The organism is Burkholderia sp. MS389 (assembly GCF_016899425.1).
Classification (GTDB): Bacteria; Pseudomonadota; Gammaproteobacteria; order Burkholderiales; family Burkholderiaceae; genus Burkholderia; species Burkholderia sola.
In genome coordinates, this window is record NZ_CP045994.1 from 629,210 (window position 1) to 856,416 (window position 227,207).

Below are 227,207 nucleotides of genomic sequence, written 5' to 3' on the forward strand. Positions count from 1 at the left end.
AGGCGCGACGAAATTCATGACGGTGCAGGTCGAAGGCGGCAAGAGCGTCGCCGAATGCCGCCAGATCGCGTACGCGATCGGCCATTCGCCGCTCGTGAAGACGGCCTTCTACGCATCCGACCCCAACCTGGGCCGGATTCTCGCGGCGATCGGCTATGCGGGCGTCGCGGATCTCGACGTCGGCAAGATCGACCTCTATCTGGACGACGTGCTCGTCGCGAAGGCGGGCGGCCGCAACCCGGCCTACCAGGAAGAGGACGGCCAGCGCGTGATGAAGCAGAGCGAGATCACGATCCGCGTGCTGCTCGGCCGTGGCGACGCGCAGGCCACCGTCTGGACGTGCGACCTGTCGCACGATTACGTGAGCATCAACGCGGATTACCGCTCCTGATCGGGAGCGCTCGAACGACATGGACAAGCTTGAACAGTTTCTGACGCGCGCGGAAGCGCTGCTCGGCCGTCTCGAAGGAATGCTGCCGCCCGCACCGGCGGCCATCGACTGGAACGCGGCGCACGCGTTCCGCTGGCGCAAGCGCCAGGGGCGCGGCTACCTGCAGCCGGTACCGGCCGTGTCGTCGATCACGCTCGGCGACCTGCACAACATCGATCGCCAGAAAGTGCTGATCGACCAGAACACGCGGCAGTTCGTGCAGCGCAAGCCGGCCAACAACGTGCTGTTGACCGGCGCGCGCGGCACCGGCAAGTCGTCGCTGATCAAGGCGTGCTTGAATGCGTACGCGAACGACGGGCTGCGCCTGATCGAAGTCGACAAGGACGACCTGCACGATCTCGGCGACATCGTCGACCTGATCTCGCAGCGTCCGGAGCGGTTCATCGTGTTTTGCGACGACCTGTCGTTCGAGGACGGCGAATCGGGCTACAAGGCGCTGAAGGTCGCGCTGGACGGGTCGATCGCCGCGCAGTCGGACAACGTGCTGATCTACGCGACGTCGAACCGCCGCCATTTGCTGCCCGAGTACATGAGCGACAACGAGTCGTACAAGCATCTGCCGGACGGCGAGATTCATCCCGGCGAAGTCGTCGAGGAGAAGATCTCGCTGTCGGAGCGCTTCGGCCTGTGGGTCAGCTTCTATCCGTTCAAGCAGGACGACTACCTCGACATCGTCGCGCACTGGCTGCGTCACTTCGGCTGCCCGGATGCGGAGATCGAGACCGCGCGCGGCGACGCGCTCGTATGGGCGCTCGAGCGCGGCTCGCGTTCGGGCCGCGTCGCGTGGCAGTTCGCGCGGGACTGGTCGGGCCGCAAGGAGCAGGCATGAGCGCGGATCAGGCACAGGGCGCTGTGCGGGCGCCGGACGGTCGCAAGGTGACCGAAGTCGCGGTCGGCGTGATGGTGCAGCCGGACGGGCGTTATCTGCTCGCGCAGCGCCTGCCGGGCAAGCCGTATGAAGGTTACTGGGAGTTTCCGGGCGGCAAGCTGGAGGCCGGCGAAAGCGTCGAGGACGCGCTGGCGCGCGAGCTGCACGAGGAACTCGGCATTGACGTCACGGCCAGCCACCGCTGGCACACGCTCGAGCACGATTATCCGCACGCGTATGTGCGGCTCTATTTCTGCAAGGTGACGGGCTGGACGGGCGAGCCGCACAGCAAGGAAGGGCAGGCGTTCGTGTGGCAGCAACTGCCGGTCGAGGTTGCGCCGCTGTTGCCGGCGGCGCTGCCGGTGCTCGAACTGCTCGAGAAGGAAGCGGCGTCGCAATGACGCCGCGGCGGCCCGCCTGAAACGCGGGCCATATCAGCGGACGGCGGCGTCGCGCGCCGCTCAGCTGTCGCGGCGGTTGTCCGTGCCGTCTTCTTCCGACGACGGACCCTCGTCGGAGGCGCCGCCGATCCGATACTTTTCCGCGGCCCATGCGCCGAGGTCGAGCTGCTTGCAGCGGGCCGAACAGAAGGGACGGAACTTGTTTTCAGGCGTCCAGCGCACTTCGGCGCCGCACGAAGGACATTTCACAACGGTAGTCATACGAAAGCATCGATCCGGCACGTGGCCGTTACAGATTACACAGTGTCAGATGGAACGGCACGTCGATGTCCACCGCGCGCGGCCGTACATCGCCGTCCTGCATGGTGAACCGCACCCACAGCATGTATTTGTTGGCGCTCGCCTCGGGAATGACGCGCAGCTCCGGCGGCACCCGTACCTGCATCAGCTGGTAGGTGCGGCCGGACAGCATCTGCTGGTAGCTGCCCTGCATCGCCATGACCTTCGACGCCTGACCCGATTCGCGCGCGAGCCGCAGCACGATCGCCGCGGCGTCGCGCAACGGCAGCATCGGCAGGACCCACTTCGCGATGTCCTGGCGCCGCTGCTCCGCAGGCCATTGCTGCCACGCGTAGTACGACGGCAGGTCGAACTTGCAGGTACCGCCCGGAATCACCGCGCGGCTGCGGATGCTGGCGAGCCACTCGTTGTCGACGAGGTGCTGGCCGGTCTTGCCCTGCATCTGCGCGAGATTCGCGAGCGTTTGCTCGATTTCACCGAGCACGGCCTCGAGCGCGTTCTGCTCGATGCCCGGATTGCCGCGAAAGGGGGCGAGCGTCTGGCGCTGACGTTCGAGCTCCTTCATCAGATCCGATTTCAGGTCCGCGCGGCCCGTTACCTCGGCGATTTCGAACAGCGTCGTCAGCGCGACGTGGTGTTCACGCGGGTCCTCCTGAGCCAAAAAGAACGTGAAGCGCTCGAACAGATCTTCGAGACGCAACAGCGTGCGAATTCGCTCGTTGAACGGATACTCGTAAAGAATCAAGCGCGCTCGCCTCTTGGGTAGGGATTGAAACAATGAAGGACATTCTAATGCCCCCTCTCTACCCTAGCAACGCGCCAATTTCGTACACCATCACGATTGCGCGCGATGCTCAGTGCGCGGCGGCCGCGAATTCGACATAGCGTTGGTGCAGTGCATCGACCTGCGCGGCGAGCGCGTCGGGCGTGAGCGCGTCGTTGACGATCACGTCGTCGGCCGCCGCGAGGCGGGCTTCGCGCGACGCCTGTCGCGCGATGATCGCTTCGACCTGTTCGCGCGTGAAACCGTTGCGCCGCATCACGCGCGCGATCTGCGTTTCGACCGGGCAGTCGACGACGAGCACGCGATCGCTGCGCGCCTTCCAGGTGCCCGACTCGACGAGCAGCGGCACGACGAACATTACGTACGGGCCCCGCGCTTTGCGCGCGTCGCGATCGGTCTCCGCGCGGATCAGCGGATGCGTGATCGCTTCGAGGCGCCGGCGCGCGGCGTCGTCGCTGAAGATCAGCGTGCGCATCTTCGCGCGATCGAGCGAGCCGTCGGCGGCCACGAAGTCGCGACCGAAAGCCTGCTCGATCGCGGGCATCGCGAGGCCGCCCGGCGCGGTGATGCGGTGGGCAATCAGGTCGGTATCGACGAGCGATGCGCCACGGGCGCCGAACAGGTCGGCAACGGTCGTCTTGCCGCTGCCGATGCCGCCCGTGAGTCCTACGGAAAACATGTCAGCCTCCGAGCGCCGCATAGAAAGGGGTGCCGAAAAACAGCGTGGCGACGCCGCCGGCCGCGAGGAACGGGCCGAACGGAATCGGCTCCTCGAAGCGCATGCGGCCGCGCCAGGTTGCGACGAGCCCGACGATCGCGCCGGTCACCGCCGCGAACAGCACGACCTGCGGCAGCGCGGCCCAGCCCATCCATGCGCCGAGCGCGGCAAGCAGCTTCAGGTCGCCGAAACCGATGCCCTCGATGCCGCGCAGCCATTTGAACAGCCAGTAGATCGACCACAGGAACAGGTAGCCGGCCATCGCGCCGATCACGGCCGAGCGCAGCGACGTGAAGGTGCCGCCGAGGTTCAGCACGAGCCCTGCCCACAGCAGCGGCAGCGTCATCGAGTCGGGCAGGTAGCCGGTCCGGATATCGATCGCGCTCATCGAGAGCAGCGCCGCGCACAACGCGAACGCGGCAAGCGCGGCGACGGTCGGGCCGAACGCCGCGAGCGAGCCGGCGGCGAGCCCTGCGCACGCGATCTCGACGAGCACGTAGCGGATGCCGATCGCATGGCCGCAGCGCCGGCAGCGCCCGCGCAGCATCAGGTAGCTGACGAGCGGGATGTTTTCCCACGCGCGCAATACGTGGCCGCAATGCGGGCAGGCACTGCGCGGGCGCCACAGATCGTAGCGCGGCGGATAACCGTCGTCGGGCGGGGCGCTCGCGGTGCCCGTCGCCTCGGCGATCTCGGCCTGCCATGCGCGCTGCATCATCACGGGCAACCGGTGCACGACCACGTTCAGGAAGCTGCCGATGCAAAGGCCGACGACGACCGCGAACGCATACTGCAGCGCGGGCGGCAGCATCGCCAGCGCGAGCAGCGTGCTCTCGGGCGAATCGGAAACGGCGGACAGGGGCGCGGGCGTCATGAGGCTCAAGGTTCGGACTTAAAAGGCGACAGAATCGGTTGCGATGCTACACCACGTTGCCGAGTTGAAGGATCGGCAGATACATCGCGATCACGAGACCGCCGACGAGTGCGCCCAGCACGATCACGATCAACGGTTCGCCGAGCGCCGCGAGCGCATCGAGGCGCGCGTCCAGCTGGCGTTCGCACAGCGCGGCGATGTCGGCGAGCATCGTGTCGAGCGCACCGGTTTCCTCGGCGACGGCGATCGGCTGCACGACGTCGTCCGGAAAGCAGCCGGCCGAATGCATCGCATCGGCCAGACGTACGCCGCGCAACACGCGTGCGGCGATGTGCGCGGTGGCGTGCGCGAACACCGGGTGGCCGGCCGTGCGCTCCAGCGTGGCGAACGCATCGGCGAGCGGCACGCCGGCGCCGAGCAGGGTCGCCAGCGAGCGGCACCAGCGTGCGGCAGCGTATCGCTCGAGCGCGCTGCCTGCGAGCGGAGCGCGCAGCAGGCGCCGCGCGAGCGCGTGACGCAGCGCGGCCGAGCGCCGCAGCGCGTGCCGCGCGGCAAGGCCCGTGGCGGCCGCGCCGGCCAGGAGTACGCCGCCCCACGCCGACAGCGCGGAGGACAGCGCGAGCAGCGCGCGGGTCGGCGCGGGCAGCGCGGCCCCGAAACCGTCGAAGATCTGCCGGAAGGTCGGCACGACCCACATCATCAATGCAGCGGAGATCGCGAGCCCGAACAGGATGACGGCGGCCGGATACGCGAGTGCGGCGCGCAGCTTGCGCCATTGCGCATCGGCGCGCTCGCGGTGTTCCGCGACCCGTGTCAGCACGACGCCGAGCGAACCGGACGCTTCGCCGACCTCGATCAACTGACGATACAGCGTGCCGAATTGCGATGGATAGCGTGCGAGCGCATCGGCGAAGCGCCGGCCGCCGACGATCTCGCGGGCGAGACCCGCGGCAATGCGCGGCACGCCGTCGCGCGTGCGGGTGCGCGCGAGCATCTCGAGCGACGGCGCGAGCGGCAGGCCGGCCTGCAGCAGGCTCGCGAGCTGGCGCGTGAAGCGCGTGATGTCGCGCGCGGCCGCCGTAGGCGGACGGGCCGGCCCGCGGACGTCGAGCGACAGTACCGCGATGCCGTCGCGCGCGAGCGTGGCGCGCGCGGCCGAGGCGTCGAACGCGATGACGATCCCGCGGCGTGGAGAGCCGTCGCGATGGCGGCCGCGCCATGCGAAGCGGGTTTCGCGCGGCGGCGTGCGCACGTTCACGCGGCGGGGGTGGCGGCGACGGCTTCCGCGAGGCTCGTCGTGCCGTCCATGACGCGCGCGAATGCCGCGTCGCGTAGCGTGCGCACGCCCTCGGCCGCCACGCAGTGCGCGAGTTCGCCGACGCTCGCCCGCGCGACGATGCGCTCGGCCAGCGCGGGCGAGACCGGCATCGTCTGATGCAGGCCGATGCGGCCGCGATAGCCGATCCCGTGACAGGCGGAACAGCCGCGCGCGACGAACGGCCGCCAGCCGGCCGCCAGCGCCGCCGGGTCGCAGCCGGATTCCCGCAGCGCGCGCGCCGATGCGTCCGAAGGCGCGCGGCAGTGAACGCACAGGCGCCGGACGAGGCGTTGCGCGGTGACGAGGTGCAGCGCGGCGGCGAGGTTGTACGGCGCGACGCCGATGTCGAGCAGCCGCGCGACGGCTGCCGGCGCGTCGTTCGTGTGCAGCGTCGACAACACGAGATGGCCGGTCTGCGCGGCCTTGATCGCGACGTCGGCCGTCTCCGCATCGCGAATCTCGCCGACCATGATGACGTCCGGGTCCTGTCGCAACAGCGCGCGCAGCGCCGTCGCGAACGTGAGCCCCGCCTTGTCGGCGACGCCGACCTGATTGATTCCGTCGAGCTGGATCTCGGCGGGATCCTCGACCGTGCAGACGTTGTGCGCGTCGCGATCGAGCATTTGCAGCGCGCAGTAGAGCGACAGCGTCTTGCCGCTGCCGGTCGGGCCCGTGACGAGCACGAGGCCATGCGGCGCGCGGATCGCGGCCTCCATCGCGGCCGCCTGCCGCGCATCGAAGCCGAGGTTGGCCAGCGTGAGATCGGGCGGCAGCGTTTCGAGCCGCCGCAGCACGAGCTTTTCGCCGAACAGCGTGGGCAGCGAACTGACACGATAGTCGCCGCGCGTGCCGCCGTCGATCGCGATGCGCAGCCGGCCGTCCTGCGGAAGCCGCCGCTCGGCGATGTCCATGCGCGAGAGCACCTTGATCCGCGTGACGAGCGCATCGCGCAGGTGCAGCGGCGGTCGCGCGTGTTCATGCAGCACGCCGTCGATGCGCAGACGGATGCGCCAGCCGGCTTCGAACGGCTCGACGTGGATGTCCGACGCGTCGCGCACGCGCGCCGCGTGCAGCGTGTCCGTCAGCAGCCGTACGGCGGGGGCATCGTCGAGCTGGGCCGCATCGAGTGCATGGGGCGTGTCGGCGGGCGGCGCGTCGGCGTGCGCGGGCGCCGACCGCGCGTGTAGCGACGCCGCGGAGGAAGGAAAGTGCATGTGAGCCGGCACGCTGGCCGCCAGTTGACCGTGATGCGCAGATCATCGCGCGTCGCGGCCAGCGCCGGCAGTCGGCCGTTCGGCTAGCGCTAGCCCGTTATTAGCGTGAACCGGCCCTAGCGCGAGGCGGCGCGCACGGTGCGCGTGCCGCGCGGCTTGAAGAGCTTGACGGTGCGTACTGCCTGATCGTCGCTGCGCATCACCTCGAGCATCACGTCGCCGATTTTCAGGCACACGTCGTCTTCCGGAATTTCCTCGAGGATCTCGAGTACCAGTCCGTTCAGCGTCTTCGGCCCGTCGGTCGGCAGTTTCAGGTGCAGCCAGCGGTTCAGCTCGCGCAGCGGCATGCTGGCCGACACGATGCATTCGCCGTTCTCGTCCCAGCCGCCCGCGCGTTCGCTGCGCGGCATCGACGTCGTGAATTCGCCGATCAGTTCCTCGATGATGTCCTCGGGCGTGACGAGCCCTTCGAGTTCGCCGTACTCGTTGACGACGAGCGCGGTGCGCTGCCGGGTTTCCTGGAAGAACTGGAGCTGCTGGACCACCGGCGTGCCGGACGGCACGTAGTACGGTTCGGCGAGCAGCGCGCGGAGCGTCTCGCGGTCGAAATCCTGGTTGTGCAGCCCGGTGAGCGTCTTGCGCACGTGCAGCACGCCGAGCACCTTGTCGATGTCGCCTTCGTAGACGACCAGCCGGTTGTGATAGCAGGTTTCGAGCTGATGCAGGATGTCGTCGAGCGGCGCGTAGAAGTTGAGCGACTCGATCTGGCGGCGCGGGACCATCACGTCGTCGACCGTGATGTTCTCGAGGTCGAACAGGTTGAGCAGGATGCTGCGGTGCTTGGTCGGCATGAAACTGCTCGATTCGAGCACGATGGCGCGCAGCTCGTCGGCCGACATCCGCTGGTCGCGGCCTGTCTTCGTGTTGATGCGCAGTACCCACAGCACGCCGTTCGCGAGCGCGTTGACGAACCACACGACCGGCTTGAACACGCGCATCAGCGGGGCGATCACGAGGCTCGCGGGCAGCGCGATGCGTTCGGGGAACGTCGCGCCGACGATCTTCGGTGCGATTTCCGCGAACACGATGATCAGGAACGCGACGACGCCGGTGGCGATCGACAGCGCGAGGTTGTTGCGGCCGAACGTATGGAGCGCGAGCGACGTCGTGAGGACCGGGATGATCGTGTTGAACAGGTTGTTGCCGATCAGGATCACGCTGAGCAGCAAGTCAGTGCGCGTGAGAAGCCCCTGCGTGGTTTTCGCGCCGAGTGCGCCCTGGCCGGCGAGATGCTTCAGCCGATGGCGGTTGAGCGCCATCATCGCGGTCTCGGAAATGGAAAAGAAGCTGGAACAGAGAAGAAGCAGGAAGACGGCGCCGATTTGCGCCCATAAGGGAATTTGGTCCACGCGTTGGAAAGGGCAGTGAAGGACAGGGATGGGGGAAATATAGCAGAGGCCGGCGACCGCGATGTGTCGCGCGCGACACGAGGGCCCGCGGCGGCCGGACGAAAAAAAACCGTGCACGCGGTGCACGGTTTTTTTAAATCTGGTCGGGGTGAGAGGATTCGAACCTCCGGCCTCTACGTCCCGAACGTAGCGCTCTACCAGGCTAAGCTACACCCCGATTTTTGCTCTTCTGACTTCGCCGTCTTCGTTAAGAATCGCTGCGTCGTCACAAGCAAGAACGTAACTATAACGATGTTTTTTCTAAAAGGGAATACTTTGATGAAGAAAATTTTCGAGACAACGCATCGCTTCGCGTTCGCGGCGTGTTTACGATTGCCGCGACGTCGAGTATGAGCACAACCCGAGCAGGCTTTCCTTGTAGATCGAATCGGGGAACGCGGCAATCGCCGCGGCGGCCGCCTGCGCTTCCTGGCGTGCGCATTCAAGCGTGTGATCGAGCGCGCCCGAGCGCGTGATCGCTTCGAAAATCGTGTCGAAGCGATCGGTGCCGCCGTGTTCGATCGCCTCGCGTGCGAGCGCCGACTGTTCGGGCGTGCCGCGCTCGATCAGATAGATGAGCGGCAGCGTCGGCTTGCCTTCGCGCAGGTCGTCGCCGGCATTCTTGCCCATTGCCTCGGCGGTGCCCGCATAGTCGAGCCAGTCGTCCATGATCTGGAACGCGGTGCCGATCCGGCGGCCGTATTCGGCGGCGGCGGCCTCGGTCGGCGCATCGGCGCCCGCGAGCACCGCGCCCAGGCGCGCCGACGCCTCGAACAGCTTCGCCGTCTTGTAGCGGATCACCTGCATGTAGCGCGTTTCGTCGACGTCCGCGTCGTGCATGTTGAGGAGCTGCAGCACCTCGCCTTCCGAAATGATCGTCGTCGCTTCGGACAGGATCTCCATCACGCGCATCTTGCCGACGCCGACCATCATCTCGAACGAGCGCGAGTAGAGGTAGTCGCCTACCAGCACGCTCGCCGCGTTGCCGAACAGCGCATTGGCCGTCTGGCGGCCGCGGCGCAGCTCGGATTCGTCGACGACGTCGTCATGCAGCAGCGTGGCCGTGTGGATGAACTCGACGACGGCGGCCAGCACGTGCCGCTGGTGCGACGTTTCGCCGAGCGCGCCGGCGACGAGCAGCAGCAACGCCGGACGCAGCCGCTTGCCGCCCGCGCCGATGATGTATTCGGCGATCTGGTTGATCAGCAGCACGTCGGACGCGAGGCTTTGCCGGATAACGCGATTCACCTGCTCCATGTCGCTGGTGATCGGGGCGAGCAGGTGGGCGGCGCTGAGGGTGGGGGAGGCGGTGGACGACGACATGATGATGGAATTGGGTGATGCGGCGGATTATAAGTCGAATCCGCGATATGCCGGTCTGTCAGACGTACCAGCGGCGCGATTTTGGCCGTCCGGCCGAAGCCCGCGCGCGGCAATCGTCGATCGGCTTTGACTTGGATGCTAAGCCCATGTATAATCACGTGTTTTCCGCGCGTGGTGTGCGGAAAAATTGGATCCAGAGTGAGGTTCTCAATGTACGCGGTCATAAAAACCGGCGGCAAGCAGTACAAGGTTGCCGTTGGCGAAAAACTCAAAGTAGAACAGATACCGGCTGACATTGACGCTGAAATCACGCTCGACCAGGTTCTCGCAGTGGGCGAAGGCGAATCGATTCAGTTCGGTACGCCGCTGGTCAGTGGGGCTTCCGTCAAGGCCACCGTTGTGTCGCACGGTCGTCATGCCAAGGTCACCATCTTCAAGATGCGTCGCCGGAAGCACTACCAAAAGCACGGCGGCCACCGCCAGAACTACACTGAGCTGCGCATCGACGCGATCAACGCGTAAGCGCCTCGGTAAAGGAGCAATCAGATGGCACACAAAAAGGCAGGCGGCTCTTCCCGGAACGGCCGCGACTCCGAGTCGAAACGTCTCGGCGTGAAAGTGTACGGCGGCCAGGCAATCAACGCTGGCGGCATCATCGTGCGTCAGCGCGGCACGCGCATGCACGCTGGCGAGAACGTCGGCATGGGCAAGGATCACACCCTGTTCGCGCTGGTCGACGGTCACGTCAAGTTCGCGACGAAGGGCGCGGACAAGAAGCATCTGGTCATCGTCGTCCCGGCGGCTGCCTAAGTCAGGCACCCACGGGCTTCGTAGCCGAAAGGCCCCGCAGTCTTCGCGGGGCCTTTTTTATTGGGTCGCCGCCCGCCAGTGCGGACCGGCGACCCTCGCGCAACCGGCGGTCGATCGGCCGAACGGCAGATTGTTCAAGCGTGCCGGCGCGCGGCACAATAGCGGAAATACTGGGCGGAGTGACGAATGAAGTTCATTGACGAAGCACGAATCGAAGTCATCGCCGGCGACGGAGGCGATGGCAGCGCGTCGATGCGCCGCGAGAAATTCGTCCCGTTCGGCGGGCCGGACGGCGGCGACGGCGGCCGGGGCGGCAGCGTTTACGCGATCGCCGACCGCAACATCAACACGCTGATCGACTACCGTTACGCGAAGAAGCACCTCGCGCGCAACGGCGAAAACGGTCGCGGCTCGGATTGCTACGGCAAGGGCGGCGACGACGTCACGCTGCGCATGCCGGTCGGCACGATCATCAGCGACATGGAAACGGGCGAGCTGATCGCCGACCTGACCGAGCACGACCAGCAGGTGATGCTCGCGCAGGGCGGCGCCGGCGGTCTCGGCAACCTGCATTTCAAGTCGAGCACGAACCGCGCGCCGCGCCAGAAGACGGACGGCAAGCCGGGCGAGCGGCGCATGCTGAAGCTCGAGCTGAAGGTGCTCGCCGACGTCGGCCTGCTCGGCATGCCGAACGCGGGGAAGTCGACCTTCATCTCGTCGGTGTCGAATGCGAAGCCGAAGATCGCCGACTACCCGTTCACGACGCTTGCGCCGAATCTCGGCGTGGTGCGGGTCGGCCCGAGCAAGAGCTTCGTGATCGCCGATATCCCGGGGCTGATCGAAGGGGCGGCCGAAGGCGCGGGCCTCGGGCATCAATTCCTGCGTCACCTGCAGCGTACCGGCGTGCTGCTGCATCTGGTCGATCTCGCGCCGTTCGACGAAAGCGTCGATCCGGTCGCGGAAGCGACGGCGATCGTCGGCGAACTGCGCAAGTATGACGAGGCGCTCTACGAGAAGCCGCGCTGGCTCGTGCTCAACAAGCTGGACATGGTGCCGGAAGACGAGCGCGAGGCGCGCGTCGCGGATTTCCTCGACCGTTTCGGCTGGGACGGCCCGGTGTTCGAGATCTCGGCGCTGACGGGCCAGGGCTGCGAAGCACTGTGCTACGCGATCTACGACTACCTCTCCGAACATTCGGACGCGCATCGCGCGGCGGAGGCGGAGGATCTCGCGGCGGACGTGCGTTTCCGCGATGCGCCGCCGGCGAAGGGCGGCGCGGCCCCGGGCGACGACGCCTGAACGGTCAGGCGGTCAGATCACGCGCCGGGCGTGCCGCCCGGCGTCGGCGTTCCATCGCGCCCGGCGGGCCGGCATCAGATACAGGAGACAGTGCAGGATGCGTTCGATCATCGCGGATTCGAAGCGATTGGTGGTGAAAGTGGGTTCCAGCCTCGTGACCAACGACGGCAAGGGGCTCGATCATGCTGCAATCGGCCGCTGGGCAGCCCAGATCGCCGCGTTGCGTGCGCAGGGCAAGGAAGTCGTGCTCGTCAGTTCGGGCGCGATTGCCGAAGGCATGCAGCGGCTCGGCTGGAGCAAGCGGCCGCGGGAAATCGACGAGCTGCAGGCCGCTGCCGCGGTCGGCCAGATGGGGCTCGCGCAAGTCTACGAGAGCCGCTTCACCGAGCACGGCATTCGCACTGCGCAGATCCTGCTCACGCACGCCGATCTGGCGGACCGCGAGCGCTACCTGAATGCGCGCTCGACGCTGCTCACGCTGCTGCGGCTCGGCGTCGTGCCGATCATCAACGAAAACGACACGGTCGTGACCGACGAAATCAAGTTCGGCGACAACGACACGCTCGGCGCGCTCGTCGCGAACCTGATCGAAGGCGATGCGCTGATCATCCTCACCGACCAGTCGGGGCTGTTCACGGCCGATCCGCGCAAGGACCCGAATGCGACGCTCGTCGGCGAGGCCAATGCGGGCGCGCCGGAGCTCGAGGCGATGGCGGGCGGGGCCGGTTCGAGCCTCGGTCGCGGCGGGATGCTGACGAAGATCCTCGCGGCGAAGCGTGCGGCCCACAGCGGCGCGAATACCGTGATCGCGAGCGGCCGGGAGTCCGACGTGCTCGTGCGCCTGGCGGCCGGCGAGGCGATCGGCACGCAACTGATCGCCCGTACCGCGCGGATGGCGGCACGCAAGCAATGGATGGCCGACCATCTGCAGGTGCGCGGCCATGTCGTGATCGACGCGGGCGCGGTCGAGAAGCTGACGGCCGGCGGCAAGAGCCTGCTGCCGATCGGCGTGATCGACGTGCAGGGCGCGTTCGCGCGCGGCGAGGTGATCGCGTGCGTCGGCCCGGACGGGCGCGAGGTGGCGCGCGGGCTCACGAACTACAGCAGCGCGGAAACGAAGCTGATTCACCGCAAGCCGAGCGGCGAGATCGAGACCGTGCTCGGCTACATGCTGGAGCCCGAACTGATTCATCGCGACAACCTCGTGCTGGTGTGAGCGCCGGCCAAATGCCGCCGTTCAAATGAAAAAGCCCGCGCGATGCGGGCTTTTTTGTCCGGCGGGAGGGCGATGCGGACGACCCGCATCGCGTGCCGTCAGCGCAACTGCGTCATCGCGGTGCGGTGGAACCGGATGTTTTCGAGGATCTGCCGGGTCGAGCCCTGCGGCATCTTGTTCGCGCAGAAGTAGTCCTGGTAGAGCGCGGAGTGGTAGGCGTTCAGCTCGCCGTTCTCGATGCGCCGCCAGTCGTTCTCGACGGTGCGATCCCAGCCGTTGTGGTCCGAGTTCAGGCCGGCGTACTGGCGCCATTCGTAGGTGTCGCAGCGGATGCCTTCGTAGTTCACGTTGCGCGCACCGGCCGGGCTCGTGACGACGACTGCGTAGCGCACGACGCCGTCGCTGCCGACCTCGAGGGACTTCGCATCGACGAAGAACTTCAGCGGTGTGTTCTGCGACACGTTGAACGGCAGCAGATCGCCCGTTTGCGGCAGCGGCGGCAGCGTGTCGACGGCGTTTTCCTTCCAGGTTCCCTGACGGTCGAGCAGGTACACGAACTCGCTGTCATCCTTGTTGGACGGCGCTTTCGAGTTCGCGCAGCCGGCCAGGGCGGCCATCGCGGCGATCGATGCGAGCGCGAGAGCAATCGCTTTCAATATGCATTCCTCGTAAAAAAAGGGCGCGACACCAAGGTCGCGCCCGGTCATGCAGTCCGACTCGTCACTTGCCGACGATCACGTGGGGCGGCATCTCGTCGAGCGTGCTCGCTTCCACTTCGATCTCCGAACAAACCACCGATGCGTCGACAATCGTCAGCGTTTGAGCCTGTGCGCCAATGACGCGCGGATAGCGCGACACACGCGGCCCGCGCGGCTTCTCGGCTCGCTGCGCCGGGCGGCGCAGGAAGCGCGACAGTTCCGTCAGCGCCAACTGATAGACATCCCGCTTGAACTCGATCACCGCATCGAGCGGTACCCAATACTCGTTCCAGCGCCACGCATCGAACTCCGGGTGGTCGGTCGCGCGCAAGCAAATGTCGCAATCGCGTCCAACCATCCGCAGCAGGAACCAGATCTGCTTCTGGCCGCGGTAATGACCGCGTACTTCGCGTTTGATGAACTTGTCAGGCACCTCGTAACGCAACCAGTCGCGGGTGCGGCCGATTATCTTGACGTGTTCCGGATGCAGGCCCGTTTCCTCGTGCAGTTCCCGGTACATCGCCTGCATGGGGGTCTCGCCGTACTTGATCCCACCTTGAGGAAACTGCCAGGAATGCTCGCGGAGCCGCTTGCCCCAAAACACCTCGTTGCGCGCGTTCAAGAGGATGATGCCGACGTTCGGGCGAAAGCCTTCACGATCCAGCATACAACCACCTTCGAATCCTTTAAAATTGCTTTGATTATAAACAGATAACGGGCGCTGCGCACCGTGACGGAGCGAATCCGCGCGGGGCACACCGGCTGAATTGTCCCTGATTAGTCTGCTACGTCATCTGCGCCATCGTCGTTCGCGGCGCGCCGCTTTTTCACCTTGAAACTTTTTCGGGCGCCCCGCCTGGGGGCGCCGTTTTTGGAACCGTCCGCATGAAAGCTTCCCGTTTCTTTATCGGCACCCTGAAAGAGGCACCCGCCGACGCAGAGATCGTCAGCCACAAGCTGATGGTCCGCGCCGGCATGATCCGTCGCGTCGCCGGCGGCATCTACAACTACCTGCCGGTCGGCCTGCGTTCGATTCGCAAGGTCGAGGCGATCGTGCGCGAGGAAATGAACCGGGCGGGCGCCATCGAGCTGCTGATGCCGGCCGTGCAGCCGGCCGAGCTGTGGCAGGAGTCGGGCCGCTGGGAGCAGTACGGCCCCGAGCTGCTGCGCTTCAAGGACCGCAAGGACAACGATTTCGTGATCGGGCCGACGCACGAGGAAGTCGTCACCGACATCGCGCGCAACCAGATCAAGAGCTACCGGCAGATGCCGGTGAACTTCTACCAGATCCAGACGAAGTTCCGCGACGAGATCCGCCCGCGCTTCGGCGTGATGCGCGGCCGCGAATTCATCATGAAGGACGCGTATTCGTTCGACAAGGATGCGGCCGGCCTGAACGAGTCGTACCGCAAGATGTACGACGCGTACGTGCGCATCTTCACGCGCCTGGGCCTCGAGTTCCGCGCGGTCGCGGCCGACAGCGGCTCGATCGGCGGCAACTTCTCGCACGAGTTCCACGTGATCGCCGATACCGGCGAGGACGCGATCGCGTACTGCCCGACGTCCGAATTCGCGGCGAACGTCGAGGCGGCCGAAGCGCTGCCGCTGACGCCTGAGCGCGCGGCGCCCGCCGAAGCGATGGAAAAGGTCGCGACGCCCGGCAAGGCGAAGTGCGAGGCCGTCGCCGAACTGCTGGCGATCCCGCTCGAGCGCACGATCAAGTCGATCGTGCTCGCGACCGACAACGAAGGCGCCGAGCCGACCATCTGGCTCGTGATGCTGCGCGGCGATCACGACCTGAACGAGATCAAGGTGTCGAAGCTGCCGGGCCTGAAGAATCACCGCTTCGCGACCGAGCAGGAAATCGTCGAGTGGTTCGGCACGCCGCCGGGCTATCTCGGCCCGGTCGGCACGAAGAAGCCGGTGAAGGTGATCGCCGACCGTACGGTCGCGAACATGAGCGATTTCGTCGTCGGTGCGAACGAGGTCGACTATCACATCGCGGGCGTGAACTGGGGCCGCGACCTGCCGGAGCCGGACGTCGCCGACGTGCGCAACGTGAAGAAGGGCGATCCGTCGCCGGACGGCAAGGGCGCGATCGACATCTGCCGCGGCATCGAAGTCGGCCACGTGTTCCAGCTCGGCACCAAGTACTCGGAAGCGATGGGCGCGACGTTCCTCGACGAGTCGGGCAAGCCGCAGCCGATGCTGATGGGCTGCTACGGCGTGGGCATCACGCGCATTCTCGGCGCGGCGATCGAACAGAACTTCGACGACCGCGGGATTATCTGGCCCGAGTCGATCGCGCCGTTCGAGGTCGTGCTGTGCCCGATGGGCTATGACCGCAGCGACATGGTGCGCGAGACGGCCGACAAGCTGTACGCGGAACTCGTCGCGGCCGGCATCGACGTGATCCTCGACGATCGCGGCGAGCGCCCGGGCGTGATGTTTGCCGACTGGGAGCTGATCGGCGTGCCGCATCGTCTCGTGATCGGCGAGCGCGGCCTGAAGGAAGGCAAGATCGAGTACCAGGGCCGCCGCGACGCCGAAGCGACGCTGCTGCCGGCCGACACGGCCGCGGCGACGGTCGCCGAAAAGATCCGCGCCGCGCTCGCGCACTAAGCGCGGCGACCGGGGGACACGATGGAATACACGTTCCTGTCGGCCACCGTGCTCCTCGTGCTGATCACGGATCCGCTCGGCAACATCCCGCTGTTCATCACGGCGATGCGGGATGTGCCGCGCGAGCGGCGCGTGAAGCTGATCCTGCGCGAAGTGGGGATCGCGTTCGTGATCCTGCTGTTCTTCATGCTGGTCGGCGACCGCTTCCTGCGGATGATGAGCCTCACCGACCTGTCGCTGCGGCTCGGCGGCGGGATCGTGCTGTTCCTGATCGCGCTGCGGATGATCTTCCCGCATCCGGACGGCGCGCTCGGCAGCGATCCGCGCGCGGGCGGCGAGCCGTTCATCGTGCCGCTCGCGATTCCGGCGCTGGCCGGGCCGTCCGCGCTCGCGACGGTGATGCTGCTGACGTCGCAGGCGCCCGGCAAAATGCTCGAGTGGGTCGGCGCGCTGACGGTCACGATGATCGTCTGCGCGATCACGCTGGTGCTGGCCGAACGGATTCAGGCGTGGCTCGGCGAGCGGACCGTCGCCGCGTTCGAGCGGCTGATGGGCCTCGTGCTCGTCGCGATCTCGGTCGAGATGCTGCTCGCGGGCATTCGCGCGTTCGTGCACCAGTTGCAGCCGTAGCGCGGGCGGCGCGGCGGGCCGACGAAAAAAAGCGGCGCTCCGGGCAACCGGAGCGCCGCTTTCTATTTATATAGCGGACAGCGCGGCGATCAGACGTTCGCGGTCAGCGCGCGGATCGTCGGCAGGTTGCGCCAGTAGCCCTTCGCGTCCATCCCGCAGCCGAACACGTAGCGGTCCGGCACCGAGAAGCCGCAGAAGTCGGGGTGCAGCGGTTTCGCCTTCGCGAGCGTCTTCTCGCACAGCACGGCCGACATGAAGCGCTTCGCGCCCATGTCGAGGATGCGGTCGCGGATCGCGGCCATCGTCTCGCCTTCGTCGAGGATGTCGTCGAGTACGAGCACGATGCGGTCCTTCACCGATTCGCGCGGCGCGACGCGCCAGTGCATCTCCGGGCTGCCCTGCGTCGTGTTGCGGTAGCGGGTCAGGTGGATGTAGTCGAATTCGAGCGGGAAATCGAGATGCGGCAGCAGCATCCCGGTAAACACCGCAGCGCCGCCCATCACCGAGAGAACGAGCGGGAACGCGTCGCCGATCTCGGCGCGGATCGCGTCGGCCATCTTCGAGATCGACGCATTGACGGCGTCGGCCGAGACGATCTCTTCGGAGTGGTCGAAAATGTGGAGGGCTTCTTCGCGGTTCATGTGTTCTGGCGGGCAGTCGGTATACAAATAAGGATGAAGCAGAACGGCAGGCGCGCGCTACGGCAAAAACCCGCGCGCCGGCCGACGGACGTAATCAGCGCATGCCGGGCATCATGCCTTTCAGGCCGCGCATCATCTTCTGCATGTTGCCGCCCTTCAGCTTCTTCATCATCGTACGCATCTGGTCGTACTGGTTCAGCATCCGGTTGACTTCCTGCACCGGCACGCCCGCGCCGGCCGCAATGCGGCGCTTGCGCGTCGCCTTGATGATTTCGGGTTTCGCGCGCTCGGCGGGCGTCATCGAGCTGATGATGCCTTCCATCCGGCGGATCGACTTCTCGGCCTGGCCCATGTCGGCGCCGGCAGCCGCCTGCTGGAATTGCGCGGGGAGTTTGTCCATCAGCGACGACAAACCGCCCATGTTCTTCATCTGCGAGATCTGCGCGCGGAAATCGTTCAAGTCGAAATCGCCGCCTTTCTTGACCTTGTCGGCGAGCTTCTGCGCGGCCTGGACATCGACGCCGCGCTGCGCTTCCTCGACGAGCGCGAGGATGTCGCCCATGCCGAGGATCCGGTTCGCCATCCGGTCGGGGTGGAACACCTCGAGGCCGTCGAGCTTCTCGGCGACGCCGACGAACTTGATCGGCTTGCCCGTGACGTGACGCACCGACAGCGCGGCGCCGCCGCGCGAATCGCCGTCGAGCTTGGTCAGCACGACGCCGGTGAGCGGCAGCGTGTCGTTGAACGCCTTCGCGGTGTTGACGGCATCCTGGCCGAGCATCGCGTCGACGACGAACAGCGTTTCGGCCGGCTTCAGCGCGCCGTGCAGCGCGGCGATTTCCTGCATCATCGCTTCGTCGATGCCGAGGCGGCCGGCCGTGTCGACGAGCAGCACGTCATGGTAGTGGCGCTTCGCCCAGTCGACGGCCGCGAGCGCGATGTCGACGGGCTTCTGGTCCGGCGTGGACGGGAAGAAGTCGGCGCCGACCTGCTCGGTCACCGTTTTCAGCTGCATGATCGCGGCCGGCCGATACACGTCGCACGACACCGTGAGCACCTTCTTCTTGTACTTCTCGCGCAGCAGCTTCGCGAGCTTGCCGACGGTCGTGGTCTTGCCCGCGCCCTGCAGGCCGGCCATCAGGACCACGGCGGGCGGTGTGACCGCGAGGTTCAGCTCGGCGGCCTTGCCTTCGTAGTCGCCGCCGATCACGGCGGTCAGTTCCTTCTGGACCACGCCGACGAGCGCCTGGCCCGGCGACAGGCTGCTGATCACTTCTTCGCCGAGCGCCTTTTCCTTGACCTTGGCGATGAATTCGCGGACGACCGGCAGCGACACGTCGGCTTCCAGCAGCGCGAGACGCACCTCGCGGAGCATCTCCTGCGTGTTCGCCTCGGTGAGCCGGGCCTCGCCGCGCAGCGTCTTGACGACGCGCGCCATCCGTTGAGTGAGATTGTCGAGCATGGGGAGCGATGGACAGTGGGGCCCGAAGGCGCGGCGGAACCGAACAAAGGGAGCCGTCGCGGGAAGGGGGCCTAGTGTAAACTTCGAACATGGATATTGTACTGTATGCCCTCACCGCATTCCTGTACGGCGGCCTCGCCGTCGCAGGCTGGCGCACGCATCGCCAGGGCGCGACGCCGCTCGTCGCGAGCGTGCCGGCCGTGCCGGTCCCTGCATCGGCCGCGTCCGGGATGAGCGGGGCCGGTCGCGCGCTGCTGTTCGCCGCGCTGCTCGCGCACGGCGTGCTGCTCCACATGACGATCTTTCCGAACGACGCGATGGTGTTCGGCTTCGCGTTCGCGCTGTCCGCGATGTTCTGGCTCGGCGCCGGCATCTACTGGATCGAGAGCTTCTTCTTCCCGCTCGACAGCCTGCGCCTGCTGGTGCTGCCGCTCGCGTGCGGCGCGTCGCTGCTGCCGCTCGTGTTCGGCGGCGTGCGGGTGCTGCCTTATGCCGCAGCGCCGCTGTTCAAGCTGCATTTCCTGATCGCGAACATCGCGTACGGCCTTTTCGCGATCGCCGCGCTGCACGCGATCCTGATGCTGATGGTCGAGCGGCGCCTGCAGTCGCTGCGGCACGGCGGGCGCGACGGCTCGACCGGCTGGATCGCGAGCTGGCTCGAAACGCTGCCGCCGCTGCTCACGCTCGAGAAGCTGCTGTTCCGCCTGATCGGCGCCGGCTTCGTGCTGCTGACGCTGACGCTCGCGTCGGGCATCCTGTTCAGCGAACAGGTCGACGCGCGCGCGTTGCGGCTCGACCACAAGACGGTGTTCGCGATCCTGTCGTGGCTGATGTTCGGCGGCCTGCTGGTCGCCCGCAAGACGTCGGGCTGGCGCGGCCGCGGCGCCGCGCGCTGGGTGCTCGTGTCGTTCGCCGCGCTGCTGCTCGCGTATGTCGGCAGCCGATTCGTGTTCGAGGTGCTGCTGCACCGCTCCGTGGTTTGACCGCAGGTTTCCGATGCGACAGATTCTTCTCCTGATCCTTCTCTTCTTCGCCGGTTCTTGGCTCGCGCGCAAGCTGCGCCACGCGCAGGAACAGGCGCAGGCGCGCACCGGCCGCGGCGCCGGTTACGACGGCGCGCCTGGTGCCGGTGCCGGTGCCGGTGGTGGCGCCGCGCGCCCGAACGGCGACGCGCGGTCGCTGCCCGAGCCGATGGTGCGTTGCGCCGAATGCGGCGTGCACGCGCCGAAGGGCGACGCCGTCGCCGCGAGCGGCGAATACTTCTGCAGCGCCGAGCATGCGCAGCGCCACGCCACGCGCGTGAACGGCCGCGACGCGCGATGAGCGACGCGCCGGTGTTGTCGGTCGACGCGAACGGCTGGGTGCGCGAAGCGCGCCATGCGCCGTCGCCGAACTTCGAGGCGCGGCCCGCGGGTGCGGCGCCGACGCTCGTGGTCGTCCACAACATCAGCCTGCCGCCCGGCGAATTCGGCGGCGACGCGATCGAGGCGCTGTTCCTGAATCGCCTCGACTGCGATGCCCACCCCTATTACCAGCGCCACCTGCGCGGCGTGCGCGTGTCCGCCCATTTCCTGATCCGCCGCGGCGGCGAACTCGTGCAGTTCGTGTCGTGCGACGAGCGCGCGTGGCACGCGGGCTCGTCCGAGTTCTTCGGCCGCACCCGCTGCAACGATTTCTCGATCGGCATCGAGCTCGAAGGCGCGGACGACGTCCCGTTCGACGATGCGCAATACGCGGTGCTCGCCGCGCTCTCCCGCGCGCTCGCCGCGCACTATCCGGTCGACGCGTTCGCGGGTCACTCGGACGTCGCGCCGGGCCGCAAGACCGACCCGGGCCCGCACTTCGATTGGCAACGCTTCGCGAGCGATGCCGGTTTTTCCGCCGAATACTTTCCTTTCCGTCAGCACTGATCGCGGGGTTTTTTGAGCGGAGAAAGTTTTTTCTCCGACCAATGCCTTGCCGTGTCTGCGCGCGAGCGATGTCAAGACCTTCGCCGCAAATTATCCGTTTGGACGTCCTCCGAATGTCCACTATACTTGGTGCCAGTTGAGCAGTTCTGTACTAGATATAGTGTGTGTCGCAGGGGAAAACCCGAGCGGCACCGGCCGGCGGGCAACGTCGGCGGACAGGGTTCTCACGGCGGCGCGTCAGGCCGGGCGGTCCGGGCGTCGCGACCAGCGCAGCGAACATCGACGGGGCAGGGTACACATGACGAAGCACACGACCGGCTGGGTTGTCGCGCATCGACCGAACCGGCTTCCCCGGCGCATCGCTCGCCTCTTACCGCTCGCGCACCGCATTGCGCAGCGTTCGTTTTAATCCGCGGTTCTCTCCGCACCATCCAACACCAGGAGCTTTGCACATGCAAACCACCGACAACGCGACGTCCCAGTACGAGAGCGCCTCGAGCCGTCCGCTCGGCGGGACCGAACAGGGCGCGAAGGCGCTCGCGCCGCAGGCCACGTTCGCCGACTACAAGGTGATCCGCCGCAACGGCAGCGTGGTGTCGTTCGAACCTTCGAAGATCGCGATCGCGGTGACCAAGGCTTTCCTGGCCGTCAATGGCGGGCAGGGCGCGGCATCGGCGCGCGTGCGCGAGCAGGTCGAACAACTGACGCACAACGTCGTTCGCGCGCTCGTGCGCAGCCGCCCGAACGGCGGTACGTTCCATATCGAAGACATCCAGGACCAGGTCGAACTCGCGCTGATGCGCGGCGGCGAGCACAACGTCGCGCGTGCGTACGTGCTGTATCGCGAGAAGCGTCACCTCGAGCGCCAGCATGCGGGCGAGGAAGCGGCGGCAGCGGGCGGCGAGTCGACCACCGGCATCAACGTCGTCGACAACGGCGTCACGCGCCCGCTCGACCTGAACGCGCTGCGCGCGCTGATCGTGTCGGCGTGCGACGGCCTCGGCGCTGCGGTTAACCCTGACCCGATCGTCGCGGAGACGGTGAAGAACCTGTACGACGGCGTGCCGATGAGCCAGGTCTACGACTCGGCGATCCTCGCGGCGCGCACGATGATCGAAAAGGACCCGGCGTACAGCCAGGTCACGGCCCGCATCCTGCTGCACACGATCCGTCGCGAGATTCTCGGCGAGGAAGTCGTGCAGGCCGAGATGTCGACCCGCTACGCCGAATACTTCCCGCAGTTCCTGAAGCGCGGCGTCGACGCCGGCCTGCTCGACGACAAGCTGCTGCAGTTCGACCTGAAGCGCCTCGGCGAAGCGCTCGACGCGAACCGCGACCTGCAGTTCGGCTACCTCGGCCTGCAGACGCTGTACGACCGCTACTTCCTGCACGTCGAAGGCACCCGCATCGAAATGCCGCAGGCATTCTTCATGCGCGTCGCGATGGGCCTGTCGCTGAACGAGATCGACCGCGAAACGCGCGCGATCGAGTTCTACAACGTGCTGTCGAGCTTCGACTTCATGAGCTCGACGCCGACGCTGTTCAACTCGGGCACGCACCGCTCGCAGCTGTCGTCGTGCTACCTGACGACGGTCGCGGACGATCTCGACGGCATCTACGAAGCGCTGAAGGAAAACGCGCTGCTGTCGAAGTTCGCCGGCGGCCTCGGCAACGACTGGACGCGCGTGCGCGCCCTCGGCTCGCATATCAAGGGCACGAACGGCAAGTCGCAAGGCGTGGTGCCGTTCCTGAAGGTCGTGAACGACACGGCCGTCGCGGTGAACCAGGGCGGCAAGCGCAAGGGCGCGGTCTGCGCGTACCTCGAATCGTGGCACCTCGACATCGAGGAGTTCCTGGAGTTGCGCAAGAACACCGGTGACGACCGTCGCCGTACGCACGACATGAACACGGCGAACTGGATTCCCGACCTGTTCATGAAGCGCGTGATGGAAGGCGCCGACTGGACGCTGTTCTCGCCGTCGACCTGCCCGGACCTGCACGACAAGTTCGGCGCCGAATTCGAGAAGGCTTACACGGCTTACGAAGACAAGGTCGCGCGCGGCGAGATCAAGCTGTTCAAGAAGATCCCGGCGCAGCAGCTGTGGCGCAAGATGCTCGGCATGCTGTTCGAGACGGGCCACCCGTGGATCACGTTCAAGGATCCGTGCAACGTGCGCTCGCCGCAGCAGCACGTCGGCGTCGTCCATTCGTCGAACCTGTGCACGGAAATCACGCTGAATACGAGCGACACCGAAATCGCGGTGTGCAACCTGGGCTCGGTGAACCTCGTCGCCCACCTGGTGAAGCAGGCCGACGGCAGCTACGCGCTCGACCACGACAAGCTCAAGCGCACGATCAGCGTCGCGATGCGCATGCTCGACAACGTGATCGACATCAACTACTACGCGGTGCCGAAGGCGCGTAACTCGAACCTGAAGCACCGCCCGGTCGGCATGGGCATCATGGGCTTCCAGGACTGCCTGCACCTGCTGCGCACGCCGTACGCGTCGCAAGAGGCGGTCGAGTTCGCCGACCGTTCGATGGAAGCCGTCTGCTACTACGCGTACTACGCGTCGACCGAGCTGGCCGAAGAGCGCGGCCGCTACTCGAGCTACCGCGGCTCGCTGTGGGATCGCGGCATCCTCCCGCAGGACACGCTGAAGCTGCTGACGGAGGCGCGCGGCGGCTACGTCGAGGTCGACACGTCGGAATCGCTCGACTGGACGACGCTGCGTTCGCGGATCGCCGCGCACGGCATGCGCAACTCGAACTGCGTCGCGATCGCGCCGACGGCGACGATCTCGAACATCATCGGCGTGTCGGCCTGTATCGAGCCGACCTTCCAGAACCTGTACGTGAAGTCGAACCTGTCGGGCGAATTCACGGTGGTGAACGAGTACCTCGTCCGCGATCTGAAGGAACGCGGCCTGTGGGACGAAGTGATGGTCGCCGACCTGAAGTATTTCGACGGCATGCTGTCGCGCATCGACCGCATCCCGGCCGACCTGCGCGCGATCTACGCGACCGCGTTCGAGGTCGACCCGACGTGGCTGGTCGAAGCGGCATCGCGTCGCCAGAAGTGGATCGACCAGGCGCAGTCGCTGAACATCTACATGGGCGGCGCGTCGGGCAAGAAGCTCGACGAGACCTACAAGCTCGCATGGCTGCGCGGCCTGAAGACGACCTACTACCTCCGCACGATGGCGGCGACGCACGTCGAGAAGTCGACGGTCGCACACGGCGCGCTGAACGCAGTGCCGACGGGCGGTGCGGGTGGCGGCTCGAGCAGCGGCGGCGCGCAAGGCGCGGCGGGCGGCTTCGGTGCGGCGGGCGGTGCGTCGTCGGGCGCGGTCAACGCGGCGCCGGCACTCGCGCCGGTCGAAGCGGATGGTCCGGTGTGCACGATGCGTCCGGGCGACCCCGGCTTCGACGAGTGCGAAGCGTGCCAGTAACGCAGTGCGCCTGACCTGAGAAGCAGGCCTGCGCGGCGCACACGACGACCGATCGAGGTTGAAGTGTGCGCCGCGCTCAACTAAAAAAATGATAAGGAATCTGTAACGCGACACCTGCGTTGCAGGCAATGACAAGCGATCGAAACATCTCCGACGGCGTCGCGTTTCGATCGGCGTTCGATGCGTCGAGCGCACCTCGCGATACACGCGCGACTCACATCGCGCGCTGCATGAACGACGATGCGTTGCTCAAAGTGTTGTATCGAGGTCGCAACGCGAATCGAAAAAAGGATTTTTCGTGAGCGAACCCTTTTATCGCTCAGGAAAAGATGGTACAAACCGTTCTAAATTGATGGTGAGAATTTATGCTCAACTGGGATGACGAGAAGACTGCCGTAACCCCCGCGAGCGGAGCGCAGCAAAACGCGATGCGCACCTCCGCCGGGATGGCTGTCGGAATGCAGGCTGCAACGCCTGCCGCCCATCAGGTCCGCGACATTTTCGAAGGCGATCTTGCGGTGCCGCCGCAAGCATCGGCTGTTCCCGCCGGCGGGTCGGAAGCGCGGGTCAATGTCGCCGACAAGCGCATCATCAACGGCCAGACTGACGTCAATCAGCTGGTGCCGTTCAAGTACAAGTGGGCGTGGGAAAAGTATCTGGCCGGTTGCGCGAACCACTGGATGCCGCAGGAAATCAACATGTCCCGCGACATCGCACTGTGGAAGGACCCGAACGGTCTGACCGAGGACGAGCGCCGCATCGTGAAGCGCAACCTCGGCTTCTTCGTGACGGCCGATTCGCTCGCGGCGAACAACATCGTGCTCGGCACGTACCGCCACATCACGGCGCCGGAGTGCCGGCAGTTCCTGCTGCGCCAGGCGTTCGAGGAAGCGATCCACACGCACGCGTACCAATACATCGTCGAATCGCTCGGCCTCGACGAAGGCGAGATCTTCAACGCGTATCACGAGGTCACGTCGATCCGCGCGAAGGACGAATTCCTGATCCCGTTCATTCATACGCTGACGGACCCGGCCTTCAAGACCGGCACGCTCGAAGCGGATCAGAAGCTGCTGAAGTCGCTGATCGTGTTCGCCTGCATCATGGAAGGCCTGTTCTTCTATGTCGGGTTTACGCAGATCCTCGCACTCGGCCGCCAGAACAAGATGACGGGTGCTGCAGAGCAATACCAGTACATCCTGCGTGACGAGTCGATGCACTGCAACTTCGGCATCGACCTGATCAACCAGATCAAGCTCGAGAACCCGCATCTGTGGACCGCGGAATTCCGCGCCGAGATCCGCGAGCTGTTCAAGCAGGCTGTCGAACTCGAATACCGCTACGCCGAGGACACGATGCCACGCGGCGTGCTGGGTTTGAACGCGTCGATGTTCAAGAGCTATCTGCGCTTCATCAGCAACCGCCGTTGCCAGCAGATCGGCCTCGACCCGCTGTATCCGAACGAGGAAAACCCGTTCCCGTGGATGAGCGAGATGATCGACCTGAAGAAGGAACGCAACTTCTTCGAGACGCGTGTGATCGAGTATCAGACGGGGGGCGCGCTGTCCTGGGAATAACCCGCAGCAGCGAACCCGTTACATGATGGAGCAGCCGGTGGCCTCTCGGCCCTGGCCCAAGGTTTAGGAGCAAGAACGCCTGATGCAAAGCATGCCCGGTGCCTTAACGGCCCAACGATACGACAGGCACTTTGCGAACCCTTCAGTGGGATGGGCAAACTTCCCTCCGGAAAAAGCGGACGGCCGTGTGGCGGTCCGCTTGATCAAGCGATTAGGGGTAGCGGCGCGAGGTGCGCCGGCTACCGACTTGATTTGGCGTGCGAGGCCATGGGGTCACGCGCGCCATACCGTATTCATTAGCGTAAGCGCGCGGTATCTGCGTACGCCGATGAATAGCCCGCTTCGAAGCGCACGTCCTGAACAGCGTCCGCGGGAAGCGGGTTTTGACGAAGGGTGTAGTTTGAACTGACTCTCATCTGAACCTGAAGGAGAACAACATGGCTACTGCCAAGAAGAAACCGGCTGCTAAGAAGGTTGCCGCCAAGAAGACCGTTGCGAAGAAGGCTGCTGCGTCGGCGAAGAAGGCCGCAGTGAAGAAGGTTGCTGCGAAGAAGGTCGCGGTGAAGAAGGTTGCCGCGAAGAAGGCAGCACCGGCGAAGAAGGCCGCTGCAAAGAAGGTCGCTGCAAAGAAGGTCGCAACGAAGAAGGTTGCAGCCAAGAAGGTCGCAGCGAAGAAGGCGGCACCGGCCAAGAAGGCCGCTGCGAAGAAGGTTGCAGCCAAGAAAGTCGCAGTGAAGAAGGTTGCTGCGAAGAAGGCGGCACCGGCGAAGAAGGCTGCCGCCAAGAAGGCCGCACCGGCGAAGAAGGCTGCTGCGAAGAAGGCTGCGCCGGCGAAGAAGGCTGCTGCCAAGAAGGCCGCGCCTGCGAAGAAGGCTGCCGCGAAGAAGGCTGCGCCCGCCAAGAAGGCTGCCCCTGCGAAGACGGCTGCCGCACCGGCGAAGAAGGCTGCTGCGCCGAAGAAGGCCGTCGTGAAGAAGGCTGCGCCGGCAACGACCGCGTCGACCGCATCGGTTGCGCCGGCATCGGGCGTGAAGACCGCGCTCAACCCGGCAGCCGCATGGCCGTTCCCGACCGGCAGCCGTCCGTAATCGCGGCTGAGCAGCATCACCCGGACACGCACGTGGTGTCCGTGGGTTGAGTAGCGCTACTCAATCAATCCCGCCATCTGGCTCAGATGGCGGGATTTTTTTCGTTCGCACGAGTCGCCGATGGGCCGCCGATGAGCTGGCCGACGCGGGCGCGGATGAAAACGGGCGGACGAAAAAAAACGCATGTGCGGCTTCGCACATGCGTTCGACCGCGGCTTGCGCCGCGCGCTGAGGATACCGGTTAGTGCGTGACGCGCGTGACGCCGCCGCTCGACAGCAGGCGTACGCGCTCGCCGGCGCGGAATGCTTCGCCGCTGGCTGCCTGCGTGATCGAGCGCAGATCGCCGTTGTCGAGGCGCACGGTAATTTCGACACCGTTCGCCGTGCTGAGGTTTTCGCCGACCGCGTTACCCGCGACCGCGCCGACGAGGCCGCCGGCAATCGCCGTCAGGATCGAGCCTTTGCCGCCGCCGATCGCGCTGCCCGCGACCGCGCCGAGCGCGCCGCCGCCGAGCGTGCCGATCGCGCTGCCGCCGCCGTCGGACTGGATGCGCACCGCACGGACGCTTTCGACCGTGCCCATGCGGACCGTCTGTTCGCGCTGCGCCTGGCCGACGCTATAGACATCCGCCGAACCGGGTGCCGTGAAGCAGCCGGCGAGAGTCAGCGTGGCCGTCAGCATGGCCGCGAGCGTGAGGGTTTTTTTCGTCAACATCTTTGCTCTCCCACAATATTCATTTGAGACTGTAACCGAACGCAGTCTCGAAGCGTGCGTCGATTTCGGCGCGCGTCAGGTCGTAAGTCTGGGGCCCTTGATGGGCGATCTTGAGGGAGCCCATCAGGCTCGCGAGGCGGCCGGTGGTTGCCCAGTCGAGGCCGTGCTCGATGCCGTACAGCAGGCCGCCCCGGAAGGCGTCGCCGCAGCCGGTCGGATCGGCGATGCGCTCGGCCGGCACGACCGGAATCTGCTCCGCACCCTGCTTGTGGCGGATGGTCGCGCCGTGCTCGCCACGCGTGATGACGAGCGCGTCGACCCGGCTGGCGATTTCATCTTCGGACCATCCCGTCTTGTCGCTCACCAGCTTGGCCTCGTAGTCGTTGACCGCGACATAGGTCGCAAGTTCAATGCTGCGGCGCAGCGTCGCACCGTCGAACAGCGGCAGGCCCTGGCCCGGATCGAACACGAACGGCACACCGGCCTTGGCGAGCTCTTCCACGTGCTGCACCATCCCGTCGAAGCCGTCCGGACCGACGATCGCCAGCTTGATGTCCGGCGCGTCGCCCGCGTGGTTCAGGTGCGACTGCATCATCGCGCCCGGGTGGAACGCGGTGATCTGGTTGTTGTCGAGATCGGTCGTGATCATCGCTTGCGCGGTGTACGTATCGGGTAGCACGCGAACGTGATCGCGGCGCAGGCCGAGCTGGTCGAACCGATCGAGATACGGCTGCGCGTCGAACGCGCCCATCGTGGCCATGATGCGCGCATCGCCGCCGAGCAGGTGCAGCGCGTAGGCGATGTTGCCCGCGCAGCCGCCGAATTCGCGGCGCATCGTCGGCACGAGGAAGCTCAGGTTGATGAGGTGCACCTGGTCGGGCAGGATGTGCTCGCGGAACCGCCCTTCGAAGGTCATGATGGAGTCGTAGGCGATCGAGCCGCAAATCAGCGTAGCCAAGGTGTGCGTTCCTGTAGAAATGAGGGGCCCTGCGCGACAACGCCGCGCGAAGGGCGCGGCGCGGCAGGGGAAAGCGGAAGAAAGCTTACTTCAGTGCGGCGAGCGCTGCATCGTAGTTCGGCTCGTCCTTGATTTCGCCGACGAGTTCCGCATGGATCACCTTGTCCTGCGCGTCGAGCACGACCACCGCGCGTGCGGTCAGGCCGTTCAGCGGTCCGCTCGTCACGTCGACGCCGTAGGCGTTCGCGAACGCGCGGCCGGTGCGGAACGTCGATGCCGTCACGACGTTCGCGAGGCCTTCGGTCGTGCAGAAGCGCGTGGCGGCGAACGGCAGGTCGGCGGACACGACGATCACGACCGTGTTGTCGAGCGACGACGCGGCTTCGTTGAACTTGCGGGTCGACGTCGCGCAGGTCGGCGTGTCGAGGCTCGGCACGATGTTCAGTACCTTGCGCTTGCCGGCGAAGCTGGCGAGCGTCAGATCGGCGAGATCCTTGCCGACCAGCTTGAAATCGGCGGCTTGCGCGCCGACGGCCGGGAATGTGCCGGCGAGATCGATCGGGTTGCCACCCAGCGTAACTTTGCTCATGTTCGTGCTCCGAAATAGCGCGCCGCTCGGGCGCGCGGGTTGAGACGGGCGCGCAAGCGCGCCGCGGCGCGTCACGGATAGAAGATCTGGACGCGGAAATTCGAGGCGGGCGTGCCGTTCGTTTCGAGGCGGACGACCATCGTCTGCGTCGTGCCGGGCGGCAGCCCGGCGTCGATCGGCGTGCCCGGGCGCACGTAGTCGCGCGGCGCGAGCACGCGGCGCACGGTGACGTGATTGGTGTCGTCGAGCAGCGTGAGTTCGAGCGACGGGTATGCGAGCGCGACGCGGTAGCGGTTCGTCAGCGGCACCTTCAGTTCGAGCTCGCGCGGGCCGTCGAGCTGGCGCAGGTCGGTCGGCTCGAGCCGCAGCCCGTCGATCGCGCGCGGCGGCGTGACCGTGCAGCCGAGCGGCGCGCACGCCTGCCGGAACCAGCCCTGCGTGACGGGCCAGTAGATCATTAGCGTCTCGCGCTGCCACCACGCCAGTTGCGCGACGAGCAGCCCGACCAGCGCGGCCGCGACGAGGCCGCCGAAAAAGCCGCCGAGCATCCCGCGTCGCTGCGGCGCGCGCGTCTCGCGCGTGACGGCGAAGTGCGGGCGATCGTCGTCGGTCAGGGCGGCGGGGAAGGGGGCGACCGGCTGGGCGACCGGTTGGACGTCGGGCTGGGCCGGCGGTTGGGTGACCGTCCGGGCGACCGGTTCATCGGTTGCCGCCGCGGTCGACGCGTTGTCGTGCCGGGTGAAGGTGCCGGGTTCCGATGCGGTCTCGGCTTCGGTGAAGGCCGGTGCGGGCGTGAACGCGAAACGGGGTTCGCGCGGCGCGCGTTCGTCGTCCGGCGCCACGAAGTGCGCGGGGACGACGGGTTCGATCGGCGCGGGTTCGACCGGTCCGGCGGCGGTTTCCGTGTCGGACGGAACGTGAGCGACGAAGCGGGGCTCGCGCGGATCGCGCTCGACGGGCGCGATGGGTACGGGCGACGGCGCGGCTTCTTCGGTTTCGTGCGGTTCGTGCCGCGTCTGCGGCGAATGCGGTTCGGCCGGTTGCTCGACGGCAGCCGAAGCATCGAGCTCGGCCGGCGACGACGCGAACGGCTCGGGCGTACCCGACAGGTGGACGACGCCCGCTTCCGTGGACGGCAGCGCGAGCGGTATCAACGGCTCGGTTCGCACGGTCTCGACGCTGTGCTGCAGCGACGGATCGACGCCGGCGTCGAGCCACGGCGCCCACATGTCCCAGCCTTCCGGCTTGTAATCGGCGCCGGTCGGCAATTCGGGCGGCGCGTCGGCGGTGAACAGCCGGGCCGGGGCGGCCTGCTGCGGATGCGCGTCGCCGCCGTGCGGCGCGGCAGCCGGCTCGGTTAATGCCGGCTCGGGCTGCGGCGCGTACTCGGGAACGAGCGATTCGGCGGCGTTGAAGACTTCGTGGCAATGGCCGCAGCGCACGAGCCCCTGATGCAGCGAGAGCTGTTCCTGCTGCAGCCGGAAGACGGTTTCGCAATGAGGGCAGCGCGTCGCAAGAAGCATGTCGAGCCGGGCGGCCTGCTGGCCAGAGTGAAGGACAGCGCTATTCTAATGGCTTTCGCGGCGCGTTCCGGCAAGGCATACCCAGCCTTCGTGTTCGCGCCAGACCGAAATGTCGACGTAGCGCGCATAAACGGCCGCGACTTCGTCCGCCTGGCGCGCGAGCACGCCCGACAGCGCGATGCGCCCGCCCGGCTTGACCTTCGATGCGAGCATCGACGCCATCAGCTTCAGCGGATTCGACAGGATGTTCGCGACGACGATGTCGAATTCGCCGTCCGGGCACGCATCGGGCAGCCCGTACGTAACTTCCGCCCGGTTGCGTTCGCTGTTCTGGCGCGCCGATTCGACTGCCTGCGGATCGATGTCGATGCCGATCACGGGGTTCGCCCCGCATTTCTTCGCGAGGATCGCGAGAATGCCCGAGCCGCAGCCGTAGTCGAGCACCGACTGACCGGGCTTCACCGACTGCTCGAGCCACTCCATGCACAGACGGGTCGTCGGATGGCTGCCGGTGCCGAATGCGAGGCCGGGGTCGAGCTCGAGGACGAGCGCATCGGGATCGGGCGCGTCGTGCCACGACGGCACGACCCAGATCCGCTCGCCGATCGGAATCGGCTCGAACTGCGACTGCGTGAGCCGCACCCAGTCCTGCTCCTCGACTTCGCGCACGACGAACTGGGGCGTCTCGGCGAGGCCGATCTCGTTCGCGGCCGCCGCGAGCAGCACGGCCGGCTCGTGATCGGCCGACAGCAGCGCGACCACGCGCGAGTGCTGCCACGCGGTGCGATCGGGCACGAGGCCCGGCTCGCCGAAGAGCGGCTGTTCGTCGGGCGTGTCGGCGTCGGCGTCCTCGACGGACACCGACAGCGCGCCGAGATCGAGCAGTGCGTCGGACAGGGCCTCCGCATGCTCGCGGGCCAGTTCGACGACGAGTTCGCGATAACTCATGCTTACGCTTCTTCCGGTGCGACCTGCTGCTTCTGCGCGAGCCGGTTTTCGAGGTAATGGATGCTGGTGCCGCCTTCGACGAACTTCGCGTCGATCATCAGCTCGCGGTGCAGCGGGATGTTGGTCTGGATGCCTTCGACGACCATTTCCGACAGCGCGATGCGCATCCGGCGGATCGCCTGCTCGCGTGTCGCGCCGTAGGTGATCAGCTTGCCGATCATCGAATCATAGTTCGGCGGCACGAAATAGCCATTGTAGGCGTGCGAATCGACGCGCACGCCGGGGCCGCCCGGCGTATGCCACGACGTGATCCGGCCCGGCGAAGGCGTGAACTTGAACGGATCTTCGGCGTTGATCCGGCATTCGATCGCATGTCCGCGGAACTGGATGTCGCGCTGGCGCAGCGTGAGCTTCTCGCCGGCCGCGATGCGGATCTGTTCCTGCACGATGTCGACGCCGGTGATCAGTTCCGATACCGGGTGCTCGACCTGCACGCGCGTGTTCATCTCGATGAAGTAGAACTCGCCGTTTTCGTACAGGAATTCGAACGTGCCCGCGCCGAGGTAGCCCATCTTCTTGCATGCGTCCGCGCAGCGATCGCCGATGCGGTCGATCAGGCGGCGCGGAATGCCGGGCGCCGGCGCTTCCTCGATCACCTTCTGGTGGCGGCGCTGCATCGAGCAGTCGCGCTCGCCGAGCCAGATCGCGTTCTTGTGCGCGTCCGACAGCACCTGGATCTCGATATGGCGCGGGTTCTCGAGAAACTTCTCCATGTACACCTGCGGGTTGCCGAACGCACGGCCGGCTTCCTCGCGGGTCATGTTGACCGCGTTGACGAGCGCGGCTTCGGTGTGCACGACGCGCATCCCGCGCCCGCCGCCGCCACCCGCCGCCTTGATGATGACCGGATAGCCGATCGCGCGCGCAATCTTGACGATCTCCTTCGGATCGTCCGGCAACGCGCCTTCCGAGCCCGGCACGCACGGCACGCCGGTCTTGATCATCGTCTGCTTCGCGGTGACCTTGTCGCCCATCATGCGGATCGTTTCCGGGCGCGGGCCGATGAACGTGAAGCCCGACTGCTCGACGCGCTCCGCGAAATCGGCGTTCTCGGACAGGAAGCCGTAGCCGGGGTGGATCGCCTCGGCGTCGGTGACTTCCGCGGCGCTGATCAGCGCCGGCATGTTCAGGTAGCTCAGGTTCGACGGGGCCGGGCCGATACAGACGGCTTCGTCGGCGAGGCGCACGTACTTGGCTTCCTTGTCGGCTTCCGAGTACACGACCACCGTCTTGACGCCGAGTTCGCGGCACGCGCGCTGGATGCGCAGCGCGATTTCACCGCGGTTGGCAATGAGGATTTTTTCAAACATAGCGAGTATTCGTCTCTTCGAGGGGCGCGCGAACGGCGCCTGGCGAGCATCTCGGCGGCGCGCGGCCGGCAGGGCCGCGCGGCGGGCTTAGCCGATCACGAAAAGCGGCTGGCCGTATTCGACGGCCTGGCCGTTCTCGACGAGGATTTCCTTGATCACGCCGGCCTTGTCCGACTCGATCTCGTTGAGCAGCTTCATCGCTTCGATGATGCAGATCGTCTGGCCTTCCTTGACCGTGTCGCCGGCCTGCACGAACGGGTCGGCGCCCGGCGACGGCGCGCGATAGAACGTGCCGACCATCGGCGACGTCACGACGTGTCCCTGCGGGACGGCCGGTGCGGCGGCTGCGCCGGCGGCCGGCGCCGCGCCGTCGGTCGGCAGCGCGGCCGACGGAGCCGGCGCGCTGACTTGCGGGGCATACCCAGCCGTCGGCTGCACGTAGACCGGCGGCGCGTTCTTGACGATGCGCACCTTGCCTTCGCCTTCCGTCACTTCCAGCTCGGAGATGCCGGATTCGGAAACGAGGTCGATCAGAGTTTTCAGCTTACGAAGATCCATCGGGAATTCCCCTTTCAATACGTGAAAGCGCCGGTGAGGGGCCGGCGCTGAATCTAGATCGCGAAATCAGCCGCGCGACGCGCCTTGCAGCTTGTCCAGCGCGTACTCGAGCGCGTACAGATAACCTTTCCAGCCGAGCCCGCAGATCACGCCTTCGGCCTGGTCGGAAAAGTAGGAGTGGTGCCTGAACGCTTCGCGGCGATGCACGTTCGACAAGTGAACCTCGACGAACGGGATGCCGACACCGGCGATCGCGTCCCGGATCGCAACGCTCGTGTGCGTATACGCGGCCGGATTGATCAGGATGAAATCGGTCTGTTCCTCCCGCGCGGCCTGGATGCGGTCGACCAGCGCGCCTTCATGGTTGCTCTGGAACGACGACAGTTCGGCGCCGGCTTCCCGGGCGCGCGCGGCAAGCGCCTGATCGATCTGCGCGAGCGTGACGCGGCCGTACACCTCCGGTTCCCGGGTGCCGAGAAGGTTCAGGTTGGGGCCGTGCAACACCAGCAATCGTGTCATGGTCGCTTCTATTTCTGCGGAATTGCGCGAACTTTAGCGCTATTTAGAGAAATTTGTCTAGTTTTGCCGAACGGCCAGGCGCGCCGGACCTGCAAGAATTACCGGCGCGGGCGCAAAGTATCCGCGAATTCACGCGAAATTGCCGCGATCGACCTGCAAATCGCCGTCAACGTGCGGGCTGCCGTTCGGACCGATTACAGTGCGTCGAGCGTCTTTTTCAGCTCGGCCGGTTGGATTTGTCCCAATTTTGTCTCGCGAATCTTGCCGGTTTCGTCGATGACGACGGTAAACGGCAGCGCGCCGGCGGTATTTCCGAAATTTCGGGCCAGATCGGCGCCTGCGTAGCCGCTGACGAAGACTGGATAGTCGACCTTCACCTTCTGCAGGAAGTTCTTCACGTTCTGCCCGGAATCGACGCCGATTCCGACGAAACGGATGCCTTTCTGCTTGTACTGATGTGACAGCGCGACGAGCTCGGGCATCTCCTCGACGCACGGGCCGCACCACGACGCCCAGAAATTGACCACAACCTTCTGGCCCTTGAAGGAAGCGAGCGACGCCGGATTGCCATCGACGCCGGTCAGCGACGACGCCCACAGCTGGTCGACCGGATTGCCGTGGGCGACCGGCGCGGCGACGGCGACACCGTCGTCGGCGCTGCCGCCGCGGAACCAGTGGCCGGCGGCGAGCCCGCCGGCGATGGCGGCGGCCGCGACCACCGCGAGCGCCAACATGCGTTTCATCATCATCGTTGAGTCAATCCGGTTCGGAAGGAGCCTGGCCTGCGTCGACGAGCGCGCGCAGCGCCGCGGCGTCCGCGCGGGCGACGCGGCCGCGCGCGTCGGCCTTCACCGCGCCGCGCAGGTCGTCGCTCGCATACAGCGCAAGATGGATGCCGATCGCATCCACGTCGCGCCGCGGGCGCCACAGGAAACTGAGCGTCTCGACGTCGCCGCGGCCCGCGAAATGCCGCGTCTCGGACACGTCGTACTGGACGTTCTGGTTCAGCAGGTAGATCGCGACGTCCTTCGGGTTGTCGGTGAAGGTCTGCAAATGGATATCCGAATGCGCGTTCGCGGTGCCGTTCAGCACGGCGCCCGTCACATAAGGATGGAACTCGGCGAGCCGGCCCATCCAGTCGAGCGCGATTTCGCGCAGGCGGCGCAGTTCGTCCGGCTGCGTGTCGCTCTGGAACAGCGCGAGGTACTCGCGCAGTTCTTCCTCGATCTGGTCGTTATCCGGCAGCCATTCTCCGGCAACGCGCGAATCGCCCAGTAACTGGCGCGCGGCCTTGCGCTTCGCGCCGGCATAGTCCTGGCCGTCCTCCGCGATCAGGCGGGCGGCGGACTGGGCGATTTCCTCGCGGACGCGCCGCGGGTCGACAAGAGGTTTGCGAGACATGATCCGGCAATCATACTCGATCGCCACGGCGCCCGAGCGCGGGTGCGGCGGCCCGCCGTCCGAGGGCGCCGGCGCCGCTCGCGCGCATCGTTCGGGCCGCCGGGCATCGCAGGCCGTCAGTTACAATACTGCTCTTTGTGTCGCGGCCAGGTCGTTGGCCGGGCGCCGGCCGCACGGCCTCGCCGGCGCGCCGCACACGCATCCTTTCAGAATCGACGGCGCCCGGCGGCGCGAAAGCATTCCTCTATGCACATCCACATTCTTGGCATCTGCGGCACCTTCATGGGCGGTCTCGCCGTACTCGCACGCGAGGCGGGCCACACGGTGACGGGTTGCGACGCGGGCGTCTATCCGCCGATGAGCACGCAGCTCGAGGCGCAGGGCATCACGCTGATCGAGGGCTACGGCGCCGAGCAGATCGACCTGAAACCGGACCTGTTCGTGATCGGCAACGTCGTCACGCGCGGCAATCCGCTGATGGAGGCAATCCTCGATCGCGGCCTGCCTTACGTGTCGGGTCCGCAGTGGCTCGGCGAGCACGTGCTCGCCGGCAAGTGGGTGCTCGCGGTCGCGGGCACGCACGGCAAGACGACCACGTCGTCGATGCTCGCATGGCTGCTGGAAGATGCCGGCCTGAACCCGGGCTTCCTGATCGGCGGCGTGCCGCTGAACTTCGGCGTGTCCGCGCGGCTCACCGATTCGAGCTTCTTCGTGATCGAAGCCGACGAGTACGACACGGCATTCTTCGACAAGCGCTCGAAGTTCGTGCACTACCGGCCGCGCACCGCGGTACTGAACAACCTCGAATTCGATCACGCCGACATCTTCCCCGATCTCGCCGCGATCGAGACGCAATTCCACCATCTCGTGCGCACCGTGCCGGGCGTCGGGCGGATCGTCACGAACGGCCGCTCGGATGCGCTCGAGCGCGTGCTCGCGCGCGGCTGCTGGAGCGAGGTCGAGCGTTTCGGCGTCGACGGCGGCTGGCAGGCGCTGCCGGCCGAGGACGGCGTGCCGGTCGACGAACGCTTCGCGGTGTATCGCCAAGCCGAGCGCGTCGGCGAAGTCGCGTGGCAGGTGCAGGGCGACCACAACCGGATGAACGCGCTCGCGGCGATCGCCGCCGCGCGCCACGTCGGCGTGCCGCCGGCGCAGGCTGCGGTTTCCCTCGCGTCGTTCCGCAACGTGAAGCGCCGCATGGAAGTGCGCGGCAGCGTGGACGGCGTGACCGTCTACGACGATTTCGCGCACCATCCGACCGCGATCGACACCACGATCGCCGGTCTTCGTGCGCGCATCGGCCGCCAGAATGCCCGCATCCTCGCCGTGCTCGAGCCGCGCTCGAACACGATGAAGCTCGGCGTGATGAAGTCGCAACTGCCGGCGAGCCTGGCCGATGCCGATCTCGTGTTCGGCTACGGCGCGCCGACCGGGCGCGATGCGCTCGGCTGGAATCTCGCCGAGGCGCTCGCGCCGCTCGGCGAGCGCGCGCGCGCATTCGACGATCTGCATCTGCTGGTGAAGGCGGTGGTCGAGGCCGCGCGTCCGGGCGACCACGTGCTCGTGATGAGCAACGGCGGCTTCGGCGGCGTGCACCAGAAGCTGCTCGACGCGCTCGGGAGCCGCCCGTGATCCTGTACCTGCACGGCTTCCGGTCGTCGCCGGAATCGCAGAAGTCGCGGCTGCTCGCCGCGCGGATGGCCGAACTCGGCCGCGCCGACGAGTGGCGGTGCCCGTCGCTGTCGGTGTCGCCGCTGGAGGCGATCGCGGTGGCGGAAGCCGAGGTCGCGGGCGCGCGCGACGTGACCGTGATCGGCAGCTCGCTCGGCGGGTATTACGCGACGTGGCTCGCCGAAAAGCATGGCTGGAAAGCCGTGCTGCTGAATCCGGCGATCGTGCCGCAGCGGGATCTGGAACAACATCTGGGCGAGCAGCCGCTGTGGCACGGCGGCGGCACGATCGTCGTCGAGCGCCGCCACCTGCACGAACTCGACGCGCTGCGCGTGCCGGCGATCACGCGCGCCGACCGCTACTATCTGTTCGCGGCGACCGGCGACGAAGTGCTCGATTACCGCGAGATGCTCGCCCATTACCCGGGCGCGAAAACCCGCGTGATCGACGGCAGCGACCACGGAATCAGCGAATTTGCCGACTATGTCGACGACGTTCTCGCGTTTTGCGACGGAAAGACGTCATAAACCGGCCACGTGCCAATCGAATTCCCATCATCATGCGGCGCCGCCGACGCGGCGCCCGGCAGTCTGAACGAGAGTACTGAGTGAACGTTTTCTTCGAGGAATCGGGCAGTTTCAAGGCGGGCAGCGTGCTGTCGCGCCAGGGCGACGCATTTCAGGTCGAGTTGCCCGGCGGGCGGCGCGCGAAGGTGCGCGCGAAAGACGTGCTGATCGAATTCGACAAGCCGGCTGCAGGCGAACTGATGCAGGAGGCCGACACGGCCGCGCAGCAGATCGATCTGGACTTCCTGTGGGAATGCGCGCCGGCCGACGAGTTCGCGTATACGGCGCTCGCCGCCGAATACTTCGGCGCGACGTACGGCCCGGTCGAGCGCGCGGCGCTGGTGCTGCGGCTGCACGGCTCGCCCGTCTATTTCCGCCGCAAGGGGCGCGGCCAGTACCAGCGCGCGCCGGAAGAGCAGCTCAAGATGGCGCTCGCGTCGCTCGAGCGCAAGCGCCAGCAGGCGCTCGTGCAGGCGCAGTATGAAGAAGAGCTGAAGGCGGGCAAGCTGCCGGAAGCGTTCGCGGGCAAGGTGCTCGGGCTGCTGACGCGGCCGGACAAGAATTCGATCGAATACAAGGCGATGGAAGCGGCGGCCGGCGCGCGCGGCGTGTCGCCGGCGCGGCTGATGCTCGACTGCGGCGGCATCGAGTCGCCGCGTGCGCTGCACGAAGCGCGCTTCCTCGCGGAATTTTTCCCGCACGGCACCGGCTTTCCGCCCGTCACGGTCGGCCCGCTGCCGGACGACCTGCCGCGCGCGAACGTCGAGGCGTTCTCGATCGACGACATCACGACGACCGAAATCGACGACGCTTTCTCGGTCGAGCACCTGGCCGACGGCCGGGTGCGGATCGGCGTGCACATCGCGGCGCCGGCGCTCGGCATCGTGCGCGGCGATCCGGTCGACGCGATCGCGCGCGCGCGCCTGTCGACCGTCTACATGCCGGGCGACAAGATCACGATGCTGCCGGACGACGTCGTCGACGTGTTCACGCTGAAAGAGGGCGATTACCGGCCGGCGCTGTCGCTGTACATCATCGTGAACCGCGACACGCAGGACATCGTCGCGAACGAGACCCGCGCCGAGCTCGTGTTCGTGAAGAACAACCTGCGCCACAACACGCTCGACGAGCTCGTCAACGAAGAGACGCTCGCGGCCGGCACCGGCGACTACCCGCACAAGGACGACATCGCCGTGCTGTGGCCGCTCGCGCAGGCGCTGTTCGAGAAGCGCCAGGTCGCGCGCGCGGGCTACGGCCTGAAGCGCGAAGTGCAGCGCAACACCGACTACAACTTCTACGTCGAAGGCGAGCACGTGACGATCACGCCGCGCCGCCGCGGCTCGCCGCTCGACCTGATCGTGTCGGAGCTCGCGATCCTCGCGAACTCGACCTGGGGCGCGTTCCTGCACGATCACACGGTGCCCGGCATCTACCGGTCCCAGCGCGGCTTCGGCGCGCCGGGCCCGAAGCGCACGCGGATGCAGACGACGGCCGCGCCGCACGAAGGCCTCGGCGTCGCGCAGTACGCGTGGAGCACGTCGCCGCTGCGCCGCTACGTCGACCTCGTGAACCAGTGGCAACTGCTCGCGTGCGTGCAGCACGGCGTCACCGCGAAGCTCGCCGCGCCGTTCAAGCCGAAGGACGCCGATCTCTACGCGGTCGTGCAGGGCTTCGACGATACGTACACGGCCTACGCCGACTACCAGCGCCGGATGGAGTACTTCTGGTGCCTGCGCTGGCTCAAGCAGGAGCAGAAGAAGCAGGTCGTCGCGAGCGTCGTCAAGGGCGATCTCGTGCGCCTCGAGGAAATCCCGCTGCTGCTGCACGTGCCGGGACTCGGCGTGCATGCGCGCGGCACGCGCGTGCTGCTCGACGTGATGTCGCTCGACGAACTGACGATCGAGGCGTCGGTGCGTCTGCTGAACGTGCTCGACGCGCCGACCGTGACGAGCGGCGATACGGCCGAGGCCGACGAAGAGGATGATGCCGAAGGCGGCGACGACACGCTGGTCGACGCGGAAGACGCGTCGGCGCAAACCGAGGCCGAAGCGCTGGCCGAATCGGGCGACGCGGCGGCACAGGGCGGCGAAGCCGCGAGCGGCAACGACGGCGAAGAGGGACGCGCATCATGAACGCAGTTGCGTCGACGAGCGGCACGGACCGCTATGTCGTGTTCGGCAACCCGGTGGCGCACAGCAAGTCGCCGTTCATCCACGCGCAGTTCGCCGCCCAGACCGGCGAGCCGATCGAGTACGCGCACCGGCTCGCGCCGGTCGACGGATTCGAGGCCGCCGTGCGCGCGTTCGTCGCCGAAGGCGGTCGCGGCGCGAACGTGACGGTGCCGTTCAAGCTCGACGCGCATGCGCTCGCCGACACGCTGTCGCCGCGTGCGGCGGCGGCAGGCGCGGTGAACACGCTGCGCATCGACGCCGACGGCCGCCTTTACGGCGACAACACCGACGGCGTGGGCCTCGTGCGCGACATCGAAGCGAATCTCGGCGTGTCGCTCGCGGGTGCGCGCATCCTGCTGCTCGGCGCGGGCGGCGCCGCGCGCGGCGTCGTGCTGCCGCTGCTCGACCGCGCGCCGCTGTCGATCGGAATCGTCAATCGCACCGCGAGCAAGGCCGAGGCGCTCGTCGGCCAGTTCATGCAGGCCGCGCACGATGCGGGCTGCATGCTCGCGGGCGGCGGGCCCGGCGTCGTGCGGGCCGAGCCGTACGACGTGGTGATCAATGCGACGGCCGGCAGCCTCGATGCCGCGCTGCCGGAATGCGACGCGGCCGCGTTCGGCGCCGGCACGCTCGCGTACGACATGATGTACGGCGCGCAGCCGACCGTGTTCATGCAGCACGCGGCGTCGCTCGGCGCGCGCACGGCCGACGGGCTCGGGATGCTGGTCGAGCAGGCGGCCGAATCGTTCTTCATCTGGCGCGGCGTGCGGCCGGACGGCGCACCGGTGCTGGCCGCGCTGCGCCAGGCGCTCGCGGCGAGCTGAACGGAGCGCGGCACGTGGCGGCGGTGAGCGGCACGCAGCGCACGCGGACGGTGAGCATCGCGCGCTGGATCGTCTATGCGGGATCGGTGTTCGCGCTCGCGTGGCTCGCGACGCAGCTGTTCTATCTCGCGCAGATCGCGCTGTGGTCGTTCGTGAATCCCGGCTCGACCGCGTTCATGCGCACCGACGCGTGGTGGCTGTCGCGCGACACGCCGCCCGCGCAGATCCGGCACCAGTGGGTGCCGTACGACCAGATCTCGCGCAACCTGAAGCGCGCGCTGATCGCGTCCGAAGATTCGACCTTCGCGACCAACAACGGCTACGACGTCGACGCGATCCTGCAGGCGTGGGAGAAGAACAAGGCGCGCGGCAGGATCGTCGCGGGCGGCTCGACGATCACGCAGCAGCTCGCACGCAACCTGTTCCTGTCGCGCGAGAAAAGCTACATCCGCAAGGGGCAGGAGCTGATCATCACGTGGATGCTCGAAACGGTGCTCGACAAGGAGCGCATTTTCGAGATCTACCTGAATTCGGTCGAATGGGGGCGCGGCGTGTACGGCGCGGAAGCGGCCGCCCATTATTACTACAAGATTCCCGCGAGCCGGCTCGGCGCGTGGCAGTCGGCGCGTCTCGCGGTGATGCTGCCGAAGCCGCGCTGGTTCGATGCGCATCGCGGCTCGGCCTACCAGGCGCAGCGTGCGGCGATCATCGCACGCCGGATGGGCGCGGCCGAGCTGCCGCAATCCGAGTAAGCGGCGCGCCCGCGTCGCTGCGTTGTCCGTTCTACCGTTCGCGCAGGATTGCTGCGTTGCAGCGCATTCGTGTCATCACCCTTTCGGGCCGCATCCTTTAGACGAATTCGTCTATTTCGCTTTGGCGAGCAATATCGGCGAGTGCATGTTTTTGTTGAGCGTCATCGCACGAAACGGGTGCTTTTTTAGTCGTTACCAGTAAACGCGAAAGTCGATGAAAGCGACGTGAAATGCAACGTTTCGCGAATCGAAGCATTCCTGAAAGGTGTGCGCTGCACTGCTTGCGCGCCGAATATTTCCAAATTTTTCAAAGCCGGCGGGCTCGCGTATATTGGCCGGCGCCTCGGCTCATCGGCCGCAATCGAGGCGGGGGGCGGCTTATCCGGCTGCTCGACAAAAAAACATGCGAGAAGGGACGCAACGATGCCAGCGAGCAAAGCGAAGCTGTTGTTGGGAGTGGTGTGTTCTTCGCTGATACTGACGGCCTGCAATGACGACGTGACGTCGTCGTCTGCAGCGAGCGCCGCCAATTCAGCCGACCCTGCCGGTCAGGTCGACCGCGCGTACAACGATCCAAACAGTTATTCGTCGAGCGCGAACGCGTCGCTCGATGCCTCCACCGCGGTCGAAAAGGCCGCCGTCACGCACCATCAGATCACGCTGAACGGCAAGACGATCCGGTACACGGCCACGGCCGGCCACCTCGTCGCACGCAATCCGCAGACGGGCGCGCCCGAGGCCTCGTTCTTCTACGTCGCGTACACGGCCGACAACCAGCCCGCGGCGAAGCGGCCCGTCACGTTCCTGTACAACGGCGGCCCCGGCTCGGCGTCGGTGTGGCTGCACCTCGGCTCGTTCGGCCCGCGCCGGATCCAGACCGGCGACCCGAACGCGAACGCGTCGACGTTCCCGTTCGTCGACAACCAGGAAACCCTGCTCGACACGACCGACCTCGTGTTCGTCGATGCGATCGGCACCGGCTTCTCGGAAGCGGTCGCGCCGAACACGAACCAGACGTTCTGGGGCGTCGACCAGGACGCCGGCGCGTTCCGCGATTTCGTGACGCGCTACCTGAGCGTGAACCAGCGCAACGATTCGCCGAAATACCTGTTCGGCGAATCGTACGGGACGCCGCGCACCGACGTGCTCGCGAACCTGCTCGAGACGGCCGGCGTGAAGCTCGACGGCATCGTGCTGCAGTCGTCGATCCTGAACTACAACACGAACTGCGACATGGCGAGCGACTATGTCGGCAACTCGAACAACGGCGCGAGCCCGGTGAGTTGCGCGGGCTTCGTGCCGTCGTATGGCACGGTCGGCGCGTATTACCAGCTCGACAACCCGAACCCGTCGAACCTGCCGCAGTATGCGGACCAGATGCGGCTGCTGACGGCCGGCAGCTACGCGCCCGCCGTGAACGCGTACCTCGCGAGCCATACGCCGCCGCCGCCGAATCTCGTCACGACGATGGCGAATTCGACCGGCGTGAAGCAGGCGTTGTGGAATGCGGACTTCAACGTGGTCCCGACCTTCTTCGACAACAGCTTCCAGCTGTCGCTGGTGCCGGGCACGCTGATCGGCCGCTACGACGCACGCGTGAACGTGCCCGTGTCGAGCCCGCTCGCGGCCGACGGCGATCCGTCCAGCTCGTTCATCACGAAGCCGTTCACCGACACGATCGGCAGCTACCTGCCGAACGAGCTGAAGTACACCGCGCAGTCGGCCTACTCGGTGAGCAGCAATGCGATCAACACGTGGGACTGGACGCACGACGGCCTCGCGATGCCCGACACGATCCCCGATCTGGCCGCGGCGCTGACGCTGAACCCGGCGCTGAAGGTGCTGTCGCTGAACGGCTATCACGACATCGCGACGCCGTTCTACCAGACCGAGCTCGACCTCGCGCGGCTCGGCACGCAACCGAACCTGACGATCAAGGACTATCAGGGCGGGCACATGGTCTATCTCGACGATACGTCGCGTCCGCAGGAGAAAGCCGACCTCGTGACCTTCTACAACGTGGCCGCGCACTGATTGCGCCACGCCGGCGACGGGCGCCCTCGGCGGCGCCGCTCGCCGGCAGTCGACGACCTCATTCCAGACTGGAGCCTGACATGAAGAATCGTTTCATCGTCGTTGCCGCGGCGCTCGCATGCGTCGGCGCCGCCGCATCCGTTTCCGCGTTCGCGCAGGCGAGCGACGCCGCTGCCGCACCGGCGCGTGCGCGCCAGGCGCAGCTCGGCGATCCGTACGTGCCGCCGGCCGCGCGCCACGCGACCGCCGGCACGCAGACCACCGGCGCCGCGCTGCATGCGCAGGTGGTGCGCAAGCTCGCGCGGCAGTTCAGCGCGGCCGACACGCAGAACACGGGTTCGATCACCGAGTCGCAGGCGCGCGCGGCCGGCCTCGGCTATGTCGCGAACCACTTCCGGCAGATCGACGCGGGCGGCAGCGGCCGTGTGTCGTTCGCCGACGTCCAGCGCTACATGCAGGCGCGCAGCACGAGCCAGCAGTAAGCGCGGTACGGCATGAACAAACGGGGGCGGAACCTGCGACACGGCAGGTCCCGCCCCCGTATGCATGGCGCGGCCGGCGCAGCGAGCCCGCTGCCTATCCCGCCTGAATTCTCATTATCTGGACAACGCACTCAAATATTGGAGACGAGTGCGTGCGCTCCTACAATCCGAAGCACATCGACAGCTTCGGACCCACGCATCGCGCGGCGCCCGTCGCACACGGAGACACCTTCCATGAAGTTCGCCGGGCGCTTTACTCGGTGCATCGACCGCCGCCACGCCGCCGCACCGGACGCAGTTCCGGCGCCGCGCGAGCGGCTTCACCGATTCCGTTGAAGACGCCCCGTTCCATGACCAAGATGCCAGACTCTCTTGCCCTCGACGCCCGGCGTGCGATGCCGGCCGAACCGTCGCTGACCGACAGCATCGGCGCGACCAGCACGCCGCTCGACCTCGCCGCGCAGCAGGCCGGCACGCAGACGCTGCTGCGCGGCCTCGCGATCCTCGAGGCGATCGCGAACGGTGCGCGCGACATGCGCGCGATCGGCGCCGCGCTCGGCACGACGCGCAGCACGACGCACCGTCTCGTCAGCAGCCTCGTGCAGGCGCGCTATCTGCGCCAGGTGCAGGGCGGCTACCTGCTCGGCCCGAAGCTGATCGAGCTCGGCACGATCGCGCTCGAGCAGATGCCGCTGACCGCGGTGGCGCGCCCGCATCTGGAAGCACTCGCGGAAGCGACGCTCGACACGATCCATCTCGGCGTGCGCGACGGCGACGACGTGCTGTACATCGACAAGATTCCCGGCACGCGCGGCCTTGAGATGCGCTCGCGCGTCGGCCACCGGATGCCGCTCGCGTCGACCGGCATCGGCAAGGCGATGATGCTCGACCTCGATCCGGATCTGTGGCGCTCGCTGTTCGAAGCCGCGCGGCGCGCGCTGGCCGGCGTCAACTTCAAGCCCGACAACCGGCCCGAGACGAGCGCGTTCCTGCAGCGCATGGCCCATTACGCGGCCGGCGGCTATACGTTCGATCTCGAGGAAAACGAGGCGTCGATCCGCTGCGTGGCCGCGCCGATCCGCGACGCATCGGGTGCGATCGTCGCGGCGGTGTCGGTCGCGAGCACGATTCCGTACATGCCGCACGACCGCATGGACGAACTGATTCCGCTCGTGCAGCGCGAAGCGCGAGCCATTTCCGCGGAGCTGGGCTGGAGCCCGCCGCAGGGTACCCGCAGGATCAAACGATGACGACTTCGACCCGGCCCGTTCCGGATGCCAGTTCCGCCTCCCCGTCGCTGATCGCGCTCGACTGGGGCACCACGTCGCTGCGCGCGTATCTGTACGACGCGCACGGCGTGCCGATCGACACGCGCAGCCGGGCGGCCGGCGTGATGCACGTGCCGGGCGGCGGCGCGCGTGCGTTCGACGCGGTGTTCGAGGAAGCGTGCGGCGACTGGCTCGACCGCACGCCCGGCCTGCCGGTGCTCGCCGCCGGGATGGTCGGCAGCGCGCAGGGCTGGCGCGAAGCGCCGTACGTCGCGGTGCCGGCCGGCGCCGACGCGCTCGTCGCAGGTCTCATCACCGTGACGACGGCGCGCGGCACGACGGTTTCGATCGTGCCGGGCGTGATCGCGACGGGCGAATTGCCCGACGTGATGCGCGGCGAAGAAACGCAGATCGTCGGCGCGCTTGCGAGCGATCCCACGCTTGGCGCTGATCGTTCAGGGGTACTGATCGGCCTGCCGGGCACGCATGCGAAATGGGCGTGGGTGAAGGACGGCCTGATCGAACGCTTCCAGACCTTCATGACCGGCGAGCTGTTCGCGGTATTGCGCGACCACACGATCCTCGGCCGCACGATGCGCGCGGGCGAATCACCCGATCGCGCGGCGTTCTTGCGCGGCGTAGCAGTCGCCCGCGGCGCGCAGCGCACGGGCCTGCTCGCGACGATTTTCAGCACGCGCACGCTGGGGCTGACCGACCGGCTCGCCCCCGATGCGCAGGGCGACTATCTGTCCGGCTTGCTGATCGGCCATGAGCTGAACGCGCTCGACGCGATGCTCGCGGAGCGCGGCATCGCGCTCGCGGACCAGCCGCTGCTGCTGATCGGCGACGACGCTTTGTGTTCGCGCTACGTCGATGCGCTCTGGGTATTCGGCCATATGCATGCGCGTGTCGCCCCGCATGCGACCGAGCGCGGCCTGTGGCGGATCGCGTCGCGCGCCGGGCTCGTGCGCGCGGACGGCGAGCCCGTCTGTGCCGACCAGTGAACTGCTTGAAGAGGAATTGCCGATGCCGTCCGACCTGACCTTGCCCGCACCGTACATGCCCCACGCCGCATTGATGCGTGCGTTCGACGCGTGTCCGCTGATCGCGATCATGCGCGGCATCACGCCTGCCGAAGCGGCCGACCATGGCCGTGCGCTGTACGAAGCCGGCTTCCGGATCGTCGAGGTGCCGCTCAACTCGCCGGAGCCGTTCGACAGCATCGCGGCGCTGCGGCGTGCGCTGCCCGACGACATGATCGTCGGCGCGGGCACCGTGCTGCGCGCCGAGTACGTCGACCGCGTGCAGGACGCGGGCGGCGCGCTGATCGTGATGCCGCACAGCGACGCGGCCGTGATCCGCCGCGCGCGCGAGCGCGGGCTCGCGAGCGCGCCGGGCGTCGCGACGCCGACCGAAGCGTTCGCGGCGCTGACGAATGGCGCCGACGTGCTGAAGATGTTCCCGGCCGAGCAGCTCGGCGTGACGGTCGTGAAGGCCTGGCGCGCGGTGATCGACCGCGCGGTGCCGCTGATTCCGGTCGGCGGGATCGCGCCGGACAACATGCAGCCGTTCCTCGACGCCGGCGCGAACGGCTTCGGGCTCGGCTCGGCGCTGTACCGTCCCGGCCAGTCGGCGGATGCGACCGCGGCGAATGCGCGCGCGTTCCAGGCCGGCTTGCGCATCGCGCGCGGCGGAGCCGCATGATGGGCCGCCTCGCGGGCAAGGTCGCGATGGTGACGGGTGCGGGCCGTGGCATCGGCGCCGCGATCGCGCGTGCGTTCGTGCGCGAAGGCGCGGCCGTCGCGCTCGTCGATCTCGACTTCCCGCAGGCGCAGCACACGGCCGCCGCGATCGCACGCGAATGCGACGGCGCGCGCGTGCTGCCGCTGCAGGCGGACGTCGCGCGGCAGCAGGCGGTGCGCGACGCGCTCGCGCAGACGGAAGCGGCGTTCGGCCCGCTCGACGTGCTCGTGAACAACGCGGGCATCAACGTGTTCGCCGATCCGCTGACGATGACCGACGACGATTGGCGCCGCTGCTTCGCGGTCGATCTCGACGGCGTGTGGCACGGCTGCCGCGCGGCGCTGGAGGGCATGGTCGAGCGCGGTCGCGGCAGCATCGTGAACATCGCGTCGACGCATGCATTCAGGATCATCCCGGGCTGCTTTCCGTACCCGGTCGCGAAGCACGGCGTGCTCGGCTTGACGCGTGCGCTCGGCATCGAATACGCGGCGCGCAACGTACGCGTGAACGCGATCGCGCCGGGCTACATCGAGACGCAACTGACGCGCGACTGGTGGGACGCGCAACCCGATCCGGCCGCCGCGCGCGCCGAGACGCTCGCGCTGCAGCCGATGAAGCGCATCGGAAAACCGGAGGAGGTCGCGATGACGGCCGTGTTCCTCGCGTCCGACGAGGCGCCGTTCATCAATGCCGCGTGCATCACCGTCGATGGCGGGCGCGCGGCGCTGTATCACGACTGACACGATTGACGCAACGATTCGAAAGACCGCACGTGCGACGGCCGCGCGCACGCTGCGTCGAAACCAACAAGCGGCTGCATCCTGTTCGATGAAAACAAGGAGACACTGGAGATGAAACGCAGAACGTTCGTAACGCTGGCCGCCGCGGCCGCGGTGGTGATGGGCAGCCCGGTCGCGCACGCGGCCGACCCGGTCAAGATCGGCTTCCTGGTGAAGCAGCCGGAAGAGCCGTGGTTCCAGGACGAGTGGAAATTCGCCGAGATCGCCGCGAAGCAGAAGGGCTTCACGCTCGTGAAGATCGGCGCGCCGTCCGGCGAGAAGGTGATGAGCGCGATCGACAACCTGTCCGCGCAGAAGGCGCAGGGCTTCATCATCTGCACGCCCGACGTGAAACTCGGGCCGGGCATCGTCGCGAAGGCGAAGTCGCACAACCTGAAGATGATGACGGTCGACGACCGCCTCGTCGACGGCGCGGGCAAGCCGATCGACGCGGTGCCGCACATGGGAATTTCCGCGTACAACATCGGCAAGCAGGTCGGCGACGGCATCGCGGCCGAGATCAAGAAGCGCGGCTGGGACATGAAGGACGTCGGCGCGATCGACATCACCTACGAGCAGCTGCCGACCGCGCACGACCGCACGAGCGGCGCGACCGACGCGCTGGTCGCCGCCGGCTTCCCGAAGGCGAACGTGATCGCGGCGCCGCAGGCGAAGACCGACACCGAGAACGCGTTCAACGCGGCGAACATCGCGCTGACCAAGAACCCGCAGTTCAAGCACTGGGTCGCGTACGGCCTGAACGACGAGGCCGTGCTCGGCGCGGTGCGCGCGGCCGAAGGGCGCGGCTTCAAGGCCGACAACATGATCGGCATCGGTATCGGCGGTTCCGATTCGGCGTTGAACGAGTTCAAGAAGCCGCAGCCGACGGGCTTCTACGGCACCGTGATCATCAGCCCGAAGCGCCACGGCGAGGAAACCTCGGACCTGATGTACACGTGGATCACGCAGGGCAAGGCGCCGCCGCCGTTGACGCTGACGACGGGCATGCTCGCGACGCGCGACAACGTGTCGAAGGTGCGCGAGGAGATGGGGCTCGCGTCGAAGTAAGCGGCCCGCCGGCTGCCGCGGCGACGCGGCGGCCGGCGGTCGATGGATCTGGAAGTGGGGAGACGACGTGTCAGCGGCACTGCGTTTTGACAATATCGGCAAGGTATTTCCCGGCGTGCGCGCACTCGACGGCATTTCGTTCGACGTGCATGCGGGCGAGGTGCATGGCCTGATGGGCGAGAACGGCGCCGGCAAGTCGACGCTGTTGAAGATTCTCGGCGGCGAATATCAGCCCGATGCGGGCAGCGTGCTGGTCGACGGCCAGCCCGTGCAGTTCGCGAATGCGGCCGCGTCGATCGCGGCCGGCATCGCGGTGATTCACCAGGAATTGCAGTACGTGCCCGACCTGACGGTCGCGGAGAACCTGTTGCTCGGCCGCCTGCCGAATGCGTTCGGCTGGGTCAGGAAGCGCGAGGCGAAGCGTTACGTGCGCGAGCGGCTCGCCGAGATGGGCGTGGACCTCGATCCCGACGCGCGGCTCGGGCGGCTGTCGATCGCGCAGCGACAGATGGTCGAGATCTGCAAGGCGCTGATGCGCAATGCGCGCGTGATCGCGCTCGACGAACCGACGAGCTCGCTGTCGCATCGCGAGACGGAAGTGCTGTTCAAGCTGGTCGACGACCTGCGCGCGCAGGGCCGTGCGCTGATCTACATCTCGCACCGGATGGACGAGATCTACCGGCTGTGCGACGCGTGCACGATCTTTCGCGACGGGCGCAAGATCGCGTCGCACGAAGCGCTGGCCGACGTGCCGCGCGAGCGGCTGGTCGCCGAGATGGTCGGGCGCGAGATCGCGGACATCTACCATTACGCGCCGCGCGCGCTCGGCGACGTGCGGTTCTCCGCCGAAGGCGTCGACGGCCCGGCATTGCGCGAACCCGCGAGCTTTTCGGTGCGCGCGGGCGAGATCGTCGGCTTCTTCGGGCTCGTCGGCGCGGGCCGCAGCGAACTGATGCGGCTCGTGTACGGCGCGGACCGCCGGCGCGCGGGCACGCTGACGCTCGACGGCAAGCGCATCGACGTGAAGCGCACCGGCGACGCGATCCGCCACGGCATCGTGCTGTGCCCCGAGGACCGCAAGGAAGAAGGGATCATCGCGATCGCGTCGGTCGCGGAGAACATCAACATCAGCTGCCGCCGCCATTCGCTGCGCGCGGGGCTGTTTATCAACGGCAAGACCGAAAGCGCGACGGCCGACCGCTTCATCCAGCGGCTGAAGATCAAGACGCCGAACCGGCGGCAGAAGATCCGCTTCCTGTCGGGCGGCAACCAGCAGAAGGCGATCCTGTCGCGCTGGCTCGCGGAGCCCGACCTGAAGGTCGTGATCCTCGACGAGCCGACGCGCGGGATCGACGTCGGCGCGAAGCACGAGATCTACGACGTGATCTACCGGCTCGCGGAGCGCGGCTGCGCGATCGTGATGGTGTCGTCGGAACTGCCGGAAGTGCTCGGCGTGTCCGACCGCATCGTCGTGATGCGCGAAGGCCGGATCGCCGGCGAGCTGCCGCGCGCCGACGCGAACGAGCACGCGGTACTGAACCTCGCGCTGCCGCAGACGAGCGCGGTCGAGGCAGCCTGACGCGGCCGGCTACGTCCGGACAACCCCGGGACATTCGAATCGAACACGCGCGGCGCGGGTCGCGCGATGCAGGAGCAGGAGACACACCATGCAAGCCAACGAAAACCTTGCCAGCGCCGCAGTGAAGTCGGCCGACGCGCTGGTGCCGCAGCAGGGCGACCGCCAGAAGTGGTGGCAGCATCTGACCGAATACAGCCTGATCGCGATCTTCGCGGTGATGTTCATCACGATGTCGCTGACCGTCGATCACTTCTTCTCGATCGACAACATGCTCGGCCTCGCGCTGTCGATCTCGCAGATCGGCATGGTCGCGTGCACGATGATGTTCTGTCTCGCGTCGCGCGACTTCGACCTGTCGATCGGCTCGACCGTCGCGTTCTCGGGCGTGCTGTGCGCGATGGTGCTGAACGCAACCGACAACACGTTCGTCGCGATCATCGCGGCGGTCGCGGCCGGCGCCGCGATCGGCTTCGTGAACGGCGCGGTGATCGCGTATCTGCGCATCAACGCGCTGATCACGACGCTCGCGACGATGGAGATCGTGCGCGGGCTCGGCTTCATCGTGTCGAAGGGGCAGGCGGTCGGCGTGTCGTCGGATACGTTCATCGCGCTCGGCGGGCTGTCGATGTTCGGCGTGTCGCTGCCGATCTGGGTCACGCTGCTGTGCTTCATCGGCTTCGGCGTGCTGCTGAACCAGACCGTCTATGGCCGCAACACGCTCGCGATCGGCGGCAACCCGGAAGCGTCGCGGCTCGCGGGGATCAACGTCGAACGCACGCGCGTGTACATCTTCCTGATCCAGGGCGCGGTGACCGCGCTCGCGGGCGTGATTCTCGCGTCGCGCATCACGTCGGGCCAGCCGAACGCCGCGCAAGGCTTCGAGCTGAACGTGATCTCCGCGTGCGTGCTCGGCGGCGTGTCGCTGATGGGCGGCCGCGCGACGATCTCGGGCGTCGTGATCGGCGTGCTGATCATGGGCACCGTGGAGAACGTGATGAACCTGCTGAACATCGACGCGTTCTACCAGTACCTGGTGCGCGGCGCGATCCTGCTCGCGGCCGTGCTGCTCGACCAGCTGAAGAACCGCGGCGTACGCGACTGACCGACCTGTTTCCACGGAGACGATCCGCATGACCATCGATACATCAGTGCACGGCGCGAACACGGCGGCGAGCGACGCGCGCTTCGCGCGCTACCCGAGCCTCGAGGATCGCGCGGTGCTGATCACGGGCGGCGCGACCGGCATCGGCGCGTCGTTCGTCGAGCACTTCGCCGAACAGGGCGCGCGCGTCGCGTTCGTCGACCTCGACGCGGCGGCCGGCGCCGCGCTGGCCGAACGCCTCGCGCACGTACGCCATGCGCCGCTGTTCCTGTCCTGCGACCTGACCGACATCGACGCGCTGCGCCGCGCGATCGACGCGATCCGCGCACGCATCGGCGCGATCGCGGTGCTCGTGAACAACGCGGCGAACGACACGCGCCACACGATCGGCGACGTGACGCCCGCGTCGTTCGACGCGGGCATCGCGGTGAACCTGCGTCACCAGTTCTTCGCCGCACAGGCGGTGATCGACGACATGAAGCGGCAGGGCGGCGGCGCGATCATCAATCTCGGCTCGATCAGCTGGATGCTGAAGAACGGCGGCTATCCCGTCTACGTGATGGCGAAGGCGGCCGTGCAGGGCCTGACGCGCGGCCTCGCGCGCGATCTCGGCCCGTTCGGCATCCGCGTGAATTCGCTGGTGCCCGGCTGGGTGATGACCGACAAGCAGCGCCGGCTGTGGCTCGACGACGCGGGCCGGGCGGCGATCAAGGCCGGCCAGTGCATCGACGCCGAACTGCTGCCGGCCGATCTCGCGCGGATGGCGCTGTTTCTCGCGGCCGACGACAGCCGGATGATCACCGCGCAGGACGTGATCGTCGACGGCGGCTGGGCCTGACCGCTCGCACGACCTGCATCGTTTCTTCGACGAAGGAAAGGAGCTCACCATGACCGCCACGTCCTCGCGCGCATCGTCGTCCACCAGCCAGTCGCGCCGCGCGCGCCTGGCGGCGGCCGCCCAGCCGGTCAGCCCCGGCCCGCAGACGGCCGTGTTCGCGCAGGGCGTCGGCGCCGCGCATGCGGCGGTCGTCACGCTGTCGAACGCATCGCTGCGGCTCGACGTGCTGCCGCACCTCGGCGGCGGCATCGCGCGCTTCGACTGGCGCGGCGACAACGGCGTGCTGATGCCGGTGTTCCGCCGGTGCGAGCACCCGGAGACGGCGACGGACCCGAACGAGCTCGCGTGCTATCCGCTGCTGCCGTACTCGAACCGGATCGGCGACGGGCGCTTCGAATGCGACGGGCGCAAGGTCGCGGTGCCGCGCAACCGCCGCGACGAGCCGCTGCCGATCCATGGCGACGGCTGGCTCGCGCCGTGGCAGGTGGACGATGCGACCGACACGTCGCTGCAACTGTCGCTCGACCGCGCCGCCGGCGCGCCGTACGCGTTCCGCGCGATCCAGTCGTTCGAACTCGACGACGCGACGCTGTCGATCGCGCTGACGATCGAGAACGCGGGCCGCGCGCGGCTGCCGTTCGGGCTCGGCGTGCATCCGTTCCTCGTGCGCGATGCGGCGACCGAACTCGCCGCGGCGGCGGGCGGGCTGTGGTTGTCGGGCGCCGATTTCCTGCCGGTGCGGCACGTCAGCGTGCCGCCGGCCTGGCAGTTCGGCGTCGCGTATCCGCTGCCGGCCACGCTCGTCAATCACGCGTTCACCGGCTGGGGCGGCCACGCGACGGTGAGCTGGCCGCGCCGCCGCCTGTCGCTGACCGTCGCGGCCGACGCCGACGCGTACGTGCTCTATACGCCGCCGGGCGCGGATTTCTTCTGCTTCGAGCCGGTCGATCATCCGATCAATGCGGTGAACCTGCCGGGCGGCGCGACCGCGCACGGGATGACGCTGCTCGCGCCCGGCGAGCGGCTCACGCGGCGTTTCGCGTTCACCGTCGGACGCACCGATGTGCGCAGCCATGCCGCGACACGCGAGGGACACCGGCGACGCGGGTAAAATACGCGGTCTACCAACGGTTTGCCGCGAGTATCCGCCATGTCTTCCCCGCTTACTTTCATTGAATCGCTGCGCGCCGCGTGGCAGCGCACGAATTCGCTGCTGTGCGTCGGCCTCGATCCCGAGCCGTCGCGCTTTCCCGTGCAGTTCGACGGCCAGCCCGACGCGATCTTCGAGTTCTGCCGGCAGATCGTCGACGCGACCGCGCAGTACGCGAGCGCGTTCAAGCCGCAGATCGCGTACTTCGCCGCGCATCGCGCGGAAGACCAGCTCGAGCGGCTGATCGCGCATATCCATCTCCAGCATCCGGGCCTGCCCGTGATCCTCGACGCGAAGCGCGGCGACATCGGCAGCACGGCCGAGCAGTACGCGCGCGAAGCGTTCGAGCGCTATCGCGCGGACGCCGTCACGGTGAACCCGTACATGGGCTACGACTCGGTCGAGCCGTACTTCGAGCATGAAGGCAAGGGCGTGATCGTGCTGTGCCGCACGTCGAACCCGGGCGGGTCCGACCTGCAGTTCCTCGATACGAACGGGCGGCCGCTGTACCAGGTCGTGGCCGATCTCGCGGCGAACAAGTGGAACGCGAGGAACGGCCAGCTCGGCCTCGTGGTCGGCGCGACGTTCCCGAAGGAAATCGAGATCGTGCGCGGGATCGTCGGCGACATGCCGCTGTTGATCCCCGGCATCGGCGCGCAGGGCGGCGACGTGCAGGCGACCGTCAACGCGGGCCGCACGGCCGACGGCACCGGGATGATGATCAACTCGTCGCGCGCGATCCTGTACGCGAGCAAGGGCGAGGATTTCGCTGAAGCCGCGGCGCTTGCCGCGCAGAAGACGCGCGACACGATCAACGCGCATCGCTGAAATACCGGCCGCCCGCCCCGGGCGGCCTTCGACCGCCGCGCCCGCGTCCGCGGGCCGCGCGCGTTCATCGCGTGTTCGCCGTCCTGGCGCACGCGAACAACTTCCCGTCGCTTCCGTATCGCCTATGCGCAATTTAGGCGCGCGATGCTGCCGGTTGTCACCAATCCGTCACAAAAATGTCAAGAAAAGGAGCGACGCCATGCCCAAGCTGTTCCGCCGTCTTCTGAGCGCGTTCGCCGCGTCGCTATGCATGACGTTCGCCCATGCGGCGGATCTGTCGCACTGGCCAGCCGACAGCGCGAAGGCGCTGAACGCGATGATCGCCGCGCACGCGAACCGCGGCGACTACGCGGTGTTCGACGCCGACAACACGACCTACCGCTATGACCTCGAGGAAGCGCTGCTGCCGTATCTCGAGAACCATGGGGTGCTGACGCGCGATTCGCTCGATCCGTCGCTGAAGCTGATCCCGTTCAAGGATTCCGCCGACTACCGGGAATCGCTGACGAGCTACTACTACCGGCTCTGCGAGATCGACGATCTGGTCTGCTATCCGTGGATCGCGCAGGCGTTTGCCGGGCAGTCGCTCGCCGACCTGAAGCGCCACATCGACGCGATGCTCGCCGACGGCAAGCCGATTCCGATCCGCTACTGGCAGGGCGACAAGGTGGTCGACGGCACGGTGAACCCGCCGCGCTTCTTCCGCGGGATGCAGGAGCTGTACAACGCGCTGCGCGAGAACGGGATCGACGTCTACGTGATGACGGCCGCGCACGAGGAGCTCGCGCGGCTCGTGCTGGCCGACCCGAAGTACGGCTACAACGTGAAGCCGCAGAACGTGATCGGCGTGACGACGCTGCTGCGCAACCCGGCGACCGGCGCGCTGACGACGTCGCGGCTGCAGATCAAGGCCGGCAAGTACGACGAGGCTGCGAACCGCAATCTCGTGATCACGCCGTTCCTGATGAACCCGATGACGTGGTACGAAGGCAAGCTCGGTTCGATCGTCGGCTGGATCGACCAGTGGAAGAAGCCGGTGCTCGTCGCGGGCGACACGCCGACGTCCGACGGCTACATGCTGCTGAACGCGACCGACGTCGCGCGCGGCGGCGTGCGCGTGTGGGTCAACAAGAAGGACAAGCAGATGACGCAGATCCGCGCGTGGTCGGACGAATCGGCCGCGAAGCAGAAGGCGCTCGGGCTGCCGGTGACGGCGGACAAGAACTGGATCGTCGTGAAGCCCGACGCGATCCAGTAAGCGAGTAGAGCGGGCGCGGCACGCGCGCCCCGCCCGGTCAGCGTTCGCGCTCGTCGAGCAGCTTCAGCAGCCCGCGCAGCGCATGCGCGGCCGCCTGCGTGCGGATCTGTTCGCGATCGCCCTTGAACACGAGCGTCTCGACGTCGGTATGCAGCCGGTTGCTCCAGCCGAACGACACGGTGCCGACCGGCTTGTTCTCGCTGCCGCCGCCCGGGCCCGCGATGCCGGTGACGGACAGCGCGACCTGCGCGCGGCTGTTGCGCAGCGCGCCTTCGGCCATCGCGCGCGCGACGGGCTCGCTGACCGCGCCGTGCTTGTCGATCAGGTCGGCCGGCACGCCGATCATCTCGATCTTGGCCTGGTTCGAATACGTGACGAAGCCGCGCTCGAACCACTGGCTGCTCCCGGAAATATCGGTGATCGCCGCGGCGATCATGCCGCCGGTGCAGGATTCGGCGGTGGCGAGCGTCAGGTGCTCGTCACGCAGCTTGTTGCCTGCGCGGATCGCAAGCTGATGGACGACGGAATCGGTTGGCATGCGCGTCGGGAAACGGGAGTCGGGAAATCGGTCAGCCGGCGACGGAGCGCCACAGCGCGATCACCAGCAGCGTCATGAACGCGGCGACGAGGTCGTCGACCATGATGCCGAGCCCGCCTTTCAGGCGGCGGTCGAAGTAGCGGATCGGCGGCGGCTTGAGCATGTCGAAGAAGCGGAACGCGACGAACGCCCACAGCTGGCCGACGAAGGTCGCGGGCGTGACGAACAGCATCACGAGCCAGATCGCGACGATCTCGTCCCAGACGACGGCGCCCGGATCGGACACGCCGGCCTTCTTCGCGGTGAAACCGGTGACCCAGGTGCCGGCCACGAAGCCGACGGCGATCAGCGCCCACCATTCGGGCACCGTCAGGTAGCGGTTGAGCACGACGAACGTGAGCCAGCCGAACAGCGAGCCGAACGTGCCGGGCATGATCGGCGCGAGCCCGCTGCCGAAGCCGAGCGACACGATATGCGCCGGGTGCGACAGCATGAAGCGGGCCGTCGTGCGGGTCGGCGCGGGCGGCGCGGCGCCGGGCTCGGCCGCGGCGTGCGCGGGCGTCGGATCAGTCTGCATGGAAGTGGTCGAAACCGTGCAACGTGAGAGCGAGGGGCGCGCCGGCGGCGTCGCGCCACGCGATGGCGGGTTGCGCCGATGGCGCGGACAACGCGCGTATTGTACCGATTCGCGTGACCGGCACGCCGGCCGTGGCGCCCGCCGCTTCGACCGCTGCGCGGGCCGCGACCGGCGCCGTGAAGCACAGTTCGTAGTCGTCGCCGCCGGCCAGCGTGCAGCGGCGCTGCACGTCGGCCGGCAGCGTCGCGAGCGCGGCCGAGCGCGGCACCGCGTCGGCGTCGATCTCGGCGCGCACGTTCGAGCGCGTCAGGATGTGCTGGAGGTCGCCGGCGAGGCCGTCCGACAGGTCGAGCGCCGCATGCGCGACGCCCGCGAGCGCAAGCCCCAGCGCGACGCGCGGCTCCGGACGCTCGAGCGCGCGCCGGAATGCGGCGGCTTCTTCCGCGCCGGCCGTCCATTCGCCGCGGGCGACGCCGAGGCCCGCGCGTGCATCGCCGAGCGTGCCGGACACCCATACGTCGTCGCCGTCGCGCGCGGCATCGCGCCGCAGCGCCGCGTCGGGCGCGACTTCGCCGAACACGGTCACGCACAGGTTCAGCGGCCCGCTCGTCGTGTCGCCGCCGATCAGCTCGCAACCGTAGCGCTCGGCCAGCGCGAACAGGCCGTCGCTGAACGCCTCGAGCCACGCCGCGTCGGCGCGCGGCAGCGCGCACGCGAGCGTGAACGCCCGCGGCGCGGCGCCCATCGCCGCGAGGTCCGACAGGTTGACCGCGAGCGTCTTGTGGCCGAGCGCGTCCGGCGCGACATCGGGGAAGAAGTGGCGGCCTTCCACCAGCATGTCCGTCGAAATGGCCAGCAATTTCCCGGATCGGGGCGCGATCAGCGCGCAATCGTCGCCGATGCCGAGCGTCGACGCGCGGGCGCCCTGCGCGGCGCGGCGCGTGAAGAAGCGTTCGATCAGCGAGAACTCGGAGAGGGCGGCTGGCACGGCGGGCGATCCGAAACGGTTGAAGGAACGGCATTGTACGAGGCGGGCGGCGGCGCGCCTGTACTGTCCAGTTCATTTTTGTCGCGGCTGTCGCACCCGAATCGCCGGTCTGGCGGCCGATGATTGGCGCTACAATGCCGTCGAACAGTTATTCTAATCCGCCCGTCACGAGACACATGTCCACCCAAGCCTCCTCCAAAGCCAAGCTCCGCGAAGCCGCGCTCGACTATCACGAATTTCCGACCCCCGGCAAAATCGCGATCGCCCCGACCAAGCAGATGATCAACCAGCGCGACCTCGCGCTCGCGTATTCGCCGGGCGTGGCGTACGCGTGCGAGGAGATCGTCGAGAATCCGCTGAACGCGGCGCGCTTCACCGCGCGCAGCAACCTGGTCGGCGTCGTGACGAACGGCACGGCGGTGCTCGGTCTCGGCAACATCGGCCCGCTCGCGTCGAAGCCGGTGATGGAAGGCAAGGCCGTGCTGTTCAAGAAGTTCGCGGGCATCGACGTGTTCGACATCGAGCTGAACGAGTCGGACCCGCACAAGCTCGTCGACGTGATCGCCGCGCTGGAGCCGACCTTCGGCGGGATCAACCTCGAAGACATCAAGGCGCCGGACTGCTTCATCGTCGAGCGCGAAGCGCGCAAGCGGATGAAGATCCCGGTGTTCCACGACGACCAGCACGGCACCGCGATCGTCGTGGCCGCGGCCGTCACGAACGGGCTGAAGGTCGTCAACAAGGACATCAAGAAGGTCAAGCTCGTCGCATCCGGCGCGGGCGCGGCCGCGCTCGCGTGTCTGGACCTGCTGGTCGACATCGGGCTGCCGCTCGAGAACATCACGGTGACGGACCTGGCCGGCGTGGTCTACAAGGGCCGCACCGAGCTGATGGATCCGGACAAGGAGCGTTTCGCGCGCGAAACCGACGCCCGCACGCTGGCCGAAGTGATCGACGGCGCGGACATCTTCCTCGGCCTGTCGGCCGCGGGCGTGCTGAAGCAGGAGATGGTGAAGGGCATGGCCGAGCGCCCGCTGATCCTCGCGCTCGCGAACCCGACGCCGGAAATCCTGCCGGAAGCGGCGCTCGAAGTGCGCCCCGACGCGATTCTCGCGACCGGCCGCACCGACTACCCGAACCAGGTCAACAACGTCCTGTGCTTCCCGTTCATCTTCCGCGGCGCGCTCGACGTCGGCGCGACGACGATCACGCGTGAAATGGAGATCGCGGCCGTCAATGCGATCGCCGAACTCGCGCAGCACGAGCAGAGCGACATCGTCGCGACCGCGTACGGTATCCAGGATCTGTCGTTCGGGCCCGAATACCTGATTCCGAAGCCGTTCGATCCGCGCCTGATCGTGAAGATCGCGCCGGCCGTCGCGCAGGCCGCGATGGACGGCGGCGTCGCGACGCGCCCGATCGAGGACATGGACGCGTACAAGCAGCATCTGCAGCAGTTCGTGTATCACAGCGGCACGACGATGAAGCCGATCTTCCAGATCGCGCGCGCCGCGCCGGAAGAGAAGAAGCGCGTCGTGTTCGCGGAAGGCGAAGAAGAGCGCGTGTTGCGCGCCGTTCAGATCATCGTCGACGAAAAACTCGCGAAGCCGATCCTGATCGGCCGTCCGTCGGTGATCGAGCACCGTATCCAGCGCTACGGCCTGCGCCTGAATCCGGGCGTCGACTTCACGGTCGTCAACACCGAGCACGACGAGCGCTACCGCGACTTCTGGCAGACGTATCACAAGCTGATGGCGCGCAAGGGCATCAGCGAGCAGCTCGCGCGCGTCGAGATGCGCCGCCGCACGACGCTGATCGGCTCGATGCTGGTGAAGAAGGGCGAAGCGGACGGGATGATCTGCGGCACGATCAGCACCACGCACCGCCATCTGCACTTCATCGACCAAGTGATCGGCAAGCGCCCGGGCTGCAGCGTGTACGCGGCGATGAACGGCCTCGTGCTGCCCGGCCGCCAGATTTTCCTCGTGGATACGCACGTGAACGTCGATCCGACCCCTGAGGAACTGGCCGAAATCACGATCATGGCCGCGGAAGAAGTGCGCCGCTTCGGCATCGAGCCGAAGGTCGCGCTGCTGTCGCATTCGAATTTCGGCACGAGCAACGCCCCTTCGGCGAAGAAGATGCGCGATACGCTCGCGATCCTGCAGGAAACCGCGCCGGAGCTGAAGGTGGACGGCGAAATGCACGGCGACGTCGCGCTCGACGCGGCGCTGCGCAAGGAAATCCTGCCGGAATCGACGCTGGAAGGCGACGCGAACCTGCTGATCCTGCCGAACATCGACGCCGCGAATATCGCGTACAACCTGCTGAAGACGGCCGCGGGCAACAACATCGCGATCGGGCCGATTCTGCTGGGCGCCGCGGAGCCCGTGCACGTGCTGACCGAATCGGCGACCGTTCGTCGCATCGTCAACATGGCGGCGCTGCTGGTCGCCGACGTCAACGCCGCACGCTGAGCCGGAACGAACCCGCGGGCGCCGGTCGAACCGGCGTCCCGGGTCGGGCGAAATTGTAAACAAAGGCAAAAAGAGGCGTGCCCGCAAGGGGCACGCCGCGGGTAGGGCGCAACCGCGCTTCCCATAAAGCAACAGCAGCATCTCTCCACTCCGGGTAGCGAGTGTGGCAAGGAGGCAGGGTCTTGCCATACGAGCGATGCCGCCCGCATTTTATCTCATGTAAGATAAATGTAGTGTAATTTCGGTAAGAAATACGGAATCTCGAGTGCCGAGAGGCTTTCGATTCCCAAACGGACATTGATTCGCGCGGCCAATAACGCTACGCTAACGCCTTTGTTGGTCGTCAACTACTTGATTTAACAGCGGGAACCCTGGTTCATGGCACGCAAGTGGCTCCGCAACGGCGCGCTCGCGTCCGTCTTCGCGATGTTCGCGATGGGTATCGTCGGCACGCCGACGGGCAGTCTGGTTTCCGCCGCTTACGCACGGGAGGCCGTTCCGGCCGACGTGGCCGCGAGCGGGCTCGATACGATCCCGACCGCCCGTCTTCCGCGCGAGGCCGTGACCACGCTGGGCCTGATCGGCGCCGGCGGCCCCTATCCGTACGAGAAGGACGGCGTCGTGTTCGGCAACCGCGAGCGGATCCTGCCGAAGGCGAAGCGCGGCTACTACCATGAGTACACGGTGCCGACACCGCGTGCGCGCAATCGCGGCGCGCGCCGGATCGTCTGTGGCGGGCCGTTGCGCCGGATCGACAACTGTTATTACACGGGCGACCACTACACCAGTTTTAAACGTATTGTTGAATGACTTCGGGACGAATGGCATGAGCGACTCCATCTACGCGCACGATACGGCGGCGGCGGAACTGTTCGCGGCCGGCGACGGCAATCTGTTTCAGCGTGTGATTCAGTTGCACGCGGCGGCGCAGGCCGGCGGCACGCCGGAGCAACAGGAAGCCGAGCCCGGGCTTTCATCGAACGAGGAGCCTATGAGCCTTTTCACGACCGTGCGACCCAATCTCGTGCAGTCGATCCGCGCGTTCCGCGTGCAGGATCTCGCCGACGAAGCCGGTCGGCTCGGCCAGCATTTCCTGTATGCGTATTGCGGCGCCGCGCAGTCGAAGCAGGAAGTGATGGAAACGATCGCGACCTCGTTCCTGTTTCCGAAGCATTTCGGGAAGAACTACGACGCGCTGTACGACTGCCTCACCGACCTCGTCGCGAAGGCCGGCGCGCAGCCCGGTTTCGTGATCGTCCTCGAAGGGCTGCCGATCGCGCAGAAATTCGACAAGGAAGGGCGCGAAACGCTGCTCGACGTGTTCCGCGAGGCGGCCGAATTCTGGGCCGAGCGCAAGGTCGCGTTCCGCGTGTTCTACTCGTTCGCGTAAGCGCACGGTCGGCCCGCGCGGCCGATTCGGTAACAAGCCCGCTTCGAGCGGGCTTTTTTGCGTGTGCGATTCGCGCTCGGCTGCATGGCGCGGCGCGCTGACGCGCTTTACCACCCGCCCCAGCGCGCCGCCAACGCCGCGAGCACGGCCGCGCCGGCCGTCTCGGTACGCAGCACGCGCGGCCCGAGCGACAGCGCGGTGAACCCCCGTGCGCGGGCTGCATTTTCCTCGTCGGGCGACAGCCCGCCTTCGGGCCCGATCAGCAGCGTGACGGCCGCCGCGGGCGGCGCGTCGGGCAGCGACGCGAACGGGATGCTCGCGCGCGGGGACAGCAGCAGCCGCAGCTCGCCGTCGGCCGGCGCGGCCTGCCGCGCATCGAGCCATGCGTGGAAGCCGGCCACCGGTGCGACGTCGGGCACGCGGTTGCGTCCGCATTGCTCGCACGACGCGCGTACGACGCCGCGCCAGTGCGCGACGCGCTTGTCCGCCCGTTCGCCGGACAGCTTCACGACGCCGCGCGCGGTCGACAGCGGCACGACCGCCGCGACGCCGAGCTCGACGGCCTTCTCGATCACCCAGTCCATCTTGTCGCCGCCCGCGATCCCCTGCGCGAGCGTCACGCGATAGGGCGGCTCGGCCTCGACGGGCTCGAACGTATCGACCTGCACGAGCGCGCTGCGCTTGTCGACCTCGACGAGCCGTGCGCGGTACTGGCCGCCCGTGCCGTCGAACAACGCCAGCACGTCGCCCGGCTGCAGGCGCAGCACCTGCACGTGGCGCGCGACGTCGGCCGGCAATGCGAGCGTGGCGTCGGCGCGCAGCGCGACATCGACGAAAAAGCGCGGCACGGCCGCGGTGGTGGTGGCTTCGTTCATGCGTGTGGCGGTTTCGGTCATGCGTCGAGACGGCACCCGAGCGCCCAGCGGTAGCCGTCGAGATCCTCGATCTGCGCGAACCGGTCGCCCCAGAACTGGTCCTGCGGCGCGCTCAGCGATTTCGCGCCCGCATCGAGCGCGCGCTGCCAGGTGGCGTCGACGTCGTCGACATACAGATAGAACGATTGCGGCGCGGTGGCGTTCGCGTGCTTCGGCGTGAGCGCGGGCGAACCGAACGCGCCTTCGGGCGCGAACATCACGATCAGCTGGCCGCGATAGGCCATCTCGACGTGCATGATCGCGCCGTCCTCGTCGTGCACGTCGCGTACGGTGAAGCCGAATGCGGCCTTGAAGAACTCGATGGCCGCGCGCGCGTTGCGTACGGCCAGGTAGGGCGTCAACCAAGGCACGTTGGCCGGACGTGGATCGGTCATGAAAATCTCCTGTTGCTCGGTGTCGGCGCGTCGGCGCCTGCGCCGGTCTCATGCTGGAGCAGCGGAACGGTGCAGCCGTCCTGATGTTCAGCGGCGAACGCCCAGTGTATCGCGCAGTGCGCGCGGCAGGGTAAAGAGGGACGCATGCAGCCGCGCATCGTAATAGCGCAAGCCGCCGACGCGGCGGGCCGCGAGCCGTTCGTCGACGTCGTGCGCGAACAGCGCCGCCGCATCGAGCGTGTCGCTCGCGATCGCCATCAGCCACTGCGAGCCGTACAGCGGCACGTGCGCGGACAGCAGATCGACGACCGCGAAGCGCGCGCGCAGGTCGTCGAGCAGCGCGGCGATGCGCGCGGCATGGAACACCGGCGAGCCGAGATGCATCGAGATCACGCCGCGCGGCGTCAGGATCCGCTTGAGCCGTGCGTAGAAGTCGCGCGTGTAGAGGCCGGCCGCCGGCGAATCGGGCGGCGTGAGGTCGAACACGACGAGATCGAAATGTTCGACCGTCGACTCGACGAAATGCGCGGCGTCGCCGATCACGACCTCGACGCGCGGGTCGTCGAGCGCGCCCTGGTGCACGTCGTCGAGATAGCGGCGCGCCATCCCGACCACCTCGTCGTCGAGTTCGGCGATCACGATCCGCTCGATGCACGCGTGCTTGAGCAACTGGCGCGCGGCGCCGCCGTCGCCGCCGCCGAGCACGAGCGCCTTCCTCGGGCACGGATGCGCGAGCGCGGCCGGGTGCGTCATGCACTCGTGATAGACGAACTCGTCGCCGACCGACGTCATCGGCCGGCCGTCCAGCGTGAACAGCCGGCCGAGCTGCGGCGTTTCCCAGACTTCGATCTGCTGGTGCGCGGACGCGACGTGCGCGAGCCGCCGCGCATTCGGGAAGCCGTAGGTGGCGTCGGGCGTCGGGTGAAAGAGAAGGGTGGTGCTCACGGGCGGGCCGCTGGGGCAGGCAGTTCCGACGCCTGAATTATAGGAGGCGGGCGGTTCGACGGAAAACCGTGCCGGAACACTACGCGCCGACAAGGGAAATGTCGGCCCATCTGTTAAAATGACGAGCTTTGCAGCCCCGTCCGTTGGCTCCGTCCGCTTCGCGTCCGTCAGGCGCCGCACCGCGCGCCGGGAACGATTGACGCTCGAGCTTCCGGATGCCGCCGTGCCCCCGTTTCCTCGACTCGTTCTCCGGACTCGACATGACGACTTCGTCTCCCGCCTCCACCACCCTGATGGCCAACGCGATCCGTGCGCTCGCGATGGACGCCGTCCAGCAAGCGAACTCCGGCCACCCCGGCATGCCGATGGGCATGGCCGAAATCGGCGTCGCGCTGTGGTCGCGCCATCTGAAGCACAACCCGACGAACCCGCACTGGGCCGACCGCGACCGTTTCGTGCTGTCGAACGGCCATGGCTCGATGCTGCTGTACTCGCTGCTGCACCTGACCGGCTACGACCTGCCGATCGAAGAGCTGAAGAACTTCCGCCAGCTGCACTCGAAGACGCCGGGCCACCCGGAATACGGGATCACGCCGGGCGTCGAGACGACCACCGGCCCGCTCGGCCAGGGTCTCGCGAACGCGGTCGGCATGGCGCTCGGCGAAGCGCTGATGGCCGACGAGTTCAACCGTGACGGCGCAAAGATCGTCGATCACCACACGTACGTGTTCCTCGGCGACGGCTGCCTGATGGAGGGCATCTCGCACGAAGCCTGCTCGCTCGCGGGCACGCTGAAGCTGAACAAGCTGATCGCGCTGTACGACGACAACGGCATCTCGATCGACGGCGACGTCGTGAACTGGTTCCACGACGACACGCCGAAGCGCTTCGAAGCGTACGGCTGGAACGTGATCCCGAACGTGAACGGCCACGACGTCGATGCGGTCGACGCAGCCATCGCGAAGGCGAAGCTGTCGGACAAGCCGACGCTGATCTGCTGCAAGACGGTGATCGGCAAGGGCGCGGCGACCAAGGCCGGCGGCCACGACGTGCATGGCGCCGCGCTCGGCGCGGAAGAAATCGCGAAGACGCGCGAAGCACTTGGCTGGAAGTGGGAGCCGTTCGTGATTCCGCAGGAAGTCTACGCGGCATGGGACGCGAAGGAAGCCGGCAAGCGCGCCGAGTCCGAATGGGACGCGACGTTCGCGGCCTATCGCGCGAAGTTCCCGGCAGAAGCCGCCGAATTCGAGCGCCGGATGGCGAACAAGCTGCCGGCCGACTGGGCCGAGAAGGCAGCCGCGATCATCGCCGGCGCGAACGAGCGCGCCGAGACGGTCGCGACCCGCAAGGCGTCGCAGCAGGCGATCGAAGGCCTCGCTGCCGCGCTGCCCGAGCTGCTCGGCGGCTCGGCCGACCTGACCGGCTCGAACCTGACCAACTGGAAGGCGTCAAAGGCGGTGCGCGCGAATCCGGAAGGCGCGGGCGTGCTGCTCGGCAACCACATCAACTACGGCGTGCGCGAATTCGGCATGAGCGCCGCGATCAACGGCCTCGCGCTGCACGGCGGCCACAAGCCGTTCGGCGGCACGTTCCTGACGTTCTCCGACTACAGCCGCAACGCGCTGCGCGTGGCCGCGCTGATGAAGGTGCCGTCGATCTTCGTGTTCACGCACGATTCGATCGGCCTCGGCGAGGACGGCCCGACGCACCAGTCGATCGAGCACGTGTCGAGCCTGCGCCTGATCCCGAACCACGACGTCTGGCGTCCGGCCGATACGGTCGAGACGGCCGTCGCATGGACCCACGCGGTCGCCGCCGACCGTCCGTCGAGCCTGATCTTCAGCCGCCAGAACCTCGCGTTCAACCCGCGTACCGATGCGCAGATCGCCAACATCGAGAAGGGCGGCTACGTGCTGAAGGACTGGGATGAAGAGATCGTCGCGCGCAAGATCATCCTGATCGCGACGGGCTCGGAAGTCGAACTCGCGATGAAGGCCGTCGAACCGCTCGCGCAGCAGGGCATCGCGGCGCGCGTCGTGTCGATGCCGTCGACCAACGTGTTCGATCGCCAGGACGCCGAATACCGCGAACGCGTGCTGCCGCACGGCGTGCGCCGCGTCGCGATCGAAGCGGGCGTGACGAGCTTCTGGCACAAGTACGTCGGCCTCGAAGGCGGCGTCGTCGGGATCGACACGTTCGGCGAATCGGCGCCGGCCGGCGTGCTGTTCAAGTACTTCGGCTTCACCGTCGAGCACGTCGTCGAGACGGCCAAGGCCGTGCTGGCCTAAAAGCCTACGCGGCGCGCGCCACCCGTTGCGCGCGTCGCACCGTGAAGCTGCACGAAACGAATTTTTTCAGCCATCAGGAGATAACCATGACGATTCGCGTCGCAATCAACGGCTACGGCCGTATCGGCCGCAACACGCTGCGCGCGTTCTATGAAAACGGCAAGAAGCACGATCTCGAGATCGTCGCGATCAACGACCTGGGCGATGCGAAGACCAACGCGCACCTGACCCAGTACGACACCGCGCACGGCAAGTTTCCGGGCGAAGTGTCGGTCGACGGCGACTACCTCGTCGTGAACGGCGACAAGATCCGCGTGCTGGCGAACCGCAACCCGGCCGAACTGCCGTGGGGCGAGCTGGGCGTCGACGTCGTGATGGAATGCACGGGCTTCTTCACGACGAAGGAAAAGGCGAGCGCGCACCTGAAGGGCGGTGCGAAGAAGGTGATCATCTCGGCGCCGGGCGGCAAGGACGTCGACGCGACGATCGTCTACGGCGTGAACCACGACGTGCTGAAGGCCGAGCACACGGTCATCTCGAACGCATCGTGCACGACGAACTGCCTCGCGCCGCTCGTCAAGCCGCTGAACGACAAGATCGGCCTCGAAACCGGCCTGATGACGACGATCCACGCGTACACGAACGACCAGGTGCTGACGGACGTCTATCACGAAGACCTGCGCCGCGCGCGTTCGGCGACGCACAGCCAGATCCCGACGAAGACGGGGGCGGCATCGGCCGTCGGCCTCGTGCTGCCGGAACTGAACGGCAAGCTCGACGGTTACGCAATCCGCGTCCCGACGATCAACGTGTCGATCGTCGACCTGTCGTTCATCGCGAAGCGCGACACGACGGTCGAGGAAGTCAACGCGATCATGAAGGAAGCATCGGAAGGCGCGCTGAAGGGCATCCTCGGCTACAACGACGCACCGCTGGTGTCGATCGACTTCAACCACAACCCGGCTTCGTCGACGTTCGACGCGACGCTGACCAAGGTGTCGGGCCGCCTCGTGAAGGTGTCGAGCTGGTACGACAACGAGTGGGGTTTCTCGAACCGCATGCTCGATACGGCAATCGCATTCGCGAACGCGAAGTAATCGCGTACGTCGCTCGGCCGCTGGAAGGCGGCCGGCGTGGCGAACGAACCCGGCCCGGAGTTTTCCGGCCGGGTTTTTTATTGCCCGGCGTTCGCCGTCACGTGCTCGATCGCATCGACGAAAGCCCGTTTGAGCGGGCTGTCGAGATCGGCCCACGCGAGGCCGATGCCGCTGCGGTGACCGGCCAGATCGAGTGGCCGCGCGAGCACGTTCGGCGGCAGCGCGCTCGCCGCCTGCGCCGGGATCAGCCCGATCCCCATTCCCGCCGCGACGAGCGCGAGCATCGTCGTGAATTCGCCGAACTCCTGCGCAATCTCGAGCGTCGTGCCTGCACGGCTCAGCGCGAGCAGCATGTCGTCGTGAAAACCAGGCGCATAGCGGCGTGCGAGCACGAACGCGGGGTGGCCGCGCAGGTCGGCCGGCGCGATCGCATCGCGCGCGGCCAGCGGATGGTCGAGCGGCAGCGCGACGACGAATCCTTCGTCGAGCACCACGCGCGTGTCGATGCCCGCATACGCGGCCGGCAGCCGGATCATCCCGAAGTCGATCCGCCGGTCGCGTAGCGCGGCGATCTGGTCGGGCGTCGGCATGTCCTTCAGTTCGAGCGCGATCGACGGATAGCGTTCGCGCATCGTGCGCAGCACGGCCGGCAGCAGCGCCGGCAACACCGACGACACGAACGCGATCCGCAGCGTGCCGATTTCGCCGCGGCTCGACAGCCGCGCCATCTGTTCCGCGCGCGCGGCCTGCTGCAGCGTTGCCCGCGCTTCGGGCAGGAACACGCGCCCGGTGTCGCTCAGCTCGACCTTGTGCCGGTCGCGCTCGAACAGGCGCGCGCCGAGTTCCGCCTCGAGCGTCTTGATCTGCATGCTCAGCGCGGGCTGCACGATGCACAGGCGCTGCGCGGCGCGCCCGAAATGCAGGTCTTCCGCGAGCGTGACGAACGCGCGCAATTGCTTGAGTTCCATGGGCGGTGGCGAATACGGGAGAACGGTAATCAATTTTCATGATAACCGGATCAAAAAAGACCATTGGCGCGGACCCGGCCGGCGGCCGAAGATACCGTCAACGCGAGACCGGCCGCGACGGGCAGCCGGCTCGACTGGCACGAGGAGACATCCATGACCCACGCGCTTGACCGGTTCCGCCTCGACGGCCGCCGCGCGCTGATTACCGGCTCCGGCCGCGGGATCGGGCTGACGCTCGCCCGCGGGCTCGCGGAAGCCGGCGCGGCAATCGTCATCAACGATCGCAATGAAGAGAAGGCCGCGACGCTCGCGCGCCAGTTTCGCGATGAAGGCTTCGCGGCCGACCATGCGGTGTTCGACGTGGCTGAGCACGCGCAGGTACGCGCGGCGGTCGACGATTTCGAGGCGCGCGTCGGCGCGATCGACATTCTCGTGAACAACGCGGGCATCCAGCGTCGCGCGCCGCTCGACGCCTTCGACCCGGCCGACTGGCATGCGCTGATGCGCGTGAATCTCGACGGCGTGTTCAACGTCGCGCAGGCGGTCGCGCGGCACATGATCGCGCGCGGCCGCGGCAAGATCATCAACATCTGCTCGGTGCAGAGCGAGCTCGCGCGGCCGACGATCGCGCCGTATGCGGCGACCAAGGGCGCGGTGCGGATGCTGACCAAAGGGATGTGCGCGGACTGGGCGCGCCACGGGATCCAGGCGAACGGCCTTGCACCCGGCTATTTCGAAACCGAACTGAATCGCGCGCTGGTCGACGACGCGGCGTTTTCGGACTGGCTGTGCAAGCGCACGCCGGCCGGCCGCTGGGGGCAGGTCGACGAGCTGTGCGGCGCGGCGATCTTCCTCGCATCGGCCGCATCCGATTTCGTGAACGGGCAGACGCTGTTCGTCGACGGCGGGCTGACGAGTGCGGTCTGATAAGGAGAATGTCGTGCGTATGCGTTGCATGTGTGTGGTGATCCACGGGCCGAACGACCTGCGGGTCGAGGAGCAGGACGCGGGCGAGATCGGCCCGGGCCAGGTGCGCGTCGACGTCGCGATGGGCGGCATCTGCGGCTCCGACCTCCATTACTTCCGGCATGGCGGCTTCGGCGCGATCCGGCTGCGGCAGCCGATGGTGCTCGGCCACGAGGTCGCCGGCACGGTCGCGGAAGTGGCGCCGGACGTGACGTCGGTGAAGGTCGGCGATCGCGTCGCGGTCAATCCGAGCCGGCCGTGCGGCGCATGCCGCTACTGTCTCGAAGGGCTGCCGAACCAGTGTCTCGACATGCGCTTCTACGGCAGTGCGATGCGGATGCCGCACGTGCAGGGCGCGTTCCGCAATGCGCTCGTGTGCGACGCGGTGCAATGCGTGAAGGTCGCCGATCACGTGCCGCTGTCGCTCGCGGCGCTGGCCGAGCCGTTCGCGGTCGGGCTGCACGCGGTGTCGCGCGCGGGCCCGCTGATCGGCAAGCGCGTGCTCGTGTCGGGTTGCGGGCCGATCGGCGTGCTGGCGGTCGCGGCGGCGCGCGTGCACGGCGCGGCGGAGATCGTCGCGACGGATGTCGTCGAAGCGCCGCTGGCGGTGGCGAGCGCGCTCGGCGCGGACCGCACGATCAATGCGGCGGCCGATACCGGCTGGGTCGAGCGCTACAGCGCCGACAAGGGCACGTTCGACGTGATGATCGAGTGTTCGGGCAATGCGCGCGCGCTGCGTGATGGGCTCGACGTGATGCGTCCGCGCGGTGTCGTCGTGCAGCTCGGGCTCGGCGGCGACGTGAGCCTGCCGCAGAATGTGGTGGTCGCGAAGGAGCTGTCGATCTGCGGCTCGTTCCGCTTTCACACGGAATTCGCGCTCGCGGTGCAACTGATCAACGCGGGGCGCGTCGACCTGCGGCCGGCCGTCACGCGCGTGTTCCCGATGCGCGACGCGAACCTCGCGTTCGAACTGGCAGGCGATCGCCAACGTGCGATGAAGGTGCTGATCGATTTCGCGAACGAGGCCGCGTGACGGTGCGGCGTTAGCGTCGCGACGGCAGCGGCGCCCTTTGCAAAAAAGGCACGCCCGCGATGCGCGGCGCGTGCCTTTTTCGTCGTGCGGCGGAAACGGATCGCCGGCCCGCCGCATGACTGCGTGACCGGCCGCGTGCCAACGCGGCGCGGGAGGATTACGCGCCGGGCGTCGGGAAGAACACGCCTGCGCGCTGCGCGGCGTTCGCGATGTGCGTTTCGATCGCGGTGCCGGCGGCGGCCGCATCGCGCGCGATCAGCGCGTCGACGATCGCGCGGTGCTCGTGCCACGTCGACAGCAGCAACTCGCGCCGGTAGAACGGCATGCGCTGGCTTTCCTTCATGATGTCCGCGCTGCTGCGCAGGATCGACTCGATCGCCGCATTCCCGGCCAGATGGATGATCCGCATGTGGAAGTCGAAGTCGAGCCGCGATGCCTCGTCGAGCGCGCTTTCGGTCAGCGCGACGTGCAGGTCGGCGAGGTTGTCCTCGAACCACGCGATGTCATCGTCGCTGACGACGTGCGCGGCCATCCGTGCGGCGAAGCCTTCGAGCGCATAGCGCATCTGGTACGTATCGGGCGGCGACGACTGCTCGGCGAATTGCCACGGATGCGCGGCCGACGCCTGCGCGCTTTCGACGTACACGCCCTTGCCCGCGCGGATGCGCAGCATCCCGAGCGCCTCGAGCGTCGACAGCGCCTCGCGCAGCGACGCGCGGCTGATCTCCAGCTCCTCGGAGAGCTGGCGCTGGGCCGGCAGCAGGCTGCCGACCGGATACACGCCTGCCTCGATCCGGTCGCGGATCGTCGCGATGGCGGCGTCGGTCACGGTGTGCGGAACGTTCTTCATGATATGAGTGATGGCCGGTCTGACCAGCATTGTAATCCGCACGCGCTCGGCGCATGAGCGGCCTACGGGTAAGCCACGATCAAGCCGATTCCGGTGCGTTCCGGCCCCGCTGGAGGGGCGGGAAATCCCTATTTTGTTCGTCCTTGACGCGACTATATCGGCTTCCTACTATCCACCATAACATCACTGGTCTTACCAGTATGAACAGACGAAACTGCAACCGTTGGATCGGGAGAGCGCCGTGTCGAAATTCCTCAATTCGCTGTTTGGCCGGGTAGTCGTCGCATTGATACTAGGGGTCGCGCTCGGCGCGTTCTTCCCGCATTTCGCCGAGTCGCTGCGTCCGCTCGGCGACGGCTTCCTGAAGCTGATCAAGATGGTCATCGGCCCGATCGTGTTCTGCGTCGTGGTCAGCGGGATGGCCAATGCGGGCGACCTGAAGAAGGTCGGCCGGGTCGGCCTGAAGGCCGTCGTCTACTTCGAGGTGATGACGACGCTCGCGCTCGGCATCGGGCTCGTCCTCGCCTGGGTCACGCGCCCGGGCGTCGGGATGAACATCGACCTGCGCTCGCTCGACGCGGCGTCGCTGTCGACGTACGCGAAGAACGCCGAAAGCCTGAAGGACACGGCCGGCTATCTGATGAAGATCATCCCCGACACCGCGATCGACGCGTTCGCGAAGGGCGACATCCTGCAGATCCTCGTGTTCGCGGTGCTGTTCGGCTCCGCGCTGTCGCTGCTCGGCGACAAGGCGCAGCGCGTCAATTCGCTGATCGAGGAACTGTCGCACGTGTTCTTCAGGATCATCGGCTTCATCATCAAGCTCGCGCCGCTCGGCGTGCTCGGCGCGATCGCGTTCACGACCGGCAAGTACGGCGTCGCGTCGCTCAAGCAACTCGGCTACCTCGTCGCGGTGTTCTACCTGAGCTGCTTCGTGTTCGTCACGGTCGTGCTCGGCGTGGTGATGCGGCTCGCGGGCTTCTCGGTGTTCAAGCTGATCCGCTACCTGCGCGAGGAACTGTCGATCGTGCTCGGCACGGCGTCGTCGGATGCGGTGCTGCCGCAGGTGATGAGCAAGCTCGAATACATGGGCATCAAGGATTCGACGGTCGGCCTCGTGATCCCGACCGGCTATTCGTTCAACCTCGACGGCTTCTCGATCTACCTGACGCTCGCGGTGCTGTTCATCGCGCAGGCCACCAACACGCCGCTGTCCACGCACGACCTGATCGTCGTGCTGCTCGTGTCGCTCGTCACGTCGAAGGGCGCGCACGGCATCCCCGGCTCGGCGATCGTGATTCTCGCGGCGACGCTGTCGGCGATTCCCGCGATTCCGGTGCTCGGCCTCGTGCTGATCCTGCCGGTCGACTGGTTCGTCGGCATCGCCCGCGCGCTGACCAACCTGATCGGCAACTGCGTCGCGACGGTGGTCGTCGCGGTGTGGGAGAACGACATCGACCGCGCTCGGGCGACGCGCGTGCTGAACCGCGAGCTGCGCTACGTGGCCGACGCGCCGGGCGCCGCCGCACCGGTCGCCGGCGATCAGGCCCACGCGCTCTGAACACCGCTCTCGCGCGGCGCGGCTTCCCCGGCCGCACCGCGCGACCGACCTTCATGCGACCGGCGCGCTGACGCGCCGGCGCCTCTCAAAATAATGGAGACGACATGGCAGCCCCCATCCTCGATCCGAACGCGCCGGCTTTCACGCGGCGCTACATGAACCTCGCCGACCCGCGCCTGGGCGCGCAGGCGCTCTTCGCCAGCGACGAATTCTTCGCGCCGAAGGAGCGGATGCTCAATCCCGAGCCGGCCGTGTTCATTCCCGGCAAGTACGACGACCACGGCAAGTGGATGGACGGCTGGGAAACGCGCCGCAAGCGTACGACCGGCCACGACTTCTGCGTGGTGCGTCTCGCGCGGCCGGGCGTGATTTATGGCGTCGATCTCGATACGAGCCACTTCACCGGCAACTTCCCGCCGGCCGCGTCGATCGACGCGTGCGCGGTGGACGGCGACACGCCGCCGGACGACGCCGAGTGGCGCACGATCGTCCCCGCGACGACGCTGCAGGGCAATTCGCATCACTACGTGAGCGTCGACGATGCGCGGCCGGTCACGCACCTGCGTGTGAACCTGTATCCGGACGGCGGGCTCGCGCGGCTGCGCGTGTACGGCCAGCCGCAGCGCGACTGGCGCCACGTGCCGGCGGGCGAGCTCGTCGATCTCGCGGCGATCGAGAACGGCGGCTATCTGGTGGCCGCGAACAACCAGCACTTCGGCCCGGCCTCGCAGATGCTGATGCCGGGGCGCGGCGCGAACATGGGCGACGGCTGGGAAACGCGGCGCCGCCGCGAGCCGGGCAACGACTGGGCGATCGTCGCGCTCGCGCGGCCGGGCATCATCCGGCGCGTCGAGGTCGACACGGCGTTCTTCAAGGGCAATTTCCCCGACCGCTGCTCGCTGCAGGCCGCGCACGTGACGGGCGGCACCGACGATTCGCTCGTCACGCAGGCGATGTTCTGGGCCGAACTGCTCGGCGAGCAGAAGCTGCAGATGGACCACGTGCACACGTTCGATCAGCTCGCGGCGCTCGGCCCCGTCACGCACGTGCGGTTCAACATCTTCCCGGACGGCGGCGTGTCGCGCCTGCGTCTGTGGGGCGAGCCGGCTTGAAGGAGGGCAGCGGCATGAGCGGAACTCCGATCCTGCGCGTCGAGCGCCTGACCCGCGAAGCGTTCGCGCCGTTCGGCGACGTGATCGCGCTCGAAGGCGCGCGGCATTTCCCGATCAACGGCGGCACGACCGAGCGCTTTCACGATCTCGCGACGATCGACGTGTGCGCGGACGGCGGCCGGCCGCTCGTCAGCGTGTTTCGTGCGCAGCCGCGCGCGCTGCCGGTCGCGGTCACGCTGATGGAGCGCCACCCGCACGGCAGCCAGGCATTCATCCCGCTCGCGGCGGTGTCGCGCTACGCGATCGTCGTCGCGCCGGCCGGCGAATTCCGGCCCGACGCGATGCGCGCGTTCCTGGCCGAGGGCTGGCAGGGCGTCAATTATGCGAAGGGCGTCTGGCACCATCCGCTGCTCGCGCTCGATGCGGTCAGCGATTTCGTGATCGTCGATCGTGGCGGCCCGCAGCCGAACTGCGACGAGATCCCGCTGGAACGCGCGTGGGCGCTCGATTTCGAGCCGGCCTGCGCGCGCGCCGAAGGGCTTTCGTAAGCATGCCGGGCGCGCGGCACGCGCGCCGAAAAAGCACACGGCCCGGGCGGCGAGATGCCGGCCGGGCCGTGCCGTGTGCGGGTGGCGCGATTCAGTGCTTGCGGTGCGGGCAGTTCTCGGTCGTGCACGAACCGTACATCGCGAGCGAGTGCTCCTGGAGCCGGAAGCCGCGCTCCTTCGCGATTGCCTGCTGGCGGCTCTCGATCTCGGCGTCGAAGAATTCCTCGACGCGGCCGCAATCGAGGCACACGAGGTGGTCGTGGTGCGAACCTTCGTTCAGCTCGAACACCGCCTTGCCGGACTCGAAGTTGCTGCGCGACAGCAGGCCGGCCTGCTCGAACTGCGTGAGCACGCGATAGACGGTGGCGAGCCCGATGTCGAGCTGCTCGTTGAGCAGGTTGCGGTAGACGTCTTCGGCCGTCAGGTGGCGCACGGGGCTCTGCTGGAAGATCTCGAGAATCTTGAGGCGCGGTAGGGTGGCCTTTAGCCCGATATTCTTGAGATCCGTCGGATTGGTCATGGCTAGGCATCCCTAGAGTACAATGCAGGGCTTCAATGTTACCGGCTTTTCGCCGTTCCAGATATACGCGCGGCCTGCACGCGGGCCAGCACGGTGAAGGAAATGATCCCAGAATCGCTTTCGCACTTTCAGAGGAGTCGCATGCGGAGTGCCATCATCGCTGCCGCCGCCGTCGTCGCGCTGGCGGGTTGTTCGTCGTACGACAGCGTGACGCAGCGCATCGCGCAGAGCATCACGCCGTATCGGATCACCGTCGTGCAGGGCAACTTCGTGTCGCAGGAGAAGGCCGCCCAGTTGCAGGTCGGCATGACGCGCGAGCAAGTCCGCGCGCTGCTCGGCACGCCGCTGCTCGCGGACATGTTCCACGCGGATCGCTGGGATTACCTCTTTTACTTCAAGCGCGGCTCGACGTCGATCGTCCAGCAGCGCGACCTCGTGGTGACCTTCGCGGGCGATCGCGTCGCCAGCTGGACCGGCGCCGACAACCTGCCGTCCGAGCTCGACCTGCTGGCCGACATCGACGGCGACCGCGGCGGCAAGAAGGCGAAGGCCGCTGCCGCGGCGAAGAAGGCGTCCGAAGCCGCTGCGGCCGCGAGCGCCGCGCAGGCTGCCGCTGCCGCGAGCCCGGCTACCGAGCCGGCGCCGGGCGCGGTGGTCGACCAGGATGCGAACGCCCAGGCGGCGCGCGCGGCGAACCGTGCGACCAACCAGGTGTCGGGGCAGGGTTCGGGGTCGCGCCGGTTCACGCCGGCCGCGCAGGCCTCGGGCGGCGCGCCGGTGCCGGGCGGCCAGCCGCCGGGCGCCGCGCCGGCGATCCAGCCGCAGTTCCAGTTCCATCGTCCGCCGCAGCCGAACGCGACGAACGAAGCGGCGCCGCCGGTCGGCCCGCAAGGCTCGGACAACCTGCAGAACCAGCCGCTCACCGCCCCGGCGCAGTAAGCGGCCGGCCTGCGGAAACGGGGCGGCATGCGCCGCCCGCCTTTAGACCTGTCGTGTAGAAAGCCATGAAGATTGCGATTGCCGGCGCATCGGGCCGAATGGGCCGGATGCTGATCGAAGCCGTTCTCAACGATGCCGACGCGCAGCTCGTCGGCGCGCTCGACCGCGCCGGTTCGCCGTTCCTCGGCCAGGACGCCGGTGCGTTCCTCGGCAAGGACACCGGCGTCAAGCTGACCGACGACCTCGACGCCGTGTTCGCACAGGCCGACTATCTGATCGATTTCACGCGTCCGGAAGGCACGATGGCCCACATCGAGGCCGCGCTGCGCCACGACGTGAAGCTCGTGATCGGCACGACCGGTTTCACCGCCGAGCAGAAGGCCGAGTTGCAGGCCGCGGCGGGCAAGATCGGCATCGTGTTCGCGGCGAACATGAGCGTCGGCGTGAACGTCACGCTGAAGCTGCTCGAATTCGCGGCGCAGCATTTCTCGCACGGCTACGACATCGAGATCATCGAAGCGCATCACCGCCACAAGGTCGATGCGCCGTCGGGCACCGCGCTGATGATGGGCGAGGCCGTCGCCGGCGCGCTCGGCCGCTCGCTCGACGACTGCGCGGTGTACGGCCGCCACGGCGTGACCGGCGAACGCGATCCGTCGTCGATCGGCTTTGCCGCGGTGCGCGGCGGCGACATCGTCGGCGACCACACCGTGCTGTTCGCCGGGATCGGCGAGCGCATCGAGATCACGCACAAGTCGTCGAGCCGCGTGTCGTACGCGCAGGGCGCGTTGCGTGCGGTCCGCTTCCTGTCGGCGCGCGACGCCGGCCTGTTCGACATGCAGGACGTGCTCGGCCTGCGCTGACCCGCGAGGAAACTCCGATGGCGATTCCCACCGGCGTTGTCCACTACCTCGAAAGCGGCGATGCGATCACGCACGCCGTCTCCTATGTGCTGCTGGCGATGTCCGTCGCCAGCTGGTGCTTCCTCTTGATGAAAGCCTGGCTCCTGGTCCGCGCGAAGCGGCAGGGGTCGCGCGCGCTCGCCGCGTTCTGGCGCGCGCCATCGCTCGATGCCGGCATCGCCGCGCTGGCCGGCGCCGATCGCGAGCGCGTGTTCGTGCCGCTCGCCGAAGCCGCGCGAGACGCGGCCGACGACCACGACCCGGCCGCGCTGGCCGCGCGCGTCGAGCGCGGCGAACGCGTGCTGCGCGCGTTGCGTCATGCGATGCTGCGCTCGCAGCGGCGCCTCGAATTCGGCCAGGTGCTGCTCGCGTCGATCGGCAGCACCGCGCCGTTCGTCGGGCTGCTCGGCACCGTGTGGGGCATCTATCACGCGCTCGGCAGCATCGCCGCGAGCGGGCAGGCGCAGATCGAGAACGTCGCGGGGCCGGTCGGCGAGGCGCTGATCATGACCGCGTTCGGGCTGGTCGTCGCGATTCCCGCGGTGCTCGCGTACAACATCCTCGGCCGGCTCGTCCGGCAGCTCGCCGAGGAACTCGACGGCTTCGCACGCGATCTGCACGTATTCGTGTGCGCGCAGGGCGCCTGACGCGCCGGCTCCGGAGGAACGACCATGGCATTCGGCGGGCTCGAGCACCACAAGACGTCCGCGCCGATGGCGGAGATCAACATGACGCCGCTGATCGACGTGATGCTCGTGCTGCTCGTCATCTTCATCATCACCGCGCCGCTGATGACGCACGCGATCCGGCTCGACCTGCCGAAGGTCGCGGCGAGCGTCGCGCGCGACACGCCGCAATCCGTCACGCTGTCGATCGACGACGCGGGCAAGCTCTACTGGGACGACGCGCCCGTGGCGCTCGACGCGCTGCCCGCGCGGTTCCGGGCCGCCGCCGCGGGCGCCGCGCCGCCCGAGTTGCGGCTGCGCGCGTCGCGCGCGACGCGCTACGACGTGATCGCGCAGGTGATGGGCGCCGCGCAGGCCGCGGGCCTCACGCGGATCGGCTTCGTGACCGACGTGCCGCCGGCCGGGAGCGCCGCCGCGCCGGCCGCCGCGGGCGCGAAACCCTGATACGCCGCCCTGCGGGCGCAAAGGCACGTTCCGCTGTTTGGAAAAATTCATTCGCGGGGCCAGCGCAAGCCCGTTATTAGCGTGAACAGGCCCTAGCCCGCGAGACCGGCCGTGCGGGCCCGCCCGGGCGGTATAATCGACGTTTTTCCCGGCCCGGAACCGGTCAGCCCGTTCCCGCGCCGGGTACGCACGATTTTCGATCCAATCCTGCGCGCGAGCCGTCGCGCCGCTTAAAGCCTAGCCCGAACCACACCATGCACGAGAGATACGTACCCGCCGACGTCGAAGCCGCCGCCCAGGGCGACTGGCGCGCAGCCGATGCCTACAAGACGAGGGAAGATTCGCAGAAGCCGAAGTTCTACTGCGTGTCGATGCTGCCGTACCCGTCCGGCAAGCTGCACATGGGTCACGTGCGCAACTACACGATCAACGACGTGATGTACCGCTATCTGCGGATGAACGGCTACAACACGCTGATGCCGATGGGCTGGGATGCGTTCGGGATGCCGGCCGAGAACGCCGCGATGGCGAACGGCGTGCCGCCCGCGAAGTGGACCTACGACAACATCGACTACATGAAGGGCCAGATGCAGTCGATGGGCCTCGCGATCGACTGGTCGCGCGAAATCGCGACGTGCAAGCCCGAGTACTACAAGTGGAACCAGTGGCTGTTCCTGAAGATGCTCGAGAAGGGCATCGCGTACAAGAAGACGGGCACCGTGAACTGGGACCCGGTCGACCAGACCGTGCTCGCGAACGAGCAGGTGATCGACGGCCGCGGCTGGCGCTCGGGCGCGCTCGTCGAGAAGCGCGAGATCCCGATGTACTACCTGCGCATCACGCAGTACGCGGATGAGCTGCTGAACGATCTCGACGGCCTCGGCTGGCCCGAGCGCGTGAAGATCATGCAGCAGAACTGGATCGGCAAGAGCTTCGGCGTGAACTTCGGTTTCCCGTACGAACTCGACGGCGAGCAGAAGCTGCTGCGCGTGTTCACGACGCGCGCCGACACGATCATGGGCGTCACGTTCTGCGCGATCGCGGCCGAGCACCCGCTCGCCACGCGCCTCGCGCAGGACAAGCCGGAACTGCTCGCGTTCATCGAGGAATGCAAGCGCGGCGGCGTGGCCGAAGCCGACGTCGCGACGATGGAGAAGAAGGGCGTTGCGACCGGCTTCTCGGTCAAGCACCCGCTGACCGGCGAGCCGGTCGAGGTGTGGATCGGCAACTACGTGCTGATGAGCTATGGCGAAGGCGCGGTGATGGGCGTGCCGGGCCACGACGAGCGCGATTTCGCGTTCGCGAAGAAATACGATTTGCCGATCAAGCAGGTGATCGCGAGCGAAGGGCAGACGTACTCGCTCGACGCATGGCAGGAGTGGTACGGCGACAAGGACACCGCGGTCTGCGTGAACAGCGGCAAGTACGACGGCCTGCGCTACGCGGACGCGGTCGACGCGGTCGCGGCCGACCTGAACGCCGGCGGCTTCGGCGACAAGCAGGTCACGTGGCGCCTGCGCGACTGGGGCGTGTCGCGCCAGCGCTACTGGGGCACGCCGATCCCGATCATCCACTGCCCGTCGTGCGGCGACGTGCCGGTGCCGGAGCAGGACCTGCCCGTCGTGCTGCCGGAAGACCTCGTGCCGGACGGCTCGGGCAACCCGCTCGCGAAGTCGGAAGCGTTCCTGAACTGCACGTGCCCGAAGTGCGGCGCGGCCGCGAAGCGCGAAACCGACACGATGGATACCTTCGTCGATTCGTCGTGGTACTTCTCGCGCTACACGGCGCCGGACGCCGAGACGATGGTCGACGCGCGCACCGATTACTGGATGCCGATGGATCAATACATCGGCGGCATCGAGCACGCGATCCTGCACCTGCTGTATTCGCGCTTCTGGACCAAGGTGATGCGCGATCTCGGCCTCGTGAAGTTCGGCGAGCCGGCGAAGAACCTCCTCACGCAGGGGATGGTGCTGAACGAGACGTACTACCGCGAGGACGCGGCGGGCAAGAAGACCTGGTACAACCCGCTCGACGTGACGGTCACGCACGACGACAAGGGTCGCCCGGTCGGCGCGACGCTGAATGCGGACGGTCAGCCGGTCGTGCTCGGCGGCATCGAGAAGATGTCGAAGTCGAAGAACAACGGCGTCGATCCGCAGCTGCTGATCGACCAGTACGGCGCCGATACCGCGCGCCTGTTCACGATGTTTGCCGCGCCGCCGGAGCAGCAGCTCGAGTGGTCGGGCGCGGGCGTTGAAGGCGCGAGCCGCTTCCTGCGCCGCGTGTGGAGCTTCGGCGCCGGCAATCGTGAAGCGCTTGCCGCCCGCGCCGGTTTCGACGCGGCGACGCTCGGCGACGCCGACAAGGCGCTGCGCCGCGAGATCTACAGCGTGCTGAAGCAGGCCGACTTCGACTACCAGCGCCTGCAGTACAACACGGTCGTGTCGGCCGCGATGAAGATGCTGAACGCGATCGACGGCGCGAAGGGCGCGACGCCCGCCGTGCTGCGCGAGACGTACGGCGTGCTGCTGCGCGTGTTGTACCCGGTCGTGCCGCACGTCACGTTCGAGCTGTGGAAGGCGCTCGGCTACGCGGACGAATTCGGCCCGCTGCTCGATGCACCGTGGCCGAAGGTCGACGAGGCCGCACTCGAGCAGGCCGAGATCGAACTCGTGCTGCAGGTGAACGGCAAGGTGCGCGGCGCGCTGAAGGTCGCGAAGGACGCGAGCCGCGACGCGATCGAAGCAGCGGCGGTGGCCGACGAGGCATTCGCGAAATTCAGCGACGGCAAGCCGGCGAAGAAGATCGTCGTCGTGCCGGGCCGCCTCGTGAACATCGTCGTCTGACGGCCGCCGGCCGTCGGACGTACCCAGAAGGAGCGAAGGTGATCCGCAGATCGTTTTTGATGCTCGTCGGCAGCGCGGTCGTGCTGTCGGCATGCGGCTTCCAGTTGCGCGGCCAGCAGGACTACGCGTTCAAGCACCTGTTCGTGGCCGGTGCGCCGGCGTCCGTCGGGGCGCGGCTCACGCGCCTCGTCGAGGCCGGCAGCGACACGAAGATCGTCAAGTCGCCGGACGACGCCGACGCCGTGCTGCGCATGTGGGAGTCGCGTGGCCAGAACACGCTGACGCTCAACAAGTACGGCTCCGCGCAGGAATACGCGCTGTTCTACACGCTGAACTACACGCTGACGAGCAAGGACGGCACCGTGCTGATCCCGCCGAGCGCGATCGCGCTGAACCGCGCGATGACGTACAGCGACCAGTACACGAACGCGAAGGCGCAGGAAGCCGACATCCTGTACGGCGACATGCAGAACGACGCGGTCGACCAGTTGATGCGGCGTCTCGCGATCGTCCATTCGCTGACGCCGGCGCCGGAGGACGTGGTGCCGGGCGTGGCGCCGCGCGCGCCGCTGCCGCCGCCGCCGCTCTGATCGCGGGCGCACGCAGCGATGCAATTGCGACTTGATGCGCTGGAGCCGCACCTCGCGAAGGGGTTGGCCGGGCTCTATACCGTCTACGGCGACGAGCCGCTGCTCGCGCAGGAAGCGTGCGACCGCATTCGTGCGGCCGCGCGCGCGGCCGGCTTCACCGAGCGTTCGGTGCATACGGTCGAGCGCGGCTTCGACTGGAGCGTGCTGCTCGGCGCGACCCAGGCAATGTCGCTGTTCGGCGAGCGCCAGCTGATCGAGCTGCGCATTCCGTCGGGCAAGCCCGGCAAGGAAGGCGCCGATGCGCTGAAGATGCTCGCGGCCACGCCCAATCCCGATGCGCTGATGCTCGTCACGTTGCCGCGCCTCGACGCGGCCACGCAGAAATCCGCGTGGTTTACCGCGCTGCAGAACGGCGGCGTCGCGCTGAAGATCGATCCGGTCGACCGCGCGCAACTGCCGAACTGGATCGGCCAGCGCCTGTCGATGCAGGGCCAGCGCGTCGCGTCCGGCGACGACGGGCGCCGCGCGCTGCAGTTCATCGCGGAGCGCGTCGAGGGCAACCTGCTCGCCGCGCACCAGGAAATCCAGAAGCTCGGGCTGCTGTATCCGCAAGGCGCGCTGTCGTTCGAGCAGGTGCACGACGCGGTGTTGAACGTCGCGCGCTACGATGTGTTCAAGCTCAACGAAGCGATGCTCGCCGGCGACGCCGCGCGGCTCGCGCGGATGATCGACGGGCTGAAGGGCGAGGGCGAGGCGATCGTGCTCGTGATGTGGGCCGTCGTTGAGGAACTGCGCACGCTGCTGCGGATCAAGCGCGGCACGACGGCCGGCAAGCCGCTCGCGACGCTGCTGCGCGAGAACCGCGTGTGGGGGCCGCGCGAGCGGCTGATCGCGCCCGCGCTGAACCGCGTGTCGGAAGCGGTGCTCGAAAAGGCGCTCGCGTTCGCCGCGAAGCTCGACCGGCAGGTCAAGGGGCTCACGGCTGTCACGCCGGGCCGCCGCACGCAGGACGAACCGCCGCCCGACCCGTGGGACGGGCTGTTCCAGCTCGCGATGACGGTCGCGGGCGCCCGCGGCGCGCGACCGCCGACCGCGGGTCGCGTGCGACGCTAAGTCCCGTTCGGGCCTTCAGCGCGCGCTGCGCAACCCGCTTACAATGCTTCGATGACCGGGGCGCCGCCCTGCGCGGCGCGGTCTTGCGGCCGTTACCCCGCCCGGATGGTCGTCCCGGATAGCCGTCCCCGCTTCCCCCACGAATTCATGCCGCTCCGCGCGGCTCGCTTCTCGAGTCACACGATGGATATCGATCAGTACATGACCGACCTGGGCCGTCGCGCCCGGCACGCCTCCCGCGCGATGGCGCGCGCCAGCACGGCCGCGAAGAACGCGGCGCTCGACGCCGTGGCCCGCGCGATCGAACGCGACGCGCAGGCGCTGAAGGACGCGAATGCACGCGACGTCGCCCGCGCCCGTGAAAAGGGGCTCGATGCGGCGTTCGTCGACCGCCTGACGCTGTCGGACAAGGCGTTGAACACGATGATCGAAGGGCTGCGTCAGGTTGCGTCGCTGGCCGATCCGATCGGCGAGATCGGCAACCTGAAGTTCCGCCCGAGCGGGATCCAGGTCGGCCAGATGCGCGTGCCGCTCGGCGTGATCGGCATCATCTACGAATCGCGCCCGAACGTGACGATCGACGCGGCCGCGCTGTGCCTGAAGTCGGGCAACGCGACGATCCTGCGCGGCGGCTCCGAAGCGCTCGAGTCGAACGCGGCGCTCGCGAAGCTGATCGGCGAAGGGCTCGAGGCGGCAGGCCTCCCTCAGGACGCGGTGCAGGTCGTCGCGACGGCCGATCGCGCGGCGGTCGGCAAGCTGATCACGATGACCGAATTCGTCGACGTGATCGTGCCGCGCGGCGGCAAGAGCCTGATCGAACGGCTGATCAACGAGGCACGCGTGCCGATGATCAAGCACCTCGACGGCATCTGCCACGTGTACGTCGACGATCGCGCCGATCTCGACAAGGCGCTGACCGTCTGCGACAACGCGAAGACGCACCGCTACGGCACCTGCAACACGATGGAGACGCTGCTCGTGTCGAGCGGCATCGCCGCGAAGCTGCTGCCGCCGCTCGGCAAGCTGTATCGCGACAAGCAGGTCGAACTGCGCGTCGATGCGGCCGCGCGCGCGGTGCTCGCCGATGCGGGCGTCGGCCCGCTCGTCGACGCGACCGAAGAAGACTGGCACACCGAATATCTGGCGCCGGTGCTTGCGATCAAGGTCGTCGACGGGCTCGACGCCGCGATCGAGCACATCAACCATTACGGCTCGCATCACACGGATGCGATCGTCACCGAGGATCACGACCGCGCGATGCGCTTCCTGCGCGAAGTCGATTCGGCGAGCGTGATGGTCAACGCGTCGACACGCTTCGCGGACGGTTTCGAATTCGGCCTCGGCGCGGAAATCGGCATCTCGAACGACAAGCTGCACGCACGCGGCCCCGTCGGCCTGGAAGGGCTGACGTCGCTGAAGTACGTCGTGCTCGGGCACGGCGAAGGTCGTCAGTAAGTCAACCGCGAGGCGCACAATCGATGGCAATGCTCTGGGTCAAGACGTTCCATATCGTTCTGATCGCCGCGTGGTTCGCGGGGCTGTTCTACCTGCCGCGCATCTACGTGAACCTGGCCATGGAGACCGATCCGGCCGCGGTGCGGCGCCTGCTGCTGATGGCGCGCAAGCTGTTCCGTTTCATGACGATGATCGCGGTGCCGGCGCTCGCGTGCGGGCTGTGGCTGTGGCTCGTGATCGGCATCGGCCAGGGGCAGGGCTGGATCCATGCGAAGGTGACGGTCGTGTTGCTGCTGATCGTCTATCACGCGTATTGCGGGCATCTGCTGAAAGTGTTCGAGCGAGGCGAGAACCGCCGCACCGACAGGTGGTATCGCGTATTCAACGAGCTGCCGGTGCTCGGCATGCTCGCGGCGGTCGCGCTGGTCGTGATCAAACCGTTCTGAGCGGCGCGGCCGGCGAGTCCGTCGCCGCCGAATCATGCGCAACGGCGCCCCTCGGGGCGCCGTCGTTCGTTTACGCTCGGCGTTCCGCGACGACTAGTCCTTCGTCGGGTCGTCGATCCGGCGTCGCGTGATCGCTTCCTTCGCGCGGCCGACGCGCTCCATCAGCGCCGGCCCGCGCGACAGCGCGACGCCGACCGCGAGGATGTCGCCGATCGCGAGATGCGACATCCGCGACGTCATCGGCGAGAACACGTCCGTTTCCTCGGCGACGTTCGACGCGAGGCTGACCGTCGCGAGCTTCGCGAGCGGCGAATGGCTCTGCGTGATCGCGACGACTTTCGCGCCGCATGCGAGCGCGGAGCGCGCGGCGTCGACGATGTCGCGCGTGCGGCCGGTGTTCGAGATCGCGACGACGACGTCGTGCGGGCCGAGCAGCGCCGACGACATCGAGAACGTGTGCGGGTCCGAATACGCGACGCTCGGCACGCCGAGCCGGAAGAACTTGTGCTGGATGTCCTGCGCGGCGATGCCCGAGCCGCCGGCGCCGTAGAACTCGATGCGCGACGCGTTCGACAGCAGCGCGATCGCGTCGGCGACGCTGCCCGCCGACAGGCTGTTGCGCACCTCGATCAGCGCGCCGATCGTGCGGTCGAACACCTTGCCGATGATGCCGGGCGCCGGCTCGTCGGGCTCGACGTCGCGGTACACCGACGACACGCCCGGCGCGACGCTCTGCGCGAGCCGGATCTTGAATTCGCGGAAGCCGCTGCAGCCGAGCGCCTGGCAGAAGCGCGCGATGGTCGGCTGGCTGACGCCCGCGCGGGTCGACAGCTCGGTCATCGCGAGGTCGAGCACCTCGCGCGGCGCGGCGAGGATGTAGTCGGCGAGCTTGCGCTCGGACGGGCGCAACTCGGCGCGGATCGCTTCAATGCGAGGCAGCATGGGACGGCACGTGGAAATCGGGTTCGGATGAGCGAGTGTATCGCACTCCAATTGTAGAAAATCTACATGAAAATACTAGCTCAATTGCAACGGTTCAGATGCGAATTCAGCAGGGGGAATTAGGGTTTTCACTGATTAAAGCCTTGCTGGTGGCGGGAATAAGGGTTGCGAGCCAACCGATCCGCATTGCGTGCTTGTAGTTTTTCTACTAGACTTGCTTCGTTCGATCGACGAAGCTCGACCGTCCCCACGATTCCAACCGCCGGTGTCGGCCGGCATACAGGAGCGCCCAGCATGACGTCGCTGCACCCCACTCTGGCGAAGGTCACCGAACGCGTGATCGCCCGCAGCCAATCGACCCGTTCCGCCTATCTGCAGCGCATCGACGGCGCGCAAGGCAAGTTCCCGGCACGCGGCGCGCTGTCGTGCGCGAACCTCGCGCACGGCTTCGCGGGCCTCGAGGGTAACGACAAGTTCTCGATCAAGGCGATTCGCGAGCCGAACATCGGCATCGTGTCCTCGTACAACGAGATGCTGTCCGCGCACGCGCCGTACAAGGATTTCCCCGAGATCATCAAGGCGGCCGCGCGCGAGAACGGCGGGGTCGCGCAGTTCGCGGGCGGCGTGCCGGCGATGTGCGACGGCGTCACGCAGGGCAACCCGGGGATGGAGCTGTCGCTGTTCTCGCGCGAGGCGATCGCGATGGGCACGGCGATCGCGCTCACGCACAACATGTTCGATGCCGCGCTCTGCCTCGGCATCTGCGACAAGATCGTGCCGGGCCTCTTGATCGGCGCGCTGCAGTTCGGCCATCTGCCGACGATCTTCGTGCCGGCCGGCCCGATGACGAGCGGCCTGTCGAACGACGACAAGGCGAAGATCCGCCAGCAGTTCGCGACCGGCCAGGTCGGCCGCGACGCGCTGCTCGAAGCCGAATCGGCCGCGTATCACGGCCACGGCACCTGCACGTTCTACGGCACCGCGAACAGCAACCAGATGCTGATGGAGCTGATGGGGCTGCACCTGCCGGGCTCGGCATTCGTTCATCCGCACACGCCGCTGCGCACCGCGCTGACGGCCGAGGCCGCGCGCCGCGTGCTCGACCTGACCGTCGAGCGCGGCCAGTACACGCCGATCGGCCATGTGATCGACGAAAAGGCGATCGTCAACGGGATCGTCGCGCTGCTCGCGACGGGCGGCTCGACCAACCACACGCTGCACCTCGTCGCGATCGCGCGCGCGGCCGGCATCCTGATCGACTGGAACGATTTCGACGAGCTGTCGGCAGTCGTGCCGCTGCTCGCGAAGATCTACCCGAACGGCAAGGCCGACGTGAACCATTTCCACGCGGCGGGCGGTGTCGCGTTCCTGGTGCGCAACCTGCTCGAAGGCGGGCTGCTGCACGAGGACGTGACGACGGTCGCCGGCAAGGGGCTTGCGCACTACACGAAGGAGCCGAAGCTGATCGACGGCAAGCTGACGTGGGTCGACGGCGCGGCCGAGAGCCACGACACGAAGGTGCTGCGGGGCATTCGCGACCCGTTCCAGCCGGACGGCGGCCTGCGCCTGATGCAGGGCCGGCTCGGCCGCGGCGTGATCAAGATCTCGGCGGTCGCGCCCGAGCACCGCAAGGTGAAGGCGCCGGCGATCGTGTTCGACTCGCAGGAAGCCGTGCAGGCCGCGTTCGATCGCGGCGAGCTGAAGCGCGATTTCGTCGCGGTGGTGCGCTTCCAGGGCGCGCGCGCGAACGGCATGCCCGAACTGCACCGTTTGACGCCGCTGCTCGGCGTGCTGCAGGATCAGGGCTTCCATGTCGCGCTGGTCACCGACGGCCGCATGTCGGGCGCGTCGGGCAAGGTGCCGGCCGTGATCCACGTGTCGCCGGAGGCGCTGCTGGCCGGCCCGATCGGCAAGGTGAAGACGGGCGACATGCTCGTGATCGACGCGGAAGCCGGCGTGCTCGACATCGAGGTCGACGACGCCGAATGGCACGCGCGCCCGGTCGCGCAGCCGCAGCACCAGGCCGAGAACGAAGTCGGCTTCGGCCGCGAACTGTTCGGCGTGTTTCGCGCGGCGGCCGCGCCGGCCGAGCAGGGCGCATCGGTTTTCGGGACGCTGGTCGGCGAAACGGCCGCCAGCGTCGCCGCATGAATTTCTAGGAGCCAATTCAATGAAGACGATTGCTGAAATCGTGAAGCTGGGCCCGGTCATTCCGGTGCTCGCATTCGACTCGGTCGAGCAGGGCGAAAACGTGTCGCGCGCATTGCACGCGGGCGGCGTGAAGGTGCTCGAGATCACGCTGCGCACGCCGGCGGGCCTCGAGGCGATCCAGCGCGCGAGCCAGCTCGCGGACGACATCGTCGTCGGCGTGGGCACGATCACGAAGCCCGAGCACTGCGCGCAGGCGAAGCGCGCGGGCGCGACGTTCGGCGTGTCGCCGGGCCTGACGAAGGAGCTGCACCTCGCGTCGCTCGACGCGGGCCTGCCGCTGCTGCCGGGCGTGATGACGCCGAGCGACATCATCCAGGCACTCGAATTCGGCTACGACATCGTGAAGTTCTTCCCCGCGCAGCAGGCGGGCGGCGTGCCGATGCTGCAGGCGTTCCACGGCCCGTTCCCGGCGCTGAAGTTCTGCCCGACGGGCGGCATCACGGTCGATACCGCGCCGAACTTCCTGAAACTGCCGAACGTCGTGTGCGTCGGCGGCTCGTGGCTCACGCCGAAGGCCGCGCTCGCCGCGCAGGATTGGGCCGAAGTCACGCGCCTCGCGCAAGCGGCGAGCCAGCTTCCCCGTTAAGACTTGTGCCAAATGACGGTTTGGCCCTCGGAAAGCAAGCGTTAGTGCTTGTTTTACCGAGGGTTTTTGCTGATGGAACCGGTTCTATCCGCGGATCGCAAAGATAAGTAAAATTCAGCGTCCTGACGGGGGGGTACCCCCGTGTTTCGGAGACCTGCATAGCCGGGCATACTCGCAACGACTCGCCCGGTTCGAACAATTCTAGGAGGAGTGCCACATGGGGGCCGTCCAAGGCAGCATGCTGCTCGTATTCACGCTGATCGCGATTGCCGCGCTGATCCTGATGATCGCGCGCTACAAGATCTACCCGTTCCTGGTGCTGATCATCGTTTCGCTCGGCCTCGGCCTCGTCGTCGGCATGCCGATGGACAAGATCGTCAAGTCGTTCGAAACCGGTACCGGCGGCACGCTCGGCCACATCGCGATCGTCGTCGGCCTCGGCACGATGCTCGGCAAGATGATGGCCGAATCGGGCGGCGCCGAGCGGATCGCGACCACGCTGATCGACTGGTTCGGTGAAAAGAACATCCACTGGGCGATGATGTTCGTCGCGATCATCGTCGGCCTGCCGGTGTTCTTCGAAGTCGGCTTCGTGCTGCTGATCCCGATCGCGTTCAACGTCGCGAAGCGCACCGGCAAGTCGCTGCTCGTCGTCGGCCTGCCGATGGTGGCCGGCCTGTCGGTGGTGCACGGGCTGATCCCGCCGCATCCGGCCGCGCTGCTGGCCGTCCAGCAATACGGCGCCGATATCGGCAAGACGATCGCGTTCGGCCTCGTCGTCGGCGTGCCGACCGCGATCATCGCGGGCCCGCTGTTCGCGCTGATGATCTCGAAGTTCGTGAAGCTGCCGGAAAACAACCCGCTCGCATCGCAATTCGTCGATTCGCGCACGGATGGCGGCAAGCGCGAACTGCCGAGCTTCGGCATCACGCTGTTCACGATCCTGCTGCCCGTCGTGCTGATGCTCGTCGGCAGCTGGGCCGACCTCGTGTTCACGCCGAAGTCGCTGCCGAACAACCTGCTGCGTTTTGCCGGCAACTCGGACGTCGCGCTGCTGATCGCCGTGCTCGTGAGCTTCTGGACCTTCGGCGCGAAGCAGGGCTTCAACCGCGACCAGATCCAGAAATTCTGCGGCGAGTGCCTGGCGCCGATCGCCGGCATCACGCTGATCGTCGGCGCGGGCGGCGGCTTCGGCGGCGTCCTGCGCGACAGCGGGATCTCGCAACAGATCGTCGAGACCGCGAAGCACGCGCATCTGTCGCCGCTGCTGCTCGGGTGGTTCGTCGCGGCGCTGATGCGTCTCGCGACGGGTTCGGCGACGGTCGCGATGACGACGGCCTGCGGCATCGTCGCACCGATCGCGGCGGCGTCGGGCGCGGCGGTCCGGCCTGAGCTGCTGGTGCTCGCGACGGGCTCGGGCTCGCTGATCTTCTCGCACGTGAACGACGGCGGCTTCTGGCTGATCAAGGAATATTTCGGGATGACGGTCGGCCAGACGTTCAAGACCTGGTCGCTGCTTGAAACCATCATCTCGGTGCTCGGTCTGAGCTTTACGCTGTTGCTGAGCGTGGTTCTGTAACAAGGGGTAGTCAATGATTCTGATCGCAATGGGCGTGTCGGGCGCGGGCAAGTCGCGAATCGGCGAAATGCTGGCGGAACGCCTGTCGTGCAGCTATACCGATGGCGACGCGTTTCACAGCGCGGCCAACAAGGAAAAGATGCACCACGGCATTCCGCTGACCGATGAAGACCGCTGGCCGTGGCTGCGCACGATCCGCGCGGCCATCGAGGAAAAGCAGCACGCGGGCGAAACCGCCGTGTTCACGTGCTCGTCGCTGAAGCGGTCGTACCGCGACGTGCTGCGCGGCACCGACACCGACGTGCGGTTCGTGTATCTGAAGGGGTCGTTCGAGGTGCTGCAGGAACGCCTGAAGAGCCGCACCGGCCATTTCTTCGATCCGTCGCTGCTGAAGAGCCAGCTCGACACGCTCGAGGAGCCGGGCCCGGACGAGGCGATCGAGGTCAGCATCGAGCTGACGCCCGAGCAGATCGTCGATCAGGTCATGCTGAAGATCGGCCTCGCGCATCAGCACTGAGCGCGGTTCGCGGCCATCGTCATCGAAAAGGCGCCTTCGGGCGCTTTTTTCGTTGGCGGGGTGGACGCCGGTCAGGCCGTGCGCGAGCGTTGGGCTATGCCGTCAAGCAGCACGTCGAGCATCGTGTCATGGACGGCCGCCGGATCGAGCTGCGCATAGAGCGGCGCGGCCGACTTGACGAGCGGATGCGCGGCGTCGGACAGCGCGTGCATTTCCGCGAGCTCGACGTCGTTCGCGGGCCGTGTGAGGCCGCCCGCTTCGGCAGCGGCCAGCCCGATCACGCTCGCGTACCAGCCGACGCATACCGACGGCAGCGCCGCGCGCGGGATGCCGGCGTCGGTCAGCGCGCGATGCACGGCCTCGATGTGCGCGAGGTCGGCCGGGCCGGTGCTCATGTGCCGCTGCAGCAGCGCGAATGCGGCCGGGTAGCGCAGCGCGAGCGCGCGGTACTGGCGCGCGAGGTCGCGCAGCCGTTCGCGCCACGGCAGTGACGGATCGACCGGCACGAGCGAGCGCGACAGCGCATTCGCGATCGCGCGGCTCAGGCCGTCCTTCGACTTGAAGTGATACAGCACGCTCATCGGATCGCAGCCGACCGATTGCGCGAGCTTGCGCACGCTGAACGCGGCTTCGCCGACGTCTTCGAGCAGCGCGAGCGCGGCCGCGACGAGCGCGTCCTTGTCGAGGCCGCGCGGCCCCTGGGCGGGTTTGTCTTTCATCGACGCAGGCTGGCACGCCGGCACGGCACCGGCTGTAAACTTGACGAAAGCTTATTCTACACTGTAGAATTATTTCTGCGGTGTAGAAATTGGGTGTCCCGGCACCTTTCAATACGTGCTTTCGCACAGTCCGGGATCCAGGCGGCACGAGCGTGCCGCCGTCAACACGGGCCATCGCGCCCCTTTTCTCGTTGACACCCATGTGGAACCGGCTGCCCCACCCGCGAAGCCTCGAAGCAACGAGGCCCTTCGACAGGCGGCCCAAGACCATGCAAGTGCAATCATGACGTCCAACAACAGGCCCTTGATCCAGGGCGAATCGCGTTTCGAGCAAACGCAACTGAATATCGAAAAAGACAACTGGAATTGGTGCGATCCGGCCCGCCACGACGGCGAACGGCCGGCCAACTGGTACGAGGCGTCGTTGTCGCGCCATGAAAACAGCGCGCCGCTGGCGCGCGACGCCGTCTGCGACGTGCTCGTGATCGGCGCCGGCTTGCTCGGCGCATCGGCCGCCCTGCATCTCGCGGAAGCGGGCGTCGACACGATCCTCGTCGACAAGCATCACGTCGGCTCGGCCGCGTCGGGCCGCAACGGCGGGCAACTGACGCCCGGCCTTGCGCGCTGGGAAGCCGCCGACATGATCGACTACCTATCGCACGACGATGCGAAACGGCTGTGGCGCTTCGCGTCGGCCGAGTCGATGGACCTGATCGACGAAATCGGCGCGCGTTACGCGCTCGATCTCGATCGCAAGCGCGGCCACGTCACGGCGGCGGTTCACCCCGGCCACATGAGCGCGCTGCTCGACGGCGCGGATGCGCGACGCCATCTCGGCGACGCGGGCGTGACGCTCGTCGGCCGCCATCAGCTGCACGACGAATACGTGCGCTCGGGGCTGTATCACGGCGCGGCGATCGACGCGATCGGCGGGCAGATTCATCCGCTCGCGCTGGTGCGCGGCCTCGTGCACGGCTTCCGGCTGAACGGCGGTGCGCTGTACGAGGGCACCGAGGTGCTCGAACTCGACGAGACGCCCGCGGGCGTCGTCGCGACGACGCCGGGCGGCACGATTACCGCGCGCCGCGGCGTCGTGCTCGCGCTGCACAACACGACGTTCCGTTTGCTCGACGACGGCGCGGCGACCACCGTGCCGTTCTTCACGTACGTGAGCGTGACGGCGCCGCTCGACGTCGACGTCGCGACGCTGATGCCGGCCGGCATGCCGGTGTACGACACGCAGTTCCAGATCGACTACTACCGGCCGGTGCGCGGCAACCGCCTGCTGTTCGGCGGGCAAGGCACCGGCAGCTGCTGGGCGCAGCCCGACGTCAACGCGTATCTGCTGACACGGCTGAACACGGTGTTTCCGCAGCACGACGGCCGCTTCGCGCTCGACTACTGCTGGAGCGGCGTCAGCGACTTCACGCTGAACGGCGCGACCGACAGCCGCAAGACCGACGGCCGCGTGCCGATGTACATGGTGCAGGGCTGGAGCGGGCACGGCGTCGCCCAGACGGTGCGGATCGGCAAGGCGATCTGCGACGATTTCGTCGGCCGCAACGACGACTTCTCGATGCTCACGGGCATCGACCATCGTGCGATTCCGCTCGGCCGGCAGCTGTCGCCGATCGCGATTCCCGCCGCGAAGGCCGCGATGAGCGTGATGAGCGCGCTGAACCCGGGGCGGATGATCTCGTTCTGACCGGCTGCTGCAGGCAATAAAAAGCCCGATGCGAATCGCTTCGCATCGGGCTTTTTTGCGTCAGGCGACGGCGGCGCTTACGCGATCCGCTTCGCGAGTTCGACGGCCTTGCCGATGTACGACGCGGGCGTCATCGCGAGCAGGCGATCCTTCGCGTCCTGCGGGATCGCCAGCGTGCCGACGAATTCCTGCAGCGCTTCGCGCGTGATGCCCTTGCCGCGCGTCAGTTCCTTCAACTGCTCGTACGGGTTCTCGATGCCGTAGCGGCGCATCACCGTCTGCACCGGCTCCGCGAGCACTTCCCAGCAGTTGTCGAGATCTTCGTTCAGGCGTTGCGGGTTCACTTCGAGCTTGTCGAGGCCGCGGATCAGCGAGTCGTACGCGAGCAGCGAGTAGCCGAGCGCGACGCCCATGTTGCGCAGCACCGTCGAGTCGGTCAGGTCGCGCTGCCAGCGCGACACCGGCAGCTTGTCGGCGAGGTGGCGCAGCGTCGCGTTCGCGAGGCCGAGGTTGCCTTCCGAGTTCTCGAAGTCGATCGGGTTGACCTTGTGCGGCATCGTCGACGAGCCGATCTCGCCGGCCTTCGTCTTCTGCTTGAAGTAGCCGACCGAGATGTAGCCCCACACGTCGCGGTCGAGGTCGAGCAGGATCGTGTTCGCGCGCGCCACGGCGTCGAACAGTTCGGCCATGTAGTCGTGCGGCTCGATCTGGATCGTGTACGGGTTGAACGTGAGCTTCAGGCGGTTTTCGATCACGTCGCGCGAGAACGCTTCCCAGTCGAATTCCGGATACGCGGACAGGTGCGCGTTGAAGTTGCCGACCGCGCCGTTCATCTTGCCGAGGATCTCGACCTTCTCGATGCGCGCGATCGCGCGGGCGAGGCGCGCGGCGACGTTCGCGAGTTCCTTGCCGAGCGTCGTCGGGCTGGCCGGCTGGCCGTGCGTGCGCGACAGCATCGGCTGTTCCGCGTGCGCGTGCGCGAGCGCGACGAGGCGCTGGTAGACCGTGCGCAGCGCCGGCAGGATCACGTGTTCGCGCGCGCCGGCGAGCATCATCCCGTGCGACGTGTTGTTGATGTCCTCGGAGGTGCACGCGAAGTGAATGAATTCGCTCGCCTTCTCGAGTTCGGCCTGGCCCTTCACCGATTCCTTCAGCCAGTATTCGACGGCCTTCACGTCGTGGTTCGTCACGCGCTCGATTTCCTTGATGCGTGCGGCGTCGTGCGCGGTGAAGCGCTCGGCGAGCTGCAGCAGGAACTGCTCGGAGGCTTCCGAGAAGCGCGGGACTTCCGCGAAGCCGGCGCGCGACAGCGCGATCAGCCAGTGCACCTCGACGGTGACGCGGTGGCGCATGAAGGCGGCTTCGGAGAGCCAGTCGCGCAGCGCTTCGGTCTTGCTGGCGTAGCGGCCGTCGATGGGCGAGAGCGCGGTGAGGGCGAAAAGCGTATCGGGACGAGTGTCGGACATGATCGGGCAGGGCCTTTTGGGGCCGGGGCGAACGAGGGAAGGAGAATCCGGCATTTTACCATCGGCGCGCGTCGATTCCGGCCGAACCGGTCCGGCCGCGCGCGCCGCCGGCGAGCGATGCCCGGGCGGCACGCGAATGGCGTGTCGGCAGGCGCCCCCGCGGGCTCGCCGGGCTGTCCGCCAAGCCGCCGGCCGGGTCCGCCCGCCGGTAGAATGCAGGCTTCTTCCCGACCGCCGCCCGCCGCGCCCGCCTGCATGGAACTGAAATGGCTCGAAGACTTCGTCTCGCTCGCGGAGACGCGCAGCTTTAGCCGGTCCGCCGAGCTGCGGCACGTGTCGCAGCCGGCGTTCTCGCGGCGCATCCAGGCGCTCGAGGCATGGCTCGCGACCGAGCTGATCGATCGTTCGGTCTATCCGACGCGGCTCACGCAGGCCGGGCAGATCTTCTACGAGCAGGCGCTGACGATGCTGTCGCAGGCGCACGAGGCGCGCACGCTGCTGCGCGGCCACGTCGGCGCGCCGGTGCCGACGATCGAATTCGCGGTGCCGCACACGCTGTCGCTCACGTATTTCCCGCGCTGGCTCGAGCGGATCGAGGCGAAGATGGGCCAGGTCCACACGCGGCTGCGCGCGCTGAACGTGCACGACGCGGTGCTGTCGCTCGTCGAAGGCGGCTGCGACCTCGTGATGGGCTACCACCACCCGAGCCACCCGGTCGCGCTCGACCCGGCGCGCTACGACATGCTCGTCCTCGGCAGCGAGCCGATCAGCCCGTTCTCCGCGCCCGGCCGCGCGGGCCGGCCGCGCCATACGCTGCCGGGCACGGCCGACGCGCGCGTGCCGTACCTGTCGTATACGCCGAACGCGTATCTCGGCCGGATGACCGAAGTCATCATCGCGAACGCGCCGACGCGGCTGTTCCTCGATCGCGTGTACGAAACCGACATGGCCGAAGGGCTGAAGGCGATGGCGCTCGCGGGCCACGGCGTCGCGTTCCTGCCGCACAGCGCGGTCGACGATGCGGTCGCGGGCGGCCGGCTGATCCGCCTCGACCGGTCGGCTCGCGGCGGCGCGCATCCGTTCACGCTGACGATGGAGATCCGGCTGTACTGCGACAAGCTCGCGCTGCAGGGCGACGATCCGCGGCAGAAGCTCGTGCGCGCGCTGTGGGACGTCGTGCGCGACGAACTGCGCGAGACCACCGGCGATACTGCCGGTTAACCGCTGGCGGTTAGTCCGGCCGACCGGTTCACCCGACTGACTGCGCCCTCGCAGCGCCGGCCGGACCGCTGTCCGGCGGCGGGCCCACGCCTGTCCAATCCGTTTTTCCACGAACGCGATGCACGGCCGATCGCGGGCGTTCTTGCGCGAATCGACCGCGGATTTGCAAAAAATCGCGATCATGCAAGAAACGCATAATCGAATAAACAAACGGCATTGGATAAAAAAAACGGCTTTTTCGACAATGTGCGCAATCCGTTGAACGTTGGAGCTTCCATGTCTTCGCAACAGCAGTCCATCCCGTCCTACCTGCACGCCGACGATCTCGGCCCGTGGGGCAACTACCTTCAGCAGGTCGATCGCGTTGCGCCGTACCTCGGTTCGCTGTCGCGCTGGCTCGAAACGCTGAAGCGTCCGAAGCGCATCCTGATCGTCGACTGCCCGATCGAGCTCGACAACGGCACCGTCGCGCACTTCGAAGGCTATCGCGTGCAGCACAACGTGTCGCGCGGCCCGGGCAAGGGCGGCGTGCGCTACCACCAGGACGTGACGCTGTCGGAAGTGATGGCGCTGTCCGCATGGATGTCGGTGAAGAACGCGGCCGTGAACGTGCCGTACGGCGGTGCGAAGGGCGGCATCCGCGTCGACCCGCGCAAGCTGTCGCGTGGCGAGCTCGAGCGCGTGACGCGCCGCTACACCAGCGAAATCGGCATCATCATCGGGCCGAACACCGACATTCCGGCGCCGGACGTCAACACCAACGAACAGGTGATGGCGTGGATGATGGACACGTACTCGATGAACCAGGGCCAGACGTCGACCGGCGTCGTGACCGGCAAGCCGATCGCGCTCGGCGGTTCGCTCGGCCGCAAGGAAGCGACGGGCCGCGGCGTGTTCGTCGTCGGCTGCGAAGCGGCGAAGAAGAAGGGCCTCGAGATCGAAGGCGCGCGCATCGCGGTGCAGGGCTTCGGCAACGTCGGCGGCATCGCGGCGAAGCTGTTCCAGGAAGCGGGCTCGAAGGTGATCGCGGTGCAGGATCACACGGGCACGATCTACCAGCCGGCCGGCCTCGATTCGAACAAGCTGCTCGACCACGTCGCACGCACGGGCGGCGTCGCGGGCTTCGAAGGCGCCGAGCCGATGCCGAACGACGAGTTCTGGACGGTCGAGACCGACATCCTGATCCCGGCGGCGCTGGAAAACCAGATCACCGAGAAGAACGCGGCGAAGATCCGCACGAAGATCATCGTCGAAGGCGCGAACGGCCCGACGACGACCGCGGCGGACGACATCCTGAGCGCGAACGGCGTGCTCGTGATCCCCGACGTGATCGCGAACGCCGGTGGCGTGACCGTATCGTACTTCGAGTGGGTGCAGGATTTCTCGAGCTTCTTCTGGACGGAAGACGAGATCAACCATCGTCTCGAGCGCGTGATGCGCGAAGCGTTCGCCGGCGTGTGGGCGGTCGCGGAAGAGCACAAGGTGACGGTGCGTACGGCGGCGTTCATCGTCGCGTGCAAGCGCATCCTGATGGCGCGCGAAATGCGCGGCCTCTACCCCTGACCGGGCGTCCCTGACCGGGCGTCCCTGATCATCGACCATGAAAGATTCATGACGCAATCCACCCGATTGCGGATGTGAACCCTCGCGGGCGGTGCCGAATCCGGCACCGCCCGCGCGCGCATCTGGCGCGCCCGGAGCCGGGAGGACGGCTTCGCACAGGGCGATTCGTAGTGCGGTAAACAACCAGTACTTTCAAAAATATTACTTTGATACACTGGCGCGGGTTTTAGCCAAGGAGATGACCAAAATGAAATACCACAAGGCAGTCCTGATGGCCGCGGCGCTGTGCGCGTTCGCAAGCGGCGCGCATGCTCAGGAGACTGGCACGCTGAAGAAGATCAAGGACACGGGCGTGATCGCGCTGGGCCACCGCGAATCGTCGATTCCGTTCTCCTACTACGACCAGAACCAGCAGGTGGTCGGCTATTCGCGCGAGTTCCAGCTGAAGATCGTGGACGCGGTGAAGAAGAAGCTGAGCCTGCCGAACCTGCAGGTGAAGAACATCCCCGTCACGTCGCAGAACCGCATCCCGCTCGTGCAGAACGGCACGGTCGACATCGAGTGCGGCTCGACGACCAACAACCTCGAGCGTCAGCAGCAAGCCGCGTTCTCCGACACGATTTTCGTGATCGGCACGCGCCTGATGACGAAGAAGGATTCGGGCGTCAAGGATTTCGCCGACCTGAAGGGCAAGACGGTCGTGACGACCGCCGGCACGACGTCGGAGCGCCTGCTGCGCAAGATGAACAACGACAAGCAGCTCGGCATGAACATCATCAGCGCGAAGGATCACGGCGATTCGTTCAACACGCTGGAATCGGGCCGCGCGGTCGCATTCATGATGGATGACGCGCTGCTCGCGGGCGAGCGCGCGAAGGCGAAGCAGCCGGGCGAATGGGTGATCGTCGGCACGCCGCAATCGGAAGAGGCTTACGGCTGCATGATGCGCAAGGGCGACGCCGACTTCAAGAAGGTCGTCGACGACGCGATCTCGCAAGTCGAGAAGTCGGGCGAAGCCGCGAAGATCTACGCGAAGTGGTTCGAGAACCCGATCCCGCCGAAGGGGCTGAACCTGAACTTCCCGCTGTCCGAGTCGATGAAGAAGCTGTACGCGAACCCGAACGACAAGGCGCTCGACTGACCGCACGGCCGTTGATGCAGAAATGACGCTAATGAGACGGAAGAGGCCACGCTTCTTCCGTTTCTTTTTGCTGGAGTCTTGCCCATGTCTTACCACTGGAACTGGGGCATCTTTCTGAGCCCCGTGTCGACCGGCGAGCCGACGACTTATTTCGGATGGCTGATGTCCGGCTTCTGGGTGACGATCGAAGTGTCGCTCGTCGCCTGGGTCATCGCGCTGATCGTCGGGTCGCTGTTCGGCGTGCTGCGCACCGTGCCGAACAAGTGGCTCGCCGCGATCGGCACCGTGTACGTGTCGATTTTCCGGAACATCCCGCTGATCGTGCAGTTCTTCGTCTGGTATCTCGTGATACCCGAGTTGCTGCCCGCATCGATCGGCACCTGGATCAAGCAGTTGCCGCCGACCACGCAGTTCTTTACCGCGTCGATCGTCTGTCTCGGCCTGTTCACCGGCGCGCGCGTGTGCGAACAGGTGCGCTCGGGGATCAACGCGCTGCCGAAGGGCCAGCGCGCGGCCGGCCTCGCGATGGGCTTCACGCAATGGCAGACGTACCGCTACGTGCTGCTGCCCGTGGCATACCGGATCATCGTGCCGCCGCTCACGTCGGAATTCCTGAACATCTTCAAGAACTCCGCCGTCGCGTCGACGATCGGCCTGCTCGACCTGTCCGCGCAGGCGCGCCAGCTCGTCGACTACACCGCGCAGACCTACGAGTCGTTCATCGCCGTGACGCTCGCGTACGTGGTCATCAACCTCGTCGTGATGGCGTTCATGCGCTGGATCGAAGGCCGTACGCGGCTGCCCGGCTACATCGGAGGCAAGTGATGCATCAGTTCGACTGGAGTAGTATTCCCGGCGCGCTGCCGACGCTGTGGTCCGGTGCGATCGTCACGTTCAAGATCACGCTGATCGCGATCGTGGTCGGCATCGTCTGGGGCACGCTGCTGGCGCTGCTGCGGCTGTCCGGCGTGAAGCCGCTCGCGTGGTTCGCGAAAGCGTACGTGACGGTGTTCCGCTCGATCCCGCTCGTGATGGTGCTGCTGTGGTTCTTCCTGATCGTGCCGCAGTTGCTGCAGGGCGTGCTCGGGCTGTCGCCGACGATCGACATCCGCCTTGCGTCGGCGATGGTCGCGTTCTCGCTGTTCGAAGCCGCGTATTATTCCGAGATCATCCGCGCCGGCATCCAGGCGGTGCCGCGCGGGCAGGTGAACGCCGCGTTCGCGCTCGGCATGAACTACGCGCAGGCGATGCGCCTCGTGATCCTGCCGCAGGCGTTCCGCGCAATGGTGCCGCTGCTGCTCACGCAGGCGATCGTCCTGTTCCAGGATACGTCGCTCGTGTACGTGATCAGTCTCGCGGACTTCTTCCGCACGGCCGCCAACATCGGCGATCGCGACGGCACGACCGTCGAGATGGTCCTGTTCGCCGGCGCATGCTATTTCGTGATTTGCTCGTTGGCGTCTGCTCTCGTCAAGGGTCTCCAGAAAAAGGTCACAAGATGATTTCCATCAAGAACGTTTCGAAGTGGTACGGCCAGTTTCAGGTCCTCTCCGAATGCACGACCGAGGTCAAGAAAGGCGAAGTGGTCGTCGTGTGCGGCCCGTCGGGCTCCGGCAAGTCGACGCTGATCAAGACCGTGAACGGCCTCGAGCCGTTCCAGCAGGGCGAGATCCTCGTGAACGGCCAGTCGGTCGGCGACAAGAAGACGAACCTGTCGAAGCTGCGCTCGAAGGTCGGGATGGTGTTCCAGCATTTCGAACTGTTCCCGCACCTGTCGATCACCGAGAACCTGACGCTCGCGCAGATCAAGGTGCTCGGCCGCGGCAAGGACGAAGCGAACGAGAAGGGCATGAAGCTGCTCGATCGCGTCGGCCTGAAGGCGCATGCGCACAAGTTTCCCGGCCAGCTGTCGGGCGGCCAGCAACAGCGTGTCGCGATCGCGCGCGCGCTGTCGATGGACCCGATCGCGATGCTGTTCGACGAGCCGACGTCCGCGCTCGATCCGGAGATGATCAACGAAGTGCTCGACGTGATGGTCGAACTCGCGCAGGAAGGGATGACGATGATGGTCGTCACGCACGAGATGGGCTTCGCGAAGAAGGTCGCGCACCGCGTGATCTTCATGGACAAGGGCGCGATCGTCGAGGACGACCGCAAGGACGATTTCTTCTCGAATCCGAAATCGGAACGCGCGAAGGACTTCCTCGCGAAGATCCTGCACTGAGCGTTCGCGCGTTTTCGCGCGCACCCATGCGGAAACCGCCCGGCAGGCCGCCGGGCGGTTTTTTTTCGTCCGCCGCCGGGCGTTACCAGCTGTACCGGTAGCCGACCTGCCCGACGATCCCGCGCCGGTAATCGCCGCCGATGTTGCGCGCGATCTTCGCGTTCGCGTACAGCTCGCCCGACTTGCCGAAGCCGGCGGTCACGCCGACGCCGAGCTCGTACCAGGTGCGTCCGAGATGCGTCGCGAACGGCGTGCCGCCGACGACGGTCTGCCCCGGCGACAGGAAGTCGTGCAGCACGTCGGCCGTGAAGTACGGCGTCGCGGCGCTGCCGCCCGCGCTCGACTGGAGGTTCGGCCGGAAGATGCGCACGCCGACGCGACCGCGCAGCGCATTCGTCGTCGTACCCGACACGGCCGACACGTTGTCGTTGAACCCGTTCAGCTTCAGGTACTGGTACATCAGTTGCGCCTGCGGCTCGACCGCGACCGGCAACGCGCCGATCGCGAACGGCTTGCCGACTTCCTGCGACAGCGCGACGCCGAAGCCGTTCTGCGACGCTTCGTTGCCGTAGCTGTCGCGATAGCGGTTGCCGTAGTGCGTGACCTGCCCGACGCTGTCGAAGTAGGTGCCGTCCGGCAGGTAGCGCGTCCAGTAGCCGCCGACGCTCTGCGCGTGCATCTCGACCGAGCCGGTCGACGTCGACAGGTTGGGCGAGCCCGCGCGCGCCATGTCGCTGAAGCTCGCGTTCGACACGCCGATGCTGGCCGTCACGCCCGCATGCGTGCTGCCGGCGCCGTTCGGCGCCTGGTCGACAGTCCAGTCCTTGCCGAACTGCGCGAAGAACGTGCGTTCGTCGGCCGAGAAACGGCCCGCGTTCGCATCGAGGCTCTGGCCGCCGATGCGCCCCCACACGCCGTCGCGATTGCCGGGCTGCTGCTGCTCGACGTTGTAGATGTCGCCGACGCGTTCGTGCAGCTTGCCGAGCGTCGAGAAGCCGTAGTCGGCGTTCAGCAGCGGCGTCATCGCGTAGCCGGAAACGCCCGGACGATACGCGAGCGTACCGCCGTTGCCGTTGATGCCGCCGTCGCCGCCGCCGGACGGGTGGATCGGGTCGCCGGGGTCGGTCGGGTCGAGCTGCGAACGCAGGTACCAGCCGTTCGCATCGCCTTGCCCGCCGCGATAGAGCCGGTACTCGTACGCGCCCGCTTGCACCGGGCCCGCGAGATGGAACGCCGACGCGGCGGTCGTACCGCCGTTGGCCGTGACGACCACCGGAATCCCGTCGCCGGTCGTCTGCGCGCCGGTGCCGGCCGTGTTGGCGATCTTCAGGCCGGTCGTGCCGCTCGCCGCGCCGCCGTTCACGATCAGCCGGTCGGTCGGCGACGCGTCGGCGCCGAGATACGTATTCAGCGCGATCATGCCGCCGTTGCCGACGTAGCCGCCCGTTGTCAGCGTCTTGTAGCTGCCGGTCAGCGTCGGCGAGCCGGTCGGCGCGGCGAATGCGACGAGGCCCGCGTTGTTCAGGCTGCTCAGCACCGAGCTGCCCGTCATGCGCCACGTGCTCGTGCCGTCGACCGTCAGCGCGACCGGGTCGATCTTCCCAGTCAGCGTCGTGCCGTTCGCGAGGAACACGTTGCCGGTGCTCGACGCGTCGGAAACGATGTCGCCCGCGAGGTTCACCGCCGATGCATTGAACGTCACGTTGCTGCCGTTCGCGAGGTTCAGCAGCGTGCCGTTGCCGGCCGTCACGACCGTACCGTTGCGCACCGCGATGTCGGCCATGCCGCCGCGCGCGGCGAAGGCCGGCCCGGTGGCGGACGTCACGCTGCCGCCGTCGACGAGCACCGAGCTGGTCGCGCCGTTCGCGAGCGTGTCCGACGTCAGTACGCCGGCCGTCGCGCCCGTGAGCGCCGTGCCCGTCAATGCGAGCACGCCGCCGCTGTTCGCGGTTGCGCCGTTGCCGGCGGCGCTGGCGAGCGCCGACCCCGTATCGGCGATGCGGCCGCCGTTTTGCGCGACGACGCCGTCGGCCGCAGCACCCGATGCGGAAATCTTCGCGCCCGACAGCAGGGCCGTCGCGCCGCCGTCCATGACGATTGCATGGGCGTTCGTGCCGGTCGTCGCGACGGTCGTTCCGTTGGCCGCGAGCGTGGAATCGGCCCCCGACACGAACAGGCCGCGCGCGTCGGCGCCGCTCGTGCGGACGACCGCGGCCGCATCGGCCGCGATGTGCGCGCCGGCGCCGGTCGACGTGACGCCGGCGGCGCCGTTGCCGGTCGTCGCGATCTGCGTGCCGGACAGCGCGATCGTTGCATTCGCACCGAGGTTGCGGATCCCGCTGCCCGAGCCGCCGACCGCGATCGACGTCGCGCTGGCCGCGATGCCGCCGCCGGTGACCGTCGCGTCGATCAGCACGCCGTCGGCGCTGCCGTTCGCGATGACGGTGCCGGCGCCCGACAGCGCGACCGATGCGCCGGCGCCCGTCAGGCGTATGCCCGCGACGCCGTCGTCGGCTTCGATGGAACCCGCGTTCGCGAGCGTGGCCGACGCACCCTGCACGAGCGCGCCGGTGCCGTTGGCGACGCGGATCGTCGACGCGTTGTTCACCGTGCCCAGCGTGCCGGCCACGACGCCTGTCGAGCCCGCGCCGGTCAGCAGCACCGTGCTGCGGTTCTCGAGCGTGCCGAGGTTCTGCGCGATGAAACCGGTCACGCCGGCGGTCGACGACGTGACGGCGGCGTCGTTGGTCAGCGTCGTCGCGACCGGCGCGCCGGCGTTCGCGCCGGCGAGGTCGTGCGCCTGGCCGTCGACGATGCCCGCGGTCGCGCCGGCCGCGTTCAGGTCGATCGTCGCACCCGCGTCGATCGTGCCCTTCGCGCCGCCTTCCACGGCGATCGCGACGCCGTTCGCGCCGTTGACGTGGTAGACCGCGTTGCCGGTCGACAGCGTGGTGCCGGCGTCGGTCGCGAGTACGCCGCGCGAGCGCTGGCCGTTGACGTCGGTCGTCAGCGTGCCGGCCGCCGACGCGCCCGTGTAGGCCGCGCCGCCCGCGACGCGGAACAGCGTCGAGTCGTCGGTGTCGACGCTCAGGTGCTGCGCGGCGACGTTGATTTTCGAGCCCGCGCCGTATGCGTAGAAGCCGATCTGGTTCGTGCCGGACATGAAGGCCGGCACCGCGTTCGCGCCGACGTCGATCGTCGCGCCCGAGCGTGCGTGCACGCCGATCGCGCCGGTGCCGGTCAGGTTCAGCGCACCGTCGAGCGTGGCCATCGCGAGCGGCCCTTCGGCCCAGACGCCGTAGTTGCGCGTGTCCGACGCGGGGTCGAGGCCGCCGGCCACGTCGATCGTGCCGGTCGACGTCGCAGTCGTCGCGTGCGTGCCGGTGCCGACGACCATGATGCCGATGCCGTTCACGCCATTCAGCGTGATCGTGCCCGTATTGGTCACGGTCGCGGCGGTGTCGGCCGCGAGCATGCCGACGTTCGCGAGCGGCGTGCCGGGCGCGGCGCCGTTGACGACGATCGCACCCGCGTTCGTTAGCGTGCCGGCGCTCGAGCCGATGCTCGCCAGCGCGGCGCCGTTCTGCGTCTGCGAGCCGATCACGATCGTGCCGAGGTTGCTCGCGCTGCCCGACGCGCCGAGCAGGATGCCGTACGCGTGCGCGGACAGCGCGACGTCGTTTGCCGCCTGGCCGGGCGCGTACTGCGCGGCGCGGCCCAGATAGATCGTGCCGCCTGCTTCGTTCGTGAAGCTGCCGCCGGCGACGAGGCCGCCGATCACCTGGCTGTCGAGCGTCGTCGCGTTGACGCCGACGTTGATCGTGCCGGCGTTCGTCGCGCGCGCGCCGTCCGTCGCGGCCACCGCGTAGTTCTGCAGGTCGGGGCGGTTGCCGTCGAGCGTCCATGCGCCGACGTTCATCACGCCGTTGTTCGCGAACGTGGTGCCCGCGCCGCTCGCGTACACGCCGTTGCCCTCGGTGTACGCGTGGAAGCCGAAATTGTCGGGTGGCGTGCTGCCGCTCGTGTCGACGTTGTTGCCGGACGCGTAGCCGGACGAGATCGCGCCGTTGTTGACGCCGCTCGCGCCGCTCAGGAGGCGCACCAGCGTGAAATCGCCCGACAAGCGCCCGTCGTTGACGAAGTGCGCGCCGTTTTCCGCGAGCACGGCCGAGCTCGATTCGATCGTGTTGGTGCCGCGGAAGTCGATCTGGCCGTCCTTGCCGATGTGCAGCGTCGCGTTCGCGCCCGTGCCGTGCATCACCGACAGGTGATCGATCGGCAGCGTGTTCTTGTCGCCGGCGGACACGTTGTTCGCGTACTGGAAGGTTTGCTGCGAGAACGTGACGGCCTGGCCGAACGCGGTGTCGTAGGCGGCCTGCGAGCCGAGCGCGCCGCTCTGGACCGAGCGCACCAGAAAGTCGTTGTACGCAGCGAGCGATGCGGCGTCGGTGACGGTCCAGCGACTGCCGTCGAACGCGGTGAAGGTGCCCGCGTAGGCCGGCACGTCGAGCTGGAGCTGGCCGACCGGGCCGCCGCTGGCGAGATAGTCGCCGGTGCCGAGCCAGATCTGGTTGCGGGAATTCCAGTTGACGACGCTTTTTGCCGCACCGGTGCCGTCCGCAAAGGTCAGGTCGGTCTGCTTCGGTGCGATCGAGATTCCATTGCCGGTCGCGTCTGGCGCATCCGCGGCATTGCCGATCGACACGTTCAGCGTGCCGCCGGTGCTGTCGACGGTGCCGATCCGCGTATTCACGTACTGGCCGCCGTTCACGTCGTGGTAAACGGGCACGGTGGTCGAGCCGGCCGCGGATGCGGTGAATTCGGCGGAGTTGTAGGTGGCGACCGACGTGTGGGTGGCCGTGATCGAGTCGGGCGTGCTGACGCTTTGCGTCTTGCCGCCGAGCGAGACCAGCGGCTGGTTCGGGTTGCCCGACACGAGGGTCGCGCTGCCGAGCGGCGTCAGCGTATAGCCCGGGTCGCCGGGGACGCCCGTCCATGCGCCTGCCACGCCGATCGTTTCGCCGCCCGACACCGTCGTGGCGCCGGCCAGGTTGTCGTTGACGGTCGGGCTGAAACTGCCGAGTGCGCAGGTGCCGCCGCTCGCGACGGTCGCGCCGTCGCCGCACGTCGACGCGTGCGCCACGCCGGCCGACAGCGCGGCCAGCGCGGCCCCGAGCGCCGCGACGCGCAGCGGCGAGCGGCCTGCCGGGTGGTGCGCCACCTTGTGCGCGGTGCGGCGGCTCGAACCCGATTCGCTGCCCGAACGCTTGCCGCGCGCCCGAGCCGTTTCCGCCACCGCGACCCAGCAGCCGGCGGCGTCGCTCCATATCGATCGAAATGAGTGATTCACGACATACCCCTCTTTCTTCTTTTGACGTGGCATTCGCCGCGATTCGGCGAATTCGCATTCCGCGGTGGGGAAATGATCCGAAGGGGCGTGCGGCGGCTGTGGCTGCGTGTCGCGCCAATCGTGTTTCGTTACACCGAGGATGGGGCGAGTCTACTGATTCGGGCAGTCGCCGATTATCGAGAAAGGGGAAACTGTAATGATTCGAACCGTAATGCGTGGTATTTTTGATTTGTGTGGTTGATCGAACCGAAAGCCGTGGTGGTGGCGGGCTTGAGGGGTTTTGTTAAAGGCTGGCAGGACTGCTGGAGTCGGTGGGATAGCGCACGGTTTCGGCGGATGACGCGCGATAAAATGCGGGCCCGGAATTTTTGTTTTAATTGGCGGTTATTTTATCCGCTTCATCTTTTACTTATTTTCACTTGTAAATTAATAAAATCAAGCGAATGTTGCGTGACGTCGATTCGTTGCGCCGGGTGGTGGCCGAAATGAAACCGTATTGGCCGGAGCCGGGCGATTTGCGTCGATGACGGGCGTCGTCGGACGCATCGTACGACGCACGCGGCAAGCAGGAAGCGAGCAGAAAGCGGACGCGGCCGATGCCGCGCTTCAGAAATCGATCGCGTCGTCGGCATCGCCGTCGGCCGCGGTGGCGAGCGCTTCGCGCACCACCGTGCGCGGTGCGGACGCCGACGCGTCGAGCGACGGGTTGCGCAGCTTCTCGAGCACGCGCGCGGGCACCGGAATCTGCATCCGCGCGGCGACGTCGCCGCACTGGAACATGATCAACTCGCCCGGCTCGAATGCGGTCCAGACTTCGTTGTCGGTGAGCGGCTGCGTCGCGATCACCGCGACGCGATCCTCGGGCGTCGTGTATTTCGCGAAGTCGATCGACAGGTCTTCGTCGACGAGATGCGCGGTCGAGAACGGCCAGCGCCGCACGAGGTAGTGCAGCCGCGTCGAGCAGTGCGCGAAGAGCGCCTGGCCGTTCGACATCAGGAAATTGAACACGCCGTGATCGGTGATGCCGCGCGTCAGTTCGCCGACCCGCTCGAACAGCTCGGGCAGCGGCGGCTGCGCGCCGGGAAAGGCTTCGCGCAGCCCCTGCATCAGCACGCAGAACGCCTGTTCGCTGTCGGTCGTGCCGACCGGATGGTAGACGCTGCCGTCCATGTCCGGTGCGTAGTCCTGCAGGTCGCCGTTATGCGCGAAGATCCAGTGCCGGCCCCACAGCTCGCGCATGAACGGATGGCTGTTCTCGAGCAGGATGTGCCCTTGCGTCGCCTTGCGGATGTGCGCGATCGTGTTCTTGGACTTGATCGGGTAGCGCTTCACCATTTCGGCGATCGGCGACGTGGCCGAGGCCTGGTGATCGATGAAGAGGCGGCAGGCCTTGTCTTCGAAGAACGCGATGCCCCAGCCGTCGGCATGGTGATCGGTGAGCCCACCCCGGGCCGCGAAACCTGTGAAGGAGAATGTGACGTCCGTCGGCGCGGCGCAGTTCATTCCAAGGAGTTGGCACATTTTACGTGGGGCGGCAGGCTGAAGCGGGGGTAACGAACCGGGCGAACCCCGGTACAATGCGGCTTCTAGCATATCACCGAGCCCTGAGCGGTAAAAAGCGGATTCCGCTGGCCAAAGGCCCCGTGTTGCGGTTTGCCGTCAATCGGCCCGTGCACGCGCGTTCCGGCCCCGCCGCTCGCAAGCCCGTTCCTCACGACGCCTCCTATGACTGCCTCGAACGCTTCCTCCCCGGCGACGCTTTCGCTCGCCCGTCCCGACGACTGGCACCTGCACCTTCGCGACGGCGACATGCTCGCCGCCGTGCTGCCGCACACCGCCCGCCAGTTCGGCCGCGCCATCGTCATGCCGAACCTGAAGCCGCCGGTCACGACCACCGCGCAGGCGCAGGCCTATCGCGCGCGCATCCTCGGCGCACTGCCGGCCGGGATGACGTTCGAACCGCTGATGACGCTGTACCTGACCGACAACACGCCGCCCGACGAAATCCGCCGCGCCCGCGAAAGCGGCTTCGTGCACGGCGTGAAGCTGTATCCGGCAGGCGCGACGACGAATTCCGACCATGGCGTCACCGATCTCGCGAAATGCGCGAAGACGCTCGAGGCGATGCAGGAAACCGGCATGCCGCTGCTCGTGCACGGCGAGGTGACCGATGCGTCGATCGACCTGTTCGACCGCGAAAAGGTGTTCATCGACCGCGTGATGACGCCGCTGCGCCGCGATTTCCCGGGGCTGAAGGTCGTGTTCGAGCACATCACGACGAAGGACGCGGCCGACTACGTGCGCGATGCGGACGCGGCGCCCGGTCTGCTCGGCGCGACGATCACCGCGCATCACCTGCTGTACAACCGCAACGCGCTGTTCGTCGGCGGGATTCGCCCGCATTACTACTGCCTGCCGGTGCTCAAGCGCGAGACGCATCGCGTGGCGCTGGTCGAGGCCGCGACGTCGGGCAACCCGCGCTTCTTCCTCGGCACCGACAGCGCGCCGCATGCGCGCGGCGCGAAGGAAACCGCGTGCGGCTGCGCGGGCTGCTACACGGCGCTGCACGCGCTCGAACTGTACGCGGAAGCATTCGACACCGCCGGCGCGCTCGACAAGCTGGAAGGGTTCGCGAGCTTCTTCGGCGCCGATTTCTACGGGCTGCCGCGCAGCGCCGAGACGGTCACGCTGCGCCGCGAGGCGTGGGAGCTGCCGCGCGAGATCTTCGCGGGCGATACGCCGGTCGTGCCGCTGCGCGGTGGCGAGGCGATCGGCTGGAAACTCGCGTGAGCGGCGTGCCGCCGCGCGAACCCGGTCGCGTCGATCCGGCCGTGTTTCGCCGTGGCGGTGGCTCGCGCGCTGCCGACCGCGGCGCGCAGTGCTAGAATGCGCGTTGCAAAGCAGGCCAGGCAGTCGCGGCCTCGCCGCCTTCGGGCGCGCGGGGGCGAGGAAAGTCCGGACTCCACAGGGCAGGGTGATGGCTAACGGCCATCCGTGGCGACACGCGGAACAGGGCAACAGAAAGCAAACCGCCGATGGCCCGGCGCAAGCCGGGATCAGGTAAGGGTGAAACGGTGCGGTAAGAGCGCACCGCGGCGACGGCGACGTTCGCCGGCACGGTAACCTCCACCCGGAGCAATTCCAAGTAGGCAGGCGCGCATTTTCGGATGCAGGACGGGGCCCCCGTCTCGTCTGCGGGTAGGAAGCTTGAGCGCGTCAGCAATGGCGCGCCTAGAGGAATGGCTGCCACGCGTTGCGCGCTTCGGCGCGCGGCGTGCACAGAATCCGGCTTATCGGCCTGCTTTGCCGCTCGAATGCGAAAGGGCCGGCGCTCCCTGCGGAGCGCCGGCCCTTTTTTCATGCGCGCGCCGCGCGATCAGGCGGCGACGATGTCGAACGAATGCGTGAGTTCGGCCGTTTTCGCGATCATGATCGACGCGGAGCAATACTTGTCGTGCGACAGGTTGATCGCGCGTTCGACCGTGGCCGGGTTCAGGTTGCGGCCGGTGACCGTGAAGTGGAAGTGCACCTTCGTGAACACCTTCGGATCTTCGCTCGCGCGCTCGGCCTTCAGCGTGACCGAGCAGCCGCTCACTTCCTGGCGGCTCTTCTTCAGGATCAGCACGACGTCATAAGCCGTGCAGCCGCCGGTGCCGAGCAGCACCATCTCCATCGGACGCGGCGCGAGGTTGTGGCCGCCGCCTTCGGGCGCGCCGTCCATCGTGACGAGATGCCCGCTGCCGGTCTCGGCGGAAAACGCCATGCCGTCCTGGCCCATCCAGCTTACTTTGCATTCCATGCTTGCGCTCCAGCGTTGCCTGATTCGGATTCGATCCGGCATTGTAGCCCGCGGCGCAACGGTCGGCTGATGCGCTGCAAGACGAGCAATGCCGGCGCCGAGCGAGCGGCGCGGCGAGCGGTGATTTCCCTGCTGAATTTAGGGGTTTTGCTCTAGATGCGGGCGGTTTGAAGTTGTGCGTGACGCGCTTATATGCTTGATTTTGAATGGAAATTCATTGGCGTAAGCTTTTCGACTGGCATCCCATATCGTGGGAGTTGATTTCGCAATGCAAATTTTCTTGTGGACTCGGTCGGGCATTCGTATAATGACTCTCATTGGTTGTCGCGCTGCGGCAACCTCCGAATGTCTCCTCCACCCTCCTCCTGAGGTGGATTAAGCCCGAACCAGCCGTTCGGGCTTTTTTTCGTCCCATGCAAACATCGGCGCGCGGCTTGCGCGCGTCGGCACCGTCACGCGGGCTGCCGCGCGGCCGGCTGCGACGTCGCGTCCGGCGGCGTGCCGCGCGAGTCGGCCTCCGGCGCCGGCGCAGGGGCGGCCGACGCGTGGCCGCGTGCGCAGAAGTGGCGGACGCGTTCGCGCACCGCGCGCAGGCGCACGATGCGGTCTTCGGCATGGGCGGTTCGGGCTTCGGCGATGCGTGCATCGAGCGCGTCGAGCTTGGCTTCGCAGCCGGACGCGGCGACGGCGGGCGCCGCGGCGGCCAGCAGCGCGGCCGCGAGGAAGGGCGTAAGTCGTTGTTTCATCATGCTGGTTTGTTGTTTTTCGGGTTTGGCCGGTCTGGCGCGGCAAGGTCATGTGCCGCACGTCGATGGGTGCCGCCGCAGGCGCTCGGTTCGCCTGGCTTGTCGGGGCACGACCGGATTTTGGCCCATTTCGGCCGCCGCGAACACGGGGCGTGGATTCTCTTTGACCACGCAGCCGTATTTCCTTTATAATTCAGGGCTTTTCCGCATTCATGCCCACGGAAAAAGAACAGGGAGAGCCTGCACCGCGCCTCGAAGCGCACACAGACAAGCAGGAAGAACACATCGGGCAAAGCATTTTTTTTGGATCGATCATGAAGACGTTTTCCGCAAAAGCCCATGAGGTGACGCGCGAATGGTACGTGATTGACGCGACGGATAAGGTTCTCGGCCGTGTTGCCAGCGAAGTGGCACGCCGTCTGCGCGGCAAGCACAAGCCTGAGTTCACCCCGCACGTCGACACTGGTGATTTCATCATCATCATCAACGCGAGCAAGTTGAAGGTCACGGGCAACAAGACGCTGGACAAGAAGTACTACCGTCACTCGGGCTACCCGGGCGGTATCTATGAAACGACGTTCGGCAAGATGCAAGAGCGCTTCCCGGGCCGCGCGCTCGAGAAGGCGGTCAAGGGCATGCTGCCGAAGGGCCCGCTCGGCTACGCGATGATCAAGAAGCTGAAGGTCTACGCAGAAGCGACGCATCCGCACTCGGCTCAACAGCCGAAGGCGCTCGAGATCTAAGGGGACCCACATGATCGGTAACTGGAACTACGGTACGGGCCGCCGCAAGAGCGCAGTCGCACGTGTCTTCATCAAGGCTGGCAAGGGCGACATCATCGTCAACGGCAAGCCCATCGCTGACTACTTCTCGCGCGAAACGTCGCTGATGATCGTGCGTCAACCGCTGGAACTCACGAACCACGGCCAGACGTTCGACATCAAGGTGAACGTCAACGGCGGCGGCGAAACGGGTCAGGCAGGCGCAGTGCGCCACGGCATCACCCGTGCACTGATCGACTACGATGCGACGCTCAAGCCGTCGCTGTCGAGCGCAGGCTTCGTCACGCGCGATGCGCGTGAAGTCGAGCGTAAGAAGGTCGGTCTGCGCAAGGCTCGCCGCGCAAAGCAGTTCTCGAAGCGTTAATTCCGCTTCATGGCCTCGCCGCCTTCGGGCGGCGTCCGCCGGAAAAACCGCCAGCTTTCACGCTGGCGGTTTTTTTATGTCCGCTTCCGGGCCGCTGCGGCGGCCCCCGCGCGGGCGCGTTTGATGAAATCGACAAGAACCTATTGATTTCATGGACTTCAGCACGATCTTCTGATCGGCCCTACAATAGCGGCTAAAGCTTTTTGGAGAGTTCGAATGAACGCTGTTACCGAATCCGCAGCAACGACGACCGATATGCCGCTGCCGTTCGTCTTCACCGACGCCGCGGCCGACAAGGTCAAGCAACTGATCGACGAAGAGGGCAATCCCGACCTCAAGCTGCGCGTGTTCGTGCAGGGTGGCGGCTGCTCCGGCTTCCAGTATGGCTTCACGTTCGACGAGGAAGTCAACGAGGACGACACCGTGATGAACAAGAACGGCGTCCAGCTCCTGATCGACTCGATGAGCTACCAGTACCTGGTCGGCGCCGAGATCGACTACAAGGACGACCTCAACGGCGCCCAGTTCGTGATCAAGAACCCGAACGCGACCACCACCTGCGGGTGCGGTTCGTCGTTCTCGGTCTGAGCGCACGGCAGATCCGCGCCGGTTCTGCCGGAATGAAAAACGGGGCTTCATGCCCCGTTTTTTTATACACGCCCGCCTTGTCGCGCTCGCCGCGCGGCGAGTGTCGCATCAGCGCGGATAGAGCGCGCCGAGCACGCGGTTGCCGGCTGCGCCGGTGACCGTCGCGAGATTGCCGGGCTGGCGCGCGGTGAAGCGGTACGCGAGCCACGCGAACGCGAGCGCTTCGACCTGCTGCGGCGGCACGCCGAGCGCGGCCGTCGTGTCGACGGTGGCCGGCACGCCGGCCTCCCGCAGCGCGTGCCGGAGCCCATCGAGCAACACCGGGTTGCGTGCGCCGCCGCCGCATACGAACACGGCCTTGCAGCCCGGTGCGTGCTGCGCGATGTCGCGCGCTACCGACACGGCGGTGAGCGCGGTGAGCGTGGCTTGCACGTCCTCCGGCGCAACCTGCGCGAATGCGGCGAGCTTCGTATCGAGCCACGCGGGATTGAACAGGTCGCGTCCGGTGCTTTTCGGCGGCGGCGCGGTGAAATACGGTTCGTCGAGCAACGTGTCGAGCAGCGGCGCGTGGACGGTGCCGCGTGCGGCGAACTTGCCGCCGTCGTCGTACGGCTTGCCCAGATGGCGGGTCGCCCACGCATCGATCAGCGCATTCGCCGGGCCGCAGTCGAAGCCGCGCACGTCGCCGCCCGCGTTGGGCAGGATCGTGATGTTGCTGATTCCGCCGAGATTGCAGACGACCCGCGTTTCGCCCGGCGCGCCGAACACCGTCGCATGGAACGCCGGCGCGAGCGGCGCGCCGTGGCCGCCGGCGGCCACGTCGCGGCTGCGGAAATCGGCGATCACGTCGACCTGGGTCAGCTCGGCGAGCAGCGCCGGATTGTTGAGCTGGCGCGTATAGCCGCGCTCGGGGCGATGGCGCACCGTCTGGCCGTGCACGCCGATCGCGCGGATCTCGTCGCGCGACAGCCCGGCCGTGCGCTGCAATTCGTGGCAGCACACCGCATAGCGCGTGACGAGCGCATTCGCCGCGAGCGATTCGCGGTCGATCTCGTTGTCGCCGGGCTGCTGCAGCGCGAACAGCGCGTCGCGCAGCGATTGCGCGAAGCCGACGAACGCTTCCGCGAGCACGACCGGCGCGCGGCCGGCCTCGAAACGCACGGCGACGCCGTCGACGCCGTCCATGCTGGTTCCAGACATCAGCCCGAAGTAGATGCCGTCTGCCGGATCGGCATGCTGCGGCGGTCGTTGCGGCACGTTGGGTTCTCCTGGATCGTGCGGCGCGGGCCGGTCCCGCGCGCCTTGCGCCCGATTATCCGCGCAACGTGACGCGTCGTTAAGCGATGCGCGCGCAAGTTATGGGAAAATCCCTGTTTTTGCGACATTCTTCCTGGCACCGATGAGCACCGAACCCAGTTCCAAGCCCGTTTTCCCGATCACCGACGAAGTCCGGCATGCGCTCGCCGTCACGAAGCGCGGCGTCGACGAGCTGCTGATCGAGGAAGAGTTCGCGCAGAAGCTCGCGCGCAGCGCAGCCACCGGCACGCCGCTTCGCATCAAGCTCGGGCTCGATCCGACCGCACCGGACATCCACATCGGCCATACGGTCGTGCTGAACAAGATGCGCCAGCTGCAGGACCTCGGCCATACGGTGATCTTCCTGATCGGCGATTTCACGTCGCTGATCGGCGACCCGTCGGGCCGCAACGCGACGCGTCCGCCGCTCACGCGCGAGCAGATCGAATCGAACGCGAAGACCTACTTCGAGCAGGCCGCGCTCGTGCTCGATCGCGACAAGACCGAGATCCGCTACAACAGCGAATGGTCGATGCCGCTCGGTGCGGACGGGATGATCAAGCTCGCGTCGCGCTACACGGTCGCGCGGATCCTCGAGCGCGAGGATTTCACGAAGCGCTTCCAGGGCGGCGTGCCGATCTCGATCCACGAATTCCTGTACCCGCTGATGCAGGGCTACGATTCGGTCGCGCTGAACGCCGATCTCGAACTCGGCGGCACCGACCAGAAGTTCAACCTGCTGGTCGGCCGCGAACTGCAGAAGCAGTACGGCCAGGAACAGCAGTGCATCCTGACGATGCCGCTGCTCGAAGGCCTCGACGGCGTCGAGAAGATGTCGAAGTCGAAGGGCAACTACGTCGGCATCAGCGAGAAGCCGACCGACATGTTCGGCAAGCTGATGAGCATCTCGGACACGCTGATGTGGCGTTACTTCGAGCTGCTGTCGTTCCGCAGCCTCGATGAAATCGCCGGCTTCAAGCGCGACGCCGAAGGCGGCCGCAACCCGCGCGACTTCAAGGTGCTGCTCGCGCAGGAAATCGTCGCGCGATTCCATTCGCAGGCCGACGCAGAGCGCGCGCTCGAGGACTTCAACCACCGCGCGAAGGGCGGCGTGCCGGACGACATTCCGTCCGTCACGCTGGCCGGCGCGCCGCTCGCGATCGGTCAGTTGCTGAAACAGGCCGGCCTCGTGCCGTCGACGAGCGAAGCGCTGCGCAACATCGATCAGGGCGGCGTGAAGATCGACGGCGCGACCGTGTCCGACAAGGGCCTGAAGGTCGAGGCCGGCGAATTCGTCGTGCAGGTCGGCAAGCGCCGCTTCGCACGCGTCACGCTGACCGCATGATCGCGCTGATCCAGCGCGTGACGCGCGCCGACGTGCGCGTCGGCGGCCGCACGACCGGCGAGATCGGCGCGGGGCTGCTCGCGCTGGTCTGCGCGGAGCGCGGCGATACCGAGGCCGCGGCCGACAAGCTGCTCGCGAAGCTGCTCGGCTACCGCGTGTTCAGCGACGCAGCCGGCAAGATGAACCTGCCGGTATCGAACATCGACGGCGAAGGCCGCGCGGGCGGCCTGCTGCTCGTGTCGCAGTTCACGCTCGCGGCCGATACGAACAGCGGGCTGCGTCCGAGCTTCACGCCCGCCGCGCCGCCCGACGAAGGCGCGCGGCTGTTCGACTATTTCGTCGCGGCCGCGCGGGCGCGCCATCCCGTCGTCGAGACGGGCGAGTTCGGCGCCGACATGCAGGTGTCGCTGGTCAACGACGGCCCCGTGACGTTCTGGCTGCAAGTGCGGCCCTGATTCTTCCCCGGAGGCGCGCCGCGATGGCCACCACGCAGATTCTTTTCATCCGCCATGGCGAGACGGCCTGGAACCGCATCAAGCGCATCCAGGGGCACATCGACATCCCGTTGGCCGATACGGGGCTCGCGCAGGCGCAGCGGCTGGCGGCGCGGCTCGGGCGCGACGCGCGCGACGGCGCGCGGATCGACGCGGTGTATTCGAGCGACCTGATGCGCGCGCAACAGACCGCCCAACCGTTTGCCGATGTGCTCGGGCTGCCGCTGCTGCTGCGCGAAGGGTTGCGCGAACGCTCGTACGGCGCATTCCAGGGGCACGACAGCACCGAGATCGAGGCGCTGTTTCCGGATGCATATGCGGCGTGGCAGACGCGCGATCCCGGCTTCGCGCCGGAGGGCGGCGAGTCGCAGCGCGAGTTTTATCACCGCGTGCTGCATGCGCTCGAACCGATCGTCGCCGCGCATCCGGGCGGCCGGATCGCGTGCGTCGCGCACGGCGGCGTGCTCGATTGCGTGTATCGCTTCGCGAACGGGATCGAGCTGTCGGCGCCGCGCAACTATCAGTTGCTCAATACCAGCATCAACGTCGTCGATTACGTGGATGGCCGCGCGCAGGTCGTGCAGTGGGCCGACGTGTCGCATCTCGAAGCCGCGAGCGACGATGACGACGGGTACCGCAAGGTGCTTTGAGCACGCGGGGCCCGTCCGGCATGGCATGGCATGGCCGGGCCGGGCCGGGGCTCCCTTCCTTCCGGCGTGACGCTTACTGCGGCAGCCCGTGGCGCGTCTTGTAGTCGAGCGCGTACGCGATCTTGCCGGGCTTGTCGGCCGTGATCGGCTGGCGCAGCTTGTCGAATTCCCCCTTGCTGTATTTCTTCCCGCCGTTGATCGCATCGGCGCGCCCGAGGTCGGCGCCCGTCTTGCCGTCGATCACGGGGTCCGTGGCCGCGACCATCCGCGTCGACGCATTCCAGACCGCATTCAGATAGCCCGTGTCGGCCTTTGCCGGATCGGGATCGGTTGCGCCGGGCCGCGTCAGGTCGTAGCCGGCCAGCGCGAACGTGTCCGGCTGCGCGCGCAGCCAGTCGGCCCAGTAGAACTCGAGGTAGTCGGTCGCTTGTGCGGGTTTGCCGTAACCGATGTCGCGCGTGAAATAGACGAGTGATCGATAGCGGTCGTTCGTCATCCCGAGTGTCAGGCCGAGGCCGGTCGGCAGTTGCGCGGTCGTGATCGGCTTGCCTTCGCCGTTCTTCAGGCGCAGATAGCCGCGGCTTTGCATCTGCTGCCAGAACACGTCGCCCGAGTAGTCGCTGAGGTTGTCCTTGACGACGACGTGCACGTGCAGCGCCGGGCCGCCGTCGGGCGTCTCGTAGTAAGTCGACAGGCCGTGGTGGCCGTCCGTCAGGTACAGCGCATCGCCGTTCGGGCCGATCACGACGGGGTTCAGCACCGAGCGGTCTCGAGCGTTCGCGTCGGTCGTCGCGCACCTGTAGCTGGCCGGCTCGCGCAGCGACGATCGGGCCGTGTAGCCGCTCGATGCGACGCCGCCGAGGCCTTCGTCCGCGCAGAAGTCGTTGAACTTCTTGTCGGGCTGCCGTTCGTAGCGGCCGAGCTTGTAGTAGATCTGGTCGTAGCCGATCGCTCCCTGCGTCGGATGGAGATCGCCGAGCGTCACGTCGATCAGGTCGCCGGCGCGGGCGGCTTTCCACCTGCCCGGTTGCGGCCGGGTGGTCGCGGGCGGCGTGGGGGCCGGTGCGGTCGTCGTGCCGCCGGACGGCGGTTGTGCGTCCATGCGCGCGACGGCGGCGACATCGTCGCCTCCGCACGCGGCGAGGGCGAAGACGGTGGACAGGCTGGCGGCAACGGCGAAACGGATCGGCAGGCGTGGCATCGCGGGCATCGGGCGTCGGTCGGGTGGGCGGGCGGGACTTCGCGCGGGTCAGTGGGCGTCGGCGACGAGCAGACGTGCGACCGTGCGCGGGTGCAAGCCCGTCAGCTTGCCACAGCTATTTGACAGTCAATTGAAATGATCGGAACAAGCGGACCGTCAGACAGACGGGGTGCCGTCGGACGGGGAGGCCGTCGCGCGGCGGCGCGCACGCTTCGACGCGCCGTTCACGAGCGCCCAGCGCAGCACGGGCGCAACCGCGCGTATGCCGGGCCGGACCAGCGCACTGCGCAACGGCGCGAACGTCGACACGCCGAGCATGCGCTGCGCCCACGGCGGCAGCAGGTCGATCCCGGCATGCATCACCAGCGACGCGGCAGGCCGCAGCGCGGGCTTCGCGACCGGCACGTTCAGCAGGATGGACATCACGTCGAACGTACGCGGCCCTGCTTCGAGTTCGGGCAGCATGCGCGCGAGATAGGCGGCGACCTCGGCGCGCGAACGCGGCACCTCGCGGGCGCCGAGCAACTCGGCGATCAGCGCCGTCTCCGCGTAATAGCGGTCCTGCAGTTCGCCCGACAGCGCCGGATTCACGTAACGCAGATGCGCGGCGAGGAAGCTCGACACTTCCGCGACATGCACCCAGGTCAGCAACGAGGGATCGTCGGCGCGGTACGGCCGGCCGTCCGGTGCGCTGCCCGAGACGCGCGCATGGATCGTTTTCACACGCTCGATCAGCGCGAGCGCGTCCGCGCGGCTGCCGAACGTCGTCCCCGTGATGAACGTGGCGGTGCGCCGCAAGCGGCCGAAGATGTCGGTGCGGAACGACGAATGATCCCAGACGCCCGCGAGTGCGAGCGGGTGGAGCGCCTGCAGCAGCAGCGCGGCGATGCCGCCCGTCATCATCGACGTGAAATCGGCATGCACGCGCCAGCACACGGCGTCGGGGCCGAACAGCCCGGGGTCGCCCGGCGGCGAAGAGAGATCGATCGACGGACCGCCGCCGCCGGCCGTCAGGTGCGTGATGCCGGCCACGAGCCGCTTGCGGATCGGCTCCGCCCAGCGCGGGCCCGGCACGGTGGTGGGGTGGCGGCTGGGCGGCGTCGTCATGGCGGGTGCGGCTCGGGCGACGGATTACTTCCCGTCCGGGGTATCCCACTCGTCGCGTTCGGTGCGGCGGGCATCGGGCACCGACAGCCCGAAGTGGCGATACGTGAGCAGCGTCGCGACGCGCCCGCGTGGCGTGCGCTGCAGGAAGCCCTGCTGGATCAGGTACGGTTCGAGCACGTCCTCGATCGTGTCGCGCTCCTCGCCGATCGCCGCCGCGAGGTTGTCGATGCCGACCGGGCCGCCGTCGAACTTGTACAGGATCGCTTCGAGCAGCTTGCGGTCCATCAGGTCGAAGCCGACCGGATCGACGTCGAGCATCGCGAGCGCGGCATCGGCAACGGCCGCGGTGATCTGGCCGTCGGCCTTCACTTCCGCGAAGTCGCGCACGCGGCGCAGCAGCCGGTTCGCGATCCGCGGCGTGCCGCGCGCGCGCTTCGCGATTTCCAGCGCGCCGTTCGGATCGATCTGCGCATTCAGCAGCGACGCCGAGCGCCGCACGATGCGCGACAGTTGATCGGCGTCGTAGAACTCGAGGCGCGCGACGATCCCGAAACGGTCGCGCAGCGGGTTGGTGAGCATCCCGGCACGGGTGGTCGCGCCGACCAGCGTGAACGGCTGCAGGTCGAGCTTCACGCTGCGCGCGGCCGGGCCTTCGCCGATCATGATGTCGATCTGGTAATCCTCGAGCGCCGGATACAGGATTTCCTCGACGACCGGCGACAGCCGGTGGATTTCGTCGATGAACAGCACGTCGTTCGCTTCGAGGTTCGTCAGCAGCGCGGCGAGATCACCCGCGCGCTCGAGCACGGGGCCCGACGTCTGGCGCAGGTTCACGCCCATCTCGCGCGCGATGATGTGGGCGAGCGTTGTCTTGCCGAGACCCGGCGGCCCGAACAGCAGCACGTGGTCGAGCGGCTCGGCGCGGCGCTTCGCGGCTTCGATGAAGATCTCGAGCTGGCCGCGCACCTTTTCCTGGCCGACGTAGTCGTCGAGCTGGCGCGGCCGCAACGCACGTTCGAACACCTCCTCGTGCGACGAGGTGGGCGTGGCGGCGATGATCCGCTGCTCGGTGGCGAGTTTGTCGGTTTCAATCATGCGGCCATTGTACCGCGCGACGAAGCACGGGCCACCTGGCCGAACGGCCGACTGGCGAGCGTCGCGCGGCGGCGCGACACTGGCTTCGACGGCCGGATCGAACGCGCGTTATGCCTTCGACAATGCCTTCAGCGCGAGCTTGATGCCTTCGGACACGCCGGTGCCGGCCGGCACGTTCTTGATCGCGGCAAGGCCCTCCTTCTCGGAGTAGCCGAGCGCGAGCAGCGCGTTGAGGATGTCGGTCGCGTGGTCGGACGGCGACGCGGCGCCGGCGAGCGCGCCGAGGTCGGCGCCGAGCTTGCCCTTCAGTTCGAGCAGCAGGCGCTCGGCCGTCTTCTTGCCGATGCCGGGCAGCCGCGTGAGGCGGGCGGCGTCCTGCATCGTCACGGCCTGCGCGAGCTCCTGCACGCTCATGCCGGACAGCACGGCGAGCGCCATGCGCGCGCCGATGCCGGTGATCTTCAGCAGCTCGCGGAAGGTCGTGCGCTCCTGCGGCGTCAGGAAGCCGTACAGCAGGTGCGCGTCTTCGCGGACGATCTGCTGCGTGAGCAGCACGATGCGCTCGCCCGTTTGCGGCAGGTTGTAGAAGGTGCTCATCGGCACGTCGATTTCGTAGCCGACGCCGTTGCAGTCGACGAGCAGATGAGGCGGGTTCTTTTCGAGCAGGATGCCGGCGATGCGACCGATCATGGAGGACGGGATGCGAGGAAGAAAGCGCGAGTGTAGCGCACGCGCGGCGCAATGCCGATGGGCGCGGCCGTCAGGCCGAAGCGGCGCGTGTCGCGGGTGTGTCGGGCGTGGGTAAAACGGTGAAGGTGGTCAACGCAGCCAACGCAGCCAACGCAGCCAACGCAGTCGAGCCGACGTACGTGCCGCGGCGCACGACCGGCGTCAGCCGACCAGCCGGCCGCGCCGCACGCGCAGCCCTTTCTGCGCGAGCGCCGGCGCGAGGCCGCCCAGCGTGCTGAGCGTGTCGCCGCCGTGCGCGTGGCAGATCGCCATGCCGAGCGCGTCGGCGGCGTCGGAGCCCGGCTGGCCGGACAGGTTGAGCAGCCGCGTGACCATTTCCTGCATCTGCGTCTTGGTCGCGCGGCCGTAGCCGACCACCGCCTGCTTGAGCTGCAGCGCCGTGTATTCGGCGACCGGCAGCCCGCCCGCGACGAGCCCGCAGATCGCGGCGCCGCGCGCCTGGCCGAGCAGCAGCGTCGACTGCGGGTTCACGTTGACGAACACCTTTTCGATCGCGGCCTGGTCGGGCGCGTGTTCGCGCACGATCGTCGAGACGCCCTGGAAGATCGTGCCGAGCCGGGTGGCCAGGTCGGCCGTCGGCGTGCGGATCACGCCGCTCGTGACATAGGCGAGCCGGTGGCCGCTGACGTCGATGACGCCGAAGCCGGTGACGCGCAGGCCGGGGTCGATGCCGAGAATTCGCATGAGTGAGGAGAGTGGCGTGATGCAGCGATACTACAACGAATGGTGCGGCAAGCCGATCGCCCGGTCGTGCGCGACGGCGCCGCGCAATAAAAAACCCGGCGGGAGTGATGCCGCCGGGTTCCCGTGCAGCGGCCGCGCGGGCCGCATGCGGCGATCAGTGACGGAAGTGGCGCACGCCCGTCAGGACCATCGCGATGCCGTGCTCGTCGGCCGCCGCGATCACTTCGTCGTCGCGCATCGAGCCGCCCGGCTGGATCACGCAGGTCGCGCCGGCCGCCACGACGACGTCGAGGCCGTCACGGAACGGGAAGAACGCATCCGACGCGACGGCCGAACCGGCGAGCGTGAGGCCCGCGTTCTGCGCCTTGATGCTCGCGATGCGCGCGGAGTCGACGCGGCTCATCTGACCGGCGCCGACGCCGAGCGTCATGCCGTTGCCGCAGAACACGATCGCGTTCGACTTCACGTACTTCGCGACGCGCCAGGCGAACAGCAGGTCGTCCATTTCCTTCGCGGTCGGCTGGCGCTTCGTGACGACGCGCAACTCGCTCGGCTGCACGTTGCGCGAATCGAGCGACTGCACGAGCAGGCCGCCGCCCACGCGCTTCAGGTCGAATGCGTTATGGCCGTCGCCCAGTGCGATCTCGAGCAGGCGCACGTTCTGCTTCGCGGCGAACACCTGCTTCGCGGCGTCCGTGAACGACGGCGCGATCAGCACTTCGACGAACTGCTTCGCCACCGCTTGCGCGGCCGCTTCGTCGACTTCGCGGTTGAACGCGATGATGCCGCCGAACGCGGAGGTCGGATCGGTCTGGAACGCCTTCGCATACGCGTCGGCAGAGTCGTTGCCGACCGCGACGCCGCACGGGTTCGCATGCTTGATGATCACGCAGGCCGGCGCGTCGAACGTCTTCACGCATTCCCACGCCGCGTCCGAATCCGCGATGTTGTTGTACGACAGTTCCTTGCCCTGCAGCTGGCGGTAATTCGCCAGCGCACCGGCCGGCGTCGCGAGGTCGCGGTAGAACGCCGCGCTCTGGTGCGGGTTCTCGCCGTAGCGCAGGTCCTGCACCTTGTCGAACGCCATGTTGAGCGTGGCCGGATACGCGCTGCGCGATGCGTGCTGCAGCTCGTCGGTCAGGCTCGTCAGGTAGTTCGTGATCGCGCCGTCGTATTGCGCGGTGTGCGCGAACACCTTCGTCGCGAGACGGAAGTTGGTCGGGTAGCCGATGGTGTTGCCGTTCGCCTTCATTTCATCGAGCACGACCGCGTAGTCGGCCGGGTCGACGACGACCGTGACGTCGCGGTGGTTCTTCGCGGCCGAGCGCAGCATCGTCGGGCCGCCGATGTCGATGTTCTCGATCGCGTCGGCGAGCGTGCAGTCGTCCTTCGCGATCGTCGCGACGAACGGATACAGGTTCACGACCAGCAGGTCGATCGTCGGGATGCCGTGCTGTTCCAGCGCCTGCATGTGCTCGGGCAGGTCGCGGCGGGCGAGGATGCCGCCGTGCACCTTCGGGTGCAGCGTCTTCACGCGCCCATCGAGCATTTCCGGGAAGCCGGTGTAATCGGCCACTTCGGTCACGGGCAGGCCGGCGTCGGCGAGGAGTTTCGCGGTGCCGCCCGTCGACAGCAGCTTGACGCCGAGGTCGGACAGCGACTTCGCGAAGTCGACGATGCCGGTCTTGTCGGAAACGGAAATGAGCGCTTGCTTGATCATGATGGAACCACCAATAGCCAGGGAAACGGGGACGGGACGGCCGCCTACAGCAGGCCGTGCTGCTGCAGCTTCTTGCGCAGCGTATTGCGATTGATGCCGAGGTACTCGGCGGCGAGCGACTGGTTGCCGCCGGCCTGGTCGAGCACGACCTCGAGCATCGGCTTTTCGACGCAGGACATCACCATTTCATAGACGTCGTGCGGATTGGAGCCGTCTAGATCCCGGAAATACACGTCCAGGCTCTCGCGGACACATTGTTCGATGTTGTGCTTGCTCATGCTGCTAACTGGTTATGGTCGTCCGACTCGCCCTGGCTGTTTTCCGCATCGTCATCGACGTAGACGAGGTGGTCCGACAGCGCCTTTTGCGCCTCGAAGAATGCATTGACGGCGGCGAGCTGCTCGCGGGTGGAATCGAGCGTGTTCATTCGGTGCCGGAACCCGTTGGCACCGGAAAGGCCGCGAGTGTACCAGCCGATGTGCTTGCGCGCAGTACGGACCCCGGTGAATTCGCCATAGAAAGCGTAGTGGTCTTCCAGGTGTTCGTTCATCACGTGCTGGATCTCGTCGATCCGCGGCGGGGGCAGCAGCTCGCCGGTTTGCAGGAAATGATCGATTTCGCGGAACAGCCACGGCCGGCCTTGCGCGGCGCGACCGATCATCAGCGCGTCGACGCCGGTTGCATCGAGCACGGCCTTCGCCTTGGCGGGCGACGTGATATCGCCGTTCGCGACGACCGGAATGCGTACGGCCGCCTTCACGGCCGCGATGGTGTCGTATTCGGCGTCGCCGCGGTACAGGTCGGCGCGCGTGCGGCCGTGCACGGTGAGCATCGAGATGCCGGCCGCCTCGGCCAGGCGCGCGACCGTGATCGCGTTCTTGTGCTCGCGGTCCCAACCGGTGCGGATCTTCAGCGTCACGGGCACCGCGTCGGCCCCGGTGCCGACCGCCGCGACGACGGCCTCGACGATCCGCTGCACGAGCGGCTCGTTCTGCAGCAGCGCGGAGCCGGCCGCGACGTTGCAGACCTTCTTCGCCGGGCAGCCCATGTTGATGTCGATGATCTGTGCGCCGTTGTCGACGTTGTAGCGGGCCGCTTCGGCCATCATCGCCGGATCGGCGCCGGCGATCTGCACCGCGATCGGCTCGACTTCGCCTTCGTGGTTCGCGCGCCGCATCGTCTTCGCGCTTTTCCACAGCTGCGCGTTGGACGCGACCATCTCGGACACGGCGTAACCGGCCCCCAGCCGTTTGCACAGCTGGCGGAACGGACGATCCGTCACCCCGGCCATCGGGGCGACGAACAGGTTGTTACGCAATACGTGAGGGCCGATAACGGGCATCGCAATGGCGCCGCCCGCGACACGCGCGGGCAGGGGAAGGGAAGACGGAAAACGGGCATTTTACCGTATTCCCATGCCCCGCCGATTTGACCCGGTTTGCCTGGATTGCCCGGAGAGGCTGCGCGGCGCGCCGCGCGTCAGTTGCGCTGGCCGAACATCATCTGGCGCGCGATCGCCTTCTTGAGCGGCGGCACGAATTCGAGCGCGGTGAGCGCCGCGCCGCGCAGCAGCGGAAGCGGGCCCGAGTCGATCGTAAACAGCCGCGCCAGCGTGTCGGTCGCGCCGATCGTGAAGCGCCGGTCGAGCGCGCGGCGCGCGTTGAAGGCCGCGAGCGCGGTCGCTTCGAAGCCTTGCGCGGACAGCGTGTCGACGAGCGTGTGCGCATCGCGCAGCCCGAGGTTGAGCCCCTGGCCCGCCACCGGGTGCAGCGTCTGCGCGGCATTGCCGACGACCGCGACGCGGCCGCTGACGAGCGTCTGCGCGGCGTTCAGGCCGAGCGGGAACGACGCGCGCCCGGCGATTGCGACGAATTCGCCCATGCGTTCGCCGAACACGCTGCCGAGCTCGTGCAGGAAAGCGTCGTCGGGCAGCGCGGCACGTCGCGCGGCTTCGTCGGGCGTGCAGCACCACACGAGCGAATACTCGGCCTGGCGCGGCCCGCCGAGCGGCAGCAGCGCGAGCGGGCCTTCGTGCGTGAAGCGTTCCCACGCGACGTTCGGGCGCGGCGCCGAGACCGTGACCGTGCCGACGAGCGCGGTCTGTCCGTAGTCGCGGCGATGCTTGCCTGCGTCGGCCTGCTGTTCGTGGAACAGCCCGCCTTCGGCATTGATGACGAGGCGCGCGCGCAGCGAGCGCTGGCCTTGCGGGCCGTCGAGCGTCAGCGTGACGCCGTCGGCGTCCTGCTGCGGCGCGCGTGCGGTGGTCGACGTGAGCCAGTCGACGCGCGTGCCGCGCACGGCGCCCGCGAGCGCCTGCACGATCGAGCCGTAGCGCACGACGTAGCCGAGCGCGGCGAGCGCGTGTTCGTCGCGGTCGATCAGCGTGCGGCCGAAATGGCCGCGCTGCGATACGTGGATATGTTCGATCGGCGTGGCGTCGGCCGGCCACGCGAGCGTGTCGAGCAGCACGCGGCTGCCGTGCGACACGGCGATCGCGCGCGGGTCGTTTGCGCTCGCGGCCGGTTCGCGCGCATCGATCAGCGCGATCGATGCATGCTGCGTCGCGCTGCGGCGCGCGAGCCAGCCGGCGAGCGCGAGCCCGACGGGGCCCGCGCCGACGATGGCGAGGTCGTAATCCGGCGTGGCCGGCGAGGAAGCGGTCGTCATCTTGATTCGTGAAACGGAGGGAACGGTCGGCGGCCGGTCATGCGCCCGCGCGCATCAGCGCCTCGATCTCGTCGGCCGCGACCGGCACGCCGCGCGTGATCAGTTCGCAGCCGTGCTCGCGCACGATCGCGTCGTCCTCGATGCGGATGCCGATGTTCCAGTACTCGGGCGGCACGTCGTCGGCCGCGCGCACGTACAGGCCGGGCTCGACGGTCAGCGTCATGCCCGGCCTCAGCGTGCGCCACGGCAGCGCGCCGTTCGCGTCGCGTTCGGCGAGCCGCTCGCGGTAGTCGCCGCAGTCGTGCACGTCCATGCCGAGCCAGTGGCCGGTGCGATGCATGTAGAAGCGCGTGTAGGCGCGCTCGGCGATCACGTCGTCGACGCTCGAGAAGCGCGTTTTCGGGATGATGCCGGTGTCGAGCAGCCCTTGCGCAAGCACGCGTACGGCCGCGTCGTGCGGCGCCTCGAACGGCACGCCCGCGCGCGTCGCGTCGATCGCCGCCTGCTGCGCGGCGAGCACGATGTCGTACAGCGTGCGCTGCGCGGGCGAGAAGCGGCCGTTGGCCGGGAACGTGCGCGTGATGTCCGATGCATAGCCGTCGAGTTCGCACGCGGCGTCGATCAGGATCAGGTCGCCGTCCCGCGATGCCGTGTTGCCGGCCGGGTAGTGCAGCACGCACGCATTCGCGCCGGCCGCGACGATCGACCCGTACGCGGGCGCCTGCGCGCCGTGCTTGCGGAACAGGTACAGCAGCTCGGCTTCGAGCTCGTATTCGCGGATGCCCGGGCGGCACACCTGCATCGCGCGGCGGTGCGCGAGCGCGGAGATGTGCGCGGCGCGCGTCATGATCGCGAGTTCGTGTTCGTCCTTCACGAGCCGCATGTCGTCGAGCAGCGGCGTGAGGTCGAGCAGCGCGTCCGGCGCGGCGACGCCCGTGCGCGCCTGCGCACGCACCGCGTCGATCCAGCCGGCGAGCTGGCGCTCGAACTCGGCCGACGCGCCGAACCGGTAGTGCACGGTGCCCGCGTCGGCGAGCAGGCGCGGCATTTCGGTGTCGATCACGTCGGTCGCGAACGCCGCATCGAAGCCGAACGCGTCGCGCGCGGCGTCGGGACCGTAGTGAAAGCCTTCCCAGGTCTCGCGGTCGACGTTCTTGGCGCGGCAGAACAGGATCGATTCCGGCGCACCGTGCGGCGCGGCCGCGTTCAGCACGAGCACGGCATCCGGCTCGGTGAAGCCCGTCAGGTAATGGAAGTAGCTGTCGAACCGGTACGGGTAGGCCGTATCGCGGTTGCGCAGCATTTCCGGCGCGGTGGGGACGATGGCGACGCCGCCGCCCGCGGCACGCAGTGCGGCAAGCACGCGTTCACGGCGCTGGCGGTAGACGTCGACGGCGATGGCGGTATCGAGGGGCGCATTCATCGTTGGATTGTAGCGCCGCCGGGCGCCGCGCGTCAGGGCCGCGGCTGCAAGGCCCGCCCGGCGGGGCTCGGCGGCGGCTGTTGCAAACCTTCCACAGGCCGGACCGGCGATTTTCTGCCCGGCCGCGCGAGCCGGTTATGATCGACGACAACGTATACTCTCGGCGGTTCCCTTAAAAAGGCAGATGATGAAATTAATCGGTTCGCTCAGCAGCCCGTACGTCCGAAAGGCGCGGATCGTGCTTGCTGAAAAGAAGATCGACTACAAGCTGGAGCTCGAGAACGTGTGGGCGCCGGACACGAACATCCATGCATCGAACCCGCTCGGCAAGGTCCCGTGCCTGGTGATGGAGGATGGCGCCGCGGTGTTCGATTCCCGTGTGATCTGCGAATACGTCGATACGCTGTCGCCGGTCGGCAAGCTGATTCCGCCGTCGGGCCGCGAGCGCGTCGAAGTGCGCTGCTGGGAAGCGCTGGGCGACGGCGTGCTCGACGCAGCCGTCGCGATCCGTCTCGAACACACGATGCGCGACGAAGCGCAGCGCAGCGCGAGCTGGATCGCGCGCCAGCAACGCAAGATCGACGACGCGCTCGTCGCGATGTCGCAGGGTCTCGGCGGCAAGACGTGGTGCGTCGGCAATCATTACACGCTCGCCGACATCGCGCTCGGCTGCGCGCTCGGCTATCTCGACTTCCGGATGCCCGAGCTCAACTGGCGCGATCGCCACCCGAACCTCGACAAGCACTTCGTGAAGCTGCAGCAGCGACAGTCGTTCGCCGATACGCTGCCGCAGAGCTGAGCCGCGGCCCGGTCTTCACGCATTCGGCAGACGAAAGAAAAGCGCCCCGCGGGGCGCTTTTCTTTTTGCGGCGCAGGCCGCCCGCCGCCGGAGCGGGCTGGCCGCTTGCGTCACTCGATCGACGCGTACACGGCTTCGCCGAGCGTGAACGAATCGCTGCGCGCGATCGGCCACCACTTGTCGTACAGCGAGAAGCCGCAGGTGTGGCCGTCGAGCAGCGCACCGGGTTTCAGGTACTTCAGCAGTTGCGACATCAGCCGCACCTCGTGCGGCGCGACCCGCTGCACGATGTGGTGCGCGCGCAGTTCGGACGGATGCGCGAGGCCGGCCGCCTGCACGAGTTCCTGCAGCGCATGCAGCGTATTGCGGTGGAAGTTGTACACGCGCTCGGCCTTGTCGGGCACGACGAGCGCGCGCTGGCGCACCGGGTCCTGCGTCGCGACGCCGGTCGGGCAGCGGTCGGTGTGGCAGTGCTGCGCCTGGATGCAGCCGACCGCGAACATGAAGCCGCGGGCCGAGTTCACCCAGTCCGCGCCGATCGCGAGCGTGCGCGCGATGTCGAACGCGGTGATGATCTTGCCGCTCGCGCCGAGCTTCACGCGGTCGCGCACGCCGATTCCGACGAGCGTGTTGTGCACGAGCAGCAGCCCTTCCTGCAGCGGCACGCCGACGTGGTCGGTGAATTCGAGCGGCGCCGCGCCCGTGCCGCCTTCCGCGCCGTCGACGACGATGAAGTCGGGCACGATGCCGGTCTCGAGCATCGCTTTCGCGATCCCGAAGAATTCCCACGGATGGCCGATGCACAGCTTGAAGCCGGTCGGCTTGCCGCCGGACAGCGTGCGCAGCCGCTCGACGAATTCGAGCAGCCCGCGCGGCGTCGAGAATTCCGAGTGCGTCGCGGGCGAGATGCAGTCCTTGCCCATCGGCACGCCGCGCGTCTCGGCGATTTCCGGCGTGATCTTCGCGGCCGGCAGCACGCCGCCGTGGCCCGGCTTCGCGCCCTGCGACAGCTTCACCTCGATCATCCTGACCTGCGGATCGGCGGCCTGCTTCGCGAACTTGTCGGGGTTGAACGTGCCGTCGTCGTTGCGGCAGCCGAAGTAGCCGGACGCGATTTCCCAGATGATGTCGCCGCCGTGCTCGCGGTGGTACTTCGACAGCGAGCCTTCGCCGGTGTCGTGCGCGAAGCCGCCTTTCTTCGCGCCGAGGTTCAGCGAGCGGATCGCGTTCGCGGACAGCGAGCCGAAGCTCATCGCCGAGATGTTGAAGATCGAAATGTCGTACGGTTGCGCGCGATTCGCGCCGACGCGGATGCGGAAATCGTGGTTCGGCAGCTTCGTCGGCGCGAGCGAATGGCTGATCCATTCGTGCGCGACGGCCTTCACGTTCAGCTCGGTGCCGTACGGACGGTTGTCGGCGACGTTCTTCGCGCGCTGGTAGACGAGGCTGCGCTGCGCGCGCGAGAACGGTTTTTCGTCGGTGTCGTCCTCGACGAAGTACTGGCGGATTTCAGGTCGGATGAACTCGAACAGGAAGCGGAAGTGGCCCCAGAGCGGGTAGTTCCGCAGGATCGCGTGGCGGTCCTGGTTCAGGTCGTACAGGCCGAGCGCGACGAGGGCGATGGGGATGGCGATCCACAGCCAGGAGAGTGCGTGGACCGACGCGAGGACGGCCGCCGCGACGAGCAGCAGCACGGCACACCACATCGCGAGGTAGCGTCTTGAAAGCATGGGGACTCCGTAAGAATTCTGGAATGCCGCCATGCGTACGCTGCGAAGGCGGCGCGCCGGCCGCGGCGGAATCGTGTTCCGCCGGGCGCGGCGTGCCGCAAGTCTAAACCGAATGGGTGTCAGCGTGCATCGGCGAGCGCCGGGGCCTGGCCGCCCGCCGCAGCCTGACCGGGCTGGCCGGTGCCCGCGGATTCGATGATGCCGCCGCCGAGGCAGATCTCGCCGTCATACAGCACGGCCGACTGGCCGGGCGTGACCGCCCACTGCGCGTCGTCGAACGCGAGCGAGAAGCGCGCTTCGCCTGCCGGGCCGGCGGCCGCAGTGCCGAATGCGCACGCCGCATCGGCCTGCCGGTAGCGCGTCTTCGCGCCGCACGAAAAGCCGTCGGCCGGCGGCTCGCCGGCGACCCAGCTCACGTTGCCTGCGACCAGTTCGCGCGACAGCAGCCACGGATGGTCGTGGCCCTGCACGACGTACAGCGCGTTCGACGCGATGTCCTTCGCGGCGACGAACCACGGCTCGCCGTTGCCGCTCTTGCTGCCGCCGAGGCCGATGCCCTTGCGCTGGCCGAACGTGTAGAACGCGAGGCCGATGTGCTCGCCGACCACCTTGCCGTCGGGCGTCTTCATCGGGCCGGGTTTCGTCGGCAGATAGCGGTTCAGGAAATCGCGGAACGGCCGCTCGCCGATGAAGCAGATGCCGGTCGAATCCTTCTTCTTCGCGTTTGGCAGCCCGATCTGCGCGGCGATCTCGCGCACCTTCGTCTTCGGGATCTCGCCGAGCGGGAACATCGTCTTCGACAGTTGCGCCTGGTTCAGCCGGTGCAGGAAGTACGACTGGTCCTTCGTATGATCGAATGCCTTCAGCAGTTCGAAACGCCCGTCGCGCTCGCGCACGCGCGCGTAGTGACCGGTCGCGATCATTTCCGCATCGAGCGACATCGCGTGGTCGAGGAACGCCTTGAACTTGATCTCGGCGTTACACAGCACGTCGGGGTTCGGCGTGCGGCCGGCCGAGTATTCGCGCAGGAACTCCGCGAACACGCGGTCCTTGTATTCCGCGGCGAAGTTGACGGCTTCCACGTCGATGCCGATCAGGTCGGCCACCGACACGACGTCGATCCAGTCCTGGCGCGTCGAGCAGTATTCGCCGTCGTCGTCGTCTTCCCAGTTCTTCATGAACAGGCCGACCACGTCGTAGCCCTGTTCCTTCAGCAGCCACGCGGTCACCGACGAGTCGACGCCGCCCGACATGCCCACCACTACACGACGCTTGCTCATTTGCTGACCGCCTGACGTTCGAATGCCTCGGGGCGCGGCGCGACCGAATGCGTGTGCACGAAATCGAGCGGAATGCGTCGCCCGGCGAGATAGTCGTCGACGCAGCGCATCACCGCGGGCGAACGATGGCGCTCGCTGCAGGCGCGCAGTTCGTCGGACGTCATCCACAGCGTGCGGACGATGCCGTCGTCGAGCGCATGGCCCGCGACCGGTTCGCCGGCCGTGCCGCAGAACGTGAAGCGCAGGTAGGTCGCGCCGGCGCTGCCGGGGCGATCGTAGTGCGCGAGATAGACGCCGACGAGCGCGTCGGGCGTGAACGGGTGCGCGGTTTCCTCGAGCGTTTCGCGGATCACGGCGTCGGCCAGCGTCTCGCCGGCTTCGAGGTGACCGGCCGGCTGGTTGATGCGCAGGCCCGTCGAGGTTTCTTCCTCGATCACGAGAAAGCGGCCGGCGCGCTCGACCAGCGCGGCGACCGTCACATGCGGGGTCCAGATTTCGGGTTTCATGGTTCGGCATTTTACCGGTTGCGCCCGAACGCTGCCGGCCGTTTCCGGCCGGGCCGCCCGCGGCCGGTCGCGCGTTAGACGATCCGACCCCGCGGATCATCCCTCCCGGCGATGCATGACGGCAGCGGCCAGACTCATGTCGCATTCGAGCACGGTCGTGCGCAAAGTGCTGGCGGGGCCATCGCTTTCGGTTAAAGTGCAGCGTGAACGCCGTTGCTCGTGAGCCGGTAAGTCAGCCTGTCCGGCTCGTTGTGCAGTAAAGATCGCAAGAAAAGAAATACTGACAATGACTGGAGGAACTGACGATGCATATTGGAGTGCCTGCTGAAACGCGGGCCAACGAGGCGCGCGTGGCCGCGACGCCGGAAACCGTGAAGAAATACGCGGCGGCCGGCCATCGGGTCAGTATCGCGAAAGGGGCCGGCAGCGCCGCCAGCTATCCCGACGAAGCCTATGTGGCCGCCGGCGCCGAATTGACCGACCAGTCGGCCGCTTTTGCCGCCGATCTCGTGCTGAAGGTCCAGGCGCCGACCGACACCGAGCTGCCGTTGCTCAAGCGCGGCGCCGTGCTGGTCGGGATGCTCGATCCGTTCAACGGCGAGCAGGCGGCGCAGCTCGCCGCGGCCGGCGTGACCGGTTTCGCGCTCGAGGCCGCACCGCGCACGACGCGCGCGCAGAGTCTCGACGTGCTGTCGTCGCAGGCGAACATCGCCGGCTACAAGGCCGTGCTGGTGGCCGCGTCGCTGTATCCGCGCTTCATGCCGATGCTGATGACGGCCGCGGGCACCGTGAAAGCGGCGCGCGTGCTGATTCTCGGCGCGGGCGTCGCGGGCCTGCAGGCGATCGCGACCGCGAAGCGGCTGGGCGCGGTGATCGAGGCGTCCGACGTGCGGCCGGCCGTGAAGGAGCAGATCGAGTCGCTCGGCGCGAAATTCCTCGACGTCCCGTTCGAAACCGACGAAGAGCGCGAAGCCGCGCAGGGTGTCGGCGGCTATGCGCGCCCGATGCCGCCGTCGTGGCTCGCCCGCCAGGCCGCGCTCGTGCACGAGCGCGCGAAGCAGGCCGACATCGTGATCACGACCGCGCTGATTCCCGGCCGCCCGGCGCCGACGCTGATCTCGGTCGAAACGGCGCAATCGATGAAGCCCGGCTCGGTGCTCGTCGATCTCGCGGCCGGCCGCGGTCCGGACATCGACGGCCGTAAGGGCGGCAACTGCCCGCTGACCGTCGCCGACCAGGTGATCGTGCACCACGGCGTGACGATCGCCGGCTACACGAACCTCGCGTCGATGGTCGCGTCGGACGCATCGGCGCTGTACGCGCGCAACCTGCTCGACTTCATGAAGCTGATCGTCACGAAGGAAGGCACGCTGAACATCGACCTGACCGACGACATCGTCGCCGCGATGCTGCTGTGCCGCGACGGCGAAGTCACCCGCAAATAACGGAGGAGACCATGGAAGTCATCAATCACACGGTGATCAACGTGATCATCTTCGTGCTGGCGGTGTATGTCGGCTATCACGTCGTCTGGAACGTCACGCCGGCGCTGCATACGCCGCTGATGGCCGTGACCAACGCGATCTCGGCGATCGTGATCGTCGGCGCGATGCTCGCGGCGGCGCTCACCGTCGGCGCGACCGGCAAGTTCTTCGGCACGCTCGCGGTCGCGCTCGCGGCCGTCAACGTGTTCGGCGGCTTCCTCGTGACGAGGCGCATGCTCGAGATGTTCCGCAAGAAGGAGCCCAAGCGTGTCGAGGGCGGCAAGGAGGGCGCGCGATGAGCATGAACGTCGTTACGCTGCTGTACCTCGTCGCGTCGGTGTGCTTCATCCAGGCGCTGAAGGGGCTGTCGAACCCGAAGAGCGCGCGGCGCGGCAACCTGTTCGGGATGGTCGGGATGGCCATCGCGATCCTCACGACGATCGCGCTGATCGTCAAGCAGGCCGCGTGGCTCGGCGCGAACCTGCCGCTCGGCCTCGCGCTCGTGCTCGGCGCGCTGATCGTCGGCGGGGGCGTCGGCGCATTCGTCGCCGCGCGCGTCGAGATGACGAAGATGCCGGAACTCGTCGCGGCGATGCACTCGCTGATCGGTCTCGCGGCCGTGTGCATCGCGTATGCGGTGGTGTCGGAGCCGGAAGCGTTCGGGCTCGTGCCGCAGGACGCGGTGTCGTCGAGCTTCATCCCGTACGGCAACCGCGTCGAGCTGTTCATCGGCACGTTCGTCGGCGCGATCACGTTCTCCGGTTCGGTGATCGCGTTCGGCAAGCTGTCGGGCAAGTACAAGTTCCGGCTGTTCCAGGGCGCGCCGGTCGTGTACGCGGGCCAGCACCTGATCAACCTGATGCTCGCGATCGCGATGCTCGGCTTCGGCATCCTGTTCTTCATCACGCAGGCGTGGCTGCCGTTCATCATCATGACGGCGATCGCGTTCGTGCTCGGCGTGCTGATCATCATCCCGATCGGCGGCGCGGACATGCCGGTGGTCGTGTCGATGCTGAACTCGTACTCGGGCTGGGCCGCGGCCGGCATCGGCTTCTCGCTGAACAACGCGATGCTGATCATCGCCGGTTCGCTGGTCGGCTCGTCGGGCGCGATCCTGTCGTACATCATGTGCCACGCGATGAACCGCTCGTTCTTCAACGTGATCCTCGGCGGGTTCGGCGGCGAAGCGGCGGCCGGCGGCGCGGCGGGCGCGCAGGAGCAGCGGCCGGTGAAGTCGGGTTCGGCCGACGATGCGTCGTTCATGCTCGGCAACGCGGAAACGGTCGTGATCGTGCCGGGCTACGGGCTCGCCGTCGCCCGCGCGCAGCACGCGCTGAAGGAGCTGACCGACAAGCTGATCGAGAAGGGGATCGACGTGAAGTACGCGATCCACCCGGTCGCCGGGCGAATGCCGGGCCACATGAACGTGCTGCTCGCGGAAGCGGAAGTGCCGTACGAGATCGTGCACGAGATGGAGGACATCAACGGCGAATTCGGCCAGGTGGACGTGGTGCTCGTGCTCGGCGCGAACGACGTCGTGAACCCGGCCGCGAAGACCGATCCGAAATCGCCGATCGCGGGGATGCCGATCATCGAGGCGTACAAGGCGCGCACGGTGATCGTCAACAAGCGCTCGATGGCGGCCGGCTACGCGGGCCTCGACAACGACCTGTTCTACATGGACAAGACGATGATGGTGTTCGGCGATGCGAAGAAGGTCATCGAGGACATGGTGAAGGCCGTCGAGTAACGCTCGCCCCGACACGCGTCGCCTGCTTCGATGCGCGGGCGCCGCGCAGCGGACAGGCCCGGCCGGCGCACGCCGGCCGGGCTTTTTTCATGGTGCGACCAGACGTGCGACGCAGGCGGCGATCGCGTCGCGCACGCGCACGATCGCCGGGTCGCGCTGCGTGCTCGTGCGCCAGCCGATCTCGACCGGATAGCGCGGCAGGTCGACCGGGCACGCGAGCGCACGCAGCGACGTCGCTTGCGCGATCGCATGCGCCGCATGCGCGGGGATCGTCGCGACCGCGTCGGAGCCGGCGAGCAGGTACGGCAGCGCGGCGAAATGCGTGGTCGACGCCGCGACGCGCCGCTTGTGACCGAGCGCGGCCAGCACCTCGTCGACGATCCCGATCACGCCGCCCGACGACACGAGCAGGTGGTCGCGCCGCAGGAACTCGGCGAGCGTCAGTGTGCGCGGCGCCCGCGCGCGGCCGGCCGGATCGATCAGGCACGCATAGCCGCCGGTGGCGACCGCGCGCCGGCTGAGCCCGTTCGCCGAGAATCCGCCCGACGCGATCGCGACGTCGACGCCGTGCCGCAGCAACGCGTCGCCGGCGATGCCGCTGTGTGTCTGCCGGAAGATCAGCCGGATGCCGGCCGCTTCGCGCGCGACCGCATCGATCAGCGCGCGCCCGAGCGCGATCTCGAAATCGTCGGACAGACCGACCGAGATCGTGCGGCCGACGCGGTCGCCGCCGTCGGCCGCGATCGCGAGGCTTTCGCGGCAGCGGTCGAGCGCATCGGACAGGATCGGCTTCAGTTCATCCGCGCGCGGCGTCGGCGCGAGCCCGCGGCCGGTGCGCACGAACAGCGGATCGGCATAGATCACGCGCAGCCGGCCAAGCGCCGCGCTGACCGCCGACTGCGTGAGATCGAGCCGCAGCGCCGCGCGGCTCGCGCCGCCTTCCTCGTACAGCGCCTCGAACACCTTCAGCAGGTTCAGGTCGAGGTCGGCGATATCATCTGCATTCATGACACATATCGTTCTATCGATTTGATCGATGACATCTTATCGATAAAGATGGCGCCATCCCACTCATCGGAGACGCCTATATGTCCACCTCAGTCATCGCCGCGCTGCAGATCGGCGCATCGCCCGCCGGCACGCGCGCCACGCTCGACACGATTCTCGGCTACGAAAGCGCGATCCGCGACAGCGGCGCGTCGCTGGTCGTGCTGCCCGAGGCCGTGCTCGGCGGCTATCCGAAAGGCGAGATCTTCGGCACGCGGCTCGGCTACCGGCTGCCCGAAGGGCGCGACGCGTATGCGCGCTACGCCGCGCAGGCGATCGACGTGCCGGGACCGGAAACCGACGAGCTGGCCGCGCTGTCGCAGCGCACGGGCGCGAGCCTCGTGGTCGGCGTGATCGAGCGCGGCGGGAGCACGCTGTACTGCACGGCGCTGTTCTTCGATCCGCGCGACGGGCTCGTCGCGAAGCACCGCAAGCTGATGCCGACCGGCACCGAGCGGCTGATCTGGGGGCAGGGCGACGGCTCGACGCTGCCGGTCGTCGACACCGCCGCCGGCCGCGCGGGCGCCGCGATCTGCTGGGAGAACCACATGCCGCTGCTGCGCTGCGCGATGTACGCGAAAGGCGTGCAGATCTGGTGCGCGCCGACCGTCGACGAGCGCGACGTATGGCAGAGCTCGATGCGGCACATCGCGCACGAGGGGCGCTGCTTCGTCGTGAGCGCGTGCCAGGTACAGCCGTCGCCGCGCGCGCTCGGCATCGACGTGCCGGGCTGGGACCCGGAGCGGCCGCTGATCCGCGGCGGCAGCGTGATCGTCGGGCCGCTTGGGGACCTGCTGACCGAGCCGCTGATCGGCGAGGCTGGGCTCGTGACCGCGCACGTCGACACCGACGAGCTCGTGAAGGCGCGCTACGACTTCGACGTCGTCGGCCACTACGCGCGTGCGGACGTGTTTTCGCTGCACGTCGACGAGCGGCCGAAGCGGCCGGTGGTGTTCGGCGGGTAACGCAAGCGGGGCCGGGCGCCGCCCGGCGCCCGGGACGTGAAGGCCGAGCACGCCCGCCGCCTTGCCGCGTCAGCGCATCGGTGCTTCCGCGATCCGCATGTAGTCGGCGATCCGCCGGCCTTCCATGTCCGGAAACTGCTCGTGCACGGTGATGTCGCCCATCCGCGCGATGTCGAAGGTGCGGAAATCGTCGCGCAGCTCGCACCACGCGCCGATCGTCCAGCGCCCGCCCCAGTAGACGAGCCCGAGCGGCCACACGCGGCGCTGCGAATGCGCACCGAGCCGGTCGCGATAGTCGAAGCTGACGATGTGGCGCGTGTCGATCGCCTGGTGGATCGCGTCGACCTTCGCGCAAAACGTCTCGTCGATATGGAACGACGGCGCGAATACGGGCAGGCGGTCGAGCGCGGTGCGCTTGTCGGCCGGCATCGCCGACGCGATCTTCGCGAGCGCCGAGCGCGCGCCGCTCGCGAAGCGTGCACCGCCCCAGGTCTCGAGCATGCGCGCGCCGGTGGCGAGCGCCGCCAGCTCCTCGGCCGTGAACGTGAGCGGCGGCAGGCTCGCGTTGCGGTTCAGCCGGTAGCCAATGCCGGCTTCCCCTTCGATCGGCACCCCTGACAGTTGCAGGTCGCGCACGTCGCGATAGACCGTGCGCGGCGACACCGACAGCCAGTCGGCCAGTTGCTGCGCGGTCGTGAGACGACGCCCGCGCAACAGCTCGGCGATCTGGAACAGGCGGTCGGCACGGCGGGTCATGACAGCACCTCGATTCCTCGGGCGACGGGGACTTCGCGATGATAGCGCCGCGCCGGCCCGCTGACCGCTGCGCTCAGTGGCATTTCGGCGCGTGCAGGCCGACGCGGTTGCCTTCCGTGTCGATCAGATAGCCGACGTAGCCGTAGTTGTTCGGCAGCTCGACGACGGAGCCCTGCACGACGCCGCCCGCGCGCTTCGCGCGTTCGAGCGCCGCGACGACCGATTCGCCGGCGTTCAGGTAGACGAGCACGCCGTTCGCGCTCGGCTTGATCTGCTGCGGATCGAACACGATGCTGCCGCCGGTGCTCGACGCGTCGCGATCGAACGTCGCCATCGGCACGCCGCCGATGACCGCGCGCTGCAACGTGGTTTGCAGCACGGTTTCGTAGAAGCGGATCGCGCGATCGAAATCGAGGGACGGAATGTCGAACCACGCGATCGCGCGTTCCGGGGTGGCAGTGGCAGTTGCAGACGTCATGACGAGCTCCTTGTTGTTCGGGTTCTTGATGGAAACCAGCCTTGCATTGCGCCGGGATTGCAGTGTGGCGGGGGGCTGCTGACAGCGTGCTGTCAGTAGTCATGGCGGTGCTGACAAAAGGCGGCGGTGGCGTCCGGTCGTGCGGGAGCGCCCGCGCGGATGGGAGGCGGCAGGGACGTGCAGGACGGCGGCGTAAAGAAAAACGCCCGGCGGGTGCCGGGCGTCGTCTGGGTGTCAGCAGGCGGCCGCAGCGGCCGGTTCGCGTGTCAGGCGTCGCCTTCCGGCGCGGCCGGGCGTGCCTTCACGCTGCCGGCGATCAGGTCGAAGCGGAACAGTCGGCATTCGAGCGCGCCGTTGAACAGCGGCGTCTTCGCCGATTCGCGCAGCCGCAACTGGCCCGGCAGCGAACGGTCGGACGTCAGCAGGAACGCCTGCCAGCCGGTGAAGCGCTGCTTCAGCGCATCGCCGAGCGCGTTGAAGAACTCGCTGTCCGGCGCGTCGGTGTGCGTGCGCCGGAATGCGTCGTCGTTGCCGCGGTTGCGGCCGGTTTCGCGCACCTCGCCGCGCGCACTGCGGCCGCGCACTTCGATCCGCTCGCCGTACGGCGGGTTCGCGAGGAGGATGCCCGGCCCGTCGCACGGCGGCGTCATCCCGCGCGCGTCGACCTGCTTGAGCCACACCGACGGCACGCCGGCGCGCTCGAGGTTCGCGCGCGCCTTCTCGAGCATGTCGCCGGAAATGTCGCTGCCGTACACGCCGAGCGCGTCGCCGCGCTTGGCCCGTGCCGCGCGCTTCGCGTCGAGCGCCGGAACCTTCAGCCCCTGCCACGCGGTGATGTCGTACTGCTTGAGCTTTTCGAAGCCGAACCGGCGTTCGACGCCGGGCGCCACGCCGAGCGCGATCTGCGCGGCTTCCGCGAGGAACGTGCCGCTGCCGCACATCGGGTCGTACAGCGCGGTGCCGGGCGTCCAGCCCGTCAGGCGCAGGATGCCGGCCGCGAGGTTCTCGCGCAGCGGCGCCGCACCCTTGTCGAGACGCCAGCCGCGCTTGAACAGCGGCTCGCCCGACGTGTCGAGGTACAGCGTGCATTCGTTGACGGTCAGGAACGCGAACACGCGCACGTCCGGCGCCCCGGTGTCGATGCTCGGGCGCGAACCGGTTTTCTCGCGCATCCGGTCGCAGATCGCATCCTTCACGCGCAGCGTCGTGAATTCGAGGCTTTTCAGCGGCGACTTGATCGCGGTGATGTCGATGCGCAGCGTCTGCGTCGACGCGAACCAGCGTTCCCACGGCTGCTCGAGCGCGAGCGCGTAGACGTCCTGCTCGTTGCGGTACGGGCCGTGCGCGATCTTCAGCAGGATCCGGCTCGCGATCCGCGAATGGAGGTTCGCGGCCATGCCGGCGGCCCAGCCGCCGCTGAAATGGACGCCGCCCGGCACCTGCGCGCCCGCGGTGAACGGCGCGCCGTTCAGGTGGCGGCCGGCGATTTCGGCCAGCTCGGCGGCAAGCGCCGCTTCGAGGCCGCGCGGGCAGGGGGCGAAGAATTCGAACAGGGTGGGCGAGGACATAAGGCGGGTGAGGACGTGCAAAAGTCGACTATTGTACGCGGCGCGGGCGACCGGGGCCGGCGTTTCGGCGCGGCGGCGCCGGCGCGGCCGCCGCTCGCGCGTGCCGGGCGGGCCGGGAAGGCGGCGAGGGGCGGCCGGGCACGCGCCGCCGCGCCGCCGCAGCTCAGTGCGCGCCCGGCTGGCCGGCGCGCGCGGCGGGGTGGGCCGCCGGCCAGAGCAGCGCGAGCGGATTCGACAGCACCGTGCGGACGATCGCGGCGACGAGCGCGCGCACCTTGGTCGGGCGCAGGCTGCGCGAGCGCACGGCCATCGTGAACGCGAGCGCGAAGCTTACGAGCACGTTGAGGATCGCCATGCTCAGCACGCCCGCGCCGGCCCACCACAGCTCGGGCGTGCCGAGCGCACCCTTGCCCAGCACGCCGAGCGCGACCCCGATCGAGCCGGCCGACAGCGTCACGTGCCGCACCTCGAACGGGAACATGAACACGGTGACGATCGCCGGGACGAGGCCGAGCATCAGGCCGAGGCCGACGTTCGCGACCACGCCCGCGACGTTCGACCGGCAGAAGTGCGCGAGCTTCGCGGCGCCGGCCGCGCCGAGTGTCAGGCGCAGCCGGCGGTTGTACGTGAGCGCGTCGCCGACCCGATGCAGCACGAACCAGTTGTCGGCCCAGCCCGCGAGCAGGCTCGACGCCCACAGCAGCACGCCGGTGAGCGCCGCATAGAACGGCGTCGGGCCCAGCAGCGAGAACGAGTGCAGCGTCGCGTGCGCCTTCTCCGGCGAGATCAGGTTCGCGTGCAGCACGTTGCTTGCGAACAGCTGCACGAGCAGGCACACCGGCAGCACGACGAGCACGTTGCCGGAAATCGCGGCCGCCTGCGTGCGGATCAGCGCGATCACCGACCCGACGAACGCCTTCACGCCTTCGTCGTGGCCGGTGTCGTCGAGCTCGCGCGCGAGCGTCGGCGCGGTCATCGCGGGCTGCTTGGTCGCGAGCGTGAAGTGCAGGAAGTGCATCAGCATGAAGCTGGCCGCGTAGTTGACGCCCGCGAGCAGCCCTTCGAGCATCGACTGCAGGTGCGCGCCCGTGATCGCGAACTTCACGCACACGGTCGCGACGGTGACGAGGCCGCCGCCCGCGGCCATCCGCAGCATCTTCAGGTACTCGGCGCGGCCGCGCGAAATGTAGTGCTCGCCGGTGTCCGCGTTGGTCTCGACGAGCTTGCGCGCGAACAGCGAGAAGTTGCTGCGCACCAGATGCGCGACGCTCTGGCTGCTCTGGTTCGCGTCGACGAGTTCGGCGGTCAGGTGCGCCATCCCGCGCAGGTCGTCGCGCGCCATCCACGCGTTGAGCAGCATTTCCGCGCGCAGGATGCGCATGCGCATCCGCTCGACCTGGAACACGATGTCGACCGACACGCCGTTGCGGTACAGGTGCGCGAACACGTCGTCGACGGCGATCCGGCATTCGTCGAGCAGCACGCGCAGGTAGTTCACCTCGTGCAGCAGCTTGCTCGGGTCGCCGCCGTCCTCGACGGCCGCGTGCGCGGTCTCGACCGCGAGCATCGCCCGCGTGAGGCGGTAGAACGGCTGCGATTCGAGCGGCTGGCGTTCCAGCGGCTTGCGCGCGTCGTCGTCGGATAGCCGGCTGCGCACCGTCTGCGACAGGCCGGTCGAGCTGATCTGGCAGGTCAGGTTGTGCAGCGCGGCCAGCAGGTCGCGCGAGAACGAGCCGGGCTCGTGGCGCTCTTCGTCGGTGACGTCGAACGAGATCAGCTCGGCGATGCGCGCGAGCAGGTCGTCGGGCAGCGCGTCGATCCATTTCGCGTCCTCGGGCGTCGGGAACATCAGCGTGAACAGCGCCGACAGCTCGCGGCGGTTCGGCGCGGGCGGGATCAGCGACGAGTCGATCCGCTCGAACAGCGCGCCGAAGAAGCCCGAATGCACGGGCATGCCGGCATCGCACAGCAGCGAGATGCCGTCGCACTCGCGCAGGATGCCGCGCAGGATGCGCGCCGCGTGGGCTTTCCACGCGGGGTTGCGATCGAGTACGTGGAACAGGTAGCGCAGCCGCGCATGGGCCGGATACGCGCGGGTGTCGGCGTCGCGCTCGGCCGGCGCGTCCTGCACGGTGCCGTTGCGGCGCAGCCAGTGCGCGAGCTCGATCAGCCATTCGCTGCGCTCGGCGTACGACGCGTCGGCATCGGCATTGGCGAGCAGCGCATCGAGCTGGTGACCGGCATTGCGCGACGCGCGCCACTTCTTGATCAGGGTCGTCAGGGAACGAAACATAAACGGAATAGCGAAAGCCCGGGACGGGCGGGTTCGGGATGCCGGCCGGGGAAACGGCGCGGCGCCGGTGAGAACGGGTAAGACGGGGCCGGTGGCCGGACGATGCGCGGCAACCCGCGATGCGGCTGCCCCGCCGCGGTGCACGCGGTTCGCGTGCGGGCGCCGGGAGGCACGGCGGTCGGGTCGAACGCGGCCCGGCGCCGCTGACTGGCGCGCACGACGAGCGGCGCGAGCCTGAAAGTGCGTAGGATCGTCAATCGGGCCGGAAAACGCAAGCCGACCGCATTGCATGGCGCGGGTTCCGGCGGCTTTTGACAAAGAATGTCATGGCCGTCCGGCCGATGCGCGCGGTGCGCGAGGCCGGCTGCGGCGGCGTGCTGCCCGCGTTCGGCTTTCCGCGTGTGCGACTGGATGCGCCGCGCGATTCGACACCGCGCACGCGAACGCCGTGTCGAACGTCCGCCTGCGCGCCGTCGCGTTCGCTTATGCGCCGGACTTGCCCGTCGCGCCGGCGTCGCCGCCGGCCGTCGGGTTGGTCGGGCACGGCACGACCGGCGCGGCGGCCGTCTTGCCGCCGGGCGCGGCCGCCGCGCCGCGGCGGGCGGCCATCGCGCGCACGGCGTCCGCGGCCTGCGCGGCAATCACGTCGAGCGCGCGCCGGTGGCCGGCGACGAGCGCGTCGTAGCCGTCCGCGACCGGTTCCGCGACGCTCGTGCGGCAGGTCATCACGGCCTGCGAGGCCAGCGAGCGCACGCTCCAGACGGCGTCGATCGCCGCGCGCTTGCCCGGCCACGACTCGAAGCGCTGCACGTTCACGCTGATGCGGTACACGGGCACGCCGGCCGGATACGCGGAATTCGCGACGTCGATCGTGCCCAGCTGCGCGGCCAGATCGTCCGACAGCGCGCGGCGGATCTCGTCGGCGGGCGGCGACGCCCAGCGTTCCTGCTCGAGCACGTCGACCTGCGCGGCGTTCTTCTGCACGACCAGCTGGCTCTTCGCGACCTGCTCGGGCACGCCGACCGACGGCACCTCGATCAGGAACGCCGGGTTGGCCGGTGCGGTGCGCAGCGGCGCCGCGGCGTCGGCCGGGCTGAGCGTGTAGAACCGCGCGGGCGGCGAGCTGCACGCGGCGAGCGCGAGTGCGGCGAAGACTGCCGCCGCGCCGCTCGCGAAACCGTTCACGCGTGTCGTCATTGTTTATCTCCTGGCTTGCCCTTGAGCAGCGATTCGGGGTGGCGCTCCAGATAATCGGCGAGCGCGTTCAGCGATTGCAGCGTGCGCGTGAGCTCCTTCAGCGCGCCGCGCACGTCGGACTGCAGCGGCGAATCCTGCTGCAGCGTCGCTTCGGCGGTCGAGAAGGTCTGCTTCGCGGCCGACAGCGTGTCGCGCGCTTCCGGCGCGACCTGCGTGTCGAGCTGCTTGAACAGCTTGTCGGCGTTCGACAGCGCGCTGTTCAGGTTCGCGCCGATCTGGTCGAACGGCACCTTGTCGAGCTTCTTCGCGATGTCGGCGACCTGCAGCTGCAACTCGTCGAGCGTGTTCGGCACGGTCGGCAGCTCGAGCGGCTGGCGGGCCGTGTCGATCTTCACGGCCGGCGCCTTCGGGAAGAAGTCGAGTGCGACGTACAGCTGGCTCGTCAGCAGGTTGCCGGTGCGCAGCTGGCCGCGCAGCCCGTGCTGGACGAGCCGCTCGACGATCTCGCGCCGCGCCGGTTCGCCCTTGCTCTCGATCGTCTCGCGGAAGCGACGGCCGAGGCGTTCCGGATACACGTTGATCGTCACCGGCATCAGGAAGTTCTTCGTCTTCGGATCGAAGTCGATGCCGATGTTCGTCACTTCGCCGAGCACGATGCCGCGGAAATCGACCGGCGCGCCGACGGCGAGCCCGCGCAGCGACTGGTTGAAGTTCATCACGACCTGCAGCGGCTGGCCGTCCGGGTCGCGCATCGCGTCGCCCTCGTCGGAGCCGAGACGGAACGTCGTGTTGTTCGGCGCGGTCGTGCCGGTGCCCTGGTTCGGCGGCGTCTGGAACGCGATGCCGCCGAGGATCACGGTCGCGAGCGACTGCGTGTTCAGCTTCAGGCCGCTCGAATCGAGCCGCAGATCGACGCCGCTCGCCTGCCACCAGCGCGTGTTCAGCCCGACGTACTGGTCGTACGGCGCATTGACGAACACGTTGAACGTCACGCCGGTGCCGTCCTTGTCGAGCGAGAAGCCGACCACCTGGCCGACCTGCACGCGGCGGTAGTAGACCGGCGAGCCGATGTCGACCGAGCCGAGCGAATCGCCGCGCAGCACGTACTGCGTGCCTTTCTGGTCGCCCGTGACGGCGGGGGGCGTCTCGAGGCCGGTGAAGTCGGTCAGCGTGTCCTGGCCGTGACCCGCGTCGACGCCGATGTACGCGCCGGACAGCAGCGTGCCGAGCCCCGACACGCCGGTCGCACCGACGCGCGGCCGCACGATCCAGAAGCGCGAGCCCTTGACCGCGAAATCCTCGGCCTCCTTCTTGAGCTGCACCTGGACCAGCACGCGCGACAGGTCTTTCGACAGCTTGATCGTCTTGACCGTGCCGATCTCGACGTCCTTGTACTTGACCTGGGTCTTGCCCGGCTCGAGCCCTTCGGCGCTATGGAAGCTGATCGTGATTTCCGGGCCGCGCTCGCGCACGGACTTGATCACGAGGCCGATGCCGATCAGCGCGGCGATCAGCGGCACGAGCCAGACGAGCGACGGCAGCCAGCCGCTTTTCGTCGAGATCGTCGGATCGGGCGGCCGGGGCGCGTCGTGCTGCGGGCCTTGTGGACTATTCATTGTGATTCCCTGAGGTTTCGACTGGATCCCAGATCAGGCGGGGATCGAACTGCATCGACGCGAGCATCGTCAGGATCACGACCGAGCCGAACGCGAGCGCGCCGGGGCCGGCCGTGATGACGGCGAGCGAACGGAAATGGACGAGCGCGACGGTCAGCGTCACGACGAAGATGTCGAGCATCGACCAGCGGCCGATGCGCTCGACGATCCGGTAGAGGCGCGTGCGCTGCAGCGGCCGCCACGCGGCGCGGCGCTGCGCGCTGGTGACGAGGATCGTCAGCACACCGAGCTTGAGCATCGGCACGAGGATGCTGGCGACGAACACGACGACGGCGAGCGGCCAGTCCCCGGACGTCCAGAAATAGATGACGCCGCTCATGATCGTGTCCTGCTGCGACCCGACGATCGACGACGTGCGCATGATCGGCAGCAGGTTCGCCGGAATGTAGAGGATCGCGGCTGCGAGCAGCAGCGCCCACGTGCGCATGATGCTGTTCGGTGTGCGCACGTGCAGCGCGCTGCCGCAGCGCGCGCAATGCGCGTGCGGCTGGTCGATCGTCTGCACGAGCCCGCACGCGTGGCAGCTGGCATAGCCCTCGCGGGCGGCGGTCGGCGTGGGGCGCGTCATCGGCGGGGCGCGTCCGGCAGCGGCGCGGCGGGGTCGGGCCGCCCGGGCGTGCGGCCGGCGCGCAGGTCGTCGGCGATGTCCCACACCGTGCGCGGGTCGAACATCAGCACGACGGCGGTCATCAGCGTGAGCGCGCCGAACGCGAACAGCGCCGCGTCGGGCACGACGCGCGCGAGGCTCACCATCTTCACGATCGTGACCACGATGCCGAGCATGAACACCTCGATCATCCCCCACGGCCGCACGAACTGGATCGTGCGCAGCACGAGGTTGAGGCCGGGCGGCACGACGCCGCGGCGGAGCGGCAGCAGCACGTAAAGCAGCGCGGCCATCTCGACGAGCGGGAACAGCACGGTCGAGCAGAACACCATCACGCCGACGATCGCCATGTCCTGATGCCACAGCGTGTCGATCGCGCCGATCAGCGTCGTCTGTACGCGCGTGCCGTTCAGGTCCATTTCGAGGATCGGGAACGTCTGCGCGATGATGAACGTGACGAGCGCCGCGACCGCCAGCGCGGTGATGCGCTCGATCTGCGTGGTGCTGTTGCGATAGAGCAGCGCGTCGCAGCGCGGACAGCGCGCGATCTCGCGGCCGGCGAGGCGCGGTTTATGCAACAGTGCGTCGCATTCGTGGCAGGCAATCAGGTCGTATCGTTGCATGGAAAAGGCGGTGTCGCGACGGCCGGGGGAACGCGTCGACGGGGCCGGAACCCGCGCCAATCTTACCAAAAGGGCTTTTTCGGTGGGTCAAGGATCGTGAGTTGCGTGACCGGTCGTTAACATGGCGGGAAGCCGTCAGCCGGCTGGCGCGCCTGTCCTCAGAGTCCGCGCGCGTCAAAAGGTTGCGGTAGCATGGCGCCCTTGACGTGCGTCGGACGAATTGACCGGCGCAGCCGTTCGCTGAACTGAGGAACCCAAGATGGCATCGAAATCGCCGCCGGCCGTGCCGGCACGCTACGCGCACACCGCGATCGCACTGCACTGGCTGATCGCGCTGCTGATCGTCTGCGGCTTCGCGCTCGGCTGGGTGATGACGGACATCCCCGGCTTCACGCCGACCAAGCTGAAGTATTTCTCGTGGCACAAGTGGATCGGCGTGACGGTGTTCGCGCTGGCCGTCGTGCGCATGCTGTGGCGGGCGACCCACGTGCCGCCGCCGCTGCCGGGCAACACGCCGGCGTGGCAGCGCGCGGCGTCGCACGGCGTGCACATGCTGTTGTACGTGCTGATGATCGCGATCCCGGCGACGGGCTACCTGTATAGCTCGGCGTCGAACATCCCGGTCGTCTATCTCGGCATCGTGCCGCTGCCGCGCCTGATCGACCCCGATCCGGTGCTCAAGGAAACCTTCAAGACGCTGCACGTCTCTTTGAATTACATTCTGCTTGCGCTCGTCGCGATGCACGTGCTCGCGGCGCTCAAGCACCAGCTGTTGGACCGCGACGGCCTGTTGTCGCGCATGCTTCCCTTTGCCAAATGAAGGATCCCATGAAAGTGTCTTTCTCCCGCTCCATGCTGACCGCGTTCGCCGCGGCGGCGTTTGTCGCGTCGGGCGCGGCGCATGCCGACGTCGATCTCGCGAAGAGCAAGGTGTCCGCCGTGTCGAAGCAGATGAACGTGCCGACCGAAGGCGCGTTCAAGAAGTTTTCCGCGCAGGTGAAGTTCGACCCGGCGAAAGCGGCGCAGGGCAGCGCGCAAATGACGATCGACGTCGCGAGCTTCGACCTCGGCGACAAGATGTACAACGACCAGGTCGCCGGCAAGGACTGGTTCGACGCGAAGACCTATCCGCAGGCGACCTTCGTGTCGTCGGCGATCGCGCCGGCCGGCGGCAACAAGTACAACGTGACCGGCAAGCTGACGATCAAGGGCAAGGCCGAGACCGTCACGGTGCCCGTCACGGTCGCGCAGAACGGCGCGACGCAGACGTTCGACGGCGTACTGCCGATCAAGCGTTCGGCCTTCAACGTCGGCACCGGCGAGTGGAAGGACACGTCGATCGTCGCGGACGAAGTGCAGATCAAGTTCCATCTCGTTGCCACGAAGTAAGCGGCGGGTTGCCGCGTCAACTGAATGCCGCGCGAGGGCGCGGCGCCGTTCCCAGGAGAAAAAGTTTGAAAAAGCATCTGATCATCGCCGCCGGCGCGCTGGCCGCTTCGCTGTCGTTCTCGGCCTTCGCCGAAAGCGCGACCTACCAGTTCGACCCGAGCCACACGTACCCGAGCTTCGAGGCTGACCACTTCGGCGGCCTGTCGGTCTGGCGCGGCAAGTTCGACAAGTCGAGCGGCACCGTGACGCTCGATCGCGCGGCGAAGACCGGCACGGTCGACGTGACGACCGACATCGCGTCGATCCACACGGGCAGCGCGAAGCTCGACGAGCACCTGCAGACGGCCGAATTCTTCGATGCGGCGAAGTTCCCGCAGGCGAACTACAAGGGCACGATCAAGTTCGACGGCGACAAGCCGGTGTCGGTGGTCGGCAACCTGACGCTGCATGGCGTCACGAAGCCGCTGACGCTGAAGATCGATTCGTTCAAGTGCATGCCGCACCCGATGCTCAAGCGTGAAGTGTGCGGCGTCGACGCGGTCGGCGAATTCAGCCGCGACGATTTCGGCCTCGACTACGGCAAGCAGTACGGCTTCAAGATGAAGACGAAGCTGCTGATCACGGCCGAAGCGGTCAAGCAGCAGTAAGATTTGCCGGCGAGGCCGGCCGTCGCGCCGGCCGCCGCGGGCCAACCGCCGCGCTCCCGTTACCGGGGCGCGGCGGTTTTTTTTGCGCGCCTATAATCGCCCGAGCGCCGCATGTGGCCAAGCGGATCGCGCAGCGCCGGGCAGGCCGACGGCGCGACGGCGGCCGCCCCGAACAGAACGTACAACGACAAGGAGATCGCCGATGCATGCCGTCACGCAGTCCAGCTCCATTGCCTCGTCGCCGCGCGTGTGGCGCGCGGTGGTCGCCGCATCGATCGGCAACGCGCTCGAGTGGTTCGATCTCGTCGTCTACGGCTTTTTCGCGGTGACGATCTCGAAGCTGTTCTTCCCGGCCGGCAGCGACACCGTGTCGCTGCTGCTCACGCTCGGCACGTTCGGCGTGTCGTTCTTCATGCGGCCGCTCGGCGCGATCGTGCTGGGCGCATACGCCGATCGCGCGGGTCGCAAGGCCGCGCTCACGCTGTCGATCCTGCTGATGATGGCCGGTACGCTCGTGATCGCGGTGCTGCCGACTTACCAGACGATCGGCGTCGCGGCGCCGCTGATCCTCGTCGCCGCGCGGCTGATGCAGGGCTTCTCGGCGGGCGGCGAGTTCGGCAGCGCGACCGCGTTCCTCGCCGAGCATGTGCCGGGCCGGCGCGGTTTCTTCGCGAGCTGGCAGGTCGCGAGCCAGGGGCTCACGACGCTGCTCGCCGCGGGCTTTGGCACCGTGCTGAACGCGCAACTCACGGCCGACCAGATGGCGTCGTGGGGCTGGCGCGTGCCGTTCTTCTTCGGTCTGTTGCTCGGGCCGGTCGCGTACTACATCCGCACCAAGGTCGACGAGACGCCCGAATTCCTCGCGGCCGAAGGCACCGCGAACCCGCTGCGCGATACGTTCGCGACGCACAAGGCGCGTCTCGTGGCCGCGATGGGCGTGGTCGTGCTCGGCACCGTCGCGACCTATCTCGTGCTGTTCATGCCGACCTACGGCGTGAAGCAGCTCGGCCTCGCGCCGTCCGCCGCATTTGCGGCGATTCTCGTCGTCGGCGTGATCCAGATGGCGTTCGCGCCGCTCGTCGGCCACTGGTCGGATCGTTACGGCCGCGTGCGCGTGATGATCGCGCCGGCCGTCGGCATTCTCATGCTGATCTACCCGGCGTTCGCGTATCTCGTCGCGCATCCGGGCTTCGGCACGCTGATCGCGCTGCAGGTGCTGCTCGCGTTCCTGATGACCGGCTACTTCGCGGCGCTGCCGGGGCTGTTGTCCGAAGTGTTCCCGGTGCAGACGCGCACGACCGGGATGTCGCTCGCGTACAACGTCGCGGTGACGATCTTCGGCGGCTTCGGGCCGTTCATCATCGCGTGGCTGATCCGCGAGACGGGGATGAAGACCGCGCCGAGCTTCTACCTGATGTTCGCGGCCGTGCTGAGCCTCGCGGCGCTGGTCGTGCTGCGGCGGCGGTTCGGGTTTCGGTGAAACGGGGCGGGCGGCGCGTCAGTTGTCGCCGCGCTCGCATACCGGCTGCGCCGGCATCAATTGCGCGGGCGCGGCGATGGTCCGCACCGGGCGGCCGGCGAGCGCATTGAGCGCCTGCCGGAGCTGCCAGTCGGCGGCCGTGCCGAAGGCGCGCTGCGGCAGCGCCGCGCTCCTTGCCGTATCGACCTTCGCGCGCACGCGCTCGTCGCGCCGCCTCTGCCGCGCCTTGCGCACCTGCGCGAACGGATCGGGCGCTTGCCGGTCCGCGTACGGCGCGCGCGAGAGATCGACTTCGCGATACCACAGCAACACGCCGTCGACGTCCGCATCTTGGCGCGGCGGCACGAGCCAGTTCGGTACGACGCCGTAACCATCCATCGGGCAGCCGTTCGGCCGCAGGTTGCGCGCGAACGTGAAATTCAGGCGCGTGCCGTCGATCAGGTCGACGCCCGTCTGCGCGAGCCCTTTCCCGTAGGTCGGCATGCCGAGCAGTTGCGCGCGGCCGAGATCCTTCAGCGCCGCCGCGGTTGCTTCGGCGGCCGACGCGCTCTGCCCGTCGACGAGCACGACGAGCGGCACGGTGCGCCACCAGTCGTCGGCCTGCAGCGGCGCGAGCGGATCCTGCCCGCGCATGACGGGCAGTTCGTAGTCGGGCCAGTTGGTCGTGTAGCGGCGGCGGTGCGTGCCGTCGCGCTCGACCGTCACCATCGCGGTGCGGTCGCGTCCCGCGAACAGCGCGGTGATGCCGATCGCCGCATTGAGCGCGCCGCCGCCGTTGATGCGCAGGTCGAGGATCAGCTGTTTCACCGGCGGGCCCGCGCGGCGCGCGGCCTGCACCGCGTCGATATAGTCGCCGACCGCCGGCTCCGGGAAGCTCGACAGCCGCGTGTACAGGACGTCGCCGTCGAGCCGCTTCGCGGTCGCCGGATGCGGTTTGACGATCGCGCGCACGGGCGCGAAGCTCAGCACCGCATGCGTCGGGCCGCGCTGCACCGTGAGCTTCAGCGGCACGCCCGCGTCGCCCTTCGTGAGCTTCGGCAGCGCGCTGCCGTCGAGGCCGACGACGCTCTTGTCGTTCATCGCGACGACGAGATCGTCGGGCCGCACGCCGGCCTTTTCGGCCGGCGCATCGGGAATCACGTCGATGATGTGCAGCCCGTCGGGCCGCGTCTCGAACACGATCCCGATGCCCGGCGTGCCGTCGCGCGCGCGCCGCTCGTCGTCGCGCCGTTCCTGCTCTTCCTTCGCGTTGAAGAAGCGCGCGTACGGCAGCGTCTTGATGCCTTCGTGGGTGGCGGCGTCGAGTAGCGCGCCGATGTCGACGTCGGTCAGGTGTTGCCGCTTCAGCACTTCGACGGCCGCCTTCAGTTCGCAGAGTTGCCGCTCCCAGTCGGGCGGGCAGGGCGACGGCGGTTGGGTGGCGGGCACCGAAGCGGCGGCGGGTGAAGCGGCAGGCAGCGAAGCGGCGGGCGGCGCGGATGCCGGTTGCGCACCGACGAGCGGCGCATACGGGAACGTGGCCGCGGCGGCTGCGCAGACGATGAGGCGACGAACGACAGGCATGGGAAGCATCATCGGAACCGCACGTTCGGACGGGTGACGAGGGGGCTTGCCCGGTTCACGCGCGCGGCCGGCATGCGGCGGGGCAGGGCGGTGACGATTGTAGCCGACGCTCGCGACGGCGCCGATCGAGCCGTTTGCGTGCCGCATGGCGGCGGCCCGCCCATAAAAAAACCGGCCCAAACGGGCCGGTTTTGCTTCGATGCCGAAACGGCGTGGCGCTCAAACCTGCGCGCCCGCGTTCGGATCGTCCGGATCGTGCGCGGTCTTCTTGTCCTTGATCAGGTCTTCGCGCTTGATGCCGAGCCACATCGCGAGCGAGCCCGCGACGAACACCGACGAGTAGATGCCGAACATGATGCCGACCGTCAGCGCGAGCGCGAAGTAGTGCAGCGTCGGGCCGCCGAAGAAGAACATCGACAGCACCATCATTTCCGTCGACGTGTGCGTGATGATCGTGCGCGACATCGTGGTCGTGATCGCGTGGTTGATCACTTCCTGCACGCTCATCTTGCGTTCGCGGCGGAACGTTTCCCGGATCCGGTCGAAGATGACGACCGACTCGTTGACCGAGTAGCCGAGCACCGCGAGGATCGCCGCGAGCACCGCCAGCGAGAACTCCCACTGGAAGAACGCGAAGAAGCCGAGAATGATCACGACGTCGTGCAGGTTGGCGATGATGCCCGCCACCGCGTACTTCCATTCGAAGCGGAACGACAGGTAGATCACGATGCCGATCACGACGCACGCGAGCGCGAGCAGCCCGTCGGTCGCGAGCTCGCGGCCGACCTGCGGGCCGACGAACTCGACGCGCTGCAGCGTGACGTCCGGGCTCTGCGCCTTCAGCGCGCCCATCACCTGGTCGCTCTGCTGCGCGGACGTGAGGCCTTCCTTCAGCTGCAGGCGGATCAGCACGTTGCGCGACGTGCCGAAGTTCTGCACCTGCGCGTCGGCGTAGCCGAGCTTGCCGAGCGTCGCGCGCACGGGCTCGAGCTCCGCGGCCTGCTGGTACTGCACCTCGATCACCGTCCCGCCGGTGAATTCGACGGACAGGTGCAGCCCGCGGTGGAACAGGAAGAACACGGCGGCGAGGAACGTGACCAGCGAGATCACGTTGAACACCAGCGCGTGCCGCATGAACGGAATGTCTTTACGGATGCGGAAAAATTCCATGGCTTCGTCTCCGGGGCCTTATTGGGTCGAGCCCGGTTTCTTCGGCGACACGCGTTGCTGCGCGCGGTTGCGCAACTGCGGCTTGCCGGCGCGCGGCACGTTGCCCTTCGCCGGGGCGGCGAGCTTCGCGGCGCGCGCGGTGTCGGTCGATTCGTCCGCGTCGGTGAACGACGCGGCGGCCGCCGCGCCTTCCGGCTTCCACACCTGGCCGATCGCGAGCGACTTCAGTTTCTTGCGGCCGCCGTACCAGAGGTTGACGATCCCGCGCGAGAAGAACACCGCGGAGAACATCGACGTCAGGATGCCGAGGCAGTGCACGATCGCGAACGCGCGAACCGGGCCCGAGCCGAACGCGAGCAGCGCGAGGCCGGCGATCAGCGTCGTGACGTTCGAGTCGAGAATCGTCGCCCATGCATGCGCGTAGCCGGCCTGGATCGCGAGCTGCGGCGGCTGGCCGGCGCGCAGTTCTTCACGCACGCGCTCGTTGATCAGCACGTTCGAGTCGATCGCCATACCGAGCGCGAGCGCGATGGCCGCGATACCGGGCAGCGTCAGCGTCGCCTGCATCAGCGACAGCACGGCGACGAGCAGCAGCAGGTTCACCGACAGGCCGATCACCGACACCACGCCGAACAGCATGTAGTACGCGATCATGAACACGGCGATCGCGCAGAAGCCCCAGATCACCGAGTGGATGCCCATCTTGATGTTGTCCGCGCCGAGGCTCGGGCCGATCGTGCGTTCCTCGATGATGTCCATCGGCGCGGCGAGCGAACCGGCGCGCAGTAGCAGCGCGAGGTCGGCCGCGGCCTGCGGCGTCGGTTGGCCCGTGATCTGGAAGCGGTCGCCGAGTTCGGACTGGATCGTCGCGACCGTCAACACTTCGCCCTTGCCCTTCTCGAACAGCACCATCGCCATCGGCTTGCCGATGTTCTCGCGCGACACCGTGCGCACCGCGCGGCCACCCGCGGAATCGAGGCGGATGTTGACCGACGGACGCTGGTGTTCGTCGAAGCCGGCCGATGCGTCGATGATGCGGTCGCCGGTGAAGATCACGTCCTTCTTCAGCAGCACGGGCGCCTGGTTGCCTTGCGTGAACAGCTCCTCGCCCGGCGGCACGGGGTCGTTCGGGTTCGGGTGCGTGTTGATCGGGTCGGCGAGGCGCGCCTCGAGCGTCGCGGTGCGGCCGATGATGTCCTTCGCCTTCGCGGTGTCCTGCACGCCCGGCAGTTCGACGACGATGCGGTCGCTGCCTTGCTGCTGCAGGATCGGCTCGGACACGCCGAGCTCGTTCACGCGGTTGTGGAGCGTCGTCAGGTTCTGCTTGAGCGCGGCGTCCTCGACGGCCTTCTGCACGGCCGGCGTGAACGTGCCGACGACTTGCGTGCCGCCGCCGCCGGGCTGGGTCGCCCATTGCAGCTCGGTGATCGACGCGGCGAGCGCCTTGCGGGCGTCTTCCGCCGTCTGCGCGTCGCTGAAGTTGACGACCACGGACTGCTCGACGCGGCTCACGCCGCCGTCGCGGATGTTCTTGTCGCGCAGCAGCGTGCGCGCGTCGGACGCGTCGGAGTCGAGCTTCTTCGTGAGCGCGCCCGTCATGTCGACCTGGAGCAGGAAGTGCACACCGCCGCGCAGGTCGAGGCCGAGATACATCGGCAGCGCGTGCAGCGCGGTCAGCCAGCGCGGCGACGCGCTCTGCAGGTTCAGTGCGACGACGTACTGCGGATCGTTCGGGTCGGTGTTCAGCGATTTCTGCAGCAGGTCCTTGACGCGCAGCTGCGTATCGGTGTCCTTCAGGCGCACGCGGATGTTCGCGCCGGTCGCCGTGTTCTCGAAGGTGATGTCGTCCGGCTTGATCTGCGCGGACGCGAGCGCCGATTCGACCTGGGTCAGCGTGGTCGAGTCGAGCTTGACCGTGGCCTTGCCGCTCGACACCTGCACCGCCGGCGCTTCGCCGAAGAAGTTGGGCAATGTGTACAGAAGGCCGATGGCGAGCGCCACGACCATCACGACATATTTCCAGAGTGGGTAACGATTCATGAGGGGGCCGAACGGGTGGTTGGCGTGAAAGCGTCGCGTCCGGCGCCGCGGCGGCCCGCTCTCTCAGGCGGGCACGTCGCGGGGAGCCGGACGCTCGGTGTAAGCCTTACAGCGACTTGATCGTGCCCTTCGGCAGAATGGTCGTGACGGCAGCCTTCTGCACGGTGATTTCGGTGCCTTCGGCGATTTCGACGCCGATGTAGCCTTCGGTGACCTTCGTCACCTTGCCGACGAGGCCGCCGCTCGTGACGACTTCGTCGCCCTTCGCCATGGCCGCGAGCATGTTGCGGTGTTCCTTCTGGCGCTTCATCTGCGGACGAATCATGATGAAGTACAGCACCGCGAACATCAGGATGAGCGGCAGGAAGCTCATCAGGCTCGATTCGGCGCCACCGGCACCTTGCGCGAAGGCATTGGAAATGAACGGCACGTTGGTCTCTCCGTAGGGGAAGATCGAAAAATAAGCCGGTTATTCTACCACCGGCCCCATGCGCAAACGGCGCAGCAAATGCGCTTGCGGATCAAGCTGTTAAAGCATGATCCGATACCGTTGCGACTTGTCTGGAAAGGCAATTGTAATGTTTGGCGGCCCCGTCCGGCGGTTGGATCGGGTTTTTTGGTGCGTGTCCCATTGGATATGGCTTTCTTTTAGGTCGTGTCCTATGGGGCGGCCCGTCAGTCGACCCCTCTGGCCCGATCCTCCGCGAAACGCTGCCGGAATGCGTCGAACGTATGCGTCTCGATCGCGTCGCGGATCTCGCTCATCAGCTGCAGGTAGTAGTGCAGGTTGTGGATCGTGTTCAGCTGTGCGCCGAGGATCTCGCCGACCCGGTGCAGGTGATGCAGGTAGCCGCGCGAGAAATTCTGGCAGGTGTAGCACGAGCAGGTCGAATCGAGCGGCTTCAGCGAATTCTTGTGCGTTGCGTTGCGGATCTTCACGTCGCCGAAGCGCGTGAAGAGCCAGCCGTTGCGCGCGTTGCGGGTCGGCATCACGCAGTCGAACATGTCGATGCCGTTCGCGACGCCCTCGACCAGGTCCTCCGGCGTGCCGACGCCCATCAGGTAGTGCGGCTTGTTGGCCGGCAGCTTCGGGCCCACGTGGCGCAGCACGCGCATCATGTCTTCCTTCGGCTCGCCCACCGACAGCCCGCCGATCGCGAGGCCGTGGAAACCGAGTTCGGCGAGGCCCGCGAGCGATTCGTCGCGCAGGTCCTCGAACATCCCGCCCTGGACGATCCCGAACAGCGCGTTCGGGTTGCCGAGCCGGTCGAATTCGTCGAGCGAGCGCTTCGCCCAGCGCAGCGACATGCGCATCGAGTCGGCCGCTTCCTTGTGCGTGGTCGGCACGCCGTTGGTCGCGTACGGCGTGCATTCGTCGAACTGCATCACGATGTCCGAGTTCAGCACCTTCTGGATCTGCATCGACACTTCCGGCGACAGGAACAGCTTGTCGCCGTTGATCGGCGACGCGAACGTGACGCCGTCCTCGGTGATCTTGCGCAGGTCGCCGAGCGAGAACACCTGGAAGCCGCCCGAGTCGGTCAGGATCGGCTTGTTCCAGCCCATGAAGCCGTGCAGGCCGCCGTGCGCGTCGATCGTGTCGAGGCCCGGGCGCAGCCACAGGTGGAACGTGTTGCCGAGGATGATCTGGGCCTTGATCTCGTGCAGCTCGCGCGGCTGGATCGCCTTCACGGTGCCGTACGTGCCGACCGGCATGAAGATGGGCGTCTCGACCGTGCCGTGATTGAGCTTCACGCGGCCGCGGCGCGCGTGGCCGTCGGTCGTCAGCAATTCGAATTCGAGCCCGTTGGCCGGGCGGTCCTGCACGGGGGCGTGCGTATCGTGGGATGAACCTTCGGTCATCGTGTTGTTCTCCTCGCTACCGGAAAAAGCTCTGCATGGGACCGGAGTATGCGCTGAAGCGCTGACTCCGGATCGCAAGCCCGGCGCATGTTGGAAACGCCGCCGGGAATCCGGTGGCGGGAAAAAGCGGGTGCGCGCCAGAGTAGCGCACGCAACGCAAAAAAGGGCGCGGTGGCCGTGCGACGCGCTGGCCGTCGTGCGCATCAAGCCCATGCTGCGGACTGCGCTTACGCGCCCGACGTCTCCGGCGTGTCGCGCCGCGTGAGCAGCATCGCGTCGCCGTAGCTGAAGAACCGGTAGCGTTCGGCGATCGCGTGCCGGTACGCGGCGCGGATCGTCTCGACGCCCGCGAACGCGGACACCAGCATCAGCAGCGTCGATTTCGGCAGGTGGAAATTCGTGACGAGCCGGTCGACCACGCGGAAACGGTAGCCGGGCGTGATGAAGATGTCGGTTTCGGCCTGCGTCGCCGCGAGCGCGCGGCCCGCTTCGTCGGCACTGCGCGCCGCGGCTTCGAGCGCGCGCATCGACGTCGTGCCGACCGCGATCACGTTGCCGCCGCGTGCGCGGGTCGCGGCGATCCTGTCGACGAGCGACTGCGGCAGGTCGTACCACTCGCTGTGCATCTTGTGCTCGGCGATGTTGTCGACGCGCACCGGCTGGAACGTGCCGGCGCCGACGTGCAGCGTCAGCGTCGCGCGCTCGACGCCCATCGCGTCGAGCTTCTCCAGCAGCGGCTGATCGAAATGCAGCCCGGCCGTAGGCGCTGCGACCGCGCCCGGATTGCTCGCGTAGACAGTCTGGTAGCGCGTTTCGTCGGTCGCGTCGGGATCGTGCTCGATATACGGCGGCAGCGGCAGGCGGCCGTACTGTTCGATCAGGTCCAGGCACGGCGCGGGGAAGTGCAGCGTGAAGAACGGCTCGACGCGCTCGCCGACCGTCACGTCGAACGCGTCGGCCAGACGCAGCGTCGTGCCGGCGCCCGGCGACTTGCTCGCGCGGATCTGCGCGAGCGCCGTGTGCGTGCCGGTCACGCGCTCGATCAGTACCTCGATCTTGCCGCCGCTGGCCTTCTGGCCGAAGAAACGCGCCTTCAGCACCTTGGTATCGTTGAACACGAGCAGGTCGCCGGGCGCGATGCACGCCGGCAGCTCGGCGAAATGGCGGTCGACGAGGCGTGCGGGCTCGACGGTGCGATCCACCTCGAGCAGGCGGCTCGCGGTGCGATCGGGCAGCGCGGTTTGTGCAATCAGCTCGGGCGGCAGATTGAAATCGAAATCGGAAAGCGTGAACATGCGGGCTGGTTCGAAGCGGCCGGCGGGCGTCGCCGGCAGGGCGGAAACGCGTAATTGGGGCGCGCGAGCCGCTATGATGACGGGATGCGCGGCCTGGCCGGCGTCGTTCGTTCGGACGACGTGAAAGCCGCTATTGTACTTGCCTTGCGAAGCACCCAGACGATCCGATGCCTGTGTCACCACGCCGTTCCCCCGCTGCCGTTGCCGATTCCGCCGATCCGTTCGACGCGGACGATGCCGCCACGCCCGCGCCGGCCGCATCGGGCCCCGGCGCGCGCCGCACCGGCCCGAAGCGCGGCGCCGACGGCCGGCTCGCGCAGCCCGCGGCCGCCGCGCCCGACGCCGACGGCGCCGCCGCGAGCGACGAAGCCGGCGCGGCCGGTGCGAAGCGCAAGAAAAAGGCAGTCGCCGACAAGCCCGTGAAAACCGCCGACAAGCTCGCGAAGCTCGGCCTCACGCGTTCGATCGATCTCGTGCTGCACCTGCCGATGCGCTACGAGGACGAGACCACGCTCACGCCGATCGGCGAGTTGCTGCCGGGCGGCATCGCGCAGACCGAAGGCGTCGTGTTCGACAACGAGGTCACATTCCGGCCGCGCCGCCAGCTCGTCGTGAAGATCCAGGACGACGACGGCGAGCAGCTCGTGCTGCGCTTCCTGAATTTCTACGGGTCGCAGGTCAAGCAGATGGCCGTCGGCCAGCGGCTGCGCGTGCGCGGCGACGTGCGCGGCGGCTTCTTCGGGATGGAAATGGTGCATCCGGCCGTGCGCGTCGTCGAAGCCGACGCACCGCTGCCGCAGGTGCTGACGCCCGTCTATCCGAGTACGGCCGGCGTGTCGCAGGCGTATCTGCGCAAGGCGATCGAGAACGCGGTCGAACGCACGCCGCTGCCCGAACTGCTGCCGCCCGAGATCCAGCGCGATTATCTGAAGCCGCTCGACGTGCCGTCGCTCGAGCAGGCCGTGCGCATCCTGCACCACCCGCGCGTCGATTCGGACGAAGCCGCGCTGATGGACGGCTCGCATCCTGCGTGGACGCGCATCAAGTTCGAGGAGCTGCTCGCGCAGCAGCTGTCGCTGAAGCGGGCGCACGAGGAGCGCCGCACGCGCGCCGCGCCCGCGATGCCGCGCCGCACCGCGACCGATGCCGACGCACTGACCACGCGCTTTTACGCGGCGCTGCCGTTCACGCTGACGGGCGCGCAGGCGCGCGTCGTCGACGAGATCGCGCACGACCTCACGCTCGCGCACCCGATGCAGCGGCTGCTGCAGGGCGACGTCGGCAGCGGCAAGACGGTCGTCGCGGCGCTGGCCGCCACGCAGGCGATCGACGCCGGCTACCAGGCCGCGCTGATGGCCCCGACCGAAATCCTCGCGGAACAGCACGCGCGCAAGCTGCGCGCATGGCTCGAGCCGCTCGGCGTCACGGTGGCGTGGCTCGCGGGCAGCCTGAAAGCGAAGGAGAAACGCGCGGCGATCGAGGCGGCCGCGCTCGGCACCGCGCAGCTCGTGATCGGCACGCACGCGATCATCCAGGACACGGTCGAATTCGCGCGGCTCGGCCTCGTGATCGTCGACGAGCAGCACCGCTTCGGCGTCGAGCAGCGTCTCGCGCTGCGCGCGAAGGCCGCGAATGCGGCCAACGGCGCGCGCGACTTCCAGCCGCACCAGCTGATGATGTCGGCCACGCCGATTCCGCGCACGCTCGCGATGACGTACTACGCGGATCTCGAGGTGTCGACGATCGACGAGCTGCCGCCGGGTCGCACGCCGGTGCTGACGCGGCTGGTGGGCGACGCGCGGCGCGACGAGGTGATCGCCCGCGTGCGCGAGGCCGCGCTGACCGGGCGCCAGGTGTACTGGGTGTGCCCGCTGATCGAGGAGAGCGAGACGCTGCAACTGCAGACGGCCGTCGAAACCTACGAGACGCTGGCCGCGGCGCTGCCCGAGTTGAAGGTCGGCCTCGTGCATGGCCGGCTGTCGCCGGCCGACAAGGCGGCCGTGATGGACGCGTTCACGCGCAACGAAGTGCAGCTGCTGGTCGCGACGACCGTGATCGAGGTCGGCGTCGACGTGCCGAACGCGTCGCTGATGGTCATCGAGCACGCCGAGCGTTTCGGCCTCGCGCAGCTGCACCAGTTGCGCGGCCGCGTCGGGCGCGGCACCGCGGCGTCGGTGTGCGTGCTGCTGTACACCGGGCCGCTGTCGATCGCGGGCCGCGAGCGGTTGAAGACGATGCGCGAGACGACCGACGGCTTCGAGATCGCGCGGCGCGACCTCGAAATCCGCGGCCCCGGCGAATTCCTCGGCGCGCGCCAGTCGGGCGCGGCGATGCTGCGCTTCGCGAACCTCGAGACCGACGGCTGGCTGATCGATCCGGCCCGCGAGGCCGCCGCGCGGCTGATTGCCGCGTATCCGGAGGTCGTCACCCAGCATCTCGCGCGCTGGCTCGGCGCGCGCGAGCAGTACCTGAAAGCCTGATCGACCGGCCCTGGGGCCGGATCGAAAGCCGCCACGAAAGCCGCCACTCGACGCATCGCGATGCAGAGAAACTTGGCGAACCGGTGCCAACCGGTGTATAAATTAAACCTATCGCCTGTATATCCCTGATTGACCCACAATGACCCTGACTGAATTGAAGTACATCGTCGCGGTCGCGCGCGAGCGGCATTTCGGTCGCGCGGCCGAAGCGTGCTTCGTGAGCCAGCCGACGCTGTCGGTGGCGATCAAGAAGCTCGAAGACGAGCTCAACGTGCAGATTTTCGAGCGCGGCGCGAGCGAAGTGAGCGTGACGCCGATCGGCGACCAGATCGTCACCCAGGCGCAGCGCGTGCTCGAGCAGACCTTCGCGATCAAGGAGATCGCGAAGCAGGGCAAGGACCCGCTCGTCGGCCCGTTCCGCCTCGGCGTGATCTACACGATCGGGCCGTACCTGCTGCCGACGCTCGTCAAGCAGATGATCCAGCGTGTTCCGCAGATGCCGCTGATGCTGCAGGAGAACTACACGCTGAAGCTGCTCGAACTGCTGAAGCAGGGCGAGATCGACGCCGCGATCATGGCGCTGCCGTTCCCCGAAACCGGCCTGATGGTGCGGCCGTTGTACGACGAGCCGTTCGTCGTCGCGCTGCCGGCCGGCCATCCGTGGGAGAAGCGCGACGAAATCGACGCCGAGGACCTGAAGCAGGAAACCATGCTGCTGCTCGGCAACGGCCACTGCTTCCGCGATCACGTGCTCGGCGTGTGCCCGGAACTGATGCGCTTCTCGCAGACGGCCGACGGCATCCAGAAGACCTTCGAGGGCTCGTCGCTCGAAACCATTCGCCACATGGTCGCGAGCGGCGTCGGCATCACCGTGCTGCCGCGGATGTCGGTCGCCGAGGTCGGCCCGCGCGCGAACGGGCCCGACGCCGAGCTGTTGTCGTACGTGCCGTTCAACGAACCGGTGCCCGACCGCCGCGTGGTGCTCGTGTGGCGCAAGAGCTTCACACGGATGCCCGCGATCGACGCGATCAGCGACGCGATCGCCGCGTGCGAGTTGCCGGGTGTCGCGAAGCTCGACATGCCGGCCACGATGAACTGACGCGCTGGCGCAGGCGTGTGTGGCAGCGTGATGAACGGGGTCGTGCGACCCCGTTTATTTTTCCCTATCACATAGATGAAATTTATCAAATTCAAATAATTGATAGATATAGATAGAATCCTCTCCATGGATCGGCGTCGCGCCGACGTTCGGGATGCAGGTTGAATGCAAGCGTCAAAGGAGGATGTCATGATGCGGTCGGTATTGCAGCACGCGCAGCGGAACACCCCGTCGCGCGACACGGTCGTACATCGCGCCAGGGCGGCGGTTCGCAGCCTGCGCCCGATTGCGTTCGCATACCTGGCGGACCGTGTGTATGGCGGATGAGTGCCGCCGCACGCCGGTCCTGTGTTCCCCCGATTCACCCGCCGTCGAGCCATGAGGAAGCATTGCATGTCCGATACCCGACAAGCCGGCCGCCTCGCCGGCACGACGCGTGCCGGCAGCCCCTTCCGCGAGCGCCCCGCCTGCGGCGCGTGGCAACGGGAATGCGTGTCGCAGGCCGCGCGCGACATCCCGTAGTACGACAGGAGGAACCGCCTGTTCCGTTTCATCCCCCCGCAATGCTCCACGAACCGCGCCCGGCACGTGGGGGCCTACGAGCAAGACAAGGAGAAAAAGCATGTCGAACGAAACGAAGTGCCCGTTCAACCACACCGCAGGCAGCGGCACGACGAACAAGGACTGGTGGCCGAATCAGCTGAACCTCAACGTCCTGCATCGGCATTCGGCGCTATCCGATCCGATGGACCCCGATTTCGACTACGCGGAAGCGTTCAAGACGCTCGATCTCGCCGCGGTGAAGCAGGACCTGCACGCGCTGATGACGACGTCGCAGGACTGGTGGCCGGCCGACTTCGGCCACTACGGCGGCCTGTTCGTGCGCATGGCATGGCATAGCGCCGGCACGTACCGCACGGCCGACGGCCGCGGCGGCGCGGGCGGCGGGCAGCAGCGCTTCGCGCCGCTCAACAGCTGGCCGGACAACGTGAGCCTCGACAAGGCGCGCCGCCTGCTGTGGCCGATCAAGCAGAAGTACGGCCGCAACATCTCGTGGGCCGACCTGCTGATCCTGACCGGCAACGTCGCGCTCGAATCGATGGGCTTCAAGACGTTCGGCTATGCGGGCGGCCGCGCCGACACGTGGGAACCGGACGACGTCTACTGGGGTTCGGAAAAGATCTGGCTGGAACTGAGCGGCGGCCCGAACAGCCGCTACACGGGCAAGCGCGAGCTCGAAAACCCGCTCGCCGCGGTGCAGATGGGCCTGATCTACGTGAACCCGGAAGGCCCGGACGGCAACCCGGACCCGGTCGCCGCCGCGCACGACATCCGCGAGACGTTCGCGCGGATGGCGATGAACGACGAGGAAACGGTCGCGCTGATCGCGGGCGGCCACACGTTCGGCAAGACGCACGGCGCCGGCCCGGCGTCGAACGTCGGCCCCGAGCCGGAAGCCGCGGGCATCGAGCAGCAGGGCCTTGGCTGGAAGAGCACGTTCGGCACGGGCAAGGGCAAGGACACGATCACGAGCGGCCTCGAAGTCACGTGGACGTCGACGCCGACGCAGTGGAGCAACGACTTCTTCAAGCACCTGTTCAGCTACGAGTGGGAGCTCACGAAGAGCCCGGCCGGCGCGCACCAGTGGGTCGCGAAGGATGCCGGCGAAGTGATTCCCGATGCGTACGACGCGTCGAAGAAGCATCGTCCGACGATGCTGACGACCGACCTGTCGCTGCGTTTCGACCCGGCCTACGAAAAGATCTCGCGCCGCTTCTACGAGAATCCGGCCGAATTCGCCGACGCGTTCGCACGCGCGTGGTTCAAGCTCACGCACCGCGACATGGGCCCGCGTTCCCGTTACCTCGGCCCGGACGTGCCGGCGGAACACCTGCTGTGGCAGGACCCGGTCCCGGCCGTCGATCACCCGCTGATCGACGCCGCCGACGTCGCCGCGCTGAAGGCGAAGGTGCTGGCCACGGGCCTGTCCGTGTCGCAGCTCGTGTCGACCGCATGGGCGTCGGCGGCGACGTTCCGCGGCTCGGACAAGCGCGGCGGCGCGAACGGTGCGCGCATCCGCCTCGCGCCGCAGAAGGACTGGGAAGTGAACCAGCCGGCGGCGCTCGCGGCGGTGCTCGAAACGCTCGAAGGCGTGCAGAAGGCGTTCAACGATGCGCAGACGGGCGGCAAGAAGGTGTCGCTGGCCGACCTGATCGTGCTGGCCGGTGCGGCCGGCGTCGAGCAGGCGGCGAAGCACGCCGGTGTCGCGATTACGGTGCCGTTCGCACCGGGCCGCACGGATGCGTCGCAGGAAGAAACCGACGTCGAAGCGATGGCCGTGCTCGAGCCGGTGGCGGACGGGTTCCGCAACTACCTGAAGCATGCGTACAAGACGCCGGCCGAGGCGCTGCTGGTCGACAAGGCCCAGTTGCTGACGCTGAGCGCGCCGGAGATGACGGTGCTCGTCGGCGGCCTGCGCGTGCTCGGCGCGAATGCCGGCGGCGCGAAGCATGGCGTGTTCACCGATCGTCCGGAAACGCTGACGAACGACTTCTTCGTGAACCTGCTCGACATGGGCACGGAATGGAAGCCGGTATCGGCAGCGAACGACGTGTTCGAAGGGCGCGACCGCGCGACGGGTGCGGTCAAGTGGACGGGCACGCGCGTCGACCTGATCTTCGGCTCGCACTCGCAGTTGCGCGCGCTGGCCGAGGTGTACGGCAGCGCGGATGCGAAGGAGAAGTTCGCGCGGGATTTCGTGGCGGCCTGGAACAAGGTGATGAACCTCGACCGCTTCGACCTCGCATGAACCCGGCCGCGTGCTGATGCAGTCACGCAGTCATGCAGCAACGTGAAACGGCCGGTCCAGCGACCGGCCGTTTCTTCTCTGAACGATGTCTTGTCAAAGGAGTGACGACCATGACGCAAATGATGCTCAACGTGCGCGCGGCCGCGTCGCCCATTCTGCGCTCGCCGGCGGAGCTGGCGCGCTACGGGGTCGGCTTCGCGATCGTCGTCGGCGGGGCGGCGGAGCTGGCCGCGCAGGCGCTGCATGCGCTCGCGTAGTGCGACGCCCGATTCGCGACGCTAGAATGGCGAGTCGCGAACGCATGCCGCGCGACACGGCATGCGGATTGCTCGACGCATTTTCGCCGGTTCAACATGTCGAATGAGGAGTCCCGAAGATGGCCAAGAAAGGCAACGCCACGCAGATCAACATCGGTATCAGCGACAAGGACCGCAAGAACATCGCGGACGGCCTGTCGCGCCTGCTCGCCGATACGTTTTCGCTGTACCTGAAGACCCACAATTTCCACTGGAACGTGACCGGACCGATGTTCAACACGCTGCACCTGATGTTCGAGGAGCAGTACAACGAACTGTGGCTCGCGGTCGATTCCGTCGCCGAGCGCATTCGCACGCTGGGCGTCGTCGCGCCCGGCACGTTCGGCGAATTCGCGAAACTGTCGTCGGTGCCGGAAGCGAAGGGCGTGCCGGCCGCCGAGGACATGATTCGCCAGCTCGTCGAAGGGCACGAGGCGGTCGTGCGCACCGCGCGCGACATCTTCCCGATCGCCGACGCGGCGAGCGACGAGCCGACCGCCGATCTGCTGACCCAGCGCCTGCAGACGCATGAAAAGACCGCATGGATGCTGCGGTCGCTGCTTGCATAAGCCCGGCGCGGCCGGGGGCGGCAGGCTGGCCCAATCCGGGGCGGCCTGGAATCTGGCCCCTGAATGATGCGCACAGCGGCACGGCCGCGCGCAGCGGGCCGCGGCGGCCAGCCGGCCCGCCACGACCGCCGGCCGCGGGCCGCGCCGACATGACGCGGAGCACCGGTCGGCTCTAAAATGCCGGGATTCTCTTCCCGGTGCTTCGCCATGCTTGCCCGCTTTCCCCTGTATCTGCGGCTCGTCCGGATGGACAAGCCGATCGGCAGCCTGCTGCTGCTGTGGCCGACGCTCAACGCGCTGTGGATCGCGTCGGACGGCCACCCGCGCTGGCCGCTGCTCGTGATCTTCACGCTCGGCACGCTGCTGATGCGCTCGGCCGGCTGCGCGATGAACGACTACGCCGACCGCGATTTCGACCGCCACGTGAAGCGCACGGCCGACCGGCCGCTGACGTCGGGGAAGATCCGCGCATGGGAAGCCGTCGCGATCGCGGTCGGGCTGTCGTTCATCGCGTTCCTGCTGATCCTGCCGCTCAATACGCTGACGAAGGAATTGTCGGTCGTCGCGCTGTTCGTCGCCGGCTCCTATCCGTTCATGAAGCGCTTCTTCGCGATTCCGCAGGCGTATCTCGGCATCGCGTTCGGCTTCGGCATCCCGATGGCGTTCGCGGCCGTGCAGGACACGGTGCCGATGCTGGCGTGGGTGATGCTGGTCGCGAACATCTTCTGGTCGGTCGCGTACGACACTGAATATGCGATGGTCGATCGCGACGACGACATCAAGATCGGCATCCGCACGTCCGCGCTGACGTTCGGCCGTTTCGACGTCGCGGCCGTGATGGCGTGCTACGCGGCGACGCTCGGCATCTACGTGTGGATCGGCGTGACGCTCGGCTTCGGCCTCGCGTACTGGGCGGGCTGGGCGGCGGCGGTCGGTTGCGCGCTGTATCACTACACGCTGATCAAGGATCGCGAACGGATGCCGTGCTTCGCGGCGTTCCGCCACAACAACTGGCTCGGCGGTGTGCTGTTCGCCGGCATCGCCGTGCATTACCTGCTGGCCGGCAACTGACCGACACTGCGCGCGTCTTTTCGCGCGGTGCCAACGAAAAAGCGACCCGACGGTCGCTTTTTTTACGTCCGGCGCCGGCCAAACCGGCGCCGCTGTCGCGCTTACGCGCGGCCGAGCTCGTCGCCCATTTCCTTCGCCCGCGCTTCGGCCGCGAGCGCGCCGCGCACGATCGCTTCCTTCACGGCCTGCGCGTCGAACGCCGCGAGCGCGGCGGCGGTCGTGCCGCCCTTCGACGTCACGCGTTCGCGCAGCACGCTCGCCGGTTCGCCCGATTGCGCGGCGAGCTGCGCGGCGCCCGTGAACGTCGCGACCGCGAGCGCGCGGCCCTGCTCGTCGTTCATGCCGAGACGGCGCGCGGCTTCCTGCAGCGCTTCGATGAAATAGAACACGTACGCGGGGCCGCTGCCCGAAATCGCGGTGACCGCGTCGAGCCGCGCTTCGTCGTCGAACCACACGATCTCGCCGACCGCGCCGAGCACGTCCGACGCGAGTTCGCGGCCGGCCGCGTCGACGCCCGGCAGCGCGGCGAGGCCCGTCACGCCCATGCCGACCAGCGCGGGCGTGTTCGGCATCGTGCGCACGACGCGCGCGTAGCCGCCGAGCCAGCGGGCGAGATCCGTGCCGCGGATGCCGGCCGCGATGCTGATCACGAGCTGCGACTTCAGGTGCGGTGCGAGCGCCTGCGCGACGTCGTGCAGCACCTGCGGCTTCACCGCGAGCACGATCGCGTCGTAGTCGGCGAGCGTCGCGTCGACGGCCGCGCCGGTACGGATGCCGAACTGCTGCGCGGCGCGCGCGCGGACGTCCTCGTTGACGTCGATGGCGTACAGGCCGTCCGCGGCGACGCCGCGCTTGATCAGGCCGCCGATCAGGGCCGCGGCCATGTTGCCGCCGCCGATGAATGCGATTTTCATGATGTCGGGAATGAGCGAGTGAGTGGACGGAAAGGCGGAAAAGAGCGCGGCGCTCAGTGCGCGTAATCGCGCGCGCCGAAGATCGCGGTGCCGACGCGCACGATCGTCGCGCCTTCGAGCACCGCAGCGTCGAGATCGGCGGACATGCCCATCGACAGCGTGTCGAGCGGCAGGCCGTCGGCGCGCAACGCGTCGAACAACGCGCGCAGCGCGCGATGCGGCGCGCGTTGCGCGTCGGTGTCGCCGGCCGGTTCGGGAATCGCCATCAGGCCGCGCAGCCGCAGCGACGGCAGCGCGGCGACCGCACGTGCGACCTCGGCCACGTCGGCCGGCGCGACGCCGCTCTTCGACGCCTCGCCGCTGATGTTCACCTGCACGCACACGTTCAGCGGCGGCAGATGCGCGGGGCGCTGTTCCGACAGGCGCTGCGCGATCTTCAGCCGGTCGACCGAATGGACCCAGTCGAAGCGCTCGGCGACGGCGCGCGTCTTGTTCGATTGCAGCGGCCCGATGAAATGCCATTCGAGGCTCGCGCGCAAGTCGGCGAGCGCGTCGATCTTGTCGATCGATTCCTGCACGTAGTTTTCGCCGAACGCACGCTGCCCGGCCGCATGCGCGGCGCGCACGTCGTCGGCCGGAAACGTCTTCGACACGGCGAGCAGCGAGACGGTGGCGGGATCGCGGCCGGCCGCGCGGGCGGCGTCGGCGATGCGGCGGTGAACGGAGTCGAGGCGGGCGGCGAGATCGGACATGGCGAGCACGAAAGCAGGCACGGAAGCGGACATGAAGCCGATGCGCGGCGACACGCGGCGCATCGATCCGCTCATTATACGGACGCCGCGCGCCCGCCCGTTATCGGCGTGAACAGCCTCTAGCCGTACAGCAAATGCTCGACGAGCTGGACCCAATGAGCGACCGGCACCTGCGTGCCGCTCTGCAGATGCGCGATGCAGCCGATGTTGCCGGACACGATCATCTGCGGTTCGAGCGCCTGCAGCTTCAGCAGCTTCTGCTTGCGCAACCGGTACGACAGCGACGGCTGCGTCAGCGAGTAGGTGCCGGCCGAGCCGCAGCACAGGTGGCTGTCGGCCGGCAGCCGCACGTCGATGCCGAGCGTCTCCAGCAGGCGCTCGACCTTGCCGCGCGACTGCTGGCCGTGCTGCAGCGTGCACGGCGGGTGGTACGCGACCGTATGGATCGCGCGGCGCCGCGCGATCGTCGCGAGTTCGGCCTCGAACGCGAGCAGCACGTCGGAGATGTCGCGCGTCAGCGACACGATGCGCTGCGCCTTTTCCGCGTAGGCCGGATCGTCGCGCAGCAGGTGCGCGTATTCGAGCACCGTCGCGCCGCAGCCCGACGCGTTCATCACGATCGTCTCGACGCCCTGTTCGACGTGCGGCCACCACGCGTCGATGTTGCGGCGTGCGTCGTCGAGCGCTTCGTCGTGATAGTTCAGGTGCAGGCGGATCGCGCCGCAGCAGCCCGCGTCGGGCGCGACGACCGTCTCGATGCCGAGCGCGTCGAGCACGCGCGCGGTCGCGATGTTGATGTTCGGCAGCATCGACGGCTGCACGCAGCCGCCGAGCATCAGCATCTTGCGCGTATGCGTGCGATGCGGCCATTCGAGCAGCCGCGTGCGCGGCGGCACCTTGTCGCGCAGCCGCTTCGGCAGCAGCGGCCGCACGTGCTGGCCGAGCCGCATCACCGGCGAGAACAGCGCGGCGTTCGGCACGACGCTCGCGAGTACGCGGCGCATCAGCCGCTGCTGCGCCGGGCGCTCCACCTGCGCCTCGACGTGCTTGCGGCCGATCTCGACGAGCCGGCCGTACTGGACGCCGGACGGGCAGGTCGTCTCGCAGCTGCGGCACGTGAGGCAGCGGTCGAGGTGCTGTTGCGTGCTGCGCGTGACGGCCGCGCCTTCGACCATCTGCTTGATCAGGTAGATGCGGCCGCGCGGGCCGTCGAGTTCGTCGCCGAGCAGTTGATAGGTCGGGCAGGTCGCGGTGCAGAACCCGCAGTGCACGCACTTGCGCAGGATCGCGTCGGCCTCGTCGCCGTCGGGCGTGTTGCGGATGAAATCGGCGAGATTCGTTTGCATCGATCCCTCAGAGATCAGGGTACAGCCGGCCGCGATTGAAGATGCGCGCGGGATCGAATGCGCTTTTCAGCCCGCGGTGGATCTTCATCATCGGCGCGGGCAGCGGCGTGAACACGCCCGCGCTGCGGTCGTAGGTATCGCCCGCGCGGAACAGCGTCGCATGGCCGCCGGCCTGCTTCGCGCTCATGCGCACGGTCTGCGCGTCGGCGTCGGTGATCCACCAGCGCTGCGCGCCGCCCCATTCCATCAACTGGGTGCCGGGCAGGTGCATCGGTTCGGTGATCGACGGCAGCGACAGGCGCCACAGCGCGTAGCCGGGCGGGATGCCGTTGAAGAACGGGTCGGTGTGCTCGCGCAGGCCGGCCCAGAAGCGCTCGGCCTCGACCGCGTCGACGACTTCGCCGCCGAGCAGCGTTTTCGCGGATTTGACGGCGGCTTCCGCGCCCGACAGGCGCAGCACGAGCGTGCCGTTGCGCCACGCGCTCGCGCTGACCGGCAACGGATGACCGCCCCATTCGTTGAGCTTGCGCACCGCGTCGGTCGCGGTCATCTCGAACTTCAGCGTGACCTCGGCGACAGGCATCGGCAGTACCTTGATCGACAGGTCGAGCATCAGCCCGAGCGTGCCGAGCGCGCCGGCCATCAGCCGCGACACGTCGTAGCCGGCGACGTTCTTCACGACTTGCCCGCCGAAGCGCAGCATGTCGCCGCGGCCGTTCATCAGCGTGACGCCGAGCACGAAATCGCGTGGTGCGCCGCAGGTGGCGCGGCGCGGGCCCGCGAGGCCGGCCGCGACGCAGCCGCCGACGGTGGCCGCGCGGCCGAAATGCGGCGGCTCGAACGGCAGCATCTGGCCGCACTCGGCGAGGACGGTTTCAAGCTGCGCGAGCGGCGTGCCCGCGCGGACCGTGACGACGAGCTCGGCCGGGTCGTACGACACGATGCCCTGAAACGCGCGCGTGTCGAGTATTTCGCCGTCGAGCGCCTGGCCGTACCAGTCCTTGGTGCCGCCGCCGCGAATCCGCAGCGGCCGGCCGTCGGCACTGGCCGCGCGAACGCGCTCGGCCCATCCGGCGACGATGTCGTCCTCTTCCATGTTCTGTTGCTGCCTCGACTTGTTGTTCGGTCGATTGTACCGGGGTGGCGCGATTCCACATCGCGACTATCCCTAAGCCCCGTCTCGCGTGCGGCATGCCGGCGCCGGCGCGCGACCGCGCCGCGCGGGCGCGGCAGAGCCCCGCACCGCGGCCGCCGGTGCGGAGCCGCGACCCGTGCGCCGTTCAGAAACGCGGCAGGTCGGGGTGCGGCAGCAGCCCGCCGCGCACGTGCTGGCGACCGTATTCGGCGCAGCGCGCGCGGGTCGGGATGCCCTTGTCCGGGTTCAGCAGCCCGGCCGGATCGAATGCGCGCTTGACCGCGAAGAACGCATCGCGCTCCTGCGGCGAGAACTGCACGCACATCGAATTGAGTTTTTCGATGCCGACGCCGTGCTCGCCCGTCACGCTGCCGCCGAATTCCACGCAGCATTCGAGGATTTCCGCGCCGAACTGCTCGGCGCGGTGCAGCTCGTCCGGATCGTTCGCGTTGTACAGGATCAGCGGATGCATGTTGCCGTCGCCCGCATGGAACACGTTGATGCAACGCAGCCCGTAGCGCGTTTCGAGTTGCTCGATGCGCGCGAGCAGCGGGCCGATCGCGCGGCGCGGCACGGTGCCGTCCATGCAGTAATAGTCGGCGGAAATGCGGCCGGCGGCCGGGAACGCGTTCTTGCGGCCCGACCAGTAGCGCAGCCGCTCGTGTTCGTTGCGCGACACCTGGATGCGCGTCGCGCCGTGTTCGCGCAGCACGGCGGTCATCCGCACGATCTCCTCGGCGACTTCTTCCGGCGTGCCGTCCGATTCGCACAGCAGGATCGCCTTCGCGTCGAGGTCGTAGCCCGCGTGCGTGAACGCCTCGACGGCTTGCGTGGCCGGCTTGTCCATCATCTCGAGCCCGGCCGGGATGATGCCCGACGCGATGATCGCCGCTACCGCCTCGCCGCCCTTGACGACGTCGTCGAAGCTCGCCATCACGAGCTGCGCGGTCTGCGGCTTCGGGATCAGCCGCACCGTGACCTCGGTGACGATCGCGAACATCCCTTCGCTGCCGATCATCACCGCGAGCAGGTCGAGGCCTGGCATGTCGAGCGCGAGCGAGCCGAATTCGACGACCTCGCCGTCGATCGTCACCGCGCGCACGCGCATCACGTTGTGCACGGTCAGCCCGTATTTCAGGCAGTGGACGCCGCCCGAGTTTTCCGCGACGTTGCCGCCGATCGTGCACGCGATCTGCGACGACGGATCGGGCGCGTAATACAGGCCGTACGGCGCGGCCGCCTCCGAGATCGCGAGGTTGCGCACGCCGGGCTGCACGGTCGCGGTGCGGGCGTACGGGTCGACTTCGACGATGCGCGTGAAGCGCGCGAGCGACAGCACGACGCCGAGCGCGATCGGCAGCGCGCCGCCCGACAGGCTCGTACCGGCGCCGCGCGGCACGATCGGCACTTCCATGCGGCGGCAGATCTGCACGATCCGCTGCACCTGCGATTCCGTCTCGGGCAACGCGACCGCGAGCGGCAGCCGGCGGTAGGCGGACAGGCCGTCGCATTCGTACGGCGCCGTGTCCTCGTCGCGGTACAGCAGGCAGTGCGTCGGCAGCACGGCCATCAGCGCCTGCACGACTTCGCGCTGGCGCTGCGCGCGTGCGGCGCTCGACAGTTCGACGGGAGCGTTCATGAGGTCTCCAGCGTGGGGCGCGATGTCGCGCCGCCGGGTCAGCACGTGAAAATCTTGCCCGGATTCATCAGGTTGCGCGGATCGAGCGCGAGCTTGATCGCGCGCATCGTGTCGATCGCGTTGTCGCCGTGCTCCTGCGGCAGGAAGCGCATCTTGTGCAGCCCGACGCCGTGCTCGCCCGTGCAGGTGCCGCCCAGCCGCAGCGCGCGCTCGACGATCCGGTCGTTGATGCGTTCGGCTTCGGCGAGCTCCTCGGGCTTGTCGGGATCGATCAGGATCGCGACGTGGAAATTGCCGTCGCCGACGTGGCCGACGATCGGGCAGGGCAGCGACGACGCGCGCAGGTCGACCTCGGTTTCCTCGACGCACGCGGCGAGCTGCGAGATCGGCACGCACACGTCGGTCGTTACCGCACGGCAGCCGGGTTTCAACTGCAGCATCGCGAAGTACGCGTTGTGGCGCGCGGACCAGAGCCGCGTGCGATCCTCGGGGCGCGTCGCCCATTCGAAGCCCTGGCCGGCGTTCTGGCCGGCGAGCGCCTGCACGAGTTCGGCCTGTTCCTTCACGCCGGCGTCGGTGCCGTGGAATTCGAAGAACAGCGTCGGCGCTTCGGCCAGCGTCAGGTTCGAGTGACGGTTGATCGAGCGCACGGCCAGCGCGTCGACGAATTCGACGCGCGCGATCGGCACGCCGATCTGGATCGTCTCGATCACGGTGCGCACCGCGTCGCCCATCGTCGGGAACGTGCAGATCGCGGCCGATACGGCTTCGGGCAGCGGGTGCAGGCGCAGCGTGATCTCGGTGATCACGCCGAGCGTGCCTTCGGACCCGACGAACAGGCGCGTGAGGTCGTAGCCGGCCGACGACTTGCGGGCGCGCGAACCGGTTTTGACCACGCGGCCGTCCGCGAGCACCGCGGTGAGGCCGAGCACGTTCTCGCGCATCGTGCCGTAGCGCACGGCATTGGTGCCGGATGCGCGGGTCGCGGTCATCCCGCCGATGCTGGCGTCGGCGCCCGGGTCGATCGGGAAGAACAGGCCGGTGTCGCGCAGCGCTTCGTTGAGCGCCTTGCGCGTGATGCCCGGCTCGACCGTCACGGTCAGGTCTTCGGCGTTGATCGACAGCACGCGGTTCATTTCCGACAGGTCGAGCGACACGCCGCCGCGCACCGCGAGCAGGTGGCCTTCGAGCGACGAGCCGGCGCCGTACGGGATCAGCGGCACGCTGTAGAGCGAGCACAGCGACACGACTTCGCGCACGTCGTCGGTGCTGCGCGCGAACACGACGGCGTCGGGCAGTTGCGGATCGAACGGGGATTCGTCGCGGCCGTGATGGGCGCGGACTGCGTCGGCGGTCGACACGCGCTCGCCGAAGGCGGCGCGCAGCGCATCGAGCATGGCGGGGGGCAGCGGGCGGCGCGTGGCGGCCGGCGGGGCAGGGTGGTTCACGAATGTCTCCTGACTGCTTGTCATACTGTCGGCCCATTCTACGCTGTAACGCCTGCTGCGCCTCCCGCCGCGGGCTGCGATAATCGCGTTCCAGCCAACCGGGCCGCGTCGCGGCCGCGCACGAGAGGACATTCGCATGGGCAACCGCTTGAGCAAGATCGCGACGCGCACGGGCGACGACGGCACCACCGGCCTCGGCGACGGACGGCGCATCGGCAAGGACGACGCGCGGATCGCCGCGATCGGCGACGTCGACGAACTGAACTCGAATCTCGGCGTGCTGCTGGCCGAGCCGCTGCCGGACGACGTGCGCACCGCGCTCGTCACGATCCAGCACGACCTGTTCGATCTCGGCGGCGAGCTGTGCATCCCCGGCCACGCGGTGCTCGACGACACGCATCTCGCGCGCCTCGACCAGTGGCTCGCCGATTACAACGCGACGCTGCCGCCGCTGAAGGAATTCATCCTGCCGGCCGGCTCGCGCGCGGCGTCGCTCGCACACGTGTGCCGAACCGTGTGCCGACGCGCGGAGCGCTCGATCGTCGCGCTCGGCCGCACCGATACGCTGAATGATGCGCCGCGGCGTTACGTGAACCGGCTGTCCGACCTGCTGTTCGTACTGGCGCGCGTGCTGAACCGCGCCGGCGGCGGCGCCGACGTGCTGTGGGAGCGCGAGCGCGTCCGCTAACGCGCCATCCCGCTTTTTGCGCACTGCGACAATTTGCCCGAGGGGCGCCTGTTTTTAAACATGTATCGTATGTGCATGTTTAACGGAGAACGAACATGACCCACATCACCGCTGACCAGATGGCCCGTGTGAAGGCCACCGCCCCCGTCCTCGCCGAGCACGGCGCGACGATCACGAAGCATTTCTATCAGCGCATGTTCGCGCGTCATCCGGAACTGAAGAACCTGTTCAACCAGACGCACCAGAAGACCGGCAGCCAGCCGGAGACGCTCGCGAAGGCCGTCTATGCGTATGCGGCGAACATCGACAACCTCGGCGCGCTGGGCGGCGCGGTGTCGCGCATCTCGCACAAGCACGCGAGCCTGAACATCCGCCCCGAGCATTACCCGATCGTCGGCGAGAACCTGCTCGCGTCCATCGTCGAGGTGCTCGGCGATGCAGTCGATGCGGATACGCTCGAAGCGTGGCGCGTCGCGTACGGCCAGCTCGCGCAGATCCTGATCGGCGCCGAGGCCGATCTTTACGCAGGCGCCGCATGGAGCGGCTTCCGCCCGTTCCAGGTCGCGCGCAAGGTGCGTGAAAGCGACGAAATCACGTCGTTCTACCTGACGCCCGCCGATGGCGGCGGCGCGCCGACCTTCGAGCCCGGCCAGTACATCACGGTGAAGCGCTTCGTCGGCGATCTCGGCGTCGACCAGCCGCGCCAGTACAGCCTGTCCGACGCGCCGCACGGCAAATGGCTGCGCATCTCGGTGAAGCGCGAGGCCGGCAAGGCCGACGCGATCCCGGCCGGCAAGGTGTCGACGCTGATGCATGATGGCGTGGAGGAGGGCGCGATCGTCGAGGTGACCGCGCCGATGGGCGACTTCTCGCTGAAGCGCGACGTGGATACGCCGGTCGTGCTGATCTCGGGCGGCGTCGGCATCACGCCGATGATGTCGATGGCGTCGACACTGATCGCCGAAGGCAGCCCGCGCGACGTGCGGTTCGTCCATGCATGCCGTTCGGGCGCGGTGCACGCGTTCCGCGACTGGCTGAACGACACGGCGCGCGAGCACGCGAACGTGAAGCGTACGGTGCTGTATGAGCTGGTCGGCCCGAACGATCGTGCCGGCATCGATCACGACCTCGAAGGGCGCCTCACGCCGGAGCGTGTGCAGCAGTACGCGCTGGTGCCGGACGCGGACTACTACATCTGCGGGCCGATCGCGTTCATGAAGGCGCAGCGCGATGCGCTCGTCGCGCTCGGCGTCGCGCCGGAACGCGTGAACACCGAGATCTTCGGGTCGGGCGCGCTCGAGTGAGGATCTGACGGCCGGTTGCGGCCGAGGCAACGACGAAATGACAAAGCCCGGCGCGAGCCGGGCTTTTTACTTGCGGCGCCGTACGAAATTGCGGCGCGCCTTCAGCCGCCCAGCGCGCGACGTGCGTATCGAGCGGCACGTTCACGGCGCGAGCCCTTGGTCCGGGCTGGCATCGAAGTCCGCGGCGATCGATTCATCGCCGGTATTGAATGCGTCGACGCTTGTCGGGATGTTCAATCCGGCAAGCAACTGACGGGCTGCACCGATCCGCTTCGGCGCGGTGTACGGAACGATCCGGGCGACCGGATGACGATTGCGGGCGATCACGACTTCGGCTTCGCGCCCCGATTCAAGCGCCTCCACGAGGCTGGAAAGCCGCGACTTCGCATCGCGCAGGTTGACGGTCGACATGGTCGATCCTCTGGCTGGCTAGGTAATGTTAGCTAGTCTGGCAGAGCAACCCGCCGACCGCACGCTGGCCGCATGGCCAACTCGCCGTCAGGCGGGGCCATACGGTCAGCCTGTCGGCGTCCTTCAGTTGCCGCTGCCGCGCGCGACGCGCCGCGCCTTCACCGATTCCGCGAGGCCTTCGAGCACCTTCACGCTGTCGTCCCACGCGATGCACGCATCGGTGATGCTCTGGCCGTAGGTCAGCGCGCAACCTTCCTTCAGGTCCTGGCGACCCTCGACGAGGTGCGACTCGATCATCACGCCGACGATGCGCTCGTCGCCGGCCGCGATCTGGCGGCCGATGTCCGCGCACACCGGGATCTGGTTCTCGTGCTTCTTCGAGCTGTTCGCGTGGCTCGCATCGATCATCAGGCGCGCGGCGAGGCCGGCCTTGCCGATGTCCGCGCAGGCCGCGTTCACGCTGTCCGCGTCGTAGTTCGGCGTCTTGCCGCCGCGCAGGATCACGTGGCAGTCTTCGTTGCCGGCCGTCGACACGATCGCCGAATGGCCGCCCTTCGTCACCGACAGGAAATGGTGCGGCTGCGACGCGGCCTTGATCGCGTCGACGGCGATCTTCACGTTGCCGTCGGTGCCGTTCTTGAAGCCGACCGGGCACGACAGCCCCGATGCCAGCTCGCGGTGCACCTGCGACTCGGTCGTGCGCGCGCCGATCGCGCCCCACGAGATCAGGTCGGCGATGTACTGCGGGCTGATCATGTCCAGGTATTCGGTCGCGGCCGGCAGCCCCATTTCGTTGATCTGCAGCAGCAGCTCGCGCGCGGTGCGCAGCCCTTCGTTGATCTTGAAGCTGTTGTCGAGGTGCGGATCGTTGATGAGCCCCTTCCAGCCGACCGTCGTGCGCGGCTTCTCGAAGTACACGCGCATCACGATTTCCAGCTCGCCGTTGAAGCGTTCGCGTTCCTTCACGAGCCGGCCCGCGTATTCGATCGCCGCCTTCGTGTCGTGGATCGAGCACGGCCCGATCACGACGATCAGCCGGTCGTCCATCCCGTGCAGGATGCGGTGCATCGACTGGCGCGAGTGGTAGATCAGCTCGGACGCGGCTTCGGAGCACGCGAATTCGCGGATCAGGTGGGCGGGCGGCGTCAGTTCCTTGAGTTCGCGAATGCGGACGTCGTCGGTGTTGTGCGGGGGCATGCTGTTTCTCCTCATTTTCCGGGGCGCCGTTCGGTCAGTGCGCGTGCGGCAGATTCATCAATTCGGGCAATTCAGTGGTTCCGGTCGGGGCCGCGGGACCGCTGCGGCGGCGACCGGCTGACGAAGGGCGAAAAAAAACCGCCGGGTTCGCCGGCGGTTTTTTCGGGAATTTCGGTTGCGCTTTACGCGCCATCAACCCTCTCGATCCGCCAGCGGTCTGAGATACCAAAAAAAGTAAAAGTAAAACTTGGCGGACATGACGGAAATTCGGCTCGTCAAAAAAGTTGATTCGGAATTTATACCCGGTCCCTGCGTGGTTGGCAACCGGGGTCGTTCAAAAATGCGGACAATCCGCGCGTTTTCGTCAAAATGCGCGGATTGTCTGCGCCGCGATGCGGTTATGCCGTACCGCCGACCGTCATCTTGTCGATCCGCAGGGTCGGCTGGCCGACGCCGACCGGCACGCTCTGGCCTTCCTTGCCGCATACGCCGACGCCCGTGTCGAGCGACATGTCGTTGCCGATCATGCTCACGTACTTCAGCGATTCCGGGCCGCTGCCGATCAGCGTCGCGCCCTTCACCGGGTAGGTGACCTTGCCGTTCTCGATCATGTACGCCTCGGACGCCGAGAACACGAACTTGCCGTTCGTGATGTCGACCTGGCCGCCGCCGAAGTTCACCGCGTACAGGCCGTTCTTCACCGACGCGATGATTTCCTGCGGATCCTTGTCGCCGTTCAGCATGTACGTGTTCGTCATGCGCGGCATCGGCAGCGCCGCGTACGACTCGCGCCGCGCGTTGCCGGTGACCGGCATCTTCATCAGGCGCGCGTTCAGCGTGTCCTGGATGTAGCCCTTCAGGATGCCGTCTTCGATCAGCGTCGTGCACTGCGTCGGATTGCCTTCGTCGTCGATGTTCAGCGAGCCGCGGCGGTTCGGCAGCGTGCCGTCGTCGACGACGGTCACGCCCTTCGCGGCGACCTGCTCGCCGATCCGGCCCGCGAACGCGGACGAGCCCTTGCGGTTGAAGTCGCCCTCGAGCCCGTGGCCGATCGCCTCGTGCAGCAGCACGCCCGGCCAGCCCGGCCCGAGCACGACCGTCATCGCGCCGGCCGGCGCGGGGCGTGCGTCGAGGTTCACGAGCGCCGCGTGCACGGCGTCGTCGACGTAGCGCGACAGGATCTCATCGGTGAAGTAGCCGTAGTCGAAGCGGCCGCCGCCGCCGCCGGAGCCGATCTCGCGGCGGCCGTTCTGTTCGGCGATCACCGTGACCGATACGCGCACGAGCGGCCGGATGTCGGCCGCGAGCGCGCCGTCGCTGCGCGCGACCAGCACGACGTCGTATTCGCCGGCGAGGCCCGCCATCACCTGCGTGACGCGCGGGTCGCGGCCGCGCGCCATCTGCTCGATGCGCTCGAGCAGCTTGACCTTGGCCGTCGCGTCGAGCGACGCGAGCGGATCGGACGGCAGGTACAGGTCGCGGCCCGAGATGCCGGTCAGCGACGACGCGGCCTTGATTTTCTGGCGGCCGCCGCCGGCCGCCGCGATCGCCTTGGTCGCGGCGGCGGCTTGCGCGATCGCTTCGGGCGACAGGTCGTCCGAGTACGCGAACGCGGTGCGGTCGCCCGCGACCGCGCGCACGCCGACGCCCTGGTCGATGCTGAAGCTGCCCGATTTGACGATGCCTTCCTCGAGGCTCCACGCTTCGCTGCGGGTCGCCTGGAAGTACAGGTCCGCGTAGTCGACGCGATGCGTGAAGATGTCGGCGATCGTGCGCGTGAGCAGGCTTTCGTCGAGGCCGTACGGCGTGAGCAGGATGTCCTTCGCCAGCGCGAGGTTGCGGATGCCGGGTTCGATGATGTTCATGCGGATATCGGGGTTCTCAAAAAGTTGTCGGGTGCTGCCGGGCAGATGGTGGGCCGCGCGGCGGTTCAAGCGGTGCGGCGGATTCAGCTCAGCACGCGGTGCCGCCACGCGGGCAGGCTCTGGCGTACGTCGGCGATGCGTTGCGGATCGATCGCGCCGAGCACGACGCTCGCGCCCTCGTCGCGCACCGCGACGATCTCGCCCCACGGGTCGATCAGCATGCTGTGGCCCCACGTGCGCCGGCCGTTCTCGTGCTTGCCGCCCTGCGCGGCCGCGAGCACGTAGCACTGGTTCTCGACGGCCCGCGCGCGCAGCAGCGTTTCCCAGTGCGCGCGGCCCGTCGTATACGTAAAAGCCGACGGCACGACCATCAGCGCGCAGTCGCCCATGCGGCGATACAGCTCCGGAAAGCGGAGATCGTAACAGACCGACAGGCCGACCTGCCCGAACGGGGCGTCGAACGCGACGACCGTGTCGCCCGCGCGGATCGTGCGCGCCTCGTCGAACGATTCGTCGCCTTTCTCGAAGTTGAACAGGTGGATCTTGTCGTAGCGCGCGGCCTCGTTGCCGGACGGATCGAACACGAGCGTCGTGTTCAGCACGCGGTCGGGTTCCGGCGCCTTCAGCGGCAGCGTGCCGCCGATCACCCAGATGCCGTGGCGGCGCGCGGCGTCGGCGAGGAATTGCTGGATCGGGCCGTCCCGGTACGGTTCGGCGAGCGCGAGCTTGTCGGTGTCGCGGTGGCCCATGAAGCAGAAATATTCGGGCAGCAGCACGAGCTGCGCGCCTTCGCCGGCGGCTTCCGCGATCAGGCGGCGCGCTTCGGCGAGATTGCGGGTGACGTCCGGCGCGCTCACCATCTGCAGCGCGGCGACCTGGAAGGGCGTGGCGGAACGGGCGTGGTCGGTCATCGCGGAATCGGTTGCGTCATAAATGGGGTGCGGCCCGGGCCCCTGCGGTTCGATGCGCGCTCAATGGCTCGATGCATCGGCCGGACCGTGATTCATCTTACCCTGATCGCCCCGCACCCGCTCGATGTGCGGGTGCGCCCACGAGCCGGTGATCGCGTAGTCGAGCGCGAACGCGTGCGACAGCGTCTCGGACAGCGCGTAGTTCGCGGCCAGCACGCCGATGCCGAGCAGCGGATTGATGACGGCGGCCCCGATCGCGGCCGCGCCCGCGCTGATCTTCGGCGCGACGTGCGCATGCAGATCCTGCGTCTCGGCGCCGAGATCGACCGCGCCGCGCACGGTGACGTTCGCGGGGCCCGTCATCATCGAGAAGTCGTCGGTGCGCGCGATCCCGTTCGAAATCCGGCCGGTACCGGCGATCTTGTCGAACGGCAGCCCCTTGCCGACCACGTCGCGGAAGTTCAGCGTCAGGAAGCGCGCGAGGCTCTGCAGGCTCAGCACGCCGAGCAGTTTGGCCGCGCCCGGGTCGACCTTCAGGATCTTCCCGTGCTCCAGGTCGACCGCGACCTGGCCGCCGAGCGACGGAAAGTCGAGCGCGGTCGGGCCGCCGCGCCAGCCGACCTTGCCCGTGACCGAGCCGTGACCGTCCGCGAGCGTGCGCGGCAGGCCGACGCGGTCGAGCAGCGCGCCCGCGTTGTCGATGTCGAGCTTGAAGTCGAACACGGTGCGGCGCGGCGCATCGATTTCGTCGGCGCCGCGGGCGAGCGCGCGGCGCGACGTGCGCCAGTTGCCGGTGGCCGTCAGCTTCGCGGCCGGGTTCGACAGCTCCAGCTTGTCGAGCTGCCACACGGGCGTGCCGTCCTCGTCGATGTTGCGCGCGTTGACGACGAGCCGGCCGATGTCGTGATCGCGCGCGACGACCTGGTCGACGATCAGGTCGATCGACGGCATCGGGCGGTCGGTCGGCGTCGGCAGGTTCATCGCACGGCCGACGAGGTCGTGCTCCGCACGCTGCGGCACGACGAGCTTCGCGAGCCGCGCGTTGAGCACGCCCGCGCCGTTGTGACCGCCGCCCGGCGCCCACGACAGGTAGCCCGACACCTGGTTCGACGCGATGTTCGCCTGCCACAGGTCGTCGACGTGCGACGCGCCGACGATCACGTTTTCCCAGTTGCGCTTGAGCAGCTTCAGCGTGCCGAAATGGAACGCGAAGCGCTTCGGCGCGAAGCTCGCGAAATCGACGCGCGGTGCCGCCTGCGGTTCCGGCGCGCGCGGCGTGTCGGGCTTCAGCGTGTGGGCGAGGGCGAGCCACGCGTCGGCGTCCAGCTCGTTGACGTCGACGGCCGCGCTCACGCCGTCCTGCGGCATGTCGGGCATCCGGTGGATGCCCATCGCGCCGCGTACCGCGCGCAGCGGCTGGCCGCGCGTCGCGTCGAGCAGGTAGGTCGCGGTCACGGGGCCGAGCGTCAGGTCGGCGTGTTCGAGGCGTTTGCCGTCCGCCTGCGGCGCCGGCTGCAGCGTGAAGCGGAACGGCATCGGCGTGCCGGCCGGTTTCGCGAACGGCGCCGGGAAGTTCAGCGCCACGCCCGTCAGGTCGGATTGCGCGCTGACGTCGGGCAGGCGGCCCGGCGCGCCGCGCACCGCGACCTTGTACGGCGCGTCGCCGACCACGTGTTCGAGCAGCGCGGCGGCCGCGCCGTGCAGGTTCAGGCCGCGCGCGGCGTCGAGCGCGAGCCGGCCGTCGACGTCCACCGCGTACGGGCCGTGCGACCGGAAGGTGCCGTTCGCGCGCACCGGGCCGCCGAGGAAGCGCCCCGACAGGTCGTGCAGCGATGCGCCGGCTTCGGTGAAGCGGACGCTGCCGCGCAGGGCCGACAGCGGCGGCACGCCGCGGGTCGACAGCGTGTTGCCGCCGAACGCGAGCGCGCCTTCGACGTGCGTGTGCGGATGGGGGACGTGCTGCGGAATCGTGATCTTGAGCGCGAGCGACGCGGGGCCCTGCGCGTCGATCCGCTGGCCGATATGGTTGCTCATCGTGCCGAGCGAGCTGTTGTCCGCATAGTCGATCAGGTCGGCGAGCGGGCCTTGCGCATGGCCGTCGATGATCAGCGGCGAGTGCGACGGATTGCCGAGATCGTCGATGCGGCCCGCGACCTTCGTCAGCGTGACGCGCTTGTAACGCGCGCGCGCGATGTCGAAGCGCAGCTTGTTCTGCGCGAGCTCGAACACGCCGTCGATCCCGTCGAGCGCCGGCCAGACGCTCGGCGTGCCGTTCGCGAGCTTGCGCGGCGGGTACGGCGTCGGCTCGAAGCGGCCGCCGGTGAACGGCGCGACGATGTGGAACACGCCGGCGTCCGGCTCGTGTTCGAACGGGAATTTCTCGAGCGGGCCGCGCGCGACGATCGACGCGCCCTTGGTCACGTTGCCGTCCTGCAGTGCGTGGCCGAGATAGTCGCGCAGGTGCTCGGACATCCCGGTCGGCAGGTAGCGCGGAATGCGCGCGACCGATGCGCGCGCGAAATCGGCGCGCAGGTCGAGCGAGCCGCGGCCGTGGCCGGGATTCGTGTACGAGCCCGACACCGCGATTTCGGCGTCGGGGTTCGACACGAACAGGTCGGGCAGCGACACGTCGACGCGCGCGTGCTTGTCGCCCGGCGCGGGCGTGATCGTCCATTTGGCGTTGCCGCGCAGCCGGTCGAACGTCAGGCGCGGCTCGTCGAACTCGCCGGGCACGGTGACGGCCGCGTGGACCGTGTCGAAATGCGCGGCGCCGCCCGTCTCGTTCGCATCGACGCGGCCCCACAGGTTCTCGACGCCCGGCCAGCCGGCGCGCGGGTGACCGCGCGGCGAGAGCCCGGGCGGCGGCTCCTGCGCGGCGAAGCTGATGCCTTGCAGATCGCCGAGGAAGCGGTAGCGGACGATCGGCGCGGCACCCATGCGCCGCTCCTCGTCGGCGAGATCGGCGCGCGCGGGTTTCGCGCGCTCCACCTCGATGTGATAGTTCGACACCATCCCGCGCGGGTCGATCTTGATCAGCTCGTTGCGCAGGCGCGCCGGCAGCGGCAGCCCGCGGATGAATTCGCTGAGGATGCCGAGATCGACGCGGTCGCCGACCACGCTGAGCAGTTGCCCCTGGTTCGCGGTCGGCACGCGGTAGCGCGCCGTCAGCGTCGACAGCGCGAGCGAGCGGGCGAGCGGCGTGCCGTCCGGCAGCGGCGGCTGGCCGAGCTCTGCATTGAAGCGCGTCAGGTGCAGCGTGTAGTCGTGGCCCGCATCGAGCACCACGTCCCAGCCGAAGCCGACCGTCGGCACGTCGAGCCGCGGCTGCGTCGGGCGCACGCGCAGCGCGACGTCGGCGCCTTGCAGGTCGCCGCCCGCCGAGCGCAGATGGCCGTCGCCGAAGGTCGCCCAGATCGCGTTGTCGATCCGGCCCGCGTGGATCGTGAGCGGCACGTCGAGATAGCGCGTGAGCGTCTGCAGGTCGACGGGGCCGGTCGACAGGTACGCGTCGCCGGTCCAGTTCGCCGGCTTGCCGATCGGCGCGAGCGGCTTGTGCTTGAAGCGTGCGCGGAAATCGAGCGGGCCGAGCAGCAGCGTACCGTTCGCGGGCGCCTGCAGCGCGGCCTTGTGCACGCGGCCGTCGTTCAGCACCGCGAGCCGAATGCCCGCCAGCACGAGCTCCGGCGCGTCGTGCTGCGCGTCGCGCCAGCGCAGCGTGCCGCCGCGCAGCACGATCGCCTCCTGCTTCAGCAGCCAGGTGCCGAACGTGTCGTTGCCGCCGTGGGTGGTGGCCACGCCGACCCCCGCGACGCTCAGCGAGCCGTCGGCCGCCCGCGCGACGACGAGGTCGGGCTGGTCGACGATCAGGCTCGACAGCGCGGGCGACAGCCGCAGCAGCGACATCCACGACAGCGCGGCCGTCGCGTGCGGCACCGACAGCGCGACCTTGCCGTCGCGGCCGCGGATCGTCAGGTTCGTGAGTTCGACGCCCGGCTGCATGCCGGACCAGTTCGGAGAAAGCTTGCCGATCGAAAGCTGCGCGTGGAGCTTGTCGGACACCGCGCGCTCGATGCGCGGGCGGTATTCGTCGATGCGCGGCAGCAGCACGTAGCGCAGCCCGAGGAACGCGCCGGACGCGACGAAGTAGGTGCCGATCCCGACTGCCAGCGTCACCCTGAACACGCGACGCAGGACCGGATGATCGTGCTTCGGAGGTCCCGCTTCGGGCGCAGCTACGGCGGATTCCTGACGGTCGGACATGCGGCGGACGGGCGGCGATATGGTAGTTTTGCAGACTGACGTTGAAATGTATCACACGGGTTCGTGCCGGCGGCCGTTGGAGGCAGCACGGCACGGGCTTTCCGGCGCGCGGTGTCGCGACGGGCGCCCGCGCGTCCGGCGACGCCGCGCCGAGTCCATGGGGCCGGCGGCAGCGGGGCGCGCATGCGCCGGCCCGCTGCCGCCGGCCTTTTCGCCAGGCCCGCTTCTCGATGACCGACGCTTCCGCCCTGATCAGCACGTCCTATTCCCGCTACCTTGCCCGCGCGGCGGCCGCGCGGCCCGCGCTGGCCGAGCAGATCGCCGCGTGGGCGGCCGCGCCGCTCGGCCGCGCGCAGCTCGACGCGCGCCTCACCGCGCTGCTCGCGACGCCCGCCGGCACCGCCGCGGCGGGCGACGAGCAACTGAAGCGCGCGCTGCGGCAGTTGCGCGCCGAGGCGTTCGGCGCGGTCGCGGAGCGCGACCTGCGCGGGCTGGCGGACGTCGCCGAGGTCACGGGCGCGATGACCGATCTCGCCGAAGTGGCCGTGCAGCGCTCGCTCGCGCTGCTGTCGGCCGAACTCGAGGCGCAGTACGGCGAGCCGCGCGGCGCCGACGGCCAGCGCGTCGTGCTCGGCGTGGTCGGGATGGGCAAGCTCGGCGGCCGCGAGCTGAACGTGTCGTCGGACATCGACCTGATCTTCGTGTACGAGGACGACGGCGAGACCACCGGCGGCGCGCGCTCGCCGCTATCCACCCAGGAGTACTTCACGCGGCTCGGCCGGCGCCTGATCGGCGTGCTGTCCGAGGTCACGGCCGACGGCTACGTGTTTCGCGTCGACATGCGGCTGCGTCCGAACGGCGATTCGGGGCCGCTCGTCTGCAGCGTCGGCATGCTCGAGGAATATTTCTACGTGCAGGGGCGCGAGTGGGAGCGCTATGCGTGGATCAAGGGGCGGCTCGTGTCGGAAGGCGACAGCGACGCGGCGCAGCGGCTCGCGGCGCAGCTCGAATCGATCGTCAAGCCGTTCGTCTACCGTCGCTATCTCGATTTCGGCGTGATCGGCGCGATCCGTTCGCTGCATCAGCAGATCCGGCACGAAGCCGCGCGCCGCGCGTCGATGCGGCCCGACAAGGCCGACGACATCAAGCTCGGGCGCGGCGGGATCCGCGAGATCGAGTTCAGCGCGCAGGTGTTCCAGTTGATCCGCGGCGGCCAGGATGCGGGCTTCCGCGTGCGGCCGACGCTCGCGGTGCTGCGGCATGCGCAGGCGCGCGGGCTGATCGGCGACGACGTGCGCGCGCGCCTGGCCGATGCTTATAACTTCCTGCGCACGCTCGAACATCGGCTGCAGTACCGCAACGACGCGCAGACGCACGCGATGCCGGTCGAGCCCGACGAGCGCGCGGCGCTGGCCGCGTCGCTCGGTTTCGCCGACTACGCGGCGCTGATGACGGTGCTGGACGGCCACCGCACGTTCGTCGAAGCCCAGTTCGACCAGATTTTTGCCGACAAGGCGAATGGCGGGCCCTGCGCGGCCGGCGACGACACGGCGGCCGCGTGGATCTGGAGCGGCGCGCTGGCCGACGACGGCGAGGACGACGCGCTGGTCGCGCGCCTCGACGGCCTGGGCTTCGCCGATCCGGCCGCGGTGCTCGCGCGGCTGCGCGCGATCTGGCAATCGTCGCGCTACACCGGGTTGCCGGAAAAGAGCCGGCAGCGCTTCGACAGCGTCGCGCAGCGCGCGCTCGACGCCGCGCCGAAGATCGACGCCGCGCGCCGCGACGACACGATCGTGCGCCTGTTCGACCTGCTCGAGACGGTCAGCCGGCGCGGCGTCTATCTCGCGCTGCTGACCGAATATCCGGCCGCGCTCGACCGCGTGCTGTCGGTGCTCGGCGCGACGCGCTGGGGCGGCGGCTACCTGATCCGCCACCCGCAGCTGCTCGACGAACTGCTCGACGACGAGGCGATCGCGAGCCCGTTCGACTGGCCCGCGTTCAAGGATGCGCTGCGCGCGCGGCTCGCGGCCGCCGACGGCCCCGAGCAGCAGATGGACCTGCTGCGCCACGCGCAGCACGCGGAGGTGTTCCGGATTCTGCTGATCGACCTGGCCGGGCAACTGTCGGTCGAGCACGTGAGCGACCGGTTGTCCGAACTGGCCGACGCGGTGCTCGACGTGACGATCGAGGTCGTGTGGTCGCAACTCGCGAAGCGCCATCGCGACGTGCCGAAGTTCGCGGTGATCGCATACGGCAAGCTGGGCGGCAAGGAGCTCGGCTATGCGTCGGATCTCGACCTGATCTTCCTGTACGACGACCCGGACGAGCGTTCGGCGGACGTCTACACCACGTTTACACGGCGCCTGATCACGTGGCTCACGACCGCGACCGGCGCGGGCGCGCTGTTCGACATCGACCTGCGGCTGCGGCCGAACGGCGAGGCCGGGCTGCTCGTCACCGATCTCGATGCGTTCCGCCGCTATCAGCTGCGCGAGGGCGATGCGGCGAACACCGCGTGGGTGTGGGAGCACCAGGCGCTGACGCGCGCCCGCTACAGCGCGGGCGACGCGCAGATCGGCGCGGATTTCGAGGCGATCCGCCAGCAGGTGCTGACGACGCCGCGCGACGGGGCCGTACTCGCGAAGGAGATCGTCGACATGCGCGGCAAGGTGTTCGCCGGCCATCCGAACCAGACCGACCTGTTTGACCTGAAGCACGACCGCGGCGGGATGGTCGACATCGAGTTCATCGTCCAGTACTGGGTGCTGCTGCATGCGTCGAGCGACGCCGAGCTGATCCGCAATACCGGCAACATCGCGCTGCTGCGCGAGGTCGCGCGCTTCGGGCTGATGGGCGAGGACGAGGCCGAGCGCGTCGGCGCGGCGTACCGCACGTACCGGAAGCTGCAGCACAAGCTGCGGCTCGACGGGATGGAGAAGGCGCGCGTCGATCCGGCCGTGGTGGCGGACGAGCGGGCGGCCGTGACGGCGCTGTGGGCGCGCGTGTTCGGCGGCGCTTGACGGTTGTGTAGCGACGGTCGTGTAGACGGGCGGCCGGCACGGCGCCGGCTGCCGTGCGGGGCGGCCGGTCCGGCCGTGTTGAGAATCGTTTGAGATTGTTTGAGCGGCAGCGCCCGGATCGAAAGAATGCGGGCTTTCCGTTCAACCGGCGCCGCGCGCCCTCAACGATCCCGTACCATCTTGAAACCGTTTCGCCTTGCCTTCGCCACGACGGCGCTGTCCGCGGCTGCCGCCGGACTGTTCTCCGCTTCCGCCCATGCCGCCGAGCCGGCTTCCACGACCCTCACGAACCTGTCGCGCGGCGACGGCCAGTGCCTCGCGTGGCGGCCGGCCGACAACGCGGCAGTGTTCGCCGCGTGCGACGGCGGCGCCGCGCAGGACTGGACCTTCGAGCCGCGCGACGGTTTCCAGCGCATCGTCAACACCGGCGCGAGCGCCGCGCGCGGCACGAAGATGTGCCTGCACGCGGCCGCCGGCGATACCGGCATGGGGCGCGTGGCGGTTGGCGTCTGCAGCGAGGGCGACCAGACGATGCGCGACTGGCGGCCGGACCGCGGCCTGGACGGGCAAGTGGTGTTCGGCAACCGGTACCGGGTCAATACCGGCCGGACGGCCGAGGTGCTGGCCCCGCGCGACGGCGGCGCCGGCGTCGCGACGCAGAACCTGCGCGGCCAGCCGTCGTCGATCTGGAAGTCGGCCGTGTCGATCGCGCCGTCGCAGCGCCCGCTGCTCGGCGACAAGTCCGTGCTGCTGATGGTGACGCACTTCAACGACTCGAAGCCGGCCGATAGCGAGGTCGTGCGCAAGGCGGTGTTCGGCGACGGCGACGATCATTCGTCGCTGCGGCGCTATCTCGAGGTTGCGTCGCGCGGCAAGCTGACGCTGCATGGGCAGACGCTCGACAGCGTGAATCTCGGCGAGCGGCCCGCCATCTGCGATTCGGGCGCGATCCGCACGGCCGCGCGCAATGCAGCGCTCGCGCGCGGCGTGAATCCGGACAAGTTCAACTACCTGTTCGTCGACCTGCCGAGAATGAGCAGTTGCAACTGGGGCGGCCTCGCCGCGACGCCGGGCAACTGGATCCTGTCGAACGCGAGCGGCCACGGCTACTGGATGTGGTCGCACGAATTCGGGCACAACCTCGGCGCCAAGCATCCGGGCTCGCTCGTCGATTGCCCGACGCCGGGCGGCACGGTCGAGGTCGGCGGCGCATGCCGCGCCGGCAAGATCGACGACCCGGCCGACACGATGGGCGGCGGCGGCCGGCGCCTGTATCCGGCGAGCTATCAGCTGTTCGCCGGCTGGCTCGGCGCGGCCGACGTGCCGGAGATCCACGCGGACGGCACCTACCGGCTCGCGCCGCTGTGGGGCGATGTGCCGGGTGCGAAGGCGTACCGCATCGCGCGCGCCGACGGTTCGACGCTGTGGCTCGAGTTTCGTCAGCCGCAGCGCGGCTTCGACGACTGGAAGTCGGACGATCCGTTCGTCAACGGCGTGATCGTGCGGACCGTCGCGCATGGCGGCAACGTCGTGACGAACACGCTGGTCGATGCGATGCCCGGCAGCCCGTCGGGGATGAAGGACGCGCCGCTGATGCCGGGCCACGCGTTGCACGACACGCTGTCGGGCAAGATCATCACCGTCAAATCGGTCGGGCCCGACGGCGCCGTGGTCGACGTGACGAACGACGGCCTGCTGTTGCCGCGGGCCGTGGTGACCGGCCCGCAGCACGCGGCCGCGGGCGCGGCGGTCGTGCTGTCGGGCGCCGCGTCGGTCGGCGAGTCGTTGCGCCATGCGTGGACGGTGCCGGCCGGCATCGACGCACGGCCGGACGGCGCGGAACTGCGCTTCGTCGCGCCGACGCTCGAACAGGACCGCGAGTTCGCGTTCGAGCTGACCGTGAGCAATAAAGACGGCTATACGGCGCGGGCCACCCACGTCGTCAAGGTGAAGGCGCAGGAGATCGTCGCGCCGCCGCGCGCGGCGATCAGCGGGCCGGCGTCGGTCGACGGCGGCGCGACCGTCACGCTGTCCGGCGCGTCGTCGACGGGCAAGGGGCTGACGTATGCGTGGACGGGGCCGGCTGGGGTGTCGATCGTCCAGAACGGCGCGAGCGCGACGTTTACCGCGCCGAAGGCGGCCGACGAGCGTCGCTACGCGTTCAGGCTGGTGGTGACCGATGTACAGGGCCGCCACGCGAACGCGGCGCACGACGTGACCGTGCGCGCGTCGGCGGGCGAGGGCGCAGCCGCGTGGGATCCGAAGAAGACTTACGCGACGCCGTGCCACGAGGTCAGCCATGCGGGCAAGACCTGGCTCAACGGCTGGTGGGTGCTCGGCGACGTGCCGGGGACGGGCGGCGAGTGGGCGGCATGGCGCGAGAAGGGTGTCGCGAACATGCACGCGATGTGCAAGAGCACGTAAGCGCGGCCGCGGCCGCGGCCGCGGTGCGGGCAGCCGTGACGGTGGACGCCGCGGGGTTTGCTGTCATACGCTGCCTCCCGCGGCAACGGGCAGCAGCGCGGCGTCGCGCGGACGCCGCGCGACGCTTCGGCGGGCCGCACGCTTGCGAGCCGGTCAGGCCGCCAGCATTTCCTTCGCGTGCTTGCGCGTGGTGGCCGTGATTTCGAGCCCGCCGAGCATCCGCGCGACTTCCTCGACGCGGCTCGCCTTGTCGAGCGCGACGACCGACGACACCGTGCCGCCGCGCTCGTCGGCGCCTTTCGCCACCTGGAAATGATGGTCGCCGCGCGCGGCGACCTGCGGCAGGTGCGTTACGCACAGTACCTGCCGCTCGCGCCCGAGCTGGTGCAGCAGGCGCCCGACCACTTCGGCGACGCCGCCGCCGATCCCCGTATCGACTTCGTCGAAGATCAGCGTCGGCGTCGGGCTCGCCGCGCTGGCGATCACCGCGAGCGCGAGGCTGATCCGTGCGAGTTCGCCGCCCGACGCGACTTTCGCGAGCGGCCGCAGCGGCACGCCCGGGTGCCCGGCCACGCGGAATTCGACCTGTTCGAGCCCGTGCGGGCCGCCGTCGGCGAGCGGTACGAGCGCGACTTCGAAGCTGCCGCCCGCCATCGACAGTTCCTGCATGCCGGCCGTGACGGCCGTGCCGAGCGCCTTGGCAGCCTGCACGCGCGCCTTCGACAGGCGTTTGGCGTCGGCGAGATAGGCTTCCCGCGCCTTCGCCTGCGCGGCTTCGAGCGCGCCGAGATCGGCGGCCGCGTCGAGCGCGGCGAGCTGCGCGCGGCGGGCCGCATGCTCCTCATGAAGCGTGTCGGGCGGCAGCCGGAACTTGCGGGCGGTCGAGTGCAGCGCGTCGAGCCGGGTTTCGACCTGTGCGAGCCGCTCCGGGTCGAGATCGACGCGCTGCGCATAGTGCGACAGCGAATAGACGGCTTCCTGCAACTGGATCTCGGCCGGCTCCAGCGACGCGAGCGCATCGCCGAGCGCGGTGTCGTAGTCGGCCAGGCTGCGCAGCTTCGACACGATCGCGCCGAGCTGCGCGAGCATCGCGTCGTCGGATTCGGACAGCGCGTTGAGCGCGCCGCGCACGCCTTCGATCAGGTTCGCCGAATGCGACAGGCGCTTGTGTTCGTTGCTGACTTCGTCCCATTCGCCGGCTTGCGGCGCGAGCTTGTCGAGTTCGGCGAGCTGCCACGCGAGCTTTTCGCGTTCGAGCTGCAGTTCGCGCTCGTGCGCCTTCGCGGCGTCGATCGCCTGCGTCGCGTCGCGCCACACGCGCCACGCGCGCGCGACGTTCGCGGCATCGGCGACGAGCCCCGCGTGCGTGTCGAACAGCTCGCGCTGCGCGTCGGGCCGCATCAGCAGCTGGTGCGCGTGCTGGCCGTGGATGTCGACGAGCATCTCGCCGAGTTCGCGCAGTTGCGCGAGCGTCGCGCTGGTGCCGTTGATGAAGGCACGCGAACGGCCGTTCGCGTCGATCACGCGGCGCAGCATCACGGTGTCCTCGGCGTCGAACGCGTGTTCGTCCAGCCAGCGCGCGACGCGGTCGTGCGGCGTGAATTCGGCGGTGATGTCGGCGCGGCCGCACCCGGTGCGCACGACGCTCGCGTCGGCGCGTTCGCCGAGCGCGAGGGCCAGCGCGTCGATCAGGATCGATTTGCCGGCGCCGGTTTCGCCGGAAAAGACGGAAAAGCCGCTGTCGAATTCGAGATCGAGCGCGGCGACGATGACGAAGTCGCGGATCGAGAGGTGGCGGAGCATGGTGTCGGGGGCAGCGGCGTCAGGACGCCTTGTCGTCTTCGTTCGATGCGTGTTCGTTCCAGTGCAGCTTCTTGCGCAGCGTCGTGAAGTAGCTATAGCCGATCGGGTGCAGGAACGGCACCGTGTGCTTCGAGCGGCGCACCTCGATCGTGTCGTTCAGTTCGAGCGACGTGAACGACTGCATGTCGAAGTTCACGTTGACGTCGCGGCCGCCGACGATCTGGATCGCGATCTTCGAATCGTCGGGCAGCACGATCGGCCGGTTCGACAGCGCGTGCGGCGCGATCGGCACGAGCACGATGCCCGCCAGCTGCGGATGGAGGATCGGGCCGGCCGACGACAGCGCATACGCGGTCGAGCCGGTGGGCGTCGCGACGATCAGGCCGTCCGAACGCTGGTTGTACATATAGCGGCCGTCGACCGACGCGCGCAGCTCGACCATCCCGGAGAAGCCGCTGCGGTTCACGACGACGTCGTTGAACGCGAGCGCGTGGTAGATCGGTTCGCCGTCGCGCATGATCCGCGCCTCGAGCAGCGAGCGCTCCTCGCGCTCGAACTTGCCGGCCAGCAGCACGGGGACGAGCGCGTGCATGTCGGATGCCGCGATGTCGGTGATGAAGCCGAGCCGGCCGTGGTTGATCCCGATCAGCGGGGTCCGGTATGGCGCGAGCTGGCGGCCGATGCCGAGCATCGTGCCGTCGCCGCCGAGCACGATCGCCACGTCCGCTCGCGCCCCAATTTCGGCCGGGGTGAGCGCCGGGTAGCCGGCGATGCCGATTTCGCGCGCGGTATCGCCTTCGAAGACGACCTCGAAGCCGAGCCTGGCGATGCTGTCCGCCAGCGTGGCGAGCGGTTCGGCGATGCCGGGCGTGTTGCTCCGGCCGACGAGCGCGACAGTACTGAACTGATTACCGGTTTTCATGCCGGCATTACACCATAGCTCGTGGACGAAAAGAACCGGCTGTACGCCGACGGGGCCGGATCGGGCCGGCCCGCGCAACGGTAGTTGACGCCACTCGCCGCGGTGGCGCGGTTGCGCTAAAATTTTCCACCATGCTAGATCCTCGCGCACGAACCCTCCTGAAAACCCTGATCGAACGGTATATCGCCGACGGTCAGCCGGTCGGCTCGCGCACGTTGTCCCGTTACTCCGGGCTCGAGCTGAGCCCGGCGACGATCCGCAACGTGATGTCCGACCTGGAGGAGCTCGGCCTCGTGTCGAGCCCGCACACGTCGGCCGGCCGCGTGCCGACGCCGCGCGGCTACCGGCTGTTCGTCGATACGATGCTGACGGTCGAGGCGCCGATCGACGCCGAGGCCGTCGCGCGCCAGGTGCAGAACACGCTGCAGGCGGGCGAACCGCAGCAGCGGGTGGTCGCCGCCGCCGCGAGCGTGCTGTCGAACCTGTCGCAGTTCGCGGGCGTCGTGCTGACGCCGCGCCGCAGTCACGTGTTCAAGCAGATCGAGTTCATGCGCCTGTCCGACAAGCGCATCCTGCTGATCATCGTCACGCCCGAGGGCGACGTGCAGAACCGCATGCTCGCGACGCCGCGCGACTATTCGCCGTCGCAGCTGACCGAGGCGTCCAACTACATCAACGCGCATTTCGCCGGCCTGTCGTTCGACGAGGTGCGCCGCCGCCTGCGCGACGAGATCGACCAGCTGCGCGGCGACATGACGACGCTGATGCACGCGGCCGTGACGGCCAGTACCGAGGTGCCCGACACCGAGGACACCGTGCTGATTTCCGGCGAGCGCAACCTGCTCGAAGTGGCGGATCTTTCGTCCGACATGGCGCGGCTGCGCAAGCTGTTCGACGTATTCGACCAAAAGACGGGCCTCCTGCAGTTGCTCGACGTGTCGAGCCACGCCCAGGGCGTGCAGATCTTCATCGGCGGCGAATCGACGCTCGTGCCGATCGAGGAAATGAGCGTCGTCACCGCGCCGTACGAGGTGAACGGGCAGATCGTCGGCACGCTCGGCGTGATCGGCCCGACCCGGATGGCGTACAACCGCGTGATTCCGATCGTCGACATCACCGCGCGGCTGCTGTCGCTCACGCTGAGCCAGCAGTAGCTGCGGCAGCCGACGCCGTCCCGCCATCGTGCCGAGGCGCCGTGCGCGCCGCCAGTCGGCCGAACGGCCAGCCGACCCGAGCGGGATGGCCCGCTATAATTGAGGGCCGTCCGGTCCCGTGCCCCGAGCACGTTCTTGCCCATGCGTTTCGATCTTGAGCCGCCTTCGAGCGTCGCGGCCGCCCATCGCGTCGGTGTGCTGCTGATCAATCTCGGCACGCCCGACGCGCCCACGCCGCGCGCGGTGCGGCGCTACCTGGCCGAATTTCTGTCGGATCCGCGGGTCGTCGAAATCCCGCAGGCCGTCTGGCAGGTGCTGCTGCGCACGGTGATCCTGCCGCTGCGCGGCCGTGCGTCCGCGAAGAAATACGCGGCCGTCTGGATGCCCGAGGGTTCGCCGCTGCGCGTGTACACCGAGCGCCAGACCGACAGCGTGCGGCACCTGCTCGTGTCGAACGGCTATCACGTGATGGTCGACTACGCGATGCGCTACGGCAGCCCGAACCTTGCGCACGCGCTCGCGCAGTTCAAGCGCGCGGGCGTCGAGCGCGTGCTGCTGATGCCGATGTATCCGCAATACTCGGCGTCGACCACGGCCACCGCGTTCGATGCCGCGTTCGCCGCGCTCGCGCGCATGCGCAATCAGCCGGAAGTGCGCACGGTGCGGCACTACGCCGACCATCCGGCCTATATCCATGCGCTGGCCGAGCAGGTTCGGCAGTACTGGACGCAACACGGCCGGCCCGATTTCGCGGCCGGCGACAAACTCGTGCTGAGTTTCCACGGCGTGCCGAAGCGCACGCTCGATCTCGGCGACCCGTATCACGAGCAGTGCCAGCAGACGGGCGCGTTGCTGATGGCCGCGCTCGGGCTGTCGGGCACCGAATGCCGCATCACGTTCCAGTCGCGCTTCGGCAAGGCCGAATGGCTGCAGCCGTACACCGCGCCGACGCTGCGCGAGTTCGGCGAGGCCGGCGTGCGGCGGGCCGACGTGTTCTGTCCCGGCTTCACGGCCGATTGCCTGGAGACGATCGAGGAAATCGGCATGGAAGTGCGCGACGAATTCCTCGCCGGCGGCGGCAAGACCTTCCACCGGATTCCGTGCCTGAACGGCGCGTCGGCGTGGATCGGCGCGCTCGGCGAAATCGTCGCGGAGAATCTGCAGGGCTGGCCGGTCAAGGCCGCGCAGCCCGAAACGGTAGGCTGAGATGGAACGATCCCCACGCTCGCTACGTTCGCTGCTTTCCGACGGGGCGATAAGCCGGCCGGCTACGCAGGCGCAGGCCGATGCCCGGCGAATTCCCTGCTACGCCCTCCTTGGGGCGACCCGGCGGAGGCCGACATGAACTACAAGATTTCCACGGAGCCGGGCGCGAAGCTGCGCATCGACAAATGGCTGTGGGCGGCCCGGTTCTTCAAGACGCGCTCGCTCGCGACCGATGCGGTCGACAAGGGACACGTGAAGATCGGCGGCGCGGCGGTGAAGCCGGCGAAGGACGTGCGGGTGGGCGACGAGGTCGAGATTGCGATCGACGGCATCGTCTGGCACATTGCCGTGCTGGGCGTGTGCGACGTGCGCGGGCCCGCGAGCGTCGCGCAGACGCTCTACGCGGAGACGGAAGCGGGACGGGCCGCGCGGCTCGCCGAACTGGAGCGGCGCCGCACGTATCGCGAGCCGGCGGCCGAACTGCACGGCCGGCCGACGAAACGCGACCGGCGCATCATCGACAGATTCTCTGGTGGGAGCTGAACATCTGGTCGAACGTCGCCCGCGCGCTTCCGTATTCGGTCGTGCGATCGGTGACGGCTCCCGACAGGCAGATGGTGGTGGTGCCGGCGATGAGTACCAGCGCGACCACCGATATCGCAAAGGTCAGTTTCACGGTACTCCCCTCGAGAACAAGGGTGAAAACGGCGCCAGGTGGATGTCACGCGACGGTCAGCTAGGGGTAAACACGCTTTCCGACGCTTGAATGGAGTGTAGTGCAGCCGGCCTGTGCGGAGCTAGTACTTGCCGGGTAAGCGTTGTTACAGGCCGTTTCGCCCGATCCGGCGGACTATGCGACGCCTGCACCCGGAAAACGCCCGGTTGTTTCGCGGCATTGGCGAATGCTGGCGAATGACCCTCTTGAAACCGTAGTTTTCGCCCTTATTTGCACCAGTAATGTGCGGTGCCGCCGGGTATACGTCCGGCGGTCGCCGATTTGGCTTCAACCTCTAATCGACTTTCAGCGACATGGAAAACACGCAAGAGAATCCGGCTACCCAATCGGCCGAAGACATCGGCAGCGAGAAGCAGGCGGCGCAAGGCGCCGCACCCGCCGCCGAAGCTGCCGACGCGGCGCTCGCGGAGGCTCAAGCCAAGGTCGCCGAGCTTCAGGAAAGCTTCCTGCGGGCGAAGGCCGAGACCGAGAACGTGCGCCGCCGCGCGCAGGACGACGTGTCGAAGGCGCACAAGTTCGCGATCGAAAGCTTCGCGGAACACCTGCTGCCCGTGCTGGACAGCCTGGAAGCGGCCGTCGGCGACACCTCCGGCGACATCGCGAAGGTGCGCGAAGGCGTCGAGCTGACGCTGCGCCAGCTGACGAGCGCGCTCGAGAAGGGCCGCGTCGTCGCGATCAACCCGGTCGGCGAGAAGTTCGATCCGCATCAGCACCAGGCCATTTCGATGGTGCCGGCCGAGCAGGAGCCGAACACCGTCGTCACGGTGCTGCAAAAGGGCTACATGATCGCCGACCGCGTGCTGCGCCCGGCGCTCGTCACCGTCGCGCAGCCGAAGTAAGGCAGCGGAGATGGTGCCCGCCGGCGTCGATCCGGCCGCGTTCGACGCGTTCGACATGCAGGCGCTCGACGCCGGCACGTTTGACGCGGCCATCGACGGCGCGGGCGATGCGCTGGCCGTGGTGTTCTTCTGGGGCGTCGACTGCTTCAACTGCGAGATCGCGAAGAAGGCGATGCTCGCGCAGCCCGACGCGATCCTCGCGCTGGACCTGAAGTGGTTCCATTGCAACGTGTACGAACATCATCAGCTGGGGCGCCGCTTCGGATTGCACGGCGTGCCGACGTGGTTCTTCTTCCATCGCGGCAAGCGGCTGGGCCGCGCGACGGGCTGGCATGGCCTCGCCCAGTTCCAGGCGGCCGTCGCGGCGGCACGCGCGAAGATCGTGTCGGGCGGCGATCCGTCGGGCGGCGATCCGTCTGGTGCGATCCGCTAGCCGGCGGCGATTGAAAAAATTTAATATCCGCATCGCTCGTCGGGTCTTGAAAACGGATCGGACGGACGCATTTCGGGAACAGAGTTGAATTCTGGCGTGCGAAACCGCCCAAAACGCGGGGTTTCGTGCAGCAAACAAGCATTTCTGGAGATTAGGAAAAAATGGGAAAGATCATCGGTATTGACCTCGGCACCACGAACTCGTGCGTCGCGATCATGGAAGGCAACCAGGTCAAGGTCATCGAGAACTCGGAAGGCACGCGCACCACGCCGTCGATCATCGCGTACATGGACGACAACGAAGTGCTGGTCGGCGCGCCGGCCAAGCGTCAGTCGGTGACCAACCCGAAGAACACGCTGTTCGCGGTGAAGCGCCTGATCGGCCGCCGCTTCGAAGAGAAGGAAGTCCAGAAGGACATCGGCCTGATGCCGTACTCGATCATCAAGGCCGACAACGGCGATGCATGGGTCGAAGCGCACGGCGAAAAGCTCGCGCCGCCGCAGGTGTCGGCCGAAGTGCTGCGCAAGATGAAGAAGACGGCCGAAGACTACCTCGGCGAGCCGGTCACGGAAGCCGTGATCACGGTGCCGGCGTACTTCAACGACAGCCAGCGCCAGGCGACCAAGGACGCCGGTCGCATCGCGGGCCTCGAAGTCAAGCGGATCATCAACGAGCCGACGGCGGCCGCACTCGCGTTCGGTCTCGACAAGGTCGAGAAGGGCGACCGCAAGATCGCCGTGTATGACCTCGGCGGCGGCACGTTCGACGTGTCGATCATCGAGATCGCGGACGTCGACGGCGAAATGCAGTTCGAAGTGCTGTCGACCAACGGCGACACGTTCCTCGGCGGCGAAGACTTCGACCAGCGCATCATCGATTACATCATCGGCGAGTTCAAGAAGGAGCAGGGCGTCGACCTGTCGAAGGACGTGCTCGCGCTGCAGCGCCTGAAGGAAGCCGCCGAAAAGGCGAAGATCGAGCTGTCGTCGGGACAGCAGACCGAAATCAACCTGCCGTACATCACGGCGGACGCGTCGGGCCCGAAGCACTTGAACCTGAAGATCACCCGCGCGAAGCTGGAAGCGCTGGTGGAAGACCTCGTCGAGCGCACGATCGAACCGTGCCGCATCGCGATCAAGGACGCAGGCGTCAAGGTGTCGGACATCGACGACGTGATCCTGGTCGGCGGCCAGACGCGCATGCCGAAGGTCATGGAGAAGGTGAAGGAGTTCTTCGGCAAGGATCCGCGCCGTGACGTGAACCCGGACGAAGCCGTCGCGGTCGGCGCGGCGATCCAGGGCCAGGTGCTGTCGGGCGACCGCAAGGACGTGCTGCTGCTCGACGTGACCCCGCTGTCGCTCGGTATCGAGACGCTCGGCGGCGTGATGACGAAGATGATCAACAAGAACACCACGATCCCGACGAAGCACGCGCAAGTGTATTCGACGGCGGACGACAACCAGGGCGCCGTGACGATCAAGGTGTTCCAGGGCGAACGCGAAATGGCGGCGGGCAACAAGCTGCTCGGCGAGTTCAACCTCGAAGGCATCCCGCCGGCACCGCGCGGCGTGCCGCAGATCGAAGTGACCTTCGACATCGACGCGAACGGCATCCTGCACGTCGGCGCGAAGGACAAGGCGACCGGCAAGGAAAACAAGATCACGATCAAGGCGAACTCGGGCCTGTCCGAGGCTGAAATCGACCAGATGATCAAGGACGCGGAAGCGAACGCAGCGGAAGACCACAAGCTGCGCGAGCTGGCCGATTCGCGCAACCAGGGCGACGCGCTCGTCCACAGCACGAAGAAGGCGCTGACCGAGTACGGCGACAAGCTGGACGCGGCCGAGAAGGAAGCGATCGAAGCGGCGCTGAAGTCGCTCGAGGACGCGCTGAAGGACACGTCGGCCGACAAGGCGGCGCTCGACGCGAAGGTCGAGGAGCTCGGCAAGGTCTCGCAGAAGCTCGGCGAGAAGATGTACGCCGACATGCAGGCCCAGCAGGCGGGTGCGGCCGGCGCGGCCGGTGCGACGGAAGGTGCGGCTCATGCGGGTGGTGCGCAACAGGCTGCCGACGACGTCGTCGACGCCGAGTTCAAGGAAGTGAAGAAAGACTAAGCCGGGTTGCCATGGCACCGCACGCCGCGCGCGACACGCGCGCGGCGCGGCTGAACAGCGGTCTGTCTTTCCTTCCGGATGGCCGGATCGACTCCACGCCTGGCGGGCTTCGCGGCCCTCCGGGCACATTTGTTTTTTGGCGGGTGCTGCGCGAGCCGTCCGCGGACGGTGCAGCGCCAGACGAGTCGAGAGACTTTACTGCGGGCGAAAGGAGCCGCCGCGTGCGCGATGCGTGGCGGCACAGTGAATCGATATGGCGAAACGGGATTACTACGAGGTTCTGGGCGTCGCGAAGAATGCGAGCGACGACGAAATCAAGAAGGCATATCGCAAGCTTGCGATGAAGTACCACCCTGACCGCAATCCGGACAGCAAGGATGCGGAAGAGCATTTCAAGGAGGCGAAGGAAGCCTATGAAATGCTGTCGGATGGTCAGAAGCGGGCCGCGTACGACCAGTACGGCCACGCGGGCGTCGATCCGAACATGGGCGGTGCGGGTGCACAAGGCTTCGGCGGCTTCGCGGATGCATTCGGCGACATCTTCGGCGACATCTTCGGCCAGGCCGCGGGCGGCGCCGCCCGGGGCGGCCGCGGCGGCCCGCAGGTGTATCGCGGCGCCGACCTGCGCTACAGCATGGAAATCACGCTCGAGCAGGCCGCGCACGGCTACGACACGCAGATTCGCGTGCCGAGCTGGGTGTCGTGCGAAGTCTGCCACGGGTCGGGCGCGAAGCCCGGCACGAAGCCGGAAACCTGCCCGACCTGTCACGGCCAAGGCACGGTGCGCATGTCGCAGGGTTTTTTCAGCATCCAGCAGACCTGCCCGAAGTGCCATGGCACGGGTACCTACATCCCCGAGCCGTGCGCGCATTGCCACGGGTCGGGCAAGGTGAAGGAAACCAAGACGCTCGAAGTGAAGATCCCGGCCGGGATCGACGACGGGATGCGGATCCGCTCGGCCGGCAACGGCGAGCCGGGCATCAACGGCGGGCCGCCGGGCGACCTGTACGTCGAGATCCACATCAAGCCGCACTCGGTGTTCGAGCGCGACGGCGACGATCTCCACTGCCAGATGCCGATCCCGTTCACGACCGCCGCACTCGGCGGCGAGATCGAGGTGCCGACGCTGGCCGGCCGTGCGTCGTTCCCGGTGCCGGAAGGCACGCAGTCGGGCAAGACGTTCCGCCTGCGCGGCAAGGGCATCAAGGGGCTGCGCTCGAGCATCGCGGGCGATCTGTACGTGCACGTGCAGGTCGAGACGCCCGTGAAGCTGACCGACACCCAGCGCGACCTGCTCAAGCAGTTCGAGAAGTCGCTGGCCGAGGGCGGCGCGCGTCACAGCCCGCAGAGCAAGAGCTGGTTCGACCGTGTGAAGAGCTTCTTCGAGTAATGGCATGACTGAAGGCAACGAGAGCGCGTCGTTCGCGCTCTTGGACGATTGCGACTCGACCGCGTCCGCGCGGTCGAGTCGTTTGTATTCGGGCTTCGTGCACGAACGCGTGTGCACGGACCCGGCGCAGCTCGACGCGATCGATGCGGCGGTGGCGCAGGATCTGCGCGACGGGCTGCATGCGGTCGTCGTCGGCGATTACGAATTCGGACGCAACCTGCAACGAGCGCAGTCGGGCCACGCCCCGCTGCGCTTTTTGCTGTATGCGCACTGTGAGCGGCTGTCGCGCGACGACGTCGACGCATGGCTCGCGCAGCAGGACGGCGGCGGCCCGCCGTCGATCGCGGGCGTCGCGCACGTCGCGAAGAGCGTGTCGCGCGATGCGTTCGACGCGGCGATCGCCGCGGTGCACGACGCGCTGCGTGCGGGCGATTCGTATCAGGTCAATTACACGTACCGGCTGAATTTCGATGTGTTCGGCACGCCGCTCGCGCTGTACCGGCGGCTGCGCGCGCGCCAGCCGGTGCGGTACGGCGCGCTGATCGCGCTGCCCGACGGCGCATGGGTCGTATCGTGCTCGCCGGAGCTGTTCGTCGAGAAGCACGGCGATGTACTGCGTGCGCGGCCGATGAAGGGCACCGCACCGCGTTCGGCCGATCCGCGCGAAGATGCGGCCGCCGCCGCGTTCCTCGCGAACGATCCGAAGAACCGCGCGGAAAACGTGATGATCGTCGACCTGCTGCGCAACGACGTGTCGCGGATCGCGCGCACGGGCAGCGTCAAGGTGCCGGCGCTGTTCTCGGTCGAGCCGTATGCGTCGGTGTGGCAGATGACGTCGACGGTCGAGGCCGGCTGGCGCGACGGCACGACGTTCGCGCAGATGCTGCGCGCGCTGTTCCCTTGCGGATCGATCACGGGCGCGCCGAAGTACAAGACGATGCAGTTGATCGACGCGATCGAGTCGACGCCGCGCGGGCTCTATACCGGCGCGATCGGCTGGCTCGATGCGCCGAAGGAAGACGCGGGCGATGCAACGCCCGACGGCGCGGCCGGTTGCGGCGATTTCTGCCTGTCGGTCGCGATTCGGACGCTGACGCTGGATGCGGACGGCGCTAGCAATGACACGGACGGCACGGGTACCGCCACCGCGGCAGCCGGCCGGCGACGCGGCACGATGGGCGTCGGCGCGGGCATCGTGCTCGACAGCGTCGCGGCCGACGAATATGCGGAGTGCCAATTGAAAGCACGATTCCTGACGGACGCCGACCCCGGCCTCCAGTTGTTCGAAACGACGGCCGCCACGCGAACGGACGGCATCCGCCATCTCGATCGCCATCTCGCGCGGCTGCAACGCAGCGCGGACGCATTCGGCTTCCGTTTCGACGCTGATGCGCTACGCCGGGAGATCGACGCACGCTGCGCGGCGCTCGACGGCGACGGCGCGTACCGGATGAAGCTCGCGCTGGCGAAGGACGGCACGATCGAGATCATCGCGGCGCCGCTCAAGCCGCTGCCGGCGGGGCCGGTCGGCGTGCTGCTGGCAGCCGAGCATGGCTTCGCGCCGACGCGCACCGACGACGCGCTGCTGCTGCACAAGACCACGCGCCGCGCCGAATACGACCGCGCGTGGCAGGCGGCGGAGGCGCTCGGCGGGTTCGACATGCTGTTCGTCAACGAGCGTGGCGAGGTGACGGAAGGCGGGCGCTCGAACGTGTTCGTGAAACTAAATGGTGTGTGGGTGACGCCACCGTTGTCGTGCGGCGTGCTGCCGGGCGTGATGCGCGGTGTGCTACTCGACGATCCGGCAGTAGGCGCCAAAGAGCGTGTGCTGACGCTCGACGATGTGCTGAACGCCGACGAGCTGATGATCTGCAATGCGTTGCGCGGGCCGATGGCAGCGCGGCTGATTCACGGCTGCGCACCGGCCTGAACGCGAATTACTTCTGCGGCGTACATTGCCAGCTTTGCACGACGGCGTGATCGGCTCGGGTAGCGGTCGTTCTCGAAAGTTGCAATGACGGTTCCGACGCGGATACTCCGGTCGCCGCCTGCTTTTTTTCGGTCGCCAGATGGCGGTAGGGCCGACGGAAGTATAGATCGTGACCAGCGCGACGCCCTCACCATCGCCTGCCAGCTTTGGCCCGACGAGTTCAGCCGCCTTTTCATACACATGAGCCATCTTTTGCCGCTCCTTCGATTGACGAAGGTTCGATGGTCGCCGCGACGAAGGCGTGTAGAAATAGGACGAGTTATAAAATACGCGTTGTCCGGTCATGCAGTACGAGAAACGGCGTACTGCATTGCCGGTCAGCTCAGCGAGTGTGCTGCAGCGAACGCCGGCAGTGCGCCATGGCGCTGCCGGCCCACTCAGAACGAGTGTTCCGGGCCCGGAAACGACCGATCCTTCACCGCGCTCACATAGGCTTCGACGGCCGCCTGAATGGTCGGCTGCCCGTGCATGAAATCCTTCACGAAGCGCGGCCGCTTGCCGGGAAACACGCCGAGCATGTCGTGCAGCACGAGCACCTGCCCCGAGCAGTCGGCGCCGGCGCCGATGCCGATCGTCGGGATCTTCAGCATGTGCGTGACTTCGGCCGCGACGAGCGTCGGTACCGCTTCGAGCACGACGAGCTGCGCACCGGCATCCTCGATCGCGCGCGCGTCGCGCAGCAATTGCGCGGCGCCGGCTTCGGTCTTGCCCTGCACCTTGAAGCCGCCGAACGCATGCACCGACTGCGGCGTGAGGCCGAGGTGCGCGCACACGGGCACCGAGCGTTCGACGAGGAAGCGGATCGTATCGGCGAGCCATTCGCCGCCTTCGAGCTTGACCATCTGCGCGCCCGCGCGCATCAGCTTGACCGCGTTCGCGAACGCGTCGGCCGGCGTCCCGTACGTGCCGAACGGCAGATCGGCGACGACGAGCGCGCGCGGCTGCGCCCGGGCGACACAGGCGGTGTGGTACGCGATGTCGTCGATCGACACGGGCAGCGTGGTCGAGTGGCCCTGCAGCACGTTGCCGAGCGAATCGCCGATCAGCAGCACGTCGGTGCCGGCGCGATCGAGCAGCGCGGAAAAGCTCGCGTCGTAGCACGTGAGCATCGCGATCTTCTCGCCGGCGTCGCGCATTGCCTGCAGCTTGGGGACCGTCACGGCAGGCCGGCTCGATTCCTGGAGATAGGTCATGGGAAATCCGGGTCGGTGGTGAGAAACGACAGGCGAGGACGCGTCAGCGCGTCGTCTCGCCCTTGACGAAGAATTCCTTGCGGCCGCGCATCGTCTCGATGCGCTCGACCAGCAGGGCGAGATCTTCGGGGGAATCCAGCGGGTTCAGGTGTTCGGCTGCGACCGTCAGCACCGGCGTGCGGTCGTAGTGGTAGAAGAATTCGTTGTACGCGTCGACGAGCGAGCGCAGGTACGCGTCGCTGATCTGCAGCTCCATCGGCGTTCCGCGCTTCTGGATGCGCGAGAACAGCACTTCGGGGCTGGCCTGCAGATAGACGACGAGATCGGGCGACGGCGCCTGCGGCACGTCGACGTGCGTGGCGACCGAGCGATACAGCTGCCACTCGTCTTCCGGCAGGTTCAGCCGCGCGAAGATGTCGTTCTTCTGCGGCATGAAATCGGCGATGACGGGGCGGCCCGTGTCGAGCGCACCGATCAGCTCGCGCGCCTGCTGCGCGCGCTGCAGCGCGAACGACAGCTGGACGGGCAACGCGTAGCGCGCGGTGTCGCGATAGAAGCGTTCGAGGAACGGGTTGTCCTGCGGGCGCTCGAGCAGCGTCTGCATCGACCAGCGCTCGCCGAGCAGCCGCGCGAGCGTCGTCTTGCCGACGCCGATCGGGCCTTCGATCACGAGATAGCGGTGCGGGGCGCGCAGGTCGGGCGCGGTGACGGTCAGCGGAGTCGAGTTCATCGGCAGCGGGTCTTGTCGGCGTCTTCGCCGGCAGCGAGCGCCTTTTGCATCGGGCACTGGCAGGTTTGCACCTTTTCGACGCGCTGATCCGCGACGGCGGCGAGAAAGGCGTCGGCACGGCCGCGCGCGGGGATGTCGAGCGCCGGCTCGATCTCGACGAGCGGCACGAGCGCGAACGCGCGGTCGGTGAGGCGCGGGTGCGGGACGATCAGGTCGGGTTCGTCGATCGAATCGGCGCCGAACAGCAGGATGTCGAGGTCGAGCGTGCGCGGCGCATTGCGATACGGGCGCTCGCGGCCGAAGTGATGTTCGATCTTCTGGCAGAGCGCGAGCAGCTCGCGGGCCGACAGCGTCGTGTCGAGCTTGACGACGCAGTTGTAGTAGTCGTCGCCGCCCGCTTCGAACGGCGCCGTGCGATACAGGCTCGATTTGCCGAGGATCGAGATGGTGCGCTGCTGCGCGAGGCACACCACCGCGTCCTTCAGGGTCTGGCGCGCATCGCCGAGATTCGCCCCCAGTCCGATATATGCAACCGTCATGGCATCACTTCCTACGTCGTTCGCCGGCGCGCGCGTCAGTCGTCGGAACCGCTCGCGGTATCTGGCGCCTGCTCGGCGGCACCTTCGCCCTGCTGGCGGTTTCGCGCACCGCCGCGGCGGCGCCGCTTGCGGGGCGATTTTTCCTTCGAGCCGCCCTGCGTGAGCAATGCCTCGCGAGCGGCCGCGTCGCCTTCGATGAAATCCGTCCACCACTGTCCGACTTCCGTCTCGAGCTCGCCGGATTCGCAGCGTAACAGGAGGAAATCATACCCCGCTCTAAACCTTTGGTGTTCCAGCAGCCGCATCGCGCTGCGGCCCGAGCGTTTCTCCAGGCGCAGCTGCAGGCCCCAGATCTCGCGCATGTCGGCCGAGTAGCGCTTGTGGATCGCAAGTTTCTCGGTCTGCATGTCGAGCACGTCGTCCATCGCGCGATGGAGCGCCGGCACCGGGATTTCGCCCGCCGCCGTGTATTGCTCGAAGCGCTGGCGCATGTCGTGCCACAGCAGCGTCGCGAACAGGAAGCCCGGCGACACCGGTTTGCCGGCGCGCACGCGCGCGTCGGTGTTGTTCAGCGCGAGCGTGATGAACTTCTCGCCCTGCGGCTGTTCGAGCACGACGTCGAGCAGCGGCAGCAGTCCGTGGTGCAGCCCTTCCTTGCGCAGCCGCTGCAGGCACGCGAGCGCGTGGCCCGACAGCAGCAGCTTCAGCATTTCGTCGAACAGGCGCGCGGCGGGCACGTTGTTGATCAGGTCGGCGAGCGCGTGGATCGGCTCGCGCGTATGCGGCTCGATCTCGAAATCGAGCTTCGCCGCGAAGCGCACGACGCGCAGCATCCGCACCGGATCCTCGCGAAAGCGCGTGGCCGGATCGCCGATCATCCGCAGCAGGCGGGCGCGTACGTCGGCCATCCCGTCGTGATAGTCGAGCACCGTCTGCGTCGACGGGTCGTAGTACATCGCGTTGATCGTGAAGTCGCGGCGCGCGGCGTCCTCGTGCTGCTCGCCCCACACGTTGTCGCGCAGCACGCGGCCGCTCGCATCGACCGCGTGCGTGCGGCGATCGAGTTCGTCGCGCTTCAGGCGCCTCGGCGGCTCGGCCGTGGCCGCCGCCGCGGCCGCCTCGGGCGGTGCGTCGACCAGCGCGCGGAACGTCGAGACCTCGATCAGTTCCTGGCCGAACTGCACGTGGACGATCTGGAAGCGGCGGCCGATCAGGCGCGCGCGGCGGAACAGGCGCTGCACCTCGGTCGGCGTCGCGTCGGTCGCGACGTCGAAGTCTTTCGGCGCGATGCCGAGCAGCAGGTCGCGCACCGCGCCGCCGACGATGAACGCGCGGAAACCCGCCTGCTGCAGCGTGTCGGTCACGCGCACCGCGTTCTTCGAGATCAGCGCCGGGTTGATACCGTGCACGCTGGCCGGCACGACGGTCGGCTCATGGTTGCTGCGCGGTTTCTTCGCGCCGCCGCCGCGGGCGCCCTTCGGCGCGCGCGGGGCAGCAGGGGCCGCTTCGTCGGCCGGGGCCGCCGCGGGGGACGTTTGCTCGGTTTCGTCCTGGCCGAGCAGCTTTCGAATGAATTTTTTGATCACGACGTTCAGAAGAGATCGAGGATACGCCAGCCGCGGGTGCTTGCATGCGCACGCAGCGTGTCGTCAGGGTTGGTCGCGATCGGGTCGGTGACTTTCTCGAGCAGCGGGATGTCGTTGTGCGAGTCGCTGTAGAAGTAGCTGTGTTCGAAGTCGTCCCAGTGCTTGCCGAGCGACGCGAGCCATGCTTCGGTGCGCACGATCTTGCCTTCGCGATAGCTCGGCGTGCCGGTCGGTCGGCCCGTGTACGGCGAATCGGGATGCCCGTCGGTCGTTTCGACCTCGCACGCGATCAGCGTGTCGACGCCGAACGCGGTCGCGATCGGGCGCGTGATGAATGCGTTGGTCGCGGTCACGACGCAGCACAGGTCGCCCGCATCGAGGTGCTTGCGTACCAGTTCGAGCGCGGCGGGCGTCATCGCGGGGCGGATCACCTCGTGCATGTACTGCTCGTGCCACTCGGCGAGTTGCGCGCGCGAATACTTCGCGAGCGGCGTGAGCATCGCGCACAGGTACGCATGGATGTCGAGCTGGCCGGCCTTGTAGTCGGCGAAGAACTGGTCGTTCTGACGCGAGAAGCTTTCCGCGTCGACGATGCCGAGCTTCACCATGAAGCGACCCCATTCGTGGTCGCTATCGGTCGGGATCAGCGTGTGATCGAGGTCAAAGAGTGCCAGATTAGTCATGGAAGCGCATTTTACTCGAAGCGGTTCGGGCCCGTGCCCGGTGGTGTGATGTCGTCGCCGGGACGCGCGAGCATCCGGCGCAGCAGCGGCAGCGTGACCGCGCGTTTCTGCTCGAGCGAGAAGCGGTCGAGCGCGTCGAGCAACGCCATCAGGCTCGGCATGTCGCGGCGGAAATGGGTCAGCAGGTACGCGGCGATGTCGTCGGTGAGCGCGATCCCGCGTTCCTTCGCGGCGAGCTTGAGCACTGCGATCTTGCCTGCGTCGGACGGCGGCGACAGATGGAACACGAGCCCCCACCCGAGGCGCGTGCGCAGATCCTCGCGCACGTCGAGCGCGAGCGGCGCCGCCGGGCCCGCCGCGACGAACGCGCTCGACGGATGCGCGCGCACTTCGTTGAACAGGTTGAACAGCGCGACCTGCTGCGTGTCGCTCATCCGGTCGCAGTCGTCGATCGCGTAGATGCCGATGCGCGGGTCGAACGTGAACGCGCCGAGCGGGCTCTGCGGCGTCAGGTAGCGCGCATAGCCGTACGACGCGTCGCTCACGAGCGCCTGCAGCAGATGGGTGCGGCCGCTGCCGGGCTCGCCCCAGATATAGAACGACCGGTCCGGCACAGGGCCGGCCGCGAGCGCGAGATCGAGCTTCTGCAGGCGCGAGACGAGCTCGTCGTTCTCCTCGTTCATGATGAAGTTGTCGAACGTGGCGGGCGGCGGCGTGCCGAGATCGAGCGTCAGTTGACGGGACACAGCAGTCACAATGCGGATCGGTTGAAAAAACGCGTGCCGTACGCCGGGCACGCGCGGGGGAAGGCGCCTCGGCTGGCTTCACGCGCGACCGTACGCACGGCGGCGCGGCGCGGGTTTCGGCGCGCTTCGCCCGGCGATGAAAACGGGGACGTGTCGACCAAGATGCAATCCCTGACGATTCGGTGCTGGGAATTCCGGCCAACGGGCCGGCTTCGGGTAAAATCGCATTTTACCGACCTTCTCGCATTCCCCCATGAATCCTCCGAAATCCGCTCCCGACGCTCAAGGTCTGTCCTATCGCGACGCAGGTGTCGACATCGACGCAGGCGACGCGCTCATCGACAAGATCAAGCCTTTTGCGAAGAAAACCCTGCGCGACGGCGTGCTCGGCGGCATCGGCGGGTTCGGCGCGCTGTTCGAAGTGCCGAAGAAGTACCAGGAGCCCGTGCTCGTGTCGGGCACCGACGGCGTCGGCACCAAGCTCAAGCTGGCCTTTCATCTGAACAAACACGACACCGTCGGCCAGGATCTCGTCGCGATGAGCGTGAACGACATCCTCGTGCAGGGCGCCGAGCCGCTGTTCTTCCTCGACTACTTCGCATGCGGCAAGCTCGACGTCGATACGGCCGCCACCGTCGTCAAGGGCATCGCGCACGGCTGTGAACTGTCGGGCTGCGCGCTGATCGGCGGTGAAACGGCCGAAATGCCGGGCATGTACCCGGACGGCGAATACGACCTGGCCGGCTTCGCGGTCGGCGCGGTCGAGAAGAGCAAGATCATCGACGGCAGCACGATCGCCGAAGGCGACGTGGTGCTGGGCCTCGCATCGAGCGGCATCCACTCGAACGGCTTCTCGCTCGTGCGCAAGATCATCGAGCGCGCGAATCCGGACCTGTCGGCCGATTTCCACGGCCGCTCGCTGGCCGATACGCTGATGGCGCCGACGCGCATCTACGTGAAGCCGCTGCTCGCGCTGATGCAGAAGCTGTCGGTGAAGGGCATGGCGCACATCACCGGTGGCGGCCTCGTCGAGAACATCCCGCGCGTGCTGCGCGAAGGCCTCACCGCCGAGCTCGACCAGAACGCATGGCCGTTGCCGCCGCTGTTCAAGTGGCTGCAGGAGCACGGCGGCGTCGCCGACGCGGAAATGCACCGCGTGTTCAACTGCGGGATCGGGATGGCCGTGATCGTCTCGGCGGCCGATGCCGACGCAGCGATCGCCGACCTGACCGCCGCCGGCGAACAGGTGTGGAAGATCGGCACCGTGCGGGCGACCCGCGAAGGCGAGGCACAGACGGTCGTGGTCTGACGCACCGCAGGCAGATGCAGTAGGAAAAGCCGCCCGGAGTCGATCCGGGCGGTTTTTTTTCGGGCGCCGCGTGGCGGTCGGACGCGCGTCGACGCTTACGCGGACGCTCGCGGCGCGCTCGCCGGCCGCGCGCCGGCCAGCAACGGCGGCACGAACAGGTACAGCAGCGCGGCCGCGGCCCACACGAGGCCCGGCCACGTCGCACGCGTCGCCGCGTAGGTCGCGGTGACGACCAGCGGCCCCGCGACGCCGATCAGGCTCGCCACGCTCGCCAGCGTGCCCTGCAGTTCGCCCTGGCGTGCATCGTCGACCTGCCGCGCGAGCATCGCCTGCAACGCCGGCAGCGTCATGCCGCCGGCCGCGAACAGCGGCAGCAGCGCGAACGGCACCCATGTGGCGGTCGCGAACGCGATGACGGCCAGCCCGAGCGCATCGCCTGCAAGACCCAACGCGAGCGCGCGCCGCTCGCCGAGCCGCGCGATCAGCGGCCCGATCGCGAATGCCTGAGCGAGCGCGTGGCACGCGCCGTAACCGGCGAGCGACAGCCCCGCGACCGGCGTCGACCAGCCGAAATGTTCCTGGCCGTACAGGATCCACAGCGTCGCGGGCGCCTGCGACACCAGCGCGACGATCACGTAGATGCCGACCAGCGGCGCGAGCGCGGGCGCACCGCTCAGCCGTCGCAGGCTCGCGAACGGATTGAGCGCGCTGGCCGTCCGGCCTTCGCGGGCCGAACGCGGCCGCGATTCCGGCAGTACGCGCCATACGAGCACGAGATTCAGCGCATTGAGCAACGCGGCCGCGACGAACGGCGCACGCAGGTGCAGCGCGCCGAGCAGCCCGCCGATCAGCGGGCCGGCGATGAAGCCGATGCCCATCATCGCGCCGAGCTGGCCGAAGCGCCGTGCGCGGTCGGGCTCGGCCGTCACGTCGGTCACGTACGCGGTCGCGACCGCGACGTTCGCGCCGCTGATGCCCGCGATCAGCCGGCCGACGTACAGCCACGCGAGTGTCGGCGCGAGCGCCATCAGCAGATAGTCGAGCGCGGCGCCCGCGAGCGATGCGAGCAGCACCGGGCGGCGGCCGAAACGGTCGCTCAGCGTGCCGAGCAGCGGCGCACACAGGAACTGCGCGAACGCGTACAGCGCGAGCAGGATGCCGTAGTGGGTGTCGGTGCTGCCCGCGGCGGCGAGCGAACGCAGCAGCCCGGGCAGGATCGGCATCACGATCCCGACGCCGATCGCGTCGAGCAGGACCGTGGCCAGGATGGCAATAAGGGACGGATTCAAGGGTATCACTCTATCGATGATAGAGTTCGAAGTATTCCACAGTTTCCCTATCGGTGATAGAGATGAAGGACACAGGCGCGCGGCTGACGCGCGACACGGTATTGCGCGCGGCGCTCGATTTGCTGAATGAGGTGGGGATCGACGGGCTGTCGACGCGGCGGCTCGCCGAACGGCTCGGCGTGCAGTCGCCGACGCTGTACTGGCATTTCAGGAACAAGGCCGAGCTGCTCGACGCGATGGCCGAGGCGATCATGCTCGAGCGTCACGGCGCTTCGCTGCCGCGGCCGGGCGACGTGTGGGATGCGTGGCTCGCGGAGAATGCGCGCAGTTTCCGCCGCGCGCTGCTGGCCTACCGCGACGGCGCGCGCCTGCACGCCGGCACGCGGCCGCGCGCGCTGCATTTCAGCTCGATCGAACGCAAGGTCGCGCTGCTGGGCGACGCGGGGTTCGCGCCGGACGAGGCGGTCGACGTGATGGTCGCGATCGGCCGCTTCGTGGTCGGATGGGTGCTGGAAGAGCAGGCGGGGCCGGGGGCAGGTGCCGATGCGCCGCTGCCGGATGCGGCCGAGTATCCGTTGTTCGCGAAAGGCTGGGCCGCGCTGCGCGAGCGCAGCGACGACGAAGCGTTCGAGCGCGGTATCGCGTGGATCGTCGACGGCGCCCGCGCGCGCCTGGCGGCGCGTCAGGCCGGCTGAGTGGTCAGCCCGGCGTGCGACCGTCCAGGACGCGTTCAAGCGCGTCGAGCGCGCGGGCCGTCGAATCCGGCGCGATGCAATCGACGACGATCCGCTCCGGCATCGCGCGCAGCCACGTGATCTGGCGCTTGCAAAGCTGACGTGTCGCGAAGATGCCCTTGTCGCGCATCGTCCGGTAGTCGGTGTCGCCGTCGAGGAATTCCCATGCTTGCCGGTAGCCGACGCAACGCATCGACGGCAGGTCGGGATGGAGATCGTCGCGGCGGCGCAGCCGTTCGACTTCGTCGATGAAGCCCGCGTCGAGCATCGCGTCGAAGCGCTGCGCGATCCGCGCGTGCAGTACCGCGCGGTCCGACGGCTCGAGCGCGACCGGCACGAAGCGGTATGCGGCGGCCGCATCGTCCGTGCGGCGCGGCGCGGCGAGCAGCGCCGACATCGGCTGCCCGCTCAACATGAAGATTTCGAGCGCACGCTGGATCCGCTGCGAATCGTTCGGCGCAAGCCGCGCGGCCGTGTCGGGGTCGACCTGCGCGAGCCGCGCGTGCAGCGCGGGCCAGCCATCGCGCGCGGCGTCGGCGTCGAGTGCCGCGCGGACCTCCGGATCGGCGCCCGGCAGGTCGTTGAGCCCTTGCGTCAGCGCCTTGTAGTACAGCATCGTGCCGCCCGCGAGCAACGGCGTGCGGCCGCGCGCGACGATCTCGCCGATCAGGCGCAGCGTGTCCGCGCGGAATTCCGCAGCCGAATACGCGTCGGCCGGGTCGATGATGTCGATCAGGTGATGCGGCACGCGCGCGCGCTCGTCGCGCGACGGTTTCGCGGTACCGATATCCATGTCGCGGTAGACGAGCGCCGAATCGACGCTGACGATCTCGATCGGGCGGCGCGCGGCGAGCGCCAGCGCCGCGGCGGTCTTCCCCGAAGCGGTGGGGCCGAGCAGGCAGGCGATCGTCGTCGGACGGGAGGGCGAAGCAGCGCTCATTGCCCGCGCATGAAGAGACGGTCGAGATCGTTCAGCGTGAGCTGATACCAGGTCGGCCGGCCGTGATTGCACTGGTCCGCGCGCTCGGTCGCCTCCATCTGGCGCAGCAGCGCGTTCATTTCGTCGAGCGTCAGGCGCCGGTTCGCGCGCACCGCGTGATGGCACGCGAGCGTGCCGAGCAGTTCGTGCTGGCGCTCGGTGAGCACGCGCGAGCCGCCGAACGCGTGCAGGTCGGCGAGCACCGCGCGCGCCAGCGACTGCAGGTCGGCGTCCTTCAGCAGCGCCGGCACCGCGCGGATCGCGAGCGTCGTCGGCGACAGCACCGCAAGGTCGAAGCCGAGCGATTCGAGCGTGTCGCGTTCTTCCTCGACCGTGCCGATCTCGACCGGCGTGGCCGTCATCGAGATCGGCAGCAGCAGCGACTGCACGGCGACCGTGCGGTCGGCGAGCGCGTTCTTGAACTGCTCGTACAGGATCCGCTCGTGCGCCGCGTGCATGTCGACGATCACGAGGCCGTATGCGTTCTGTGCCAGCACGTAGATCCCGTGGATCTGGCCGAGCGCGAAGCCGAGCGGCTGGTCGTCGTGCGCGCCGGCCGCGAGCGGCGACGCGGCGAAGCCCGGCAGCGGCGCGACCGGTGTGTCGGCCGGATCGGCCGCATCGCGGGCGATGAGCGTCGTGCCGTCCGGCGTGCCCGCGCCGCTGTCCTTGCGGCCGAACAGCGCGTCGTAGAGCGCGAGCGGCTGCGCGACGGGCAGCGTGCCTTGCGTCATCCGCGCCTGACGCATCCACGTGTTGCCGGACGACGATGACGATGACGATGACGACGACGAGAAGCCGCTGCCGCCGATTCCGCCGCTGCCGCCTGTCGCGTGGCCCGGGCTTTGGCCGAGCGGCGTGTCGAGGAACGACGACGGCCCGCGCGGCGCGGGTTCGAGATGCGCGGCATGGCCGCCCGCCGTGGTTTCCGGCGACGCGCCCGCATGGCGCGCGAGCGCCCGCTGGACCGCATGGAACACGTACTGGTGGATCGAGCGCGAATCGCGGAACCGCACTTCGATCTTCGACGGATGCACGTTCACGTCGACGGCTTCGGGCGGCAGGTCGAGGAACAGCACGTACGACGGATAGCGGTCGCCGTGCAGCACGTCCTCGTAGGCCGCACGCACCGCGTGCGTCAGCAGCTTGTCGCGCACGAAGCGGCCGTTCACGAAGAAATACTGCTGGTCGGCGCGCCCGCGGCTCGCGGTCGGCAAGCCGGCGCAGCCGTACACGGCGAGCGGGCCGGCCTGCTCGTCGAGCGGCAGGTGCGCGGTCGCGAAGCTGTCGCCGAGGATCTTCGCGACGCGCTGTGCGGGCTCGGTCGCATTCCAGTGCTCGACGGCCTTGCCGTTGTGCAGCACCGAGATCGCGACGTCCGGCCGCGCGAGCGCCGCGCGGCGGATCATTTCCAGGCAGTGGCCGAATTCGGTCTGCTCGCTCTTCAGGAACTTGCGTCGCGCGGGCGTGTTGAAGTACAGCTCGCGCACCTCGATCGTCGTGCCGATCGAGCCGGCGGCGGGCGACAGCACGCCCGTCTGCGCGTCGATCTTCATCGCGTGCGCGGCATCGGCCGTCCGGCTCGTGATCGACATCTCGGCGACCGACGCGATCGACGCGAGCGCTTCGCCGCGAAAACCGAGCGTCGCGACCGCCTCGAGCTCCTCGAGCGAGCGGATCTTGCTGGTCGCGTGGCGCATCAGCGCGAGCGCCAGTTCGTCCGGCGGAATCCCGCAGCCGTCGTCGGTGATCGAGATGCGCTTGACGCCGCCTTCTTCCAGCACGATGCGCAGCGTCGTTGCGCCGGCATCCATTGCGTTCTCGAGCAGTTCCTTGACGACCGACGCCGGGCGTTCGACGACCTCGCCGGCGGCGATCTGGCTGATCAGCTGGTCGGGCAGGGGCTGGATCGCGCGCAGCGGGCGCGCGGCGGGGGCGGGCGCGGCGCCCGCGGCCGTTTCGGTGATATCGGACATGGCCGAATTATAGCGAGGCCGCGAACGCATGCCGGGGCGGCCGACCGTTACGTTTTTTCACGGAGCCTTAAGGTAGTTTCGGTATCATCACCCCGTTGCACGCGCCGCCTTGGCTGGCGGCCGCCTCGGCCATGTCTGGCCTGTTCCGGCCGTTCCGGCCCCATCGCCTTCGAGGAATCGCATTTGGATACGCTGCTTCATTTCGTCAACCTTGTCCTGCATATCGACGCTTTCCTCGGCGATTTCATCCGGCAGTACGGTGCGTGGGTCTATCTCGTGCTGTTTCTGATCGTGTTCTGCGAGACGGGCCTCGTCGTGTTCCCGTTCCTGCCCGGCGATTCGCTGCTGTTCATCGGCGGCGCGTTCGCGGCGACGGGCGAAATGAACGTCGGCGCGCTGATCGTGCTGCTGCTCGTCGCGGCGATTACCGGCAACACCGTGAACTACCTGATCGGCCGCTGGGTCGGCCCGAAGGTGTTCAATACGCATATCCCGGTGCTCGAGCGCTTCCTCGATCGCGCCGCGCTACAGAAGACCCACTCGTTCTACGACAAGCACGGCGGCAAGACGATCGTGCTCGCGCGCTTCATTCCGGTCGTGCGCACGTTCGCGCCGTTCGTCGCGGGGGCGTCGTCGATGAGCGTCGGGCGCTTCCAGTTGTTCAACGTGATCGGCGCGCTGGTGTGGGTGCTGCTGCTCGTGCTGCTCGGTTATTTCTTCGGCAACATCCCGTTCGTCCGCCAGTACCTGAACGTGATCGTGCTGGTCGGGATCGGCGCGGCAATCGTGCCGGTCGCGCTCGGCGCGGTATGGAAGCTCGTGCGCGGGCGACGCTCGGACGGGACGCCGAAGGCGGGCGGGCGCTGACGCGGCGCGCTTCGGCGCAATGAAAAAGCGTGGCAGTTTACGGCTGCCACGCTTTTTTTTTCGTCCGTGCGGTTCGGCCGCTGCTTTCGTCACGCGTTGCGTTGCGAGACCGGCGTTTCGGGCGTCGGATAGCCGGCTTCGCGGAACGTGTCGAGAATCACGCGGTGGGTGTCGCAGTACACCTGCCAGTAGTTCTCCGGCTGAGTCGACGGGCGCACGAACAGCAGCGGGCCTTCCGGCGTGAACTGCAGCACGCCGACGTCCGGCGCCGGTACCTTCAGCACGTTCGGAACCAGCTGGATCTGCGTCTTCAGGCGGTTGATCGCATCGGCCGCGTCGACGCTGTGCGCGATCTTCGCGGTCAGGTCGACGCGGCGGTGCGGCGTCGCGCTGTAGTTCGCGATGTTGTCCGAGAAGATCTTGTTGTTGCCGACGATCGTCACGATGTTGTCGGCGGTGATGATCGTCGTGCCGAACAGGCCGAGCTCCTTCACGGTGCCCGTGACGCCGCCCGCGCTGATTACGTCGCCGATCTTGAACGGGCGCAGCACCTGCATGAACACGCCGGCGGCGAAATGCGCGAGCAGGCCGCCCCAGGCGGTGCCGATCGCGAGACCGAGGCCGGCGAGCAGCGCGGCGAACGAGGTCGTCTGTACGCCGAAGATCTGCAGGATCGCGAGGATCAGCAGGATCGTCAGCAGCACGCCGACGACGGAGGTCAGGTAGTCGGTGAGCGTCGGGTCGACCTTGCCGCTGCGGCGAACGACCTTGCCGAGCAGGCGGGTACCGATGCGGATCGCCCAGCGGCCGACGAACCACAACACGATCGCGGCGAGGAGGTTGAGGCCGAAGTCGAGGCCGCGGGTCATCAGGAATTGCTGGGCGGTGGCGAGATCGATCACGCGTTCTCCGAAGTCGAGGGTAAAAGGGCGGCGCATGCGCCGGAATGGGAGGCGCTTTTATAACCTGACCTGTGAAGCGCGGGCAACCGGGCTGACATTGGTTGACGTAATGAAAAGCGGGCAGGACGTGGGTGCGTGCCGCCCGTTCGAGGTCCGGCCTGTCGTGGCGCGCGCCGGTGTAGCGTCGCTCACCGCGCTGCGCGCCCGTAGGTGTCCTCGAAGCGGACGATGTCGTCTTCGCCGAGATATGCGCCCGACTGGACTTCGATCGGTTCGAGCGGAATCGTGCTGGGGTTCGTCAGCCGGTGGGTCGCGCCGAGCGGGATGTAGGTCGACTGGTTTTCGGTCAGGTCGCGCCGCGGTGGCCGACGATGGCGCGATGTTCGCGGCGATGGAGGTTCACGACGGGCAGCGGACGACGGTCGACGACGTGCATCAGCCGTTCAACGGCAATTTCTGCATGATCGCGTGCACGCATTCCCGCGGACCTGCTTCGCCCGTGCGGACGTGCACGTCGGGCGATACCGGTTTTTCATAGGTCGATTCGATGCCGGTGAACTGCCGAAGCGTCCCTTGCCTTGCCCGCGCATAGAGCCCTTTGGGGTCGCGCGCTTCCGCCACATCCAGCGCAACGTCGACGAAGACTTCGAAAAACATGCCCTGCGGGAAGCGGGCGCGCGCTTTGGCGCGTGCGTCCCGAAACGGCGAGATCAGCGCAACGATGACGACGAGCCCGGCAGCCACCATCAGGCGCGCGACCTCGGCCGTCCGACGAATGTTCTCGTGGCGGTCTGCGTCGCTGAATCCGAGATCCTGGTTCAATCCTTCGCGAAGCTGGTCGCCGTCCAGCAGAAAAGTCCGAAGGCCGTGTGCATCGAGCTGTTCCTTCAGAAGATTCGACAGCGTCGATTTACCGGCACCGGACACCCCGGTGAGCCATACCACGAACGCATGGTCCTGCTTCATGCTGGAAAGCACGGATTGATTGCCCGTCGACATGACAGGGCGGGAATTGGAGCGATCTTGCGTCATCTCGGATTCGATGTGCCGGTAACGGCGTCGTACATTATTGATGCGAATTCATTCGTCGCCGAATTGTAACGGCGCCTTTAAAAATTGGTAAGTTGAATATTTTGATCGGGAATAAGCGCTTGCCTTCAAGCGGCGCGATGGTGTGCGCACCGCGTCCGTCCGGTAATGATTGCCGGCCCGTTGTAATGATTCGAAATAATGTGCGTGGTCGACAGGGTTCTCGACCGCATGTCGATTTATCGACCTGGATTCGGGGGTCGACATGAAGTCACAAGGGCATTAATTTTTTATTCGGCGAAATATCGCAATAGCCAGCACGGGCTGCTTTGTGATGCGTCTCTGTCACTTATTATCGAATTGGGGAATTATCCGAGGGCATGTTTTCCGACCTTATTTGCCGGGCGACGATTGGCGTCCCTTCCGATTGCGTCGGCAGCACCGAGCGCCGGCCCCGTTGAAAGCCGGATCGCCGCGATTGCCCTGTCGCGCTGAAGTATCGGCTACCTGAATACGCTGGATTTCGTCAGGACTGCGGCACGTCATTTGTGCCGCGGCCCGAACGGCCGCTGCTGCACATCGGCGCCGTGCGCGACGATCGCCATGCCCTCCGGCACTTCCTCCCACGCGCCGCGCAGGTCGACGAGCGGCTCCGACACGACCATGAACGCATCGTCGCCGGCTTCCGCGATGCGCGGGTTATGCGGATACAGCGCGTGCAGGTGCTTGAACGACGTGCTGTGGAACAGCGAGCGCGATTGCCGTTCGCTCGAATAGCGCGCCGCGACGATCCGTTCGCCGTCGGTCGCGCAGATCGTCATGTTGAGCGGATCGGCGACGCGATGCCGCGCGGCGGTTTCCTCCACCACGCCGACCATCCGTTCGAGCGCCGGCAGCGGCGCCTGCTCGAGACCGTACGTCAGCGCGAGGCGGAACATCAGTTCGGAGTCGGTCGAGCCTTCGAGCGTCGGGAACAGCGCGGGATCGACCTTCATCGTCAGGTCGCGGCGCAGCTTGTGGAAGTCGCGGATCAGCCCGTTGTGCGCGAACAGCCAGCGGCCGTGGCGGAACGGATGGCAGTTGGTTTCCTGCACGGGCGTGTCGGTCGCCGCGCGAATGTGCGCGATGAACATCGGCGAGCGGATCGCACGCGCGGCCTCGCGCAGGTTGCGGTCGTTCCAGGCGGGATGCACGGAGCGATAGCGGAACGGAAGTTCGTCGGGATGCCCGTACCAGCCGATGCCGAAGCCGTCGCCGTTGGTGGTCGTCGCGCCCAGCTCCGAATGCAGGCTCTGGTCGATCAGCGAATGCTTCGCGCGGAACAGCACGGTTTCCAGATGGATCGGATTACCCGTATAAGCGAGCCAGCGGCACATGGAGCGCTCCTTCACGATGTATCGTTCGTGCATGGTAGCCGACTCCGCGACGCCTACGCGTCCACGCGAGTCGCCACATTCGTCACACATGGCAGGCCCATACGCGCGATGCGCAATCGCCCAGCCGGCGGCCGGGCGCCACGCAGCGCAACGCAACAATGAATGGGGTGCGGCACGACGATCGTGCCGCACCGCGCCGGCTCAGTCGCCGAGCGCGTCCATCACGCGCGCCGAATAGACGAGCGCCGCGCCCGCATTCAACGCGATCGCGACGCCGAGCGCTTCCGCCACTTCCTCCTTGGTCGCGCCATGCTTGGCCGCTTCGGCCGTATGCACGGCGATACAGCCGTCGCAGCGCGTCGTGACGGCCACCGCGAGCGCGATCAGCTCGCGCGTTTTCGCGTCGAGATGGCCCGTCTTGGCGCCGGCGCCGGCCAGCGCCTGGTAGCCGGCCAGCGTATCGGGCGACAGCTTGGCGATGTCGCCGATACGCGTCGAGAGTTCCTTCCGGTATTCGTTCCAGTTCAGCATGATGCGTCCTTGTCGAGAAGAGTGAGGAGGGCGGCGGGCGCCGCGATCTCGGGCGATGCAACGCTATTCTGATCGCTGTCGAGGAGAGTGTGGATACGTCAGGGTGTCAATTTTCAGCGCAATCGTCTCACGGATGCATTGCATCAACCGCGGCTCGCGCTTGCGGCGAATGCGCGGCGGGGCCGTCGTGACGCGCGCCAAAGCTGCTACCATGCGCAAAACGCAGGTCAATGACAACGATTTCGAACAACAAGAAAGAGAGGGCAACGCAATGAACCAGACCACCATCCAGCAGCCGTCGTTCGCGTTCGTGGCCGCATCGTGGGCCGCGCTGATCGCCGGTTTCGCGGCCTTCCTGATCGGGCTCTGGAACGCCGGCATGCAGCTCAACGAGAAGGGTTACTACTTCACCGTGCTGGTGTTCGGCCTCTATGCGGCGATCTCGCTGCAGAAGAGCGTGCGCGACCGCGCCGAAGGCATTCCCGTCACCGGCATCTACTACGGTCTCAGCTGGATCGCGCTGCTGCTGTCGATCGCGCTCCTGATCGTCGGTCTCTTCAACGCGACGCTGCAATTGAGCGAAAAGGGCTTTTACGCGATGTCGTTCGTGCTCGCGCTGTTCGGCTCGGTGGCCGTGCAGAAGAACACGCGCGACTTGCAGAACGCGAAGCCGCGCTATACCGACGCCGATTCCGCGCCGTCGATCCAGGAGTGACGGCACGCGCAGCGGGCGCCCGCCGAGGCCGCCCGCTGCGCGACGATGTCCGCGCCGCCCGCATTCGCCGGCGTGCCGCAGACCCGCCGTCCTTTCGTTTTGTCCATGTCGTCGCGCATGACGATGGAGATATTCCGGATGCCGAACCTGACCGACACCGCAGCGCGGACGCACGCGACCGCCCGTTCCGTAGCCGCGCGGGCCGCGCTTGTGCTGGAGACCAACAACCTGCGCGGCGGCGCGGGCCTTGCGCAGGCCGTCGGCAGCCTGAAACGCCTGGTGGCGGCGCTGTCGAAACAGACCGTGCCGCCGGCCGCCCTTGCGCAATGGATCATCACGCACGACGGCCTGCCCGCCGACGCGTGCGCGGAAATCGCCGCGCTGGCCGACCGCCCGATCGACTTCGTCGAGATCGGCGCGAGCACCGGCTACTACGATGCGAAGAACGACGGCTTCGATCGCGTCGATGCCGATCGCTGCGACATCGTCGTATTCGGCGATGCCGATTGCCGGCCGGCCGACGACTGGCTCGAGCACCTGCTCGCGCCGTTCGCGCGCGACGCGTGCGACGCGCCCGTCGCGGTGGCGGGGCGGACCAGCTACGCGCCCAACGTGCTCGGCATCGCGCTGACGTCGATCGATTTCATGTATCTCCCGAGCCCGCTGCGTGATGGCGCGACGCGCAACTTCTACGCGAACAACGTCGCGTTCCGGCGTGACGTGTTCGCGCAGTTCCGCTACGAGCCGCTCGACGGCGTCTATCGCGCGCATTGCCAGGTGATGGGGCTGCGGATGCAGGCGGCCGGCGTGGCCGTCGAATTCGCGCCGGCCGCGCATACCGAGCATCGGCTGCCGGACACGCATCGCGAGTCGCTGAAGCTGCGCTGGATGCGCGGCGAGGACAGCGTCGGGTTGACGCCGTATCTCGTGCACGCGTACCTGCCGCGTCGATGGCAGTGGCTCGGCCGCAGCGGCCCGCTCGGCCCGTTCTGCGTGATGGCGATGCGGCTCGGCTACAGCCTGCGCGCGCTCGATCGCCAGCAGTTGCCGCGACTGGGCGCCGCGCGCTATCTCGCGGCTGCCGGCGTCACGATCGCCGCGTCCGCCGTCGATACGCTCGGCGCGCTCGCGCGCGGTTTCGGGCTCACGGGACGCGCATCGACCCGGCGCGATCTCGATGCGCTGTCCTATCACCGTCATTGAAACGGCGCCGCGCCTCGCGGCCACGACACTTCGACATACTGATTCTGTTCCGACGACGACCATGCCCTCACTCGCCACTCGCATTGCCTGTCTCGCCCTGCTTGCCGCCAGCGTCGGCGCCAATGCCGCACCGGTCGATCGTGCGGGGCGCGGGATTTATCACTTCATGTCGCGAAGCGGCTGCCCGTTCGCGAATGCGGCCGCGTCGGACTGCAATCGCATCGCGCTCGATGCGCCCGACGGTCACGCGAGCATCGACACCGATGCGCATGCGATCGTCTTCTCGAGCGATGCGAACCGCCGCACGAAGGACGTGCTCGGCGACGTGCTGCTGCAAGGCACGGGCGTCGATGCCGACGGGCGGCGCGTGCCGTTGAGCGTGCACGTTCTGCTGCGTCGCGACGGCCGGAAATGGGACCGCGACGTGTACGTCCATGCGCCCGTGCACGGCTCGTTCACCGATGTGCGGATCGATCCGTATCGTGTGCGCGTGAAGGACGGCGATCGTGAGCGCGACGTGCTCACGCCGGACGAAACGCTTGCGCTGTTCGCGCATCCGTCGCTCGCCTCGCGGCTGGCGCGCCATCTCGTGAAGGTGAGTGCGACCGATCCGAAGCAGCCGCTGGCGGACGACATCACGATCGCGCTCGGTGTCGGCGGCCTGACGAAGGCGGTCGCGCGCGCGAGCTTCACGTCGAACGCGCCGCACGATGCCGACGTCGATCGCGCGCTCGCGTCCGGCACGTGGTCGATCCGCTTCGACGCGCTGAGCAATCGCATTCCGGTGTGGGTCGCACAGCGCGAGCTGTTCCTGTTCGGCCTCGATGGCAGCGCACTCGTGAAGGACGTGCGCGAGCGCGGCTTTCGGAAGAACGACCGGATCGAGTTCGGCGCGCGCGACGGCAGCGGCTATCTGCGCGTGAATGGCCGCGAGGAAGCGTTCGCGGGCGCGGCAGCCTCTGCGCATGCGTTCATGCAGGAAAGCTTCGTCGGCCTGATCCTCGGCTGGCGTCGCGATCCGGCGGCTGCCGCGACGCCATCTTCATCCGCGCGGGGCGAGCCGGCATGACCGCGGCAAGCGAATTGCCGGTGTCGTCGCAGGCCGGGCACGGCGAGCGCTTCGATTGTCTCGATGCGCCCGTGCCACGCGGTACGGCGCGGATGCGCGCGTATCTCGTCGATCGCATCAAGCGGGCGGCGATCCGGCAACTGCATCGCAGCATGCATGGCGAGCGCTGGATGCTGCGCATGTACCTGAGCGGCGAAGAAGCGACCGAGTGCGCGCTGCATGAGGACTGGACCGGACAGCCGCCGGACTGGCTCGCGCCGCGCATCGACCAGCATCTCGCGGACGAGCGCCGCCACGCGGCCGCATTTGCCGATGCGTTGCGCCGGCGCGGCGTCGACGTGTCGACCGGCCCGCACGAACCCGACTGGCTGAGCCGGCGCAAGATCGTGCGATGGCGGCGTCTGGCGCAGCGCTACGCGCCGCATTTCGCGCAAGGCGTACTCGTGCCCGCGTATGCGACCGGCCTGTGCGCGGAACAGATGGCAATGCGCGTGCTCGCGCGCCACTGTGCGACGATCGGCGACACGCATCCGCTGTATCCGTTGCTGTCGCGCGTGCTCGCCGACGAGACGCGCCACGTCCGGCTTTGCGCCGATACGCTGCGCCGCCTCGTCGAGCCGTCCGAGGCCGCGTCGCTCGCCGCGTTGCTGGACGAGATCCGCGCGATCGAAGCCGGTTTCGGCGTGACGGGCGCGCTGGCGATGGTCGCGGCCGGCTGGCTCCAGTCGCTTCGTCCGCGCGCATGATGCCGCACATCGTCTATCTCGCGACCGCCGACGCGCGCGGCCATCTGATGCGCGCGCAACTGCTCGTGCATGCGTTGCGCGCGGCCGGCGCGCAGGTCGACGTGCTGACGACGTCCGACGCCGGGCAGGCATTTCTCGCCGCGTTCGGCATCGACGCGGACGTGTTGTCGCGGCACTACGCGGTGCAGTTCGACGAGCGGCAGAACATGCTGCGCGACGCGACCGATCGCAATGTCGCGCACTACGTGTTCAGGCCGACCCGCATGCTGCGCGACATCGTGCGGCTGCGTGCGATCGTTCGCGATGCGGATCTCGTGGTCAACGACTCGTTTCATCCGGCGCTGCTGTTCATGGGGGCGGTGCCGGGCTGGCGGCGTCGCGTCGTCCACGTGTATGGCGGCAGCCTGCGCCGCGCGTTGACCGCGAATTTCGATGCACGACTGCCGCGCGTGCTGGCGCGCGCTTTCGCGCGGATCGTCGACTGGCAGATCGATGCGGCGCTGGGCCGTATCGAGCACGATTTCGCGTACGGCTTCGCCGACGATGCGCCGCGCTCGCACCGGCATCGCCGGCTGCCGACGCCGGTGCCGATCGTCGCCGAACGGCCGGCGCACGAACGCGTTGCGGCGGCCGTTTATCTGAATCCGCACTTTCGCGACGTCGCGCTCGCCGATGCGTTGTCGGCCGGCATGCGCGACGCGGGGCTCGCCGCCCACCGCGTGGGCGAGGGCTACGCCGGACACGACGGCTGGACCGGCGTCGACGCCGACTGGCCGACGCGCGCCGCGCATGCGCCGTTGATCGTATCGGCGCCCGGCATGGCCGCGTTGTCGATTGCGCGCGTGTATCGCCGTCCGATCCTGCTCGTGCAGACCGATCAGCCCGAACAGGCGAGCAACGCCGCGCGCGCGGCACGGCTGCAACTCGTGCACCGCGTGGTCACATGGCGGGGCGATGCGGCGGCATTCCGGCGCGAGGTCGGGCAGGCGTCGATCGAACTGATGCGCGATCCCGGTACGCCGGCGGGGACGCGAGCGGGCCGCGAGCATGCGCGTGCGCGTGTCGACGCGTGGACATCGCACCTCCTCGCGCTGGGTCCGCATGCGCGAGCGGCCGACGCGGCAACCCGATGCGAGGCACCAGCGCCGCGATGAATACGCGCATGTTTCAGGACGATCGCCGGCCCGATGTCCGGCAGATGCTGGCCGCGACATTCGGCCTGGTCGCGGGCCTCGCGATCTTCTTTCTGCTGGAGCGCGGCGTCACGCCGCGCTACGTGCTGGCCACGGCGATCGATGCGCGGATTCCGTTCATCGCATGGTCGTGGTTCGTCTATGTCGCGTTCTTTCCGTTCGTGATTGCGCTCGCCGCGTACGCGCGACCGTCCGCGTTCGCCGCGTTCAGGGACGCCGTGCTGATCGCGTTCGTGCTCGGCGTGGCCTGCTTCCTGATGTTTCCGGAAGCCGTGCCGCGGCCCGACATCGCCGAGATCGGCAATGCATTCGTGCGTCGGCGTCTGGCGCGCATGTGGGCGCTCGATCTTGCGGCCAACGGCTTCCCGAGCCTGCATGTCGCGGTGACGTGTCTCGCGTGCCGGATGCTGGTGGACCGGCGCCGGATCGTCGCGGCGGCGATCGGGCTGCTGATCTGCGCGTCGACGCTGACGCTCAAGCAGCATACGGTCGCGGACGTGCTGGGCGGGTTCGTGCTCGCGGCGGTCAGTACGCTGTGGGTCGAGCGGCGTTTGCCGCGCAGGAGGCTCGCATGACGGAGGCGCACGTTCACCGCGCCGGACCGAACGTCGGGCTCGGCCGGTTCGTGCCCGATCCGGGGCTGTTTCGCGTGAGCGCGGCGCGTGTCGGCATGGCGCTGGCGGGTGACTGGCTGATGATTGCCGCCGCGTTTGCCGCTGCGATCGCGTTTGCGCATCCGCTGGCCTACGCGTGCGCGTCGATCGTGATCGCGCGCAGCCAGCTCGCGCTCGCGGTCATGATGCACGAAGGGGCGCACGGGTTGCTTGCACGGAACCGGCGCGTCAACGACGTGCTCGGGCAACTGCTCGCGGCCGGCCCGCTATGGCTGTCGCTGCGCACGTATCGGGCGGGCCATCTGAAGCACCATCGCGCGCCGATGCAAGCGGACGACCCCGTCGCGCTGCTGTTCGGCGTGCACGACTATCCGGCGACGCGCGGGCGATTGATCGTCCGCCTGCTCGCGTATGCGTGCGGCGTCGGCTACGTGACGAGCGTCGTGAAGCTCGCGCGCGGCGCGTTCGCGCATGCGTTGCCGAAGGTCGAAAAATCGCGTGCGTATGCGGCGTGGGAGATCGCGTCGATGCTGGCCGGCAACGGCGCGCTGTTCGGCGCGCTCGCGCTGGCCGGACATCCGCTGCTGTACGTCGCGTTGTGGATCGTGCCGTCCGTCACCTTGTTGCCGTTCGCCGGGCAGGTGCGCGCGATCTTCGAGCACGCGGGGTTGCCGGCCGGCGCCGATCAAAGCCGCAACGCACGCACGATCGTCCGGCGTTCATGGCAGACGTTCCTGTTCGGCCCGCATGCGATTCATTTCCATATCGAACATCATCTGTTCACGCGGATGCCGTTCCATAACTTGCCGGTCGTGCATCGGCAACTCGCGCAATTGCGGTTGCTGCCCGACGGCAATCTGTATGCCGGATATGGTGCGGTACTGCGGGACGTGAGTGCGCGGTGATCGGTCGGGCTCAGGTTGCGCGCGGCCGAGTGTGTGACGAGCATCGTCGGGAATTCTGCTCGAACGGTGCGGCGACAGACGCAAAAAAGCCCCCGCGAGGGAGGCTTTTTTACACTATCGAAGATAGTTGGTAGGGTGGGAGGGACTCGAACCCTCGACTCTCTGATTAAAAGTCAGATACTCTAACCAACTGAGTTACCACCCCACGTTCTTGAAACCTGTCGGTTCGTTGCTTCAACAACCTGGGCAACGACCTAAAGAGCAAAAGATTATAGCGACGGGTTACAGGGCTGTCAACAACCCGTCACGATAATTATTTGATGGTTTCGAGCTTGCCCTGCGCCGTCTGCGCCGCGTTCGAGCCGGCGTACTGCGACACGACCTGCTCGAACGTCTTCTTCGCGGCCGCCTTCTGGCCTTGTTCGAGCTGGTTCGTGCCGATCGCCACGAGGGCGTCGGCCGCGCGCGGGTGTTGCGGGAACTTGCTGACGATCCCTTGCCACGTCGCGGTCGAACCACGGTAGTCGCGCAGCGCGTATTGCGCGTTGCCGTACCAGTACTGCGCGGTCGGCTGATAGGGGCTCTGCGGATACTTCGCGATGAACGCGCGGAACGAAGCCGCCGCCGCCTTGAAGTTGCCGTTGCGGAACTGCTGCTGCGCCGCGCTGAGCGCATCCGTTTCACCCGGCTGCACGGTGCCTTCGACACCGTCGATCGTCGCCTGCTGCGGCTCGAACTTCTTGAGCCGCGTGTCGAGATCCTGGTAGTACTCCTTCTGCTGCCGCTCGAGCGTCGTCAGCCGGTTCGTCAGATCCTCGTTCTCGCCGCGCAGCGTCGCGACCTGCTGGTTCAGCTGGTCGATACGGCCGGATTGATCGAGGATCGTACGCTGGGCGGCCGACAACTGGCTCGACAGGTTGTCGCTCTTGCTGCGCAGATCGAGCACGGCACGGCGTGCTTCGTTGTCGTCGAACATGCCGGCGTGCGCCGGCGCGGCCGACCACGCCGCGCCCGCGACGCAGAATGCTGCGGCAACGCGCAGCCAGGTTGAACGGTGCGTCATACGGCGATTCTTCCGTTACTTACTGTTGGTAGACGAGGTCGGCGCGACGGTTCTGCGCCCACGATGCTTCGTCGTGACCCGTTGCCTGCGGCTTTTCCTTGCCGAGGCTCACGGCTTCCATTTGCGAGTCGTTCACGCCGAGCAGGGCCATCGCACGGCGGACGGCTTCCGCACGCTTCTGGCCCAGCGCGAGGTTGTACTCGCTCGTGCCGCGTTCGTCGGTGTTGCCCTGGATCAGCACGTGGCGCTGCGGGTGGCTCTTCAGGTACTGCGCGTGCTGCTGCATCAGCGGCTGGTACTCGTCCTTCACCGAATAGCTGTCGAAGTCGAAGTAGATGCTGCGCTTCGCGAGCGGGCTGTTCGGGTCGTTCAGCGGATCGACGTTCACTTGCGCGACGTTGTCGGCGCTCGGCTGCGTGCCGATTGCGCCCGCGTTGTTCGCCTTGTCGTCGAGCTTCACGCCCGACTTGCACGCTGCAAGCGCGCTGATCATCATCACGGCCAGGGCCAGACGAGCTTTATTCGACATCATGGTTACTCTCCTTGTGGTCATTGCATGAAGGGCCCCCACGACGGCTCGCGAACGGAGCCGCCCTGGACGGACAGGATCTGCGGCGGCGCGCTGCCGTCGGAGGGCACTGCAGCCAGCACGTTGCGGCCACCCGACTGGGTGGCGTACAGAAGGTACTGGCCGTTTGCCGCGAAGCTCGGCGATTCGTCGCGATTGGTATTCGTGATGGCGTTCGCCGCGCCACTCTGCAGATCCTGAACGTACAGCTTGAAGCCCCCACCCGTGCGGGAGATGTAAGCGAGCAGCTTGCCGTCCGGGCTCACGCGCGGGCTCGTGTTGTAGCTGCCGGTGAAGGTCACGCGCTGCGCGGCGCCGGCGCTCTCACCCTGTGCAGGCATCCGGTAGATTTGCGGCGCACCGCCGCGGTCGCTCGTGAAGTAGATCCAGCGGCCGTCCGGCGAGTAGAACGGCTCGGTGTCGATCGAGCTGCTCTGCGTGAGACGGCGCAGGCCGCCGCCGTTCGCGTTGACCGTATAGATTTGCGTATTGCCCGTCAGCGACAGCGCGACGGCGAGCGTGTTGCTGTCCGGCGACCACGCCGGTGCGCTGTTGTTGCCCTTCTGGTCGGAGACCATGTAGCGGCGGCCGGTCGGCAGGTCGTGGATGTAGACGATCGGCTTCTTGCGCTCGAACGACACGTACGCGACCTTCGTGCCGCTCGGCGACCACGCCGGCGAGATGATCGGTTCGGTGCTCGACAGCGCGATGCGCGCGTTCTGGCCGTCCGAATCCGAAATCTGCAACTGGTAGCGGTTGCCGGTCTTGATCACGTACGACAGGCGCGTGGCGAACACGCCGCGCACGCCGAGCAGCTTCTGGTAGATGTAGTCGGCGATCTTGTGGCCGGCCGTGCGCAGCGTGGTGTCGGTGGCCGTCAGCGACAGGCCGCCGAGGCTTTGCTGCTTCACGGTGTCGTACAGGATGAAGTTGACCTTGTACTGGCCGTTCGCGTCGCGGTTCACGCTGCCGGCGACGAACGCATTCGCGCCCTTGGCCTTCCATGCGCCGAGATCGACCGATGCGGTCTCGGGCACGGGCGTGCTGCCGGCGTCGATGTTGGTGAATTTGCCGCTGCGGGCGAGGTCGGCGCGCACGATCGACGTGACCTGCTGCGGCAGGTTCGCCTCGTTCGTGAAATTCGCGGTGGCAATGGGGAACTGGGTCGACCCGACGCCGGTGATCAGCACGTTGACCTGGGCGTTAGCGGCGCTGCCCGCCGTGATCAGACACGAGGCCACGAGTGCCCTGAAACCTAGCTTTGTCATCAAACTCATGCTTCTTGCTTCCCGTATGGCTTGGATCGCTGCGCAACCGCAGAGACAGTAAAAATACCCGATTCGTTCCCGTCCGACAGCGACGCCCGGAGTGTAAGCGCATTTCGTTTCACTCCGCTGCCTTGAAGGTAATCGTAATGTCGGACGGGGTCCGACCGTTAGAATCGGGCGGCAACGGGACCGATGCGTGGATCGCATTGACCACGGCTTGATCCCACCCCGAATTCCCGCTCGAGCGGGAGACCGATGCGCTCAATACGTCACCGGACGGCGTGCACCGAATCTTGACGACGGTGGTCAGGCCTGCCCGTTCGCCGCCCCAAACGATGTTCGGCTTGACGCGGCGGCGCACCTTGTCGGCATAGCCGGGCGTCGCGGCATTGCCGCCGGAGCCCGTGCCGGTGCCGCTTTTCGCGAGGCCGTCGCCACCGCCTTCGCCGGCGCCCGACAGCCCCTGCATCTGCGCGAGGCGCGCGCTGCGCTCGCGGTCCAGCTTCGCGTTCGCCGCCGCATTGGCCTTCGCGCGCGCCGCGGCTTCGGCCTTCGCCTTGACCTGGGCTTCCGCCTTGGCCTTCGCGGCTGCGTCGGCTTTCGCCTTCGCCGCCTGCTGCGCTTCGAGCTGCGCCTGCT

Annotated in this window: 207 protein-coding genes, 2 tRNA genes, 1 other RNA gene and 1 pseudogene (2 of these 211 running past the window's edge); 110 read left to right on the forward strand and 101 right to left on the reverse strand. The window is 67.8% G+C overall.

What is annotated here, in order from left to right; genetic code table 11:
- The 3 genes in view from argJ to GJG85_RS02900 are tightly spaced (at most 19 nt apart) and all read left to right on the forward strand, a layout consistent with a single transcriptional unit that may run on beyond the window.
- Positions 1-391, forward strand: the 3' end of a protein-coding gene (gene argJ / locus GJG85_RS02890; RefSeq protein ID WP_204383651.1) for a bifunctional glutamate N-acetyltransferase/amino-acid acetyltransferase ArgJ. Its footprint begins 851 nt before the window's first position; 391 of the gene's 1,242 nt are visible here — the last part of the coding sequence; the start codon falls outside the window, past its left edge; the stop codon is at positions 389-391.
- 19 nt (positions 392-410) lie between these two features.
- Complete coding sequence (locus GJG85_RS02895; RefSeq protein WP_050013895.1) at positions 411-1,280, forward strand: ATP-binding protein; 870 nt, start codon at positions 411-413, stop codon at positions 1,278-1,280.
- Complete coding sequence (locus GJG85_RS02900) at positions 1,277-1,720, forward strand: NUDIX domain-containing protein (protein WP_050013894.1); 444 nt, start codon at positions 1,277-1,279, stop codon at positions 1,718-1,720. The genes GJG85_RS02895 and GJG85_RS02900 overlap by 4 nt, the downstream gene beginning before the upstream one ends.
- A gap of 60 nt (positions 1,721-1,780) precedes the next feature.
- Here the strand turns inward: GJG85_RS02900 and GJG85_RS02905 are convergent, their stop codons facing one another.
- From GJG85_RS02905 to GJG85_RS02945, 9 genes are all read right to left on the reverse strand, one after another.
- On the reverse strand, positions 1,781-1,981 hold the full coding sequence (locus GJG85_RS02905; protein WP_011544509.1) for a DNA gyrase inhibitor YacG: 201 nt from the start codon (positions 1,979-1,981) through the stop codon (positions 1,781-1,783).
- A 28-nt stretch (positions 1,982-2,009) separates the two neighbouring features.
- A complete protein-coding gene (zapD, locus tag GJG85_RS02910) occupies positions 2,010-2,765 on the reverse strand; it encodes a cell division protein ZapD (RefSeq protein WP_050013893.1) in 756 nt (251 codons plus the stop codon).
- Between the two features lie 109 nt (positions 2,766-2,874).
- Positions 2,875-3,483 (reverse strand): dephospho-CoA kinase, encoded by a 609-nt coding sequence (gene coaE / locus GJG85_RS02915; protein WP_050013892.1) that lies wholly within the window; start codon positions 3,481-3,483, stop codon positions 2,875-2,877.
- A gap of 1 nt (position 3,484) precedes the next feature.
- Positions 3,485-4,396, reverse strand: coding sequence for an A24 family peptidase (locus tag GJG85_RS02920; protein ID WP_050013891.1), 912 nt, complete (start codon positions 4,394-4,396; stop codon positions 3,485-3,487).
- A gap of 46 nt (positions 4,397-4,442) precedes the next feature.
- Complete coding sequence (locus GJG85_RS02925; RefSeq protein ID WP_089488153.1) at positions 4,443-5,654, reverse strand: type II secretion system F family protein; 1,212 nt, start codon at positions 5,652-5,654, stop codon at positions 4,443-4,445.
- A complete protein-coding gene (locus GJG85_RS02930; protein WP_124630571.1) occupies positions 5,651-6,928 on the reverse strand; it encodes an ATPase, T2SS/T4P/T4SS family in 1,278 nt (425 codons plus the stop codon). The genes GJG85_RS02925 and GJG85_RS02930 overlap by 4 nt, the downstream gene beginning before the upstream one ends.
- A 116-nt stretch (positions 6,929-7,044) precedes the next feature.
- Positions 7,045-8,337: an HlyC/CorC family transporter gene (locus GJG85_RS02935; protein ID WP_050013888.1), complete on the reverse strand. Its 1,293-nt coding sequence runs from the start codon at positions 8,335-8,337 to the stop codon at positions 7,045-7,047.
- Positions 8,338-8,477: 140 nt separating this feature from the next.
- Positions 8,478-8,554: transfer RNA gene (locus GJG85_RS02940), tRNA-Pro, on the reverse strand.
- 149 nt (positions 8,555-8,703) lie between these two features.
- Positions 8,704-9,699 carry a polyprenyl synthetase family protein gene (locus GJG85_RS02945; protein WP_050013887.1) on the reverse strand — a complete coding sequence of 332 codons (996 nt, stop codon included), beginning with the start codon at positions 9,697-9,699 and terminating at the stop codon, positions 8,704-8,706.
- Between the two features lie 210 nt (positions 9,700-9,909).
- Here GJG85_RS02945 and rplU point away from each other — a divergent pair, with 210 nt between their 5' ends.
- The 4 genes from rplU (at position 9,910) to proB (ending at position 13,024) form a co-directional block, all read left to right on the forward strand.
- Positions 9,910-10,221 carry a 50S ribosomal protein L21 gene (gene rplU / locus GJG85_RS02950; RefSeq protein ID WP_004194344.1) on the forward strand — a complete coding sequence of 104 codons (312 nt, stop codon included), beginning with the start codon at positions 9,910-9,912 and terminating at the stop codon, positions 10,219-10,221.
- Positions 10,222-10,245: 24 nt separating this feature from the next.
- On the forward strand, positions 10,246-10,509 hold the full coding sequence (gene rpmA, locus GJG85_RS02955) for a 50S ribosomal protein L27 (protein ID WP_006476999.1): 264 nt from the start codon (positions 10,246-10,248) through the stop codon (positions 10,507-10,509).
- A gap of 186 nt (positions 10,510-10,695) precedes the next feature.
- Entirely contained in the window at positions 10,696-11,808 is a 1,113-nt protein-coding gene (gene obgE, locus GJG85_RS02960; RefSeq protein WP_050013886.1) for a GTPase ObgE, read from the forward strand.
- 97 nt (positions 11,809-11,905) lie between these two features.
- Complete coding sequence (proB, locus tag GJG85_RS02965; RefSeq protein WP_050013885.1) at positions 11,906-13,024, forward strand: glutamate 5-kinase; 1,119 nt, start codon at positions 11,906-11,908, stop codon at positions 13,022-13,024.
- Positions 13,025-13,122: 98 nt separating this feature from the next.
- On the opposite strand, the gene GJG85_RS02970 is transcribed toward proB, so the two are convergent.
- A complete protein-coding gene (locus tag GJG85_RS02970) occupies positions 13,123-13,731 on the reverse strand; it encodes a CNP1-like family protein (protein WP_050013884.1) in 609 nt (202 codons plus the stop codon).
- Between the two features lie 13 nt (positions 13,732-13,744).
- The gene (locus GJG85_RS02975) at positions 13,745-14,389 is read right to left on the reverse strand and encodes an RNA pyrophosphohydrolase (RefSeq protein WP_050013883.1); all 645 of its coding nucleotides are present in this window, start codon (positions 14,387-14,389) and stop codon (positions 13,745-13,747) included.
- Positions 14,390-14,607: 218 nt separating this feature from the next.
- On the opposite strand from GJG85_RS02975, the gene GJG85_RS02980 reads away from it, so the two are divergent.
- On the forward strand, positions 14,608-16,344 hold the full coding sequence (locus GJG85_RS02980; RefSeq protein WP_050013882.1) for a proline--tRNA ligase: 1,737 nt from the start codon (positions 14,608-14,610) through the stop codon (positions 16,342-16,344).
- 21 nt (positions 16,345-16,365) lie between these two features.
- Positions 16,366-16,974, forward strand: a complete 609-nt coding sequence (locus GJG85_RS02985; protein ID WP_050013881.1) for a MarC family protein — start codon at positions 16,366-16,368, stop codon at positions 16,972-16,974.
- Positions 16,975-17,063: 89 nt separating this feature from the next.
- Here the strand turns inward: GJG85_RS02985 and GJG85_RS02990 are convergent, their stop codons facing one another.
- Both GJG85_RS02990 and ffh read right to left on the reverse strand, forming a co-directional pair.
- Entirely contained in the window at positions 17,064-17,615 is a 552-nt protein-coding gene (locus GJG85_RS02990) for a hypoxanthine-guanine phosphoribosyltransferase (protein WP_023477519.1), read from the reverse strand.
- A gap of 94 nt (positions 17,616-17,709) precedes the next feature.
- Complete coding sequence (gene ffh, locus GJG85_RS02995) at positions 17,710-19,077, reverse strand: signal recognition particle protein (RefSeq protein ID WP_089488154.1); 1,368 nt, start codon at positions 19,075-19,077, stop codon at positions 17,710-17,712.
- 89 nt (positions 19,078-19,166) lie between these two features.
- Here ffh and ccsA point away from each other — a divergent pair, with 89 nt between their 5' ends.
- The 7 genes from ccsA to GJG85_RS03030 all read left to right on the forward strand — a co-directional run bounded on the left by ccsA (position 19,167) and on the right by GJG85_RS03030 (position 27,104).
- Positions 19,167-20,060 carry a cytochrome c biogenesis protein CcsA gene (gene ccsA / locus GJG85_RS03000; protein ID WP_050013879.1) on the forward strand — a complete coding sequence of 298 codons (894 nt, stop codon included), beginning with the start codon at positions 19,167-19,169 and terminating at the stop codon, positions 20,058-20,060.
- Between the two features lie 13 nt (positions 20,061-20,073).
- Positions 20,074-20,400 (forward strand): PP0621 family protein, encoded by a 327-nt coding sequence (locus tag GJG85_RS03005; protein WP_204383652.1) that lies wholly within the window; start codon positions 20,074-20,076, stop codon positions 20,398-20,400.
- Complete coding sequence (gene ampD / locus GJG85_RS03010; RefSeq protein ID WP_050013877.1) at positions 20,397-20,987, forward strand: 1,6-anhydro-N-acetylmuramyl-L-alanine amidase AmpD; 591 nt, start codon at positions 20,397-20,399, stop codon at positions 20,985-20,987. Before GJG85_RS03005 ends, ampD begins: the two co-directional genes overlap by 4 nt.
- Before the next feature lie 452 nt (positions 20,988-21,439).
- Positions 21,440-24,439: a ribonucleoside-diphosphate reductase subunit alpha gene (locus GJG85_RS03015; protein ID WP_089488155.1), complete on the forward strand. Its 3,000-nt coding sequence runs from the start codon at positions 21,440-21,442 to the stop codon at positions 24,437-24,439.
- A 365-nt stretch (positions 24,440-24,804) separates the two neighbouring features.
- Positions 24,805-26,016 (forward strand): ribonucleotide-diphosphate reductase subunit beta, encoded by a 1,212-nt coding sequence (locus GJG85_RS03020; RefSeq protein WP_014898151.1) that lies wholly within the window; start codon positions 24,805-24,807, stop codon positions 26,014-26,016.
- 82 nt (positions 26,017-26,098) lie between these two features.
- Complete coding sequence (locus GJG85_RS03025) at positions 26,099-26,425, forward strand: hypothetical protein (protein ID WP_080334256.1); 327 nt, start codon at positions 26,099-26,101, stop codon at positions 26,423-26,425.
- Positions 26,426-26,453: 28 nt separating this feature from the next.
- Positions 26,454-27,104 carry a histone H1-like DNA-binding protein gene (locus tag GJG85_RS03030; RefSeq protein WP_204383653.1) on the forward strand — a complete coding sequence of 217 codons (651 nt, stop codon included), beginning with the start codon at positions 26,454-26,456 and terminating at the stop codon, positions 27,102-27,104.
- 241 nt (positions 27,105-27,345) lie between these two features.
- Here GJG85_RS03030 and GJG85_RS03035 read toward each other — a convergent pair whose 3' ends face one another.
- The 10 genes from GJG85_RS03035 to GJG85_RS03080 all read right to left on the reverse strand — a co-directional run bounded on the left by GJG85_RS03035 (position 27,346) and on the right by GJG85_RS03080 (position 35,685).
- Positions 27,346-27,819 (reverse strand): glycine zipper 2TM domain-containing protein, encoded by a 474-nt coding sequence (locus GJG85_RS03035; protein WP_006476977.1) that lies wholly within the window; start codon positions 27,817-27,819, stop codon positions 27,346-27,348.
- A gap of 19 nt (positions 27,820-27,838) precedes the next feature.
- Positions 27,839-28,777 (reverse strand): carbohydrate kinase family protein, encoded by a 939-nt coding sequence (locus GJG85_RS03040; RefSeq protein WP_089488158.1) that lies wholly within the window; start codon positions 28,775-28,777, stop codon positions 27,839-27,841.
- An 85-nt stretch (positions 28,778-28,862) separates the two neighbouring features.
- Positions 28,863-29,366, reverse strand: coding sequence for a thiol peroxidase (tpx, locus tag GJG85_RS03045; protein WP_050013872.1), 504 nt, complete (start codon positions 29,364-29,366; stop codon positions 28,863-28,865).
- Between the two features lie 71 nt (positions 29,367-29,437).
- Complete coding sequence (locus GJG85_RS03050) at positions 29,438-30,889, reverse strand: zinc-ribbon and DUF3426 domain-containing protein (protein ID WP_204383654.1); 1,452 nt, start codon at positions 30,887-30,889, stop codon at positions 29,438-29,440.
- Positions 30,890-30,934: 45 nt separating this feature from the next.
- Entirely contained in the window at positions 30,935-31,837 is a 903-nt protein-coding gene (gene prmA / locus GJG85_RS03055; RefSeq protein ID WP_006496752.1) for a 50S ribosomal protein L11 methyltransferase, read from the reverse strand.
- A gap of 2 nt (positions 31,838-31,839) precedes the next feature.
- Positions 31,840-33,207: an acetyl-CoA carboxylase biotin carboxylase subunit gene (accC, locus tag GJG85_RS03060; protein WP_050013869.1), complete on the reverse strand. Its 1,368-nt coding sequence runs from the start codon at positions 33,205-33,207 to the stop codon at positions 31,840-31,842.
- An 87-nt stretch (positions 33,208-33,294) separates the two neighbouring features.
- Positions 33,295-33,765, reverse strand: a complete 471-nt coding sequence (accB, locus tag GJG85_RS03065; protein WP_050013868.1) for an acetyl-CoA carboxylase biotin carboxyl carrier protein — start codon at positions 33,763-33,765, stop codon at positions 33,295-33,297.
- Positions 33,766-33,831: 66 nt separating this feature from the next.
- Positions 33,832-34,284, reverse strand: a complete 453-nt coding sequence (gene aroQ, locus GJG85_RS03070; RefSeq protein WP_027783493.1) for a type II 3-dehydroquinate dehydratase — start codon at positions 34,282-34,284, stop codon at positions 33,832-33,834.
- A gap of 194 nt (positions 34,285-34,478) precedes the next feature.
- On the reverse strand, positions 34,479-35,033 hold the full coding sequence (locus GJG85_RS03075; protein WP_050013867.1) for a TlpA disulfide reductase family protein: 555 nt from the start codon (positions 35,031-35,033) through the stop codon (positions 34,479-34,481).
- Between the two features lie 7 nt (positions 35,034-35,040).
- Positions 35,041-35,685: a UDP-N-acetylmuramate--alanine ligase gene (locus GJG85_RS03080; protein ID WP_204383656.1), complete on the reverse strand. Its 645-nt coding sequence runs from the start codon at positions 35,683-35,685 to the stop codon at positions 35,041-35,043.
- A 246-nt stretch (positions 35,686-35,931) separates the two neighbouring features.
- Here GJG85_RS03080 and mpl point away from each other — a divergent pair, with 246 nt between their 5' ends.
- The 18 genes from mpl (at position 35,932) to GJG85_RS03170 (ending at position 55,798) form a co-directional block, all read left to right on the forward strand.
- Positions 35,932-37,317, forward strand: coding sequence for a UDP-N-acetylmuramate:L-alanyl-gamma-D-glutamyl-meso-diaminopimelate ligase (gene mpl / locus GJG85_RS03085; protein ID WP_050013865.1), 1,386 nt, complete (start codon positions 35,932-35,934; stop codon positions 37,315-37,317).
- Positions 37,314-37,883, forward strand: coding sequence for a YqiA/YcfP family alpha/beta fold hydrolase (locus GJG85_RS03090; protein ID WP_050013864.1), 570 nt, complete (start codon positions 37,314-37,316; stop codon positions 37,881-37,883). Before mpl ends, GJG85_RS03090 begins: the two co-directional genes overlap by 4 nt.
- Positions 37,884-37,963: 80 nt before the next feature.
- Complete coding sequence (locus GJG85_RS03095; RefSeq protein ID WP_050013863.1) at positions 37,964-40,054, forward strand: RNB domain-containing ribonuclease; 2,091 nt, start codon at positions 37,964-37,966, stop codon at positions 40,052-40,054.
- Positions 40,051-40,917: a shikimate dehydrogenase gene (aroE, locus tag GJG85_RS03100; RefSeq protein WP_050013862.1), complete on the forward strand. Its 867-nt coding sequence runs from the start codon at positions 40,051-40,053 to the stop codon at positions 40,915-40,917. The genes GJG85_RS03095 and aroE overlap by 4 nt, the downstream gene beginning before the upstream one ends.
- Positions 40,918-40,931: 14 nt before the next feature.
- Entirely contained in the window at positions 40,932-41,669 is a 738-nt protein-coding gene (gene mtgA, locus GJG85_RS03105) for a monofunctional biosynthetic peptidoglycan transglycosylase (protein ID WP_050013861.1), read from the forward strand.
- 423 nt (positions 41,670-42,092) lie between these two features.
- A complete protein-coding gene (locus GJG85_RS03110) occupies positions 42,093-43,703 on the forward strand; it encodes a peptidase S10 (RefSeq protein WP_176015577.1) in 1,611 nt (536 codons plus the stop codon).
- Positions 43,704-43,783: 80 nt separating this feature from the next.
- Entirely contained in the window at positions 43,784-44,185 is a 402-nt protein-coding gene (locus tag GJG85_RS03115) for an EF-hand domain-containing protein (RefSeq protein ID WP_050013859.1), read from the forward strand.
- 350 nt (positions 44,186-44,535) lie between these two features.
- Positions 44,536-45,435, forward strand: a complete 900-nt coding sequence (locus tag GJG85_RS03120; RefSeq protein ID WP_050013858.1) for an IclR family transcriptional regulator — start codon at positions 44,536-44,538, stop codon at positions 45,433-45,435.
- Entirely contained in the window at positions 45,432-46,457 is a 1,026-nt protein-coding gene (locus GJG85_RS03125) for a 2-dehydro-3-deoxygalactonokinase (RefSeq protein ID WP_204383657.1), read from the forward strand. Before GJG85_RS03120 ends, GJG85_RS03125 begins: the two co-directional genes overlap by 4 nt.
- A 22-nt stretch (positions 46,458-46,479) precedes the next feature.
- Entirely contained in the window at positions 46,480-47,157 is a 678-nt protein-coding gene (locus tag GJG85_RS03130) for a 2-dehydro-3-deoxy-6-phosphogalactonate aldolase (RefSeq protein ID WP_050013856.1), read from the forward strand.
- Positions 47,157-47,936 (forward strand): SDR family oxidoreductase, encoded by a 780-nt coding sequence (locus GJG85_RS03135; RefSeq protein WP_050013855.1) that lies wholly within the window; start codon positions 47,157-47,159, stop codon positions 47,934-47,936. The genes GJG85_RS03130 and GJG85_RS03135 overlap by 1 nt, the downstream gene beginning before the upstream one ends.
- Before the next feature lie 111 nt (positions 47,937-48,047).
- On the forward strand, positions 48,048-49,043 hold the full coding sequence (locus GJG85_RS03140) for an arabinose ABC transporter substrate-binding protein (RefSeq protein WP_050013854.1): 996 nt from the start codon (positions 48,048-48,050) through the stop codon (positions 49,041-49,043).
- A 67-nt stretch (positions 49,044-49,110) separates the two neighbouring features.
- Positions 49,111-50,622: an L-arabinose ABC transporter ATP-binding protein AraG gene (gene araG / locus GJG85_RS03145; RefSeq protein ID WP_050013853.1), complete on the forward strand. Its 1,512-nt coding sequence runs from the start codon at positions 49,111-49,113 to the stop codon at positions 50,620-50,622.
- A gap of 88 nt (positions 50,623-50,710) precedes the next feature.
- Positions 50,711-51,724: an L-arabinose ABC transporter permease AraH gene (gene araH, locus GJG85_RS03150; RefSeq protein ID WP_050013852.1), complete on the forward strand. Its 1,014-nt coding sequence runs from the start codon at positions 50,711-50,713 to the stop codon at positions 51,722-51,724.
- 28 nt (positions 51,725-51,752) lie between these two features.
- Complete coding sequence (locus tag GJG85_RS03155) at positions 51,753-52,562, forward strand: SDR family oxidoreductase (RefSeq protein WP_050013851.1); 810 nt, start codon at positions 51,753-51,755, stop codon at positions 52,560-52,562.
- A 49-nt stretch (positions 52,563-52,611) separates the two neighbouring features.
- Positions 52,612-53,673, forward strand: a complete 1,062-nt coding sequence (locus tag GJG85_RS03160) for an aldose 1-epimerase (RefSeq protein ID WP_089488162.1) — start codon at positions 52,612-52,614, stop codon at positions 53,671-53,673.
- A 39-nt stretch (positions 53,674-53,712) separates the two neighbouring features.
- Positions 53,713-54,540 (forward strand): orotidine-5'-phosphate decarboxylase, encoded by an 828-nt coding sequence (gene pyrF, locus GJG85_RS03165; protein ID WP_050013849.1) that lies wholly within the window; start codon positions 53,713-53,715, stop codon positions 54,538-54,540.
- A gap of 199 nt (positions 54,541-54,739) precedes the next feature.
- Positions 54,740-55,798, forward strand: coding sequence for a hypothetical protein (locus GJG85_RS03170; RefSeq protein WP_050013848.1), 1,059 nt, complete (start codon positions 54,740-54,742; stop codon positions 55,796-55,798).
- Positions 55,799-55,835: 37 nt separating this feature from the next.
- Here GJG85_RS03170 and GJG85_RS03175 read toward each other — a convergent pair whose 3' ends face one another.
- From GJG85_RS03175 to thiL, 3 genes are read right to left on the reverse strand one after another with little or no spacing between them, the layout of a single operon-like run.
- A complete protein-coding gene (locus tag GJG85_RS03175) occupies positions 55,836-56,336 on the reverse strand; it encodes a CinA family protein (RefSeq protein WP_050013847.1) in 501 nt (166 codons plus the stop codon).
- A gap of 31 nt (positions 56,337-56,367) precedes the next feature.
- Positions 56,368-56,913, reverse strand: coding sequence for a phosphatidylglycerophosphatase A (locus tag GJG85_RS03180; protein ID WP_050013846.1), 546 nt, complete (start codon positions 56,911-56,913; stop codon positions 56,368-56,370).
- On the reverse strand, positions 56,903-57,901 hold the full coding sequence (thiL, locus tag GJG85_RS03185) for a thiamine-phosphate kinase (protein ID WP_050013845.1): 999 nt from the start codon (positions 57,899-57,901) through the stop codon (positions 56,903-56,905). The genes GJG85_RS03180 and thiL overlap by 11 nt, the downstream gene beginning before the upstream one ends.
- Before the next feature lie 176 nt (positions 57,902-58,077).
- Here thiL and GJG85_RS03190 point away from each other — a divergent pair, with 176 nt between their 5' ends.
- The 3 genes from GJG85_RS03190 to GJG85_RS03200 all read left to right on the forward strand — a co-directional run bounded on the left by GJG85_RS03190 (position 58,078) and on the right by GJG85_RS03200 (position 61,768).
- On the forward strand, positions 58,078-60,378 hold the full coding sequence (locus GJG85_RS03190; protein ID WP_050013844.1) for an NADP-dependent malic enzyme: 2,301 nt from the start codon (positions 58,078-58,080) through the stop codon (positions 60,376-60,378).
- A 378-nt stretch (positions 60,379-60,756) separates the two neighbouring features.
- Positions 60,757-61,188, forward strand: coding sequence for a ribonuclease (locus GJG85_RS03195; protein WP_050013843.1), 432 nt, complete (start codon positions 60,757-60,759; stop codon positions 61,186-61,188).
- Positions 61,189-61,204: 16 nt separating this feature from the next.
- Positions 61,205-61,768, forward strand: a complete 564-nt coding sequence (locus GJG85_RS03200; RefSeq protein ID WP_006476945.1) for a barstar family protein — start codon at positions 61,205-61,207, stop codon at positions 61,766-61,768.
- 107 nt (positions 61,769-61,875) lie between these two features.
- On the opposite strand, the gene GJG85_RS03205 is transcribed toward GJG85_RS03200, so the two are convergent.
- From GJG85_RS03205 to speE, 3 genes are all read right to left on the reverse strand, one after another.
- Positions 61,876-62,643 (reverse strand): 16S rRNA (uracil(1498)-N(3))-methyltransferase, encoded by a 768-nt coding sequence (locus tag GJG85_RS03205; RefSeq protein WP_050013842.1) that lies wholly within the window; start codon positions 62,641-62,643, stop codon positions 61,876-61,878.
- A 17-nt stretch (positions 62,644-62,660) separates the two neighbouring features.
- Positions 62,661-63,077: a glyoxalase/bleomycin resistance/extradiol dioxygenase family protein gene (locus GJG85_RS03210; RefSeq protein WP_089488163.1), complete on the reverse strand. Its 417-nt coding sequence runs from the start codon at positions 63,075-63,077 to the stop codon at positions 62,661-62,663.
- Between the two features lie 87 nt (positions 63,078-63,164).
- Complete coding sequence (speE, locus tag GJG85_RS03215) at positions 63,165-64,022, reverse strand: polyamine aminopropyltransferase (protein WP_050013840.1); 858 nt, start codon at positions 64,020-64,022, stop codon at positions 63,165-63,167.
- A 215-nt stretch (positions 64,023-64,237) separates the two neighbouring features.
- Between speE and tkt the strand changes: the two genes are divergently transcribed.
- Positions 64,238-66,310, forward strand: coding sequence for a transketolase (tkt, locus tag GJG85_RS03220; protein WP_006485709.1), 2,073 nt, complete (start codon positions 64,238-64,240; stop codon positions 66,308-66,310).
- 86 nt (positions 66,311-66,396) lie between these two features.
- The gene (gap, locus tag GJG85_RS03225) at positions 66,397-67,407 is read left to right on the forward strand and encodes a type I glyceraldehyde-3-phosphate dehydrogenase (RefSeq protein WP_006476940.1); all 1,011 of its coding nucleotides are present in this window, start codon (positions 66,397-66,399) and stop codon (positions 67,405-67,407) included.
- A 77-nt stretch (positions 67,408-67,484) separates the two neighbouring features.
- Here the strand turns inward: gap and GJG85_RS03230 are convergent, their stop codons facing one another.
- Complete coding sequence (locus GJG85_RS03230) at positions 67,485-68,375, reverse strand: LysR family transcriptional regulator (RefSeq protein ID WP_204383658.1); 891 nt, start codon at positions 68,373-68,375, stop codon at positions 67,485-67,487.
- 153 nt (positions 68,376-68,528) lie between these two features.
- Here GJG85_RS03230 and GJG85_RS03235 point away from each other — a divergent pair, with 153 nt between their 5' ends.
- Entirely contained in the window at positions 68,529-69,302 is a 774-nt protein-coding gene (locus tag GJG85_RS03235) for an SDR family NAD(P)-dependent oxidoreductase (protein WP_050013838.1), read from the forward strand.
- Between the two features lie 13 nt (positions 69,303-69,315).
- Complete coding sequence (locus tag GJG85_RS03240) at positions 69,316-70,374, forward strand: L-idonate 5-dehydrogenase (RefSeq protein WP_050013837.1); 1,059 nt, start codon at positions 69,316-69,318, stop codon at positions 70,372-70,374.
- Between the two features lie 157 nt (positions 70,375-70,531).
- Here the strand turns inward: GJG85_RS03240 and GJG85_RS03245 are convergent, their stop codons facing one another.
- Positions 70,532-71,254 carry an FCD domain-containing protein gene (locus GJG85_RS03245; protein ID WP_176015575.1) on the reverse strand — a complete coding sequence of 241 codons (723 nt, stop codon included), beginning with the start codon at positions 71,252-71,254 and terminating at the stop codon, positions 70,532-70,534.
- A 211-nt stretch (positions 71,255-71,465) separates the two neighbouring features.
- On the opposite strand from GJG85_RS03245, the gene GJG85_RS03250 reads away from it, so the two are divergent.
- The 3 genes from GJG85_RS03250 to GJG85_RS03260 all read left to right on the forward strand — a co-directional run bounded on the left by GJG85_RS03250 (position 71,466) and on the right by GJG85_RS03260 (position 74,445).
- Entirely contained in the window at positions 71,466-72,785 is a 1,320-nt protein-coding gene (locus GJG85_RS03250) for a C4-dicarboxylate transporter DctA (RefSeq protein WP_050013920.1), read from the forward strand.
- Positions 72,786-72,889: 104 nt separating this feature from the next.
- Positions 72,890-73,897 (forward strand): allantoicase, encoded by a 1,008-nt coding sequence (gene alc / locus GJG85_RS03255; protein ID WP_050013835.1) that lies wholly within the window; start codon positions 72,890-72,892, stop codon positions 73,895-73,897.
- A gap of 14 nt (positions 73,898-73,911) precedes the next feature.
- Positions 73,912-74,445, forward strand: a complete 534-nt coding sequence (locus GJG85_RS03260; RefSeq protein ID WP_050013834.1) for an ureidoglycolate lyase — start codon at positions 73,912-73,914, stop codon at positions 74,443-74,445.
- Between the two features lie 91 nt (positions 74,446-74,536).
- On the opposite strand, the gene fur is transcribed toward GJG85_RS03260, so the two are convergent.
- Positions 74,537-74,965 (reverse strand): ferric iron uptake transcriptional regulator, encoded by a 429-nt coding sequence (gene fur, locus GJG85_RS03265; RefSeq protein WP_006400349.1) that lies wholly within the window; start codon positions 74,963-74,965, stop codon positions 74,537-74,539.
- Between the two features lie 141 nt (positions 74,966-75,106).
- Between fur and bamE the strand changes: the two genes are divergently transcribed.
- The 9 genes from bamE (at position 75,107) to GJG85_RS03310 (ending at position 84,389) form a co-directional block, all read left to right on the forward strand.
- Positions 75,107-75,904, forward strand: coding sequence for an outer membrane protein assembly factor BamE (gene bamE, locus GJG85_RS03270; protein ID WP_050013833.1), 798 nt, complete (start codon positions 75,107-75,109; stop codon positions 75,902-75,904).
- Between the two features lie 65 nt (positions 75,905-75,969).
- Positions 75,970-76,767, forward strand: coding sequence for a 4-hydroxy-tetrahydrodipicolinate reductase (gene dapB / locus GJG85_RS03275; RefSeq protein WP_050013832.1), 798 nt, complete (start codon positions 75,970-75,972; stop codon positions 76,765-76,767).
- 17 nt (positions 76,768-76,784) lie between these two features.
- Complete coding sequence (locus GJG85_RS03280; RefSeq protein ID WP_050013831.1) at positions 76,785-77,453, forward strand: MotA/TolQ/ExbB proton channel family protein; 669 nt, start codon at positions 76,785-76,787, stop codon at positions 77,451-77,453.
- A 24-nt stretch (positions 77,454-77,477) separates the two neighbouring features.
- On the forward strand, positions 77,478-77,936 hold the full coding sequence (locus tag GJG85_RS03285; protein ID WP_050013830.1) for a biopolymer transporter ExbD: 459 nt from the start codon (positions 77,478-77,480) through the stop codon (positions 77,934-77,936).
- A 254-nt stretch (positions 77,937-78,190) separates the two neighbouring features.
- Entirely contained in the window at positions 78,191-80,785 is a 2,595-nt protein-coding gene (leuS, locus tag GJG85_RS03290; RefSeq protein WP_089488166.1) for a leucine--tRNA ligase, read from the forward strand.
- A 38-nt stretch (positions 80,786-80,823) separates the two neighbouring features.
- Positions 80,824-81,375 carry an LPS assembly lipoprotein LptE gene (gene lptE, locus GJG85_RS03295; RefSeq protein ID WP_050013828.1) on the forward strand — a complete coding sequence of 184 codons (552 nt, stop codon included), beginning with the start codon at positions 80,824-80,826 and terminating at the stop codon, positions 81,373-81,375.
- Positions 81,376-81,393: 18 nt separating this feature from the next.
- Positions 81,394-82,488, forward strand: a complete 1,095-nt coding sequence (gene holA / locus GJG85_RS03300) for a DNA polymerase III subunit delta (protein WP_204383659.1) — start codon at positions 81,394-81,396, stop codon at positions 82,486-82,488.
- Positions 82,489-82,671: 183 nt separating this feature from the next.
- Positions 82,672-83,943: a glutamate-5-semialdehyde dehydrogenase gene (locus GJG85_RS03305; RefSeq protein ID WP_050013826.1), complete on the forward strand. Its 1,272-nt coding sequence runs from the start codon at positions 82,672-82,674 to the stop codon at positions 83,941-83,943.
- A gap of 23 nt (positions 83,944-83,966) precedes the next feature.
- Complete coding sequence (locus GJG85_RS03310) at positions 83,967-84,389, forward strand: CopD family protein (RefSeq protein WP_089488167.1); 423 nt, start codon at positions 83,967-83,969, stop codon at positions 84,387-84,389.
- A 93-nt stretch (positions 84,390-84,482) separates the two neighbouring features.
- On the opposite strand, the gene GJG85_RS03315 is transcribed toward GJG85_RS03310, so the two are convergent.
- On the reverse strand, positions 84,483-85,331 hold the full coding sequence (locus GJG85_RS03315) for a MurR/RpiR family transcriptional regulator (RefSeq protein ID WP_050013824.1): 849 nt from the start codon (positions 85,329-85,331) through the stop codon (positions 84,483-84,485).
- A 294-nt stretch (positions 85,332-85,625) separates the two neighbouring features.
- Between GJG85_RS03315 and edd the strand changes: the two genes are divergently transcribed.
- The 4 genes from edd to GJG85_RS03335 all read left to right on the forward strand — a co-directional run bounded on the left by edd (position 85,626) and on the right by GJG85_RS03335 (position 90,224).
- Positions 85,626-87,482, forward strand: coding sequence for a phosphogluconate dehydratase (gene edd, locus GJG85_RS03320; RefSeq protein ID WP_050013823.1), 1,857 nt, complete (start codon positions 85,626-85,628; stop codon positions 87,480-87,482).
- 19 nt (positions 87,483-87,501) lie between these two features.
- Entirely contained in the window at positions 87,502-88,128 is a 627-nt protein-coding gene (gene eda, locus GJG85_RS03325) for a bifunctional 4-hydroxy-2-oxoglutarate aldolase/2-dehydro-3-deoxy-phosphogluconate aldolase (RefSeq protein ID WP_006483410.1), read from the forward strand.
- A gap of 217 nt (positions 88,129-88,345) precedes the next feature.
- On the forward strand, positions 88,346-89,707 hold the full coding sequence (locus tag GJG85_RS03330; protein WP_050013822.1) for a GntP family permease: 1,362 nt from the start codon (positions 88,346-88,348) through the stop codon (positions 89,705-89,707).
- 13 nt (positions 89,708-89,720) lie between these two features.
- Positions 89,721-90,224: a gluconokinase gene (locus tag GJG85_RS03335; RefSeq protein WP_050013821.1), complete on the forward strand. Its 504-nt coding sequence runs from the start codon at positions 89,721-89,723 to the stop codon at positions 90,222-90,224.
- 71 nt (positions 90,225-90,295) lie between these two features.
- Here GJG85_RS03335 and GJG85_RS03340 read toward each other — a convergent pair whose 3' ends face one another.
- Positions 90,296-90,943, reverse strand: coding sequence for a TetR/AcrR family transcriptional regulator C-terminal domain-containing protein (locus tag GJG85_RS03340; protein WP_050013820.1), 648 nt, complete (start codon positions 90,941-90,943; stop codon positions 90,296-90,298).
- Between the two features lie 283 nt (positions 90,944-91,226).
- Here GJG85_RS03340 and GJG85_RS03345 point away from each other — a divergent pair, with 283 nt between their 5' ends.
- The gene (locus GJG85_RS03345) at positions 91,227-92,648 is read left to right on the forward strand and encodes an FAD-dependent oxidoreductase (protein ID WP_050013819.1); all 1,422 of its coding nucleotides are present in this window, start codon (positions 91,227-91,229) and stop codon (positions 92,646-92,648) included.
- Positions 92,649-92,725: 77 nt separating this feature from the next.
- On the opposite strand, the gene purB is transcribed toward GJG85_RS03345, so the two are convergent.
- On the reverse strand, positions 92,726-94,114 hold the full coding sequence (purB, locus tag GJG85_RS03350; protein WP_050013818.1) for an adenylosuccinate lyase: 1,389 nt from the start codon (positions 94,112-94,114) through the stop codon (positions 92,726-92,728).
- Positions 94,115-94,369: 255 nt separating this feature from the next.
- On the opposite strand from purB, the gene GJG85_RS03355 reads away from it, so the two are divergent.
- From GJG85_RS03355 to GJG85_RS03380, 6 genes are all read left to right on the forward strand, one after another.
- The gene (locus tag GJG85_RS03355) at positions 94,370-95,335 is read left to right on the forward strand and encodes a LysR substrate-binding domain-containing protein (RefSeq protein ID WP_050013817.1); all 966 of its coding nucleotides are present in this window, start codon (positions 94,370-94,372) and stop codon (positions 95,333-95,335) included.
- Positions 95,336-95,611: 276 nt separating this feature from the next.
- Positions 95,612-96,898: a Glu/Leu/Phe/Val dehydrogenase gene (locus GJG85_RS03360; protein ID WP_050013816.1), complete on the forward strand. Its 1,287-nt coding sequence runs from the start codon at positions 95,612-95,614 to the stop codon at positions 96,896-96,898.
- 247 nt (positions 96,899-97,145) lie between these two features.
- Complete coding sequence (locus GJG85_RS03365) at positions 97,146-98,039, forward strand: glutamate/aspartate ABC transporter substrate-binding protein (protein ID WP_050013815.1); 894 nt, start codon at positions 97,146-97,148, stop codon at positions 98,037-98,039.
- 84 nt (positions 98,040-98,123) lie between these two features.
- The gene (locus GJG85_RS03370) at positions 98,124-98,864 is read left to right on the forward strand and encodes an amino acid ABC transporter permease (RefSeq protein ID WP_050013814.1); all 741 of its coding nucleotides are present in this window, start codon (positions 98,124-98,126) and stop codon (positions 98,862-98,864) included.
- Positions 98,864-99,541 (forward strand): glutamate/aspartate ABC transporter permease GltK, encoded by a 678-nt coding sequence (gene gltK / locus GJG85_RS03375; protein ID WP_050013813.1) that lies wholly within the window; start codon positions 98,864-98,866, stop codon positions 99,539-99,541. Before GJG85_RS03370 ends, gltK begins: the two co-directional genes overlap by 1 nt.
- Positions 99,538-100,263 (forward strand): amino acid ABC transporter ATP-binding protein, encoded by a 726-nt coding sequence (locus tag GJG85_RS03380; RefSeq protein WP_124594277.1) that lies wholly within the window; start codon positions 99,538-99,540, stop codon positions 100,261-100,263. Before gltK ends, GJG85_RS03380 begins: the two co-directional genes overlap by 4 nt.
- A gap of 82 nt (positions 100,264-100,345) precedes the next feature.
- Here the strand turns inward: GJG85_RS03380 and GJG85_RS03385 are convergent, their stop codons facing one another.
- Together GJG85_RS03385 and GJG85_RS03390 are read right to left on the reverse strand one after the other, a co-directional pair.
- Positions 100,346-105,613 carry an autotransporter outer membrane beta-barrel domain-containing protein gene (locus GJG85_RS03385; RefSeq protein WP_176015574.1) on the reverse strand — a complete coding sequence of 1,756 codons (5,268 nt, stop codon included), beginning with the start codon at positions 105,611-105,613 and terminating at the stop codon, positions 100,346-100,348.
- Positions 105,614-106,219: 606 nt separating this feature from the next.
- Positions 106,220-107,134: a class II glutamine amidotransferase gene (locus GJG85_RS03390; protein ID WP_176015573.1), complete on the reverse strand. Its 915-nt coding sequence runs from the start codon at positions 107,132-107,134 to the stop codon at positions 106,220-106,222.
- A gap of 204 nt (positions 107,135-107,338) precedes the next feature.
- Here GJG85_RS03390 and pyrC point away from each other — a divergent pair, with 204 nt between their 5' ends.
- Together pyrC and rnpB are read left to right on the forward strand one after the other, a co-directional pair.
- The gene (gene pyrC / locus GJG85_RS03395) at positions 107,339-108,403 is read left to right on the forward strand and encodes a dihydroorotase (RefSeq protein WP_050013810.1); all 1,065 of its coding nucleotides are present in this window, start codon (positions 107,339-107,341) and stop codon (positions 108,401-108,403) included.
- 107 nt (positions 108,404-108,510) lie between these two features.
- Positions 108,511-108,922: RNase P RNA component class A (gene rnpB, locus GJG85_RS03400), an RNA gene on the forward strand.
- A gap of 67 nt (positions 108,923-108,989) precedes the next feature.
- Here the strand turns inward: rnpB and GJG85_RS03405 are convergent.
- The gene (locus GJG85_RS03405) at positions 108,990-109,454 is read right to left on the reverse strand and encodes an OsmC family protein (RefSeq protein WP_074801272.1); all 465 of its coding nucleotides are present in this window, start codon (positions 109,452-109,454) and stop codon (positions 108,990-108,992) included.
- Between the two features lie 410 nt (positions 109,455-109,864).
- On the reverse strand, positions 109,865-110,161 hold the full coding sequence (locus GJG85_RS03410) for a DUF1090 family protein (RefSeq protein WP_050013809.1): 297 nt from the start codon (positions 110,159-110,161) through the stop codon (positions 109,865-109,867).
- A gap of 311 nt (positions 110,162-110,472) precedes the next feature.
- On the opposite strand from GJG85_RS03410, the gene rplM reads away from it, so the two are divergent.
- The 3 genes from rplM (at position 110,473) to erpA (ending at position 111,892) form a co-directional block, all read left to right on the forward strand.
- A complete protein-coding gene (rplM, locus tag GJG85_RS03415) occupies positions 110,473-110,901 on the forward strand; it encodes a 50S ribosomal protein L13 (protein WP_009687896.1) in 429 nt (142 codons plus the stop codon).
- A 10-nt stretch (positions 110,902-110,911) separates the two neighbouring features.
- On the forward strand, positions 110,912-111,304 hold the full coding sequence (gene rpsI, locus GJG85_RS03420; protein ID WP_006476904.1) for a 30S ribosomal protein S9: 393 nt from the start codon (positions 110,912-110,914) through the stop codon (positions 111,302-111,304).
- A gap of 216 nt (positions 111,305-111,520) precedes the next feature.
- Positions 111,521-111,892 (forward strand): iron-sulfur cluster insertion protein ErpA, encoded by a 372-nt coding sequence (gene erpA, locus GJG85_RS03425; RefSeq protein WP_006759918.1) that lies wholly within the window; start codon positions 111,521-111,523, stop codon positions 111,890-111,892.
- A gap of 108 nt (positions 111,893-112,000) precedes the next feature.
- On the opposite strand, the gene GJG85_RS03430 is transcribed toward erpA, so the two are convergent.
- Positions 112,001-113,149, reverse strand: coding sequence for an anhydro-N-acetylmuramic acid kinase (locus tag GJG85_RS03430; RefSeq protein WP_050013808.1), 1,149 nt, complete (start codon positions 113,147-113,149; stop codon positions 112,001-112,003).
- Between the two features lie 142 nt (positions 113,150-113,291).
- Here GJG85_RS03430 and tyrS point away from each other — a divergent pair, with 142 nt between their 5' ends.
- From tyrS to GJG85_RS03445, 3 genes are read left to right on the forward strand one after another with little or no spacing between them, the layout of a single operon-like run.
- Positions 113,292-114,533: a tyrosine--tRNA ligase gene (gene tyrS / locus GJG85_RS03435; protein ID WP_050013807.1), complete on the forward strand. Its 1,242-nt coding sequence runs from the start codon at positions 113,292-113,294 to the stop codon at positions 114,531-114,533.
- Positions 114,530-114,988, forward strand: coding sequence for a D-aminoacyl-tRNA deacylase (gene dtd, locus GJG85_RS03440; RefSeq protein ID WP_006483442.1), 459 nt, complete (start codon positions 114,530-114,532; stop codon positions 114,986-114,988). The genes tyrS and dtd overlap by 4 nt, the downstream gene beginning before the upstream one ends.
- A 23-nt stretch (positions 114,989-115,011) precedes the next feature.
- Complete coding sequence (locus GJG85_RS03445) at positions 115,012-115,677, forward strand: histidine phosphatase family protein (RefSeq protein ID WP_050013806.1); 666 nt, start codon at positions 115,012-115,014, stop codon at positions 115,675-115,677.
- A gap of 73 nt (positions 115,678-115,750) precedes the next feature.
- On the opposite strand, the gene GJG85_RS03450 is transcribed toward GJG85_RS03445, so the two are convergent.
- The 10 genes from GJG85_RS03450 to GJG85_RS03495 all read right to left on the reverse strand — a co-directional run bounded on the left by GJG85_RS03450 (position 115,751) and on the right by GJG85_RS03495 (position 126,324).
- Positions 115,751-116,878 carry a ParB/Srx family N-terminal domain-containing protein gene (locus GJG85_RS03450; RefSeq protein ID WP_204383660.1) on the reverse strand — a complete coding sequence of 376 codons (1,128 nt, stop codon included), beginning with the start codon at positions 116,876-116,878 and terminating at the stop codon, positions 115,751-115,753.
- A 156-nt stretch (positions 116,879-117,034) separates the two neighbouring features.
- Positions 117,035-117,985 carry an oxygenase MpaB family protein gene (locus tag GJG85_RS03455; RefSeq protein ID WP_124555631.1) on the reverse strand — a complete coding sequence of 317 codons (951 nt, stop codon included), beginning with the start codon at positions 117,983-117,985 and terminating at the stop codon, positions 117,035-117,037.
- Between the two features lie 24 nt (positions 117,986-118,009).
- Positions 118,010-119,080 (reverse strand): Holliday junction branch migration DNA helicase RuvB, encoded by a 1,071-nt coding sequence (gene ruvB / locus GJG85_RS03460; RefSeq protein WP_124594283.1) that lies wholly within the window; start codon positions 119,078-119,080, stop codon positions 118,010-118,012.
- 108 nt (positions 119,081-119,188) lie between these two features.
- Positions 119,189-119,770, reverse strand: coding sequence for a Holliday junction branch migration protein RuvA (gene ruvA / locus GJG85_RS03465; RefSeq protein WP_031402135.1), 582 nt, complete (start codon positions 119,768-119,770; stop codon positions 119,189-119,191).
- Between the two features lie 201 nt (positions 119,771-119,971).
- On the reverse strand, positions 119,972-120,514 hold the full coding sequence (gene ruvC, locus GJG85_RS03470; RefSeq protein ID WP_069616742.1) for a crossover junction endodeoxyribonuclease RuvC: 543 nt from the start codon (positions 120,512-120,514) through the stop codon (positions 119,972-119,974).
- Positions 120,515-120,668: 154 nt separating this feature from the next.
- Complete coding sequence (purH, locus tag GJG85_RS03475) at positions 120,669-122,234, reverse strand: bifunctional phosphoribosylaminoimidazolecarboxamide formyltransferase/IMP cyclohydrolase (protein WP_050013802.1); 1,566 nt, start codon at positions 122,232-122,234, stop codon at positions 120,669-120,671.
- A 44-nt stretch (positions 122,235-122,278) separates the two neighbouring features.
- Entirely contained in the window at positions 122,279-122,512 is a 234-nt protein-coding gene (locus GJG85_RS03480; protein WP_017333386.1) for a Fis family transcriptional regulator, read from the reverse strand.
- Positions 122,509-123,576, reverse strand: coding sequence for a tRNA dihydrouridine synthase DusB (dusB, locus tag GJG85_RS03485; RefSeq protein WP_204383661.1), 1,068 nt, complete (start codon positions 123,574-123,576; stop codon positions 122,509-122,511). The genes GJG85_RS03480 and dusB overlap by 4 nt, the downstream gene beginning before the upstream one ends.
- A 137-nt stretch (positions 123,577-123,713) precedes the next feature.
- A complete protein-coding gene (locus tag GJG85_RS03490) occupies positions 123,714-124,901 on the reverse strand; it encodes a UbiH/UbiF/VisC/COQ6 family ubiquinone biosynthesis hydroxylase (protein WP_089488170.1) in 1,188 nt (395 codons plus the stop codon).
- Between the two features lie 37 nt (positions 124,902-124,938).
- Positions 124,939-126,324, reverse strand: coding sequence for an aminopeptidase P N-terminal domain-containing protein (locus GJG85_RS03495; protein ID WP_089488171.1), 1,386 nt, complete (start codon positions 126,322-126,324; stop codon positions 124,939-124,941).
- Between the two features lie 187 nt (positions 126,325-126,511).
- Between GJG85_RS03495 and GJG85_RS03500 the strand changes: the two genes are divergently transcribed.
- A complete protein-coding gene (locus GJG85_RS03500; protein WP_050013917.1) occupies positions 126,512-127,123 on the forward strand; it encodes a glutathione S-transferase N-terminal domain-containing protein in 612 nt (203 codons plus the stop codon).
- Positions 127,124-127,233: 110 nt separating this feature from the next.
- Here GJG85_RS03500 and GJG85_RS03505 read toward each other — a convergent pair whose 3' ends face one another.
- From GJG85_RS03505 to GJG85_RS03515, 3 genes are all read right to left on the reverse strand, one after another.
- Positions 127,234-128,853, reverse strand: a complete 1,620-nt coding sequence (locus GJG85_RS03505) for an FMN-binding glutamate synthase family protein (RefSeq protein WP_050013798.1) — start codon at positions 128,851-128,853, stop codon at positions 127,234-127,236.
- Positions 128,854-128,972: 119 nt separating this feature from the next.
- Positions 128,973-130,133 carry a tRNA 2-thiouridine(34) synthase MnmA gene (mnmA, locus tag GJG85_RS03510; RefSeq protein WP_124630590.1) on the reverse strand — a complete coding sequence of 387 codons (1,161 nt, stop codon included), beginning with the start codon at positions 130,131-130,133 and terminating at the stop codon, positions 128,973-128,975.
- Positions 130,130-130,639 carry an NUDIX hydrolase gene (locus tag GJG85_RS03515; RefSeq protein ID WP_050013796.1) on the reverse strand — a complete coding sequence of 170 codons (510 nt, stop codon included), beginning with the start codon at positions 130,637-130,639 and terminating at the stop codon, positions 130,130-130,132. Before GJG85_RS03515 ends, mnmA begins: the two co-directional genes overlap by 4 nt.
- A 305-nt stretch (positions 130,640-130,944) precedes the next feature.
- On the opposite strand from GJG85_RS03515, the gene GJG85_RS03520 reads away from it, so the two are divergent.
- The 3 genes from GJG85_RS03520 to GJG85_RS03530 are packed head-to-tail and all read left to right on the forward strand — an operon-like array spanning position 130,945 to position 133,873.
- Positions 130,945-132,084, forward strand: coding sequence for a Re/Si-specific NAD(P)(+) transhydrogenase subunit alpha (locus tag GJG85_RS03520; protein ID WP_089488173.1), 1,140 nt, complete (start codon positions 130,945-130,947; stop codon positions 132,082-132,084).
- An 11-nt stretch (positions 132,085-132,095) separates the two neighbouring features.
- On the forward strand, positions 132,096-132,422 hold the full coding sequence (locus GJG85_RS03525; RefSeq protein ID WP_006476884.1) for an NAD(P) transhydrogenase subunit alpha: 327 nt from the start codon (positions 132,096-132,098) through the stop codon (positions 132,420-132,422).
- A complete protein-coding gene (locus GJG85_RS03530; protein ID WP_050013794.1) occupies positions 132,419-133,873 on the forward strand; it encodes an NAD(P)(+) transhydrogenase (Re/Si-specific) subunit beta in 1,455 nt (484 codons plus the stop codon). The genes GJG85_RS03525 and GJG85_RS03530 overlap by 4 nt, the downstream gene beginning before the upstream one ends.
- A gap of 87 nt (positions 133,874-133,960) precedes the next feature.
- Here GJG85_RS03530 and GJG85_RS03535 read toward each other — a convergent pair whose 3' ends face one another.
- Positions 133,961-134,881, reverse strand: a complete 921-nt coding sequence (locus tag GJG85_RS03535; RefSeq protein WP_050013793.1) for a LysR family transcriptional regulator — start codon at positions 134,879-134,881, stop codon at positions 133,961-133,963.
- A gap of 80 nt (positions 134,882-134,961) precedes the next feature.
- On the opposite strand from GJG85_RS03535, the gene GJG85_RS03540 reads away from it, so the two are divergent.
- On the forward strand, positions 134,962-135,885 hold the full coding sequence (locus GJG85_RS03540) for a carbon-nitrogen hydrolase family protein (RefSeq protein ID WP_050013792.1): 924 nt from the start codon (positions 134,962-134,964) through the stop codon (positions 135,883-135,885).
- Positions 135,886-135,954: 69 nt separating this feature from the next.
- On the opposite strand, the gene GJG85_RS03545 is transcribed toward GJG85_RS03540, so the two are convergent.
- The 8 genes from GJG85_RS03545 to GJG85_RS03580 form a co-directional block, all read right to left on the reverse strand.
- The gene (locus GJG85_RS03545; protein ID WP_006497518.1) at positions 135,955-136,641 is read right to left on the reverse strand and encodes a YafY family protein; all 687 of its coding nucleotides are present in this window, start codon (positions 136,639-136,641) and stop codon (positions 135,955-135,957) included.
- A 73-nt stretch (positions 136,642-136,714) separates the two neighbouring features.
- Positions 136,715-137,119: a hypothetical protein gene (locus GJG85_RS03550; protein WP_006476880.1), complete on the reverse strand. Its 405-nt coding sequence runs from the start codon at positions 137,117-137,119 to the stop codon at positions 136,715-136,717.
- Between the two features lie 266 nt (positions 137,120-137,385).
- Positions 137,386-138,687 carry a class I SAM-dependent RNA methyltransferase gene (locus GJG85_RS03555; protein ID WP_050013791.1) on the reverse strand — a complete coding sequence of 434 codons (1,302 nt, stop codon included), beginning with the start codon at positions 138,685-138,687 and terminating at the stop codon, positions 137,386-137,388.
- 163 nt (positions 138,688-138,850) lie between these two features.
- Positions 138,851-140,980 carry a site-specific recombinase gene (locus GJG85_RS03560; RefSeq protein WP_089488174.1) on the reverse strand — a complete coding sequence of 710 codons (2,130 nt, stop codon included), beginning with the start codon at positions 140,978-140,980 and terminating at the stop codon, positions 138,851-138,853.
- A gap of 483 nt (positions 140,981-141,463) precedes the next feature.
- Positions 141,464-142,177: a PqiC family protein gene (locus GJG85_RS03565; protein ID WP_089488175.1), complete on the reverse strand. Its 714-nt coding sequence runs from the start codon at positions 142,175-142,177 to the stop codon at positions 141,464-141,466.
- Positions 142,174-143,793, reverse strand: a complete 1,620-nt coding sequence (locus GJG85_RS03570) for an MlaD family protein (protein ID WP_050011799.1) — start codon at positions 143,791-143,793, stop codon at positions 142,174-142,176. The genes GJG85_RS03565 and GJG85_RS03570 overlap by 4 nt, the downstream gene beginning before the upstream one ends.
- The gene (locus GJG85_RS03575) at positions 143,786-144,421 is read right to left on the reverse strand and encodes a paraquat-inducible protein A (protein WP_204383662.1); all 636 of its coding nucleotides are present in this window, start codon (positions 144,419-144,421) and stop codon (positions 143,786-143,788) included. Before GJG85_RS03575 ends, GJG85_RS03570 begins: the two co-directional genes overlap by 8 nt.
- Entirely contained in the window at positions 144,418-145,083 is a 666-nt protein-coding gene (locus tag GJG85_RS03580; RefSeq protein WP_050011797.1) for a paraquat-inducible protein A, read from the reverse strand. Before GJG85_RS03580 ends, GJG85_RS03575 begins: the two co-directional genes overlap by 4 nt.
- A gap of 259 nt (positions 145,084-145,342) precedes the next feature.
- Here GJG85_RS03580 and GJG85_RS03585 point away from each other — a divergent pair, with 259 nt between their 5' ends.
- The 4 genes from GJG85_RS03585 (at position 145,343) to GJG85_RS03600 (ending at position 148,599) form a co-directional block, all read left to right on the forward strand.
- The gene (locus GJG85_RS03585) at positions 145,343-145,903 is read left to right on the forward strand and encodes a cytochrome b (RefSeq protein ID WP_050011796.1); all 561 of its coding nucleotides are present in this window, start codon (positions 145,343-145,345) and stop codon (positions 145,901-145,903) included.
- 8 nt (positions 145,904-145,911) lie between these two features.
- Positions 145,912-146,472 (forward strand): YceI family protein, encoded by a 561-nt coding sequence (locus GJG85_RS03590; RefSeq protein WP_050011795.1) that lies wholly within the window; start codon positions 145,912-145,914, stop codon positions 146,470-146,472.
- Positions 146,473-146,537: 65 nt separating this feature from the next.
- On the forward strand, positions 146,538-147,119 hold the full coding sequence (locus GJG85_RS03595; RefSeq protein ID WP_006476873.1) for a YceI family protein: 582 nt from the start codon (positions 146,538-146,540) through the stop codon (positions 147,117-147,119).
- A 202-nt stretch (positions 147,120-147,321) separates the two neighbouring features.
- Complete coding sequence (locus tag GJG85_RS03600; RefSeq protein ID WP_050011794.1) at positions 147,322-148,599, forward strand: MFS transporter; 1,278 nt, start codon at positions 147,322-147,324, stop codon at positions 148,597-148,599.
- Positions 148,600-148,617: 18 nt separating this feature from the next.
- Here the strand turns inward: GJG85_RS03600 and GJG85_RS03605 are convergent, their stop codons facing one another.
- The 6 genes from GJG85_RS03605 to queA all read right to left on the reverse strand — a co-directional run bounded on the left by GJG85_RS03605 (position 148,618) and on the right by queA (position 156,530).
- Positions 148,618-150,162 (reverse strand): S41 family peptidase, encoded by a 1,545-nt coding sequence (locus tag GJG85_RS03605; RefSeq protein ID WP_235356144.1) that lies wholly within the window; start codon positions 150,160-150,162, stop codon positions 148,618-148,620.
- A gap of 219 nt (positions 150,163-150,381) precedes the next feature.
- Positions 150,382-151,332 carry a protein translocase subunit SecF gene (gene secF / locus GJG85_RS03610; RefSeq protein ID WP_050011793.1) on the reverse strand — a complete coding sequence of 317 codons (951 nt, stop codon included), beginning with the start codon at positions 151,330-151,332 and terminating at the stop codon, positions 150,382-150,384.
- 18 nt (positions 151,333-151,350) lie between these two features.
- Positions 151,351-153,372, reverse strand: a complete 2,022-nt coding sequence (gene secD / locus GJG85_RS03615) for a protein translocase subunit SecD (protein ID WP_124630594.1) — start codon at positions 153,370-153,372, stop codon at positions 151,351-151,353.
- A 106-nt stretch (positions 153,373-153,478) separates the two neighbouring features.
- Entirely contained in the window at positions 153,479-153,802 is a 324-nt protein-coding gene (gene yajC, locus GJG85_RS03620; RefSeq protein ID WP_006476868.1) for a preprotein translocase subunit YajC, read from the reverse strand.
- Positions 153,803-154,047: 245 nt separating this feature from the next.
- Entirely contained in the window at positions 154,048-155,235 is a 1,188-nt protein-coding gene (gene tgt / locus GJG85_RS03625) for a tRNA guanosine(34) transglycosylase Tgt (RefSeq protein ID WP_124630595.1), read from the reverse strand.
- Between the two features lie 227 nt (positions 155,236-155,462).
- Positions 155,463-156,530 carry a tRNA preQ1(34) S-adenosylmethionine ribosyltransferase-isomerase QueA gene (gene queA / locus GJG85_RS03630; protein ID WP_089488177.1) on the reverse strand — a complete coding sequence of 356 codons (1,068 nt, stop codon included), beginning with the start codon at positions 156,528-156,530 and terminating at the stop codon, positions 155,463-155,465.
- Positions 156,531-156,697: 167 nt separating this feature from the next.
- Here queA and recG point away from each other — a divergent pair, with 167 nt between their 5' ends.
- From recG to ubiA, 7 genes are all read left to right on the forward strand, one after another.
- Complete coding sequence (gene recG / locus GJG85_RS03635; protein ID WP_204383663.1) at positions 156,698-159,010, forward strand: ATP-dependent DNA helicase RecG; 2,313 nt, start codon at positions 156,698-156,700, stop codon at positions 159,008-159,010.
- 139 nt (positions 159,011-159,149) lie between these two features.
- Positions 159,150-160,109 (forward strand): LysR substrate-binding domain-containing protein, encoded by a 960-nt coding sequence (locus tag GJG85_RS03640; protein WP_006476864.1) that lies wholly within the window; start codon positions 159,150-159,152, stop codon positions 160,107-160,109.
- Between the two features lie 393 nt (positions 160,110-160,502).
- Positions 160,503-160,631: a hypothetical protein gene (locus tag GJG85_RS35200; protein ID WP_256975448.1), complete on the forward strand. Its 129-nt coding sequence runs from the start codon at positions 160,503-160,505 to the stop codon at positions 160,629-160,631.
- Positions 160,632-160,731: 100 nt separating this feature from the next.
- Positions 160,732-162,918: a catalase/peroxidase HPI gene (gene katG, locus GJG85_RS03645; protein WP_176015566.1), complete on the forward strand. Its 2,187-nt coding sequence runs from the start codon at positions 160,732-160,734 to the stop codon at positions 162,916-162,918.
- 110 nt (positions 162,919-163,028) lie between these two features.
- Positions 163,029-163,175, forward strand: a complete 147-nt coding sequence (locus GJG85_RS03650; protein ID WP_162838113.1) for a hypothetical protein — start codon at positions 163,029-163,031, stop codon at positions 163,173-163,175.
- A 119-nt stretch (positions 163,176-163,294) separates the two neighbouring features.
- Entirely contained in the window at positions 163,295-163,783 is a 489-nt protein-coding gene (gene dpsA / locus GJG85_RS03655; RefSeq protein WP_050011787.1) for a non-specific DNA-binding protein DpsA, read from the forward strand.
- A 207-nt stretch (positions 163,784-163,990) separates the two neighbouring features.
- Entirely contained in the window at positions 163,991-164,854 is an 864-nt protein-coding gene (gene ubiA / locus GJG85_RS03660; RefSeq protein WP_050011786.1) for a 4-hydroxybenzoate octaprenyltransferase, read from the forward strand.
- Between the two features lie 101 nt (positions 164,855-164,955).
- On the opposite strand, the gene proC is transcribed toward ubiA, so the two are convergent.
- From proC to GJG85_RS03690, 6 genes are all read right to left on the reverse strand, one after another.
- Positions 164,956-165,768, reverse strand: coding sequence for a pyrroline-5-carboxylate reductase (proC, locus tag GJG85_RS03665; RefSeq protein ID WP_050011785.1), 813 nt, complete (start codon positions 165,766-165,768; stop codon positions 164,956-164,958).
- 53 nt (positions 165,769-165,821) lie between these two features.
- Positions 165,822-166,520: a YggS family pyridoxal phosphate-dependent enzyme gene (locus tag GJG85_RS03670; protein ID WP_089488620.1), complete on the reverse strand. Its 699-nt coding sequence runs from the start codon at positions 166,518-166,520 to the stop codon at positions 165,822-165,824.
- A 119-nt stretch (positions 166,521-166,639) separates the two neighbouring features.
- Positions 166,640-167,866: a glycolate oxidase subunit GlcF gene (glcF, locus tag GJG85_RS03675; RefSeq protein WP_050011784.1), complete on the reverse strand. Its 1,227-nt coding sequence runs from the start codon at positions 167,864-167,866 to the stop codon at positions 166,640-166,642.
- A gap of 7 nt (positions 167,867-167,873) precedes the next feature.
- Positions 167,874-168,962, reverse strand: a complete 1,089-nt coding sequence (gene glcE, locus GJG85_RS03680) for a glycolate oxidase subunit GlcE (RefSeq protein ID WP_050011783.1) — start codon at positions 168,960-168,962, stop codon at positions 167,874-167,876.
- A 184-nt stretch (positions 168,963-169,146) separates the two neighbouring features.
- Positions 169,147-170,640 (reverse strand): FAD-linked oxidase C-terminal domain-containing protein, encoded by a 1,494-nt coding sequence (locus GJG85_RS03685; protein WP_050011782.1) that lies wholly within the window; start codon positions 170,638-170,640, stop codon positions 169,147-169,149.
- 38 nt (positions 170,641-170,678) lie between these two features.
- Positions 170,679-172,088 (reverse strand): FAD-linked oxidase C-terminal domain-containing protein, encoded by a 1,410-nt coding sequence (locus GJG85_RS03690; RefSeq protein WP_204383665.1) that lies wholly within the window; start codon positions 172,086-172,088, stop codon positions 170,679-170,681.
- A 136-nt stretch (positions 172,089-172,224) separates the two neighbouring features.
- On the opposite strand from GJG85_RS03690, the gene GJG85_RS03695 reads away from it, so the two are divergent.
- On the forward strand, positions 172,225-172,776 hold the full coding sequence (locus tag GJG85_RS03695) for a cob(I)yrinic acid a,c-diamide adenosyltransferase (RefSeq protein WP_050011780.1): 552 nt from the start codon (positions 172,225-172,227) through the stop codon (positions 172,774-172,776).
- A gap of 95 nt (positions 172,777-172,871) precedes the next feature.
- Positions 172,872-174,080, forward strand: coding sequence for an NO-inducible flavohemoprotein (gene hmpA, locus GJG85_RS03700; RefSeq protein ID WP_089488178.1), 1,209 nt, complete (start codon positions 172,872-172,874; stop codon positions 174,078-174,080).
- A 141-nt stretch (positions 174,081-174,221) separates the two neighbouring features.
- Here hmpA and GJG85_RS03705 read toward each other — a convergent pair whose 3' ends face one another.
- From GJG85_RS03705 to GJG85_RS03725, 5 genes are all read right to left on the reverse strand, one after another.
- Positions 174,222-174,491, reverse strand: coding sequence for a type II toxin-antitoxin system Phd/YefM family antitoxin (locus tag GJG85_RS03705; protein WP_050011778.1), 270 nt, complete (start codon positions 174,489-174,491; stop codon positions 174,222-174,224).
- Positions 174,492-174,614: 123 nt separating this feature from the next.
- On the reverse strand, positions 174,615-175,688 hold the full coding sequence (gene aroG, locus GJG85_RS03710) for a 3-deoxy-7-phosphoheptulonate synthase AroG (protein ID WP_050011777.1): 1,074 nt from the start codon (positions 175,686-175,688) through the stop codon (positions 174,615-174,617).
- Positions 175,689-176,086: 398 nt separating this feature from the next.
- On the reverse strand, positions 176,087-177,553 hold the full coding sequence (tldD, locus tag GJG85_RS03715) for a metalloprotease TldD (RefSeq protein WP_050011776.1): 1,467 nt from the start codon (positions 177,551-177,553) through the stop codon (positions 176,087-176,089).
- Between the two features lie 83 nt (positions 177,554-177,636).
- The gene (locus tag GJG85_RS03720) at positions 177,637-178,464 is read right to left on the reverse strand and encodes a carbon-nitrogen hydrolase family protein (RefSeq protein ID WP_089488179.1); all 828 of its coding nucleotides are present in this window, start codon (positions 178,462-178,464) and stop codon (positions 177,637-177,639) included.
- 60 nt (positions 178,465-178,524) lie between these two features.
- Entirely contained in the window at positions 178,525-182,724 is a 4,200-nt protein-coding gene (locus GJG85_RS03725) for an AsmA-like C-terminal region-containing protein (RefSeq protein WP_204383666.1), read from the reverse strand.
- Between the two features lie 230 nt (positions 182,725-182,954).
- Here GJG85_RS03725 and glnE point away from each other — a divergent pair, with 230 nt between their 5' ends.
- Positions 182,955-185,744, forward strand: coding sequence for a bifunctional [glutamate--ammonia ligase]-adenylyl-L-tyrosine phosphorylase/[glutamate--ammonia-ligase] adenylyltransferase (gene glnE / locus GJG85_RS03730; RefSeq protein ID WP_050011773.1), 2,790 nt, complete (start codon positions 182,955-182,957; stop codon positions 185,742-185,744).
- 180 nt (positions 185,745-185,924) lie between these two features.
- Positions 185,925-188,168: a carbohydrate-binding protein gene (locus tag GJG85_RS03735; protein ID WP_235356143.1), complete on the forward strand. Its 2,244-nt coding sequence runs from the start codon at positions 185,925-185,927 to the stop codon at positions 188,166-188,168.
- A gap of 153 nt (positions 188,169-188,321) precedes the next feature.
- On the opposite strand, the gene recN is transcribed toward GJG85_RS03735, so the two are convergent.
- The gene (recN, locus tag GJG85_RS03740; protein ID WP_050011771.1) at positions 188,322-189,971 is read right to left on the reverse strand and encodes a DNA repair protein RecN; all 1,650 of its coding nucleotides are present in this window, start codon (positions 189,969-189,971) and stop codon (positions 188,322-188,324) included.
- Positions 189,972-189,990: 19 nt separating this feature from the next.
- A complete protein-coding gene (locus tag GJG85_RS03745) occupies positions 189,991-190,893 on the reverse strand; it encodes an NAD kinase (protein ID WP_050011770.1) in 903 nt (300 codons plus the stop codon).
- Between the two features lie 131 nt (positions 190,894-191,024).
- Here GJG85_RS03745 and hrcA point away from each other — a divergent pair, with 131 nt between their 5' ends.
- The 3 genes from hrcA to GJG85_RS03760 all read left to right on the forward strand — a co-directional run bounded on the left by hrcA (position 191,025) and on the right by GJG85_RS03760 (position 193,796).
- A complete protein-coding gene (gene hrcA, locus GJG85_RS03750) occupies positions 191,025-192,047 on the forward strand; it encodes a heat-inducible transcriptional repressor HrcA (RefSeq protein WP_011544637.1) in 1,023 nt (340 codons plus the stop codon).
- A 141-nt stretch (positions 192,048-192,188) separates the two neighbouring features.
- Entirely contained in the window at positions 192,189-193,253 is a 1,065-nt protein-coding gene (gene hemH, locus GJG85_RS03755) for a ferrochelatase (RefSeq protein WP_050011769.1), read from the forward strand.
- Positions 193,254-193,388: 135 nt separating this feature from the next.
- On the forward strand, positions 193,389-193,796 hold the full coding sequence (locus tag GJG85_RS03760) for an RNA-binding S4 domain-containing protein (protein ID WP_043189537.1): 408 nt from the start codon (positions 193,389-193,391) through the stop codon (positions 193,794-193,796).
- On the opposite strand, the gene GJG85_RS03765 is transcribed toward GJG85_RS03760, so the two are convergent.
- A complete protein-coding gene (locus GJG85_RS03765; RefSeq protein WP_162838112.1) occupies positions 193,768-193,929 on the reverse strand; it encodes a hypothetical protein in 162 nt (53 codons plus the stop codon). The genes GJG85_RS03760 and GJG85_RS03765 overlap by 29 nt on opposite strands.
- A gap of 353 nt (positions 193,930-194,282) precedes the next feature.
- Between GJG85_RS03765 and grpE the strand changes: the two genes are divergently transcribed.
- The 5 genes from grpE (at position 194,283) to GJG85_RS03790 (ending at position 200,695) form a co-directional block, all read left to right on the forward strand.
- Positions 194,283-194,828 carry a nucleotide exchange factor GrpE gene (grpE, locus tag GJG85_RS03770; protein WP_050011768.1) on the forward strand — a complete coding sequence of 182 codons (546 nt, stop codon included), beginning with the start codon at positions 194,283-194,285 and terminating at the stop codon, positions 194,826-194,828.
- Positions 194,829-194,838: 10 nt separating this feature from the next.
- Complete coding sequence (locus GJG85_RS03775) at positions 194,839-195,261, forward strand: thioredoxin family protein (RefSeq protein WP_089488181.1); 423 nt, start codon at positions 194,839-194,841, stop codon at positions 195,259-195,261.
- 161 nt (positions 195,262-195,422) lie between these two features.
- The gene (gene dnaK, locus GJG85_RS03780) at positions 195,423-197,375 is read left to right on the forward strand and encodes a molecular chaperone DnaK (protein ID WP_050011766.1); all 1,953 of its coding nucleotides are present in this window, start codon (positions 195,423-195,425) and stop codon (positions 197,373-197,375) included.
- A 253-nt stretch (positions 197,376-197,628) separates the two neighbouring features.
- Positions 197,629-198,765, forward strand: a complete 1,137-nt coding sequence (dnaJ, locus tag GJG85_RS03785) for a molecular chaperone DnaJ (protein ID WP_050011765.1) — start codon at positions 197,629-197,631, stop codon at positions 198,763-198,765.
- Between the two features lie 4 nt (positions 198,766-198,769).
- Positions 198,770-200,695 carry a bifunctional anthranilate synthase component I family protein/class IV aminotransferase gene (locus GJG85_RS03790; protein WP_204383668.1) on the forward strand — a complete coding sequence of 642 codons (1,926 nt, stop codon included), beginning with the start codon at positions 198,770-198,772 and terminating at the stop codon, positions 200,693-200,695.
- Between the two features lie 437 nt (positions 200,696-201,132).
- Here the strand turns inward: GJG85_RS03790 and panB are convergent, their stop codons facing one another.
- The 6 genes from panB to hda are packed head-to-tail and all read right to left on the reverse strand — an operon-like array spanning position 201,133 to position 206,232.
- Positions 201,133-201,948, reverse strand: a complete 816-nt coding sequence (gene panB / locus GJG85_RS03795; RefSeq protein ID WP_089488184.1) for a 3-methyl-2-oxobutanoate hydroxymethyltransferase — start codon at positions 201,946-201,948, stop codon at positions 201,133-201,135.
- A 43-nt stretch (positions 201,949-201,991) separates the two neighbouring features.
- On the reverse strand, positions 201,992-202,678 hold the full coding sequence (locus tag GJG85_RS03800) for a deoxynucleoside kinase (protein WP_050011762.1): 687 nt from the start codon (positions 202,676-202,678) through the stop codon (positions 201,992-201,994).
- Positions 202,675-203,217: a 2-amino-4-hydroxy-6-hydroxymethyldihydropteridine diphosphokinase gene (folK, locus tag GJG85_RS03805; RefSeq protein ID WP_034187173.1), complete on the reverse strand. Its 543-nt coding sequence runs from the start codon at positions 203,215-203,217 to the stop codon at positions 202,675-202,677. Before folK ends, GJG85_RS03800 begins: the two co-directional genes overlap by 4 nt.
- 35 nt (positions 203,218-203,252) lie before the next feature.
- The gene (gene pcnB / locus GJG85_RS03810; protein WP_050011761.1) at positions 203,253-204,803 is read right to left on the reverse strand and encodes a polynucleotide adenylyltransferase PcnB; all 1,551 of its coding nucleotides are present in this window, start codon (positions 204,801-204,803) and stop codon (positions 203,253-203,255) included.
- A 5-nt stretch (positions 204,804-204,808) separates the two neighbouring features.
- Positions 204,809-205,486 (reverse strand): HAD family hydrolase, encoded by a 678-nt coding sequence (locus GJG85_RS03815; RefSeq protein ID WP_050011760.1) that lies wholly within the window; start codon positions 205,484-205,486, stop codon positions 204,809-204,811.
- 11 nt (positions 205,487-205,497) lie between these two features.
- A complete protein-coding gene (hda, locus tag GJG85_RS03820; protein ID WP_034200992.1) occupies positions 205,498-206,232 on the reverse strand; it encodes a DnaA regulatory inactivator Hda in 735 nt (244 codons plus the stop codon).
- A 253-nt stretch (positions 206,233-206,485) separates the two neighbouring features.
- Between hda and purM the strand changes: the two genes are divergently transcribed.
- Positions 206,486-207,541, forward strand: coding sequence for a phosphoribosylformylglycinamidine cyclo-ligase (gene purM, locus GJG85_RS03825; protein ID WP_050011759.1), 1,056 nt, complete (start codon positions 206,486-206,488; stop codon positions 207,539-207,541).
- 95 nt (positions 207,542-207,636) lie between these two features.
- Here purM and tet read toward each other — a convergent pair whose 3' ends face one another.
- The gene (gene tet / locus GJG85_RS03830; protein ID WP_204383848.1) at positions 207,637-208,836 is read right to left on the reverse strand and encodes a Tet(A)/Tet(B)/Tet(C) family tetracycline efflux MFS transporter; all 1,200 of its coding nucleotides are present in this window, start codon (positions 208,834-208,836) and stop codon (positions 207,637-207,639) included.
- A gap of 56 nt (positions 208,837-208,892) precedes the next feature.
- Here tet and tetR point away from each other — a divergent pair, with 56 nt between their 5' ends.
- Positions 208,893-209,525 carry a tetracycline resistance transcriptional repressor TetR gene (tetR, locus tag GJG85_RS03835; RefSeq protein ID WP_050011757.1) on the forward strand — a complete coding sequence of 211 codons (633 nt, stop codon included), beginning with the start codon at positions 208,893-208,895 and terminating at the stop codon, positions 209,523-209,525.
- A gap of 4 nt (positions 209,526-209,529) precedes the next feature.
- Here the strand turns inward: tetR and miaA are convergent, their stop codons facing one another.
- The gene (gene miaA, locus GJG85_RS03840; RefSeq protein ID WP_050011756.1) at positions 209,530-210,504 is read right to left on the reverse strand and encodes a tRNA (adenosine(37)-N6)-dimethylallyltransferase MiaA; all 975 of its coding nucleotides are present in this window, start codon (positions 210,502-210,504) and stop codon (positions 209,530-209,532) included.
- The gene (mutL, locus tag GJG85_RS03845; protein ID WP_050011755.1) at positions 210,501-212,519 is read right to left on the reverse strand and encodes a DNA mismatch repair endonuclease MutL; all 2,019 of its coding nucleotides are present in this window, start codon (positions 212,517-212,519) and stop codon (positions 210,501-210,503) included. The genes miaA and mutL overlap by 4 nt, the downstream gene beginning before the upstream one ends.
- 183 nt (positions 212,520-212,702) lie before the next feature.
- On the opposite strand from mutL, the gene GJG85_RS03850 reads away from it, so the two are divergent.
- Entirely contained in the window at positions 212,703-213,386 is a 684-nt protein-coding gene (locus GJG85_RS03850) for a DedA family protein (RefSeq protein ID WP_050011754.1), read from the forward strand.
- Between the two features lie 89 nt (positions 213,387-213,475).
- Here GJG85_RS03850 and GJG85_RS03855 read toward each other — a convergent pair whose 3' ends face one another.
- The 5 genes and pseudogenes from GJG85_RS03855 to GJG85_RS03875 form a co-directional block, all read right to left on the reverse strand.
- The gene (locus tag GJG85_RS03855; protein ID WP_050011753.1) at positions 213,476-214,288 is read right to left on the reverse strand and encodes a mechanosensitive ion channel family protein; all 813 of its coding nucleotides are present in this window, start codon (positions 214,286-214,288) and stop codon (positions 213,476-213,478) included.
- Positions 214,289-214,476: 188 nt separating this feature from the next.
- Positions 214,477-214,638: pseudogene (locus GJG85_RS03860) on the reverse strand (mannose-1-phosphate guanylyltransferase/mannose-6-phosphate isomerase); the annotation flags it as partial.
- Positions 214,639-214,723: 85 nt separating this feature from the next.
- Positions 214,724-215,287, reverse strand: a complete 564-nt coding sequence (gene cysC, locus GJG85_RS03865) for an adenylyl-sulfate kinase (RefSeq protein WP_050011752.1) — start codon at positions 215,285-215,287, stop codon at positions 214,724-214,726.
- A 572-nt stretch (positions 215,288-215,859) separates the two neighbouring features.
- Positions 215,860-216,693, reverse strand: coding sequence for a class II glutamine amidotransferase (locus tag GJG85_RS03870; RefSeq protein ID WP_050011751.1), 834 nt, complete (start codon positions 216,691-216,693; stop codon positions 215,860-215,862).
- 201 nt (positions 216,694-216,894) lie between these two features.
- Positions 216,895-217,224, reverse strand: coding sequence for a carboxymuconolactone decarboxylase family protein (locus GJG85_RS03875; RefSeq protein WP_027788276.1), 330 nt, complete (start codon positions 217,222-217,224; stop codon positions 216,895-216,897).
- A 271-nt stretch (positions 217,225-217,495) separates the two neighbouring features.
- Here GJG85_RS03875 and yiaA point away from each other — a divergent pair, with 271 nt between their 5' ends.
- The 7 genes from yiaA to GJG85_RS03910 all read left to right on the forward strand — a co-directional run bounded on the left by yiaA (position 217,496) and on the right by GJG85_RS03910 (position 223,669).
- Entirely contained in the window at positions 217,496-217,939 is a 444-nt protein-coding gene (gene yiaA / locus GJG85_RS03880) for an inner membrane protein YiaA (protein WP_050011812.1), read from the forward strand.
- A 138-nt stretch (positions 217,940-218,077) separates the two neighbouring features.
- Positions 218,078-219,142: a glycosyltransferase family 2 protein gene (locus GJG85_RS03885; RefSeq protein WP_204383670.1), complete on the forward strand. Its 1,065-nt coding sequence runs from the start codon at positions 218,078-218,080 to the stop codon at positions 219,140-219,142.
- Between the two features lie 61 nt (positions 219,143-219,203).
- On the forward strand, positions 219,204-220,211 hold the full coding sequence (locus GJG85_RS03890) for a hypothetical protein (protein ID WP_204383672.1): 1,008 nt from the start codon (positions 219,204-219,206) through the stop codon (positions 220,209-220,211).
- Positions 220,208-220,957, forward strand: a complete 750-nt coding sequence (locus tag GJG85_RS03895; RefSeq protein ID WP_089488186.1) for a hypothetical protein — start codon at positions 220,208-220,210, stop codon at positions 220,955-220,957. Before GJG85_RS03890 ends, GJG85_RS03895 begins: the two co-directional genes overlap by 4 nt.
- Positions 220,954-222,111 carry a hypothetical protein gene (locus GJG85_RS03900; RefSeq protein WP_204383673.1) on the forward strand — a complete coding sequence of 386 codons (1,158 nt, stop codon included), beginning with the start codon at positions 220,954-220,956 and terminating at the stop codon, positions 222,109-222,111. The genes GJG85_RS03895 and GJG85_RS03900 overlap by 4 nt, the downstream gene beginning before the upstream one ends.
- A gap of 8 nt (positions 222,112-222,119) precedes the next feature.
- On the forward strand, positions 222,120-222,725 hold the full coding sequence (locus GJG85_RS03905; protein ID WP_235356142.1) for a phosphatase PAP2 family protein: 606 nt from the start codon (positions 222,120-222,122) through the stop codon (positions 222,723-222,725).
- Positions 222,722-223,669: a fatty acid desaturase family protein gene (locus tag GJG85_RS03910; protein ID WP_089488188.1), complete on the forward strand. Its 948-nt coding sequence runs from the start codon at positions 222,722-222,724 to the stop codon at positions 223,667-223,669. Before GJG85_RS03905 ends, GJG85_RS03910 begins: the two co-directional genes overlap by 4 nt.
- 128 nt (positions 223,670-223,797) lie before the next feature.
- On the opposite strand, the gene GJG85_RS03915 is transcribed toward GJG85_RS03910, so the two are convergent.
- From GJG85_RS03915 to tolA, 5 genes are all read right to left on the reverse strand, one after another.
- A tRNA-Lys gene (locus GJG85_RS03915) sits at positions 223,798-223,874 on the reverse strand.
- Between the two features lie 108 nt (positions 223,875-223,982).
- Positions 223,983-224,732 carry a tol-pal system protein YbgF gene (ybgF, locus tag GJG85_RS03920; protein ID WP_006484965.1) on the reverse strand — a complete coding sequence of 250 codons (750 nt, stop codon included), beginning with the start codon at positions 224,730-224,732 and terminating at the stop codon, positions 223,983-223,985.
- 19 nt (positions 224,733-224,751) lie between these two features.
- A complete protein-coding gene (gene pal / locus GJG85_RS03925; protein ID WP_050011745.1) occupies positions 224,752-225,264 on the reverse strand; it encodes a peptidoglycan-associated lipoprotein Pal in 513 nt (170 codons plus the stop codon).
- A 17-nt stretch (positions 225,265-225,281) separates the two neighbouring features.
- The gene (tolB, locus tag GJG85_RS03930; RefSeq protein ID WP_050011744.1) at positions 225,282-226,577 is read right to left on the reverse strand and encodes a Tol-Pal system beta propeller repeat protein TolB; all 1,296 of its coding nucleotides are present in this window, start codon (positions 226,575-226,577) and stop codon (positions 225,282-225,284) included.
- A gap of 109 nt (positions 226,578-226,686) precedes the next feature.
- Positions 226,687-227,207, reverse strand: partial view of a cell envelope integrity protein TolA gene (gene tolA, locus GJG85_RS03935; RefSeq protein WP_204383674.1) — the 3' portion only. Its footprint extends 535 nt past the window's final position; the window shows 521 of its 1,056 coding nt (coding positions 536-1,056); its start codon lies off the right edge, out of view; the stop codon is at positions 226,687-226,689.

Bases quoted from the DNA above. Each gene is read 5' to 3' on its own strand.
- GJG85_RS02895 (WP_050013895.1), top strand. From the start codon at position 411: ATGGACAAGCTTGAACAGTTTCTGACGCGCGCGGAAGCGCTGCTCGGC.
- GJG85_RS02900 (WP_050013894.1), top strand. From the start codon at position 1,277: ATGAGCGCGGATCAGGCACAGGGCGCTGTGCGGGCGCCGGACGGTCGC.
- GJG85_RS02905 (WP_011544509.1), bottom strand. From the start codon at position 1,981: ATGACTACCGTTGTGAAATGTCCTTCGTGCGGCGCCGAAGTGCGCTGG.
- coaE (WP_050013892.1), bottom strand. From the start codon at position 3,483: ATGTTTTCCGTAGGACTCACGGGCGGCATCGGCAGCGGCAAGACGACC.
- GJG85_RS02920 (WP_050013891.1), bottom strand. From the start codon at position 4,396: ATGACGCCCGCGCCCCTGTCCGCCGTTTCCGATTCGCCCGAGAGCACG.
- GJG85_RS02930 (WP_124630571.1), bottom strand. From the start codon at position 6,928: ATGCACTTTCCTTCCTCCGCGGCGTCGCTACACGCGCGGTCGGCGCCC.
- GJG85_RS02945 (WP_050013887.1), bottom strand. From the start codon at position 9,699: ATGTCGTCGTCCACCGCCTCCCCCACCCTCAGCGCCGCCCACCTGCTC.
- rplU (WP_004194344.1), top strand. From the start codon at position 9,910: ATGTACGCGGTCATAAAAACCGGCGGCAAGCAGTACAAGGTTGCCGTT.
- rpmA (WP_006476999.1), top strand. From the start codon at position 10,246: ATGGCACACAAAAAGGCAGGCGGCTCTTCCCGGAACGGCCGCGACTCC.
- obgE (WP_050013886.1), top strand. From the start codon at position 10,696: ATGAAGTTCATTGACGAAGCACGAATCGAAGTCATCGCCGGCGACGGA.
- proB (WP_050013885.1), top strand. From the start codon at position 11,906: ATGCGTTCGATCATCGCGGATTCGAAGCGATTGGTGGTGAAAGTGGGT.
- GJG85_RS02970 (WP_050013884.1), bottom strand. From the start codon at position 13,731: ATGACCGGGCGCGACCTTGGTGTCGCGCCCTTTTTTTACGAGGAATGC.
- GJG85_RS02975 (WP_050013883.1), bottom strand. From the start codon at position 14,389: ATGCTGGATCGTGAAGGCTTTCGCCCGAACGTCGGCATCATCCTCTTG.
- GJG85_RS02980 (WP_050013882.1), top strand. From the start codon at position 14,608: ATGAAAGCTTCCCGTTTCTTTATCGGCACCCTGAAAGAGGCACCCGCC.
- GJG85_RS02985 (WP_050013881.1), top strand. From the start codon at position 16,366: ATGGAATACACGTTCCTGTCGGCCACCGTGCTCCTCGTGCTGATCACG.
- GJG85_RS02990 (WP_023477519.1), bottom strand. From the start codon at position 17,615: ATGAACCGCGAAGAAGCCCTCCACATTTTCGACCACTCCGAAGAGATC.
- ffh (WP_089488154.1), bottom strand. From the start codon at position 19,077: ATGCTCGACAATCTCACTCAACGGATGGCGCGCGTCGTCAAGACGCTG.
- ccsA (WP_050013879.1), top strand. From the start codon at position 19,167: ATGGATATTGTACTGTATGCCCTCACCGCATTCCTGTACGGCGGCCTC.
- GJG85_RS03005 (WP_204383652.1), top strand. From the start codon at position 20,074: ATGCGACAGATTCTTCTCCTGATCCTTCTCTTCTTCGCCGGTTCTTGG.
- ampD (WP_050013877.1), top strand. From the start codon at position 20,397: ATGAGCGACGCGCCGGTGTTGTCGGTCGACGCGAACGGCTGGGTGCGC.
- GJG85_RS03015 (WP_089488155.1), top strand. From the start codon at position 21,440: ATGCAAACCACCGACAACGCGACGTCCCAGTACGAGAGCGCCTCGAGC.
- GJG85_RS03020 (WP_014898151.1), top strand. From the start codon at position 24,805: ATGCTCAACTGGGATGACGAGAAGACTGCCGTAACCCCCGCGAGCGGA.
- GJG85_RS03025 (WP_080334256.1), top strand. From the start codon at position 26,099: ATGCAAAGCATGCCCGGTGCCTTAACGGCCCAACGATACGACAGGCAC.
- GJG85_RS03030 (WP_204383653.1), top strand. From the start codon at position 26,454: ATGGCTACTGCCAAGAAGAAACCGGCTGCTAAGAAGGTTGCCGCCAAG.
- GJG85_RS03035 (WP_006476977.1), bottom strand. From the start codon at position 27,819: ATGTTGACGAAAAAAACCCTCACGCTCGCGGCCATGCTGACGGCCACG.
- tpx (WP_050013872.1), bottom strand. From the start codon at position 29,366: ATGAGCAAAGTTACGCTGGGTGGCAACCCGATCGATCTCGCCGGCACA.
- GJG85_RS03050 (WP_204383654.1), bottom strand. From the start codon at position 30,889: ATGCTTCTTGCGACGCGCTGCCCTCATTGCGAAACCGTCTTCCGGCTG.
- prmA (WP_006496752.1), bottom strand. From the start codon at position 31,837: ATGAGTTATCGCGAACTCGTCGTCGAACTGGCCCGCGAGCATGCGGAG.
- accC (WP_050013869.1), bottom strand. From the start codon at position 33,207: ATGTTTGAAAAAATCCTCATTGCCAACCGCGGTGAAATCGCGCTGCGC.
- accB (WP_050013868.1), bottom strand. From the start codon at position 33,765: ATGGATCTTCGTAAGCTGAAAACTCTGATCGACCTCGTTTCCGAATCC.
- aroQ (WP_027783493.1), bottom strand. From the start codon at position 34,284: ATGACACGATTGCTGGTGTTGCACGGCCCCAACCTGAACCTTCTCGGC.
- GJG85_RS03075 (WP_050013867.1), bottom strand. From the start codon at position 35,033: ATGATGATGAAACGCATGTTGGCGCTCGCGGTGGTCGCGGCCGCCGCC.
- GJG85_RS03080 (WP_204383656.1), bottom strand. From the start codon at position 35,685: ATGTCTCGCAAACCTCTTGTCGACCCGCGGCGCGTCCGCGAGGAAATC.
- mpl (WP_050013865.1), top strand. From the start codon at position 35,932: ATGCACATCCACATTCTTGGCATCTGCGGCACCTTCATGGGCGGTCTC.
- aroE (WP_050013862.1), top strand. From the start codon at position 40,051: ATGAACGCAGTTGCGTCGACGAGCGGCACGGACCGCTATGTCGTGTTC.
- GJG85_RS03110 (WP_176015577.1), top strand. From the start codon at position 42,093: ATGCCAGCGAGCAAAGCGAAGCTGTTGTTGGGAGTGGTGTGTTCTTCG.
- GJG85_RS03115 (WP_050013859.1), top strand. From the start codon at position 43,784: ATGAAGAATCGTTTCATCGTCGTTGCCGCGGCGCTCGCATGCGTCGGC.
- GJG85_RS03120 (WP_050013858.1), top strand. From the start codon at position 44,536: ATGACCAAGATGCCAGACTCTCTTGCCCTCGACGCCCGGCGTGCGATG.
- GJG85_RS03125 (WP_204383657.1), top strand. From the start codon at position 45,432: ATGACGACTTCGACCCGGCCCGTTCCGGATGCCAGTTCCGCCTCCCCG.
- GJG85_RS03130 (WP_050013856.1), top strand. From the start codon at position 46,480: ATGCCGTCCGACCTGACCTTGCCCGCACCGTACATGCCCCACGCCGCA.
- GJG85_RS03135 (WP_050013855.1), top strand. From the start codon at position 47,157: ATGGGCCGCCTCGCGGGCAAGGTCGCGATGGTGACGGGTGCGGGCCGT.
- GJG85_RS03140 (WP_050013854.1), top strand. From the start codon at position 48,048: ATGAAACGCAGAACGTTCGTAACGCTGGCCGCCGCGGCCGCGGTGGTG.
- araH (WP_050013852.1), top strand. From the start codon at position 50,711: ATGCAAGCCAACGAAAACCTTGCCAGCGCCGCAGTGAAGTCGGCCGAC.
- GJG85_RS03155 (WP_050013851.1), top strand. From the start codon at position 51,753: ATGACCATCGATACATCAGTGCACGGCGCGAACACGGCGGCGAGCGAC.
- GJG85_RS03160 (WP_089488162.1), top strand. From the start codon at position 52,612: ATGACCGCCACGTCCTCGCGCGCATCGTCGTCCACCAGCCAGTCGCGC.
- pyrF (WP_050013849.1), top strand. From the start codon at position 53,713: ATGTCTTCCCCGCTTACTTTCATTGAATCGCTGCGCGCCGCGTGGCAG.
- GJG85_RS03170 (WP_050013848.1), top strand. From the start codon at position 54,740: ATGCCCAAGCTGTTCCGCCGTCTTCTGAGCGCGTTCGCCGCGTCGCTA.
- GJG85_RS03175 (WP_050013847.1), bottom strand. From the start codon at position 56,336: ATGCCAACCGATTCCGTCGTCCATCAGCTTGCGATCCGCGCAGGCAAC.
- GJG85_RS03180 (WP_050013846.1), bottom strand. From the start codon at position 56,913: ATGCAGACTGATCCGACGCCCGCGCACGCCGCGGCCGAGCCCGGCGCC.
- GJG85_RS03190 (WP_050013844.1), top strand. From the start codon at position 58,078: ATGTCCACCCAAGCCTCCTCCAAAGCCAAGCTCCGCGAAGCCGCGCTC.
- GJG85_RS03195 (WP_050013843.1), top strand. From the start codon at position 60,757: ATGGCACGCAAGTGGCTCCGCAACGGCGCGCTCGCGTCCGTCTTCGCG.
- GJG85_RS03200 (WP_006476945.1), top strand. From the start codon at position 61,205: ATGAGCGACTCCATCTACGCGCACGATACGGCGGCGGCGGAACTGTTC.
- GJG85_RS03205 (WP_050013842.1), bottom strand. From the start codon at position 62,643: ATGAACGAAGCCACCACCACCGCGGCCGTGCCGCGCTTTTTCGTCGAT.
- GJG85_RS03210 (WP_089488163.1), bottom strand. From the start codon at position 63,077: ATGACCGATCCACGTCCGGCCAACGTGCCTTGGTTGACGCCCTACCTG.
- tkt (WP_006485709.1), top strand. From the start codon at position 64,238: ATGCCGCCGTGCCCCCGTTTCCTCGACTCGTTCTCCGGACTCGACATG.
- gap (WP_006476940.1), top strand. From the start codon at position 66,397: ATGACGATTCGCGTCGCAATCAACGGCTACGGCCGTATCGGCCGCAAC.
- GJG85_RS03230 (WP_204383658.1), bottom strand. From the start codon at position 68,375: ATGGAACTCAAGCAATTGCGCGCGTTCGTCACGCTCGCGGAAGACCTG.
- GJG85_RS03235 (WP_050013838.1), top strand. From the start codon at position 68,529: ATGACCCACGCGCTTGACCGGTTCCGCCTCGACGGCCGCCGCGCGCTG.
- GJG85_RS03245 (WP_176015575.1), bottom strand. From the start codon at position 71,254: ATGCTGGTCAGACCGGCCATCACTCATATCATGAAGAACGTTCCGCAC.
- alc (WP_050013835.1), top strand. From the start codon at position 72,890: ATGGCAGCCCCCATCCTCGATCCGAACGCGCCGGCTTTCACGCGGCGC.
- GJG85_RS03260 (WP_050013834.1), top strand. From the start codon at position 73,912: ATGAGCGGAACTCCGATCCTGCGCGTCGAGCGCCTGACCCGCGAAGCG.
- fur (WP_006400349.1), bottom strand. From the start codon at position 74,965: ATGACCAATCCGACGGATCTCAAGAATATCGGGCTAAAGGCCACCCTA.
- bamE (WP_050013833.1), top strand. From the start codon at position 75,107: ATGCGGAGTGCCATCATCGCTGCCGCCGCCGTCGTCGCGCTGGCGGGT.
- dapB (WP_050013832.1), top strand. From the start codon at position 75,970: ATGAAGATTGCGATTGCCGGCGCATCGGGCCGAATGGGCCGGATGCTG.
- GJG85_RS03280 (WP_050013831.1), top strand. From the start codon at position 76,785: ATGGCGATTCCCACCGGCGTTGTCCACTACCTCGAAAGCGGCGATGCG.
- GJG85_RS03285 (WP_050013830.1), top strand. From the start codon at position 77,478: ATGGCATTCGGCGGGCTCGAGCACCACAAGACGTCCGCGCCGATGGCG.
- leuS (WP_089488166.1), top strand. From the start codon at position 78,191: ATGCACGAGAGATACGTACCCGCCGACGTCGAAGCCGCCGCCCAGGGC.
- holA (WP_204383659.1), top strand. From the start codon at position 81,394: ATGCAATTGCGACTTGATGCGCTGGAGCCGCACCTCGCGAAGGGGTTG.
- GJG85_RS03305 (WP_050013826.1), top strand. From the start codon at position 82,672: ATGGATATCGATCAGTACATGACCGACCTGGGCCGTCGCGCCCGGCAC.
- GJG85_RS03310 (WP_089488167.1), top strand. From the start codon at position 83,967: ATGGCAATGCTCTGGGTCAAGACGTTCCATATCGTTCTGATCGCCGCG.
- GJG85_RS03315 (WP_050013824.1), bottom strand. From the start codon at position 85,331: ATGCTGCCTCGCATTGAAGCGATCCGCGCCGAGTTGCGCCCGTCCGAG.
- edd (WP_050013823.1), top strand. From the start codon at position 85,626: ATGACGTCGCTGCACCCCACTCTGGCGAAGGTCACCGAACGCGTGATC.
- eda (WP_006483410.1), top strand. From the start codon at position 87,502: ATGAAGACGATTGCTGAAATCGTGAAGCTGGGCCCGGTCATTCCGGTG.
- GJG85_RS03330 (WP_050013822.1), top strand. From the start codon at position 88,346: ATGGGGGCCGTCCAAGGCAGCATGCTGCTCGTATTCACGCTGATCGCG.
- GJG85_RS03335 (WP_050013821.1), top strand. From the start codon at position 89,721: ATGATTCTGATCGCAATGGGCGTGTCGGGCGCGGGCAAGTCGCGAATC.
- GJG85_RS03340 (WP_050013820.1), bottom strand. From the start codon at position 90,943: ATGAAAGACAAACCCGCCCAGGGGCCGCGCGGCCTCGACAAGGACGCG.
- GJG85_RS03345 (WP_050013819.1), top strand. From the start codon at position 91,227: ATGACGTCCAACAACAGGCCCTTGATCCAGGGCGAATCGCGTTTCGAG.
- purB (WP_050013818.1), bottom strand. From the start codon at position 94,114: ATGTCCGACACTCGTCCCGATACGCTTTTCGCCCTCACCGCGCTCTCG.
- GJG85_RS03355 (WP_050013817.1), top strand. From the start codon at position 94,370: ATGGAACTGAAATGGCTCGAAGACTTCGTCTCGCTCGCGGAGACGCGC.
- GJG85_RS03360 (WP_050013816.1), top strand. From the start codon at position 95,612: ATGTCTTCGCAACAGCAGTCCATCCCGTCCTACCTGCACGCCGACGAT.
- GJG85_RS03365 (WP_050013815.1), top strand. From the start codon at position 97,146: ATGAAATACCACAAGGCAGTCCTGATGGCCGCGGCGCTGTGCGCGTTC.
- GJG85_RS03370 (WP_050013814.1), top strand. From the start codon at position 98,124: ATGTCTTACCACTGGAACTGGGGCATCTTTCTGAGCCCCGTGTCGACC.
- gltK (WP_050013813.1), top strand. From the start codon at position 98,864: ATGCATCAGTTCGACTGGAGTAGTATTCCCGGCGCGCTGCCGACGCTG.
- GJG85_RS03380 (WP_124594277.1), top strand. From the start codon at position 99,538: ATGATTTCCATCAAGAACGTTTCGAAGTGGTACGGCCAGTTTCAGGTC.
- GJG85_RS03390 (WP_176015573.1), bottom strand. From the start codon at position 107,134: ATGTGCCAACTCCTTGGAATGAACTGCGCCGCGCCGACGGACGTCACA.
- pyrC (WP_050013810.1), top strand. From the start codon at position 107,339: ATGACTGCCTCGAACGCTTCCTCCCCGGCGACGCTTTCGCTCGCCCGT.
- GJG85_RS03405 (WP_074801272.1), bottom strand. From the start codon at position 109,454: ATGCCGGATCGAATCCGAATCAGGCAACGCTGGAGCGCAAGCATGGAA.
- GJG85_RS03410 (WP_050013809.1), bottom strand. From the start codon at position 110,161: ATGATGAAACAACGACTTACGCCCTTCCTCGCGGCCGCGCTGCTGGCC.
- rplM (WP_009687896.1), top strand. From the start codon at position 110,473: ATGAAGACGTTTTCCGCAAAAGCCCATGAGGTGACGCGCGAATGGTAC.
- rpsI (WP_006476904.1), top strand. From the start codon at position 110,912: ATGATCGGTAACTGGAACTACGGTACGGGCCGCCGCAAGAGCGCAGTC.
- erpA (WP_006759918.1), top strand. From the start codon at position 111,521: ATGAACGCTGTTACCGAATCCGCAGCAACGACGACCGATATGCCGCTG.
- tyrS (WP_050013807.1), top strand. From the start codon at position 113,292: ATGAGCACCGAACCCAGTTCCAAGCCCGTTTTCCCGATCACCGACGAA.
- dtd (WP_006483442.1), top strand. From the start codon at position 114,530: ATGATCGCGCTGATCCAGCGCGTGACGCGCGCCGACGTGCGCGTCGGC.
- GJG85_RS03445 (WP_050013806.1), top strand. From the start codon at position 115,012: ATGGCCACCACGCAGATTCTTTTCATCCGCCATGGCGAGACGGCCTGG.
- GJG85_RS03450 (WP_204383660.1), bottom strand. From the start codon at position 116,878: ATGCCACGCCTGCCGATCCGTTTCGCCGTTGCCGCCAGCCTGTCCACC.
- GJG85_RS03455 (WP_124555631.1), bottom strand. From the start codon at position 117,985: ATGACGACGCCGCCCAGCCGCCACCCCACCACCGTGCCGGGCCCGCGC.
- ruvB (WP_124594283.1), bottom strand. From the start codon at position 119,080: ATGATTGAAACCGACAAACTCGCCACCGAGCAGCGGATCATCGCCGCC.
- ruvA (WP_031402135.1), bottom strand. From the start codon at position 119,770: ATGATCGGTCGCATCGCCGGCATCCTGCTCGAAAAGAACCCGCCTCAT.
- ruvC (WP_069616742.1), bottom strand. From the start codon at position 120,514: ATGCGAATTCTCGGCATCGACCCCGGCCTGCGCGTCACCGGCTTCGGC.
- purH (WP_050013802.1), bottom strand. From the start codon at position 122,234: ATGATCAAGCAAGCGCTCATTTCCGTTTCCGACAAGACCGGCATCGTC.
- GJG85_RS03480 (WP_017333386.1), bottom strand. From the start codon at position 122,512: ATGAGCAAGCACAACATCGAACAATGTGTCCGCGAGAGCCTGGACGTG.
- dusB (WP_204383661.1), bottom strand. From the start codon at position 123,576: ATGCCCGTTATCGGCCCTCACGTATTGCGTAACAACCTGTTCGTCGCC.
- GJG85_RS03490 (WP_089488170.1), bottom strand. From the start codon at position 124,901: ATGACGACCGCTTCCTCGCCGGCCACGCCGGATTACGACCTCGCCATC.
- GJG85_RS03495 (WP_089488171.1), bottom strand. From the start codon at position 126,324: ATGAATGCGCCCCTCGATACCGCCATCGCCGTCGACGTCTACCGCCAG.
- GJG85_RS03500 (WP_050013917.1), top strand. From the start codon at position 126,512: ATGAAATTAATCGGTTCGCTCAGCAGCCCGTACGTCCGAAAGGCGCGG.
- GJG85_RS03505 (WP_050013798.1), bottom strand. From the start codon at position 128,853: ATGCTTTCAAGACGCTACCTCGCGATGTGGTGTGCCGTGCTGCTGCTC.
- mnmA (WP_124630590.1), bottom strand. From the start codon at position 130,133: ATGAGCAAGCGTCGTGTAGTGGTGGGCATGTCGGGCGGCGTCGACTCG.
- GJG85_RS03515 (WP_050013796.1), bottom strand. From the start codon at position 130,639: ATGAAACCCGAAATCTGGACCCCGCATGTGACGGTCGCCGCGCTGGTC.
- GJG85_RS03520 (WP_089488173.1), top strand. From the start codon at position 130,945: ATGCATATTGGAGTGCCTGCTGAAACGCGGGCCAACGAGGCGCGCGTG.
- GJG85_RS03525 (WP_006476884.1), top strand. From the start codon at position 132,096: ATGGAAGTCATCAATCACACGGTGATCAACGTGATCATCTTCGTGCTG.
- GJG85_RS03530 (WP_050013794.1), top strand. From the start codon at position 132,419: ATGAGCATGAACGTCGTTACGCTGCTGTACCTCGTCGCGTCGGTGTGC.
- GJG85_RS03535 (WP_050013793.1), bottom strand. From the start codon at position 134,881: ATGAATGCAGATGATATCGCCGACCTCGACCTGAACCTGCTGAAGGTG.
- GJG85_RS03540 (WP_050013792.1), top strand. From the start codon at position 134,962: ATGTCCACCTCAGTCATCGCCGCGCTGCAGATCGGCGCATCGCCCGCC.
- GJG85_RS03545 (WP_006497518.1), bottom strand. From the start codon at position 136,641: ATGACCCGCCGTGCCGACCGCCTGTTCCAGATCGCCGAGCTGTTGCGC.
- GJG85_RS03550 (WP_006476880.1), bottom strand. From the start codon at position 137,119: ATGACGTCTGCAACTGCCACTGCCACCCCGGAACGCGCGATCGCGTGG.
- GJG85_RS03555 (WP_050013791.1), bottom strand. From the start codon at position 138,687: ATGTCCTCGCCCACCCTGTTCGAATTCTTCGCCCCCTGCCCGCGCGGC.
- GJG85_RS03560 (WP_089488174.1), bottom strand. From the start codon at position 140,980: ATGTTTCGTTCCCTGACGACCCTGATCAAGAAGTGGCGCGCGTCGCGC.
- GJG85_RS03565 (WP_089488175.1), bottom strand. From the start codon at position 142,177: ATGACGACACGCGTGAACGGTTTCGCGAGCGGCGCGGCGGCAGTCTTC.
- GJG85_RS03570 (WP_050011799.1), bottom strand. From the start codon at position 143,793: ATGAATAGTCCACAAGGCCCGCAGCACGACGCGCCCCGGCCGCCCGAT.
- GJG85_RS03575 (WP_204383662.1), bottom strand. From the start codon at position 144,421: ATGACGCGCCCCACGCCGACCGCCGCCCGCGAGGGCTATGCCAGCTGC.
- GJG85_RS03580 (WP_050011797.1), bottom strand. From the start codon at position 145,083: ATGCAACGATACGACCTGATTGCCTGCCACGAATGCGACGCACTGTTG.
- GJG85_RS03585 (WP_050011796.1), top strand. From the start codon at position 145,343: ATGGCATCGAAATCGCCGCCGGCCGTGCCGGCACGCTACGCGCACACC.
- GJG85_RS03590 (WP_050011795.1), top strand. From the start codon at position 145,912: ATGAAAGTGTCTTTCTCCCGCTCCATGCTGACCGCGTTCGCCGCGGCG.
- GJG85_RS03600 (WP_050011794.1), top strand. From the start codon at position 147,322: ATGCATGCCGTCACGCAGTCCAGCTCCATTGCCTCGTCGCCGCGCGTG.
- GJG85_RS03605 (WP_235356144.1), bottom strand. From the start codon at position 150,162: ATGCCTGTCGTTCGTCGCCTCATCGTCTGCGCAGCCGCCGCGGCCACG.
- secF (WP_050011793.1), bottom strand. From the start codon at position 151,332: ATGGAATTTTTCCGCATCCGTAAAGACATTCCGTTCATGCGGCACGCG.
- secD (WP_124630594.1), bottom strand. From the start codon at position 153,372: ATGAATCGTTACCCACTCTGGAAATATGTCGTGATGGTCGTGGCGCTC.
- tgt (WP_124630595.1), bottom strand. From the start codon at position 155,235: ATGACCGAAGGTTCATCCCACGATACGCACGCCCCCGTGCAGGACCGC.
- queA (WP_089488177.1), bottom strand. From the start codon at position 156,530: ATGTTCACGCTTTCCGATTTCGATTTCAATCTGCCGCCCGAGCTGATT.
- recG (WP_204383663.1), top strand. From the start codon at position 156,698: ATGCCTGTGTCACCACGCCGTTCCCCCGCTGCCGTTGCCGATTCCGCC.
- GJG85_RS03640 (WP_006476864.1), top strand. From the start codon at position 159,150: ATGACCCTGACTGAATTGAAGTACATCGTCGCGGTCGCGCGCGAGCGG.
- GJG85_RS35200 (WP_256975448.1), top strand. From the start codon at position 160,503: ATGTCCGATACCCGACAAGCCGGCCGCCTCGCCGGCACGACGCGTGCC.
- katG (WP_176015566.1), top strand. From the start codon at position 160,732: ATGTCGAACGAAACGAAGTGCCCGTTCAACCACACCGCAGGCAGCGGC.
- GJG85_RS03650 (WP_162838113.1), top strand. From the start codon at position 163,029: ATGACGCAAATGATGCTCAACGTGCGCGCGGCCGCGTCGCCCATTCTG.
- dpsA (WP_050011787.1), top strand. From the start codon at position 163,295: ATGGCCAAGAAAGGCAACGCCACGCAGATCAACATCGGTATCAGCGAC.
- ubiA (WP_050011786.1), top strand. From the start codon at position 163,991: ATGCTTGCCCGCTTTCCCCTGTATCTGCGGCTCGTCCGGATGGACAAG.
- proC (WP_050011785.1), bottom strand. From the start codon at position 165,768: ATGAAAATCGCATTCATCGGCGGCGGCAACATGGCCGCGGCCCTGATC.
- GJG85_RS03670 (WP_089488620.1), bottom strand. From the start codon at position 166,520: ATGTCCGATCTCGCCGCCCGCCTCGACTCCGTTCACCGCCGCATCGCC.
- glcF (WP_050011784.1), bottom strand. From the start codon at position 167,866: ATGCAAACGAATCTCGCCGATTTCATCCGCAACACGCCCGACGGCGAC.
- glcE (WP_050011783.1), bottom strand. From the start codon at position 168,962: ATGGAAGAGGACGACATCGTCGCCGGATGGGCCGAGCGCGTTCGCGCG.
- GJG85_RS03685 (WP_050011782.1), bottom strand. From the start codon at position 170,640: ATGAACGCTCCCGTCGAACTGTCGAGCGCCGCACGCGCGCAGCGCCAG.
- GJG85_RS03695 (WP_050011780.1), top strand. From the start codon at position 172,225: ATGGGCAACCGCTTGAGCAAGATCGCGACGCGCACGGGCGACGACGGC.
- hmpA (WP_089488178.1), top strand. From the start codon at position 172,872: ATGACCCACATCACCGCTGACCAGATGGCCCGTGTGAAGGCCACCGCC.
- GJG85_RS03705 (WP_050011778.1), bottom strand. From the start codon at position 174,491: ATGTCGACCGTCAACCTGCGCGATGCGAAGTCGCGGCTTTCCAGCCTC.
- aroG (WP_050011777.1), bottom strand. From the start codon at position 175,688: ATGCCCCCGCACAACACCGACGACGTCCGCATTCGCGAACTCAAGGAA.
- tldD (WP_050011776.1), bottom strand. From the start codon at position 177,553: ATGAACATCATCGAACCCGGCATCCGCAACCTCGCGCTGGCGAAGGAC.
- GJG85_RS03720 (WP_089488179.1), bottom strand. From the start codon at position 178,464: ATGACCGACCACGCCCGTTCCGCCACGCCCTTCCAGGTCGCCGCGCTG.
- GJG85_RS03725 (WP_204383666.1), bottom strand. From the start codon at position 182,724: ATGTCCGACCGTCAGGAATCCGCCGTAGCTGCGCCCGAAGCGGGACCT.
- glnE (WP_050011773.1), top strand. From the start codon at position 182,955: ATGACCGACGCTTCCGCCCTGATCAGCACGTCCTATTCCCGCTACCTT.
- recN (WP_050011771.1), bottom strand. From the start codon at position 189,971: ATGCTCCGCCACCTCTCGATCCGCGACTTCGTCATCGTCGCCGCGCTC.
- GJG85_RS03745 (WP_050011770.1), bottom strand. From the start codon at position 190,893: ATGAAAACCGGTAATCAGTTCAGTACTGTCGCGCTCGTCGGCCGGAGC.
- hrcA (WP_011544637.1), top strand. From the start codon at position 191,025: ATGCTAGATCCTCGCGCACGAACCCTCCTGAAAACCCTGATCGAACGG.
- hemH (WP_050011769.1), top strand. From the start codon at position 192,189: ATGCGTTTCGATCTTGAGCCGCCTTCGAGCGTCGCGGCCGCCCATCGC.
- GJG85_RS03760 (WP_043189537.1), top strand. From the start codon at position 193,389: ATGAACTACAAGATTTCCACGGAGCCGGGCGCGAAGCTGCGCATCGAC.
- grpE (WP_050011768.1), top strand. From the start codon at position 194,283: ATGGAAAACACGCAAGAGAATCCGGCTACCCAATCGGCCGAAGACATC.
- GJG85_RS03775 (WP_089488181.1), top strand. From the start codon at position 194,839: ATGGTGCCCGCCGGCGTCGATCCGGCCGCGTTCGACGCGTTCGACATG.
- dnaK (WP_050011766.1), top strand. From the start codon at position 195,423: ATGGGAAAGATCATCGGTATTGACCTCGGCACCACGAACTCGTGCGTC.
- dnaJ (WP_050011765.1), top strand. From the start codon at position 197,629: ATGGCGAAACGGGATTACTACGAGGTTCTGGGCGTCGCGAAGAATGCG.
- GJG85_RS03790 (WP_204383668.1), top strand. From the start codon at position 198,770: ATGACTGAAGGCAACGAGAGCGCGTCGTTCGCGCTCTTGGACGATTGC.
- panB (WP_089488184.1), bottom strand. From the start codon at position 201,948: ATGACCTATCTCCAGGAATCGAGCCGGCCTGCCGTGACGGTCCCCAAG.
- GJG85_RS03800 (WP_050011762.1), bottom strand. From the start codon at position 202,678: ATGAACTCGACTCCGCTGACCGTCACCGCGCCCGACCTGCGCGCCCCG.
- folK (WP_034187173.1), bottom strand. From the start codon at position 203,217: ATGACGGTTGCATATATCGGACTGGGGGCGAATCTCGGCGATGCGCGC.
- GJG85_RS03815 (WP_050011760.1), bottom strand. From the start codon at position 205,486: ATGACTAATCTGGCACTCTTTGACCTCGATCACACGCTGATCCCGACC.
- purM (WP_050011759.1), top strand. From the start codon at position 206,486: ATGAATCCTCCGAAATCCGCTCCCGACGCTCAAGGTCTGTCCTATCGC.
- tetR (WP_050011757.1), top strand. From the start codon at position 208,893: ATGAAGGACACAGGCGCGCGGCTGACGCGCGACACGGTATTGCGCGCG.
- miaA (WP_050011756.1), bottom strand. From the start codon at position 210,504: ATGAGCGCTGCTTCGCCCTCCCGTCCGACGACGATCGCCTGCCTGCTC.
- mutL (WP_050011755.1), bottom strand. From the start codon at position 212,519: ATGTCCGATATCACCGAAACGGCCGCGGGCGCCGCGCCCGCCCCCGCC.
- cysC (WP_050011752.1), bottom strand. From the start codon at position 215,287: ATGTCGACGGGCAATCAATCCGTGCTTTCCAGCATGAAGCAGGACCAT.
- GJG85_RS03870 (WP_050011751.1), bottom strand. From the start codon at position 216,693: ATGTGCCGCTGGCTCGCTTATACGGGTAATCCGATCCATCTGGAAACC.
- GJG85_RS03875 (WP_027788276.1), bottom strand. From the start codon at position 217,224: ATGCTGAACTGGAACGAATACCGGAAGGAACTCTCGACGCGTATCGGC.
- yiaA (WP_050011812.1), top strand. From the start codon at position 217,496: ATGAACCAGACCACCATCCAGCAGCCGTCGTTCGCGTTCGTGGCCGCA.
- GJG85_RS03885 (WP_204383670.1), top strand. From the start codon at position 218,078: ATGCCGAACCTGACCGACACCGCAGCGCGGACGCACGCGACCGCCCGT.
- GJG85_RS03890 (WP_204383672.1), top strand. From the start codon at position 219,204: ATGCCCTCACTCGCCACTCGCATTGCCTGTCTCGCCCTGCTTGCCGCC.
- GJG85_RS03895 (WP_089488186.1), top strand. From the start codon at position 220,208: ATGACCGCGGCAAGCGAATTGCCGGTGTCGTCGCAGGCCGGGCACGGC.
- GJG85_RS03900 (WP_204383673.1), top strand. From the start codon at position 220,954: ATGATGCCGCACATCGTCTATCTCGCGACCGCCGACGCGCGCGGCCAT.
- GJG85_RS03905 (WP_235356142.1), top strand. From the start codon at position 222,120: ATGTTTCAGGACGATCGCCGGCCCGATGTCCGGCAGATGCTGGCCGCG.
- GJG85_RS03910 (WP_089488188.1), top strand. From the start codon at position 222,722: ATGACGGAGGCGCACGTTCACCGCGCCGGACCGAACGTCGGGCTCGGC.
- ybgF (WP_006484965.1), bottom strand. From the start codon at position 224,732: ATGACGCACCGTTCAACCTGGCTGCGCGTTGCCGCAGCATTCTGCGTC.
- pal (WP_050011745.1), bottom strand. From the start codon at position 225,264: ATGATGTCGAATAAAGCTCGTCTGGCCCTGGCCGTGATGATGATCAGC.
- tolB (WP_050011744.1), bottom strand. From the start codon at position 226,577: ATGAGTTTGATGACAAAGCTAGGTTTCAGGGCACTCGTGGCCTCGTGT.